Source organism: Colwellia sp. NW0002-52-1 (assembly GCF_057550865.1).
Window position 1 is genome coordinate 1 of the sequence record NZ_BAAJLU010000004.1, and the last position, 230,686, is coordinate 230,686.

Annotated in this window: 200 protein-coding genes, 9 tRNA genes, 2 other RNA genes and 1 pseudogene (1 of these 212 cut by a window edge); 109 read left to right on the forward strand and 103 right to left on the reverse strand. The window is 37.5% G+C overall.

Annotated elements, in window-relative coordinates; translation table 11 throughout:
- On the forward strand, positions 1–4,188 hold a 4,188-nt coding region (locus AC27H3_RS05590; RefSeq protein ID WP_487104428.1), incomplete at its 5' end, for a beta strand repeat-containing protein.
- Positions 4,189–4,316: 128 nt separating this feature from the next.
- Here the strand turns inward: AC27H3_RS05590 and AC27H3_RS05595 are convergent.
- The 7 genes from AC27H3_RS05595 to AC27H3_RS05625 all read right to left on the reverse strand — a co-directional run bounded on the left by AC27H3_RS05595 (position 4,317) and on the right by AC27H3_RS05625 (position 11,324).
- Entirely contained in the window at positions 4,317–4,565 is a 249-nt protein-coding gene (locus AC27H3_RS05595; protein ID WP_487104430.1) for a hypothetical protein, read from the reverse strand.
- A 75-nt stretch (positions 4,566–4,640) separates the two neighbouring features.
- Positions 4,641–4,859 carry a hypothetical protein gene (locus AC27H3_RS05600; protein ID WP_487104432.1) on the reverse strand — a complete coding sequence of 73 codons (219 nt, stop codon included), beginning with the start codon at positions 4,857–4,859 and terminating at the stop codon, positions 4,641–4,643.
- A 427-nt stretch (positions 4,860–5,286) separates the two neighbouring features.
- Positions 5,287–5,901 (reverse strand): PilZ domain-containing protein, encoded by a 615-nt coding sequence (locus tag AC27H3_RS05605; RefSeq protein WP_487104433.1) that lies wholly within the window; start codon positions 5,899–5,901, stop codon positions 5,287–5,289.
- A gap of 41 nt (positions 5,902–5,942) precedes the next feature.
- Positions 5,943–6,551, reverse strand: coding sequence for a TetR/AcrR family transcriptional regulator (locus AC27H3_RS05610; protein WP_487104435.1), 609 nt, complete (start codon positions 6,549–6,551; stop codon positions 5,943–5,945).
- Between the two features lie 31 nt (positions 6,552–6,582).
- Entirely contained in the window at positions 6,583–7,809 is a 1,227-nt protein-coding gene (locus AC27H3_RS05615; protein WP_487104437.1) for a threonine/serine exporter family protein, read from the reverse strand.
- 198 nt (positions 7,810–8,007) lie between these two features.
- Positions 8,008–9,120: a PepSY-associated TM helix domain-containing protein gene (locus AC27H3_RS05620; protein ID WP_487104439.1), complete on the reverse strand. Its 1,113-nt coding sequence runs from the start codon at positions 9,118–9,120 to the stop codon at positions 8,008–8,010.
- A 74-nt stretch (positions 9,121–9,194) separates the two neighbouring features.
- The gene (locus tag AC27H3_RS05625; protein ID WP_487104441.1) at positions 9,195–11,324 is read right to left on the reverse strand and encodes a TonB-dependent siderophore receptor; all 2,130 of its coding nucleotides are present in this window, start codon (positions 11,322–11,324) and stop codon (positions 9,195–9,197) included.
- A gap of 378 nt (positions 11,325–11,702) precedes the next feature.
- Between AC27H3_RS05625 and AC27H3_RS05630 the strand changes: the two genes are divergently transcribed.
- On the forward strand, positions 11,703–11,876 hold the full coding sequence (locus AC27H3_RS05630) for a hypothetical protein (RefSeq protein WP_487104443.1): 174 nt from the start codon (positions 11,703–11,705) through the stop codon (positions 11,874–11,876).
- A gap of 33 nt (positions 11,877–11,909) precedes the next feature.
- Here the strand turns inward: AC27H3_RS05630 and AC27H3_RS05635 are convergent, their stop codons facing one another.
- Positions 11,910–12,656 carry an NRDE family protein gene (locus AC27H3_RS05635; RefSeq protein WP_487104445.1) on the reverse strand — a complete coding sequence of 249 codons (747 nt, stop codon included), beginning with the start codon at positions 12,654–12,656 and terminating at the stop codon, positions 11,910–11,912.
- Positions 12,657–12,825: 169 nt separating this feature from the next.
- Here AC27H3_RS05635 and AC27H3_RS05640 point away from each other — a divergent pair, with 169 nt between their 5' ends.
- Positions 12,826–13,596 (forward strand): class II aldolase/adducin family protein, encoded by a 771-nt coding sequence (locus AC27H3_RS05640; protein WP_487104446.1) that lies wholly within the window; start codon positions 12,826–12,828, stop codon positions 13,594–13,596.
- A 62-nt stretch (positions 13,597–13,658) separates the two neighbouring features.
- The gene (locus AC27H3_RS05645) at positions 13,659–14,843 is read left to right on the forward strand and encodes a mandelate racemase/muconate lactonizing enzyme family protein (protein WP_487104448.1); all 1,185 of its coding nucleotides are present in this window, start codon (positions 13,659–13,661) and stop codon (positions 14,841–14,843) included.
- Between the two features lie 55 nt (positions 14,844–14,898).
- On the opposite strand, the gene kynU is transcribed toward AC27H3_RS05645, so the two are convergent.
- The 5 genes from kynU to AC27H3_RS05670 form a co-directional block, all read right to left on the reverse strand.
- Positions 14,899–16,134: a kynureninase gene (kynU, locus tag AC27H3_RS05650; protein ID WP_487104450.1), complete on the reverse strand. Its 1,236-nt coding sequence runs from the start codon at positions 16,132–16,134 to the stop codon at positions 14,899–14,901.
- Positions 16,134–16,973: an alpha/beta hydrolase family protein gene (locus tag AC27H3_RS05655; protein ID WP_487104744.1), complete on the reverse strand. Its 840-nt coding sequence runs from the start codon at positions 16,971–16,973 to the stop codon at positions 16,134–16,136. The genes kynU and AC27H3_RS05655 overlap by 1 nt, the downstream gene beginning before the upstream one ends.
- 381 nt (positions 16,974–17,354) lie before the next feature.
- Positions 17,355–17,813, reverse strand: a complete 459-nt coding sequence (locus tag AC27H3_RS05660) for an Lrp/AsnC family transcriptional regulator (protein ID WP_487104452.1) — start codon at positions 17,811–17,813, stop codon at positions 17,355–17,357.
- Between the two features lie 105 nt (positions 17,814–17,918).
- The gene (locus AC27H3_RS05665; RefSeq protein WP_487104454.1) at positions 17,919–18,881 is read right to left on the reverse strand and encodes an amidohydrolase family protein; all 963 of its coding nucleotides are present in this window, start codon (positions 18,879–18,881) and stop codon (positions 17,919–17,921) included.
- Positions 18,882–18,902: 21 nt separating this feature from the next.
- The gene (locus tag AC27H3_RS05670) at positions 18,903–19,628 is read right to left on the reverse strand and encodes an SDR family NAD(P)-dependent oxidoreductase (protein ID WP_487104456.1); all 726 of its coding nucleotides are present in this window, start codon (positions 19,626–19,628) and stop codon (positions 18,903–18,905) included.
- 141 nt (positions 19,629–19,769) lie between these two features.
- On the opposite strand from AC27H3_RS05670, the gene AC27H3_RS05675 reads away from it, so the two are divergent.
- Positions 19,770–20,204: a hypothetical protein gene (locus AC27H3_RS05675; protein ID WP_487104458.1), complete on the forward strand. Its 435-nt coding sequence runs from the start codon at positions 19,770–19,772 to the stop codon at positions 20,202–20,204.
- Positions 20,205–20,311: 107 nt separating this feature from the next.
- On the opposite strand, the gene AC27H3_RS05680 is transcribed toward AC27H3_RS05675, so the two are convergent.
- Entirely contained in the window at positions 20,312–20,770 is a 459-nt protein-coding gene (locus AC27H3_RS05680; protein WP_487104459.1) for a Fur family transcriptional regulator, read from the reverse strand.
- A 313-nt stretch (positions 20,771–21,083) separates the two neighbouring features.
- Here AC27H3_RS05680 and AC27H3_RS05685 point away from each other — a divergent pair, with 313 nt between their 5' ends.
- Positions 21,084–21,485 carry a MerC domain-containing protein gene (locus AC27H3_RS05685; protein WP_487104461.1) on the forward strand — a complete coding sequence of 134 codons (402 nt, stop codon included), beginning with the start codon at positions 21,084–21,086 and terminating at the stop codon, positions 21,483–21,485.
- 141 nt (positions 21,486–21,626) lie between these two features.
- Here the strand turns inward: AC27H3_RS05685 and AC27H3_RS05690 are convergent, their stop codons facing one another.
- The 5 genes from AC27H3_RS05690 to AC27H3_RS05710 all read right to left on the reverse strand — a co-directional run bounded on the left by AC27H3_RS05690 (position 21,627) and on the right by AC27H3_RS05710 (position 27,821).
- Positions 21,627–23,117, reverse strand: coding sequence for a dipeptidase (locus AC27H3_RS05690; protein ID WP_487104746.1), 1,491 nt, complete (start codon positions 23,115–23,117; stop codon positions 21,627–21,629).
- Between the two features lie 507 nt (positions 23,118–23,624).
- Positions 23,625–24,431, reverse strand: a complete 807-nt coding sequence (locus tag AC27H3_RS05695; RefSeq protein WP_487104463.1) for a DUF4198 domain-containing protein — start codon at positions 24,429–24,431, stop codon at positions 23,625–23,627.
- A gap of 8 nt (positions 24,432–24,439) precedes the next feature.
- Positions 24,440–24,982, reverse strand: a complete 543-nt coding sequence (locus AC27H3_RS05700) for a DUF2271 domain-containing protein (protein ID WP_487104464.1) — start codon at positions 24,980–24,982, stop codon at positions 24,440–24,442.
- A gap of 18 nt (positions 24,983–25,000) precedes the next feature.
- Positions 25,001–25,600 carry a PepSY-associated TM helix domain-containing protein gene (locus AC27H3_RS05705; RefSeq protein WP_487104465.1) on the reverse strand — a complete coding sequence of 200 codons (600 nt, stop codon included), beginning with the start codon at positions 25,598–25,600 and terminating at the stop codon, positions 25,001–25,003.
- A gap of 145 nt (positions 25,601–25,745) precedes the next feature.
- The gene (locus AC27H3_RS05710; protein WP_487104466.1) at positions 25,746–27,821 is read right to left on the reverse strand and encodes a TonB-dependent siderophore receptor; all 2,076 of its coding nucleotides are present in this window, start codon (positions 27,819–27,821) and stop codon (positions 25,746–25,748) included.
- A 386-nt stretch (positions 27,822–28,207) separates the two neighbouring features.
- Here AC27H3_RS05710 and AC27H3_RS05715 point away from each other — a divergent pair, with 386 nt between their 5' ends.
- Positions 28,208–28,588: a VOC family protein gene (locus AC27H3_RS05715; RefSeq protein WP_085301923.1), complete on the forward strand. Its 381-nt coding sequence runs from the start codon at positions 28,208–28,210 to the stop codon at positions 28,586–28,588.
- 281 nt (positions 28,589–28,869) lie between these two features.
- On the opposite strand, the gene AC27H3_RS05720 is transcribed toward AC27H3_RS05715, so the two are convergent.
- From AC27H3_RS05720 to AC27H3_RS05735, 4 genes are all read right to left on the reverse strand, one after another.
- Entirely contained in the window at positions 28,870–29,151 is a 282-nt protein-coding gene (locus AC27H3_RS05720) for a hypothetical protein (RefSeq protein WP_487104468.1), read from the reverse strand.
- Complete coding sequence (locus AC27H3_RS05725; RefSeq protein ID WP_487104470.1) at positions 29,148–29,606, reverse strand: hypothetical protein; 459 nt, start codon at positions 29,604–29,606, stop codon at positions 29,148–29,150. Before AC27H3_RS05725 ends, AC27H3_RS05720 begins: the two co-directional genes overlap by 4 nt.
- 23 nt (positions 29,607–29,629) lie before the next feature.
- The gene (locus AC27H3_RS05730) at positions 29,630–29,932 is read right to left on the reverse strand and encodes a DUF883 domain-containing protein (RefSeq protein ID WP_487104472.1); all 303 of its coding nucleotides are present in this window, start codon (positions 29,930–29,932) and stop codon (positions 29,630–29,632) included.
- Between the two features lie 226 nt (positions 29,933–30,158).
- The gene (locus AC27H3_RS05735; RefSeq protein WP_487104474.1) at positions 30,159–31,280 is read right to left on the reverse strand and encodes an AI-2E family transporter; all 1,122 of its coding nucleotides are present in this window, start codon (positions 31,278–31,280) and stop codon (positions 30,159–30,161) included.
- Positions 31,281–31,644: 364 nt separating this feature from the next.
- Between AC27H3_RS05735 and AC27H3_RS05740 the strand changes: the two genes are divergently transcribed.
- Positions 31,645–32,772 carry an aminotransferase class V-fold PLP-dependent enzyme gene (locus AC27H3_RS05740; protein ID WP_487104476.1) on the forward strand — a complete coding sequence of 376 codons (1,128 nt, stop codon included), beginning with the start codon at positions 31,645–31,647 and terminating at the stop codon, positions 32,770–32,772.
- A 232-nt stretch (positions 32,773–33,004) separates the two neighbouring features.
- Here AC27H3_RS05740 and AC27H3_RS05745 read toward each other — a convergent pair whose 3' ends face one another.
- The 6 genes from AC27H3_RS05745 to smpB all read right to left on the reverse strand — a co-directional run bounded on the left by AC27H3_RS05745 (position 33,005) and on the right by smpB (position 37,512).
- A complete protein-coding gene (locus tag AC27H3_RS05745) occupies positions 33,005–33,739 on the reverse strand; it encodes a retron Ec48 family effector membrane protein (protein WP_487104478.1) in 735 nt (244 codons plus the stop codon).
- Positions 33,726–34,919: a reverse transcriptase family protein gene (locus tag AC27H3_RS05750; protein WP_487104480.1), complete on the reverse strand. Its 1,194-nt coding sequence runs from the start codon at positions 34,917–34,919 to the stop codon at positions 33,726–33,728. The genes AC27H3_RS05745 and AC27H3_RS05750 overlap by 14 nt, the downstream gene beginning before the upstream one ends.
- A gap of 307 nt (positions 34,920–35,226) precedes the next feature.
- Entirely contained in the window at positions 35,227–35,415 is a 189-nt protein-coding gene (locus AC27H3_RS05755; RefSeq protein ID WP_487104482.1) for a hypothetical protein, read from the reverse strand.
- Positions 35,416–35,781: 366 nt separating this feature from the next.
- Positions 35,782–36,267 (reverse strand): hypothetical protein, encoded by a 486-nt coding sequence (locus AC27H3_RS05760; protein WP_487104484.1) that lies wholly within the window; start codon positions 36,265–36,267, stop codon positions 35,782–35,784.
- A gap of 316 nt (positions 36,268–36,583) precedes the next feature.
- Positions 36,584–36,933: a transfer-messenger RNA gene (gene ssrA, locus AC27H3_RS05765) on the reverse strand.
- 93 nt (positions 36,934–37,026) lie between these two features.
- Positions 37,027–37,512 (reverse strand): SsrA-binding protein SmpB, encoded by a 486-nt coding sequence (gene smpB / locus AC27H3_RS05770; RefSeq protein ID WP_085301935.1) that lies wholly within the window; start codon positions 37,510–37,512, stop codon positions 37,027–37,029.
- A gap of 151 nt (positions 37,513–37,663) precedes the next feature.
- On the opposite strand from smpB, the gene AC27H3_RS05775 reads away from it, so the two are divergent.
- Together AC27H3_RS05775 and AC27H3_RS05780 are read left to right on the forward strand one after the other, a co-directional pair.
- Positions 37,664–38,095: an SRPBCC family protein gene (locus tag AC27H3_RS05775; RefSeq protein WP_487104486.1), complete on the forward strand. Its 432-nt coding sequence runs from the start codon at positions 37,664–37,666 to the stop codon at positions 38,093–38,095.
- Between the two features lie 48 nt (positions 38,096–38,143).
- On the forward strand, positions 38,144–38,515 hold the full coding sequence (locus AC27H3_RS05780) for an RnfH family protein (RefSeq protein ID WP_487104488.1): 372 nt from the start codon (positions 38,144–38,146) through the stop codon (positions 38,513–38,515).
- 142 nt (positions 38,516–38,657) lie between these two features.
- On the opposite strand, the gene AC27H3_RS05785 is transcribed toward AC27H3_RS05780, so the two are convergent.
- From AC27H3_RS05785 to nadK, 4 genes are all read right to left on the reverse strand, one after another.
- The gene (locus AC27H3_RS05785; protein WP_487104490.1) at positions 38,658–39,005 is read right to left on the reverse strand and encodes an outer membrane protein assembly factor BamE; all 348 of its coding nucleotides are present in this window, start codon (positions 39,003–39,005) and stop codon (positions 38,658–38,660) included.
- A gap of 105 nt (positions 39,006–39,110) precedes the next feature.
- A complete protein-coding gene (gene recN / locus AC27H3_RS05790) occupies positions 39,111–40,775 on the reverse strand; it encodes a DNA repair protein RecN (RefSeq protein ID WP_487104492.1) in 1,665 nt (554 codons plus the stop codon).
- A gap of 147 nt (positions 40,776–40,922) precedes the next feature.
- Complete coding sequence (locus tag AC27H3_RS05795) at positions 40,923–41,675, reverse strand: hypothetical protein (RefSeq protein WP_487104494.1); 753 nt, start codon at positions 41,673–41,675, stop codon at positions 40,923–40,925.
- A 4-nt stretch (positions 41,676–41,679) separates the two neighbouring features.
- The gene (gene nadK, locus AC27H3_RS05800) at positions 41,680–42,561 is read right to left on the reverse strand and encodes an NAD(+) kinase (protein ID WP_273312361.1); all 882 of its coding nucleotides are present in this window, start codon (positions 42,559–42,561) and stop codon (positions 41,680–41,682) included.
- 184 nt (positions 42,562–42,745) lie between these two features.
- Between nadK and grpE the strand changes: the two genes are divergently transcribed.
- The 4 genes from grpE to AC27H3_RS05820 all read left to right on the forward strand — a co-directional run bounded on the left by grpE (position 42,746) and on the right by AC27H3_RS05820 (position 48,378).
- Positions 42,746–43,381 carry a nucleotide exchange factor GrpE gene (grpE, locus tag AC27H3_RS05805; protein WP_487104496.1) on the forward strand — a complete coding sequence of 212 codons (636 nt, stop codon included), beginning with the start codon at positions 42,746–42,748 and terminating at the stop codon, positions 43,379–43,381.
- Positions 43,382–44,113: 732 nt separating this feature from the next.
- Positions 44,114–46,036 carry a molecular chaperone DnaK gene (dnaK, locus tag AC27H3_RS05810; RefSeq protein ID WP_487104498.1) on the forward strand — a complete coding sequence of 641 codons (1,923 nt, stop codon included), beginning with the start codon at positions 44,114–44,116 and terminating at the stop codon, positions 46,034–46,036.
- A gap of 329 nt (positions 46,037–46,365) precedes the next feature.
- Complete coding sequence (dnaJ, locus tag AC27H3_RS05815; protein WP_487104500.1) at positions 46,366–47,508, forward strand: molecular chaperone DnaJ; 1,143 nt, start codon at positions 46,366–46,368, stop codon at positions 47,506–47,508.
- Positions 47,509–47,709: 201 nt separating this feature from the next.
- On the forward strand, positions 47,710–48,378 hold the full coding sequence (locus AC27H3_RS05820) for a hypothetical protein (protein WP_487104502.1): 669 nt from the start codon (positions 47,710–47,712) through the stop codon (positions 48,376–48,378).
- Positions 48,379–48,471: 93 nt separating this feature from the next.
- On the opposite strand, the gene AC27H3_RS05825 is transcribed toward AC27H3_RS05820, so the two are convergent.
- Entirely contained in the window at positions 48,472–48,942 is a 471-nt protein-coding gene (locus AC27H3_RS05825; RefSeq protein WP_085301955.1) for an Lrp/AsnC family transcriptional regulator, read from the reverse strand.
- A gap of 242 nt (positions 48,943–49,184) precedes the next feature.
- Here AC27H3_RS05825 and nhaA point away from each other — a divergent pair, with 242 nt between their 5' ends.
- The 4 genes from nhaA (at position 49,185) to AC27H3_RS05845 (ending at position 52,802) form a co-directional block, all read left to right on the forward strand.
- Positions 49,185–50,390, forward strand: coding sequence for a Na+/H+ antiporter NhaA (nhaA, locus tag AC27H3_RS05830; protein WP_487104504.1), 1,206 nt, complete (start codon positions 49,185–49,187; stop codon positions 50,388–50,390).
- 250 nt (positions 50,391–50,640) lie between these two features.
- Complete coding sequence (locus AC27H3_RS05835; RefSeq protein ID WP_487104506.1) at positions 50,641–51,222, forward strand: elongation factor P hydroxylase; 582 nt, start codon at positions 50,641–50,643, stop codon at positions 51,220–51,222.
- Between the two features lie 86 nt (positions 51,223–51,308).
- Positions 51,309–52,442, forward strand: a complete 1,134-nt coding sequence (locus tag AC27H3_RS05840) for an ATP-NAD kinase family protein (protein ID WP_487104508.1) — start codon at positions 51,309–51,311, stop codon at positions 52,440–52,442.
- An 87-nt stretch (positions 52,443–52,529) separates the two neighbouring features.
- Complete coding sequence (locus tag AC27H3_RS05845) at positions 52,530–52,802, forward strand: YfcL family protein (RefSeq protein WP_487104509.1); 273 nt, start codon at positions 52,530–52,532, stop codon at positions 52,800–52,802.
- Between the two features lie 375 nt (positions 52,803–53,177).
- Here AC27H3_RS05845 and mnmC read toward each other — a convergent pair whose 3' ends face one another.
- A complete protein-coding gene (gene mnmC / locus AC27H3_RS05850; RefSeq protein WP_487104511.1) occupies positions 53,178–55,229 on the reverse strand; it encodes a bifunctional tRNA (5-methylaminomethyl-2-thiouridine)(34)-methyltransferase MnmC2/FAD-dependent 5-carboxymethylaminomethyl-2-thiouridine(34) oxidoreductase MnmC1 in 2,052 nt (683 codons plus the stop codon).
- 171 nt (positions 55,230–55,400) lie between these two features.
- On the opposite strand from mnmC, the gene fabB reads away from it, so the two are divergent.
- The 11 genes from fabB to purF all read left to right on the forward strand — a co-directional run bounded on the left by fabB (position 55,401) and on the right by purF (position 69,412).
- Positions 55,401–56,612 carry a beta-ketoacyl-ACP synthase I gene (gene fabB / locus AC27H3_RS05855; protein WP_487104513.1) on the forward strand — a complete coding sequence of 404 codons (1,212 nt, stop codon included), beginning with the start codon at positions 55,401–55,403 and terminating at the stop codon, positions 56,610–56,612.
- A gap of 153 nt (positions 56,613–56,765) precedes the next feature.
- Complete coding sequence (locus tag AC27H3_RS05860) at positions 56,766–57,122, forward strand: 5-carboxymethyl-2-hydroxymuconate Delta-isomerase (RefSeq protein WP_487104515.1); 357 nt, start codon at positions 56,766–56,768, stop codon at positions 57,120–57,122.
- 65 nt (positions 57,123–57,187) lie between these two features.
- Positions 57,188–58,315 carry a 4-phosphoerythronate dehydrogenase gene (locus tag AC27H3_RS05865; protein WP_487104517.1) on the forward strand — a complete coding sequence of 376 codons (1,128 nt, stop codon included), beginning with the start codon at positions 57,188–57,190 and terminating at the stop codon, positions 58,313–58,315.
- Between the two features lie 11 nt (positions 58,316–58,326).
- Positions 58,327–59,352 carry an aspartate-semialdehyde dehydrogenase gene (locus tag AC27H3_RS05870; protein WP_487104518.1) on the forward strand — a complete coding sequence of 342 codons (1,026 nt, stop codon included), beginning with the start codon at positions 58,327–58,329 and terminating at the stop codon, positions 59,350–59,352.
- A 272-nt stretch (positions 59,353–59,624) separates the two neighbouring features.
- Complete coding sequence (locus AC27H3_RS05875; RefSeq protein WP_487104520.1) at positions 59,625–63,353, forward strand: FimV/HubP family polar landmark protein; 3,729 nt, start codon at positions 59,625–59,627, stop codon at positions 63,351–63,353.
- Positions 63,354–63,505: 152 nt separating this feature from the next.
- A complete protein-coding gene (gene truA / locus AC27H3_RS05880) occupies positions 63,506–64,288 on the forward strand; it encodes a tRNA pseudouridine(38-40) synthase TruA (RefSeq protein ID WP_085301973.1) in 783 nt (260 codons plus the stop codon).
- A gap of 226 nt (positions 64,289–64,514) precedes the next feature.
- Positions 64,515–65,372 carry an acetyl-CoA carboxylase, carboxyltransferase subunit beta gene (accD, locus tag AC27H3_RS05885; RefSeq protein WP_487104523.1) on the forward strand — a complete coding sequence of 286 codons (858 nt, stop codon included), beginning with the start codon at positions 64,515–64,517 and terminating at the stop codon, positions 65,370–65,372.
- A gap of 10 nt (positions 65,373–65,382) precedes the next feature.
- A complete protein-coding gene (gene folC, locus AC27H3_RS05890; RefSeq protein WP_487104525.1) occupies positions 65,383–66,657 on the forward strand; it encodes a bifunctional tetrahydrofolate synthase/dihydrofolate synthase in 1,275 nt (424 codons plus the stop codon).
- A gap of 18 nt (positions 66,658–66,675) precedes the next feature.
- Positions 66,676–67,308, forward strand: a complete 633-nt coding sequence (locus AC27H3_RS05895; protein WP_487104527.1) for an SPOR domain-containing protein — start codon at positions 66,676–66,678, stop codon at positions 67,306–67,308.
- A 71-nt stretch (positions 67,309–67,379) separates the two neighbouring features.
- Complete coding sequence (locus AC27H3_RS05900) at positions 67,380–67,862, forward strand: CvpA family protein (RefSeq protein ID WP_085301982.1); 483 nt, start codon at positions 67,380–67,382, stop codon at positions 67,860–67,862.
- A gap of 32 nt (positions 67,863–67,894) precedes the next feature.
- A complete protein-coding gene (gene purF, locus AC27H3_RS05905) occupies positions 67,895–69,412 on the forward strand; it encodes an amidophosphoribosyltransferase (RefSeq protein WP_085301984.1) in 1,518 nt (505 codons plus the stop codon).
- 91 nt (positions 69,413–69,503) lie between these two features.
- Here the strand turns inward: purF and AC27H3_RS05910 are convergent, their stop codons facing one another.
- Both AC27H3_RS05910 and AC27H3_RS05915 read right to left on the reverse strand, forming a co-directional pair.
- Positions 69,504–70,103 (reverse strand): Yip1 family protein, encoded by a 600-nt coding sequence (locus AC27H3_RS05910; RefSeq protein WP_487104530.1) that lies wholly within the window; start codon positions 70,101–70,103, stop codon positions 69,504–69,506.
- A gap of 213 nt (positions 70,104–70,316) precedes the next feature.
- Complete coding sequence (locus tag AC27H3_RS05915; RefSeq protein ID WP_085301988.1) at positions 70,317–70,595, reverse strand: hypothetical protein; 279 nt, start codon at positions 70,593–70,595, stop codon at positions 70,317–70,319.
- 303 nt (positions 70,596–70,898) lie between these two features.
- Here AC27H3_RS05915 and miaE point away from each other — a divergent pair, with 303 nt between their 5' ends.
- The 3 genes from miaE (at position 70,899) to AC27H3_RS05930 (ending at position 76,224) form a co-directional block, all read left to right on the forward strand.
- Positions 70,899–71,681, forward strand: coding sequence for a tRNA isopentenyl-2-thiomethyl-A-37 hydroxylase MiaE (gene miaE / locus AC27H3_RS05920; protein WP_487104532.1), 783 nt, complete (start codon positions 70,899–70,901; stop codon positions 71,679–71,681).
- 179 nt (positions 71,682–71,860) lie between these two features.
- Positions 71,861–74,068, forward strand: coding sequence for a TonB-dependent receptor (locus AC27H3_RS05925; protein WP_487104534.1), 2,208 nt, complete (start codon positions 71,861–71,863; stop codon positions 74,066–74,068).
- A 278-nt stretch (positions 74,069–74,346) separates the two neighbouring features.
- Entirely contained in the window at positions 74,347–76,224 is a 1,878-nt protein-coding gene (locus AC27H3_RS05930) for a DUF885 domain-containing protein (RefSeq protein WP_487104536.1), read from the forward strand.
- A 102-nt stretch (positions 76,225–76,326) separates the two neighbouring features.
- Here the strand turns inward: AC27H3_RS05930 and lpxH are convergent, their stop codons facing one another.
- The gene (gene lpxH / locus AC27H3_RS05935) at positions 76,327–77,094 is read right to left on the reverse strand and encodes a UDP-2,3-diacylglucosamine diphosphatase (protein ID WP_487104537.1); all 768 of its coding nucleotides are present in this window, start codon (positions 77,092–77,094) and stop codon (positions 76,327–76,329) included.
- Between the two features lie 23 nt (positions 77,095–77,117).
- Positions 77,118–77,609 carry a peptidylprolyl isomerase gene (locus tag AC27H3_RS05940; protein ID WP_085302378.1) on the reverse strand — a complete coding sequence of 164 codons (492 nt, stop codon included), beginning with the start codon at positions 77,607–77,609 and terminating at the stop codon, positions 77,118–77,120.
- Between the two features lie 224 nt (positions 77,610–77,833).
- Here AC27H3_RS05940 and cysS point away from each other — a divergent pair, with 224 nt between their 5' ends.
- Complete coding sequence (cysS, locus tag AC27H3_RS05945; RefSeq protein ID WP_487104540.1) at positions 77,834–79,216, forward strand: cysteine--tRNA ligase; 1,383 nt, start codon at positions 77,834–77,836, stop codon at positions 79,214–79,216.
- A 178-nt stretch (positions 79,217–79,394) separates the two neighbouring features.
- Here cysS and folD read toward each other — a convergent pair whose 3' ends face one another.
- Positions 79,395–80,249, reverse strand: coding sequence for a bifunctional methylenetetrahydrofolate dehydrogenase/methenyltetrahydrofolate cyclohydrolase FolD (gene folD, locus AC27H3_RS05950; RefSeq protein WP_487104542.1), 855 nt, complete (start codon positions 80,247–80,249; stop codon positions 79,395–79,397).
- A gap of 276 nt (positions 80,250–80,525) precedes the next feature.
- Between folD and AC27H3_RS05955 the strand changes: the two genes are divergently transcribed.
- From AC27H3_RS05955 to AC27H3_RS06030, 16 genes are all read left to right on the forward strand, one after another.
- A tRNA-Pro gene (locus AC27H3_RS05955) sits at positions 80,526–80,602 on the forward strand.
- 180 nt (positions 80,603–80,782) lie between these two features.
- Positions 80,783–80,859, forward strand: a tRNA-Arg gene (locus AC27H3_RS05960).
- Positions 80,860–80,866: 7 nt separating this feature from the next.
- A tRNA-His gene (locus AC27H3_RS05965) sits at positions 80,867–80,942 on the forward strand.
- Between the two features lie 39 nt (positions 80,943–80,981).
- Positions 80,982–81,058: transfer RNA gene (locus AC27H3_RS05970), tRNA-Pro, on the forward strand.
- A 391-nt stretch (positions 81,059–81,449) separates the two neighbouring features.
- Positions 81,450–82,757, forward strand: a complete 1,308-nt coding sequence (gene tig, locus AC27H3_RS05975) for a trigger factor (protein WP_085302041.1) — start codon at positions 81,450–81,452, stop codon at positions 82,755–82,757.
- Positions 82,758–82,885: 128 nt separating this feature from the next.
- A complete protein-coding gene (clpP, locus tag AC27H3_RS05980) occupies positions 82,886–83,485 on the forward strand; it encodes an ATP-dependent Clp endopeptidase proteolytic subunit ClpP (protein WP_085302379.1) in 600 nt (199 codons plus the stop codon).
- Positions 83,486–83,578: 93 nt separating this feature from the next.
- Positions 83,579–84,856 carry an ATP-dependent protease ATP-binding subunit ClpX gene (clpX, locus tag AC27H3_RS05985; protein WP_085302042.1) on the forward strand — a complete coding sequence of 426 codons (1,278 nt, stop codon included), beginning with the start codon at positions 83,579–83,581 and terminating at the stop codon, positions 84,854–84,856.
- Positions 84,857–85,007: 151 nt separating this feature from the next.
- Positions 85,008–87,356 carry an endopeptidase La gene (gene lon / locus AC27H3_RS05990; protein ID WP_487104545.1) on the forward strand — a complete coding sequence of 783 codons (2,349 nt, stop codon included), beginning with the start codon at positions 85,008–85,010 and terminating at the stop codon, positions 87,354–87,356.
- 286 nt (positions 87,357–87,642) lie between these two features.
- On the forward strand, positions 87,643–87,918 hold the full coding sequence (gene hupB, locus AC27H3_RS05995) for a nucleoid-associated protein HU-beta (RefSeq protein ID WP_085302046.1): 276 nt from the start codon (positions 87,643–87,645) through the stop codon (positions 87,916–87,918).
- Between the two features lie 554 nt (positions 87,919–88,472).
- Positions 88,473–89,732, forward strand: coding sequence for a c-type cytochrome biogenesis protein CcmI (gene ccmI, locus AC27H3_RS06000; protein ID WP_487104547.1), 1,260 nt, complete (start codon positions 88,473–88,475; stop codon positions 89,730–89,732).
- Positions 89,733–89,880: 148 nt separating this feature from the next.
- Entirely contained in the window at positions 89,881–91,866 is a 1,986-nt protein-coding gene (locus AC27H3_RS06005; protein WP_487104549.1) for a heme lyase CcmF/NrfE family subunit, read from the forward strand.
- A 4-nt stretch (positions 91,867–91,870) separates the two neighbouring features.
- A complete protein-coding gene (locus tag AC27H3_RS06010) occupies positions 91,871–92,422 on the forward strand; it encodes a DsbE family thiol:disulfide interchange protein (protein WP_487104550.1) in 552 nt (183 codons plus the stop codon).
- Positions 92,422–92,931, forward strand: coding sequence for a cytochrome c-type biogenesis protein (locus AC27H3_RS06015; RefSeq protein WP_487104552.1), 510 nt, complete (start codon positions 92,422–92,424; stop codon positions 92,929–92,931). Before AC27H3_RS06010 ends, AC27H3_RS06015 begins: the two co-directional genes overlap by 1 nt.
- Before the next feature lie 318 nt (positions 92,932–93,249).
- Complete coding sequence (locus AC27H3_RS06020) at positions 93,250–95,157, forward strand: SurA N-terminal domain-containing protein (RefSeq protein ID WP_487104553.1); 1,908 nt, start codon at positions 93,250–93,252, stop codon at positions 95,155–95,157.
- A 437-nt stretch (positions 95,158–95,594) separates the two neighbouring features.
- Complete coding sequence (locus tag AC27H3_RS06025) at positions 95,595–97,685, forward strand: hypothetical protein (RefSeq protein ID WP_487104554.1); 2,091 nt, start codon at positions 95,595–95,597, stop codon at positions 97,683–97,685.
- Positions 97,686–98,304: 619 nt separating this feature from the next.
- Positions 98,305–99,507: an IS256 family transposase gene (locus tag AC27H3_RS06030; RefSeq protein WP_487104555.1), complete on the forward strand. Its 1,203-nt coding sequence runs from the start codon at positions 98,305–98,307 to the stop codon at positions 99,505–99,507.
- 57 nt (positions 99,508–99,564) lie between these two features.
- Here the strand turns inward: AC27H3_RS06030 and AC27H3_RS06035 are convergent, their stop codons facing one another.
- The 6 genes from AC27H3_RS06035 to pspF are packed head-to-tail and all read right to left on the reverse strand — an operon-like array spanning position 99,565 to position 105,984.
- Entirely contained in the window at positions 99,565–100,350 is a 786-nt protein-coding gene (locus AC27H3_RS06035; RefSeq protein ID WP_487104557.1) for an ATP-binding cassette domain-containing protein, read from the reverse strand.
- Entirely contained in the window at positions 100,347–101,339 is a 993-nt protein-coding gene (locus AC27H3_RS06040) for a peptide ABC transporter ATP-binding protein (protein ID WP_085302062.1), read from the reverse strand. The genes AC27H3_RS06035 and AC27H3_RS06040 overlap by 4 nt, the downstream gene beginning before the upstream one ends.
- On the reverse strand, positions 101,339–102,232 hold the full coding sequence (locus AC27H3_RS06045) for an ABC transporter permease subunit (protein ID WP_085302064.1): 894 nt from the start codon (positions 102,230–102,232) through the stop codon (positions 101,339–101,341). Before AC27H3_RS06045 ends, AC27H3_RS06040 begins: the two co-directional genes overlap by 1 nt.
- Entirely contained in the window at positions 102,219–103,250 is a 1,032-nt protein-coding gene (locus AC27H3_RS06050; protein ID WP_085302066.1) for an ABC transporter permease, read from the reverse strand. Before AC27H3_RS06050 ends, AC27H3_RS06045 begins: the two co-directional genes overlap by 14 nt.
- 1 nt (position 103,251) lies before the next feature.
- Positions 103,252–104,871: an ABC transporter substrate-binding protein gene (locus tag AC27H3_RS06055; protein WP_487104559.1), complete on the reverse strand. Its 1,620-nt coding sequence runs from the start codon at positions 104,869–104,871 to the stop codon at positions 103,252–103,254.
- A gap of 9 nt (positions 104,872–104,880) precedes the next feature.
- Positions 104,881–105,984: a phage shock protein operon transcriptional activator gene (pspF, locus tag AC27H3_RS06060; protein WP_487104561.1), complete on the reverse strand. Its 1,104-nt coding sequence runs from the start codon at positions 105,982–105,984 to the stop codon at positions 104,881–104,883.
- A 191-nt stretch (positions 105,985–106,175) separates the two neighbouring features.
- Here pspF and pspA point away from each other — a divergent pair, with 191 nt between their 5' ends.
- The 12 genes and pseudogenes from pspA (at position 106,176) to ffs (ending at position 115,816) form a co-directional block, all read left to right on the forward strand.
- On the forward strand, positions 106,176–106,847 hold the full coding sequence (pspA, locus tag AC27H3_RS06065; protein WP_487104562.1) for a phage shock protein PspA: 672 nt from the start codon (positions 106,176–106,178) through the stop codon (positions 106,845–106,847).
- Positions 106,848–106,900: 53 nt separating this feature from the next.
- Positions 106,901–107,128: an envelope stress response membrane protein PspB gene (gene pspB, locus AC27H3_RS06070; RefSeq protein WP_487104563.1), complete on the forward strand. Its 228-nt coding sequence runs from the start codon at positions 106,901–106,903 to the stop codon at positions 107,126–107,128.
- On the forward strand, positions 107,125–107,598 hold the full coding sequence (pspC, locus tag AC27H3_RS06075; RefSeq protein ID WP_487104565.1) for an envelope stress response membrane protein PspC: 474 nt from the start codon (positions 107,125–107,127) through the stop codon (positions 107,596–107,598). The genes pspB and pspC overlap by 4 nt, the downstream gene beginning before the upstream one ends.
- 321 nt (positions 107,599–107,919) lie before the next feature.
- Positions 107,920–109,350: a YcjX family GTP-binding protein gene (locus tag AC27H3_RS06080; protein WP_487104567.1), complete on the forward strand. Its 1,431-nt coding sequence runs from the start codon at positions 107,920–107,922 to the stop codon at positions 109,348–109,350.
- Positions 109,347–110,360: a YcjF family protein gene (locus AC27H3_RS06085; protein ID WP_487104569.1), complete on the forward strand. Its 1,014-nt coding sequence runs from the start codon at positions 109,347–109,349 to the stop codon at positions 110,358–110,360. The genes AC27H3_RS06080 and AC27H3_RS06085 overlap by 4 nt, the downstream gene beginning before the upstream one ends.
- Before the next feature lie 197 nt (positions 110,361–110,557).
- Positions 110,558–111,367: pseudogene (phhA, locus tag AC27H3_RS06090) on the forward strand (phenylalanine 4-monooxygenase); the annotation flags it as partial.
- A 9-nt stretch (positions 111,368–111,376) separates the two neighbouring features.
- On the forward strand, positions 111,377–111,715 hold the full coding sequence (locus tag AC27H3_RS06095) for a 4a-hydroxytetrahydrobiopterin dehydratase (RefSeq protein ID WP_085302084.1): 339 nt from the start codon (positions 111,377–111,379) through the stop codon (positions 111,713–111,715).
- Between the two features lie 111 nt (positions 111,716–111,826).
- A complete protein-coding gene (tyrR, locus tag AC27H3_RS06100) occupies positions 111,827–113,377 on the forward strand; it encodes a transcriptional regulator TyrR (protein WP_487104571.1) in 1,551 nt (516 codons plus the stop codon).
- Between the two features lie 64 nt (positions 113,378–113,441).
- Complete coding sequence (maiA, locus tag AC27H3_RS06105) at positions 113,442–114,083, forward strand: maleylacetoacetate isomerase (RefSeq protein WP_487104573.1); 642 nt, start codon at positions 113,442–113,444, stop codon at positions 114,081–114,083.
- A 74-nt stretch (positions 114,084–114,157) separates the two neighbouring features.
- Complete coding sequence (locus AC27H3_RS06110) at positions 114,158–115,018, forward strand: DUF3014 domain-containing protein (RefSeq protein ID WP_487104574.1); 861 nt, start codon at positions 114,158–114,160, stop codon at positions 115,016–115,018.
- A 16-nt stretch (positions 115,019–115,034) separates the two neighbouring features.
- Positions 115,035–115,628 carry a 1-acyl-sn-glycerol-3-phosphate acyltransferase gene (locus tag AC27H3_RS06115; protein ID WP_487104576.1) on the forward strand — a complete coding sequence of 198 codons (594 nt, stop codon included), beginning with the start codon at positions 115,035–115,037 and terminating at the stop codon, positions 115,626–115,628.
- A 90-nt stretch (positions 115,629–115,718) separates the two neighbouring features.
- Positions 115,719–115,816: signal recognition particle sRNA small type (gene ffs, locus AC27H3_RS06120), an RNA gene on the forward strand.
- 879 nt (positions 115,817–116,695) lie between these two features.
- On the opposite strand, the gene AC27H3_RS06125 is transcribed toward ffs, so the two are convergent.
- The 4 genes from AC27H3_RS06125 to AC27H3_RS06140 all read right to left on the reverse strand — a co-directional run bounded on the left by AC27H3_RS06125 (position 116,696) and on the right by AC27H3_RS06140 (position 120,377).
- Positions 116,696–118,525, reverse strand: coding sequence for an SLC13 family permease (locus tag AC27H3_RS06125; protein ID WP_487104578.1), 1,830 nt, complete (start codon positions 118,523–118,525; stop codon positions 116,696–116,698).
- A gap of 78 nt (positions 118,526–118,603) precedes the next feature.
- Positions 118,604–118,864 (reverse strand): late competence development ComFB family protein, encoded by a 261-nt coding sequence (locus tag AC27H3_RS06130; protein ID WP_487104580.1) that lies wholly within the window; start codon positions 118,862–118,864, stop codon positions 118,604–118,606.
- Between the two features lie 119 nt (positions 118,865–118,983).
- Positions 118,984–119,586: a primosomal replication protein PriC gene (priC, locus tag AC27H3_RS06135; protein ID WP_487104582.1), complete on the reverse strand. Its 603-nt coding sequence runs from the start codon at positions 119,584–119,586 to the stop codon at positions 118,984–118,986.
- A gap of 11 nt (positions 119,587–119,597) precedes the next feature.
- Positions 119,598–120,377, reverse strand: a complete 780-nt coding sequence (locus tag AC27H3_RS06140; RefSeq protein ID WP_487104748.1) for a TSUP family transporter — start codon at positions 120,375–120,377, stop codon at positions 119,598–119,600.
- A gap of 772 nt (positions 120,378–121,149) precedes the next feature.
- Between AC27H3_RS06140 and AC27H3_RS06145 the strand changes: the two genes are divergently transcribed.
- The 4 genes from AC27H3_RS06145 to AC27H3_RS06160 all read left to right on the forward strand — a co-directional run bounded on the left by AC27H3_RS06145 (position 121,150) and on the right by AC27H3_RS06160 (position 128,068).
- On the forward strand, positions 121,150–123,987 hold the full coding sequence (locus AC27H3_RS06145; RefSeq protein WP_487104583.1) for a TonB-dependent receptor domain-containing protein: 2,838 nt from the start codon (positions 121,150–121,152) through the stop codon (positions 123,985–123,987).
- A gap of 163 nt (positions 123,988–124,150) precedes the next feature.
- A complete protein-coding gene (locus AC27H3_RS06150) occupies positions 124,151–125,986 on the forward strand; it encodes a tetratricopeptide repeat protein (protein ID WP_487104584.1) in 1,836 nt (611 codons plus the stop codon).
- 1 nt (position 125,987) lies between these two features.
- Positions 125,988–126,899, forward strand: a complete 912-nt coding sequence (locus tag AC27H3_RS06155; RefSeq protein ID WP_487104586.1) for a class I SAM-dependent methyltransferase — start codon at positions 125,988–125,990, stop codon at positions 126,897–126,899.
- The gene (locus tag AC27H3_RS06160) at positions 126,896–128,068 is read left to right on the forward strand and encodes an aspartyl/asparaginyl beta-hydroxylase domain-containing protein (protein WP_487104588.1); all 1,173 of its coding nucleotides are present in this window, start codon (positions 126,896–126,898) and stop codon (positions 128,066–128,068) included. The genes AC27H3_RS06155 and AC27H3_RS06160 overlap by 4 nt, the downstream gene beginning before the upstream one ends.
- Here the strand turns inward: AC27H3_RS06160 and AC27H3_RS06165 are convergent.
- The gene (locus AC27H3_RS06165; protein WP_487104589.1) at positions 128,053–129,921 is read right to left on the reverse strand and encodes a tetratricopeptide repeat-containing sulfotransferase family protein; all 1,869 of its coding nucleotides are present in this window, start codon (positions 129,919–129,921) and stop codon (positions 128,053–128,055) included. The genes AC27H3_RS06160 and AC27H3_RS06165 overlap by 16 nt on opposite strands.
- Before the next feature lie 137 nt (positions 129,922–130,058).
- On the opposite strand from AC27H3_RS06165, the gene AC27H3_RS06170 reads away from it, so the two are divergent.
- From AC27H3_RS06170 to AC27H3_RS06230, 13 genes are all read left to right on the forward strand, one after another.
- Positions 130,059–130,784 carry a 2OG-Fe(II) oxygenase gene (locus tag AC27H3_RS06170; protein ID WP_487104591.1) on the forward strand — a complete coding sequence of 242 codons (726 nt, stop codon included), beginning with the start codon at positions 130,059–130,061 and terminating at the stop codon, positions 130,782–130,784.
- A 15-nt stretch (positions 130,785–130,799) separates the two neighbouring features.
- Positions 130,800–131,492, forward strand: coding sequence for a 2OG-Fe(II) oxygenase family protein (locus tag AC27H3_RS06175; protein WP_487104593.1), 693 nt, complete (start codon positions 130,800–130,802; stop codon positions 131,490–131,492).
- 497 nt (positions 131,493–131,989) lie between these two features.
- The gene (locus tag AC27H3_RS06180) at positions 131,990–132,769 is read left to right on the forward strand and encodes a DUF3450 domain-containing protein (protein WP_487104595.1); all 780 of its coding nucleotides are present in this window, start codon (positions 131,990–131,992) and stop codon (positions 132,767–132,769) included.
- Entirely contained in the window at positions 132,769–134,112 is a 1,344-nt protein-coding gene (locus AC27H3_RS06185; RefSeq protein WP_487104597.1) for a MotA/TolQ/ExbB proton channel family protein, read from the forward strand. Before AC27H3_RS06180 ends, AC27H3_RS06185 begins: the two co-directional genes overlap by 1 nt.
- On the forward strand, positions 134,112–134,636 hold the full coding sequence (locus AC27H3_RS06190) for a MotA/TolQ/ExbB proton channel family protein (protein ID WP_077285344.1): 525 nt from the start codon (positions 134,112–134,114) through the stop codon (positions 134,634–134,636). The genes AC27H3_RS06185 and AC27H3_RS06190 overlap by 1 nt, the downstream gene beginning before the upstream one ends.
- Positions 134,637–134,648: 12 nt before the next feature.
- Positions 134,649–135,050, forward strand: a complete 402-nt coding sequence (locus AC27H3_RS06195; RefSeq protein ID WP_085302106.1) for an ExbD/TolR family protein — start codon at positions 134,649–134,651, stop codon at positions 135,048–135,050.
- 3 nt (positions 135,051–135,053) lie between these two features.
- Positions 135,054–135,671, forward strand: coding sequence for an energy transducer TonB (locus AC27H3_RS06200; RefSeq protein WP_085302108.1), 618 nt, complete (start codon positions 135,054–135,056; stop codon positions 135,669–135,671).
- A gap of 2 nt (positions 135,672–135,673) precedes the next feature.
- Positions 135,674–136,933, forward strand: coding sequence for a tetratricopeptide repeat protein (locus tag AC27H3_RS06205; protein WP_487104600.1), 1,260 nt, complete (start codon positions 135,674–135,676; stop codon positions 136,931–136,933).
- Between the two features lie 741 nt (positions 136,934–137,674).
- A complete protein-coding gene (locus AC27H3_RS06210; protein ID WP_487104602.1) occupies positions 137,675–137,797 on the forward strand; it encodes a hypothetical protein in 123 nt (40 codons plus the stop codon).
- 21 nt (positions 137,798–137,818) lie between these two features.
- On the forward strand, positions 137,819–138,202 hold the full coding sequence (locus AC27H3_RS06215) for a response regulator (protein ID WP_487104603.1): 384 nt from the start codon (positions 137,819–137,821) through the stop codon (positions 138,200–138,202).
- A 54-nt stretch (positions 138,203–138,256) separates the two neighbouring features.
- Positions 138,257–138,802: an adenine phosphoribosyltransferase gene (gene apt, locus AC27H3_RS06220; protein ID WP_487104604.1), complete on the forward strand. Its 546-nt coding sequence runs from the start codon at positions 138,257–138,259 to the stop codon at positions 138,800–138,802.
- Between the two features lie 9 nt (positions 138,803–138,811).
- Complete coding sequence (gene dnaX / locus AC27H3_RS06225; protein WP_487104605.1) at positions 138,812–141,139, forward strand: DNA polymerase III subunit gamma/tau; 2,328 nt, start codon at positions 138,812–138,814, stop codon at positions 141,137–141,139.
- A 62-nt stretch (positions 141,140–141,201) separates the two neighbouring features.
- Positions 141,202–141,531 (forward strand): YbaB/EbfC family nucleoid-associated protein, encoded by a 330-nt coding sequence (locus AC27H3_RS06230; RefSeq protein ID WP_101685925.1) that lies wholly within the window; start codon positions 141,202–141,204, stop codon positions 141,529–141,531.
- Positions 141,532–141,639: 108 nt separating this feature from the next.
- Here the strand turns inward: AC27H3_RS06230 and AC27H3_RS06235 are convergent, their stop codons facing one another.
- Positions 141,640–142,416, reverse strand: coding sequence for a tetratricopeptide repeat protein (locus AC27H3_RS06235; protein ID WP_487104607.1), 777 nt, complete (start codon positions 142,414–142,416; stop codon positions 141,640–141,642).
- A gap of 157 nt (positions 142,417–142,573) precedes the next feature.
- Here AC27H3_RS06235 and AC27H3_RS06240 point away from each other — a divergent pair, with 157 nt between their 5' ends.
- The 3 genes from AC27H3_RS06240 (at position 142,574) to AC27H3_RS06250 (ending at position 144,849) form a co-directional block, all read left to right on the forward strand.
- Positions 142,574–143,182 (forward strand): DsbA family protein, encoded by a 609-nt coding sequence (locus AC27H3_RS06240; protein ID WP_487104609.1) that lies wholly within the window; start codon positions 142,574–142,576, stop codon positions 143,180–143,182.
- A 141-nt stretch (positions 143,183–143,323) separates the two neighbouring features.
- The gene (locus AC27H3_RS06245; RefSeq protein ID WP_487104610.1) at positions 143,324–144,394 is read left to right on the forward strand and encodes a beta-ketoacyl-ACP synthase 3; all 1,071 of its coding nucleotides are present in this window, start codon (positions 143,324–143,326) and stop codon (positions 144,392–144,394) included.
- Positions 144,395–144,459: 65 nt separating this feature from the next.
- Complete coding sequence (locus AC27H3_RS06250; RefSeq protein WP_487104611.1) at positions 144,460–144,849, forward strand: acyl-CoA thioesterase; 390 nt, start codon at positions 144,460–144,462, stop codon at positions 144,847–144,849.
- A 74-nt stretch (positions 144,850–144,923) separates the two neighbouring features.
- On the opposite strand, the gene AC27H3_RS06255 is transcribed toward AC27H3_RS06250, so the two are convergent.
- The 5 genes from AC27H3_RS06255 to AC27H3_RS06275 all read right to left on the reverse strand — a co-directional run bounded on the left by AC27H3_RS06255 (position 144,924) and on the right by AC27H3_RS06275 (position 150,193).
- Positions 144,924–145,115, reverse strand: a complete 192-nt coding sequence (locus AC27H3_RS06255; protein ID WP_487104612.1) for a hypothetical protein — start codon at positions 145,113–145,115, stop codon at positions 144,924–144,926.
- Between the two features lie 148 nt (positions 145,116–145,263).
- Entirely contained in the window at positions 145,264–145,506 is a 243-nt protein-coding gene (locus AC27H3_RS06260) for a hypothetical protein (RefSeq protein ID WP_487104614.1), read from the reverse strand.
- 335 nt (positions 145,507–145,841) lie between these two features.
- Positions 145,842–146,819: a methylenetetrahydrofolate reductase gene (locus AC27H3_RS06265; protein WP_487104616.1), complete on the reverse strand. Its 978-nt coding sequence runs from the start codon at positions 146,817–146,819 to the stop codon at positions 145,842–145,844.
- 147 nt (positions 146,820–146,966) lie between these two features.
- Positions 146,967–147,932: a tRNA-dihydrouridine synthase gene (locus AC27H3_RS06270; RefSeq protein ID WP_487104617.1), complete on the reverse strand. Its 966-nt coding sequence runs from the start codon at positions 147,930–147,932 to the stop codon at positions 146,967–146,969.
- Positions 147,933–148,270: 338 nt separating this feature from the next.
- The gene (locus AC27H3_RS06275) at positions 148,271–150,193 is read right to left on the reverse strand and encodes an alpha/beta hydrolase family protein (RefSeq protein WP_487104618.1); all 1,923 of its coding nucleotides are present in this window, start codon (positions 150,191–150,193) and stop codon (positions 148,271–148,273) included.
- A gap of 402 nt (positions 150,194–150,595) precedes the next feature.
- Here AC27H3_RS06275 and AC27H3_RS06280 point away from each other — a divergent pair, with 402 nt between their 5' ends.
- From AC27H3_RS06280 to AC27H3_RS06295, 4 genes are all read left to right on the forward strand, one after another.
- The gene (locus AC27H3_RS06280; protein ID WP_487104619.1) at positions 150,596–151,084 is read left to right on the forward strand and encodes an HvfA family oxazolone/thioamide-modified RiPP metallophore; all 489 of its coding nucleotides are present in this window, start codon (positions 150,596–150,598) and stop codon (positions 151,082–151,084) included.
- Between the two features lie 103 nt (positions 151,085–151,187).
- Positions 151,188–151,853, forward strand: coding sequence for an SDR family oxidoreductase (locus tag AC27H3_RS06285; protein ID WP_487104621.1), 666 nt, complete (start codon positions 151,188–151,190; stop codon positions 151,851–151,853).
- A gap of 2 nt (positions 151,854–151,855) precedes the next feature.
- Positions 151,856–152,239, forward strand: coding sequence for an MGMT family protein (locus AC27H3_RS06290; protein ID WP_487104623.1), 384 nt, complete (start codon positions 151,856–151,858; stop codon positions 152,237–152,239).
- Between the two features lie 417 nt (positions 152,240–152,656).
- Positions 152,657–153,994, forward strand: a complete 1,338-nt coding sequence (locus AC27H3_RS06295; RefSeq protein WP_487104625.1) for an amidohydrolase — start codon at positions 152,657–152,659, stop codon at positions 153,992–153,994.
- Between the two features lie 120 nt (positions 153,995–154,114).
- Here AC27H3_RS06295 and AC27H3_RS06300 read toward each other — a convergent pair whose 3' ends face one another.
- Together AC27H3_RS06300 and tpx are read right to left on the reverse strand one after the other, a co-directional pair.
- Entirely contained in the window at positions 154,115–154,582 is a 468-nt protein-coding gene (locus AC27H3_RS06300; RefSeq protein WP_487104627.1) for an Hsp20 family protein, read from the reverse strand.
- Positions 154,583–154,986: 404 nt separating this feature from the next.
- Positions 154,987–155,634 (reverse strand): thiol peroxidase, encoded by a 648-nt coding sequence (gene tpx, locus AC27H3_RS06305; protein ID WP_487104629.1) that lies wholly within the window; start codon positions 155,632–155,634, stop codon positions 154,987–154,989.
- A 219-nt stretch (positions 155,635–155,853) separates the two neighbouring features.
- Between tpx and AC27H3_RS06310 the strand changes: the two genes are divergently transcribed.
- Both AC27H3_RS06310 and AC27H3_RS06315 read left to right on the forward strand, forming a co-directional pair.
- On the forward strand, positions 155,854–156,996 hold the full coding sequence (locus AC27H3_RS06310) for a response regulator (RefSeq protein WP_487104630.1): 1,143 nt from the start codon (positions 155,854–155,856) through the stop codon (positions 156,994–156,996).
- A 2-nt stretch (positions 156,997–156,998) separates the two neighbouring features.
- Positions 156,999–157,958 carry a GGDEF domain-containing protein gene (locus AC27H3_RS06315; protein WP_487104632.1) on the forward strand — a complete coding sequence of 320 codons (960 nt, stop codon included), beginning with the start codon at positions 156,999–157,001 and terminating at the stop codon, positions 157,956–157,958.
- A gap of 458 nt (positions 157,959–158,416) precedes the next feature.
- Here AC27H3_RS06315 and AC27H3_RS06320 read toward each other — a convergent pair whose 3' ends face one another.
- The 13 genes from AC27H3_RS06320 to AC27H3_RS06380 all read right to left on the reverse strand — a co-directional run bounded on the left by AC27H3_RS06320 (position 158,417) and on the right by AC27H3_RS06380 (position 174,850).
- Positions 158,417–158,785, reverse strand: a complete 369-nt coding sequence (locus AC27H3_RS06320) for a VanZ family protein (protein ID WP_487104633.1) — start codon at positions 158,783–158,785, stop codon at positions 158,417–158,419.
- Complete coding sequence (locus tag AC27H3_RS06325) at positions 158,785–160,452, reverse strand: amidohydrolase (RefSeq protein WP_487104635.1); 1,668 nt, start codon at positions 160,450–160,452, stop codon at positions 158,785–158,787. Before AC27H3_RS06325 ends, AC27H3_RS06320 begins: the two co-directional genes overlap by 1 nt.
- A 220-nt stretch (positions 160,453–160,672) precedes the next feature.
- Positions 160,673–161,887, reverse strand: a complete 1,215-nt coding sequence (locus AC27H3_RS06330) for an ABC transporter permease (protein ID WP_085302164.1) — start codon at positions 161,885–161,887, stop codon at positions 160,673–160,675.
- A 24-nt stretch (positions 161,888–161,911) separates the two neighbouring features.
- On the reverse strand, positions 161,912–163,222 hold the full coding sequence (locus AC27H3_RS06335; RefSeq protein WP_487104637.1) for an ABC transporter permease: 1,311 nt from the start codon (positions 163,220–163,222) through the stop codon (positions 161,912–161,914).
- Positions 163,223–163,260: 38 nt separating this feature from the next.
- On the reverse strand, positions 163,261–163,959 hold the full coding sequence (locus AC27H3_RS06340; RefSeq protein WP_487104639.1) for an ABC transporter ATP-binding protein: 699 nt from the start codon (positions 163,957–163,959) through the stop codon (positions 163,261–163,263).
- 142 nt (positions 163,960–164,101) lie between these two features.
- Positions 164,102–165,379, reverse strand: a complete 1,278-nt coding sequence (locus AC27H3_RS06345; protein WP_487104641.1) for an efflux RND transporter periplasmic adaptor subunit — start codon at positions 165,377–165,379, stop codon at positions 164,102–164,104.
- 368 nt (positions 165,380–165,747) lie between these two features.
- On the reverse strand, positions 165,748–167,292 hold the full coding sequence (lnt, locus tag AC27H3_RS06350) for an apolipoprotein N-acyltransferase (protein ID WP_487104643.1): 1,545 nt from the start codon (positions 167,290–167,292) through the stop codon (positions 165,748–165,750).
- A 29-nt stretch (positions 167,293–167,321) separates the two neighbouring features.
- A complete protein-coding gene (locus tag AC27H3_RS06355; RefSeq protein WP_487104645.1) occupies positions 167,322–168,200 on the reverse strand; it encodes a CorC family transporter in 879 nt (292 codons plus the stop codon).
- Between the two features lie 157 nt (positions 168,201–168,357).
- A complete protein-coding gene (ybeY, locus tag AC27H3_RS06360; protein ID WP_487104647.1) occupies positions 168,358–168,828 on the reverse strand; it encodes an rRNA maturation RNase YbeY in 471 nt (156 codons plus the stop codon).
- Entirely contained in the window at positions 168,818–169,927 is a 1,110-nt protein-coding gene (locus tag AC27H3_RS06365; RefSeq protein WP_487104649.1) for a PhoH family protein, read from the reverse strand. Before AC27H3_RS06365 ends, ybeY begins: the two co-directional genes overlap by 11 nt.
- 80 nt (positions 169,928–170,007) lie before the next feature.
- On the reverse strand, positions 170,008–171,456 hold the full coding sequence (miaB, locus tag AC27H3_RS06370; protein ID WP_487104651.1) for a tRNA (N6-isopentenyl adenosine(37)-C2)-methylthiotransferase MiaB: 1,449 nt from the start codon (positions 171,454–171,456) through the stop codon (positions 170,008–170,010).
- Between the two features lie 120 nt (positions 171,457–171,576).
- On the reverse strand, positions 171,577–174,348 hold the full coding sequence (locus AC27H3_RS06375; protein WP_487104653.1) for a ligand-binding sensor domain-containing protein: 2,772 nt from the start codon (positions 174,346–174,348) through the stop codon (positions 171,577–171,579).
- Positions 174,349–174,400: 52 nt separating this feature from the next.
- Positions 174,401–174,850: a hypothetical protein gene (locus AC27H3_RS06380; protein WP_487104655.1), complete on the reverse strand. Its 450-nt coding sequence runs from the start codon at positions 174,848–174,850 to the stop codon at positions 174,401–174,403.
- A gap of 114 nt (positions 174,851–174,964) precedes the next feature.
- Between AC27H3_RS06380 and AC27H3_RS06385 the strand changes: the two genes are divergently transcribed.
- The gene (locus AC27H3_RS06385; RefSeq protein ID WP_487104657.1) at positions 174,965–175,618 is read left to right on the forward strand and encodes a 2OG-Fe(II) oxygenase; all 654 of its coding nucleotides are present in this window, start codon (positions 174,965–174,967) and stop codon (positions 175,616–175,618) included.
- A 29-nt stretch (positions 175,619–175,647) separates the two neighbouring features.
- Positions 175,648–176,814: an FAD-dependent oxidoreductase gene (locus tag AC27H3_RS06390; RefSeq protein ID WP_487104659.1), complete on the forward strand. Its 1,167-nt coding sequence runs from the start codon at positions 175,648–175,650 to the stop codon at positions 176,812–176,814.
- 105 nt (positions 176,815–176,919) lie between these two features.
- On the opposite strand, the gene AC27H3_RS06395 is transcribed toward AC27H3_RS06390, so the two are convergent.
- The 13 genes from AC27H3_RS06395 to lolB all read right to left on the reverse strand — a co-directional run bounded on the left by AC27H3_RS06395 (position 176,920) and on the right by lolB (position 184,669).
- Positions 176,920–177,004 (reverse strand) — tRNA-Leu (locus AC27H3_RS06395).
- Between the two features lie 68 nt (positions 177,005–177,072).
- Positions 177,073–177,147: transfer RNA gene (locus AC27H3_RS06400), tRNA-Gln, on the reverse strand.
- Between the two features lie 71 nt (positions 177,148–177,218).
- A tRNA-Gln gene (locus AC27H3_RS06405) sits at positions 177,219–177,293 on the reverse strand.
- Between the two features lie 51 nt (positions 177,294–177,344).
- Positions 177,345–177,429, reverse strand: a tRNA-Leu gene (locus AC27H3_RS06410).
- 29 nt (positions 177,430–177,458) lie between these two features.
- Positions 177,459–177,535 (reverse strand) — tRNA-Met (locus tag AC27H3_RS06415).
- A 206-nt stretch (positions 177,536–177,741) separates the two neighbouring features.
- Complete coding sequence (locus AC27H3_RS06420; RefSeq protein ID WP_487104660.1) at positions 177,742–178,095, reverse strand: DUF3718 domain-containing protein; 354 nt, start codon at positions 178,093–178,095, stop codon at positions 177,742–177,744.
- 268 nt (positions 178,096–178,363) lie between these two features.
- Positions 178,364–179,455 (reverse strand): redox-regulated ATPase YchF, encoded by a 1,092-nt coding sequence (gene ychF / locus AC27H3_RS06425; protein WP_487104662.1) that lies wholly within the window; start codon positions 179,453–179,455, stop codon positions 178,364–178,366.
- A 31-nt stretch (positions 179,456–179,486) separates the two neighbouring features.
- A complete protein-coding gene (gene pth, locus AC27H3_RS06430) occupies positions 179,487–180,071 on the reverse strand; it encodes an aminoacyl-tRNA hydrolase (protein WP_487104664.1) in 585 nt (194 codons plus the stop codon).
- A gap of 125 nt (positions 180,072–180,196) precedes the next feature.
- Positions 180,197–180,826, reverse strand: coding sequence for a 50S ribosomal protein L25/general stress protein Ctc (locus AC27H3_RS06435; protein WP_487104666.1), 630 nt, complete (start codon positions 180,824–180,826; stop codon positions 180,197–180,199).
- 185 nt (positions 180,827–181,011) lie between these two features.
- The gene (locus AC27H3_RS06440) at positions 181,012–181,809 is read right to left on the reverse strand and encodes a substrate-binding periplasmic protein (protein ID WP_487104667.1); all 798 of its coding nucleotides are present in this window, start codon (positions 181,807–181,809) and stop codon (positions 181,012–181,014) included.
- A 303-nt stretch (positions 181,810–182,112) separates the two neighbouring features.
- A complete protein-coding gene (locus AC27H3_RS06445) occupies positions 182,113–183,060 on the reverse strand; it encodes a ribose-phosphate pyrophosphokinase (RefSeq protein WP_085302198.1) in 948 nt (315 codons plus the stop codon).
- Between the two features lie 123 nt (positions 183,061–183,183).
- Positions 183,184–184,044, reverse strand: coding sequence for a 4-(cytidine 5'-diphospho)-2-C-methyl-D-erythritol kinase (ispE, locus tag AC27H3_RS06450; protein WP_487104669.1), 861 nt, complete (start codon positions 184,042–184,044; stop codon positions 183,184–183,186).
- Positions 184,045–184,054: 10 nt separating this feature from the next.
- Complete coding sequence (gene lolB, locus AC27H3_RS06455; protein WP_487104671.1) at positions 184,055–184,669, reverse strand: lipoprotein insertase outer membrane protein LolB; 615 nt, start codon at positions 184,667–184,669, stop codon at positions 184,055–184,057.
- Between the two features lie 302 nt (positions 184,670–184,971).
- Here lolB and hemA point away from each other — a divergent pair, with 302 nt between their 5' ends.
- The 7 genes from hemA to kdsA all read left to right on the forward strand — a co-directional run bounded on the left by hemA (position 184,972) and on the right by kdsA (position 192,086).
- Entirely contained in the window at positions 184,972–186,240 is a 1,269-nt protein-coding gene (hemA, locus tag AC27H3_RS06460) for a glutamyl-tRNA reductase (protein ID WP_487104673.1), read from the forward strand.
- A gap of 328 nt (positions 186,241–186,568) precedes the next feature.
- Complete coding sequence (prfA, locus tag AC27H3_RS06465) at positions 186,569–187,657, forward strand: peptide chain release factor 1 (RefSeq protein ID WP_487104674.1); 1,089 nt, start codon at positions 186,569–186,571, stop codon at positions 187,655–187,657.
- A gap of 50 nt (positions 187,658–187,707) precedes the next feature.
- Positions 187,708–188,547, forward strand: coding sequence for a peptide chain release factor N(5)-glutamine methyltransferase (gene prmC, locus AC27H3_RS06470; RefSeq protein WP_487104751.1), 840 nt, complete (start codon positions 187,708–187,710; stop codon positions 188,545–188,547).
- A 55-nt stretch (positions 188,548–188,602) separates the two neighbouring features.
- A complete protein-coding gene (locus tag AC27H3_RS06475) occupies positions 188,603–188,977 on the forward strand; it encodes a SirB2 family protein (protein WP_487104676.1) in 375 nt (124 codons plus the stop codon).
- Positions 188,978–189,000: 23 nt separating this feature from the next.
- Complete coding sequence (locus AC27H3_RS06480; RefSeq protein WP_487104678.1) at positions 189,001–189,801, forward strand: SirB1 family protein; 801 nt, start codon at positions 189,001–189,003, stop codon at positions 189,799–189,801.
- Between the two features lie 72 nt (positions 189,802–189,873).
- Positions 189,874–191,136 carry a DUF819 family protein gene (locus AC27H3_RS06485; protein WP_487104680.1) on the forward strand — a complete coding sequence of 421 codons (1,263 nt, stop codon included), beginning with the start codon at positions 189,874–189,876 and terminating at the stop codon, positions 191,134–191,136.
- Between the two features lie 107 nt (positions 191,137–191,243).
- Positions 191,244–192,086, forward strand: a complete 843-nt coding sequence (gene kdsA, locus AC27H3_RS06490; protein ID WP_085302214.1) for a 3-deoxy-8-phosphooctulonate synthase — start codon at positions 191,244–191,246, stop codon at positions 192,084–192,086.
- A 139-nt stretch (positions 192,087–192,225) separates the two neighbouring features.
- Here kdsA and AC27H3_RS06495 read toward each other — a convergent pair whose 3' ends face one another.
- Positions 192,226–193,578, reverse strand: coding sequence for a dicarboxylate/amino acid:cation symporter (locus tag AC27H3_RS06495; protein ID WP_085302216.1), 1,353 nt, complete (start codon positions 193,576–193,578; stop codon positions 192,226–192,228).
- A gap of 462 nt (positions 193,579–194,040) precedes the next feature.
- Between AC27H3_RS06495 and AC27H3_RS06500 the strand changes: the two genes are divergently transcribed.
- Positions 194,041–196,560, forward strand: a complete 2,520-nt coding sequence (locus tag AC27H3_RS06500; RefSeq protein ID WP_487104683.1) for a hypothetical protein — start codon at positions 194,041–194,043, stop codon at positions 196,558–196,560.
- Between the two features lie 76 nt (positions 196,561–196,636).
- Here the strand turns inward: AC27H3_RS06500 and AC27H3_RS06505 are convergent, their stop codons facing one another.
- Positions 196,637–197,743: an arginase family protein gene (locus AC27H3_RS06505; protein ID WP_487104685.1), complete on the reverse strand. Its 1,107-nt coding sequence runs from the start codon at positions 197,741–197,743 to the stop codon at positions 196,637–196,639.
- Between the two features lie 397 nt (positions 197,744–198,140).
- Here AC27H3_RS06505 and topA point away from each other — a divergent pair, with 397 nt between their 5' ends.
- The 3 genes from topA to AC27H3_RS06520 all read left to right on the forward strand — a co-directional run bounded on the left by topA (position 198,141) and on the right by AC27H3_RS06520 (position 202,940).
- Positions 198,141–200,822: a type I DNA topoisomerase gene (topA, locus tag AC27H3_RS06510; protein ID WP_487104687.1), complete on the forward strand. Its 2,682-nt coding sequence runs from the start codon at positions 198,141–198,143 to the stop codon at positions 200,820–200,822.
- Between the two features lie 659 nt (positions 200,823–201,481).
- Complete coding sequence (gene ylqF / locus AC27H3_RS06515; RefSeq protein WP_487104688.1) at positions 201,482–202,414, forward strand: ribosome biogenesis GTPase YlqF; 933 nt, start codon at positions 201,482–201,484, stop codon at positions 202,412–202,414.
- A gap of 94 nt (positions 202,415–202,508) precedes the next feature.
- A complete protein-coding gene (locus tag AC27H3_RS06520) occupies positions 202,509–202,940 on the forward strand; it encodes an HIT domain-containing protein (RefSeq protein WP_487104690.1) in 432 nt (143 codons plus the stop codon).
- 65 nt (positions 202,941–203,005) lie between these two features.
- Here the strand turns inward: AC27H3_RS06520 and megL are convergent, their stop codons facing one another.
- Positions 203,006–204,190 carry a methionine gamma-lyase gene (gene megL, locus AC27H3_RS06525; RefSeq protein ID WP_198946871.1) on the reverse strand — a complete coding sequence of 395 codons (1,185 nt, stop codon included), beginning with the start codon at positions 204,188–204,190 and terminating at the stop codon, positions 203,006–203,008.
- A gap of 262 nt (positions 204,191–204,452) precedes the next feature.
- On the opposite strand from megL, the gene AC27H3_RS06530 reads away from it, so the two are divergent.
- Positions 204,453–206,003 (forward strand): sigma 54-interacting transcriptional regulator, encoded by a 1,551-nt coding sequence (locus tag AC27H3_RS06530; RefSeq protein ID WP_487104693.1) that lies wholly within the window; start codon positions 204,453–204,455, stop codon positions 206,001–206,003.
- A gap of 5 nt (positions 206,004–206,008) precedes the next feature.
- Here the strand turns inward: AC27H3_RS06530 and AC27H3_RS06535 are convergent, their stop codons facing one another.
- The 5 genes from AC27H3_RS06535 to AC27H3_RS06555 all read right to left on the reverse strand — a co-directional run bounded on the left by AC27H3_RS06535 (position 206,009) and on the right by AC27H3_RS06555 (position 210,316).
- The gene (locus tag AC27H3_RS06535) at positions 206,009–207,025 is read right to left on the reverse strand and encodes a GGDEF domain-containing protein (RefSeq protein ID WP_487104695.1); all 1,017 of its coding nucleotides are present in this window, start codon (positions 207,023–207,025) and stop codon (positions 206,009–206,011) included.
- A gap of 261 nt (positions 207,026–207,286) precedes the next feature.
- The gene (locus tag AC27H3_RS06540) at positions 207,287–208,075 is read right to left on the reverse strand and encodes a response regulator (protein ID WP_487104697.1); all 789 of its coding nucleotides are present in this window, start codon (positions 208,073–208,075) and stop codon (positions 207,287–207,289) included.
- A 33-nt stretch (positions 208,076–208,108) separates the two neighbouring features.
- Positions 208,109–208,384 carry a stress response translation initiation inhibitor YciH gene (locus tag AC27H3_RS06545; RefSeq protein WP_487104752.1) on the reverse strand — a complete coding sequence of 92 codons (276 nt, stop codon included), beginning with the start codon at positions 208,382–208,384 and terminating at the stop codon, positions 208,109–208,111.
- 256 nt (positions 208,385–208,640) lie between these two features.
- Positions 208,641–209,567: an electron transfer flavoprotein subunit alpha/FixB family protein gene (locus tag AC27H3_RS06550; protein WP_487104699.1), complete on the reverse strand. Its 927-nt coding sequence runs from the start codon at positions 209,565–209,567 to the stop codon at positions 208,641–208,643.
- Complete coding sequence (locus AC27H3_RS06555; RefSeq protein ID WP_273313630.1) at positions 209,564–210,316, reverse strand: electron transfer flavoprotein subunit beta/FixA family protein; 753 nt, start codon at positions 210,314–210,316, stop codon at positions 209,564–209,566. Before AC27H3_RS06555 ends, AC27H3_RS06550 begins: the two co-directional genes overlap by 4 nt.
- Before the next feature lie 290 nt (positions 210,317–210,606).
- On the opposite strand from AC27H3_RS06555, the gene AC27H3_RS06560 reads away from it, so the two are divergent.
- Positions 210,607–212,256, forward strand: a complete 1,650-nt coding sequence (locus AC27H3_RS06560) for an electron transfer flavoprotein-ubiquinone oxidoreductase (RefSeq protein ID WP_085302241.1) — start codon at positions 210,607–210,609, stop codon at positions 212,254–212,256.
- A gap of 405 nt (positions 212,257–212,661) precedes the next feature.
- On the opposite strand, the gene AC27H3_RS06565 is transcribed toward AC27H3_RS06560, so the two are convergent.
- The 4 genes from AC27H3_RS06565 to AC27H3_RS06580 form a co-directional block, all read right to left on the reverse strand.
- A complete protein-coding gene (locus AC27H3_RS06565; protein WP_487104701.1) occupies positions 212,662–213,435 on the reverse strand; it encodes a DUF2884 family protein in 774 nt (257 codons plus the stop codon).
- A 38-nt stretch (positions 213,436–213,473) separates the two neighbouring features.
- Entirely contained in the window at positions 213,474–215,159 is a 1,686-nt protein-coding gene (locus AC27H3_RS06570) for a flagellar assembly protein A (protein ID WP_487104703.1), read from the reverse strand.
- 37 nt (positions 215,160–215,196) lie between these two features.
- Positions 215,197–215,523, reverse strand: coding sequence for a hypothetical protein (locus AC27H3_RS06575; protein WP_085302248.1), 327 nt, complete (start codon positions 215,521–215,523; stop codon positions 215,197–215,199).
- A gap of 199 nt (positions 215,524–215,722) precedes the next feature.
- Positions 215,723–217,003, reverse strand: a complete 1,281-nt coding sequence (locus AC27H3_RS06580; protein ID WP_487104706.1) for a CinA family nicotinamide mononucleotide deamidase-related protein — start codon at positions 217,001–217,003, stop codon at positions 215,723–215,725.
- Positions 217,004–217,160: 157 nt separating this feature from the next.
- Here AC27H3_RS06580 and AC27H3_RS06585 point away from each other — a divergent pair, with 157 nt between their 5' ends.
- The 3 genes from AC27H3_RS06585 (at position 217,161) to dapA (ending at position 219,349) form a co-directional block, all read left to right on the forward strand.
- Positions 217,161–217,943 (forward strand): hypothetical protein, encoded by a 783-nt coding sequence (locus AC27H3_RS06585; protein ID WP_487104707.1) that lies wholly within the window; start codon positions 217,161–217,163, stop codon positions 217,941–217,943.
- Positions 217,944–217,982: 39 nt separating this feature from the next.
- A complete protein-coding gene (locus tag AC27H3_RS06590; RefSeq protein WP_487104708.1) occupies positions 217,983–218,378 on the forward strand; it encodes a hypothetical protein in 396 nt (131 codons plus the stop codon).
- 62 nt (positions 218,379–218,440) lie between these two features.
- Positions 218,441–219,349 carry a 4-hydroxy-tetrahydrodipicolinate synthase gene (gene dapA / locus AC27H3_RS06595; RefSeq protein ID WP_487104710.1) on the forward strand — a complete coding sequence of 303 codons (909 nt, stop codon included), beginning with the start codon at positions 218,441–218,443 and terminating at the stop codon, positions 219,347–219,349.
- An 87-nt stretch (positions 219,350–219,436) separates the two neighbouring features.
- Here dapA and AC27H3_RS06600 read toward each other — a convergent pair whose 3' ends face one another.
- Positions 219,437–220,300 (reverse strand): RluA family pseudouridine synthase, encoded by an 864-nt coding sequence (locus AC27H3_RS06600; protein WP_487104712.1) that lies wholly within the window; start codon positions 220,298–220,300, stop codon positions 219,437–219,439.
- Between the two features lie 213 nt (positions 220,301–220,513).
- On the opposite strand from AC27H3_RS06600, the gene AC27H3_RS06605 reads away from it, so the two are divergent.
- Together AC27H3_RS06605 and AC27H3_RS06610 are read left to right on the forward strand one after the other, a co-directional pair.
- Complete coding sequence (locus AC27H3_RS06605; RefSeq protein WP_085302258.1) at positions 220,514–220,861, forward strand: ribonuclease E inhibitor RraB; 348 nt, start codon at positions 220,514–220,516, stop codon at positions 220,859–220,861.
- A 9-nt stretch (positions 220,862–220,870) separates the two neighbouring features.
- Positions 220,871–221,083, forward strand: a complete 213-nt coding sequence (locus tag AC27H3_RS06610; protein ID WP_085302260.1) for a hypothetical protein — start codon at positions 220,871–220,873, stop codon at positions 221,081–221,083.
- A gap of 47 nt (positions 221,084–221,130) precedes the next feature.
- Here AC27H3_RS06610 and AC27H3_RS06615 read toward each other — a convergent pair whose 3' ends face one another.
- Together AC27H3_RS06615 and purL are read right to left on the reverse strand one after the other, a co-directional pair.
- Positions 221,131–221,805, reverse strand: a complete 675-nt coding sequence (locus AC27H3_RS06615) for a nitroreductase family protein (protein ID WP_487104715.1) — start codon at positions 221,803–221,805, stop codon at positions 221,131–221,133.
- A gap of 391 nt (positions 221,806–222,196) precedes the next feature.
- The gene (gene purL, locus AC27H3_RS06620; RefSeq protein ID WP_487104717.1) at positions 222,197–226,147 is read right to left on the reverse strand and encodes a phosphoribosylformylglycinamidine synthase; all 3,951 of its coding nucleotides are present in this window, start codon (positions 226,145–226,147) and stop codon (positions 222,197–222,199) included.
- Between the two features lie 185 nt (positions 226,148–226,332).
- Between purL and mltF the strand changes: the two genes are divergently transcribed.
- Both mltF and AC27H3_RS06630 read left to right on the forward strand, forming a co-directional pair.
- A complete protein-coding gene (mltF, locus tag AC27H3_RS06625; RefSeq protein ID WP_487104719.1) occupies positions 226,333–227,772 on the forward strand; it encodes a membrane-bound lytic murein transglycosylase MltF in 1,440 nt (479 codons plus the stop codon).
- 599 nt (positions 227,773–228,371) lie between these two features.
- Positions 228,372–228,764: a hypothetical protein gene (locus AC27H3_RS06630; RefSeq protein ID WP_487104720.1), complete on the forward strand. Its 393-nt coding sequence runs from the start codon at positions 228,372–228,374 to the stop codon at positions 228,762–228,764.
- A 42-nt stretch (positions 228,765–228,806) separates the two neighbouring features.
- On the opposite strand, the gene tadA is transcribed toward AC27H3_RS06630, so the two are convergent.
- The 3 genes in view from tadA to AC27H3_RS06645 are tightly spaced (at most 6 nt apart) and all read right to left on the reverse strand, a layout consistent with a single transcriptional unit that may run on beyond the window.
- Positions 228,807–229,427 (reverse strand): tRNA adenosine(34) deaminase TadA, encoded by a 621-nt coding sequence (gene tadA, locus AC27H3_RS06635; protein WP_487104722.1) that lies wholly within the window; start codon positions 229,425–229,427, stop codon positions 228,807–228,809.
- Between the two features lie 6 nt (positions 229,428–229,433).
- The gene (hemW, locus tag AC27H3_RS06640; RefSeq protein ID WP_487104723.1) at positions 229,434–230,579 is read right to left on the reverse strand and encodes a radical SAM family heme chaperone HemW; all 1,146 of its coding nucleotides are present in this window, start codon (positions 230,577–230,579) and stop codon (positions 229,434–229,436) included.
- On the reverse strand, positions 230,580–230,686 hold the 3' end of the coding sequence (locus AC27H3_RS06645) for an XTP/dITP diphosphatase (RefSeq protein ID WP_487104724.1). Its footprint extends 496 nt past the window's final position; 107 of the gene's 603 nt are visible here — the last part of the coding sequence; its start codon lies off the right edge, out of view; it ends in the stop codon at positions 230,580–230,582.

Consider the following 230,686-nt stretch of genomic DNA (forward strand, 5'->3'; position numbering starts at 1 on the left):
ATTACACTGACCAATGCCACCGCGAGCGCTTTTACTACGGTAAGTAGCAGCAGTTATACCGCGTTGATCACCCCAATAGCCGATGGCACGATCACCTTGAATGTGAATGCCAATGTTGCCCAAGATGTTGCTGGCAACTTAAACACGGCGGCCACACAAGTGAGCACAGAATTTAATGGAAGTCGACCGACTGTTTCAATTGAGAATGTTCCTGCTAGGGCTAATAGCAGCTTTACTGCAACGTTTTTATTCAGCGAAATAGTAATAGGGTTTGAACTCAGTGATATTAATGTTACTAACGCGAATATCGGAAATTTTACTGTTGTTGATGGCAGCACTTATACCGCAGTAGTAACACCAACAATAGATGGATTAGTTACATTAAATGTAAATGCTAATGTGGCTCAGGACATTCAGGGGAATCTTAACACCGCAGCAACACAGGTTAGCGGCTTTTATGACACGAGTCGACCAACAATAGTTATTCAAAATGTACCCGCTAATAGCTTGGATGCTTTTACTGCAACATTTGAGTTTAATGAAACAGTGATCGGATTTATTCTAAATGACATTAGCTTAACGAATGCTACAGCGACTAACTTTACCGTGATTGACGGTAATACCTATACTGCGCTGATCACACCATCACTTAATGGCTTAGTTACCTTAGCCGTTAATGCTAATGTTGCACAAGATAGTGCGGGCAACCTAAATACAGCTGCTGCGCAGGTTACAAGCGAATATGATGCTAGTCGCCCTTCAGTTACAATTCAAAATATTCCGGCTGCAACCAACATTGCCTTCAGTGCTAGTTTTGTCTTTAGCGAGCCAGTCAGCGACTTTGCTGCAAATGATATAGCTATAACTAACGCCAGTCTTACTAACTTTACTGTTATTGATAGCAGCAATTATAGCGCGTTAATAACAGCGTCAATAGAAGGCAATATTACGATAGATGTAAACGAAAATGTTGCTATAGATAATTCCGGCAACTTTAATACTGCGGCAACGCAAGCTACTAGCATATACGATATTACCGCTCCCGATGTCAGCATATTAAGTGGTCCAGTAATTAATAGTGTCAACCAACTAAATTATCAAATAGAAGGTACATGTAGTACAAGCGACAGTGCAGTTTCAGTTACGATTAATACTTTAGATCCAAGAACCGCGGTTTGTGATGAAGGAACTTGGCAGTTAAATCAAGATTTTAGCAGTATTTCCGATGGTGAAGGTGCTGTAAGCATTAATGCCAGTCAAAGTGACAATGCCGGTAATATAGGTAATGCTGAACCAGTGGTTATCAATAAAGACACTGAGGATCCAACGCTGAGTCTTGATCGCGTTATTTATAGTGAAAATGACGCATTAATATTTATTGGCAGCTCAAATACTGAAGATGGCTCAGCAGTATCGATTATAGAATCAACAGATAATAACTTATGTAATGCAATAGTAAATACCAGGGCCTGGAGTTGTGAAAGCGAAGTTATTTTATCTGAAGGAACGTATGATTTACGAGCTGAAGTAGAAGATGAAGCTGGAAACTTAAGCATTATATACTTCTCTCAAGTAGTAGATCTTGATGAAGATAATGACGGCATAGATAACTCTGTTGAAGGTTATGGCGATTCTGATAATGACGGCATTCCAAATGCTCAAGACAGTGATTCTGATAATGACGGCATTCCAGATAGCGAAGAAGGTGTTGGAGACGATGACCGCGATACTATTCCTAACTATCTTGATACTAGCCTAGATGAAGACATTGATGGTATTCCTGACGTAATAGAAGGTAGTGCTGATATTGATAACGACGGAATTATTAATGCCTTTGATATTGATAGCGACAACGATGGTATTTTAGATAGCTTTGAAGCACAAATTTCTGGTAATGATAATGACGAAGACGGTATAGATGACATATTCGATGCTGACATTGGCGGAGATGACCCAGACGGTGATGGTATTAGTTATCAAGCTATAGATACTGACAATGACGGCATTGCTGATTTATTAGATGCAGACTCTGATGGCGATCGTATTCCTGATGCCTTAGAAGCTTTTATCGGTTTTAAAGATATAGACAATGATGGTATTTGGGATCGATATGACCAAAGCCAAACCGGTGGTGTAGATGCCGATAACGATGGTATTGATGACTTATATGACGCAGACCAAACCAATGGTTTAGATACCGATAATGATGGTATTAATGACTTGTTGGTACTGCTTAACGATCACAATAAAAACTTTATCCCTGATCACCTTGAAATTGATAGTGACAACGATGGAATTCATGACAGTGTTGAGGCTCAAGTGTCAGGATTCGACCACGATAATGATGGTATTGATGATACTTTTGATGCTGATCTTTCTAACGAGGTTGATACTAATGGGGACGGTATAATTGATATTTTTACCTTTATTGACACCGATGCCGATGGCGTTATCGATATGAATGATCTTGATAGCGATAATGACGGTGATACTGATGTATTTGAAGCTAATATTCAAGACGACGATAACAATGCCATTGCCGATGCAGGAACGCCAGTGCTTACCGTAGTGCTTGATACTGATGCAGACAATATTCCAGACTATTTAGATTTAGATAAAAATAACGATGACAACTTTGATATTCAAGAAAATGCCTATAGCTCATTTGATCTTAACAACGATGGTCGAGTTGACATTACAGCAGATATTGATGGTGATGGTATAGATGATTCCGTTGATGGCGACACTCAAGTATTAGGCCATGGCGATAATGCCGACAGTGATAATGATTCAGTGCTTGATGTCATTGATCAAGATGATGATAACGATGGAATAGCGGATGTTACAGAACGTGCTTTTGAAAACACAGCCAATGTAGTAAACCGCTTTTATGGTACTAACAGTGTTAGCTCTCGCGGTAAATTGAACAATGAAACACGCCGCGTTATTGACTCAGACAATGATGGAATTATCGATGAAAAAGATCGCGATAGCGATAATGACGGTATTTCTGATCTAATTGAAAATGGCAGACCTAACTTAACAGGATTAGATCATGATAGAGACGGTATTGATAATGCTTTTGATGTCGACTTTACTGGTGGTACAGATGAAGATCAAGATGGTGTTGACGATACTTATATTGTTAAAGACACAGATCAAGACTCAGTGCCTGATTACTTAGATCAAGATAGTGATAACGACAACATTAGCGACAATGTAGAGCAATTAACCGTTTCTCCTTCAGGAGTTGACGCTAATGGTAATGGTATTGATGATGCTTTTGACCCAGCCTTTAATAATAACCAAGATGATAATTTAGACGGAATTGATGACACCTTGGTCGTATTATCAAACCCTGACGGTGACGATATTCTAAATTTTCAAGATACCGATAGTGACGGAGATAACATCAGAGATATTGATGAACAAGCCGTTGATTTTGACAGCGATGGAACCCCAAACTACCTAGATCTTGATAGTGATAATGATAATATTACCGATGCTATTGAAGGATTATCTGATTTCGATACTGACGGGGCGTCTAACTTCTTAGACCTAGATAGCGATAATGATAATATTAGCGATGCCATTGAAGGTGAGGCTGATTTTGATACCGACGGGGCGTCTAACTTTTTAGACTTAGATAGTGATAATGATAACATTAGCGACGCCATTGAAGGCGAAGATGACTTCGATGCTGACGGGGCATCTAATTTCTTAGACTTAGATAGTGACAATGATGATATAAGCGATGAAGTTGAGAGAGAAAACGACTTCGACAGTGATGGAGCTTCGAACTTCTTAGATTTAGATAGTGATAATGATGGTATTAGCGATAAAGTGGAAGGGGTAACTGATTTTGATGTAGATGGCTCTTCAAACTATTTAGACTTAGACAGTGATGGCGATGGCATTAGTGATGCTGAAGAGGGAGATATTGACACCGATAATGATGGCACTCCTAACTTTTTAGACCTAGATAGCGATAACGATGGTATATCTGATAAAGACGAGAATGGTGATTTTGATGCTGACGGAGTTAACGATGCCAATCAAGATCAAAGGCAAGTTGAAAGTAGCTTGAAAGGATCAGGAAGTTTTCAAGGAACAGTGATCTTATTACTTATAATATTATGCTTAATTCGCAATAGAAAGCTTAATGTCGCAATGAAAATATTGCAGTAAAAAGGTTAAAAGCGATTTAAAAGTTCATTGAGGGAAGTGCAGAAATAAGTGAACTCAAATTCATCAACCCACTTGTATAAATGGGTTAAATAATTTGAGTTACTTAACGTTTTGACTAGATAAGTAGCTTAAGCTTTAGGTAGAACTTTAATTTGTTCGTAGTAGCTAGCTTCTAACTCATCATTAATACAAGTTAATAAGTAACTGTTTTTTTCTGATTCGCTTACTTCATCTTCTATAGCATCACTTTTACACTGCTCAAACAAGCTCATAATATAGTCATGTGATGCTGGCATTAATTCAGGTTCATCGTCTTGGCTAAACGCTGCATTCGAGGTTAATGCCATAACAGCTAGTGCTAAAATTAATTTTTTCATAATAAATCTCAATAATTAATATACGTATTATTTACAGGTATTACGCCTGAGTATTAAGGTACGAATATTTTTAAATTACATGTCCCAATAGTCACTTAATGAATTAAGTTGTCTATCGAGGTATCTTTTTTCGTTTAAAGAATCTAATCGCTGTCTGACCCGGTAAGTTTGTTTAGCGGTTTTTCTAATTGCTTTTTTGTTGGTTGAACCATAGGCAATTTCAAAACCAGCAATACCAGTATCAAAATTTGAATCGTCATCAATATCAGTGTCGTCATATGTATCAATGTTCATTTCTTTACCTTATAAAAACATCATCGTTGTATTTTCGACTAGATAATGTGCTCAAAATTGGTAATTGAAAAGTGAAATATTTTGTGATTATTAATCAAAAATTTTAATCAAATATAAAATATCAATAGTAACGAAATCAATGAACATACCATTTAAGTTACTGTTATTATTTTAGGATTAAAGCTGCGGATTAAATAATAACAAAATCAAAGGTTTATTATTATCTGGCATATTGGATGGGCTTTTTTTAGTGTTTTTTTTATGAGCTTTTGTATGCGAAAATAGCTGATGTTTAGCGCTATATTAATCGATAAACGTTTATTGACTAACTATAAAATCTCTAGATTTGGCCCTAAAAGCTTAAATTTAACCGTTAATCAAACTAGCCATTGTTAGCTTATTCAAAACTTAACAACCCAAGCGAGCATTATGTTGAGGTGTTTTTGGCTTCGCTACGTTGCTGAGCTAGAATTTGTAGTTGTTTAGATTGTTGATGCAAGCTATTACGCACTAATGCCTCTTGATCTTCTTCTCTAATATGATGAAAAATAACTTTATGTTGGTTGATGTTATCGACTACTTCAGTACTTACGATTTCTCCAATAGCATAAATAGCGCTGTTTTCTTCAGGAAAGAATAATTTTAATTCAATAAAGTCACCACAGTTAAAAACACTAGTCTCGTTAGCATTAAATATTAAACCACCACCGCCAAATTTAACTGCTGTAAATCTTTTATTTTCTTCGTCTTGCTGGCCGAGAATATAGCCAATTAACAAATCCATTTTTTTAGCTTGATGGTTTAAATACTCCATTAACTGGCTAGCAACACCCGCAACGGTTTGCAATGGACGCAAAGCGCTTTGGTCTAAAGTATTTACTTCTGAGGCAATTTTAAAAGGGGCTGGCATGGTAGTGATAAACTGCTGAAAATCGGGTAATTGACTTTTATCAATAACAGTAGCGTTAATGTTAAAAGTATAATTTATAGAAAAAAACTCATCAAATTGAGCCAGTTTTGTTTGATTTTCAGTTGTTGTCATAAATATATTACCTTTAAGCTGATTTAGGCTTTAGTATCGCTTTACTTTTTTTGGCTACTAGCGAGAAACACGTTAACGGCACATTCACACATTTCATCAATTTGGTTTGCTTGCGCGTAAATTCCGTCAATAACTAAACGCGCTATACCATGCAAAGTAGCCCAAGTTACTTGTGCTAGCCTGAGTGAGTTTTCATCTTGTATCATAATACCTTGTTCTTGCCATAATTTAGTCATTTCAACTTGATAGTTAAAACTGGCGTAGGCAATTTTCTTCAAGGTATCAGTGCTGTTATTTTCTTTCCAAATTACACGACCAAACATTAGCTCGTAAAGTGAAGGATTTTGCGTGGCAAAAGCAATATAAGCGTGAACAAAGTTACGATACTTGTTTTCATTAGAAAGATTTTCTTGCGAAAAAATTTCACTCACGCGCTTATGCCATTGTTCAAAGCCTTGCTCGGCAATAGCGCAAAGTAAATCATTTTTATCAGTAAAGTGGTGATAAGCTGCGGTGCGAGACACACCAATACGTTCGGCGAGTTTACGAAACGACAAACCTTCAATGCCACCTTCTGTCACCATATCAGTTGCAGTGCTCACTAAAGATTTTCTTAAGTCACCGTGGTGATATTTTGTTTTAGTTACCATGTGATTATTCGTTTAGTTTTATTGCTATTCATTACAGTATTTTTCTCGATGGAAATGCGACATTCGCAAAAATTAGCCCTGCCACTAATGACATAAAAATTAAAAATGTTTGCGAGCCAATATCGGTTGCATTGAGCATAACTTGTCCCGATACCGCATTACTTAAACCAATATACACTTTACTTCCTGGCACCAACACAACAAGGCCCATTAATTTCACAATACTTGAAGGTAAATTCATAATACGTGAAAAAATACTGCCATAAATTCCTAAGGCAAAAGCACCAACAAATGCACCTAAAGCTACCCCTAAATATTCCGCACCAATAATACTCGCACCAAAGGCAATGTAGCCAGAAATAATACCCCAAGGCGCATCTTTTTTGCGGCACTTAAACAAAATAACTAAGCTGATTGATAACGTAGTAACCGCGGCCCATGAGGTCCAGTTTGGTGTGCTAGGTGGTTGAATAAATGCCACTTCACCCCACATCATTTTACCTAATGCTATACCTAATACACCGCCAAAATAAATTTTGAACAAGATCATTAAAGCATCCATTAGCCTTGCGGTACCTGAAATTAAATTACGCGCAGCAAGCTCTGATAAAGCCAATGTTAAAGACAAGCCGGGAATAAAAGCAATAATGCTCGATAACACCACCAGCGGAATATTTATACTGGGATCAATTAGCGCAATTGCTGTTGCTAAAATTGCCGTTGTCATGGCTGCAATAGGCTCTAACATGTCGGTAACGCGCCGAGAGCGTTCAGCCCAAAAGGTAAATAAGCAAACAATTAAGCCGAGCAAGGCTGACCAAAAAACATCATTCCAACTGGTGTGCATTAACATGGCAAAAGCGCCACTTGATGCTCCAAAAGCTAAAAAAGTTAGAAAACGCCCGTAAGGGTTCGGCTTGTTAGCAATCTCATCTAAACGTTCAATTGCCTCTGAAAGGCTGCGTTGGCCAGAGGTAAGTTCGTCAACCAGTTCATCAGCACGGGCTAAAGATCCTAAATCTAAATCGCCAGGCGCAACACGAAGAATATGGTTATAGTCTTGGTTTTCATCGTCTTCAGATAACACAAAGGTTAAGGATGTAGGGGTGATAACGAATGAGCCATACACGCCAAGGCTATTAGATACATCAGTTAAATGAGCTTCTAATCGATAAGCAGGTGTACCAAATTTATGTAAGGCTTTGCCCAAACGAATTATAAATCGACGTTTGTCGGTAAAACTATCTGAATTTGGCATGAAATATTGTTCGCAATGAATAGAGTTTCATATGGTAAATGATTCATTCTAAAATGAAAGCACAGATGTAAGATCTTGTTAAAATTATTGCTTCACACATATCTGAGTTACCTATTTACTAGCCTTTATTTCGGCTTGCTTTCATTTTCTGATATTAAGGCTAACTTCCTAGTTAGCATATCGCTTTATCAAACAAGTTCAATTGTGTTGAATAGAACGCGGCGGTATATAGGATTTTCGGCGACTTTTTTTTCTAACTCTAAACCAATAAAAATATAAACCGGTTAACGCTAACCAAAAAGGGGATAACCCCAAAACACACCAAACAATTTTACTGGGTAAACCTGCAAAATATCCAAAATGTAATTTACGAAAGGTATCAACTACAACGTTAATTAATGGTGCTTCTCTTATATCATACGCCGACATTAAACTACCCGTTGTACGATCGTAAGTTACCGTGCTTGCATATTCACTCGTTAAAGGATTATCACTTGGTACCTCACCAAAAAATGTAATATGTAATTCTGGTTCAAACGGGAAGATAAAGTAAGTTGGCTTATATCCTAAAATATCTTGCTTAGATTTATCCATTAAGTACTGAAAATTAAGCTCATTACTATATAAAGGCTTAGTTATTAGAGGATGGGGTTCAATATGCTCACTGACTTCATGAACGACGGCTGCAATATTAAAATACCCACCGGTTATTGCTAAAATAATAAGTACTGGAGATGAGGTAATTCCAATAAACTTATGTACATCACTGTAGAAAATACGTTTAGCGGATTTAAATCTTAATGTGAATAACTTCTTCCAGAATTGGCGATATAAAATGATACCGCTAATACCAAGAAATAATAAAATAATGGCAAAAACTGACCCTAGTACCGTACCTGTAAAGTCGAGTAAAAATGTATAGTGCAGTGATAAAAGCCAATCAGTAATATCATGTGTTACTGATACAGGTGTCGATAGTAATTCTCCGGTATATTGGTCGAGGTATAACTTATACCAATCACCTGTTGCTTTTTTAATAATATAAGCTGTATCAGCCCGATGTTTATCATCAAATAGCTCCCAGCTTCCCATTAAATAATCAGAATGTGTAGTGGTTACTTGTTCAATTAATGTGTTGAGATCTAATCGAGAGTACGAGGTTTCTGCATTGACAGTCATGTACTCAGGCATTAACCAAGTATCAATTTCAACTTTAAATACTAAGATACTGCCAGTAATCGCAATAATAATCATTGGTATGAGCGCAACTAAAGCGCTGATCGAATGCCATTTAAATAATTTTTTTCTCATTGGGAGGTCCTAAAAACAAAACATTGCATAACAATGTTTTGTTTAGTTATCACTAATAAAGCTTGTATCTATTTCTAAAGTGCAAAGCTAACTGTTGCAGAATAACTCGCGGGTGCACCGTAATAACCTTGTGCCCAATATAGGCTGTTAATATATTTTTCATCTGTCACGTTGTATGCATTTATCGCCAGTGATACCTGATCGTTAAATTCATAACGGGCCATTAATCCAACCAATGCATAAGCATCCTGTTTGGTAATGATTTCTTCTCCACTATTAGATAAACCCGCACCAACAAAACCCTGAGATCGAGATATATCATCTTGCCAACGAAGATTAATACCCACAGTTAAACCTTCAACTTGTGGTACGTTGTATGTTGCAGCCAATTTGAGTAACTTTTCAGGCGTGTAATCAGCAACATTCGCGTCAATTTCATCATCCACATCAATGTTGAAATGAGTAAAGCCAATACTAGTTTGTAGTCCAGGTAATAATTCACCGGCTAAATCAAACTCAATTCCGGAGCTTTCAATACCTTCTGTGCCGATATAACGTATTTCTGTGGGAATTGAGTTATCGTCAGCTCTGGCGACATTTTCCTGACGGGTTTCAAAGTAGGTTAGCGTTGCTAAAAAATTATCATTAAACAACTGGCTCTTAAGCCCAATCTCTTGACTCTTTCCCGTAATTGCATCTAGCACTTTGTTATTAATATCTAACTGCGTTTGAGATACAAAAGTTTCTGTATAGCTAGCGTAGGCCACAACACTTTCTGTTAACTGATAAACGCCGCCAATATAAGGAATAAAAATATTATCACTAGCGTCTTGTATAACATCATAAGACTCTCCTGATATTTTCCAGTCATTCTGTCGACCACCTGCGAGTAAATGAAAGTCATCACTTAAGCTAAAGCGTGCGGTAAAGTAAACAGCATTTTGCTCTCTGCTAACATCTGAACCTGTTCTGCCGTCAGCAAATGTTGGTTTTGGTGTATTGCCGTTCCACTCTGGTAAAGCTGGCATAACAGGAAAGCCATTACCTGTACTGAAATCGTATAGAGATAATTCTTCACCTTCCATTGACGAGTGGTTAGCACCAATAACAAACTCATGCTCACGACCGAAAAATTCAAAATCACCAGATAAATAAATATCAACTAAATCATGCTTGTCATCGTTATCGTATTCACTGGCATAACCTAGTAAACCTAACTCGGAATTTTTATCTGGCGTACCATAAACATAGAATAATTCACTATCTTCATCGGTACTTTTATGAGAGTAAGTGCCACGGAGTTGCATGTTATTTTCAAAAATATGGGTTATTTCAAATACTGTATTTTGTTTTTTTATATCCCAATTAGACCAATTTGCAGACGTGTTTGTTGATCTATCATAGTTTGTTGCTGAACCGTCACTGTAAAATAAAGGATTAGCTCCCCAGCTATTCCCATTAGCTTTGCTATCGCTAAATGAATGGCTTAGTGAAATTTCAGTGTTATCAGATAATTGATGTTCAAGAAAAACATAGAATATATTTTTCTCTGTAGAATATCTGTCGAGGTATGAGTCAGCACTTTGTGTAACCGCAACGGCTCGTATTGCGGTGTCATCACTAAAGTTGTAACTGCCATCAATTGCTATGCGGTTACTACTCCAGCTTCCTAAAGATGCATTTAACACTAATTCGTTTTCTGCATTAGGGCGCTTACGAATAAAGTTAATTGTTGCCGAGGGGTTACCAACGCCAGTCATTAAACCATTAGCGCCTCGAATAACTTCGATACGATCGTAAATAGCGGTGTCTTCACCTGAATGATTGTTACCTGAACTGAGTGGTAAGCCAACGCCATCAACTTGAAAATTAGTAATATCGAAACCGCGAGCAGTATAATAGGTGCGATTAGTTTCAATTCTTTCTACATTTACCCCTGTTGCAGTATCGAGAACGGTATCAATATCATTTAGCTGATAGTCACTCATTTGTGTTTCAGTAATTACTGAAACAGATTGAGGTATATCTATAATATCGAGCGCTAACCTTGAAGCGCCACTAGCTCTATGCGCGCTATATCCTTTTAAGTAATTACCTTTAACTTCAATAGTTTCAATATCATTTTTATTTATTTCATCATTCGCGTTAACACTAGTCGCTATTATTATGGCGATAGCGGTTGATGATAATTGTAATTTCTTCACGTTTACTTTCCTATCAAGGGTTGGGGGATAAAGTGGGGTTTCCTACTAAATCAATTTGTATTTGTTGAGTTAATGGTAATGATAACGATTACCATTTACATTGTAAATAAGAATTATTACGGTTGGTTTTTTAATGATCTTTGAGCCTTCATTCAAAGGTATCGATCATCGATAAATAAACGAGGTGAGTTAGAAAATATGAATAAGGCAATTTATGCATGCATTGAACAATAGATAATCATAGGTATGGAGTTTGTTGAAAAATTTGCAGCATGCAAAAATCTGGGTATGATAAATAATATGTAAACTTATATTTTCCGATTTTCTGCTTAATTAGCCTATATTTATTCAACTTTAGCCATCAGGATTAAAACCTTTATGACATTATTAATTATTTTATTTTTTGTGTTTGCGGCTGTTGCCTTAATGGTGATATTAGGCGAGCGTTTTGGCAAACCGATGGAGGTCGAGCAACAACAAAAATATTCTAAAATACTATGGGTTGTGGTTTTTATAGCAATAATTGCTGCCATTATTCGACAGTTACTTTAAGTTTAAGTTTAAGTTTTAGCCAAGCTAATGGCTTTAAAGCTCAAATTTCTCTTGATTCACAGTTTTACCCTCAGGATTATAATTACGCTCATAAACCTCTACAGTGCCCTTACTTGACTGCATAATGATAGCGGTTGAGCGCGTACCGTAGTTTGGTGAAACAATAAAAATACTGCTAAGTAATAATTCTAACGAACTATCAATCCCTGTTGTTGGTAACTGGCTTTTAACTGCCGTTACTTGGTTCTTCATAATTGCGAAAAACGCTTCCACATCTATGTTATTGGCTGTTATTAAATCTTCTAAATTTTTTACGCCTAGGGCCATTTTCGGCCAAATATCATCAAGTGCACCATTGCTTACACTATGAAAACCTGGGGTGAGTGTTACAAATTTTTGATTAACACTATCAAAAGCTTGTAATTTATTGAGTGGGCCAAACACCAGATTAAAGTCATTATACTGTTGTGAGCTTTGCAGCAAAATTTGCTGTGTTTTATCGCTGTCGTTATTTAATGCTTGCACAACTAGGTCACCGCGAGAGCGCTTATGTTGATCAAAACTACTGGGGCGGCGAAAATTAGTTAATGCCGAAAAATCGCCTTCACGACTTAAACCAAGCCAAGTACCGCCAGCTTGTAAATCTTTTCCAGCTAATATGTTTTGTTGTGGCCACCAATGCATTTTTTGGGTTGGTCGTTGGTGAAATTCATCACGATTCGCGCAAATAATAACGGGATAATCGGGGTGTTGCTCAACCGCAATAAACAAAATACACATAATTTACCTGTTTTGTTCTATGTAAGAATATCTGGTGCTTTAACTCCATGCTGTCATAGGATAAAGTTTATCGCATATAGTTGTATGTTGTCGCTCAGGTATATCAACACTTTAAGTATCTGGCGTAAAGACCCTAAAGTTATTTTTAAGCAAAAGGTAGTAATCGCGGATGTTAACACTCCCTGTAATTAATTTAAAAAATAAAGTATCTGCACAAGAATGGCAGCTCAGAGTAGATTTAGCTGCCTGTTATCGCCTAATTGCTTTGCATGGCTGGGATGACCTTATTTATACGCACGTTTCTGTTCGTATCCCTAATACCGAGCATGTGTTAATTAATGCCTTTGGTTTAAGGTTTGATGAAATTACTGCCTCGAACTTAGTCAAAGTTGATATGGCAGGTAATATTGTTGATGCCGATTGCCCGTTTGAATTTAACCCTGCTGGCTTTACTATTCATAGTGCGATCCATGAAGTGCGCCATGACGATATTTGTGCACTGCATGTTCACAGTAATGAAGCGGTTGCAGTGGCTAGCTTGCAAGAAGGTTTACTGCCGATTAGCCAGTATTCAATGTTCGCGCTTGCTTCGTTAAGTTATCACGACTATGAAGGTCTAGCGGTTAACGAAGACGAAAAACGTCGAATTCAAGAAGACCTAGGTGATACAAATTTTATGTTACTGCGTAATCATGGCGCATTAACAATGGGCAAAACTATTGGCGATGCTTTTATGCATATGTATGACTTAATTCGCGCTTGCCAAATTCAAGTGCAAGTTATGTCAACAGGAATGAAACCACTATTAGTTGATCAAAGTATTGTTGACGGCATTAAAGCACAAGCAAATATTGTTCATACCGGATTAACTGGCGGTCAAAAAGCTTGGCCGGCTATGCTAAGAAGGGTATATAAAGAAGATCCAAGTTTCGCAAGATAAGTAATGTTAACCACACGGTTATTATTTGAAATCAGCATTAAAAAGCACATAAAGAGAACGCAATGAAAGTAACTCATGTAGAAATTTTTGATATTGAATGCCCTAAACGTCCAGGCTGGAACCCAGTTTTTATTCGTGTACACACCGATGAAGGCATAAGTGGCGTAGGGGAAGCGGGTTTAGCTTACGATTGGGGTCATAGTGCCGCTGCAGCAATGCTGAAAGAAATTAGTGAAGCAGTATTGATTGGTTTTAATCCTTTTAATACCGAATTATTGTGGTCGCGTATGTTACGTGAAAGTTTCTGGGGCTTAGGCGGCGGACCGGTACTTTATTCTGCTATGAGCGCGATAGATACTGCATTGTGGGATATAAAAGGCAAAGCCCTTGGCTTACCGGTTTATCAATTACTTGGTGGCAAAACTAATGGTAAATTGCGTACTTATGCTAGCCAATTACAATTTGATTGGGACGATACCATTAGTAAGCTTATTGAGCCTGAGCAATATGCACAAGCAGCATTAAAGGCGGTTGCGCAAGGCTATGATGCCGTTAAGGTTGACCCGATTGTTTATAATCAAGATGGTAGCTCTTCATTTGATCGCACCAAGTTATTTACCCCGAAACAAATGCGTTTATTTGGTAATCGTTTGCGTGCCATCCGTGATGCCGTAGGCGAAGATGTCGACATTATTTTTGAATCTCATTCTTTAATGGGCGCAGCATCGGCTATTCAAATGGGACGAATAGTAGAAGAAGTTGGGTGTATGTTCTACGAAGAGCCGGTTAATTACTTAAATTCAGCCGTGCATAAAAAAGTGTCAGATAATGTGAATGTGCCCATTGCGGGTGGTGAGCGTTTATATCACCGCTGGGACGTAAGACCTTATTTTGAAGCACAAAGTATTGACGTATTACAGCCAGACATTGGCTTGTGTGGTGGTTTTACTGAAGCTAAAAAAGTATGCGATTATGCCGATGTTTACGACATTCGCATTCAAGCACATGTTTGTGGCGGCCCAGTAGCAACAGCAGCATCTTTGCACCTTGAAACTGCTATTCCTAACTTTTTAATTCATGAACATCATACTTATGCGATTAAAGACTGGAACCGCGAGTTATGTTTACAAGATCCTCAGCCGGTTAATGGTTTTTTTGAAGTATCAGAAACCCCCGGTATTGGTATTGAACTGAACGATGAAATTGTTAAACGCTCGCCTAATGTAACGGTAAAAGCGCTAAAATGATTATAACTTCAGATAAAAACCACTCTTGTAGTAAATCTACTTGAGTGGTTGTAGCTTAAGTCACTTTTAAAGCGAGATTAAAACGAGGCTCTTTATAAAGCTCATTTTCCACCACATCGACTAAGGTGTTCACCGCCTGCCATATATCTTCAAATGAGGTATAAAGTGGCGTAAAACCAAAGCGTAATATATTTGGCGAACGAAAATCGGCTATGACACCTTTTTCGATTAGGGCTTGGCAAATTGCAAAGGCATTATCGTGCGAGAAAGCGAGCTGACTACCTCGTTGGTTTGCTTCGTTTGGTGAACACAGCTGTAATTCATGCAGGCAATCATGCATTTGTACAGTACGAATAAATACATCACATAACGCGATAGATTTTTGCCTAATCTCTAATATATCGACGTCTTGCCAAACATCAAGCGCCGCGTCCAACGCGCTCATAGAGATAACGCAAGGCGTGCCAGATAGAAACTGATTAATATTGCTCGCTGATTGGTATTCAGGGTCAAAAGAAAACGGTTTAGCGTGTCCCATCCAGCCTGATAATGGCTGCTTAACTAAGGCATGGTGTCGTTTAGCAACATATAAAAAAGCCGGCGCTCCTGGGCCACCATTGAGATATTTATAACCACAACCAACAGCAAAATCTACCTTGCATTTGTCAAGTTCTACCGGCAATGCTCCTGCGCTGTGTGCTAAATCCCAAATGACTAAAATACCTTTTTTATGGGCAAGTTGGGTTAACTTTTCCATATTTAACAATTGGCCAGTTCTAAAATTAACTTGCGTTAATAGCAATACAGCCACGTTTTCTTTGAGGTTATGCTCAATTTGTTCTTCTGCCACCAATTGAAGCTGACATAAGTCTGGCCCTAACAGTTCGCTTAAGCCTTGCGCCATGTATAAATCGGTAGGAAAATTATCCTGTGTCGACAATACAATGCTTCGCGCTGAGTTAAGCGACAAGGCGCTACTTAACAGCTTAAACAAGTTAACCGAAATAGAGTCGCAACAAATCACTTGTCCTGGTTCTGCTCCAACAATAGGGGCGATTTTATTACCGACGCTAATGGGAAGATCAATCCAGTGGTGATCATTCCAACTTCTAATCAGATGGTTGCCCCATTGCTCACTAACCACATCTGCGATGCGTGATTTTGCCGCAGTTGGAAGGGCGCCTAATGAATTACCATCTAAGTAAACCGTGTTAGTTGGCAAGTCAAACTCAAGTCGCTTTTTAGCCAGCGGGTCAGCTTTGTCTAAAGCGGTAATATCATCGAAGTTCATTAATCTATTCCATGTAAATTTTTAATTAGGGTGCTAAATGCCATTGAACCAGGGTGGATCCAATCAAAATGCCCAACGCCCTCTAACAGGAGGATAGTGCTATTAAGCTTTTCTAATTCAAAGGCCGGCACGATAGGGTCAGCACCACCTTGTAGAAGAACGCTATTGGCATGTAATGTTTGTTTGCTAGGGTTGGCTTTTATATATTCACTTGGTTTGTCTGCTGGCATACCTTGCATAAAATCTTTGGTGACAGTTTGACAGCTATTTTCACCTTTAGCATAGGCTTCGATATCGGTAATGGCCGCTAATCCAATCACCCCTTTAAGTTGACTGATTTCAGCACCGGCAAGTAGTGCCAAATGGCCTCCTGCTGAATGGCCAACTGCTACTGAATTAGCGAGTTTATATTCGCCATTGTTGTAATGACTTGACGCTAGAATTCCGGCTTTAACATCATCAAAAGTAACGGGCCACCCGCCACCAGTAACACCACTACGACGATATTCTAACGACCAAACATTAAAACCTGCTTGTGCTAAACCTGTGCTTAAAGCGTAGGTATGTTGAATATCATAAGCGCTTAACCAACAACCACCATGGATCAAAATAACCAGTGGGTTCTGTTGAGTGTTTTGAGTTTTTTTAGCACGCCAAAGCAAAGCGTATTGCTCTGCGTTTTCACCATAAGAGATTTTTTCATCTGCAGCGCTAAATGCTAATGAGGCAACCTTTGGGTACGGTACATTTTTTTCTACATTAGGAAATTTAACCAGATCTTGAGAGGAATTGGCAGCGAACGAAAGTATGCTAACGAATAAAGCTAATAGCCAATTCAACATAGATTTCTCCTTAGATAACAACATTATGTCAACACTAAATGTCAAAACAAAATGTCAAAACAAAATGTCAGTAAAAAAATTAGAGAGTCATATTACATCATTTTTAGCGCTATCTGGTACTTATAAAGCGTGAGACTTTAGTACTTAAATAACCTGAACTCTAGATAATGAGTGCTTGATACTCAAGTGAATCATTAGCTAAGGTGCTAAAGCAAATGCTATAGCAAGATGAACATCACGAATAGACACCAGCAATGCTTGATTTTATGCCATTTCCAAGGCAAAACGTTTATGAATAGCGAACTATTTATCGTCGTTCTAACGCAGATAATGGTTTAAAAGGTGTATTGAGCAAGCGCTGCTTATCCAGAGTTCAGGTTAAATATAATCAATCGGTAGGGCGGTGGTATATTTAATTTCTTCCATCGCAAAGCTTGAGCTAATATCTGCAAAACTAGCGCGCGTGATCAAGCGTTGATAAAAGCCGTCGTAGGCTTTCATATCTGGTACTACAACGCGTAATAAATAATCGACCTCACCACTCATGCGATAAAACTCTAAAATTTCTGGAAAATCTATCGCTACTTTTCTAAATTCGCTTAGCCAATTCGGGTTGTGCTGGTTAGTTTTAATGGTAACAAAAACTGTTAATCCCACATTAAGTTGCTCAGGATCAGCTAATGCTACGCGGCCTTTAATAATGCCCGATTTTTCCATTGCTTGTATGCGGCGCCAACACGGCGTTGTTGATAAGCCAACTTTATTCGCCACTTCACTAACAGAAGCCGTACAGTCATGTTGAAGTATATTGAGTATTTTTTTATCAAATGCATCCATAAGCGTTAAAACGAAATGGTTTTACCTAATGGTTAGTTAATGTGGAATTATTTTGCGATAAAGGTGGGATTATTGCGAGTTATATTTTATCAATTTAATAAAAACTTAAAATTGATAAAAACGTTGAGCATTACTAAAACATAGCTGTGTAAATTGTTCGTTGTTATATAAAAAACTTGTATCAGCAGACTCGGTATTGCTTATATTAGTTATATTGCTCAAGCTATTTTTCGTTAAGCTAAGGTAGGAAAGCCAAGTGTTTTCATAACTAGTATGAAATAAATTTAGCGGGAAATTACTCGCTAGCATTACCCGAGAAATGCCGAAGGTGTTAATGCATTGATGAATAATGTTATGTGCCCAACTAATTGAATAATTTCTCTCGATCATTTCAAAGCCAGAGCATTTTATATAAATATTATCGAAGCTTGCCAACCTTTTAAGGTTTTGTAACCACTGTTTAGCTTCTACGTTATTTCCCAAGTTAGCTTTTATGCTTTTTTTTATGGTCTCTTTTACGTCATAGTGTGGCGGCCAACCGGCATGATTAATACAAATTTTTAATGCGGGAATTTGTATTAATACGGTAAGTAATTTATCGACAGCGGCAGTGTTTATTAACGGCATTTGTAAGTCAAAACTGAGATTGTAAGCTGCTAACGTGGTCAAGTTGGTTACGCAATGTTTATGACTAAGAATAGTTAATGCATCTTCATCTAAAATATAGCGAATACCCACCACACTTTTAAAGCTTTTTAGTATGTCGAGTTGTGATAAAAACTCTGCTTTAGGCAAGGTAATATCAAGCATAGCTACGCTACGAAAGGGCAGTTTACAGGTGTTTTCTAACCACGCTACTTCACGCCAAGGTTGCTGATTATTAAACCCTGCCTCAATATGTACAAAGCCGGCAAGCGTTAGCGACTCTTTAAGTGTTAAGTCGTGCTCTGAAAAATTTTTTGCGATCAGGGATTTATCAGGCCAAAACGGCGGGCACTCTGGCTTTAGCCATGAATACTCGCCTTGGCTTAGATCAAATAAATGTAAATGAGGATCAATTATTATCATTGTTAATTTATTAGCACAGTACTATTGCGCGGTATAACCGCCGTCAATCACTTGTAAACTACCGGTAATAAATTTAGCTTTATCAGACGCTAAAAAGTGAACTAACTCAGCTACTTCTTCTGCTTGTCCGAGTCGGCCTAAAGGTTGTAAAGCGGCTTCTTCAGCATGGACTTCAGTTTTATTGGCGCCTGATTTTTCACAATAATTGTTAATCGCTTGATGATAAAGTGGCGTTTCAATGGTGCCTGGGCACACAGCATTAGCGCGAATATTAAATTGTGCGTAATCTAGCGCGGTAGTTTTTGCCATTGAAGCAAGGGCTGCTTTGCTTAAGTTGTAAGCAAAAGAGTTATGCTTAGCGACAAGGGCCTGATCTGACGACATTAATATTATCGCACCGTTTTGCTGCGCTTTCATGCTTGGTAATACCGCTTTAATCGCAGCGTAGGCTCCTTTAACATTGATATTAAACACGCGCTCTAAATCAGCTTCAGTGGTGTTTTCTATTGAGCCTGAAAAATGTATGCCGGCGTTAGAAACTAAGACATCAATCGTATGATCTTTTGCAATATTGCTAATTATGTCATTAACTTGAGTAACGTCAGTAATGTCACAAGCACAAAAGCTTCCAACGCTAGATTCAGTAATATCTAAGTTAAATACTTGGTAATTATTGTCTAAAAATAACTTAACAATGCTTAAACCAATACCTGAGCTGCCACCTGTAACAATACAAACTTTTTTCATAATGATAATATTAAAATGATTTTGTTAAATAATATCGTTTACTCGCATTAATACCAATTGAAATAAAAAATTAATCATCTTAAACACTTTTTGTTGCTGTGCTTATTCATTCGGAAAGTTTTCTACTAATGGTAAAAAGAAATGAAATTGAAAAACCTAAAAGAAAGATTAAAAATGTATTACGTGATGAGCCTATTCAGTGTGCTCTTTGCTTTATTAGGCTTTAGCTATAATGCTTGGCGTATGGAAGTTAGCGAAGAAAATAATAATATTCGAACCGCGGCATTTGAAGTGTTGTCACACTTGGGCGAATTAGAGCATATTATTTTATCGGCACATTATGACAATGATTTAATGCAAGGCAATCCAAGAAAAGGTTGGGTTAAAGTAGGTTTAGTTGCCGATTTGAGTGCCTTAATTACCCCAGAGGTAGCTGATAAAGCAATAAAGTTGAAAGCACAATGGGCAGACTCTTGGCATTTAATGACGGCCGATGAAATGGTTGTTACTGAGCTAGTCACCAGTATAGACGAAACACGCTTGGCGATAAAAATAGTGCTAAAGCAAATGAGTTAATCAGAATCTCAGCACTGTTTTTTAAGACTAAATTTTCGTCATCATAAGCTATAAATTAAGATATAAACACAGATGACGATTTTATATTTGTTATTGTGTTATATAGCTTAATTGCCAACTTTATTCGCACAGTTGTTACAAATACCCATAAGCTCAAATTGTGCGTCAATAAGCTGAAAACCTACCGAAGAAACTGACTCATTAAGCTCTTTTGTTAAAGCCGGGTTCATGCCTATTTCTTGGGCATCACCACAGCTTTTACAAACAACAAAATACTGATCTTTATGATTATGTTTGCAGGCAAGGTGCGAGCAAACAATGTATTTATTTAATGTAGGCAGTTTATGCACTAATTGCATTTCAATGAAAAAATCAAGAATACGATATACCGACATCGGCTGAATTTTTTGATCGCTGTTTTGGTTATATAACTCAACTAAGTCGTAGGCAGAAAGTGGGTGCTCTGCGCGTATCAAGTTTTCGAGAATATCGCTGCGCTTATCAGTGAACCGACCACCAGCTGCTTTACATTTTGCCTCAGCGTTTTGTAATAATTTCTCAATCAACGTTTACTTCCTCATAACTTTTTGTATCTTTTATCAGACACGATATCGGGCATATTAGCTGAAGTTGCAGTTATATGCATGCTCAATAGTAAAAGTAATATGCTAGCAAGTGTAAAATTTTGAAATAAAACGCGCTCACAAGATATATTTTTATACATACAACAGGTATCTGTTAGTAGTTTTTATATAATTTAAATGTTATGTTGTATCATATCTGTTTTGGGGTTTATTTTAAACTTATCTTAAAGATTAAAAATATAAAGAATAAAAATTTATTTGTAACCCATTTACCACCTAAATAAGGACACCTTGAATGATCCAAGTTCAACAGCCAGCGGATAAAATTGCTATAAGTTTGTCAGTTTTATGTGCTATTCATTGCTTTGCTACCCCAATGTTAATGGTTTTTTTACCCTCGCTGGCTAGTTTTTTAATAGAGCCAGAGTTACTGCATATGTGGTTGGCCGTTGGGGTTTTACCGATCAGTGTTTTTGCCTTAACGCTTGGCTGTAAAAAACATCGTAAACTGCAAGTGTTGGCACTTGGTTTTATCGGCTTAGCGTTTATGTTAACGGCTGTTGCTAGCGGTGCGTTAGGTTTAGGTGAAAACGCTGAAAAAGCCCTTACTTTGTTGGGGGCTACGTTAATTTCAGGTGCGCATTTTTGGAATTATCGCTTATGCAAGCAGCGTAAAGAGTCGTGTGATTGTCACTAATGCTGTAGATATGTTGAATTGGTTTTGATACTAAAATAGTGACTAGTAAAAAACTGAAGCATATTTAACACAGTAAGATGAAATAGATAGTTAGCAACTTATCTTACCAAATAAAATAAGTTGCTAAGCTGAGTTTAAAGTTTATTTAGCTAATTCAACCAATACCGCAGTGTACATTTTTAAGTTTAAAACAAACTGCTCCATGGTAATAAACTCATGTTCTGAGTGACCAGTGTATTTGTTATTTGGCATTGAAGGGCCAAAGCTAACCGCGTTAGGAAATAAACGTGAGTTAGTACCACCGCCAATAGCAATCGGCTTGGCATCTTTAATACCAGTAAAGTGACTAAATACAGCTAATAACGTATCAATATGAGGAGCATCTTTTTGGACAAATGGTTCGCCAATATAGTGCTCTAACTCTTTAACATTAGCATCAAATTTGTTATTCCAATTTTGCACGGCTTGATGAATTTCTGTGGTTAATTCTTGCTTAGTTTTACCTTGTGGTCGACGCAAGTTAATGTTTAATTCAATGCTATCATCGTGCTGTTTTATTACGGTAGGCGAAAATGTCATTGGGCCCATAAAATCATCTTGATAAGCTATATTGCCGAATTTTTTACCTTCTAAACCTAAGCCAATATTGTCATTAATAAAATTAACTAACGTACCTGGGCCGTTATTCTCCCAGCGAGTATTTGATAATAAATCGGCTAAGTAAGGTATCGCATTTATACCTTCGTCAGGCTTTGAAGAATGGGCTGATTTTCCTAAGGCATTTATGGTTAATGTACTGTCTTTTAATTCAAGATCAAAACTTACGCCTTGATAACTACGGGCTTTACGCATGAGTCGTTGCAGTACAATGATATTAGCATTTTCAATAGTTACGCTGGCGTCTTCAGGAATTTGGCTACCGAAAAAACCACCGGTAAATGCGCTAATATAAGGCGATATGGTTGGTATTTCTTGCTTATTAAAGGCTAATTTTACTGTGCCATAACCTTTCTCTGCGGTTACCACGGGGTATTCAGCGTCAATAGTGATATTGGTTTGGGGTAAGTCATGGGTTTTTATATACGCCTTTAGTGGCTCCCAGTCAGACTCTTCTGCCATATAAATATAAAGCTCAATACGCTTATTAAGCTTTATTTTTTTGTCTTTTATCGCCTTCATTGCAAATAAGGCGGTAGATATAGGGCCTTTATCGTCTTCTGTTCCGCGGCCAATTAATCGTCCTGGCTCGGTAGTGGTATCAAGTTCAAAAGGTGACATCTTCCATTTTTCTGCATTAACTGGTTGTACATCGCCGTGTGTAATTATGCCAACACGCTCTTTTTGTGCGCCTAAGCCAATTACCACGACATAACCTTCATCGAGGTAATCTAAACCAAGTGCTTTTGCTTGTTTTTTAAGCTCTGCTTTAAACGCAACATGCGCCGGATTATCATCAACCGATATACCATCTTTAGCAACGGTATTATGTTTAACTAGCTCGCGTAGACTGTCTACCATGGCTTGCTGATAGGTTGCTACAGCATAGTCAGCGGTACTTTTTGCACTGTAGCTAACCTGTGTAGATTGAGTTGTGCCAGTGGCGTTAACTTCTGCGCTTAATGTTAAAGACATAAGCCCAGACGTAATAATAGATGCAGATAAAAGCGTTAGTTGTTTAAGCAAAAGGTGCTCCAGTAATTGGCGGTTCAATTTTTCTCGTCGCTATATTAACGTAAGTTATATCAAGCGGGCTAATTTATTGATCATCTTTGAATATTTTATCAGTTTACTGTCTGCATTATGTTCAGTCGCAGAAACTCTACATTGCTCAGCAATATGTTCTTATATTGCTTTGGTTTACATTATTATTGTAAGAATTAATAACAGCGTAAACTTGAATCGTTATCTTTGTAGATATTGATAAAAGTTTACTTTGTTAGCCGTTAAACTCGGATGACCGAAATGAATAGACTCAACTTTTACAGATAAGTTTAATTGTTTTTAGTAAGTGGGGTGTTCAAGAGAATAATGGGACTAACATCAAAAATTAATCTGCATTAAAATGAAATTTAAAAGGCTAGGAGTTAACCTAGCCTTAACTTAAGCTAAATTACTTAACGTCAGTTATATGTAATTAACTTATTGCAGCTGTGCTTCAAAAGTCAGGAATACGCCACCTTGCTCTTTATCTGCCAAGGCTTTGTTTTTAGCTTCTTGTTCATATTCTGCAATTAATAAATAGCGTCCGGCTTGGGATGGCGTAAAAGTAATTTCACCATTTCTGTCGGTTGTTAATTTTAATACGTTAGGGGCGTTACGGTAACGCGCAGCGTCTGGTGCAATTTCAACTTCAACACCGGCTTGCACTTTGCCATGATAAGTAAATGCAAAAGTCGCTGGCTCATGCTCTATAATTTCTGCCGGGTGTGTTTTTGGTAATAACTCTAAAAACTGGCCGTCGCTGCGGTAGTTTTCAGTAGGGTTATTCATGGTAATGTATGTTTCTACACGTGTTAGACCGTATGTAGTTTGTAAATCAGTGGCATTAGCCGGGATCATGGCTTTTAATTCTGCTTTGTTGGCACGGGCACGCTTGCGTTTATCTGCAACTTTATAGCTAGAGAAGTAACTTGCGCTAGCATTATTGGTGATTTTGTAAGTACCACTGTCTTTAATAAAATAGTCAGCCACTGATTTTCTATGAGCTTTGTAGCTTGATGAAGGGCGAGTGCTTTTGCCTGACGGCGTTAAAATGCTCATGTTATCAATACTCAATGCTTTATCAACATTAAATACTTCGTTTGAAGCGGAAGCGTCAATGGCGATCCACTCGCCTTGCTCAGACGAAAGCGTAAAGTGACTAGGTAATAACCAACGTGAATGCGCGCTAGCTTGGCTACTAATGGCAACAGCCAAGCAAAATAATAATGATTTTTTAAAGTTCATGTGAGCTCCTAAGGGTTAACAGTAAAAGTAATATCGCCAGTTTCGGCAGTTTCATTCAGGGTAAAGTGCTGTCTTTGGTTGTTGAGTGTAAAAGCTTGCTTGAGTAATACTCGGCTGCCTTTTTCTCGAACAACTTCAATATATAGTGTGTAGTCTCCTGCAAGCAGGGCTTGTTGTTGATCGTTAGTGGCTTTAAACGACAACCCAAATGTTCCAGCAGCATGGGTTGCTGAGGTTATGGCATCAACTAATTCGGCATCTTTTCGGCCAACGTTACGCCACCATCGGCGAATATCTTTCAGCCATTTAGGCTCTTTGCGCCATAGTATGAGTGTTCTAACTGGTTTTCTTTCGGTGTTTTCTATCCATGCGGCAACATAGGGAGGGTGGTATTCACCTTGTTGCTGCTTTAGCGTTAGTTTTATTTCTAAATTAGCGGGGCTGTTTTCATTAGCTTGTGCTGAGGCTGGCAAAATAAATAACAGGCTAAAAAATACCAGTAAAACTATTTTGCTGATGCTATTGGCATGGTTTGATATAAAATTATTCATAAGGGGTATAAAGTCCTTTTAGGCAAAGTAAATAATACTTAAAATAGCCAGTAATGTGCTGCTAACACTAACCATTAAAGTACGATGAAAACGTTTTTGTGGCATGGCTAAAATAAAGCCGGTGATGGCAAAAACAATAAAAAGTACGCTTGATAGATCGATAATCCAGCCCCAAAAATTACTGGTATTTCGGCCTTTATGTAAATCGTTAAGCACTGCCCACCAGCCGTAATGGGTTTGTTCATAAAAGGCGTCGCCGGTTTCAAGTTCAACGGCAATGCTGGTATTTTTCCCGGCTTGTTTAATGCTATAAAACAATTCGCCCGACATTAATTCTGGTTGAATATCTGTTAAAGAAACGCCAAAAGCTTGCTCAACTGCACGAGTAATAAGTTGCTGTTGCTTCGGTGTTACTTGGTTGTCTTTAATTGCAAACTCGGTAACGGAACTGATCGTTAGTTCATTTTCTACCACCTTAGCCTTATGACTACTAAACCATTCAGGATGGTTTAAGGTGATGCCCGTAACTGAAAAAAACAGTAACAAAGTCAGCAACGCCATTGACACATAAACGTGAATAAGCCGGGCAAGATTTAAGGTTTTTTTAGAAGGTTTCATGACTACTTGTTTCTTCATTAATGTGATTTGAGTGCGACTGAGCTATTGCTAATAAAAGCTAATAAAAGGTATATAAAGTACAAATCAGAAAAGGCGACCTACAAAAACTGTGTCGCCTTAACATGAGTTACTGACTAAATGTTCACTAGAAAGCTAATTGAGCCGCTAAGCGAAAACTAATGCCATCAGCTGCCGTTACACTCGTGGTTCCGCCACCAATCAAGTACTTTTTATCTAGTAAGTTATTAATGTTAAAGCGCAGGTTCAGTTCATGCTCTTTAATATCCATTTGATAAGTCGCACCGACATCAATGCGGGTGTAGCTGTCTTTTTTAATGGTGTTTTGGTTGTCTGCAAAGCGAGAGCCTTCGTAAAATGCACCGGCATTAAAGGCAAGTTTTTCAGTTAGCTCGTAGCGTGACCATAAAGCAGCAGACCATTCTGGTACATCAACGGGGGTATTGCCTTGATATAATGCGTCGCGTTCATATTCCGCGTCGATATTGATCAACGATGACATGATAAATAGTTTGTCATTAATGGCACCTTGAGCGCCCAATTCAAAACCTTTATGACGTTGTTCGCCTGCTTGCGTTGTGCGAGTTTCAAATGCAGAATCAATTAAATCTTCTTGAATTAACGTACCCATTTTACTGATATCAAAAATAGCACCACTTAACAAAAGTCTGTCGTCAACAAGTTGCCATTTTACGCCAATTTCACTTTGCTTGGATTCCATAGCTTCTAGCTTCATGCCATGGTTGATATCAGTATCGTTATCTAATTTTTCGCTACTTTGTGGTTCAAAACCTTCGGTGTAGCTATAGTAAATAGTGGCTTGTTCAGAAGGGTGATACAGCACACCAAATTTAGGTAAGAAAGATTCATTATCAGCACCTTCCTTGTTTTGTTTGTCATAACGACCACCAAATGAAACCTGCCAAGTATCATTAAAAGTCACTAAATCTTGCACATATATGCCGTAGTAGTCGTATTCGCTATGTGAGGTGCTATCTGGATTTTTATAACTAATATCAGGCTTTGGCGGCTCGACTTGTCCTGCTGAATAAGTAATTGCTGTGCCATTAGCTTTTACTTGGTCGTAAGAATAATCTAGAGAATTAGCACCGATTAAAAGCTGATGACTAACGCCGGCAAATTCAAACTCGCCAACAAAGTCGACAAAAGCCGTAGTAAATTGCCAGTCGTCAAAGCGATCATAAGGGTTTGAAGTATAGCTATCGCCTTCAACATTAAAAGTACTGCCATTTTTCGGCGCAGATTCAAAACGTTGGCGTTCAAAGGTTTGCTTGTTGTAGCCAAGCGTTACTTGCCAGGCATCACTAATATTATAATTAATATCAGCACCGTAGTTTTCCACGTCGATGTCGGTGAATGCCCATGACATATCACGAATAGTTTTACGGTCGCCAATTAAATCGCCGTCTTCGTTTAACCAACCACCTGTGTCTAATCCGGCTTTGTCGTTGGTATAGTCATAATGCACACTCAGTGATAAATCGTCTGAAACATCATAATCAACAACAAGTGCACCTAAGAAACGATCTCGCTCACGCTGATCGCCGTTTTGATATTCACGTTGATATGTCACATCTTGCTTGACTAAAATGCCACGATAACGAAGTGACTCATCGTCGTTCAGTGCACCACCAGCATCTAAGGTAAAACGGGTTGAACCTTCTTGGTCGGTATCTGCACCGATAGTAAATAAGGTGTTAGCCGTTGGCTTTTTAGTCACCATATTTACTAAACCACCCGGACCAGATTGACCATATAAAATGCTAGAAGGGCCTTTAATTACTTCAACCGCTTCTAAGGTTTCTATCGGTTGTTGGTAGTGTGACCAATGTTGATGGCCATCGCGTAAATAACCATTTGAAGAGCTTAGCTCAAAACCGCGTAAGTTAAACACTTCTCGGTTACGTTGCTTAGAGCCCGCAGAAAGACTAGCGTCATTGGTAAGTACTTCACCTAGAGTCGTTGCTAATTGTTCTTCAACAATAGTACTTGAAATTACGGTAACTGACTGTGCGGTTTCGAGTAAAGAAACATCGGTGCGCATGGCCCCCTTTGCTTCGTCAACTTTGTAATCATTAAAAAAACTACCTGTAACCTCAATAACTTCTAAAGGGCTGCCATTAGCAAATGCAGTGATTGGCGTTGCCATAGATATTGCCAAAAACAGCGATGAGTACTTCATGTAAATCTCCAAATTATCAACGAATATGTCCAAGTAAATGCCGTAAAGCATTAAATTCACAGTAATGATAATGAGAGTGATTATCATTTGCAATATAAATCTAGAATTTATATTAAAAAAAGTCATATAAAATCAGATGATTAATTTGATAGGTTGATTAATATACAAATAAGTATGGAAATAAACGGTTTACTATTTTACGACCTTAGCTTTTAGGGGCGAGTGATTTGTAAAATTATAAATACTCTTGTACTGGGAGCTGTTTTTCGTGCATGCTGATACTCGAAAGATCAAATAATTATTGTATAAACTCGGTATTACTGTTTTTATTCAATAGGTTAATTTTATTTAAAACAGCAAAACTATTACAAAATAGAGGAAAGCTAATGTTTAGTCATATCATGATCGGCGCTAACGACGTACAAGCATCAAAGGTATTTTATGATGCAATTTTAGGTGAAATGGGCCATAAGCCAGGTGTAATGGATGAGAAAGGGCGTTGTTTTTATTTTACGGATAAAGGTGTTTTTTCGTTAACTAAACCTATTAATGGTGAAGCCGCATCGCATGGTAATGGTTCAACAATTGGTTTTACTGCCGATTCTCCAGAGCAAGCCGACGCTTGGCATGCTACAGGGCTTGCTAACGGTGGTACCGCCTGTGAAGATGGTCCTGGCGTACGAGAAGGTGCTGCAGGTAAATTATATTTAGCTTATCTGCGTGATCCGTCAGACAACAAAATTTGTGCGTTGTTTCGAATAGCGTAAACCCAAGCTTATTTTTACCGATAATGAAGGTATTAGTTATTTAAGGTGATCGCTAGAATAGCTAATAAAAAAGACGCTGCTTAGCGTCTTTTTTATATTTACGGTTCTAGTTAAGCTAATTATTAGCTTGTTTTAAAACTAATTCTAAAACCAATAGATGTTAATGCTGATTTTGTAACGCAGAGCAGCATTGGGCGGTGAGATGAGAAGTCGGTATTAGAAGTTGGCATTTGAAGTTGCATTACTAATTAAAAATTTTTCAACAACCAATTTTATAAATACTATTCTGGCGTTTGCATTTCTTCGCCGGTTAACCAGCCATCTAAATTCGTTTTACCTAATACAACCGCCATGCTTTTAAGCTGTCGAGTAATACTTGGGGAAATTATCCCTCGTGCTAAACCAACAGTGAAAATTGCAGCTAAGCCTTTTGGTGAAGTGATCAGCGCTAAAGATTGTTCTTTTGCACGTTGGCTTTGCGATTGCTCAAGTTTGCTGAGTAATGCTAAGTCAGCAGCGCACTTATTGGCATGTTCGACCTGCTTGAATAATGATAAAATCATGAGTCACCTTTAAATACGCGTTGTGTTCGGTTAAATCCTATTTCGCGTTTTACTTTTCTCATTAGTTTTAAAGCTAATAAAATGAGTAAGGTATTTATTGCTAAAGCTATACCCAAACCTAACCACATTGAAGAAAATAAATGCATAGTACCAAGTACTATTGCTACATTGATTAAGCACCAAAGTACGGTTGCTATAACCGATGTTATAAATAATAAAATACCAAATACAGCAATGGCTTTAAGTGATATTTTTCCTTCTAACGCTGCCAGATCTAACGTGCTTTGGTACTTTTTCTGTTTAACTTTAAAAAGCTTAACAATAGCTGAGTAGGTTTCAATAAACGAAGCTTCAGCTGCTTGAAGTTGTTCACGCTCTTGCAAAAGGCGTAAGCTTTCCGCTTCAGCATCAGTGTGCTTATTGTGTTGAGCATCTGAATCTTCGTTAATCGTCACTATGTTAGCTTCCTATTTAGTTATTACTTTCTACGCAATAGGCTTGTTAGTAATACACCCGCTGCGAAGGCTATTCCGGCAGTTGCTACAGGGTTTTCAGTCGCATATTTTTTTACTGAAGACTGTTCCCATTTCTCTTTAACTTCTGCTTGCTTAGCAGCTAAACTTTCGCCACTAGATTGAGCTGCATTACGTAAACGATCTTCAGTAGATGCTGCTTTTTGAGCTAAAGTGTCAACAGATTCGTGTAAAGTCCCTTGTACTTTATCAGCTATAGGATGAGTAGATTTTGTTTGCTTATCTGTATTTGAAGTTTTAGTCGCCATGTGATTATCTCCTTTTGACATAACAGTTTTTATTAACTGGTTTAAGTGGAGCAATCATTGAGCCAAGTTTATATTTCAATTTAATTGTTATATTTCAAGGGGTTATTTTTGTGTGTTAAAACGTTTTTTTTAATCCCTGAAATATTGACACAGCAGAATGAAAACTTTACTTACTTATATTCTGCTGCGTTTAAACTAACTGTGTTTGAATAAATGTACTGCTTATTTACGCTTTGGCTTCAATAAAAGCGACCCAATGGGTAAATAAATTAAGCCGCTCTAATGTTAATTTAATAGAGACTAAAATAGGCACAGCTAGCAGTACACCTAGCATTCCCCAAAGCCAGCCAAGAAAAAATAACCACAATATAGTAACTAGCGGGTTTAGCTGCATTTTTGTGCCTAATACCATAGGTGTAAGCACCTGTGATTCAAGTACATTTACACATAAAAATGCAAAAGCAGGGGCTAATGCAAAAAATGTTAACCCAAATTGAACTGAGCCAACTAGGGTTAAAATAACAATACTTATGGCAGAGCCAACATACGGAACAAAGTTCAGGAGTCCAACTAATGCACCCCATAATATAGGATCGTCTAGACCTAACAAGGCAAACGCGATAGCGGTAACTGCGCCAAGAATAAAGTTAATAACACTGATGGTAATAATATATTTTGAAAGCACCTTTTGTACTTCATATACAATGGAGTCGAGCTTTTTCTTGTTACTGATATGAGGAAAACTTCTCGCTGCAAGATAAACTGAGGGGCCATATATCAGTAAAAAAAGAATTAATATTAAGCAACCAAAGCATTGAGCTAAAAAAATTGGCGCGCTACTAAGGCCCGAAATTAAAAGCTCAATACCGCCTTGTTTAATATGTTTTTCTACCGAATTTTCATCGCTTTTTGTTGGTGCTTTAGCTGGGGGTTTGTTACTGGAAAACATACCAAAAAAACTGAAGCCTTCTTCTTTTCTTTTGTTTGCTGCAACTTCTGCTTCTGCCTGCTGTTTTTTATTATCAAACTCATTACTTAACGTATCAATTTTCTGATTAAGTTGAACCGTAATTTTAGGGAGTAACTGCGCCCATTTTTGTGCTGGTTCGACTAACTCTGAGGCTAAAAAACTAAAAGGTGCTACGAGTAATGCCAGTAATACCACAGAAGAAACAGCGCGAGGTATATAGAAAGTTTTTAGTAGCTTAACTGAAGGGCTCAGCAATAACGCAATAAAGGCAGAAAATAAAATAGGAATGAATAAAGATTGAGCAAGGTAAAGTGTATATAAAATAGCAAGAGTAAATAACCATTTAAGTGGTTGGTGGTTACTAATAGCTGAATTCACAACAAAAGATCCTTTTGAATAATATGGCTAGAAAATATAACAGTAGGGCAGAGTGTATATTATCTTAGCAAATCTTCACAATTTTATGATGCTCTATTTACAGAGTTAATTGTTTTAAATAGATTAATTAAAATAAATGATCCTCTTGGTGTGACGTAAAGAGAGTCGGTAACAGACCTAGTCAATGGTTTAATAATGCCCAAGATAAATAAGGGCCAAATAGCTACTTATTTGGTTCTGGACTAACGGCATAACTAATTTTCAACGCTTGTATGATATTCCTAATTATTCTGCATTAAGCATTGATAGTATTCGGTATCTACGGCACTATCATGCAATATATACGATATAAAGAGACCCTAATATGGCTGGATTACTACCCAATATTGACCCCGATGGATTATTAGAATATTCCGTTGTTTACACTGATCGCGCATTAAATCATATGTCTGGTTCGTTCCAGCAAGTAATGCAAGACATATCAGCTGATTTAAAATCTGTTTACCAAGCCCACAGTACTATCGTTGTGCCCGGCAGTGGTACCTTTGGCATGGAAGCGGTTGCTCGACAATTTGCACGTGATAAAAAAGTACTCGTAGTGCGAAATGGTTGGTTTAGCTACCGTTGGAGCCAAATTTTTGAAATGGGCGGTATGCCGAGTAGCGAAACGGTATTAAAAGCACAACAAATTAAAGATGAAACTCAAGCGCCTTTTACGCCACCACCGATAGCTGAAGTCGTAGCCACTATTTTAGCTGAATCACCTGATGTTGTATTTGCCCCACACGTAGAAACGTCAGCTGGTATTATATTGCCAGATGACTACATTAAAGCGATGGCAGAAGCTGTGCACCAAGTTGGCGGCATTATGGTACTTGACTGTATCGCCTCAGGCACTATTTGGGTTGATATGCAGGCAACGGGTGTTGATGTTTTAATTAGCGCCCCGCAAAAAGGTTGGAGTGCTTCGCCTTGTTGTGCATTAGTTATGCTAAGCGAATTAGCACGCGAGCGCATTGATACAACCACTAGCGACAGCTTTGCTTGCGATCTTAAAAAATGGCTACAAATTATGGAAGCCTACGAAAGTGGCGGCCATGCATACCACGCGACAATGCCAACCGATGGCCTAACGCGTTTTAGAGATATTATTAAAGAAACCAAAGCTTATGGTTTTGAAAAAGTGTGTCAAGAGCAACAAGAACTAGGACAAAAAGTTCGCACATTGCTAGCTAAACACGACATAAACAGCGTAGCTGCCGAAGGTTTTGAAGCGCCAGGTGTAGTGGTAAGTTATACATCAGATAACGAATTTCAAAACGGTAAAAAATTCGCCTCAGTAGGCTTACAAATCGCGGCTGGCGTACCAATGCAAGTAGGCGAACGTGCCGACTTTAAAACCTTCCGCATTGGTTTGTTTGGTTTAGATAAGTTGCACAACGTTGACCGAACAGTAGCTGAACTAGAAAAAGCATTGGCTAGTATTTTGTAAATGTTGCATATGGTTTTCGCCATTACTATATATTAGTAATGGCGAATCTCTTAAACAGCAGACATAAAAAAACCGCTATTAAGCGGTTTTTTTCGCAGCTTGTAAACAAGCTGCGGCCAAATCTATAAGTTACTAGGTATAACAAATAAACTAAAAAAGGTCTTTATTTAGGTAGGCGGGGGAGAATCGAACCTTTATAATTCATTTTTTATCAGTCACTTATCTAAAAAAGTTAAATATAGTATCTTTTTTGTAATTCAGGTATATCAGTATCGCTACAAAATTCCTTATTTATAACTGAAACAAGCGACATTAGTTGAGTTTCTACTTCATAAAAATTATTTCTTGGGAGAACACACATTTCAACCCCTAAAGGTAACATAGCACTTATCAATATATTTTGATGCTTTTTATATAAAAAAGAGCCATTTGTTGCCATGCTAGCCTTTTGATTTGACGAATCTATAACTGCATTTATTTGGTTTATAGCACTGATGTACTTAGTTGATATTTTCATAGAGCCGATTTTAGATTCGCTGTATATCAAGTTGTACCATTTAAAAATGTCAAAACTTGATATATCTAATTTATCTCTTTTATTTAACTCGCCTAATATAAAGTCCTTAAAAATACTGAGATGGGAAATATGATTATGCAAGATTGAGTTGTTATAACTGTTAATGTAACTTTTTAGTGCGAGAAATATACCGCCGATGGTTGCTATTGAGGTAACAATTATCAATAAGCCTTGAAATATTTTAATAGATGCAGAGAATAAAGTTATTGTTGTTTCTAAACACTCATTAGTTAAGCAGAAACTATAACTGACATTTGATGAAAATATTAGAGAATATGATGTAGAGATAATACTAATTAATAAAAATAGGCAACCAACTGTAAATGTACGGAATAATATTTTTGCAAATCGCTCGTAAAACTCTTTAGGTGATGTATTACTTGTTGTCATAGTCGGGCTTTTTACCTTTAAGTTTGTCTCTCAATTTTTTCGCTGTTTTGTTATATGTTCTTTGTAAAACGTTTAAACGATCGTGGGCTCTATAAAATCTACAGTGGTACCAGTATGTATGTTTTTTGGCTTCGTAATCTTTGACTAATCTTTCTACCATTATCGTTGCTCGTTTGATATCAACTTTTGCAGGGAGAGGCAGAATATTTCTTAGTCGGTCAACTAATTTATTATGAGCTGAATGTTTCACCCTTTTGAGCTTATTTATCCGTCCCATGCAGCGACTAAAATCTTTTCTATAAGCGAAAGTTATTCGATAGCCAGGTTCAGAAGCTAACCTTTCCATATTGTGAACAGCCGCTCTTAATCTCCTAACTTCATCAGAAGGGTATCTTGGTTCTTTAAAATTGATTCTCATACCATGAACCATTAAGGGGGTTATAGATTCATAATTTATAATTGTTTTATCTTGATTTATAGGTAACTCTTTTTCATTTAGAACATTTAAAACACATGATATAGCGTAATCAAATTGATAGTTAGATGACTTTGAAGAAATAGTAATATCATCAACCAGTCGCGTATACGTTAAGTTTTTTCTGTGTAAACGTGCAACTAACATATTTTCCACATCCCACAAACAAAGAGCTGCAATATAACTAGATGTTAATGCACCTTGTATTAAATTTCCTTTATAACAACATATATCAGTTAGTAATTTAGACACATCAGGTGGATACTTAAAAAAATCGATAAATATTTTGTTCACTAAAAAGCTGTTTATATTATCAAAGAAATCTTTTATATCGATTTTTAATAAGCTTTTCGCTCCACAATGTTGTGAAGCACAACTTACATAATCTCTTGCGTGTATTGTTTCTTTGGTTTGTTCATCTATTTCATTTGGTATGCAGCCGTAGATATAGCTTGGCCATAAAACTATATCTTTGAATATTTGGTTGTTTATACGTCTCTGAATTTTTCGTACTTTATAATGAGGCTTATGTATTTTTCGTTGTTCACCGTTCGATTTGTTGATGTAGGCGGTAATATATTTTTGCTCATCGGATAGAAGAAGGGCTTCATCTAATTCATTAACTTTTATTAGAAGCGCTTTGCATAAGTTATTTTTATTAGCTATTGATTCAGTGGATTTTTTTACAGGGGATAATCTTTCCAAAATTACATCCTTGATATTAGAAAAGACAATAAAAGCTTAGTCAACTCATACTCTAGAGCGCAAGAAATGGTGTTACATTCATCGAAAAACATTTGAAACAGCCACCATTTCTATGACTAAGCCCATCGTTCACGTCTATTCTCGGTACGAGAAGAGCGGGAGGGTGCGGCCGAAGCACATGCCTATTGCTAGGCGCCCAGTGAAGGGCATACAAACCAAATGTTTTTTATAACGATTGCAGTAAGCTGAGCGAGACGCTCATGCTAAAAATACAATAACATTTGAATTTAATATGGCAAGTTTTATTTTAGGTATATTGTGTCGAATTAAGTTCGTGATGTTCATTATTTTCAGATATCCAACGTGCGTGAGTATTTAGTGTCATTGCTATATCTATAAGAACTAATTGTTTTGATACCCATGCTATGGGTTTGTTTTCAATTAACATGGTTGAAGCATAGGTATGTCGAGTATTGTACTGCTTGCGAAACTTCACACCCGATAATTTTAGGGAAGGAACCCAACAGTGATGATAAATTTCGCTATCATCACGCCAAGGTTGATTTGTTTTAGCGGCTAGAAAAATACGTTCATTGTCGTAAGATGAAAGTAATAGCTGAGCCTTTAAAGCTTTTAAGGCAGTATCAGGCTGTTGATTAGTTCTGCAATAAATGCATCAGGGTTATTTATAAGGAAAAATGATTTAATACTTCCTTGCGTAGCTTATAACCATCTGAAATAAAGTAGCGGTTTATTTTAGTACACGGGCTAGGATCTTAAATTTTCAGTATTGTTCATATTACCAAAAAAGATATAATTTTAAGGTTACTCTGAGAATAATTAACTTATTTATTGAGCAAACCTAAGATTTATGCGTTTTAGCAGGCAGTTGATCTGTAATGATATTAATCCCCATATCAAGAAGTTCTTTATGTGCTTCATCTCCTCCATATATTGAGAATATACTGATCATCAAAGATTTAAGGCATTCTAACCACCTCTTAGGGGAAATAATCTTTTTTTCAAAACTTTTCCAGTTAAATATTACAAGTTCTATTTTAGTTTTAAGTTGGTTGCCATATAAGCCTGCTGTCTCAAAGCTTTCACTTGAAGCATTATTGATCTGCTCATTTATATTTTTTATAGTAGCTTCCATTGGAACATCAGCACCTTCCTCAACTTTACAAAACTCATAAAAAGCTAAGTAGAATGAATTAGTAATAAGATCTTCTTTATGAAAAAAATAATCACGAGTCGATACGATGTATGACAAGTTTCGAAGTGACTCTGAAACTATTTTATTAAGATCATCCTTAATTTGGGGCAACTTATCATCTAATATAGCCATATTAATAATCCTTTTATAATTTATTTAAAATTAGCGCTCAGTGTACTTTTTGTCAAATAATTGGAATACTTTGTACAGCTAGTAATTGGAATAAGGGTTTGATTTTATTTTGTTGTAGTCGTGCAGTCTAATCAAAATATGTTGTAAGAAGGAGTTTCGGTAAAACTGAAAATGGGTTGAATTATTATTTAATCTTGAAACAGCAGACATAAAAAAACCGCTATTAAGCGGTTTTTTTTTCGCAGCTTGTAAACAAACTGCGGCCAAATCTATAAGTTACTAGGTATAACGAATAAACTAAAAAAGGTCTTTATTTTGGTGGAGCGGGGGGGAATCGAACCCCCGTCCAAAAAACCTACATCCTCGGTACTACATGCTTAGTCGATTATTTGTTTAACCAATTAGACGCCAACCGACAGGCTTCGTCATGGTGAGCTTAATACTATTTCGCGGTTCAGCCTTAAGCGTGCTTCCCTCGCTATCCTATTTGGGGTGACCATCGATCCTCTAAACAATAGGAGAATTTTTGAGGCGATGGCTAGCCTAAGCGGCTAGTGCGAACGTTTCGTCGTTTGCAATTATAGTTTTGCGGCTTTTTACGAGGCCAACCGCCCCTCGGCATGCACCTTGGGTTTCGTGAATCTTGTCGAATCCTAGATCCGCCCCAAAGTTTTACTCTTTTACTATAGACTAAATTAGCCTACAAAACGCATTGTACCGCGCTTTATTTAAATAGACAACGTGGTATTTTTTAACCAGCTATCTTTCTAAATTCTTGTTTTTCATTAAGCGACCTTTATCAACCGCCCATTCGCGATCTTTTATGTCGGCACGTTTGTCGTGAGCTTTTTTACCTTTACCAAGATAAAATTCTAACTTTACCCAACAAGCTTTCCAGTACATTGCGGTCGCAATAAGTGAATAGCCATCGCGGTCAACGGCAAATATAAGTTGGTCTAGCTCTCGACGATTTAATAGCAGTTTACGTGAACGGTTAGGATCACATACTACGTGGCTTGAGGCAGCATTAAGCGGCATAATTTCTGCGCCAACTAAATAGGCTTCTCGGTCTTTAACAAAGACATAACAGTCTGATATGTTGACTTTACCACTGCGTATACTTTTAATTTCCCAACCTTGTAAGCTCATACCGGCTTCATATTTGTCGGTTAAGTTATAGTTGTGGCGTGCTTTTTTATTCAGTGCAATTGTATTACTGCTTGATGATTTTTTTTTCTTTGCCATTATATTTCCATTCTGTTTACTACCAAAAATAGCAATTGCCAACATTATACGGGGAATTATGCTTAATTAAATGGCTTATTTATCATTTTTCACTTTAATGCGTTTTTAAAAGACATTTGCTATGATACCGCCCTTGAGAATTGGAGGGCGAATGCCGAACATAAGCCGTAGTGCATTAGTGATGCACAGTGTAGAAGATATGTACTATTTAATTAATGATGTGCTTGCTTACCCAAAGTTCTTGCCAGATTGTAGTGATAGTAAAATAATTACTCAAGATGAAAATAGCATGACAGCTGCGTTATTGGTGTCAAAGGGGGGGCTTAAAAAATGGTTTACTACCCAAAATGAATTGGTGAGTAATAAAGAAGTAAGAATGAGCCTAGTTGATGGCCCTTTTAAGTTTCTCGTTGGTGGTTGGAAATTAACAGCCTTGTCTGATGATGCCTGCAAAATTGAACTAGCGTTAGATTATGAGTTCTCTAATAAAATGTTTGATTTAGCCTTTGGTCGGGTATTTAATAGTTTAGCTAATAATATGGTGCAAGCTTTCACCCAGCGTGCGAAAGACGTTTACGGCTAGCATTTAATATTTTTTATAAGAGTTTATATTTACATGAACGAACAGGTTATGAGTGACGAAAGCGGTTTGCAAGAGCAGTTTACTATTGAAGTGGTCTATGGCACGCCAACAAGACAAGAAATTATTAGTTGTATTGTTGAACCAAATACAACGATAGAACAAGCTATTTTAGCTTCGGGTATTGTTGATGAGTTCCCTGAAATTGATTTATCTGTTAATAACGTGGGTATTTGGAACCGTGTAGCTAAGCTAACTGATATTGTTAAAGATTTAGACCGCATTGAAGTATATCGACCTTTGCTAGCTGATCCTAAAGAAGTAAGAAAGCGCCGAGCAGAAAAAGCAAAAGAAGAAGGGCGAGCAGATAAAGTTACTGGTGGTCGAGTAGATCCACGTAGAAGCAAAGCAAATGAAGCCTAAGTTGTAATAGTTTATTAGCTTTTTATAAAAGGTAACTGATTAACTATTCAAGGTTTTAACACGCTGCAAACAAAAAAGCATGTCGTAAACGACATGCTTAATTTTATATATCAACCAGAGCTCGAACTAATGATAAAAAATCTTAGTTTACCATTGGCTCGTAATAGCTTTCAGGTATCTCAAAGTCACCTTCAGCATTTACAACTTTATTATCTTCAAAGGTGATTGAAAATTGTTTTTCTGCGTTAAAATCTGAATTTTTACCTGACTTGAAACGATAAACATAATGCCAAATGTCGGTATTAAACGCATCTTCAACAACAGGGCTTCCTAATACAAATTTAACTTGCTCTTTTGTCATGCCAATTTGAAGTTTGTCGATATCTTTTTGCTCTAGATAGTTTCCTTGTGGAATATCTATACGATAAACCCAACTAGAACAGGCAGAAACAGACAAGGCGATTACAATAGCTAATACTCGAAACAACATGGTAATTATATTTATCCTTTATAGTTTGAACGGGGATAATAGCGAAGCAGGCTGATAGATACAAAATAATTTTTAGTTTATTTTACCCACTTGCTAAGCTTTACATTATCCAGCTAGCAATTCTTGTGCATTTGCTAAGCTATTTTCGGTAATTTTATCACCCGCTAATAATCGTGCAATTTCTTGGACGCGCCCATCACTAGAAAGTTCCGTTACCGTTGTTTCGGTGTGCTCACCATCGGTTAATTTCGCAACAAATAATTGCTGATGCCCTTTACTGGCAACTTGTGGTAAATGCGTTACACAAATAACTTGGGTGTTTTTGGCTAATTGTTTTAGTTTTGAACCTACCATTGCAGCTGTAGGCCCACTAATGCCAACATCTACTTCATCAAATATTAATGTAGGCGTAACAACTTTATCGGCCAAAATAACTTGCATAGCTAGGCTAATTCTTGATAGCTCACCGCCCGATGCGACTTTATTCATGGCCTCAAGCGCTTGCCCCGGATTTAAACTGGCAAGATAGCTTACTGTGTCGTTACCGTTAACGGATAAGCTTTCGTTTTTATCTTGGCAAATATCAATGAAAAATTTGCCATGTTGCATGTTAAGTTCGCCCATACTTTTGGTGATCATTTTGCTGAGTTTAGTGGCGGCTTTTTTTCTTGAATCAGACAAAGTAAGTGCCGCATGTTGATATTTTTGCTTTGCCGCTTCTATGTCATCATTAATTTGTGTTAAACGAGTTTCATCAGAGCTAAAAAGTTGCAGCTCTTGCAAAAGTTGCTGATGAAAAGCCGCTAATGCGTTCGGCGAAATTTGATGCTTTTTAGCGAGTAATACCGCTGTTGAGTATCGCTCTTCTATTAAGTTATAAGCTTGAGGGTCAAGCTCTAGGCTTTCATAGTAGTGTTTAATTTCTTGGCTGGCATCTTCAACTTGTATTAACGCTTCGTTTAGTTGCTCTGCAATAGCTTTTAAAGCCGGATCGTAATTTCCAAGCGCGGCTATTTGTTCAGCGCTGTGTTGCAAACTGTCAACAACATTAAATTGCTCATTCTCAGATAATTGCTGCACGGCAGTTAAGGTTTCGCTTAAAATATGCTGACCATTGCTTTGGCGCTTGTAGTCTGTTTCTAATGTTTCAAATTCGTCAATTTGCAGTGAAAACTCGTCTAATTCATTTACTTGATATTGTAAAAGCTGTTGCTTTGCTTCTCGTTGAATTTTACTTTCTTGTAATATTTTTGCTTCTTGATTAAGTTCACGCCATTGATGAAAGTAGAATTTAACTTCGTCTAACAAATGTTGATGACCGGCGTATGCGTCAAGAATGTTGCGTTGCTCACTTGCTTTAACAATTAGCTGATGGTCGTGTTGCCCATGAATGTTAATCAATAATTGGCCTATTTCTTTGAGCTGAGCTAGAGGCACCTGACTACCATTGATGTAAGCTTTTGAGCGGCCTTCTGCAGAAATAACACGACGAAGAATACATTCGTTATCAAGTAACATATCGTGTTTTTTCAACCAATTTTTGGCATGTTTGTTTTTAGTGGTATCAAAGGTGGCGGCTAATTCGGCTTTTGCGCAATTAGGCCTAACGACATTAGTTACAGCTCTATCACCTAAACATAAACCTAAGGCATCGATAGCAATTGATTTACCTGCACCGGTTTCACCGGTAATGGTGGTCATGCCTTGATGCCAATCAATGTCGAGAGAACGCACAATGGCAAAATTTTGAATGTTGAGCTGCAATAACATAAGCTTGTCCTAGCGCATTAATTTTCCAACAGACGAGTGGATAAATTAATAACTTTAATGATAAAAAAGATTACAAAAAAACAGATACTGTTAATTTATACAGTATCTGTTTTTTATGCAATAATTAATTTAACTATTGTTGAAAATTTATTCGAACAATGGAAAGTTCAGCTTATATTTTTGATAGATTTTTTGCAGAATGTTTTGGTCTAAAAGCGCTTTAGTTTTTGTGTCGTAGTAGTGTTTAAGTGCTTTACCTTTTGGGTCATCACTAAACACTAAATACAGTTTTGAAGTTACTAGATCTTGAATATAATATTTTTGTTGTTCAGCTTCTGGCCATAAAGCGAGCTGTGTTTCTAATATTGTTCGAATATCTAAGTAGTAATCAACTTTTTTCACTCTGAGTAAGTGTAAAGCGTCTTTACGATAGTCTGCACTAACGCCGTTTATATACGGTACAATCGAAGGAAATAAAATTTCGTCTGCATATCTTTGCGGCCAAACTCCAACTAAATTGCTAATTTCCTGTAAGGTTAAGTTAGTCTCAGTTTTTTGCCTTAATATACTGATTGGCTCGGTTAGTATTGGCACATCTGCAAATAAATATTTTCCATTATTCGGTAGTGCACCACTTATATTTGCTTGCTTTGTTTCTATTTCACGCAGTGCTCGTTTCCATGGTAAATACTTTACTTGAATATTATATGGCGAGTTATGGAATATAACTTCAAATAGTTCATGATAAAGCCCAGTACCGTCTCTATTTGTATAGTTTTGCCAAGCTTCTGTTACCCAAATGATGTCAATTTTTTCTTCTTTATCTTCGCTTGATGCGAAAAATGAAAAAAACAAAAAACTAAAGAGTAGTAGCTGGATAATATTCCATTTTATTTTCATTGTATTAATACAGTTTATTGCCCCAACTTAGTTTATTTCTTAAAACATTAAAGTAGTTATGATCAAGCGGATGAATTAAACGTAAAGTAAATTCACTCTTCTTGATGATAACTTCATCACCCGGCATAACCGCTAAAATTACATGACCATCGCAACTTACTTGTAAGTTTTCATAGTTTTCATTGGCTAATTTAAGTTTTATTTCGCTGTTGCCGTCAACCACAATTGGTCTACTTGTTAATGTATGAGGAAACATTGGAACAAGCGAGAGGGCATTTAAGTTTGGCGTTAAGATTGGACCACCTGCCGACATTGAATAAGCTGTTGACCCCGTTGGTGTTGACACTATTAGCCCGTCAGAGCGCTGACTAAACATAAAGCTTCCGTCAATGTAAACTTCAAACTCTATCATGTTGGCAACTTTGCCCGCATGCAAAACAGCTTCATTTACTGCGCTGTTAGAGCTTTTAAGTTTGCCGTGACGATAAACTTCAGCTTCAATAATAAAGCGTTGTTCAGAGCGTGACTCACCCTTTAAAATAGCTTCAAGTGGGGCAATTAAATCATCTGGCGATAAGTCAGTTAGAAAGCCTAAGTTACCGCGGTTTACGCCAATTACACCTATGTTGTAACAAGCTAACACTCTTGCCGCACCTAGCATGTAACCGTCACCACCTATAACAATAGCTAGGTCTGCACGTTCGCCAATATCGGTGAGTGACGCCTTGTCAATATTGTCTATGTTCACCGTTTGTGCGACAGAACTTTCAATCAGCACTTTGTAGCCATTTTGTGATAAATATTGATGTAAGGCTTCTATGGTTGAGCTGGCACCTTCATGATGAGGTTTTCCAATTAAACCAATTGTGTTGTATAAATTACTCATACTGTGCTTATAAATATGTAATATAATTAAGGACTATCAGCAGTTTCGCGCTATTTTACTCGCTTGTAAAGTCGACTTTTTTTTAAATGATTTACTTTTGTGCTTGAATCATAAAAACAAGCCCCCATAATTAGCGTTATCAGTTTTACCTATTTTGAATTTAAGACCTACTTTGGAGTTTTACATGGCCAACGAGTCAACAGAAAATAAAAGTGCTGAAGAAATTGCAGCAGAAGAATTAGCCGCTGAAATTATTGAACAAGCAGAAGAGCAAGTTGATGTTCAACTAGACGCTGCTGCGGAGAATATCAGCCCAGAACAAGAAAAAATAAACGAGCTTGAATTGGCTTTAGCCTCGGCTAAATCTACGGTTGCTGATCAAAAAGATTCTGTTATCCGTGCCAAAGCAGAAGTAGACAATGTTCGTCGTCGTGCTGCTCAAGATGTTGAAAAAGCGCGTAAATTTGCTTTAGAAAAGTTTGCAGCTGAGATGTTAACAACAGTTGATAATTTAGAGCGTGCATTACAAAACATTGATAGAGAAGATGAAAGCAATACTGCTATTGTTGAAGGTATTGATCTTACTTATCAAGGTTTACTTGCTTCGTTAGAGAAATTTTCTATTAAAGCAATTGACCCGCAAGACCAACCATTCAACCCTGAATTACATCAAGCGATGTCAATGCAAGAAGTTGAAGGTGTGCCAGCTAATACAGTTATTGCGGTGATGCAAAAAGGTTATGAGTTAAACGGTCGCTTAATTCGCCCTGCGATGGTGATGGTGTCTAAAGCTAAGCCAAGTGTTGATACTACTGCATAATATTATCTGTAGTTAGTTAAACCTAAGAAACCAGGCTAATGTCTGGTTTTTTTATGTGCAAAATTTTTTATCTGCCTATGTGGACAAGCATTTATAAAATCAGATTTCGGTATAGTAAGTTCCCTTTTAAAAAAGATTAAAAGAATAAGGGCTTCTACCACCGAGGCACCGAGGCGCATCGCGCTACACCGAGAAGAGAGTAGTGATAAGAAAGTGAATATGGGTAAGGTCTTACTTTGATGCTTTTTTACTTCTCGGTGCAGGACGAAGTCCCTCGGTGTCTCGGTGGTGAAATTTTTTTGTTGTGTTTTTTAAGTTGTGTGCTTGGTTTCATGCTTTCCCACAGAGTTCTCTTTAGTCAGACATTAATAGATTAAGGGCTTCTAACACCGCTGCACCGAGAAGTTATATTTAGGATACAGGATCGTGTGAAACCTCAACCGAATTGCGAATTAAAAAAGTATAGTGATTGATACGTACAATTATTATCTTGTTTTTCTAATCTACTTAAAAAGTAACGTTGGTAGTGTGTTTTACTCACTTTGCTATAAATTGCAAACGCTTAAAGTGTGCGCTTAATCGGCTTTAATAAAGAGTAGAGCAAATAAATTTAATATTTTTTAATTTAATTGAATAAAAATAGTTGAAAAGACTTTTTCCTGCCCCCACTAACTGTTCATCAAAAGATTTAATCTTTATTTTTATTAAATTAAGTATTCGGAGATCGTCAAAATGGGCAAGATTATTGGTATTGATCTAGGAACAACAAACTCTTGTGTTGCTGTTCTAGATGGTGGTAAAGCACGTGTAATTGAAAATGCAGAAGGCGATCGTACAACTCCTTCAATCATTGCTTACACTGAAGAAGGTGAAACGTTAGTTGGACAACCAGCTAAGCGTCAATCAGTTACTAACCCTAAAAACACATTATTCGCTATTAAGCGTTTAATCGGTCGTCGTTTTGAAGATGAAGAAGTTCAACGCGACATTAAAATTATGCCATTTGGCATTGTTAAAGCTGACAACGGTGATGCTTGGGTTACGGCACGTGATAAAAATATCGCTCCTCCACAAGTTTCTGCTGAAGTTTTAGCAAAAATGAAAAAAACAGCCGAAGACTACTTAGGCGAAAAAGTAACGGAAGCAGTAATTACTGTTCCGGCTTACTTTAACGATTCACAACGTCAAGCAACTAAAGATGCTGGTCGTATTGCGGGTCTTGATGTTAAACGTATTATTAACGAGCCAACTGCTGCTGCTCTTGCTTACGGCATGGACAAGCAAGAAGGCGACAAAGTTGTTGCAGTATACGATTTAGGTGGTGGTACATTCGATATCTCTATCATCGAAATTGATGAAGTTGAAGGCGAGCACACGTTTGAAGTATTAGCGACAAACGGTGACACTCACTTAGGTGGTGAAGATTTTGATAACCGTTTAATCAACTACCTAGTAGCTGAATTCAAAAAAGACCAAGGCATGGACTTAACGCAAGATCCATTAGCTATGCAACGTTTGAAAGAAGCGGCTGAAAAAGCAAAATGTGAGCTTTCTTCTGCACAACAAACTGATGTTAACTTACCGTACATCACTGCTGACGGCTCAGGTCCTAAGCACATGAACATTAAAGTAACACGTGCAAAATTAGAATCTTTAGTTGAAGACATGGTTAAAGCAACATTAGAGCCGCTTAAAAAAGCGCTTCAAGATGCTGACCTTTCAATTAGCGACATTAACGATGTTATCTTGGTTGGTGGTCAAACACGTATGCCAATGGTACAAAAAGTTGTTACTGAATTCTTTGGTAAAGAGCCACGTAAAGATGTTAACCCTGATGAAGCTGTTGCTGCCGGCGCTGCGATTCAAGCGGGTGTACTTTCTGGTGATGTAACTGACGTACTTCTTTTAGATGTTACGCCATTATCATTAGGTATTGAGACTATGGGCGGCGTGATGACGAAAGTTATCGATAAAAACACCACTATCCCAACTAAGCAATCTCAAACATTCTCAACAGCTGATGATAACCAAGCTGCTGTAACCGTGCATGTTGTACAAGGTGAGCGTAAGCAAGCTTCTGCCAACAAATCTCTTGGTCAATTTAACCTTGAAGGTATTGACCCAGCACCACGTGGTACGCCACAAATTGAAGTAACATTCGATTTAGATGCTGATGGTATTTTGCATGTAACAGCAAAAGATAAGAACACAGGTAAAGAGCAAAAAATCACTATCAAAGCTTCTTCTGGTTTATCAGATGATGAAGTAGAGCAAATGGTACGTGACGCGGAAGCTAATGCTGACGAAGATGCGAAATTTGAAGAGCTTGTACAAGCTCGTAACCAAGCTGATGGCATGGTTCACGCAACTCGTAAGCAAATTGAAGAAGCAGGCGAAGATTTACCTAGCGAAGATAAAGAGAAAATTGAAACAGCTTTATCTGAACTTGAAGTTGCCATTAAAGGCGATAGCAAAGAAGAAATCGATGCTAAAACTCAAGCAGTTATCGAAGCTTCAGCTAAGTTGATGGAAATTGCTCAAGCTAAAGCGCAAGCACAAAGTGGCGCACCTGAAGGCGAAGCACCAGAAGCTGATGCATCAGGCGGTGACGATGTAGTTGACGCTGAGTTTGAAGAGGTTAAAGACGACAAATAATTAGTTGTTAGGTTGTAACTGTAACGCTCAATAGCTGCGTTGGACATGCTCACATACACTTGTATGCTCCGCGTGACCGCCTTGCTCAAGAGCGATACAGTGGCAACAAAAAACAATTAAACTTTGTGGTTTAGTTCAAACAAATTAAAGCGTCGATAACTATCGGCGCTTTGCTTTGTAAAAAACTATGTAAAACAACAACGAAACTTAATTATTACATGATGTTAATTTGCTTAGATTTTTAAGGTGTTGAAGATAACTCTTACCGCGTCTAAGAAAGAAGTTAAACAAATTAGTATCCATAAATTTGAAGTAAAGAAATAAAACCTATGTCAAAACGCGATTATTATGAAGTGCTTGGTGTATCAAAAGATGCAGAAGAGCGAGATATCAAAAAAGCTTACAAACGTTTAGCAATGAAGTTTCACCCTGATAGAACTCAAGGTGATAAAGCTAAAGAAGAACAGTTTAAAGAAGTTAAAGAAGCTTATGAAATATTAACCGATGATCAAAAGCGTGCGGCGTATGATCAATATGGTCATGCTGCGTTTGAACAGGGTGGTCATGGTGGCGGCGGTGGCTTCGGCGGCGGTCAAGACTTTGGTGATGCCTTTGGTGATATTTTTGGTGATATCTTTGGTGGCGGCGGTCGTGGCCGTGGTGGTCAATCTCGCCAACGTCGTGGTAGCGATTTACGTTACAACCTTGATCTAACGTTAGAAGAAGCGGTTAAAGGTAAAACCTTAGAAATTAAAGTACCAACTTTTGTGAGTTGTGAGCCATGTGATGGTAGCGGCGCTAAAAAAGGCACCAGTGCTAAAACATGTTCAACATGTCATGGTCATGGTCAAGTACAAATGCGTCAGGGCTTATTCGCGGTTCAACAAACATGTCCAACGTGTTCTGGCCAAGGTAAAGTTATTTCAGACCCTTGTACTTCATGTCGTGGTAAAGGGCGTGTAGAGAAAAACAAAACCTTATCAGTTAAAATTCCACCAGGTGTTGATACCGGTGACAGAATTCGTTTATCAGGTGAGGGTGAAGCCGGTGAACATGGTGCACCAGCAGGTGATTTATACGTTCAAGCAAATGTTCGCGACCATAAAATCTTTGTTCGTGACGAAAACAATTTATATTGTGAAGTACCTATTAGTTTCACAACTGCAGCATTAGGCGGTGAAATTGAAGTACCTACACTTGAAGGCAAAGTTAAACTGAAAATACCGAAAGAAACTCAAACAGGCAAAATGTTCCGTTTGCGTGGCAAAGGTGTTAAATCAGTTCGTAGCCATTCAGTGGGCGATTTAATGTGTAAGGTTGTGATTGAAACACCGGTAAGTTTATCGGGTGATCAAGCTGACTTATTACGCCAATTAGAAGAAAAAATGGGTAAAAGTACCAGTAAACATAGCCCGAAAGAAACAGGTTTTTTCGATGGTGTGAAAAAATTCTTTGATGATCTTAAAAGCTAACATGGCTTAAGAATATAACAAGATAAAAATCCCACACTAACTTGTGGGATTTTTTTTGTTTAAAAAAGCTATAATGTGATACGAAATTTAATAAATTGGTTAAAGGTATAGATTTTCAGACTACTGAAATTTTTATAATACCAATATGCTTTTACCCATTTGACTCGTTAGCCTGTTATTTCCTATTTATTGAGGTCTTGTATGAAAAAATTGTTTATTGGTATGTTTATTTTGTTAAGCCAAATAAGTTTTGCAGAGGACGAGGTTAAAGAATTACCACCATTAGATCCTGCCTATATGGGCGTTCATGGCATGGTATTATTTGCTCAGGGTTCAAGTATTTATGCTTCCCATATGCCGCTGTATCATAAGCCGCATGATGTGCAATTGTTGTATAAACTAGATAATAATAACTTGGCTGTTTTGCAATCGGTTAGAGACGGCGACCTTATTACTATTAAACCTAAACCGTTTAACTTACAACGCTTAATGCGTGAAGAGAGAATGGTGATCAACGTAGACTTATATGCAGGGCATTTTGAACGAGATGGTATGTTGGTTTATGAAGACATTCCAATGGTTTTTGAAAAACAAATATATATGCGGTCCTTTGACGATATTAAGCCCGCTAGTAGCAAACAAGAATATGACGTGGTTTCACTGCAAAAGAATATTAAAATTTATATTCATAGAATTTCACAGGCACCAAGCTTTGATCATCTTATAAGTATTGATCAACAGGCGGGTTGTTTAACTAAATTTAATACCTCTTCGCCTGTACCAAAAGAGTCTGAACTACAGTATAAATTTTTGAATTGCGGCACGATGAAACCGCTATATTTTGAAACAAAAGACTTTGTAGCGCATTAACTCATTGCGACACACTAATAAAAAAGAGCTGTTCCAGCTCTTTTTTTTTGGGGATTTTAAAAGCGATAGCTAGAAGCTTTATTTCGGAAAACTTTATTCATCTTCAAAAATTGGTAATACACCGCTACGGCTATGCTCAAAAATAAGTGAAGTTTCAACGGTGGTAACTTCTTCACGAGAAGTAATCGCATTAAATACAAACTGACGTAAGTGCTCGCTATCTTTTACAGACATATGAATAAAGTAGTCGTAGCTACCACCCATATGATACAAGCTGACAATTTCAGGTAGTTTGAGTAAATCATCTCTAAGCATATTTACGATTAACTCTGAGTAAGGTTGCAATTTAATTGCTGCTATTGCTTCAATATTTCCTCCAATACTTTTGAAATTAATATCAATAAAAGCATTATTGATAACACCATTGGATTTCATACGTTTTACGCGCTCTAAACAAGTTGAAGGTGCAATACCTATTTGTGAGGCTAACTCTTTATTGGTGATATCCGCATCTTTATAAAGCAAGGTTAGAATACGTAAATCTATGTCATCGAGTTTTTTCATAAGTTTTTGCCTTGGATGAAATATTTGATTTTAAGCGGGAAGTTCAGCTCTTATTTAATGCAATATTACCAGTTAATAAATCAATAATCTGAACTAATATCGAATTAATTACTTTTTTCCGAATTATTATCATTTAGTGTTTATTTAGCATTAAATTTTTTACAAATGATTACATTGGTTAATTTGAAAAAAGTGTTTTTGTGACATATTATGTCGTCACGTGAATTTAATTATGAGAACCAATGATTATTAAAAGTGTTAACGACTTCTTAAAGCTTGAAGCTGCCAGCGGTATTATTTTAATGTTTGCTGCTGTTGCGGCCATGATTATCGCTAACTCACCTTTTATGGTGTATTACGATATGCTACTTAATATTCCTGTGCAGGTCGCTGTGGGAACTTTTGAAATAGCTAAGCCTCTATTGTTGTGGATAAATGACGGGCTGATGGCACTGTTTTTTTTCCTGGTAGGTTTAGAGCTTAAACGTGAGTTTTTAGAGGGTGATTTATCGCAACCTGGGCAAGTTACATTACCGGCTATTGGTGCTTTAGGTGGCATGTTAATACCGGCTTTATGTTATGTGGCATTTAACTACAATGATCCTGACGCGATAAATGGCTGGGCGATACCAACCGCCACCGATATTGCTTTTGCTTTAGGTATTTTGTCGGTTATAGGCAGCAAAGTGCCGCTACAACTGAAAGTGTTTTTAACTTCGTTAGCTATATTTGATGATTTAGGCGCTATTATCGTTATCGCATTATTTTATACTGACCAACTTTCGTTATTATCTCTAGTTTTTGCTTCGAGCATCATCGCGATATTATTTGTTATGAATAAACGTGGTGTGACTAGTACAGCACCTTATATTTTTCTAGGTATTGTGCTTTGGGTTGCTGTATTAAAATCTGGTGTGCACGCTACATTAGCAGGGGTTGTTTTAGCCTTCTTTATTCCAATAAAAGGGAAAGAAGATGAACCCTCACCGTTAAAATCTTTAGAGCATAACTTACATTCGTTAGTCGCTTTTATTATTTTACCAGTCTTTGCCTTTGCAAACGCAGGAATAAGCTTTGCCGGTGTGGGTATCGAACAAGTAATGGCACCTGTACCAATGGGGATTATTGTTGGTTTAATCGTTGGTAAACAACTTGGCGTATTTGGTTTTTGTTTTATTGCTATTAAACTAGGTTGGGCTAAATTACCAACAAATGTGAATTGGCGTTTGCTCTACGGCGCTGCAATATTATGTGGTGTTGGTTTTACCATGAGTTTGTTTATTGGTTCTTTAGCCTTCGAGCAAGGTCAAGGCGCTAATCTTATTTTCCAAGATAGATTAGGTATAGTGATTGGATCATTAATCTCAGGTGTTTTTGGCTACTTTGTTATTAAAGGTGGCGTAAAAAATATGAAAGAATCTGACGATGTTTCGGGCAATGAAAGTTAATTTATTTGCTGAGCATATGCAAAATATCAATAAGGCAGCACTTAGTTGTAAGTTGTATTGTTATCGACTTTAGGTTGCAAGCAAAATCTTAGACAATCGTGTTATCTTTGATACGAAGAGTTAAAGTTTTTTTAAAACGGCGATGTAATAATCGTCGTTTTTCGTTAGAATAGCGTCAATTTTAAAGGGCAATTGCACAGTACCAAACAGTGTTCTAGCATAACCCTATTCACCTGAAAAAGTTTATTTCATGTCTATGTGTAAGCCTCTAAACATTTGTGATGAGACGGCGGATAATATTCCCGAGCTTCACTACCGTGATTTGATCACGTTATTCGATACAACTTTTTATGCTTTGTATAATACCCGCCTAATAAAAGGCACAGACGAGCCTATTTATATTCCGAGCAGTGAAGATTGTAATTATAATCAAATTGTTTTTGCTCATGGTTATTTTGCCAGTGCATTGCATGAAATTTCACATTGGTGCTTAGCAGGTTCGACACGGCGTTTATTGGAAGATTATGGTTATTGGTATATTCCAGATGGTAGAGATCATCAACAACAAGCCCAATTTGAAAGTGTAGAAATAAAACCTCAAGCGATAGAGTGGGCACTTTGTGTTGCCAGTGGAAAGCATTTTGATGTTTCTACGGATAATTTATTAGGTGAAGGCGAAACCGATAGAGTGGCGTTTAAAGCCTTGGTATATAAACAAGTACTGACTTATTTAGCCAACGGCTTCCCTAAAGATGCCGAAACTTTTATGACTGTTTTAGCAAAGCATTATCAAACCGCTTGGCCTTTAGCCATTAAGCATTTTCAACTGTAGGGCGCGAGAAGCTTTGGTATGGCTACTTGGTATTGTTATTTTGGTATTGCGATGAAGTTGTTACTGGAAATAAATGAGATTAACCAATGAAAGAATTTAAATTAGGCCTAGTCATTAACCCCATTGCAGGCATTGGTGGCAGTGTAGCTTTAAAAGGGAGTGATGGTGAAGGCATTGCTGAACAAGCTCTAGCGCTTGGAGCGACCGCTAAATCTAATGAACGGGCATTACTGGCATTAGAAATTTTATTGCCTTACAAAGACAATATAGTTATTTATACAGCCGCTGCTGAGATGGGCGAGCATACAGCGAAAGGCTTAGGTTTTAATACTGTAGTGGTGCATGAGCTTTCAAGTGAAACGACCACAGCGCTTGATACAGAGCAAGCGGTAACCACTTTGATCAGCCACAATATTGATTTATTGTTGTTTGCCGGAGGTGATGGCACAGCACGCAATGTTTGCCATATTGTTGAAGATAAGTTTCCTGTATTAGGCATACCTGCGGGTTGTAAAATTCATTCTGGCGTTTATGCAATTACACCTAAAGCCGCCGGTCGCGTAGTAGAGTTAATGATCACTAATCAGTTAGTAAGTTTAACCGATGCAGATGTAATGGATATTGATGAAAGCTTGTTTCGCCAAGGCGTTGTAAAAGCAAAGCGTTTTGGTGAAATGCAAGTACCATCAGAGTTACGTTATATTCAAGCGGTTAAGTCAGGTGGTAAAGAATCTGATGAGTTAGTATTACAAGATATTGCTGCGGATGTTATCGCTAAAATGGATGACGAATTATTTATTATTGGCTCAGGTTCCACTACCGCATTTGTTATGGAAGAGTTAGGGCTAGATAATACCTTGCTTGGTGTTGATGCTATTTGTCAGCAAACATTAATGGCAAGTGACTTAACTGAGATGCAACTTTGGCAGCTAATTCAGTCTTATCAAGCTGGTCAGGTTAAGTTGTTAATCACGTTAATTGGCGGTCAAGGGCATATATTTGGTCGTGGTAATCAACAGTTAAGCCCACGTATAATTCGTGCTATTGGCAAAGAAAATATTATTATTATTGCGACTAAAACTAAGCTGAATGCACTAGAAGCAAGGCCTCTTATTGCTGATACCGGCGATAGCGAACTTGATCTGGAACTATCAGGTTATTTAGCCGTGACTACAGGTTACAATGATCAAGTGTTATATCCCGTTGATAGCGTGCAATAGAACGTACATTAAATAAAAATTAATCATTATTAATATTAGAGAACAGGCAATGTTTATAAACTTGCCTTATTGAATATGGAATTAAATATGCAATTTGAAAACCTTACCGCGTTATATCATTTTTTAGATGAGCAAGTAACACAAGACGTTAGTGCTGATGAATTATTCGCCGGTAGTTATTTAAGAGGCTTTATCAGCTTAGCTGGCAGCGAATACGGTGATGAATCACAGCCTTTAACACAAGCTTTAGCGACAAATATCAGTGAAAAGCTACAAGCTGCTCGCACAGAGCTTAGTCCACAAGATCGTCAAATAGTGCAAGACTATTGGTTAACTTTGCAAACAGCTTTCAGCGCTTAACTAGATAGCTTAGTTGGATAGCTCAACTATGCTAAGTGGTCGATTAGTAAAGTAACTAACCTGAACTCTGGATAATGAGTGCTTGAAACTCAAGTGAACCAAAAGCTTAGGTAATAAAGTAAATGCTATAGCCAGGTGAACATCACGAATAGATATCATCAATGCTTCATTTTATGCCATTTCCAAGGCAAAACGTTTATGAATAGCGGGCTATTTATCGACGTTTTAACGCAGAAAATGGCTTAAAATGGAGCATTGAGCAAGTGCTGCTTATCCAGAGTTCAGGTTAACTAAGCAATTTAACTAAATAGCGATTAAACAAACCAATGAAAGCAGCATATTTTAAAGGCTGCTTTTTTATGTTCGATAATAAGTTTAATCAAATTTTCGACGAATAATATCTCGAATAATGAAGCGGTTAGGCGCTAAGTTAAATAGCTGTTCGTTGTTTAGTGGGTAAGGCGTACCACAAATATCGGCGGTTAAAATATCGGCTAATAATGGCGCAGTACAAAGCCCGCGTGCGCCCAATCCAGTTAACATATATAGATTTGAAATTACCGGTGCTAATTCATTATAGCGCCAACGCTTATCTTTACTTAAATGTGGATATTGCTGCTTATGAGCATCAATATCTGGCATAGCACCTACCATAGGTAAGTGATCAGGGGTCATGCAGCGTAAACGTGCTTTACTACTAACAATGTCAGTAGGTTGCCATTGCGTTACATTTGGTAAGCATTTATCAAGCATAGCCAAGTTAAATTGGTCGTCTTCGGCTTTACTCTCGGTATCAAAGCTATTTTTTTGAAACGTTGCGCCAATGCAATGCAAGTTATTGTTAGCTGGTGTTAAGTAACCTTTATGACAAATAACGGTAGATAGGTTAGCTATTTTATCATTACTTATCATATTACTAACTTGGCCACGTACTGATGTTAGTGGTAGTTGCTCTATTAAGTTCAGCGGTATGCCTTGGGCACCGCCACAATAGATCACTACATTGGTTTGGTAATCTTTTTTGTCAGTATGCAGCAACCATTTACCATCAACTTTTTGGCTTACACTATTGATTTTACAGCCAGTTTCGACTCGCAACCGATTAGTTGATTCCGCGGCTTTAAAAACTTGTTTTACTAATTGAGCCGGGGCAATCCAACCCGCTTTAGGGAAAAACAAGCCACCGTGTTCGAGCGCTATATTGGCTAACTCACTGGCTTTGGTTTTATCTATGCTTTGTACTAAGCATTTTGGCCACACTGGCGAGTGCTCAAAATGCTGCTGGCGAAGATCTAAAGCTTTTTTGTATGAGATTTCTAGCAAACCACACCAGTCGTGATCAAACTTAAAACCTTGTTCGCTAATATGCTTATAAAATCCTACGGCTTGCTCAAACGCTTGTTGATAGAACAAACTAATATCATCTGCTTGCTGGTGAATAAGTGGGTAGAGCGCGGCAATATTATTACTTGATGCCCCTTGTGCGATGCTAAAATCTTGACAATATACGTTTACCTTAACCCCAGCTTTTGTTAGCGCATAAGCAGCACACGCTGAAGCAATACCACCACCAATTATACTGACCTGTTGTGGTTTGTTAATTATTGGGCGTTGTTGATAGCCTTTTCCTGAATGAGGGTTTTGTTGAAACACCGCGCTTAGCATTTCATCTTTTTTACCATGCGCTGGGCGTTTTTCAACTCGAAAGCCGGCTGATATTAATTGGCGCTTTACATTACCTGCAACCGTAAATGTTGCTAATGTTGCCTGCTCTTTTGATAACCGTGTTATTTGTTGGAATAGCCCTGAATGCCACATTTCAGGATTTTTGTTGGGTGAAAAACCATCCAGATACCAAGCGTCAACTAATGCTGAACTTCGACGATTTTTATCCTTGGCTAATTGCGCTAAACCTAATGTTGCATCGTTAAATATTAATTGCAAAGTTACTGCGCCTGAATAAAAACTCAGTGTTACATCTTGCTCTGGAGAGTCTGGATATTGTGCAATTAATTGCTGACTGTAATGTTCAAGCTCAGGCAGAATTTTTAACGATTGTGCCAGTTGCGCTTTTGATAATGGGTATTTTTCTACACTGATAAAGTGCAAAGCCTGTTTTGATTCAAGCTCTGATTTAAGTTCTGATTCAAGCTCAGTTTGGTGCTTGGTTTGTGGCTGAATTTTTCTTTGTTGAATTTGATCAAAAGCTGCAAGTGTTAATAAAAAGTTTAGTCCGGTGCCGAAGCCGGTTTCTGCGATAACAAATTTTTCGGGGAGTTTTGCTAACCTTGATCTAATATTATTGCCGTTAATAAATACACACTCGCTTTGGCTTGTGCCTTGGTTTGTATCAAAGTAGATATCTTCAAACTGGCTTGAAAAAGGCGAACCGTCTTCTTGAAAGGTAATCTTAGCTTGATCAATCACAATATTAACGTCTTCCGTTGCCAGTAAAAAAAGGTTATTTTACATGTTATTACAATAGGCTGTCATAAAAATGAAAAAATTCAGTGTACAAGTGTACGCTGGACAGACCAGTATAGGGGGCAAAAGTATGTATGATACGCCCAGATTTTTTAATTGAATATGGTTATTTATATGAAACGTGTAGTTATCACCGGATTAGGTATTGTATCAAGTATTGGTAATGATGCAGAAGAAGTATTAACGTCTTTAAAAGAAGGGCGTTCAGGTATTACCCGTGCTGAAAGTTTTGCTGAAATGGGTTTGCGCAGTCAAGTTTGGGGTAAACCTGAAATTGAAGTTAAAGACCACATAGACCGTAAAGCACTACGTTTTATGGGTGAAGCGTCTGCTTTTGCCTATATAGCCATGGATCAAGCAATAAAAGATTCAAAATTAACGCCTGAACAAGTATCAAACTTCCGTACCGGTATTGTTGCTGGCTCTGGTGGTGCGTCATCTGAAAACGTCGTTAACTCAGCAGATACTTTACGCGAAAAAGGCGTAAAACGTGTTGGTCCTTACGCAGTACCAAAAACCATGTCGAGCACCATCTCAGCATGTTTAGCGACACCATTTAAAATTTTAGGTGTTAACTATTCAATCAGTTCAGCTTGTGCCACGAGTGCGCATTGTATTGGTCATGCAGCTGAGCTAATTCAACTGGGTAAGCAAGACGTAGTATTTGCTGGTGGTGGTGAAGAAGTTCATTGGTCATTAGCGATGATGTTTGATGGCATGGGTGCATTATCTTCTAAATATAATGATACACCTGAACTAGCTTCGCGCACCTATGATGCAGACCGTGATGGTTTCGTTATTTCTGGCGGCGGCGGTATGGTTGTTGTTGAAGAGCTTGAACACGCTTTAGCGCGTGGTGCACATATTTATGCTGAAATTGTGGGTTACGGTGCTACGTCAGACGGTTACGACATGGTTGCTCCAAGCGGTGAAGGCGCTATTCGTTGTATGCAACAAGCCATGCAAGGTGTTGACGCAAAGGTTGACTACTTAAACACTCACGGTACTTCTACACCTGTTGGCGATGTAAAAGAACTTGGTGCTATTCAAGCGGTATTTGGTGAAGACTCACCTGCAATTAGCGCAACAAAAGCGATGACAGGCCATGCACTTGGTGCGGCGGGTGTTCATGAAGCGATTTTCTCATTATTAATGATGGAGCATAGCTTTGTTGCTCCTTCGATTAATATTAATACCTTAGATGAAAAAGCTGAAGGCTTAGATATTGTTACTGAAAAACGTGACATGGAGCTTAATTTAGTTATGTCTAATAGCTTCGGTTTTGGCGGCACTAACGCGACCTTAGTTATGCAAAAGTATAAATAAAATGCTGTTTGGTGAAATTATGAGTATTTATAACTGATAATTCTATTTAATTTAAAAAACCGCTAATAACTTAGCGGTTTTTTTATGTCTTTTTGTGGTTAAATTTAGCTACAATGTCCACCTTAATTATTTATTGTTGATGACCGTTCTATCATGCCTCATTGTATTATTGAATATTCTGCAAAAATTACCGAAAACTTGCCGGTAGAGCAGTTAATGCACGCTGTTTATAAAGGCGCAAACCAAAGTGAGTTATTTAGCGCTACTGATATCAAAGTACGTGCCTGTGCTTATGATGATTTTTACTTGCCCGGCGCAGAGCAAGTGTTCGTACATGTTAATTTAAAAATATTATCGGGTCGCGATTTAACACAGCGAAAAAACCTCACTGGCCATGTTTACAATCAACTTGAGCGCCTAGGGATTGAAAACGCCATAATTACTGTTGAAGTAACGCAAACCGAAAAAGAAAGCTATATTAAAAAGTCGACAGTACCGACTCAAAGCTAAATTTATCTGGGCATTGCTAATAGCTATTTAAAAGTAATTGTTACTTTTTATAATTGAGAACATTAATGAATATTTTTTACGACGAAAATATGCCATTCGCAAAGGATTTTTTTGCCGACTTAGGTACATTAACCGCCTTTTCTGGCCGCACTTTGACAGCGAATGACGTTGCAAACGCAGATGTAATGTTGGTGCGCTCCATTACACAAGTAAATAAAGCGTTGCTACAAAACAACAATGTACTGAGCTTTGTTGGTACAGCAACCATAGGTGTTGATCATATTGATCAAAACTACTTAGCCGAACGAAAAGTTAACTTCCATTCAGCACCCGGTTGTAATGCAGTATCGGTAGCTGAGTATGTATTAAGTGCTATGGTCGTGCTTGCAGAACGTTACTTATTGAGCTTAGTTGACTTAACCGTTGGTATTGTTGGCGGAGGTAATACGGGCTCAAGATTAAGTGAAAAATTAACCGCTTTAAACATTAAGCATGTTATTTGTGATCCTTTGCAAGCTGAAAATCCTAATGATAATCGTGAGTTTTCAACACTAGAACAAGCACTAGCTTGTGATGTGATTTCTTTACATGTGCCATTAACTCGTGAAGGGCAGCATGCAACATATCATTTATTGGATGCGGCTCGGCTTGCAACATTAAACCATAATCAAATTTTGATTAATGCGTGTCGCGGTGAGGTGGTAGACAATATAGCTTTATTGAAAATGAAGCAGCAAGGCCACGGGGTAAAATTGGTACTCGACGTTTGGGAAAATGAGCCTGCTATATTAACTGACTTGATCGAGTACTGCGAAATTACCACAGCTCACATTGCTGGTTATAGCTTAGAAGGAAAAGCTCGTGGCACAGAAATTTTGTATCGGGCATTATGCCAACAGTTAGATATTTTACCAAAGAAGCAACTTGCTGACTTTTTACCGATACCGGCTATTAGTGCGATTGAAATTAAACAAGCCTTTGATGAAATACTACTAAACCAACTGGTAAAAATGGTTTACGATGTTAGACGCGACGATGCAATTTTTCGTCAACAAATTAATACTCAAGGATTTGACCATATTCGAAAAACCTACCCGACTCGCCGGGAGTTTTCTGCAATAACGGTAAACTTGAACAATGTGTTGAGCTCAGATGTGCCACATCTGCTCGGCTTTAATAAACAAACTGGATAAGAGAGAGGATCATGGCACAGAAATTTGATGTTTGCGTACTAGGTGCAACAGGATTAGTTGGTAAAACAATTATTGAAATATTAGAACAACGTGATTTTCCAATTAATAAACTATACCCATTGGCTAGCGCACGTTCTGCTGGTGAATTTATTGAATTTAATGGTGAAAGCATTGAAGTTTTAGACGCTGATAATTTCGATTGGAGCCAAGCACAAATAGGTTTCTTTTCTGCTGGCGGTGCTACATCAGCAAAGTATGCTCCTATCGCTGGAGATGCTGGCTGTATTGTTATTGATAATACCTCTGAATTTCGCTACGACGCTGATATTCCATTAGTGGTGCCTGAAGTAAACCCACAAGCGCTAGCTGAATACCGTAATCGTAATATTATCGCTAACCCTAACTGTTCAACCATACAAATGATGGTAGCTTTAAAGCCTATTTATGATGCTGTAGGTATTTCTCGTGTTAATGTTTGTACTTATCAGTCTGTTTCTGGTGGCGGAAAAGCTGCAATGGATGAGTTAGCAAAACAAACGGCTGATCTATTGTCAGGTAAGCCTGTTGAGTCAAAAAATTTCTCTCGCCAAATCGCTTTTAATGTAATTCCGCAAATCGATGTATTTCTTGAAAATGGTTATACCAAAGAAGAAATGAAAATGGTGTGGGAAACACAGAAAATACTTGGTGATGACACGGTAATGGTTAACCCTACAGCGGTTCGCGTACCGGTATTTTTCGGCCATGGTGAGTCATTGCACATTGAAACAAATTCACCTATTTCAGCGGAAGAAGTTAAAGATCTTTTAAGCCAAGCGCCCGGTATTGTTGTTTGTCGTAATGACGAAGACTTTCCTACGCAAATTGGTGATGCTAGCGGTAAAGATGAAACTTTTGTTGGCCGTATTCGAGAAGATATTAGCCACAACAATGGCATTAATATGTGGATCGTTGCAGACAATGTAAGAAAAGGTGCAGCGACAAACAGCGTACAAATTGCCGAGTTATTAATCAAAGATCACCTTAGCGAGTATTAATAGTCGATAAGTTGTAGATTTATTAAAGAAAAATGAAAACCCGTCGTTATAATAAGCGACGGGTTTTTTTGTTTTATTTCACTTAACGTAAATTAAGGATAAGATAAGAAACATATACTATTAAATTAATAATGCAGTTAAAAAGCTGTAAAGGCATTTATCCAAGTATTTGGCAGTAATTATTTAATAACTGGAATAATTTTTGCTTCGCAATCTCCTGACTTGGGCCCGTCATTGTATTGGCGAATAATCATTATAAATAGGAAATTTTAATGCACACATTGTTACGCCTGTGCTTATGGCAGGCACTTATTATTAGCATTTGCTGCTTTAGTCTCCCAACATCAGCTGAAGATGACGGAATACGTATTCGTGGACCTAAATCTACAGACGCATTTCCTTACGACCGTTATGGACCAATTACCAGCAAAGATACTTTATGGAACATTGCACTAAAAGTTCGTCCTGATCCTCGCTTGTCTGTTTATCAAGTCATGCAGGCACTATATGAGAATAACCCTAATTCTTTTAAAGAAAATAATTTAAATCACATGATCAGCGGTCAGTATTTAAAACTACCGTCGATTGATGTGATTAGAGCAATTAACCCTGACATAGCACAACAAAAGTCACGCAGCGATGATAAGGCTTGGCAACAAAAAGTTGCAAAAGTTGTTAAAGTTACACCTAAGAAAATACCTAATCCTGAAGAAGCTTCCGTTAATAAAAAAGATTTAGATGCAGCAAAATCTGAAATTAATACTCAATTACAAACAATTGATAACACGCAACAACAACGATTAGCCACTATTCAGAATGACGTTTTAGATTCTATTGACGGCCTGCAAAGTTTATTAAAAGAAAATGAAGCATTACGTGATCGCCTAACAAGCTTCAATGACCAACTTGGCGTAATGCAGAGTGAAGTGGCTAAAAGCAAAGAAATTAAAGTGCAGATGGACGATATGATCTCGCTGCAGCAAGAACTTTTATCAAAAGCTGAAGCCAGAGAACAAGCGTTATTAATTGAGAAACAAAAAGCTGAACTTGAAGAAGGCAACTTAATGTCGAGTTCATGGTTCATTGCATTAATGGCCACTTTACCTGCGTTGTTAGTTTTGTCCTTGGTTGCCATTTTATTTAGACGTAAAAACAATAAAGACAGTAACGAAGACTTAGTCCCAGACAAGACAGAAAAAAGTGTTGATGCTAAAGAAAAAACACCGCCAACGAAAGAAGCAGTAGATAACGAATTAACCTTAGAAGATGAATTAAGCCTTGATGACGAGCTATCACTCGAAGATGAATTGTCACTCGATGATGAACTTTCAATAGACTTATCAGAAAATGATGAAGATCACGATGATCTATTTTCTGATGATCTAGACGCATTAGATGAAGACGTTATTCAACTGGATGACGATTTAGATGATTTAGACGAGCTTGAAGATATTGCTTTAGATAACAATGAGGAAACCATTGCGCTAGATGACGATCCAGTTGAAGGTGAGCCATTAGAAGGTGGGCAGTTAGATCAAAGCGATTTAGATTCTTTAATTGCTGGTTTAGAAGATGAAGTAGATAACAGTGAAGAAATTGCACTTGACTCAGATGAAATTGCGTTAGATGAATTAGATACTTTATTATCTGAAGGAAAAACCAGTGAATCTGAAGAAACAGATGCTGGTGCTGATACAGTGTTGGATGATGACGATGATATCGATAGCTTATTAGATGCTGCTGTAGAATCAAACGACATAGATGATAAGTCTACAACTGATATTAGTGAAGTTTCTGAACCTGATGACATTGATGCCTTGCTTGATGCGGTTAGTGAAACAAAAGATAGTTCAGATGAACCAGCTTCTATTGACGTTTCAGATCCAGATGACATTGACGCATTATTAGATTCAATTAACGGTGCAGATGAACCTTTAACTTCAACAGATAATGATAGCAATACAAATGTTGAGAAAGATGCTGAAAGTAATGCTGATATCGCAGATCCTGATGACATTGATGCACTATTAGATTCAATTAACAGTACGGATGAGCCTTCATCAGATAATGATACTATTGCGAGTGTTGACGAAAATATCAAAGATGCTGAAAGTAATGCTGATATCGCAGACCCTGACGACATAGATGCACTGTTAGACTCAATTAACGGTGCAGATGAATCTTCATCAGATAATAATGCCAAAGCGAGTGTTGACGAAAATATCGAAGATGCTAAAAGTAATGCTGATATCGCAGACCCTGACGACATAGATGCACTGTTAGACTCAATTAACGGTGCAGATGAATCTTCATCAGATAATAATGCCAAAGCGAGTGTTGACGAAAATATCGAAGATGCTGAAAGTAATGCTGATATCGCAAACCCTGACGACATTGATGCACTGTTAGACTCAATTAACGGTGCGGATGAGCCTTCGTCTGATAATAATACGAATGCAATTGATGACGACAATACCGAAGATGCTAAAAGTAATGCCGATATTGCAGACCCTGACGACATTGATGCACTGTTAGACTCAATTAACGGTGCTGATGAGCCTTCGTCTGATAATAATACGAATGCAATTGATGACGACAATACCGAAGATGCTAAAAGTAATGCCGATATCGCAGATCCTGACGATATTGATGCACTGTTAGACTCAATTAACGGTGTGGATGAGCCTTCGTCAGATAATGATACTATTGCGAGTGTTGACGAAAATATCGAAGATGCTGAAAGTAATCTCGATATCGCAGACCCTGACGACATTGATGCACTGTTAGACTCAATTAACGGTGCAGATGAGCCTACAGCAGATAAGGACAGCAATGTTGATGCTAGCCTTAATTCAAACATTCCTGATTCAAGTACTCCTGATGAAAACACTCCTGATACAAACATTGACCAAAATAATAATGTGTCAGAGTCTTTAGATAATATTGATAGCGAAAATACAGCACTCATTAATAATTTTACTGATGAATACGTACAGTCATTTATAGACACTGATTTAAGTGAAATTGCTAATGAAGATGCTGAAAAATCGTTGCAGACTGAAAGTGACGATCAAAGTGACAGTCAAAACGATAGTCAAAATAATGCAGCAAGTGATAGTAATGAAGATATTTCAGATGACTTTGATATTGACGCTTTAATTGAGGAAGTTAATCATCACCCTGAGCCATCAAATGAAGACACTTTAGAAATAGGTGATGATGTTCTCGATACAGAATTACAAGACACTGATTCATCTAACGAAAAGCTTGAGGATAAAATAGTAGACGCTACTGATTTGGATGATGAAACTTTAGCGGCAATATCCGGTGACTTTGACGAATCTACATTAACTAATTTATTAAATGATGAGAAAACAGATAACGACTTAGTAGAATTATCTCCAGACTTTACTGACAGTAACGTGCTGGCTGATTTACTTTCTGATGATGATAGTCCAATAGAAGAAGAGAGTAAAAAGTCAGCTGCCGATAACGCTGAAGAAGTTGCAGGCATTAAAGAGCTTGATAACCTTGATTTTGATGACTTGTTGGCAAATATTGAAGAAGAAAGTGGACAAGCAAGCAGTGATGAATTTGAATTCAGCGAGAGCTTTGATATTGGCGATGACTTTGAGTCTGATGTTGAAGAAGATCTTGAATCAGAAAGTAATCATTCTCGAAAAGAAAATAATGAAGAAGACTTTATTTCAGTCGACTCTTTATTATCTGATAGCTTGTTAGATGGTAAACCAACTGAGCCTTATGAAAAAATGAAAATAGATGTCGGGTTAAGTGAGTTCCCAGAATTTTCAGGGAATATTACTGACGAAGATATTGATGACGACGACAATGGCATTGCTGCCAAATTAGATTTAGCTAAGGTTTATATCGAAATTGGTGACCAAGAGAATGCCGAAGTGATCTTACTTGATGTAGTAAAACAAGGGGATGCGCAGCAACAGTTTGATGCTCAACAGTTGTTGGATAATCTTAAAGATTAAGATATTTTTATCTCTTAAATTTAAAGGCTGCTTTTTGCAGCCTTTTAACTTTTAGAGCTTTCAAAATTAATGCAAAGTGTTGAATCTATTAATTCAATTGGTATAACGCGCAAAATAATGGATAATGTCTCACCTTAGCAATGGAGGATACAATGCGTTACGCTTTAGGCATAGAATACGATGGTAGCAACTACTACGGTTGGCAAAGACAAAAGAATGTAATTAGCGTTCAAGAATGTGTAGAGAAGGCTTTGTCAAAAATTGCCAATGAACCTATTGAAGTTGTCTGCGCCGGTAGAACAGATACTGGCGTTAATGCGACCAACCAGATTATTCATTTTGAAACAGATAAAATGCGTAAAGATGTTGCTTGGACGTTGGGTGTTAATACTAATTTACCTAAAGATATTGCCGTGTCTTGGGTAAAAGAAGTCAATCAAGACTTTCATGCTCGCTTTAGTGCAACTGCTCGTCGTTATCGTTATATTATTAACAATAATCGACTTCGCTCGGCAATTTTAAGCTCAGGCATTAGCTTTTGTCATTATCCTTTGAATGAAAATTTAATGCATCAAGCCGCACAGTATTTAGTTGGGCGTCATGATTTTACCTCATTTAGAACTGTGCATTGTCAGTCGAACTCTCCAACTCGAACGTTGCATTATTGTAATGTTTCTCGCCAAGGTGAGTTCGTTATTATTGATATTAAAGGCAATGCATTTTTACACCATATGGTGAGAAATATTGCGGGTAGTTTAATGAAAGTGGGTCAGGAACTAAAACCTGTAAGTTGGCTCAAAGAAGTGCTAGAAGCAAAGAATCGTTGTGTTGCTGGTATTACGGCTCCTTCTGCCGGTTTATATTTTGTTGATGTAGATTACCCAGAAGAGTTCGGTATTCCAAAGCGTAGCCCAGGGCCGTTATTTCTACTATAATCAAGTTAAAACAAGTTGATTGTTTTCCCTGTGATTAAACAATATTACTGGCGAAAAGCCGCGAAGCTAATTATATAAACAGACAGAACAAAGAAAACAGACCAGTTTTTCCTATAATTGTGTAGGTGTTCTATGGTCTAATTCAACGAATTAGCTAAAATTTTATATTTAGTGGTTGTATTTTAAACAATTATTAAATTTTTTCGTGTATAGGCAAAAATATATTATGAGCTGGATTGAAAAGATTCTCCCAAAAGCAAAAGCAACACAAAAAAGAAATATTCCAGAAGGCGTTTGGAGTAAGTGTTCTAGCTGTAACGCGGTGCTCTATAAAGTTGAGCTAGACAGACAAATGTCAGTTTGTCCAAAGTGTGATCATCACATGCGTATTTCGGCACGCAAACGTATTGATGGCTTTCTTGACCAAGGCGAGCGAGTTGAACTCGGTGAAGAATTTGAAGCACAAGATATTCTTAAATTTAAAGACTCTAAACGCTATAAAGATCGTATTTCAGCGGCACAAAAAAGTACCGGTGAAAAAGATGCATTAGTGGTAATGAAAGGTGAACTTCATGGTCAGCCTATTGTTGTAGCTGCATTTGAATTTGGCTTCTTGGGCGGTTCAATGGCATCTGTTGTTGGTGCTCGTTTTGTTAAAGGTGTTGAATACTGTTTAAAGCATGATGTACCTTTTGTTTGTTTTTCTGCCAGTGGCGGTGCTCGTATGCAAGAAGCATTGTTTTCATTAATGCAAATGGCAAAAACCAGTGCCGCATTAGCCAAAATGAGTGAGAAAGGTCTACCTTATGTTTCAGTATTGACTGATCCTACTATGGGCGGTGTTTCTGCAAGTTTGGCAATGTTAGGCGACATTAATGTTGCCGAGCCTAAAGCTTTAATTGGCTTTGCAGGTCCTCGCGTTATCGAACAAACAGTCCGCGAAAAGCTACCTGAAGGTTTTCAGCGTAGTGAATTCTTAAAAGAAAAAGGTGCGATTGACCTTATTGTTGATCGTCGTGAAATGCGCAGTACTTTGGCAAGAATGCTTGCTAAATTTATGGGACAAGATAGTCCCGCAGCATAACGGAAAATTCATGTCAAAAATGACTAAAGGCCATTCAGCAAGAAATAATCTTACTGAATGGCTTTCTTATTTAGAGAGTATTCATTCAGTTGAAATAGAGCTGGGTTTAACACGCATTAATGCTGTTGCCAATAAGCTTAATATTGTATTTCCTACTTCTACTATTATTACTGTTGCGGGTACGAATGGTAAGGGCACAACCTGCGCCTTTCTAGAGAATGCATTTTTAGCACAAAATTTAATGTGCGCAGTTTATTCATCTCCTCATATTGAACGCTTTAATGAACGTTTACGCCTTAATAAAGTAGAAGTAAACGATGCTAGCTTAGTTAAAGCGTTTGAAACTATCGAACAAACTCGTGATGATATATCTTTAACCTATTACGAATACACCACTTTAGCTGCGTTATTAATATTAACCGCAGAGCAACCAGAGGTTATTATTCTTGAAGTAGGTTTAGGTGGTCGTTTAGATGCAACCAATGTTGTTGACGCAGATATTGCGGTAATTACCACTATTGATCTCGACCATCAAGCATATCTAGGTGATACACGCGAAGCTATTGGCTTTGAAAAAGCGGGTATAATGCGCGCCGATAAACAGGCTGTAATAGGTGATAAAACCCCGCCGGCTACAATTGTTGAGCACGCAAAGTGCATCGGCGCTAAACCATTTTTTCGTGATGAAAACTTTATCATTGAACAAACGAGTAATAAGCAGTGGTTGTGGCGCAGTGGCAATGCTAATTTTTCCGGCCTGACTAACTGTTATATACCACAAGATAATGTCGCTACTGCAATCATGGTGTTAAGCCTGCTCGCAGACAAACTCGACTTATCGTTAAATAGTGCTTTTATCAATCAAGTTATTGCTGAAACAAAGGTTGCTGGCAGAATGGAAAAGTTCTCGCTCGATTGCGATGTTATTTTAGACGTTGGCCATAACCCACAAGCTGCAAGATATTTAGCCGAGCAGCTAGAGCAATTAAACTACCCGAAAGTGCATGCCGTATTAGGTATGCTAGGCGATAAAGATGCAACAAATACCGTTGCGCCACTTTTACCAGCTGTTTCGCATTGGTATATTGGCACGTTAGAGGTACCAAGAGGGCGTAAAGCAAAAAACATCTTAGAGTCTACACAAATAGACACCGCGAAAGTAAATTGCTTTGACAATGTCTCTCAGGCATTTAGAATGGCAAAACACAATGCAAAAGCAACTGATCTTATTCTAGTTTTTGGATCATTTTTTACCGTTGCAGAAATAAGACGTTTACTTGTTTAACAATGTTTGGAGTTTAATTTGTCTACACCATTTCAAAATCGTTTAGTTGGTACTATTATTGTCGCGGCTATCGCTATTATATTTTTACCTGATGTACTTGATGGCGACAAAAAAACATATCAAGATAACTTTGAGGCGATTCCAACTGCGCCAGAAGTAAGCTTTCCTCAAACAGACAACAGTTTTCCTGAGCATAAACTTACCAGTTTGCCCACCGAAGAGACATCGGAAGAATTAGCACTTGATGATCAAAATGTTATAGATGCTGACAAATTACTGAAAGAAAAAGACGTAACTGTTAGGACATTAGCGAAAGAAACAGATTTCTCAACAGATAAAGCAGACTCAGTCGCGAAAAAAAGCATTGATGCAGCGAAAAAAAATACCCCTGCTAAAGCGATAGTAGAGCAAGCTTGGGTTATTCAATTAGGCAGCTTTCGCCACCAAAATAATGTTGATGAGTTGGTCAACAAACTTAAGAAAGAAGGCTACACTACCTTTACTAAGCCAATAAAAACAAAATCAGGGAAGTTGACCAAAGTTTTTATTGGACCTGAATTGATAAAATCTTCGTTAGAAGAAAAGCTCCCTGCATTGAAAAAGCTTACAAATGTGCAAGGAAAAGTTGCCCGATTCTATCCAGCTAAATAATAAAATCATTAGCAAATCTTAGGCGGATTCTGGTAGAATGCGCGCCACTAATCAATGAGAATATTCGATTTATGGTTTGGATAGATTATGCCATTTTGGCTGTTATTGGCATTTCAGCTTTAATTAGTTTAGTACGTGGCTTTGTTAAAGAAGCGGTGTCCTTAATTGTTTGGATCAGTGCCTTTTTTGTCGCGAGTACTTTCTACCTCAACTTGTCGACATTACTTACCAATATTTCTGATCAGCTGCTGCGAAATGCAGCATCAATTGCTATTTTATTTATTTCTACGTTAATCCTAGGCGCACTTGTCAACTATGTTATTGGTCAGCTGGTCAGTAAAACTGGTTTGTCTGGGACAGACAGAGTTCTAGGTATCGTTTTTGGTGCGCTACGAGGCGTACTTATCATTGCTGCTGTTTTATTTTTTATGGACGCATTTACACCTGCATCCTCATCTTCTTGGTGGCAAAACTCTCAGTTGGTTCCAGAATTTACATTAATTGTTGAATGGTTTTTTGAGTATCTCAAACAATCTTCAAGCTTTTTAGCTTAGTATTTAAACTTAGTTCGTCGGAGAATAAGTGCATGTGTGGTATTGTTGGTATTGTTGGTAAATCCCCCGTAGGTCAAGCATTATATGATGGTTTAACGGTTTTACAGCATCGTGGACAAGACGCTGCCGGAATCGTGACTATTCACGAAAACACCTTTAGATTGCGTAAAGGTAACGGTTTAGTTAAAGATGTTTTTCATACTCGTCATATGTTGCGTCTACAAGGTGATATGGGTATTGGACATATTCGTTACCCAACGGCTGGTACTTCTAGTTCGTCTGAAGCTCAACCTTTTTATGCGAACTCTCCTTTTGGTATTTCCCTCGCGCACAACGGTAATTTAACCAATGCTGACGAGCTTAAGTCATGGTTAAATACCGAAGCTCGTCGTCATGTTAACACCACTTCAGACTCTGAATTATTGCTTAATATTTTAGGTCATGAATTACAAAATTCCGAACAGCATAAATTAGATCCAAGTGATATTTTTACTGCTATTAGCAATGTGCATAAGCGTGTTCGCGGTGCTTATGCAACAGTAGCTTTGATTATCGGCTATGGCATGGTCGCATTTCGTGATCCTAACGGTATTCGTCCTCTGGTATTTGGTAAGCGTGAAACTAAATCGGGCGTTGAGTATATGGTAGCGTCTGAATCTGTTGCTCTAGATGCTAACGAATTTGAATTTGTACGTGACGTTGCGCCAGGAGAGGCTATTTTCTTTACTGAATCAGGCCAGATTCATAGCCAACAATGTGCTGAAAATCCTTCATTTCATCCCTGTATTTTTGAATATGTTTACTTTGCTCGTCCAGACTCTTCTATTGATAAGATTTCTGTTTACGGATCTCGTGTTGATATGGGTAAAAAACTTGGCGATAAAATTGCTAAAGAATGGGACGATATTGATATAGATGTTGTGATCCCAATTCCAGAAACATCGTGTGATACCGCATTAGAAATTGCTCGTCACCTTAATATTCCATATCGCCAAGGTTTTGTTAAAAACCGTTATATTGGTCGTACGTTTATTATGCCAGGACAAGAACAACGTAAGAAGTCAGTTCGCCGTAAACTAAATGCCATTGGCACAGAGTTTATGGGGAAGAATGTTTTACTTGTAGATGACTCTATTGTGCGTGGTACAACATCTGGACAGATAATCGAAATGGCTAGAGCCGCTGGCGCTAAAAAAGTATACTTTGCCTCAGCAGCGCCAGAAATTCGTTTTCCAAATGTTTATGGTATCGATATGCCAAGTGCCAACGAATTAATTGCCCATGGTCGTGAACTTGACGATATATGTGAAATTATCGGTGCCGACAAATTAATATTCCAAACATTAGAAGATTTAGTGTCAGCTGTTTCAACGTCTAACCCAGACATTACAGAGTTTGAAACGTCAGTCTTTAATGGTGAGTATGTTACAAATGACATAAATCAAGGCTATTTAGATAGACTAGATGCATTGCGTAATAACACCACAAAAGAAACTTCAGACAAAAATGCAGACTCAATTATTGATATGCATAATGAAGGCTCTGAATAGCTTTTATACGAAATTTATGTATAAAAATTAGAGTAATAAAAAACCGCTTAATGAAGCGGTTTTTTTATCACTATTTATATTGTTTAATAATTTAACTGATGTATTCAACACCTAAGCCAGAGTTAAATACGATAGCACTAGCTGCCATTAAAGTAACAATTAAGACTAAACCACAAGTTACGACCGAGCTTGAGTAAATAAAACCTTTTTCTTCAGGTATATTCATCATAATAGGTACGCCTGAATAAAGCAGATAAACTGAATAACATAATGCTGCTAAGCCTGCAATTACCACAAACCAAAGTACCGGAAATAATGCAGTTAACCCCGCCATTAATAGAGGTGTTGCTGTATAAGCGGCTAATTCTAACGATTGAGTAAAGTCAGGCTTAGAGTCAAAAGTTTTTGCCATCCATTGAATTAAAACTGCTAAAGAAAGCACACCTAAAATTAAGCCAAAGTACATGGCTACTGCCATGAATAATGCGTGTGACTCAGTAAGCTTAATTGGATCACCTGCACCAATTGACCAACCTATATGGGCTGCTGCATAGTAACCACAAATAGCTGGAATTAATGCAATAGTCAGTATGTGCACCATTGAGTAAGTTAAACTTTCATGACGCTTCTCAATTGTTTGCCATTCTTTTTTAGGTGCAGTGTAAAGCCCCCAGATATGATTTAAGATCATGTTAAATACCTCTCTCTGTCCCCAAAAATAATGCAGATATAAGTAAAATTCTGCGACCCTACATAGTCATCAACGTTGTTTTTGTTTTTGTCGATATACTATTTATGTAAGAAGGCGAGGGATTCGTCAAGGATTGTTTGATATTTCAGCGTAAAAAGATATTTTTTAGCCATCTATCAGTCTGATTAGGTGTAAATTTGATGAAAATATAGTTTAGGAGACTTTAATGCGAACGATTTTCATCACTTCTAATTCAAAACCTGCAACCATTTCAACCGTCGGGTAATAGGTTATGTTGACTTGCTGATTTTGCAGTGACTTATAAAGTTTTTTTCTACGATACTTAAAAGGTACGTCAATGCCCTTAAGCATAATGGTATTTAGGTACCATTCATCGACTTCACGTTGCACGTGTGAAAGTACGGTTTGGTGTTCACTATGGGTTAAGTCTTTATGTTTATCTGTTAGTGATTTTGCTTCCGTTTTTTTCATTGCTAGGCCACTGTGTCTTAATAAAAAGCTTCAACAAAAGTTTTGATAACAAAGGTTAAAGACAATTTAATGTAACTGGATTATCAATATCATAACAAATTGCTCAACTTTATTCATTTAATTGGCGAGTTTAAAGCTGAGTATCAACAACGTGGTTATAAGCTCATGAAATAATTACTGCATAACAAAATGTAGTAATCAGTATATGGCCTTACTAACGTAAAAACCGATAAAGTAATTGTTTTACTGGCAACTCAAGCGCTAGGCTTTTAAAATAGAGAAAATTAATTAATAGCTTTTTCTATGCCTTATTCCAAATTACTCGCCCCGATCAACAACTTTCTGAAAGTGCCTACACCGGCCTCGTGGCTTGAAGAAGCTAAAGCTGAAAAAAACTTACCTGTGCTTTTAATTGATCATCTTATTTGTGAGCTAAAGGCCGCGCAATCAGCGATGTTTATGATCCGAAAATATGCCGTTGATAAAGCGGGTAGTGATGCATTGTTAGCATGGTTACAACCTTTTGAAGCCTTTATATATAAACGAGAAGGCGACTGGCGGTTATTAGCGGCGAAAAATAAACTAACTAAATCAGTAGTGCCTAAACCCAACTCACCCTATGGACAAGATTTAATTGATAAAATGGTATTGTTGATCAAAGAAGAGCTTCATCATTTTTATCAAGTGCTAGAAGTAATGGATGAATATAGTGTTGAGTATCGAAGTATTACGCCTTGTCGTTATGCAAAAGGGATGTTGACTCATGTTAAAACCTTCGAGCCTGATGCTCTAATAGATAAGCTGATTGTCGGTGCTTTTATCGAAGCAAGATCATGCGAACGATTTGCAATGCTAGCACCCCATTTAGATAAACGCTTGGCTGACTTTTATTTGTCATTATTAAGGTCTGAAGCTCGACATTATCAAGACTATTTAACCTTGGCGAAAGAAATTGCAGGTCCAGATCAAAGTGATAAAGTAGAGAGTCGCATTGCTTATTTTGCAGATATTGAAGCCAGCTTAATTACAAGTGAAGACTCAGATTTTAAATTCCACAGCGGCGTGCCTAAAATTCGTATGAACTAGTCTAAAGTTAATCTAGATTATACTTAAGCTAATGATTCCACTATAATAACAAGAATTTGTTAAATAATGTACGTTTGGTGGATTTTTAAACCACTTTATGAATGCACTAAGTGTGCGTACATAAATGTACAGATAAAAAATTAAAAATTACAAAAGAAAATCACCACTGGAGAACAACCTTGAATAATAACCAAAATAAAAATGCTAATACGCGTATATTTTCTCGCTACAATCTAATAACTGCAGCCGTTTCACTAGCAATTGCGACACCTTTATATGCAAATGAACAAGCTACAGAGACAAAAGTAGAGAGTAAAATTGAAAGTATTACCGTAACGGCAACAAAACGTTCACAGGTGATTTATGAAGTACCCGTTGCAATTAGTGCTTTTAGTGGTGAAGCACTAAGCAAACAAGGGATTTCAGATTTAACCGATGTTGGTAAATTTGTACCAAACCTAAATGTTACAGGCTTTTCAGCCGGACATACTTCTTCAGCTAACCCTTTTATTCGTGGTATTGGTTTACAAGATCATTTGATAACCACAGATCCTGGTGTTAGCGTTTATGTAGATGGTGTTTATCTAGGCAGACAAGTTGGCCAAAACTGGAACCTAAATAACATTGAAAGAATTGAGGTTTTACGTGGTCCACAAGGTACGCTATATGGCCGAAACTCTATCGGTGGTGCCATAAATATTATAACTAAAGAGCCTGATGCTGAAGCAGTAACAAAACTGGGTTTAGATGTAGGTACGCGTGGTAGATTGAAAGCTGATGCGTTTATCAATAGAGCAATTAGCGATACTGTTTCATTCAATTTAAATGCCGGTTATAACCATCGTGATGGTTTAGGTACTTTCATTAACTTGCCTAATGCAGAATACGATGTTGGTGAAACTAAAGAATTGTATGGCCGTTTATCGGTAAAGTACGAGCCAAATGAAGATTTTAACGTTGTACTTACTGCAGATATTAATGATGGTGAAGGGGGGTTAAGACCTTACACGACGTTAATTGATGAAATACCAACGGGTGCATATTATACCGGTGAGCGTTTTGGTTCTCCAACGCCTTCAGGCCCACTAAGAAATTCTGATGTAGCCGCCAACCCATACAATAATGCTACCGGCACTGAAGAAATTTCAACGGTAAGTAACAGTGCTAATGGTGTCTCTATCACTGCTGATTACAACTTGTCAGATACTTATTCAACTAAACTTGTTGTAAGTCACCGTACCTCAGAATATAAAGCAGGCTTGGATGATGACAGCACAATTTTCGCTTTAGATCATTACCCAGAAGAAGGTGATGCAGATCAAACTTCGGTAGAATTGCAATTAAACGGTTATTTCGACGAGTTTGACTTTGTTTCTGGTCTTTATTGGTTTAACGAAACGGGGAGTAACTACCAAGGTGAAGATTCAAGTTTCAATGGCGGCTCTAATTTATTAGCCCTTGATCAAGAAACCACTAGTCGCGCGGTATTTATAAACGTGGGTTATGATGTTTCTGATGAACTAAGAGTTTCAGGCGGCTTACGTTATACCAAAGATAAAAAATCAGCTACCGCAAATGTTGGTATTGGCCCTTTTTCAGCGCATGATGCTTGGAACGAACTAAGTTACGATTTATCGGTAAGCTACAGACTTGAAAATGACCTTAACGTTTACGCGAGTATTCAAAATGGTTATCAGTCAGGTCAATTCCCAGCACGCCCATATTGTTTGTTTGGCGACCCTACCTGTTTTGTTGCCTCTGAAAATATTACCGCGGTTAACTACGAAGTTGGCTTAAAAGGTATGGTTACTGACGAGTTTAGTATGAGTATCGCTGTATTTAATACTAATTATGATGATTTACCATATCAAGTAAGTACAACTTCTGAAGCCGGATTCGACACCAGTAACTTAGTAGTTAAGCAAACATCGCGTGGTATTGAATGGGAAAGTACCGCTTATTTCACTGAAAACTTTAAACTTCATACTAGCTTAGGTTACATAGATGTTGATGTTGATGAGCAAGATGGCGTAAAACCTGTTGCACCACTAACACCAAAAATTACGGCTTCAATTAGCCCTATGTATGACTTTACTTTGGAAAGTGGCGCGAGTATATCAACAAGAATTGACTATTCATTCCGTGATAAAATGTACGGCGAACCAAGCTCTGATCCTGGTCGTTTAACTGAAATTGAAAGTCGTGCATTAGTTAATTTTAATATTAACTTTACACCTGCTGAAGGTGATTGGAGCGTAGCTTTATATGGACATAACATTTTTGACAAACGTTATGACAATGCACGTTTAAATACTGGTGATTATATATTACAAATTATGAGCAACGACGCGAGTGAATTTGGCTTGAGATTTAAAACAGCTTTTTAAAAATCTTATATATGAACTATAAGTATGATTATTAAACGTTAAAAAACAGCAAATGATCTACATTACTAGCCCAACGAGCGTAATTCGTTGGGCTTTTTTTAAGTTTTAAAAGTAGTGAGTTACTGGTAATCAAAAATTCTACTCCTAGATCTTGAACGCTAAATTCTACAATAATATAAGTACTTAACTAGATTAGGTTTTATTTCATATTATAACTCGATAATATACAAACACGCTTTTCTATAACACTGAATTTTAAATAACAAGGAGAATAACTAATGCGCAATATGATTGCATTGGTAGGTGCTGTAGCATGCTTATCTGCCTGCCAGCCAAATAGTTCAACACAAACCACTCAAGAACCCTCTAAAATCGAGACTACTCAAAGTGTTACACAGAATAAATTAAGTGAATCTGCAAGGCTTAATCAGTGGTTTGCTACTAAGTATGAAGAGCAACTACAAAGTAGCCCAATAATGCTGACATTTTTGGGACGTAAAGAGAAATACGACCAAATTAATGATATGTCAGTAGCGTTCGAGAAAAAACAGTTAGCTTGGCAAGCGGCAAGCGTTGGAGAGCTTAAGTCGAATTTCGATTATAACAAGCTGACAGCTGAAGCTAAAATATCTTACGACATTTGGGTTTATCAGAATACGCAAGCTCAAGCTGGACAAGAATTCACTATTAACGGCTATATTTTTACACAATTTAATGGTATTCAATCATTTGCTGCAGAGTTTCTAATTAACTTTCATCGTGTAGATGACTTTAGCGATATGCAAGCTTATATCAAGCGAATTAAAGGTGTTAGTGTTGCTATTGATCAATTATTGGTAAGAGCTCAAGAAAATGCTGCAGCCGGCACTCGACCGCCTAAATTTGCCTACGAAGGTGTTATAGAACAATCAAAAAACTTGATCACAGGTGTACCATTCTCAAATGTTGAAGGAGCGAGTGCATCACCCCTTTGGCAAGACGTGCAGCGAAAAGTATCAGCCTTAGTTGATGCTGACAAAATAACAGCAGAGCAAGCGTTATCATTAAAAAATGATGCAAAAGCACAACTCGAAAATTATTTCTTACCTAGCTACCAAGCATTAATTACCTGGTTTGAAAAAGATATAGTAAATACAGCGAGTAATCCTACAGGTGTTTCAACACAAAAAAATGGTCAAGCGTTTTATGACTATATGATAGGCGTATCTACAACAACTGAGTTGTCTGCTAATGCTATCCACGATATTGGTCTTAAAGAAGTCGATCGCATTACTCAAGAAATGATCGCCATTAAAAATCGTGTGGGTTTCGAAGGTGATTTATCCGCATTTTTTAATTTTATTAAAACCGATGAACAATTCTTTTACCCTAATACGGATGCGGGGCGCCAGGGTTATATTACTGACACCGAAACGTATTTAGACTTTATCAACGAAAAATTACCAGAATATTTCGGTATTTTACCCAAAGCAACATTAACCGTTAAGCGGGTTGAAGCATTCAGAGAGCAAGATGGCGCAGCACAACATTATAGTCCTGGCACAGCAGACGGAAGTCGTTCAGGGGTTTATTACGCTCATCTTTCAGATATGACGGCCATGCCGAAAAATGAAATGGAAGGCGTTGCTTATCACGAAGGTAACCCAGGTCATCATATGCAAATCTCGATTGCTCAGGAGCTAACTTCAATACCACAATTTCGTACGCAAGCTAATTTTACGGCATACAGCGAAGGTTGGGGCTTATATGCTGAATTGCTAGCAAAAGAAATGGGCGCATATCAAGATGACTTTTCTGATTTTGGCCGCTTGGTTAACGAAATGTGGCGTGCAGTTCGTTTAGTGGTAGACACCGGATTACACACAAAAAGTTGGACTGAAGAGCAAGCAATTGCTTACTTTAAAGAGAAAACACCCATTGCTGAAGAAGCCATTGTTTCTGAAGTGCGTCGATACTTAGTATTACCGGGCCAAGCTACCTCTTATAAAATTGGTATGTTAAAAATAATAGCGTTACGTGAAAATGCGAAGCAAAAGCTTGGCGAACGTTTCGATATTCGAGGTTTTCACGATACTGTACTAGGTGGCGGTGCTATGCCATTAGCTATATTAGAGCGTAGAGTAAATGACTGGGTTAATAGTCAAATGTCTAAGTAGCTAGACAAAACGCTTAAGTGTTTAACTTGAAGAGAGCCCAAGATGAATGTCTGGGCTTTTTTGTTTTAAGTCATAACAAAATAGAGTTTATACCAATTGGTATTATTTAGTTATTTCAAATGGTTTATCTAATAACTCCATTGATTCAGGCGTTACTTTTAACCAAGCACCTTGTTCGTACCAATCGCCGAGTACAATTCTCTGGGCATGCTGATTATTAGCTATTACATCATGCACCGCAGGTCTGTGGGTATGACCATGAATTAAAGTTTGACTTTGATATTGCTCTAAACAAAGAATAACTTCACTTTCAGTAACATCCATAATATCTTGCGACTTCATTGCCGTAGCAGAAGCGCTTTGTTCACGATAATTATCTGCAATTTTTCGTCGAACAAACAAAGGTAAGCTTTTTATCATGGCTTGCCACCACCAACTTCGAGACTTTTTACGGAAAGCTTGATAGCCAGTATCACGTGTACAAAGGGTATCGCCATGCATTATAACGACAGGGGAGCCATATAAATCAATCAATGTTACTTCAGGCAACAACGTCATATTAGCTTGTTTAGCAAAGCGCTTACCTAATAAAAAGTCGCGATTTCCATGAATAAAATAAATTTCACAGCCAAGCGCTGATAACGCTTTTATCGCTTGAGCAATTTGTAAAATAAAAGAGCTGTCATCATCGTCACCTATCCAATATTCGAATAAGTCACCTAAAATATATAATACTTGCGCTTTTGGGGCTTCATTTTTCAAAAAAGACAAAAAACAGGCCGTAATATCGGGCCTGTTTTGTGCGAGATGTAAATCAGCAATAAAATATGTTACCGCTGATTTATCATGTAAATGAGAAGTCTCACTCATACTTTTTACGCATTAACCGAGCGTTAAGCTACGATTGTTTCTTCAATAAGAATTTCTTCTTTTGGTACATCGTCATGAAAACCCATACGACCAGTATCAACTAAAGTCATTTTATCAACGATGTCCATGCCTTCAACAACTTTACCAAATACACAGTAACCCCAGCCTTGAACGTCTTCGCTTTTGAAGTTTAGGAAGTCGTTATCAGCTAAGTTAATAAAAAATTGTGCTGAAGCTGAGTGTGGCTCTTGTGTACGCGCCATAGCTAAAGTACCACGAGCATTGGCTAAACCATTGTTTGCTTCATTTTTAATAGACTCACGGCTATTTTTTTCGTCCATACCTGATGCAAAACCACCACCTTGTGCCATAAAACCTTTAATTACACGGTGAAAAATAGTGCCGTTATAAAAGCCATCTTCAGCATATTGTTGAAAGTTTTTTGCAGTAACAGGTGCGTTATCAAAATCTAATTCAATTTTAATGTCGCCTAAAGTTGTTTTAAATGTGATCATTTTTTTTACTCATAAATCTAAAGGAAATGTAATGAGGTAAATTGTAACTTAATAAAAGAAACATTTCTTGGCAAAATGTCTTGAAAATTAATCGCTAAATATTACAGCAAATACCGCCAAGCTAATGATTCATTGCAATACTTGGGGTACAATTGCGATAATTCCCACTCTGGGAGTAACAGAATTTAATCAAGTATTGATATCACATAGGAAAAACAGTCGTTATGTTGCAAGTTTATAATACCTTAAGCAGGAAAAAAGAAGTTTTTAAGCCGATCACTTCCAACAAGGTAGGTTTATACGTTTGCGGTATTACTATTTATGACCGTTGCCATATTGGCCACGCCAGAACCTATGTTGCCTTCGATATTATCGCTCGTTACTTTAAGTACTTAGGTTACGACTTAACGCATGTTCGTAATATAACTGACGTAGACGATAAAATAATTCAACGTGCAAAAGAAAATGGTGAAAGCTGTGAAGCGCTAACTTTGCGTATGACCGAGCAAATGTATCAAGACTTTGATGATCTTAATATTATGCGCCCAGATATTGCTCCAACAGTTACTGGGCATATGAATGAAATTATCGCTTTGGTTGAACGTTTAATCGAACGTAAGCATGCTTATGTTGCCAGCAATGGTGATGTTATGTTTGAAGTTAGCACTTACAAAGATTATGGCAAATTAAGTTTGCAAAATTTGGATATGTTGCAGGCTGGATCTCGCGTAGATGTTGATGAGGCTAAACGTAGCCCGTTAGACTTTGTACTTTGGAAAATGGCTAAGCCTGATGAACCTAGCTGGGAATCACCTTGGGGTAAAGGTCGTCCAGGCTGGCATATTGAATGTTCAGCGATGAACTTAAAGCATTTAGGTGAGCATTTTGATATTCATGGCGGCGGCTCAGACTTACAGTTTCCTCACCATGAAAATGAAATTGCGCAATCTTGCTGTGCACACGACACACCTTATGTTAATTATTGGATGCATGGCGGTATGGTGCAAATTAACAAAGAGAAAATGTCTAAGTCTTTAAATAACTTTTTTACCTTACGCAGCGTGCTTGATGAATACGACGCTGAAAGCGTTAGGTTCTTTTTAACTTCTAGCCATTACCGCAGCCAATTAAATTACTCGCAAGATAATTTAACCCAGGCTCGTGCCAGTTTAGAGCGAATTTATACGGCTTTGCGTGATCTAACGCCGGTGAAAGTAGAGCTAAAAGGTAATGAATACGTGCAACGCTTTGAGAAAGCGATGAATGATGATTTTAATTGCCCTGAAGCTATGCCGGTATTATTTGAGTTAGCGAAAGAAATTAATCGCATTAAAGCAACGGATAAAGCAGAAGCGTCTAAGCTTGCTTATATTTTAGTATCGCTTGGCGAAGTTTTAGGTGTTGCACAAAACTCACCAGAAGACTTCTTCCAAGGTGGTGAATCTGACAGCGATGAAGTGGCTGAAATTGAAGCATTAATAAAACAACGCAATGATGCTCGCACAAATAAAGATTGGGCAATGGCAGATGATGCCCGTGATAAATTAGCAGCATTAAATATTATTTTAGAAGATAGTGCCGGCGGTACAACCTGGCGCAAGGCATAATTTATTTGCCTTAATATTTGTTAGCTTGAACGACTAATCTGAATAGCTTAGTCGTATTAAGTTAGCACAATAAAATACGGTCTTAAAACTAAAAACAGCCTGCAATTGCAGGCTGTTTTGTTATTAGCTAAAGCTTCAATATTTAACTTTAAAGAAGCTTTTATGATGTCGCTATATGTTAGTGGTGAAATTCTTCACAAGCAATAAGGGTATTTTCAATTAAACTCGCAACTGTCATTGGACCTACACCACCCGGAACAGGAGTAATGTAAGCCGCGCTATCTTTAGCCTTTTCAAAACCTACGTCGCCAACTAATTTTCCGCTTTCTAAACGGTTAATGCCTACATCAATAACAATAGCGCCACTTTTAATCCATTCGCCAGGGATAAACTCAGGTTTACCAACAGCAACCACTAGCAGATCGGCATTTCGAATTTTAGCTTCTAAATTTTTTGTGAATCTATGCGTAGTGGTTACGGTGCAACCTGCGAGTAGTAGCTCAAGTGTCATTGGGCGACCAACAATATTAGATGCGCCTACAACAACAGCTTCTAATCCGTGTGGGTCTATTCCTGTTGAAGCAATTAAGGTCATGATGCCTTTAGGTGTACAAGGGCGCAGACCAGGTTGACGTAATGCCAACTTACCAACATTATTCGGGTGAAAGCCATCGACATCTTTTAATGGGTTAATATGCTCAATAATAAGATTTGCATCTAAACCAGCAGGTAAAGGTAACTGAACAAGAATGCCATCAATAGCATTATCGTTATTTAATTCATCGATTAGATTGAAAAGCTCGTCTTGGGTTGTGCTTGGTGGTAAGTCATACGAGCGAGAGACAAAGCCAACTTCTTCACAAGCTTTTCTTTTACTACCAACATAAACTTGGGATGCAGGATCTGAACCTACTAAAATTACCGCTAACCCTGGAGCGCGTAAGCCGTTTTCTATACGTTTTTGAACTTTATCTTTAACAGAATGGCGTAGTTGTTGAGCGATCAACTTACCGTCAATAAGAGCTGCAGTCATAATTCTTCACAATAGGCTAATAAACATCGCTATTTTCGCATACTAGCAAGACTATTTGTAGAAAATAAATGCATAGTTCGAAGAAATATTGGCTTTTTGAATAAATAGCGTTAGCAAAGGACGTTTTTTATTTTATTGCTCAATATTAGTGGTATTTTAACCAAGCTGCTGTAAAAGTGAGCGAACGCACATTTATTTAAAAAAAGTGTTTGACGCGCAACGGGCAACTAGGTAATATCCGCACCCGTTGAGAACGCAAGTGTTTTTAACAAATGTCGGTGATTAGCGCAGCTTGGTAGCGCACTTGGTTTGGGTCCAAGGGGTCGCAAGTTCGAATCTTGCATCACCGACCACTTTTTTTTAATTACTTTGTTTATTTTTAAATATAAGTTATATAAAAATAAGTAACTGGTTTAGATATTTAAGTTAAATCGCAAGATTAAATTTAATGTCAAAACTGTTTCTTACATTTTTTGTGAGAAAAGGATGAATTTTATATATAATGAAATTTGTTCTGCATCTGTAGGCAATGTGCGCCCTTAGCTCAGCTGGATAGAGCAACGCCCTTCTAAGGCGTGGGTCGTAGGTTCAAATCCTACAGGGCGTGCCATACAGTGGTGGCTATAGCTCAGTTGGTAGAGCCCCGGATTGTGATTCCGGTTGTCGAGGGTTCAAGTCCCTTTAGCCACCCCATCTTTCTGTATGCATTATAGAAGAAGTAAAAAAGTATATCGGTGATTAGCGCAGCTTGGTAGCGCACTTGGTTTGGGTCCAAGGGGTCGCAAGTTCGAATCTTGCATCACCGACCACTTCTTTTTTATATTTATCATCTTAGTTACACTTTAATTTCAGCCCAATAGGTACAACTTCGGGTTAACAAATAAATTATAAGTACAAGTTTTAAACCTCATCATTAACCTCTACTTATCAAATAAATATATTCATTCTAGCTTTTTAGTCATATTTATCATTTATATAGCATTAAATTTTGATTTATTTGCGTTCTAAGCTCGACTCTTGTTTAAAGCACCGCTATAATTTCGCGTCATTATTTTAATCTGAACATCTTTATTCGGGTTTTCCGGGCTCTGTTTACATAAGCTAAACAAGCTGAAAGCATAATTTTTTATTAAGTTGTGTTGACTATATTTAGATGCGTTATAGAAAGCGTGCATACGCTAAGTTTTTTGAGGTAATTAAATGCAAGTTTCAGTTGAGACTACACAAGGTTTGGAGCGTCGTTTAACGATTTCAGTTCCTGCCGAAACAGTAGATGTTGAAGTTAAAAACCGTCTTCGCCATATCGGTAAAACACAGCGTATAAATGGTTTCCGTCCAGGTAAAGTTCCTGCGTCAGTAATTCAAAAGCGTTACGGCCAGTCTGTTCGTCAAGAAGTTGCTGGTGAATTAATGCAACGTAACTTTGTTGATGCGATTGTAGCTGAGAAATTAAACCCAGCAGGTCGTCCATCGTTCGTAGCAAAAAGCAATGAAGATGGTAAAGCGTTAGAGTTTGAAGCAACATTTGAAGTTTACCCAGAAGTAGCTTTAAAAGATTTAGACAAAATAGCGGTAGAGCGTCCAGATGTTGACGTTACCGATGCTGATCTTGACGAAATGTTTGAAACGTTACAGAACCAACATAAAACGTGGAAAGAAAACAAACGTAAATCTAAGAAAGGCGATAAACTAACAATCGATTTCACAGGTCGTGTAGACGGTGAAGAGTTTGAAGGTGGCAAAGCTGAAGCTTTTGATCTTGAGCTAGGCGCAGGTCGTATGATCCCTGGTTTTGAGAAAGATATTATTGGCATGAAAGCTGGTGAAGAAAAAACCATTACTGTAACTTTCCCTGATGATTACCATGCTGAAAAGCTTAAAGGTAAAGATGCAGAGTTCGATATCGTTGTTCATAAAACTGAAGGCCCTGTATTGCCAGAAGTAGATGACGAATTTGCGAAACTTTTCGGTGTTGAAGAAGGTGGTGTTGCTGCACTTCGTGAAGAAGTAAGCAAAAACATGACGCGCGAACTTAACCAAGCGGTTAAAGCTAAAGTTAAAGAGCAAGTAATCGAAGGTTTACTTGAAGTTAGTGAATTAGAAATTCCTGCTGCGTTAATCGCACAAGAAGTTGATGTTTTGCGTAAGCAAGCAATGCAACGTTTTGCTGACCAAATGGATCCAAACAACTTACCTGAACTTCCTGCAGAAATGTTTGAAGAACAAGCAAAGAAACGTGTTAAAACGGGTTTATTGCTAGGTGAAGTAATCAAAGTTAACGAATTAAAAGTTGACGAAGCTAAAGTAACTGAGTTAATTGAATCAGCTGCATCAGCTTATGAAGACCCAGCTGAAGTTATTGAGTACTACAAAACTAACAAAGAACTTGCTCAACAAATGCAAAATGTTGCATTAGAAGAGCAAGCTGTTGAGTTTTTACTTGGTAGCGCTAAAGTTAAAAACAAAAAAGCCAGCTTCAAAGATATCATGAATCCTGAAGGTAAATAGACCTTTTAGATTGACATTTTGCTGAGCAATCGCTTAAATGGCTTGTATGGGGACATATGAGCCATTTTTTTATAAAAAAGGAAAGTTAGTTGTTTACTTCTCACAATAATTCTCACGATTTAACGAGCATGACCGAAAGTGCGTTAGTACCTATGGTTGTTGAGCAAACCGCCAAAGGCGAGCGCTCTTACGATATATATTCAAGACTATTAAAAGAGCGTGTTATTTTTCTTTGTGGTCAAGTTGAAGACCACATGGCGAACTTAATTGTTGCGCAAATGCTATTTTTAGAGTCAGAAAGCCCAGATAAAGATATTTATTTATATATCAATTCTCCAGGTGGTTCTGTAACTGCTGGTATGGCGATTTACGACACCATGAAATTCATCAAGCCAAACATTAGCACAGTATGTATTGGTCAAGCGGCAAGTATGGGCGCATTTTTGCTTTCAGGTGGTGAAAAAGGTAAACGTTACTGCTTACCTAATGCTCGCGTTATGATCCATCAACCTCTTGGTGGTTTCCAAGGTCAAGCGTCTGATTTTGAAATACATGCAAAAGAAATTTTATACATAAAAGGCAAGCTTAACCGTTTAATGGCTGAGCATACAGGCCAATCACTTGAGAAAGTATCAGGCGATACAGACCGTGATAACTTCTTAAGTGCAGAAAGTGCAGTTGAATATGGCTTAGTTGATGCCATATTAGAACAAAGAATCGATAAGTAACGGTCTTCTAAATTATCCGTGTTGTTATTTACACGATTTATGAAATACTGTTTAGTCATAGTTTGTAAAAAATTTTAATATTAGAGGTACCGTATGACCGATATGAAAACAGGTGACGGTGATGACGGTAAGCTACTTTATTGCTCGTTTTGTGGTAAAAGCCAGCATGAAGTACGTAAGTTAATTGCAGGTCCTTCTGTCTTTGTTTGTGATGAATGTGTTGAGTTATGTAACGACATTATTCGTGAAGAAATTAAAGAGATTGCGCCTAAGCAAGATAAAGAAAGCTTACCAACGCCAAAAGAAATTCGTGAAAGCCTTGATGATTATGTTATCGGGCAAGAGCACGCTAAAAAAGTACTCGCTGTAGCGGTTTATAATCATTATAAACGTTTACGTAATGGTGATTCACATAATGGTGTAGAGCTTAGCAAAAGTAATATTTTGTTAATTGGCCCAACGGGTAGTGGTAAAACATTATTAGCGCAAACTTTAGCGCGCTTACTTGATGTACCGTTTACTATGGCTGATGCTACAACATTAACCGAAGCCGGTTATGTGGGTGAAGATGTTGAAAACATTATTCAGAAGCTATTACAAAAATGTGACTACGACGTTGAGAAAGCACAGCGCGGTATAGTTTACATTGATGAAATTGATAAAATTTCACGTAAATCAGATAATCCGTCTATTACCCGTGATGTATCAGGTGAAGGTGTTCAGCAAGCGTTATTAAAGCTTATTGAAGGCACTATTGCTTCTGTTCCTCCGCAAGGTGGCCGTAAGCATCCACAACAAGAGTTTTTACAGGTTGATACCTCTAAAATCTTATTTATCTGTGGCGGTGCTTTTGCTGGCCTTGATAAAGTAGTTGAACAACGCTGTCATACCGGCACGGGAATTGGTTTTGGTGCTACAGTACGTGGCAAAGACCAAGAGAAATCGTTAACAGAACGTTTTCAAGATGTAGAGCCTGAAGATCTAGTTAAATATGGTTTAATCCCCGAGTTTATTGGACGCTTACCGGTAGTAGCTACATTAACTGAACTTGATGAAAGCGCACTGATCCAAATATTACAAGAGCCTAAAAATGCTTTAACTAAGCAATTTAAAGCACTCTTTGATATGGAGAATGTTGAGCTTGAGTTTAGAGAAGACGCTTTAACTGCAATAGCACATAAAGCCATGGTACGTAAAACAGGTGCTCGTGGTTTACGTTCTATCGTTGAAGGGGTTTTACTTGAAACCATGTATGAAATACCTTCAATGGACAATGCCACTAAGGTTGTTGTTGATGAAACCGTTATTAAAGGTGAGTCTAAGCCGATTATTATTTATGAAACGCAACAAGATAAAGCGTCTTCAGAATAACAGCTAAGCTATTTAATGATTAAAAGTGGCGTTATCCAGCATGGGTAACGCCACTTTTTTTTATTCATCAGTTGAAAGTATTTACAAACACCCCATATACAAATACATATCTTTAAAAATAACATCATATTATTTACCGAGAGAGTAACCAATGACTAAAGAGTTATCTGGCGTAGTTGAAATTCCCGTATTAGCCTTACGTGATGTCGTTGTCTATCCGCAAATGGTTATCCCATTGTTTGTTGGTCGCGAAAAATCTATCCGTTGTCTTGATATTGCTAATGAAAACGATAAGCAAATTTTCCTTGTAGCACAAAAAGATGCCGCAGTTGACGACCCAACACAAGACGATTTATATACAACCGGCACCATTGCTACCATTTTACAAATGCTTAAATTACCCGACGGTACGGTTAAAGTATTAGTTGAAGGTGTTCGTCGTGCTCAAATAACTGAGTATGTAGAAACCGCGGAATATTTTACAGCTAACGCTGATTTCCTCCATGTAGAAGGCGCTCCTGACGATAGTACTGAGGTGTTAATACGCTCGGCTATTTCTCAGTTCGAAGGCTACGTTAAGTTAAATAAGAAAATACCTCCTGAGGTATTAACTTCGGTATCGGGTATTGATGATGCTGAACAGCTAGCTGATACCATGGCTGCGCACATGCCGCTTAAGTTAGTTGATAAACAAAAAGTGTTAGAAATTACTCATGTTTCAGAGCGCCTTGAATTTTTAATGGCCTTAATGGAAGGTGAAATTGACTTATTGCAAGTCGAGAAAAAAATACGCACTCGTGTTAAAAAACAAATGGAAAAAAGCCAGCGCGAATATTATTTGAATGAGCAAATGAAAGCGATTCAAAAAGAGCTGGGTGATGATGAAGAGGGCTCGAACGAAGTTGAGCAAATAGAGAAGCAGATTGAAGCAGCTCAAATGCCTAAAGAAGCTAAAGAGAAAACCTTAACAGAATTAAAGAAATTGAAAATGATGTCGCCAATGTCTGCGGAAGCAACCGTTGTGCGAAGTTACATCGATTGGATGATCAGCGTACCTTGGAAAAAGCGCAGTAAATTAAAGCGTAACCTTAAATTAGCACAAGAAGTGTTAGACAAAGATCATTACGGGCTAGATAAAGTTAAAGAGCGAATACTAGAGTACTTGGCCGTTCAGCAACGTGTTAGTCAATTAAAAGGGCCAATATTGTGTTTAGTTGGACCTCCTGGTGTAGGTAAAACCTCGTTGGGCCAATCTATTGCTAAATCAACCGGACGTAAATATGTTCGTATGGCATTAGGTGGAGTTCGCGATGAAGCTGAAATTCGTGGTCACAGAAGAACCTACATTGGGTCTTTACCAGGAAAGCTAATTCAAAAAATTGCCAAGGTCGGTGTTAAAAATCCGTTATTTTTACTCGATGAAATAGATAAAATGGCTTCTGATATGCGTGGTGATCCAGCATCAGCATTACTAGAAGTGCTAGATCCAGAGCAAAATAGTAGCTTTAATGATCACTACTTAGAAGTAGATTACGATCTTTCTGACGTGATGTTTGTTGCTACGTCAAACAGTATGGATATTCCTGGGCCTTTACTTGACCGCATGGAAGTTATTCGTTTGTCGGGCTACACCGAAGATGAAAAACTTAATATCGCCAAAAATCATTTGTTAAATAAACAAATAGAGCGTAATGGTTTAAAGAATACTGAAATTGAAATTGAAGACAGTGCGATTATTGGCATTATTCGTTATTACACTCGAGAAGCAGGTGTTCGTGCGTTAGAGCGAGATATCTCTAAATTATGTCGTAAGGCGGTTAAATCTATACTTTTAGACAAGAAAGTTAAAAAAGTAACGATTAACCAAGACAATTTATCTGACTTCTTAGGTGTACAACGTTTTGACTATGGCAAAGCTGATGATGAAAACCGCGTAGGATTAGTTACTGGCCTTGCATGGACTCAAGTGGGTGGCGAGCTACTTACCATTGAAACCGCCTCTGTTCCAGGCAAAGGTAAGTTAAGTTATACCGGTTCGTTGGGTGATGTTATGCAAGAATCTATTCAAGCAGCCATGACCGTAGTTCGTAGCCGTACCGAAAAGTTACGTATTAATGACGACTTTTATGAAAAACGTGATATTCATGTGCATGTTCCTGAAGGGGCAACGCCAAAAGATGGTCCAAGTGCTGGTATTGGTATGTGTACAGCATTAGTTTCAAGCCTAACAGGTAATCCTGTAAAAGCTGATGTAGCAATGACAGGCGAAATAACTCTACGTGGTGAAGTTTTAGCCATTGGTGGTTTAAAAGAGAAGCTACTTGCCGCACATCGTGGTGGTATAAAAACGGTTATTATTCCAAAAGATAATGAGCGAGATTTGAAAGAAATACCTGACAATGTGAAGGCTGATTTAGCTATTCACCCTGTTAAATGGATAGACGAAGTGTTAAAAATTGCTTTAGAACATCCGGTTGAAAAGTGGCTGTTAGAAAAATAAATGGCTAAAAAACAGCTGTTTTTGTTAAAAAAGTTAAAAAATTAGCAAAAAAGTTGAAAAAAATGCAATTAACGCTTTTCAAACGCTGAAACTATGGTAAGTTAATGACGCTGATAACGCTAGAGCCCCCACGTATAGGGGGCATAGTAGAGATAAAAATAATTATCAATATTTTTAGTTTTCTTTAACTCGGTGCTTGATGTTCAAAAAGAAGCAAAATATAAGGCTTCTGCAGGACGCTAAACAAAGATAGCACTGAAAAATAACAATTGAAGGGGAATACACTGTGAATAAATCTCAACTTATCGAGAAAATTGCTGCTGGCGCTGACATTTCTAAAGCTGCGGCTGGTCGTGCATTAGATTCATTTATCGAAGCAGTTACAGAAGAATTAAAGGGCGGCGATCAAGTTGCTCTTGTAGGTTTTGGTACTTTTTCAGTACGCGACCGTGCAGCACGTACAGGCCGTAACCCACAAACTGGTGCGACTATTGAAATCGCAGCAGCTAAAATTCCATCTTTTAAAGCTGGTAAAGCACTTAAAGATGCATGTAATGGCTAATCACTAGCTTTGCTATTGATTGCTTATTAAGCCGCTTTTAAAGCGGCTTAATTGTATCTGCGTTATCACTTATTGCCTACGTGTGCGGATATCACCAACTAACTTACCTTCGAAAACTCTATACAGCACCAAGTAAAAGCTCTTTCATACTCGATTTAAATTAAGCAATAAAAACCAGTACACTTTTATTACAGTTTAAGTTAATTATTTATGATAATTTTTCCCTCATTTAATGCGTTAATATTTACAGATTATTTTTTAAAAATATTTAACATTACATAATGGTGATATTAAACTTTTACTGTTCAGACTAATGCTCAGGTTATTTTATTGCGCTTCTGCTTAAAGCTGAAGACTATGACCTTTATTACGATGAATATGCATTTTTCTCAGTCGGAATTGCTATTAATAATCGCTGATAATTGTTACTCTACGACGCGATTAAAAGTATGTATATACGTCTGTATATATTGACTTACGTTAATTATGGTTTCTACAAAGCTTATATCAAACGAAATAAACGATGGCTTTAACATAGGTATAAATTAAAAAATATGACTACATTCTGGCTGGCAATTTTATCATTGATAGTGATTGCATTACTTATTGTCTGGCGTATTTTTTCTTCATCTAAAGATACGCTTGGTGCAGAAAATATTAATATTCGTCAAGAAACCAACGTTACGCTTTATCACGAACACCTAGCACAACTCGAAACTGATTTAGCTGAAGGTAGTATCGAGCAAGATAGCTTTGTGCAACTAAAAGCAGAATTAGATAAAACACTATTACAAGATGCTAGCAGTTCTGAATCGATCAGAGATACGAAAGCTACAACATGGATTTGGCCACTAGGTATTGCAATAACTGTGGTGAGTTTTAGTTTTTTTAGTTATATGAAATTAGGTGCATACCCCTTATTAAACTCACCAACAACTAGTGCCATGAACGAGGCAAGCAATCAGCTAACACCTGAACAAATGATGGCTTTTCGTTTACAACAGCTCGAAAAAGTTGTGATTGACGAACCAGAAAATGCAGAAGCTTGGTTTAGCCTAGGTCAAGCATATATTTCTATTGGTGAATTTGACAATGCGATTGCCGCATTCGATAAAGTTATAGCACAAGTAGGTATACACGCCGAATTATTGGGCCCGAAAGCTCAAGCCATGTATTATAAAAACAATCAGCAAATTAATGCTGATATTCAGCAAGTTATTGACCAAGCATTAGCATTAGACGCATTAGATCCTGCGACCAATATTTTGTTAGGTATGAACAGTTTCAGTAATCGAGACTTTGCCAACGCCGTTAAGTACTGGGAAGTTGTATTAAATAGCGACAGACCCGGCATTAGCACTGACGCTTTAGCTGAGGCGGTTGCAGAAGCTAAAAATCAACTGCGTTTGAGTAATGAAGAACCTTCTGCTACTGAACTGAAGAAGAGCTCTGATCCAACTTTACCTCAGTTAACCGTTGAAGTTTCATTAGCGCAAAGCTTGCAAGAACAATTACAAAATGGTGATGATAAAGTCGTGTTTATTTATGCCATTGCCAGCAATGGTCCCCGTATGCCATTGGCAGCAGTGAAATTAAAAACCAGTGACTTACCTATTACTATCGTGCTTGATGATTCGCAAGCTATGACACCACAAATGCGCCTAAGTAGCGTAAATAAAGTTAACATCTATGCGGTGGTTTCTATGCAAGGCAGTGTTGGTATTAAGCCAGGCGACTTTAAAGCTGAAGTATTGAAAGTAGACACCATGAAAAAATCTCCAATAGCCATGGAAATATCAATACAAGTTCCATAACAAAATTTGTAAAGTTTGGTGGTGAGGTTATCGATGAACTTTACCGCCATTTATAGCTAAGTATGAGTTGATTAGGCGCTAGTTTTCACTAGTCATAATCAGCTAAACTAAAGACCATAATGTTTAACATTGATTTACAGGAATTATCATGATCCCAGAGCTCGGCCATTTCGCACTTATTATTGGGTTAGCTTTCGCATTATGTTTAAGCATAGTGCCACTTATCGGTGTAGCTCAAAATAATAAGCAGCTTATTAACAGTGCTAAACCATTAAGTTTTGGCTTATTCTTGTTTGTTGGCTTTAGTATTGTATTGTTAGCCTACAGTTTTACGGTTGATGATTTTTCAGTTAAGTATATTGCCAACCACTCCAATAGTTTATTACCTTATTACTTCAAAATAAGTGCCGTTTGGGGCGGGCATGAAGGCTCAATGTTGTTATGGATATTTGCGCTAACCGTATGGACATTTGCCGTGAGTATTCACAGTAAGCAGTTGGAAAAAGAATTTGTTGCACGCGTTTTAGCCATTATGGGTATGATTGCGGTAGGTTTTATTTTTTTCACCCTGTTAACTTCTAATCCTTTTGAGCGCTTATTACCTAACTTTCCAATGGAAGGGCAAGATTTAAACCCGTTGTTACAAGATATCGGTTTAATTATTCACCCGCCATTTTTATACATGGGTTATGTGGGGTTCTCTGTAGCTTTTGCTTTTGCAATTGCGGCTTTAATGGCTGGTAAAATGGATGCAGCATGGGCGCGCTGGTCTCGTCCATGGACAGTTGCTGCTTGGTCTTTTCTCTCTATCGGTATCGCATTAGGAAGTTGGTGGGCATATTACGAACTTGGCTGGGGCGGTTGGTGGTTTTGGGATCCAGTGGAGAATGTTTCATTTATGCCATGGCTTGCGGGTACCGCACTTATTCATGCATTAGCGGTGACTGAACAACGAAATACCTTTAAGCATTGGACACTCTTGCTGGCAATATTGACCTTTAGCTTAAATTTACTCGGAGCATTTTTAGTGCGCTCAGGTGTGATTACTTCAGTGCATTCATTTGCTGTAGATCCTGGTCGCGGCCTTTATTTACTGATATTACTTGCAGTAGCTGTCGGCGGTTCACTAACACTTTATGCATTTAGATCGGCAAAAGTGAGTACCCCGAGCCGCTTCACTTTTTACTCCCGTGAAAATACCATATTGGTCGCTATATCAATATTAATAACAGCAACAATAACTATTTTATTAGGCACGTTGTATCCACTGATTATAGATGCCATGGGATTAGGGAAAATTTCAGTTGGGGCCCCTTATTTTAATGCGGTATTTGTTCCTATGATGATCGCACTTTTCCTGTTTATGGGGATTGGTCCACTTATTCGCTGGAAAAAAGCTCGCAAAGGGGAGCTTTCTAAACACTTAAATGCTATCTCAGTGGTGAGTGTTATTTTTGGCGCAGTTTGGCCATTTATATTCGCAGGTGAATTTAGTATCAGTGCGTTTATCGGTATAACTTTGGGTTGTTGGATTGTTTTAGCGGTATTAAAAGATGTGTTTAATAACGCGAAACAAGCTGATGGCAGCTTAAAATTCTCAGCTGTTCCGCTTAATCATATCGGTATGGCTGTTGCACATGCAGGTATAGCGATCACAGTAATAGGTGTCACTATGGTGTCAACCTATGAAAAAGAAATTAACGTTAAAATGGCACCTGGCGAAAGTACCAATTTATCAGGTTACACGATAGAGTTTGGTGGCACTAAAAATATACTTGGCCCTAACTACAGTGCAATTCAGGGACAAGTTAAGGTTTCATTAGACAATGAATTTGTCACACTGCTGAAGCCAGAGCAACGCACCTATAAAGTTCAACGTACTGGCATGACAGAAGCGGCTATTCATACCACTTTATGGCGCGATATATATGTAGCACTGGGCGATCCACTTGATAAAAACTCTTGGTCAATGCGTTTATATTACAAGCCCTTTATCGTTTGGATTTGGTTAGGTGCATTTTTTATGGCATTTGGTGGCTTTTTAGCGATACTAAGCAAGCGATACCGTAAGCGGGTTGCCGTAAAGCAACCAGGTATTAATCAACCTAATAATGAAGTTTTAAAAGAGGCATAAATTAGTGAAAAGTATTATTCGTTTTATTCCCTTAATTTTATTTGTGTTATTAGGCGTGTTGCTTTATCGAGGCTTATTTCTTAACCCTCAGGCCATGCCATCAGCAATGATAGGTAAACCATTACCTGACTTTCAGTTACCTATGCTCAAAGCAACCGATAAAATGGTTGGCCGTGAAGATTTAAAGGGTAATATTGTACTAGTCAATGTTTGGGCAACGTGGTGTATTCAATGTAAATACGAACATCCATATTTACTCGATATTATTAAAGATAAGCGAATTAAACTTTATGGACTTAATTTTACTGATGATCACAGTGCCGCTTTGCGTTGGTTAAAACAGTATAAAGACCCATATGTATTTTCAATTTTTGATGAACAGGGCGCTTTAGGCTTAGATATTGGTGTATTTGGCGCACCCGAAACCTTTGTTATTGATCACACCGGCATTATACGTAAACGTTTTGCAGGGCCTATTAATACACAGGTATGGAATAACGAATTTTTGCCGTTAATTGAAACCATAGAAGCAGAAATGTCGCAGGGTAAATCTTAATGTATAACTCAGTATTTAATAATGCTCTGGGCTTAAAGCAAGTATTACGTTTAGCATTTGTTGGCCTAGTGCTAAGCGTATTTGGATTAACCAGTGCCAATGCTAGTCCAGTAGATACTTTTGAATTTAGTGACGAAGTTACTGAGTCGAGGTTTCATGTACTCTCTAAAGAGTTACGTTGTCCTAAATGTCAAAACCAAAACTTAGCCGACTCTAATTCTAAAATTGCAGTAGATTTAAGAAAAAATCTTTATAACTTATTGCAAGAAGGCAAGAGCGATCAAGAAATTATTGATTTTATGGTTTATCGTTACGGTGATTTTGTTTTATATCGCCCACCGTTAAAAGAACAAACTTATATTTTATGGTTTGGTCCTATTGTTATTCTTTTTAGCTTTTTTCTAGGCGTGGTATTCGTGTTACGAAAACGTAGCAAGCTAAAAGCCAATGAACTAGATTTATCAGCAGAAGAACAAACAAACTTAAATGATATTCTTAACAAGAAATAACCTGATAAAAGTGATCTTTAATTTACAAATGCAAAGACCATGAAATTGCGCTTGTGAACACTTAATTGTTGGATATTTGAGCGTTATTTATACGCAAGAGTAAAAGAGTTTCATTTTGATTATTATTGGGCTAACATGCCCGTTCATATCGCGATTTTAAAGCATAAATGTTAATTAACTCACCTGCTTGATTAGCTATAGAAATTTAATTTTTATACTCTCATCAGGATTTGATTAATTTTATGTATAATAGCGGTAATTTAATACCGCAGATAAAGTCGCCCGGAAAGTAAAATACCCGCGTGTAAAGAGATAAAGATGTTAGAAAATATTCGAGAAAGCTCTCAAGGATTAACCGCTAAGATTATTCTTGGTTTTATTATTTTAACCTTCGCCGTTGCCGGTATAGGTAGCTACAGTAACTCAGTTGACTCTTCAGTTGCAGATGTTAATGGTGAAAAAATTACACAAGATGAGTTTAATAAAGCTTATCAAGCTCAACGTAATCGTATGGCACAGCAATTTGGTGAAATGTTTGAAACCTTATCAGCAGATCCAGCATACATGAGTAACTTTCGACAAGGTGTGGTTGATAATTTAATTAACCAAAAGCTTGTTGACCAAAACTCAGAAACACTCGCCATTCGAGTTTCTGATCAGCGAATTAAAAGCACAATTCGTAACATGCCGGAATTTCAAATTGACGGTGTATTTGATAACAATCGTTACTTAGCAATGATAAACCAAGCGGGTTTTTACCAATCTTCTGATTTTCGCGATTACCTTCGTACTGAAATGACACGTCGTCAATTAACTCAGGCGTTAGTGGCAAGTGAATTTAGCTTACCTTATCAAGAGAGCATGTTTTCAGAGCTACAGAATCAAGAACGTGATATTCGATTTGCTACCATTAATGCCGAACAGTTTAAAGAAGGTATAGAATTAAGCGATGAAGAGATAAACGATTACTATCTTGAAAACCAATCATATTTCGAGAATCAAGAAAAAGTAAAAGTTAATTACATTACTCTTGATGTTAACAGTATTGCTAGTTCAAGCGTTTTAACAGATGCTGATGTAAAAGCATATTATGAAAACAATATTAGCCAATATCGTGACGAAGAAAAACGCCGAGTTGCCCATATTCTAATAGAGTTTGGTGACGACGAAGGAAAAGCTAGAGCAGATATTGAAGCACTTCTTGCTAAAATCAAAGCAGGTGAAGATTTCGCTACTTTGGCGCAAGAAAATTCAGCAGATACATTTAGTGGTGAAAACGGCGGTGATTTAGACTGGATTGATGCTGGTGTAATGGATGCTACTTTTGATGAAGCCGCATTTGCTTTAACAGAGGTAGGCAGTGTAAGTGATGTTATCAGAACTGATTTTGGTTTTCATATTATCAAACTTACAGATTTGAAAGCTGAAAACGTTCAAAGTTTAGAGCAAGTACGTGAAGATATAGTTGCTAAAGCCAAAAATGAAAAAGCACAAGATAAATTCTTTGAACTTCAACAAGAAGTTGCTCGCTTAAGTTTTGAATTCCCTGACAGCTTAGATGATGCTGCTGGTGCACTTAATGTTAAAGTTCAAACTTCTGACTGGTTAACTCGTGGCGCTAATAACGCTCCTTTTAATGAAAGCGCAGTAGTAGAAGCTGCATTTTCAGATATTGTTGTTAACGAGCAATTAAACTCAGATATTATTGAAGTGAGTGACACTTTAGCGATAGTTATGCGTTTAAATGAATACCAAGACGCGAGTGTTAAGCCATTAACTGAAGTTAGTGAGTACATTGAAAATGTGCTTGTTGGTCAAAAAGCATCACAAAAAGCACAAGCTGTTGCTGATGAGTTACTTGTTACATTTAAAGCTGGTACCGATGTTACAGAACAACTTAGTGCAATTGGCGCTACAATGGAAAGTAAAGCTGCTGTTACACGTGTAGGTAGTGGTTTAGATGCCAGTTTAGCTCGTGAAGCATTTAAGTTACCAAAGCCTAGCGATGACGTGGTTTCTGCAACGACTGTTAACCTAAGCAATGGTGATTTAGCATTACTTGAAGTGCAAGCTGTTAAAGTAGGCGAAGTAAAAGATTCTCCAAACTTATCACAACAGTTAACTCAACAATTAGCCCAAGCGTCATACTTAAGCTATGTAGAGTCACTTAAAGTTGATGCAGAAATTATACGTAAAGAAGTACAAGCTCCAGCTACACAGTACTAGTAGTATATGCTTTTAAAAAAACCAGCCAATTGGCTGGTTTTTTGTTTTCTAAGATTTGTGGATCTTCATGAATAATGAGGATTCTCGTTCAGGACTTTCTTGGTTGTAGCTAGATAGAGTTAAATCGATTGAAACATTTGCGTCCAAAGTTGTGAGAAAACTTTAAAAAAACGTCACCAAAATTAAGGAACTGCAAAAACTTCCTAAACTTTGTGCTTAATGAGCACTTATTGCCCAAAGCGGTCATTAGCTTTGGTGAAGTTAAGAGTATATCAGCAGCAACTTCACCCAGAAATAACTATAAGTTTGAAGGACTGCTGCAAGCTCATAGCTTACTCAATTTAATTAATTAAAAGTGCAGATTGAAGAAGTCTACAAGAGCAGAATTTAGCTGTGTTATGCTATAAATATTAAAATCATGGAAGAATATAATAACAATGAAGAAGTTAATTTTACTTTTAGCAATAGTAATTGCTTTAATAATATACATAAACCCTACTAAAAGCACCAAATCAAACAATATTGTTAATGATGTTGCTTCCGATTTGAGTGACAATGTTCCCACTGAAGTTTTTCAGTTTAGTAACAAAGAGTTTGCGTCACAAAAGCTTAAGGAATTAACAATTGCGAATGCTCAATGTAAAGAGAGAAGCTTAGATTTCAGCAAGCAAGTTAACAATATACATCAGATATTAATACAAGCTCTGGAACATGAGTTGAGAAATGGAAAAACGGAACGTGAGCTACTTAGTTATTCCAAACAATATAAAACTTTTTATAATCGTTATGATAACTTACTTCTTCAAGCGAAGACAAAAATAGAGAAAGAAAAATACAACTTTACTACTTCCGTTGATATTTTAAACGACTGGAGTGGTTTATCAGTAATTAATAACTTCTCAGTCATAAATACACCCATCATAGTTCAAAGTTTAAAAGCTTTTGAAGGCATGTCTAATGGATTAAGTATGGGCTTAGAGTTAGACAATGAAGTTAGTAAATCAGATATTTTCGCTTTGCTTGAAAACGATGGAAATTTCAACACATACTTAGAATCACCTCTAGGAATAAATGGTAGCCCCGTTTTATCACCGTCTATATTATTCGTTCTAACTGGCAGCAACCTTAATATTGAAGAATTCAAACAAGCAGTATCATTGAGAAACTTTAACGTTAATGATGTTGCTGTGGCAGTTATGAATAATTTACCATTTGAATATTTAGAGCTTCTAATCAATCAAGCAGTGTCCATTGAGGACATGCCAATAATCGCACAGGGGCGCTATGATTCTTATACTAACTTAGCTGACTTAGCAGCCTCAACACATAACGTAAAACTTCTTCAACTAATGGAAACATATGGCGTTCATCCTACAAACGAACAGGGAGTAATAACTGGTTTAGATATAGCCATAATGAACCTGCCAAATAAAGATGACGCTTATGTTAATGCTGAGAGTTTCCCAGACAAATATTTGGATACTATTAATTACTTGATTGAAAAAGGCTACAAAGCTCATGGTTCACATTATCAAATGGATAAGGAAACCATCATTTCTTTTAAAGCTCCAAATAGAAGAAGTTTTCAAAGTTCGATAGCACTAACTTCAGATCTAAAAAAAGCGCTGCATCAAATAGAGCTAGTAGATAGCAGTTATAATCTTAATCAGGTTTTACCAGATAACTCATTGGTCTCCAAGGCAATCGAATCTATGGCACTAAGAAAAGCTACTTTAAACGATAAATCGAAGTCATGTGAGTCAATTAGAAAAGAGTTATTGGCCGAAGAAGGTTTTCTAGATCACAGTGAAGCTTATGATTTGATAAAACGTATTTCACAAGGTGATGGGAATACTGCTGAAAGGTTGCATGATATTGATCCAGTTCTTGTTAATTTATGGCGTGAAACTGAATCTAGCCATAGTGTAAGCAAAGAAAGTCACAGTGACTTCATCACCATGCTACAAGAGCAGAATTTTCAAGATGCGCTTGATTACAGCTCATCGATCCCTATTACTATAGTTGAAACAGACACTTTGTTGATTTCATTATTGCAAAACACTGAAAGGTTTATACCTATTTGGAACGCTAGAGTAGCTTCTGCACCACCATCTGGCTTGCTAGCATTTAAACATTTACCTTTTGAAAAATGGGAGTCACTCAAAAATGAGAGGTTCGATTTTTCAATTAAAGATAGCTTTGGAAATGATCTATTCTTACCTGCTGCTTTAAACTCTCCAGAGGCAGTTCAACTATTGTTAGATTTTGGTTTGATACCAGAAGTGAATGAATTAGGTTTAGACGTATTAGATCTTTTATTAGAAGACAGTTACGAGAATGGAAGACTTAATAGAAGCTTGAGTTTAATTGTTTCTGAAGTCGAGATGTTTGAGCCTAGCCATTACTCCAGGTTAGCTAGAATCAAGAAATATTTTCCTGAAGAATATAAGAAGTTAGTTCAGCTTAGTAGCAAGTTCATGGTAGAAAGTGAAATAGAAGTAAATCAATTTAGACTTAAAGTGTATTAGAGCCATATAATATATTGAAATTTTTAATCAATCGTATGTTTTCAACTAAAGTTACAAGGAAAACTAAGCCTTGCTAATTGTTTAAAGTTATTAAATATAAGGGGATTTTTATCTACACGGTAAAGGAAACATCTAGTTGATTCAATATAACCTATGGGAGTAGAGTCGTTGTTCTTTCTCAATACCAACAACTGCCTTGGAGTCTTAGTTGTCTGTCAGGCTAAAGGTAAATCTACTTTTCTATACACTGAAAACAGTCCAATAAGTTATTGATGTTAACGTCTGTTTTCTTATCTTTGCTGACCTTATTGGGACATTGAAAAGTTAAAAGAACAATCTCAGGTGTAACGCCAATGTTAAATGTTCTCATCGTATGACGCATTTCTCATAATTTTTACGATCTACAGATTAATTTTATATTAAGATAAAATTGGTTAATGGCTAAGATGAAAATTTGAGCACTTAATGAATTAAATTAATTGATTTAACATCGACAACGTAGCTATTAAGTTAAAGCTAATAAACATATAAATTTGATAAGGTAAAAGCTATATTTAAATAAAGGGAGTGTTCAAAAATTTGTGTCATTTCAGTAAACTAGTAAAAAGAGGAATGACACATGACAACTCAATTCGATTTTCAAGAAGCAGTTAAAGCACTCCAGGCAGATAAAAATCTGAATGGCAAAGATGGTGTACTTACAGGGCTTATCAAAAAACTAAGTGAAGCCGCACTGCAAGCTGAACTTGAACAACACCTTGCTAATGAGCAACAACCTAATCGCAAGAATGGCTCTAGCACTAAAACGGTCAAATCATCTGTTGGCAACTTTGAACTCGATACACCAAGAGATAGAAGCGGTAGTTTTGAACCTCAACTCGTTAAGAAAAATCAAACATCACTCACCGATGAAATAGACCAAAAAATATTATCCATGTTCAGTATGGGCATGAGCTATCGAGATATTAATAAACACATCGAAGATATGTATGGTATGAACGTTGCGACAGGCATGATAAGTGCTGTTACAGATAAACTTATTCCAGAATTAAAAGCATGGCAACAACGGCCTCTTGATAGCCATTATCCGATTGTTTGGCTTGATGCGATTCATTATAAAGTGAAAGAAGATGGGCGATATATCAGCAAAGCAGTTTACACCTTACTTGGCTTAGACATTCACGGTAAAAAAGAAATACTAGGATTACATCTCTCGGAAAATGAAGGGGCTAACTACTGGTTATCGGTGCTCACCGATTTAAATAATCGTGGTGTTAAAGATATCCTAATCGCTTGTGTTGATGGATTAACAGGCTTCCCTGAGGCGATAAAAGCTATTTTCCCTGAGACTGAAGTACAATTGTGTATCGTTCACCAAATACGCAACTCAATGAAGTATGTTGCTTCTAAAAATCAAAAGGCATTCATGGCCGATTTAAAACCTGTTTATCGAGCACCAACGAAAGAGGCCGCAGAGCTAGCGCTTGATGAACTTGAAGCTAAATGGGGAAGTTCCTATCCGCTAGTCATTAATTCCTGGCGCAATAAATGGCATAATTTATCCGCATACTTCAAGTATCCAGAGCATATTCGCAAGGTGATTTATACGACAAATGCTGTTGAGGCTGTGCATCGCCAGTTTAGAAAGCTGACAAAGACTAAAGGGGCTTTCCCTAATGAAAATAGCTTGTTGAAGCTACTTTATGCTGGCATATTAAACGCTACCGAGAAATGGACAATGCCCATTCACAATTGGAGCCTTTGCTTATCTCAGTTAGCGATTTACTTTGAAGGGCGTTTAGACACCGTACTCGATATTTAAAATATTTAAGCTGACACAGAATTCTGAACGCTCCCTAAATAAACGCTGTTAAGCTCTTTAACGATTTAATAACTGAAAACGTTGGCTCATAATCAGCTTTTTAGTGTATTTGTGTTTTGGCTTCTTCAAAATATCATTGGTTTTTCCAAACTCTAATACTGCCCCTTCACACATTACCATCATTTCATCACTAAAGTGTCTAACAATACCTAAATTGTGAGAAATTAAAATAAATGCTAAACCCATCTGCTGTTGTAAATCGAGCAGTAAATTAATCATTTGAGAGCGTAAAGACGGGTCGAGCGCCGCTAATGCCTCGTCAAGAATAATAACTTGTGGTTTTAATATAATAGCGCGAGCTAATGAGATACGTTGTTTTTGACCACCAGAAAACATATGCGGATAAAAACTCATATGATCGGCTAACAAACCCACTTTTTGTAGTGTCTCTCTAATTAGTTGATTACGTTCAACTTCATCGAGTTTAGTATTGAGCTGCAAAGGTTCATCAAGAAGTTGTTCAATGGTCAGGCTCGGGTTTAATGTTGTGCCAGAGTCTTGAAATATCATTCTAATATGCTGGCAACGTTGTTTAAAGTTTCCTGGGGCTAATGTTTGGCCATTTAAGCGTATATCGCCTGTTGTTGGTAATTCTGCACCAACAAGTAACTTTGCAATGGTTGATTTACCAGAGCCAGTCTCTCCAACTATTGCGAGTGTTTTGTGTGGCATTATGTCGAAAGAAATAGGCTCTAAAGCCGACACACATTTACGATTAAACCAATAATTTTTGTCTTTAAAGGTTTTACTTAAATTACTCACTTGTAATAACACAGTACTCACGAATAGCTATCCTTAAGTGGAAAGTGACAACTTACTTGATGGCTATGGAAATTCTTAATTTTGGGCGCATGAACACACTTCTGCTGTGCTCTAGGGCATCTAGGACCTAGGCGACATCCGATCGGTAAATGCTGCAATATAGGGATGCTGCCAGGCAAGGTCATTAACCGAGATTTATTAGGGATCATCCTGTTTGCTCTTGGGCTACTATCAACAAGGGCACGAGTATAAGGGTGATAAGGTTGGTTAAATATTTGCTCAGTTGTTCCAGCTTCTACAAACTGTCCGCTGTACATTACCGTAATAGTATTTGTCCAATGGGTAACGTTTTCTAAGTCATGACTGATTAACAATATCGACATGTTTTTTAGCTGATTTAAGCTCGCCAGTAGACGAAATATTTGCCCTTGGTTAGTACTTTCCATTGCAGCTGTAGGTTCATCAGCAATTAGTAGCATAGGGCGTCTTGCAAGCGCCATAGCAATCATTACTCGCTGACATAACGCATCAGTGAGTTGATGCGGAAAGCTTTTTACACATACTTCATGCTGTTTGATACCAACTTTGTGCAATAAATTAATTGCGGCTTGTTTACGTTGTTGACGCTTTTGCCAAAAAAATCCAGTAAGTTGTTCAGCATCAACGGCTTCTTCTAATTGTTCACCGATAGACGTTGTTGGATCTAAGCACGCCATAGGCTCTTGAAATATCATGGCAACGTCTTTAGTTATAATGGCTTTACGTTCTGCAGGAGACAACCGCATTAAGTCGTTTCCACGCCAATGAAAACGATCGGCATCTACTCGCCACTTTTCATCCAATACGCCAACAATTGCTTGAGCAAGTAGCGACTTTCCAGAGCCAGATTCACCAACTAAGCCGCGCACCTCACCTTCTTTCATTGTGAGGTTAACACGATCAACAGCAAATATTGGTTTTGAAGCGGTTTTAAGCTCAATAGAAAGGTTGCGTATATCAATTAAATTCATTAGTTTTCCTTGCGCACTTTTAATGCGTGGCGCATGCCTTCACCAACTAAATTGGTGGCAACAACCGAAAATAAAATAGCTAAACCAGGCAAATATACTGTCCAAGGTGCGATATAAAATAAATCGATACCGTTTGCTAGCATTGCACCCCATTCAGGCATAGGAATAGGCGCACCTAATCCCAAAAAGCCAAGCGCGGCTATGTCTAATATAGCGGCCGATTGTGCAAGAGTTGCTTGGCTGATTAGTTTTTCGATAATGTTAGGAAAGATTGAATAGCGCAAAATTCGCAATGAACTTGCACCGTCAAGGCGTGAGGCTAATACATAATCTTTGGCAAACTCCTCTCGCACAGCATTTCGGGTTATATGCACAAACTGCGGGATCAACACCATAATAATAGCCCATAAGGTGTTTTCTAAGCCCGGCCCTAATATTGCGACAATAATAATAGCTAGCAGTAAAGAGGGGATCGACAATATAACGTCGAGAAAATGATTGAGAAAGCTTGATTTAATACCCGATGTTAACGCAGATAGCGAGCCAATAACTACGCCAATAGCAAGCGAAGCAATAACCACAATAATACTTAAACCAAAAGTTAACGAAGTACCCTGAATCAACCGCGATAACATATCACGGCCTAAGTTATCAGTACCTAGTAAAAAGCTGACATTACCTTCGTCACTCCATGCAGGTGGTAAAAGTAAATGATCTAAGTGATTCTCTACTGAAGAGTAAGGGGAAATAACATTAGCCAACACTGCGAGCACTATCAGAAACAAAAAACAGCCAAAACCAATTAAAACAACAGGCGGCTCTTTAAAGTTATGCCACAATTGCATTAATGGCGTTGGAAACTCTTCTTCTTGATATATTTTATCGCGCGCCATGATGAGGCTCCCTAGCTAAGGGGTTTAGTGCTGCATAAACAAAATCTATAATTATATGAACGATAAAAATAAAGGTTGAAAGCACGATTAAACCACCTTGAATTGCCGTGTAGTCACGCTGATAAATACTTTCTATTAACCAACGTCCAATGCCAGGCCAGCTAAAAATAACCTCAGTTACCATAGCAATAGTAATAAGATTAGCAAACTGTAAACCAACGTCTCTAATAACTTTGATAAAAGCATTACGCATAGCATGGCGATAAATAATTTGGCTAAAAGTCAGACCTTTTGCTTTAGCTGCTTTGATATAGTGAGTGTCTAAAACCTCTAACATTGCTGTACGCGCTAATCGCATGAAAATTGTCGCGGGTGCTAACGCAACTACAATAACAGGTAATATCAAGTGTCGGGTAGCATCTTGAAAAGCCTGCCATTTATATTCATTGTCACTCAGTAAAATGTCAATAAGTTGTAGGCCAGTAACAGGTTCAATTTCAAAGAGTAGGCTGATCTGGCCTGCAGAAGGTAACCAACCTAGCTGAATCGAAAATACCAATATCGCCAGTATTCCTAGCCAAAAAACGGGGATTGAATAACCCAGCATAGCAACAGTTAGAATTAAATTATCAGGTAACTTTCGATGATAAATAGCAGCACAAAAACCAATAGGAATACCAAAAAACATAGCTACTAGTAACGCAACGCAGGTCAACTCAATGGTGGCGGGCAAACGATTCAGTACTTCAGTAGCGATGGGGAGTTGGCTATTCATCGAATAGCCCATTTCACCATGAAAAAGGTGATTAAGATAACTGAAGTACTGGCTTAAAAGCCCAAACTGCTGATTGTAGTCATTAGCTAAAATGGCTAATTGTTCTGGTGAAGCATTTAATTGTCCAGTTAAATTAATGAGTTGATCGCCAGGAAACAAAAAACTTAAACTGAAAGACAATAATGTAAGCAACAAAATTGTAAAAATAAATAAACTGAGTCGGCGTAGGGTAAATATCAACATGCTAGTTTTTTGTTACCCCATTAAAATCAATTCCACCAATAGCACGTAATAGTTTGCCATTTATATTATTTGAACGAGCTTGAAATCGTTTTGAGTGAGCAATGGGGATTAACGGCACTTCTTCATTAATTAAAGCAAGGGCTTTTGAATATAACACTTTTCTTTTATTGATACTGTTTGTTTGTAAAGCGCGTTTAATGAGCCTGTCAAATTTTTCATTGCACCAAAATGTTCTATTACTTCCCGTTATTGCTGAAGAGCAGCTGAGCATTGGTGAAAAAAAGTTATCAGGATCAGGGTGATCAGCAGACCAACCTAAAAGAACACTTTGGTGTTCGCCATCTGTAATTTTACGTAAGAAAGTTGACCATTCGTAACCTGATACTATATCAACTTCAATGCCTATTTTTTGTAAATCTGCTTGAATGAGCTTTGCCATAGTCACAGCATCTGGGTTATATGAACGTTGCACCGGCATTGCCCATAAATCCATAGAAAATCCATCGCTATAACCCGCTTCAGATAATAGCTCTTGTGCTTTATTTATTGAATATTCTTGGCTTGATATCGTTTCGTCGTAAGCCCATGAAGAGTTAGGTATTATACCGTTAGCTATTTCGGCCTGCCCAGTATAAACCGCGTCTAAAATAGCTTGCTTGTTAATAGCGTAAGACAATGCTTTACGCACTAACGGGTTGTTAAATGGTGGCTTTGCGGTATTAAAACCTAAGTAGCCAACATTAAAAGCAGTAACCGACTCTAATATTAAATTATCATGTTGTTTTATTTTTTCGTGGGCAATTGGGTAGGCGATAATATCACACTCGCCAGCTAGCAACTTGGTTAGTCTGCCGGTGTCTCTTGGCGTAATATCAAAAACCAATTGTTTAATTTTTGATTTTCCTCGCCAATAATTTTCATGCGCTTCATAGCGAATAAATGAGCTAGAACTATACCATTTAAACTTAAATGGTCCTGTACCAACAGGCAGCATATCTATCTCTTGCATGGTATTGAGTTGTAAAAGTTGATCAGCATATTCTTTTGATAAAATAACCGCAGAATCACTACCAATGTTCGCCAGAAAAGAGCTGTCAGGGCGAGTTAATTGAAAGCGCACAGTATGCTCATTAATTTTTTCTACGCTACTAATTAACTCTGCTAATTGTGCATTTTGAAAAAAAGGGTATTTACCACCCGAAACTGGATGATATTCATGGTTTACATCCAACATGCGACTGAAGCTAAAAATAACATCATCGGCGTTAAGCGCTCGTGTGGGGGTAAAGTATCGAGTTTGGTGAAATTGCACATCTTTGCGAAGATAAAAAGTAATCATTTTACCGTCGCGTGTTACATGCCAAGATTTAGCAATTGCCGGAATAATAGTATTGTCTGTAGGATCAAACTCAAGCAGGCGATTATACAGCTGATTCGAGGTTGCATCGATTGTAGTACCTGAAGAAACCGTTTGAGGGTTAAAGCTTTCTGGCGAGCCTTCACTACAGTAAATAATACTCTCTTTACTTAAAGAGAGTGTTTCATTTGTATCGCAGCCAGCAAGAAAAGCGAGCAAAGACAATGCGAAAAAATTGTAAAATGTTTGAGTAGAGAAAGCCATAGCCAATCTTTATTCTTCGTCTGCACTACTTGGATCGAGTAGATTATATTTTTTTAAGTAGCCTCTTAATTGATGATAGGTTAATTCTAAGGCATCTGCGGTTTTCTTTTGATTATATTGGCAATTAGCCAAAGCAGATTTGATCAAATCAACTTCATAATTCTGTGATAAATCTTTTAACGACAGTGGAAATTGCAGTGAAGCAGCATTAATTGCTAATGGCTTTGTTTCGGCTTTAGTCTGAGGTTTTGACTCTGTCGATGCTTCTGCTACTTCTACTTGAGGAGCCGTCTTAATTCTATCCTGTGTTTTAATACGTTTTGAAGGGCGATAAGGCGACTCAAAGGGATCAATAATTAATTCATGCACAGGTAAATGAGGATTATTGCAACGATAAACACTTCGCTCTACTACATTTTTTAATTCGCGAATATTACCTGGCCACTGGTATTCAAGTAAGGCACGTTTGGCTTTTTCTGTAAAACCACTAAACAGCTCAAACTCAAGCTCACGAGCCATATTAATGGCGAAATGTTCAGCTAAAACCAAAATGTCGTCTAATCGCTCACGCAATGGCGGCAGGGTAATAACATCAAAAGCTAACCTATCAAGTAAATCTGCACGAAATTCGCCAGCAGCGGCCATTGAAGGTAAATCTTCATTTGTAGCAGCCACTAGGCGAGCATTGGTTTTAATGGTTCTTGAACCACCAACACGTTCAAACTCGCCATATTCTACAACACGCAATAACTTCTCTTGTATTAATCCGGTAGTGTTAGCTATTTCATCTAGAAACAAAGTGCCGTTATCAGCACGCTCAAAGCGGCCCTCATGGCGCTTGCTTGCACCGGTAAAGGCGCCACTGTCATAACCAAATAATTCCGTTTCCAATAAATTTTCATTTAACGCGGCACAATTGAGTTTCAAATAGTTTTGATCCCAACGTTTTGACAGGTAATGTAAACGCGCCGCAACGAGTTCTTTACCTGTGCCACGTTCACCAATAATTAGCACGGGTTTACTTAATGGCGCTATTTGTGAAATTTGCTCAAGCACTTCCAAAAAGTTGTTAGATTGACCAATGAGATTATCTTGTTGTTTGAAACGTGTCATTTACTGACCTAATAATTGGTTTTTTTCACTAACAAATAGTGTATTTTATTACTAGCTTAGATAGAAGCCTTTTTTTAATTATTAATAAAGTATTATTAATCAAGATGTTACTTTGATTTTAAAACTTGGCGCAGAACGTGAATAGTAAAAGCTAAGACAATTAAAGTAATTTTTTGAATGAGGAAGTAATTATGGGTGTTTTTTCAAGGTTTACGGATATCATTAATTCTAATATTAACAACTTATTAGACAAAGCAGAAGATCCTGCAAAAATGGTACGCTTGATCATACAAGAAATGGAAGATACGTTAGTTGAAGTTCGCTCTTCATCAGCAAAAACTTTAGCAGATAAGAAAGATTTATCACGCCAAATAAGTCGATTTGAAACAGATGCTACGCAATGGCAAGAAAAAGCTGAATTAGCTTTAAGCAAAGATCGTGAAGACTTAGCGCGTGCAGCATTAATGGAAAAGAAAAAATGTGCTGAAAATGCAGCAGCATTAACTGATGAATTATCACATGTAGATGAACATATTGCTAAGTTGCAAAGTGAAATTTCACAGCTTCAAGATAAGCTAGCCGATGCTAAGTCTCGTCAAAAAGCGATTATTATGCGCGAAAAAACAGCTCACTCGCGTTTAAAAGTTAAAAAGAATATTGATAGTGATCGTGTGAATGACGCCTTAAGTCGTTTCGACCGTTACGAACGTAAAATTGATGATATAGAAGCACAGGTAGAGTCTTATGATATGGGTAGCAAGTCTTTAGCCGATGAAATTGCAGATTTAGCATCAGATGATAAAGTTGATGATGAATTAGCGCAATTAAAAGCTAAAATGAAATCAGAGCCTAAAACAAAATAATTAGACGATAGCTATTTATTACCTGCGTCAGACAACATTAAAGGAGAGTTATTGTGGATGAGATTATCATCGCCCCAGTTATTATATTTATGGTTGTAGTAGCGCCTATTTGGTTGATATTACATTATCGAAGTAAACGCCAAATTAGTCAGGGTTTCAGTGAAGAAGAGTATATTCAATTAACTGAGTTATCGGCACTGGCTGACAAAATGGCAGACAGAATTAAAACCCTTGAAGCTATTTTAGATGCTGAAACACCGGAGTGGAGAAATAAATTATGACCAGCAAGCCCCGAGGTGAGTTATATAGAAATGCGAGCCAAGGAAAATTAGCGGGTGTTTGTGCAGGCATTGCCGATTACTTTGGTTGGGAATCATGGTTAGTGCGCATATTGGTTGTTTCAGGTGTGTTGCTTGGCATGGAGTGGTTTATTGTTATTTATATTGCTGCTTGGTTTATTCTAGATAAAAAGCCAGCCAATTTAAGTCATGCTCACAAAGGCAATTTTGCACAAGGGAGCCAATACCAGTCTGAGAATAAAACCGGTTCGCATCATACTAATGATGAAGATGACATAACCAATGAGTCGATTAAAGTGAAATCTCGTATCTGGCAAGCCGGGGAGCCGCCAAAACAAGCATTTCATGATATTAGACGAAAGTTTCAAACTTTAGAGTTAGAATTACAAGTGATTGAACGTTATGTAACCTCGCCTGAATTTACCGTTTCTCGAGAAATAAATAAGCTATAAATTAAAGCGGCCTAGCCGCTTTTTTTAATACCTAAATTATGAAAACTATTAAAATATTGCATGAATTATTACTATATAAGTTACAAGCAGAAGGCTGGTTTAAAACCTTTTAAAGCTTGTATAAACGATAATATCGACTTATAACATAAGTTATTCAAGTCATTTTTTTTAACTATTTATTGCTGCAATTGTTAAAAAAATTATTGTTATTTATATCTAAAAGTAAGTACGCAATTTAAAATATCGCTTGTCATTTTACTGTGCATCAGTAATTCTTATTCCCTTCAACATATTGAAAAACATAAAAGATAGTAACCAAGCATGGCATTTATTAATAAAGCGAAGTTAGATAAGTTAAAACAAAAAGCTAGCGACATTGTTAATCGTTCTATCGATCAACATATTACGCTAGCTGTAACAGGGCTTAGCCGGAGCGGTAAAACTGCTTTCATTACTTCTTTGGTAAATCAGCTATTGAATGAGGGGAATAACTCTCAGTTAAGTTTTTTTAATGTTGTTCATCAGGGGCGTTATATTGCCGCTAAACGTGTGCCTCAAAAACATTTACATATTCCACGATTTGAATATGACGGGGCTTTATCTGCTTTATGTCAATCACCATCAAAATGGCCTAAACCCACCAATGGTATCAGCGAGTTACGACTAGCAGTGCGTTATCAACCGAAAGACTCAATCTTAAAATACGCTACAGAGTCAGCAACACTTTATATCGATATAACAGATTACCCAGGAGAATGGTTGCTCGATTTGCCGATGTTATCGCAAACGTTTGAAGAGTGGTCAAAACAAACAACTGCACTGCTAATGCAAGCGCCTAGAAATGAGCACGCAAAAGCATTTCTAGATAAATTAGCCGAGTTTGATCCGTTCGCCAGTGTCGATGAAGCAGTTTTAGCGCAATTATCGCAAGAGTACACTGATTTACTGTTACTTTTTCGCCATCAACTAGGTTTATCGGTTATTCAACCTGGGCGATTCATTCTTCCGGGCGAGCTTGAAGATGCGCCAATTCTACAGTTCTTTCCTTTTAGTGGTTTTGATGAAATCGACAGTAATGAATATCAAAATGCTAAAGACGACTGCTATATCGGTATGTTACGTGCAAGATACATTGAATATAAAGAACGTGTTGTAAGGCGTTTTTATAAAGAACACTTTGTTAATTTTGACCGCCAAATTGTGCTTGCTGACTGTTTAACGCCGCTTAATAAAGGCCCAGAGAGCTTTGCGGATTTACAAAATGCTATCGCGATGATCATGGAAAGCTTTCAATATGGTCAATCGAGCTTATTCTCGCGCTTATTTTCGCCAAAAATTGACCGACTACTTTTTGCGGCAACTAAGGCCGACCATGTAACACCTGAGCAGCATGAAAATTTGGTGTCATTACTGAATAAACTGGTTTTTCAAACCAAACAAACGTTAAGTTTTGATGCCATTAAAATGAAAACAATAGCTATTGCCTCCATTAAGGCGACAAAAGTAGGGAAAAGCCAATATCAAGGACAGAACATTCCAGTGATAAAAGGGAGACAGTTGAGTAATGACAAAATGCTCACACTATTTCCAGGTACTGTTCCTGCAAGCATTCCCACCCTGGAGTACTGGCAAAAACAAGCTTTTAACTATATTGCTTTTGCACCAATAGAGTCGGCGAGTATTGACGAGTGTTTACCGCACCTTCGCATGGATCAAATGTTGCAATTTTTGCTTGGAGATAAATTAAAATGATAGAAAATAAAGAAAAATATCAACAGCAAATACTGTTCGACACACTCGATGTTGTTGAAAGCGCCATAAAAGAAAATACCCCGCAAATTGTTGTTAATGAAGAAGACTGGGTAAGTGATGAGCACATAGAAAAAGTAGAAGATACTGTTACAACTGAAATAGAAAAACCAAGCTGGTTATGGCGAACAATTGGATTAGTATTTATTACCTTAGTTGGGGTTGAGACCGTACAGTTTTTCATTAATGGCTTTAGTCAATCACCACTTATTGCTAGCTTATATGCCGTACTTTTGGGCGGATTATCAGTAGTTTGTGGTCGTACTGCTTGGCGAGAGTATGCAGGGCTCAGACAGTTCAAATATCAGCAGAAGCTTAAAAACAATGCGCAAGAAATTGTTAATAATGAATCAGACTTAGATGCAAAAACGTTATGCGATAAAATCTCTAAACGCTTACCGGGAGACTTAGCTGAGTTCGATCATAGTTCATGGCATAAATTGAACCTTGAAGAATATAGCGATGCAGAAATAATGCAGCTATACGAGCGAAATATCTTATCTCAGGTTGACCAAAAAGCATTAAAAGAAATTGCAAAATTCTCCTCTGAATCTGTGGTGTTGGTCGCATTAAGTCCTATTGCTATTATTGATATGTTACTGATGCTATGGCGAAATTTTCGGATGATTAATAAAATTTCTGCCTTGTACGGGCTTAAATTAGGCTACTGGAGTCGCATAAAGTTAATTAAGCAAGTTTTTATAAATATGGCCTATGCTGGCGCGAGTGAGTTAGTGGCAGATTTAGGAGCAGACTTGTTAGGTGTAGAGTTATTAGGCAAACTATCAGCGCGCATGGCACAAGGGTTAGGTGCGGGAATGTTAACGGCAAGATTAGGACTTAAAGCTATGCATTTATGTCGACCGATTCCTTTTTCAGATGATGCACCTAAATTAGCGCATATACGTCAAGAAGTGGTTAGCCAAGTACAATCACTAGTGAATAAAAAATAAATTAGCCATTGAAAATAAAGCAATTTTTTGTTTTTGTACATTTTCATGTAACACAAATTTTACACATTTAATGTTCTGGTTGAAAAGTAGACACTTAGCAAGTAGTGCTTTTTCTACAGATGTTGCCTTACTATTGTGACAACTAAATAGTTTAGATATCAAAATAAAATTAATAATAAATTTGATATCAACAAGTAAGGTTAAAAATGGCTAAGGTAACTAAATACGTCTCAAAAGTTGCAGATGAACATGGCAATATTGCATGGACAACAGCGGAAAACAAAATATGGCAAGCGTTGATAACTCGTCAGCTTTCTACGGTAAAAGACACCGCTTGTGACGAGTTTAATGAAGGGTTAACTAAACTCAACTTACCACTTGATAGAATTCCGCAATTAGCAGAAGTCAGTAAAGTTTTACAAGCAACCACAGGGTGGAGCTGTGAGCCTGTGCCCGCTTTGATAGGTTTTGGTGAGTTTTTTAGATTGCTATCAGAACGAAAATTCCCTGTTGCTACATTTATTCGCTCGCAAGAAGAGTTCGATTATTTACAAGAGCCTGATATTTTCCATGAAATCTACGGTCACTGCCCACTATTAACCAATGAATCGTTTGCAAATTATACGCAAGCCTATGGCATGATGGGATTAAATGCCTCAAAAGAAGATCGCGTATTTTTAGCTCGACTTTATTGGTTTACAGTGGAGTTTGGTTTATTAGATACCCCTAAAGGTTTACGCGTTTACGGTGGTGGAATTTTGTCTTCACCTAGTGAAACTGAATACGCATTAAATGATAAATCAGTAGAAAGAAAACCTCTCGATGTTTTAGATGTGCTTCGCACACAATATCGTATTGATATTATGCAACCAGTTTATTTTATGCTGACTAAAGTTAGCGACTTAGATGATATACGTAAATTAGAAGTAGAAGACATTATGGCGTTAGTAGAGCAGGCTAAAAAGATTGGTCTACATCCAGCAAAATTTGAATTAAAAGCAAGTTAAGGAAATATTATGAGTGGCGAATTATCAAATCAACAATGTGAAGCATGTCAGGTCGATGCACCTAAAGTTAGCGACGACGAATTAGCAAGTTTATTATCTCAAATACCTGACTGGGTTCCTGAAGTTAATAATGGCGTTATGATGCTTGAACGCGTTTATAAGTTTAAAAACTATAAATTAGCGTGGGCTTTTGCAAATAAAGTTTCTGAATTAGCAGAGCAAGAATTTCATCACCCAGCCATTTTATTAGAGTGGGGTAAAGTTAAAGTTACTTGGTGGACCCACGCAATTAAAGGGCTACACAAGAATGATTTTATTTGTGCGGCAAAGACTGATCAACTTCTGTAACGTTTACTTACAACAATAATACTAAGCCTCCTATTACAGGGGGCTTTTTTTTGTTGTAAAAATTAGTTTACAATAGCGCTATTAGATTTTGATGTTTGCTGAGGTTAATAAATGCGTTTAGAAATTGGTTGCCATGACCGAATCGGTATTGCGCAAAGTGTGTTAGCGATATTTGTTGAACGTGGGATTGACCTACGAGGTATCGAGGTTAAAAGACCGGGGAAAATTTTCATTAACATTCCTGATTTAGAGTTTTCAGAATTGCAAAGCTTTATGCCGCAGCTGCGTTTAATTGACGGTATTATTGACGTTAAAACTACGCCTTATATGCCATCTGAGCGAGAGCGCAATGAATTTGAAACATTAGTCAAAACCTTCCCTGATCCTTTTATTTCGGTAGACAATAAAGGACAAGTACGGGTAGTAAATAACATTGCAGCACAAATAATGTGTGAATCGTTAGAGCATATTATTGGCGAGCATGTTGGTCAATGGCTGAAGGGGTTTAATTTATCGCGCTGGCTTGATGGTGAAGAAGTGTTAGCTCAAACCCGCAGGGTTAAATTTCAAGACGATGATTTTGTAGCTGATATTATCCCAATTCATATTGCTGATGGTGATGAAAAGCATGTGCTTGCAGGTGCGGTTATCATATTAAAATCAGAAGCTAGATTAGGTCAGCAAATTAGTGTTTTTAAAAAGGCTAATGAGAATGACTTTAATGGCATTCAAACTAACAGCAGTGCTATGCGTAAATTAATTCGCGAAGCAAAACGTATGGCCTTACTTGATTCTTCAATGCTGATTGTTGGAGAAACAGGAACAGGTAAAGAGTTATTGGCTCGGGCCTGCCATGCTGCTAGTGATCGTGCCGATAAACCTTTTATGACCTTAAGTTGTGCAGCATTACCAGACGATGCCGCAGAAACAGAGTTATTTGGTGCTGGAGCTGCAGGTCAAGCTAATAGCAAGCGCGGCATATTTGAATCAGCTGATGGCGGCACTATATTTTTTGATGAAGTTGGCGAAATGTCGGCTAAATTACAAACCAAAGTACTCAGAGTTATCCAAGACGGCACTTTTAGACGTATTGATGATGAGCAAGAAATTAAAGTAAATGTTCGCATTATTGGGTCAACAAATCGTGATTTACTTAATATGGTATCACTAGGTGAGTTTAGAGAAGACCTGTATTATCGCTTGAATGTTCTAGGTCTTAATATTCCATCATTACGAGAACGTCGTGCCGATATTGTGCCTTTAGCGGAACTTTTTGTGGCTAAATTTGGTCAACGTATTGGTAAAACACATATTTCATTTGACGCAGAGTGTCTTGAGTTTATTGAGCATTACCCATGGCCAGGTAATGTTAGGCAACTTGAAAATGTATTGATACGAGCCGTGTCATTAATAGAAAACAATATTATTATGACCTCGCATTTACAGTTGCCTGCTTATACGCGAGAACACGGTTATCTTGAGCAAGATTTTGAAGGAACATTAGATGCGGCAGTGAAAAATTTTGAAGCTGACTTATTGCGTAAACTTTATCCAGCTTATCCAAGCACAAGACAGTTAGCGAAAAAGTTAGGGCTTAGTCATACGGCAATTGCTAATAAATTACGTGACTACGATATCAACAAAAAAACCGTTAAAATATAATGTAAATATGCCAATATTGTTCATTAACGTATTGGCGTTTTTTAAAACTACTCGAGTATTATAAATGAAATTATATGGCTATTGGCGCTCTTCTGCCGCATATAGAGTTAGAATTGCTATGCACCTTAAAGGGCTAGCATTTGAATCGGTTCCAGTACATTTAGTAAAAGACGGCGGTGAACAACATAAAGATGCTTATACTGATTTGAATCCAACACATTTAGTACCCACGTTAGTTGATGAAGATGTTAAGTTGCACCAATCAATTGCCATAATAGAGTATCTAGACGAGAAATTTCCTTCAGTTGCTGTTTACCCTGAAAATATCGTGACTAAAGCAAAAGTAAAAGCGCTTGCTTTAGATGTAGCCTGTGAAATGCATCCCGTTAACAATTTGCGAGTACAACAATACTTAGTAAACAGCTTTTCGTTGCCAGAAAGTGATAAACTTATTTGGAGCCATCATTGGATGAATATTGGTTTTACCGCTATTGAGAAACAATTGGAGCATAATGCTGGTCAATATTGTTTCGGCGATAACATTACAATGGCTGATATTTGTTTAGTGCCACAAGTATATAATGCCAATCGATTTAACCTTGATATGAGCAAGTTTCCAAATATATGTCGAGTAGTCGACAATTGTAATAAGCACCCAGCCTTTATTGCGGCACTTCCTGAGAATCAGGATGATGCACAGAAATAAAGCTAATTTAATTAACCAGTTAACGATATAAACTTATTATTCTTCATTCACTTTTTCAATAAACAAGGGTTATTATGTCAATTCAACATACAGAAGAAAAACAAACACCTTGGGCTGTTATTGCAATAATTATAGCTGCGATTATCGCCTTCGTGATTTACTACTATGTTATTTCAGCCGATAAAAGCGATACAATCGAAGCAAACACTACGGCTGTAATCGAAACGGTTGAAGAGCCGATCAAAGTGCCAGAATTACCGCCTGAAATAATTGAGCCAGAGCTCTCTACAGATCCAATTGAAGAAGAGACAGTAGATATTGAGCCAGAAATAATTTTACCTACCTTAGATGAAAGCGATACTTGGTTTAGTGCAAAGTTACCTGAATTAACTTGGCGAAAAGAGTTACTAAAACTGGTAGTAACAGACGATATGATCCGCCGATTTGTGGTGTTTACTGATAACTTCAGTCAAGGCACTTTGGCTTACGAGCACACACCGTTAGTTACACCAAACACAAAGTTTACCGCCTTAGAGCAAGAAACAGAACAAGGCACACAATGGCAATGGGATGAATCTAGTACTCGTCGCTTTAGCATGTACGTTGATCTTCTGCGTTCAATGGACAGTGAAATGCTGGTGCAATGGTATGGTGAATTAAAGCCGCTAATTGACCAAGCTTATGCCGAGCTAGGCTACCCAGAGGAAGACTTCACCGATAAGCTGCAGAATGCGATAACCAAGGTTTTAGATATGGAAATTCCTAAAGCTCAGCTCGAATTATCACGCCCTAGCGTTATGTATAAATATAAAGATGAGTCATTAGAATCATTAGACGATGCAGAAAAATTACTATTAAGATTAGGCAAGGAAAACTTACTTGTGATTAAATCGGTAATGCTTGAGATTAATGAAAAATTAGCTAGATCACGTTAAGTTGGCAAAGCAACAGATGAAGAAATTAATATTACCAACCGTACCAGCATGTATTGCTACAAGACATTATGGCGTGTTAAGTAAGCTTGCAAGTCAAATAATGCTGCGCTGTGGTTGGCAAATTAGTGGCGAGTTACCTCAGCATCCTAAGTTTATTCTTGCGGTAGCACCTCATACTTCAAACTGGGACTTTTTTGTTGGTATTGCTGCAATGTTTACTTTAAACCTTAAGGTATCCTTTTTGGCAAAAGGCAGTATTTTTCGTTGGCCGATAAAGTCTTTATTAAACAGCATTGGTGGGATTGGTGTTGATCGAAACCATAGCCACGGTGTTGTTGGACAAATTGTTAATGAATTTGAATCTAATGAGCAATTCATTCTAGGTATAGCGCCGGAAGGTACACGAAGTAAAACAGTTGAGTGGAGAACTGGTTTTTTACATATTGCTAAACAAGCAAATGTGCCAGTAGTGCCGGTGAGTTTTGACTTTGCTAAGAAAGAAGTGAGATTTCACCCCGCAGTAAAAATAACCGGTGACATAGCTCAAGAATTAATTGAATTTAAGCAAGTATTTTCAGGTGTTTGTGCAAAAAAACCACAAGCAGTTTAAAATTAGCAACTAGCGCTTGCAACGAAGCGTTTGTTTAGCGATAATTCGCGCCGCGTTAAAGAGATTGTTTTAGCGCTACTATGGTGACCCTTTTGGTCCCTCCGCAATGATACTCTGTGAACTCGGCCAGGTCCGGAAGGAAGCAACCGCAGCAGACGACTCATGTGCCGGAGTGTTGGCTATTAGGGTTGCCACCCAATCCCTTTCTCCGTAACAATAATCTCTTTTTCGTTCAGCAATATTTATTTAACCACATTGTTAAGCACTACTAGTTAATATTTACTACCTTGTTTATTTGCAATTAACTTCTTTAGTTAACCGACTTTAACTGTAGTAAAAACACTTAAACCCTTAAAACCCTTAAAACACTATCGAAATTTGTCATTAAAGATCTGAAATATATACTTTAAAACATAGTTAACCTGAACTCTGGATAAGCAGCACTTGCTCAATGCTCCCTTTTAAGCCATTTTCTGCGTTAAAACGTCGATAAATAGCGCGCTATTCATAAACGTTTTGCCTTGGAAATGGCATAAAATGAAGCATTGATAATATCTATTCGTGATGTTCACCTGGCTATAGCATTTACTTTATTACCTAAGCTTTTGGTTCACTTGAGTTTCAAGCACTCATTATCCAGAGTTCAGGTTAGTTAGTTTGCTTGCTTATTACATGTAAAGGCTTGGTGACATAAGATTAAACATATTTTCTGACATTATTTCTGGCATTATTTTCAACAAAACTGCAGTGGTAACTGAAGACTTAATTTCAAACCCTTCATCTTAACGTTCACGATTCAAATTTAAAGCTGTTGATTTAACAATAGGCGGTCGTAGCGGCTGAACATAACGTGGAAACTAAGTTGTTAGCCCGCTGTACTGCTCAATAAGTTAGTAAAGTAGGAAAGGCGTGTGTTCTCGATATGTTTGGGGCCGAGGATCTGCTGAGGATTAAGAATCATTTGATTTTGAAAGCCAAAATTTAGCGTAAAGGCAAGCTATAAATGAATTGCTATGCTTGCCTTTAGTATCATTACGGTAATTATTTTACCTATAAATAAACCCTCGTTATAAATACATCCAGCTTAATAATAAAGACAGTGTTACCCACATTAAAAGAATCAACGGAATACCAATTCGCATAAAGTCAGAGAACTTATATCCTCCCGCATTCATTACCAATAAATTCGTTTTATAAGCCATAGGTGTTGCATAACTTAAGTTAGCACCAAATAAAACCGCTAAAATGAATGGTTCAGGCGAAAGGTTTAATTGGCTCGCGACAGAAATGGCAATAGGTGTGCCTATTACCGCTGCCGCGTTGTTAGAAACAATATTTGTTAATATGGCTAGTAACAACATTAATGACGCTAAAACACCGCCTGGAGGTAGTCCATATGAAACGGCAACAAAAACTTGTGCAATATATTCTGCTCCACCGGTCATCATCATTGCAGAGCCTAAAGCTAAAGAGGCAGCAACAATTAATATTACTTGGGTGCTAAGTGCCGATGAAGCTTCTTGCCAATCTAAACATTTAGTTAACAAGAGTATTAAAACACCGCAAACAGAGCTGATTTCGATGGGTAAAATGCCTAATGCTGACGATACAACTACTGCCAATAAAGTACCTAAAGCTATAGGGGCTTTACTTGTTTGAGGTAATGATTCTGCGCCATCAATAACTAACAAACCGGGCTTTTCTTTTAATGCGGCTATTTGCTCTATTTCACCTTGAACAAGTAATACATCACCAATTTTTAAACGCGTTTTACCAATACCGTTGCGTCCAATCTCCATTGCTTTACCTGCTCTGTGCAGAGCTACAACGGTAATCGCGTGCTTATTAATAAAGTTGGCTTCTTGTAATGTTCTGCCCTCAATGCCAGAGCCAGCAACAATTACAATTTCAGCTAAAATTTGTTTTTCAGCCTTTAATGGATGATCTTCATCAACTTTATGTTGCCCAGAGAACAAGGTAGCGCCAAGCACGGTTTCGTATTCTTTAAGTCTATCGGGATAATCATGTACTTTTAACCTATCGCCAACAACGAGGACTGTGTCAGGCAAAGGTACAATATTACGGTTTTCAGGACCGCGTTGAATGCTTTCTATTTTTAATTGGCCATCTGTTAACGCTATGATTTCAGTAATAGTTTTTTCATTACTTGTACTTTCTTCATTTATATTAAGGTAGGCACTGAAAATTCTAGGTGAAGTATCAGGCATAGATGGAGAGCGACTTGGCAGTAATTTAGGCGCAATAATCCATAAATAAGCAATGGCAACAACAGCAGCAATAAGGGCCGGTTGCGCAAAGTCAAAAAGACCAAATTCAGCAGCGCCCATATTTTTAGCAATACTTACAACCAACAAGTTAGTTGATGTGCCTATAGTCGTTGCCATACCACCCACTAATGTAGCAAGACCCATTGGCAGTAACATCGGGGAGGAGTCGGTTTTAGTACGCAAAGATACACTAATTAAAATCGGCAGTAATAGCACTACTACCGGCGTGTTATTTATAAAAGCACTTAATGTTCCGGCTAAAACAAGCGTAATTAGCAAAGACAAAGCCGGGCTGATTTTCCATAATTTAGCTAGATATCGTCCTATAGGTTCTAACGCACCTGTGCGTACTATGCCATGACCGATAATCATTAGTGAGCAAACCGTAACTAAGGCCTCATGCCCGAAACCAAAAAATAAAGCACTGGGTTCAAAATGTACGCCATCAATAGAAAATGGAAAAACGGCAAACATTACCGCTAATATGGCTATTACAGCTAGCGATGAAGTTTCTAGCGGTATATCTTCACGGCGGAATAAATAGAGCGCTAAAACGGTTATCAGCAAAACCGCTAAAGCATGATTGTTAGGGATATCAGGAATATTCAAAGTTATGACCACTTATTTTATATGTTAGGTTATGAAAGCTAGCCGAGAAAATAACGGCATAACAAAATTGAGCGTGAACTAATTATGTTCTTTCATGAATGCTAATGCTTTGGATACCGCAACTTTAACATTGTTTTCCATCTCAAAACGTTCAGATGCTGGTAAATAAAAAGCCATGTCAACTTCATGTCGAATGTAGCGAGTAGGCAGTTGATTCAAAACTACACAAACTAAATCTGCTAAAAATTCAGCACCATAGCTTTCTTCTAGTTTCAATGCCGAAAAATGTTCTGAAACTAACTTTTCGTAATAATTATGAATATCGTCGGGAATGTTCATGTTAATAACTTTTTTTGGTGGTTATATTTTCAAGCCTAATGCTAGTGTAATGAAAACACCAATCTTTTTTTCTTTCTAAGCATTAATTTAAATTGAAAATAATAATTATCAGTCATGTTTTAACGTTTTTCGGCATTTGATATTTCACGTTCAAGTTTAGAAATCGCTTGTCGGCAACGGCCAAGTCGTTGATGGAGAGCAAGAACCTCGTCAGTTAATTGTTTTGATTTTTTTACAGACGCACCATGAAACTGTTTCTCACGAGTTTGTATCATTTCGAGTAAACGTCTTTCGAACTCAATTGTTTCATTGAGTTTATTGTGCAGATTATGACTCGATTGCATTACAGCCTGTGCTGCTTTTTTATAACGTCTAGACTTTATTGCCACAAGCCTTTGGGCTGGCTCTTTATGTAAAGTACCGTTTGCATTTAACGCATTTCTTAACGCGGAAATTTGCTGTTCAATAGTAAGTAAGCGCGTATGCGCAAGCGTGTTTTTATTTGCAGCTAAAAGCCTAGCCAATTCATTAGTTTTATTTTTTACCTCGTCAACATAGGGTTGAAACAGATCACTGTGAGTAAGAAATAATTTTTCAGAGAAAATATCATTTTCTTGAATTATTTTATGATATTTTGAATGTTTATTTTGTTGATCAACAATGTTGGCCTGCACATTAAGCTGATCGAGAATTGCATGAATTTTATTAATTGCATTGAGCATACTTAACCTTTCTAACTAAACCAAGCTTGATAGCCTAAATTAGCCGACATAAGAATAACCACTGTAATAAAAGTAGGGCGTATAAATTTACTACCCAATTTAATGGCCCAATTAGCACCGACCCAGGCACCAAGCATTATGAAAAATCCCATTGAAAGGCCTAATACAAAGTTAACGTGGCCTAGGTAAATAAAAGTTAACAAACTAAAGAAATTACTGACAAAATTTGTCGAACGGGCTAATCCCGAACTAAGTAGAATATCGATTTTATATAAGGCATTTGATGAACTTACCCAAAAGGCACCTGTTCCCGGGCCAGCAAGGCCATCATAAAAGCCTAAAATAAGACCTTGTATTACTTGTTTAATTTTTATAATTCTATTTTTTATCGGTAAGCCTATAACTTTACTGGAAACTGAGCGCGATAATAAAGTGTATACAGCGGTTAATACTACAAGCACTGGAATGTACTTATCTAGAAATTCTACAGATAAAAAATTAACAATTACAGTGCCTAATATAGCGCCAATAGCAGTGGCGACAATAGCTAGTCGCCAATATTTAGGGTTAAAAAGGTTTTTTCGATAAAAAGTAAAAGATGCTGTAAATGAACCAAAAGAGGCAGCAAGTTTATTCGTACCAAGTGCAACGTGTGGTGGTAAACCAGAGGTTAATAATGTAGGCACGGTAAGCATGCCGCCGCCACCAGCAATAGCATCAATTAGCCCAGCAACAAAGCCGACACTACATAAGGTTATCCATAAACTAATGTCTAGGGCAGGATCCATGATCATAGAATATTTTGCATAGTAAATTTGCGGATAACTATACCACAATGCAATCATGAATTTACCTAGATTTCTAACTCAAATTGAGAGTATTTTTCTGCGAAGCAAAGTTTATTTTTGTGTACTTCTGGTTCGAAATTCATCAGCGTATAAAATATTTTTAGATAAATATTCACAAACAGTGTATTTAAATTAAACGGTGAAAGGCCCTGAAATAGGATTGTTGGTGAGATAAAATCACTATTTATTGCCAAATTTGAGCTTGGTTACAAAATAAATGAAAATAAATATCAAAAACTGTTTCAATTTGTTTACGTAAGTAGTTGGTGTCTGTAAGTTATTGTTAATTAGATTAAATGTTGTTTTTGTTGTTTTTTTTATAAATATCTAAAAAAGCTATTTGTTTTTTGTGCTCATTCAATAATCTATAAAACATAAATTACTTGTAAGTTATTGTTTTAGTTTTGTTTGCTTGTGTTTTTTTATTGGCGGTAATCGATTTTAAATACATCGAAGATATGATTTTTAATGAGAAATTGCTTATTTTGTGTACTTTGTTACTTGATTGTTAAAATACGTTTTTTGACTGCCTTTTAATGCCATAAGTGAATTATGTAAATAAAACGTAACTGTTTGTGTTGACCCATTAACAAGATTAAGTTTAATATCTTAGCTGAAAGATTTGGTTTTTAACCGAATTAGTAATTCAACAACAAGACAACATAGTCTTGAAATTAAACACTAGTATCACGAAAGTGGTCCAGGGAGTATATCAATGTATCAAAGTAACAAGCTTACTAAAGCTGTTCGTTTAGCTCTTGTAGCTGGCGCAACAACTACTGTTCTAGCTGCACCAAGTGCTATGGCATTCGCTGAAGAAGCTGCAGCAGAAGAAAAAGGTGTTGAACGTATCCAGGTAACTGGTTCACGTATTCGTCGTTCAGAATTAACAGCTGTAACACCTATTATCGAAATTAGCGCACAAGAATTCGCAATTTCAGGTAACCTTAACATCGAGCAAAAACTTGCTGAATTACCTTCTACATTACCTTCGTTTGGTCCTAGCTCAAACAACCCTGGTGACGGTACAGCTACTGTAGATTTACGTGGTTTAGGTACTTCACGTACGTTAGTTATGGTTAACGGTCGTCGTTGGGTTCCTGCTAACCAATCTGGCGTTGTAGATTTAAACACAATCCCAGCTTCATTAATCGAAAACGTTGAAATCATCACTGGTGGTGCTTCTGCGGTATACGGTTCAGATGCAATCGGTGGTGTTGTTAACTTTAAAATGAAAGATGATTTTGAAGGTGTTGAAATTTCAACGTTATACGATGTAACGACTGAAGGCGATGCTGAGAAATTTAACTTAGATTTAACCATGGGTGGCAACTTTGCTGATGACCGTGGTAACGCAGTACTTTACGTTGGTTACTCTAAGCGTGAATCTTTATTCCAAGGCGACCGTGACTTTGCAAGTGTTGCTTTAACTGAAGGCGATGGCGAGTTAGTTGCTGGTGGTTCTTCAGGTATTCCTGGTACACGTATTTTTGGTGGTCCAACACTGAATACTGGCGCGAATGCTGGTTCAAGCTTAGGTCGTTTCTTACCAGATGGTACTGGCGCACCTTTTACTCTTGAAGACCGTTTTAACTACGCTCCGGATAACTTTTTACAGTTACCACAAGAACGTTTAACAATGAACGCATTCTCTCATTTCTACATTAATGACGAGACTCGTATTTACAGTGAACTTTCTTTCATTCGTAACGAAGTTCCACAAGAACTAGCACCTACACCAGCGTTTACTACTATTGAAGTAAACCCTAATAGTGCATTCTTCGGTGCAGACGTACAAGATGCATTATTAAACAGCGGTGACTTAAACGCAGATGGTAACTACGAAATGTTCGTAGGTCGTCGTATGGTAGAGAATGGTTCACGCCAATCTATCGATACTCGTGACGCAATGCGTTTATTAGTTGGTATCGACGGTTACATTAATGACGATTGGTCATACGATGTTTACTACAGCCGTTCACAACTAGACCACACAACACTTTTAAACAACGATGTTGCAGCTTCACGCTTCAAGCAAGCGCTTTTAGTTAATGACGCAGGCACAGCATGTCAAGATACATCAAATGGTTGTGTTCCATTAAATATTTTCGGTGAAGGCAACATTTCTGATGAAGCTATCGATTTTATTAATATCGGTGCTACAAACGCTACGACACTTAAACAAGAAGTATTCATGGCTACGGTATCTGGTGCATTGCCATTTACTTTCCCAGGTGCTGAAGAGTCAGTTGGTATCGTTTTCGGTTATGAAAAACGTCAAGACGAGTCAACTTACCGTCCAGATGAGTTCTTAGCAGCAGGTGATGTACTAGGTTTTAATGCGGGTGAAGCTACTGTTGGTGCATACAGCTCTGATGAAATCTTTACAGAATTTTCAATTCCATTAATCAGCGGTAAAGAATTTGCTGAAGACTTAAGCCTATGGGGTGCAGCACGTTTTGCTGATTACTCTAACATCGGTCAAGTTTCATCATTTGCTACAGCGATTAACTGGGCACCAACAGACTGGATCAGCACTCGTGTTGGCTTCCAATCTTCAGTACGTGCTCCAAACGTATCTGAGTTATTCTTAGGTGCATCAGCTGGTTTCCCTGGTGCGGTTGATCCATGTGCTGCTGACGGTTACAAAGCTGGTATTACTAGTGACGCATTATGTCTTGCTGACGGCGTTGCAGCTGACCAAATTGGTGTATTCGACCAAGCTAACGGTCAAATCGAAGGTTCTTTCGGTGGTAACTCAGAGCTTCAAGAAGAGACTTCTGATACCTTAACTGTTGGTATTGTTGTTCAACCATTTGAAGGTTTAGATTTCACAATCGATTACTTCAAAATTGAAATTGAAGATGCTATTTCTGTATACGGTGTAAATAACACGCTTGACGTTTGTTACAACGTTGTTAAAGATGCATCTCATGAAACTTGTCAAAACATCAGTCGTCGTGCAGACGGTAACGTTAACGTTGTTAAATCATTGAATGCAAACATTGCATCAATTGAAACAAGCGGTGTTGATTTTAACGTAACTTACAACACTGAACTTGATTTTGGTTTGTTTGACAGTGGTTCTGACTTGAACATTCAATTCCGTTCTACATTCCTAGATACGTCTGACGTAGTTCCAGTTGTTGGTTTAGATACTATCAACGAATGTGCTGGTTCATACGGTAACACTTGTGGTAACCCACAACCTGAGTTCCAAGCTAACACACGTGTTAACTGGACAAATGGCGACTTAACATTATCTGCATTAGTACGTTACATCGGTTCAACTGATGATGACCAACTAATTGGTGATGACCCAATTCAACGTAGTGACTTAGTTGTTTCTGAAATTGATTCAGCTCTATATGTTGATTTAAGTGCTAGCTACTTAGTTAACGAAAACTTAAATGTTAACTTTGGTGTTAAAAACGTATTTGATGAAGAGCCTACTGCTTTAGGTGAGTCTCAATCACAAGCTAACACATTCCCAGAAACGTATGACGTTATTGGTCCACGTGTGTTCTTAAGTGCTTCTTACACGTTCAATTAATCACTAATTAAAACTAATTTTAGTTTTAATTAAGTGTTAATAAATTAGAAAGTGACCAACATTTGTTGGTCACTTTTTTTTTAATCTAACGTTAGATGGTGTATGGTAATAATATAGATAAAACGCTGCTAAATTACATTTATAAAAATAGATCCTAAAAAATATGCAAAATGTTAGCTGTTCAGATGTAACCACTAAACTTCAACATCTTTTTACTTTATTTCAAAAAGGTCAAACCAGGCTCGTACTTCAAGAGGTAGAAGTATTATTAACTTCTGTTACCGATAATGCCGATCTAATGCATTTGGCGGCTATGGCTCATAAAGCTGAGGGTAACTTTGAAAAAGCAATAAACTATTTCACTAAATCATTAGCGATTAATGATAACCAGCCGCAAGTTCATAACAATATTGCGAATACTTATAAACAAAAATTGAGCTGGGCTTTGGCCGAAGTTCATTACAACAAAGCAATTAAACTCCAGCCTCAATATATTGATGCAATTAAGAATCTTGGTTTATTGTATTTAAATAATCAAAGATATAAAGAAGCAAAAAACAGTTTTCTACAAGTTATAAAACTATCAAAAAGTGATGCTTCAGCATACACATCATTAGGTAATATCTGTAAAGCCGAGCAAAATTTTCCTGCTGCTATTAGTTACTATAAACAAGCGTTAAAAATAAACCCTCGCTATGTAAATGCTTTACATAATTTAGGTATAGCTTATCGAATGTCTGGTGAATTCGCTGAGGCTATTCGCTGCTTCAAACAAGCTAAAACGATTGCACCTAATATTGCTGAAATCGACTTTAATGAAGCTAACACTCAGTTTGATCTAGGTAATTACCCTGAAGCAGAACAGGCTTATTGGACAGCTTTGCGAAAAGCACCTGACAACTGTGAAATTCATGAAACATTAAATGAATTTTATTGGCAAACCGATAAAAAAAGTGAATTTGGAAAAAGCTTTAACCAAGCAATTAATTATTTACCTAATAATTTGTCACTACGCTATTCATATGCAGAAAGTTTGTTTTCTTCAGGAAATAAAGCACAAGCAACTAAGGTAATAGATGAAGCGCTAAAGCTAGATACAACACCAGAACTTCTTCATTTAAAGGGGAAGTTAGTTGCCTCAAAAGGAGATCTCAAACTCGCAATATCGCTAATAGAGTCCTCTTTGAATAAGAACTATAAGCTCTCTAATGCTCTAGATTTAATTGAGCTATTAATTATTGATATTGATTACAGTAAAGCTCTTCATCATATAAGCCATGCTGAAAAAATAGAGCCTAATAACCAGTTGCTTATCGCTTATAAAAGTATATGTTGGAGACTCACTAGCGACCATAGATACGAATGGCTAATTGATTATCAAAAGCATATACAGACCTATGAAATTCCCGTTCCTAAAGGTTACAGCTCAAGAGCTATGTTTCTAGATGAATTAGCGCCAGCGTTATTGTCAATGCATCAAACGCAGCATGCGCCATTAAAGCAAACCTTAAAATTTGGCACGCAGACTCCGGGCAGACTTTTTTATCAGCCGATTAAACCAATTGTTGATTTAAAAAATGCATTTGAAGAAATTGCTTTAGAATATATATCTTCATTGCCTGATGATGACAGTCACCCACTTTTATCAAGGAAAACCAAGCAAATTAATTTTGCTGGTTCTTGGTCTGTAAAGCTAAATCCTAATGGCTATCATGTAAACCATGTACACCCTAAAGGCTGGATAAGTTCATCATTCTATGTAAGTGTGCCTGAATTTTCGAACTTCCCTCAATCAAATGATAATGCTGGTGCGATAAAATTTGGGGAAAGCTCGATGAATCTAAAAGAAAGAGAAAAAATAGCTAGAACGGTGACTCCAAAAAATGGCTTAGTCGCTTTATTCCCTTCATATGTTTGGCATGGAACGATTCCATTCAATGGGCCTAACGACATAGTGAGATTGACTGCACCATGTGATATAACACCGGGAGAGCGCTAGTATGCAGGATACAGAAGCATGGTCATTATATTGGCAGAACAATCATCAAGAAAGTTGCATTACACCATGTAATGAAACTGACAGCACTATTCTTATTGATATTTGGCAAAAGTTTGCATTAGAGCTAAAACCAAATATTGAGTTACTAGATTTAGCAACGGGTAACGGCAGTGTTGCAAGGCGCTTAATTAGTTTTAATAAACACCTTAAAGTAACAGCAGTAGACCAAGCTAGTATAGACCCAACAAAATATGTTGATGACAACATCTTGCTAGATAACATTCAATTTGTTGCGGATGTAGACATTGAAAAACTGCCATTTGAGCAAAATATGTTTGATGCAGTGACTAGCCAATTTGGTTTAGAGTATTCAAACCTGAGTTTATCAGTACCAGAGCTAGTAAGAGTATTGAAGCAAACGGGGCGATTCTTATTTGTTATGCATCATGCAGATAGCGAAGTTGTAGGCCCTGCAAAATTAAAAGTTAAAGAATTTAACTTAATTTTTGAAAGCAATTTACTACATGATTTTGAATTGTTTTTATCAAATAATTTAAGCTTAGAAGAATTAAATAAAACAGGTGAAAAGCTGCTAAATAACCCTGAGTTAATTAAAAGCAACGCAATCACAGGCCAAATATTTTCTGCCATTGACAAGCTTATAGTACTTAAAAACCAAAATAAAAACCAAAATGCTGAAGTCTTACTTAATACACTGCAAAATATGACAAACAGAATTGTCGCTGAAAACTCTAGGCTAGAACAATTAATTTCATCATCTTTAACTCAAGTAGAAATAGAAGCGCTGTGCAATTCACTCAAAAATGAGGGGGCAAAGGCGACATTTAAATTAATTACACTAAGCGATAATCAAAGTGTTATTGGTTGGAAAATTAAAGGATATAAGCTATGAGTACTGAAGTAAGCTTATTAAAACAAGTAGATCGAGCGTTTAGTTGTCAGAAAAATCAACAGGGTTTAGAGCTGCTTAGAGCGTATATTGTTAATAATGCTCAAGACACCGAACAACTTTATCGTTTAGCCGTTATTGAAGAGCAAATAGGTCTTAAAGAGAATGCGGCAAGGGCTTATTTGCAATGTATAAACAGTAATAAGCAAAATATGAAAGCATATTTATATGGTGGTTACTTTTTCCAGCAAAATGGGGAAATGGAACGATCATTATCGCTTTACTCACTCGGCGAAAATATCGATGCAAGATTAACTGTGTTACACCAAAATCAGAATGTGTCGTATGAAACAAGGCTTAGATCGCATTCAGCTAATATTGCACTGAGAAATCATTTCACAACACTTCACGCCAAAAGTTTAGAGGGTTTTGATAACAGCGAAAGAATAGTTAATGCTATATGGCCACAAACACATAATAGTGCAATAAACTACTTAACGGCTAATCAACACCCACATCTATTTTATATCCCAGAGTTAGCAGCTAAGCCTATTCATAGTAGTCATAATGTTGACTGGTGCAAATTATTAGAACGAAGCTTCGATGAACTTACTAGCGAGTTCTCTGAGTTGTTGAGTTTAATTGAGCGTAACGGTGTGCCTTATTTGGATGGCAGCTACAAGGCAAAAGGCTTTGAGTCGTTAGCGGGTTCAAAGAACTGGACTGCATTAAATATATTCAAAGATGGTAAAGCCAATGATAATTTGTTGTCTTTAATGCCTAAAACCGCCAGTGTTTTAAATAAGATTCCTTTATATAAGATTGATGAACAGCCATTTGAAGTGTTTTTTTCGCTATTAAAGGCAGGGCAACATATTCAGCCCCACTTTGGGCAATCTAACCATAGTTTAACGGTACATTTACCTATTATTGTTCCTCAAGGGGGATATTTAACGGTGGCGGGCGAAGAAGTCGCATGGCAAAAAGGTAAAGTTATTATATTCGATGACTCATTTATCCATGAAGCAATTAACCCTTCTGATGAAGATCGTGTGGTGCTTATTTTCTCTATTTGGCACCCAGATTTGTCAGAGGCAGAACAAAAAGCTATTTTAGCGAGTTTTCAAGCTCGCCGTGAATGGCTTGACAGTCGTGATCAGCATTTGTCTTGAGGTAACTCATGATAAAATTGACTAAATATTGCTAACTCTTGCTGGTAATGACGAGAAAAGTTTTGTTTATTAGTGTTAATTGGCTGCCTAACTTGTAATTCACTGAAAGTGAAACTATTAACATGTTTTTTGTGAAAATTTAGATAATCGTCGTTCCAGTCTAGATTACAAAATTTAAATATTAACTGCGCTTCTTCTTGAGGGGTGTTTGTTAGCTGATTGTAATTTACATCAATAACTTGTCCTGGAAAGCTATCTCGCCAAAAGTCCATTAATTTGTTTGCTTGGAATATAGCATGAGCAATGTTTTTTAAATTTGCGGCATAGTTATGGTGCGGAGCAAAAGGTTGCGAGAAAATTGATAAAGCAAGATCTTCAGGTGTTCTTCTCATTTGAATAACTTTAACTTGCTCGAAAATAGAAAGTATAGCCCCAACATAACGAAAGTTATGCGGCATTTTATCGACAATGATATCTGCGTTTAATGCTGTTTTAGCGCGGTATGAACTGAGAATATCTTGTTTGTTTTTGCTGAAGAACTCTTGCCAATTAATAGCTGTATTATTTTTCTGAGCATTAACCTTATTTTCTATGAATAGTGCCAATGCTTCATTTTCGCCACTACTTTCAATACTAGGGTGCTGAGATAAAATTCGGTCCATCAGTGTTGTACCAGATCTCGGCATTCCAACAATGAAAATATTGCTAGGGGGGAATTGCGTTGTATCTTCGGAATTGTTAGCAGAGCTTACTTGAGAAAGAAATTTATGATGGTTATTAGCAGCATCATGATCATAAGATAAATTACTCTTACTAATAATATCTTCTTGTAAAGTATTTGCTTTAGTAAAACAACGAAAAGCAAGTGGATATTGAGCAAGCTTTTCATAGGCTTTTGCTAAAATAAATAAATTTTGCTGGTTTTGGTAATTGTTCTCAATTGAGCTCTCTAACAAATGTGAGAGAGAGGCTACTGTTTTTTCATGTTGAGCGCCTATTTCTTGTTTAGCTCCCCATGCAATATAGCTTTCAGGGTTTAATGCTAATGCATTGTCTGCGGCAGCTATCGCAAGTTCTGTTTTATTTTCAAGCCGGCAAATGCGTATTTCAATTTCATACCGAGTCAAACTATTATCACTTAACGCTATAGCTTTGTTTAATTGTAGTCGCGCTTGCTTTACATCTCTGGCAAGTAAATATAAATCAGCGAACTTTAATAAATTAAGGCTAATAACGGGTGTATGTTCAAGAAACTTTTTAAAAGCACTAATCGCATTATCGTACTGTCTTAATTTTGCGTAACAAATAGATAAACTTTTTTGAATTACAGCCTGTTGATTAGATAACATATGACTTAGCCTTAACCATATAGCTATAGCTGCAGCCCAGTTTTCACTTTGCATGTTAGCTTGTGCAATAATTATATCGGTTTGTGGGCTACTCTTTACTGAAGTATTATTTTGATACTTTGTTGCTATCTCTAGTGATAATTTAGGCTGATTAATTTTAAGCGCTAAATGTGCAAATGAATTTATAATTTGCCTATCGTTTGGTAGCATCTCTTTAATATTATTAATTAATTCATACGCTGCTTCAGCTTTATTGGCTGAGTTTAAACACATGGCAAAGTTCAGAGTAATGTCAACGGCATTTGGCTCTTTGGCTAAAGCTTTAGTAAATAAAGAGATTGCACGTTCATATTGTTGTGTCTGAGCATATAATGTAGCTAAACCATAGGTTGCGTCATTACTGTCATACTGACTAATCGCTTTTAAATATGCTTGTTCAGCAACTTCATAGTTTTTTTGTTGATGGGCTAATTCAGCTATGTTTAACGATTCATTTAAAGTCATAAAAGTAATGCTTAGTAGGTGCAAGTCACAAGTGTGACGAACACATAGTGGTTATTTAATATATGCATGTGATAATACAGCAAAATTATACGCTAATAAAAGTGTTTAGCAGTGAAACCTTGAGGTGAAAGATGAAATTGTCTTTTAATAAAACTGATAATAAAGCAAAACTTAGACAGGATTATTTAAATAATGGTTATGTCAAGTTAGAACATGCTTTAACAAATGAAACTGCCTGTTTTATTCATGAAAAAATATCCAATCAAAAACAATGGAATTTAGTATTTAAAAATAAAGGGCTTCATCAAGATTCAAATAGTGCAGACGTTGAAGCTTGGGATGAGGAAAATAAAAAAAATCTCACGAAACTCGTGCACAAACAAGCGGAAAATGCATTTCAATATTTTTATGAAACTATTCCCATTTACGATATTTACTATGACAAATTAATGCCAGGGCACTTTTTTAATGACATTGTTAAATTTTTAAATAGTGAGCCTACTTTAAATTACTTTAGAGAAATACTCGATGCACCTGAAATAAATTTTTTAGACGCGCAAATCACTCGGTTTAAAGCAGGGCATTTCTTGAATTGTCATAATGATGATGTTCATGGTAAAAATAGAGTGGCAGCGTTCGTTATTAATTTAACTAAAGACTGGTCTGTTGATTGGGGAGGGGCACTGCACATACTAAGCAATAAGTCAGAAATTGAAAAAAGCTTCTCGCCTACGTTTAATGAAGTTAATATATTTAAAGTGCCAGTAGACCACCTTGTCGGTTATGTTTCACCTTTTGCAACAGGACAAAGATTATCAATTACTGGTTGGCTTAGAAGTGGTCTGAACCCAAAAAATTTATAAAGCTACAGGTACAAAATGACAATAAAAATAAACAAGATAGCAAATATAGCCGAGTTAAAAAACGAGTTCTCTGAAAATGGTATTGTTAGAGTCTTCAATTTTTTAGAGCAACAAAGCCTAGATGCATTAAAAGTATCAATAGAAACTAAAATTAATTTTGATAATGCCTTTTATTTAAATGGCCAGAACCAAGAGGTTAGTGATGCCGACATAAGGGCATTACCCGCGACAACTCAAAAGAAACTTTATCAAGATATTCATCGGATGGCATCAAACGGCGCAGGTTTCTTATATGGCAGACATAAAATAGATCAGACTTCGTTGGAAGAGGTTTATACGCTACTACAACAGCTTAACGCTGAAGATACTCTTAAGATGCTTAGGGAAATTACTAATTTCTCTGATTTAAAGTATGCCGATGGACAGGTAACAAGGTATCGCCGAGGGGATTTTCTAACTCGCCATCTAGATAATATTCCAGGTGAAACCAGACGCATTGCTTATGTTTTAGGTTTTACTGAAAATTGGCATCCTGATTGGGGAGGTTTACTACAGTTTTTTGAAAAAGACGGCACGCCCATGAGATCTTGGTCCCCAGCACTTAATTCTTTAACATTATTTGATGTTGATAAAGTGCATTCAGTAACTTCGGTGGCACAATTTGCTGCGAAAAATAGGTACTCTGTTACTGGATGGTTTAGAGCTTAAAATTACAGATAATAAAAGTTAAATCCTCCTTGAAACGGCCGAAAAATTGGAGGGTTATTAGAATAGAAACCTCATTTAAACGTAATTTATTTATACAGCCCAGATATTAGTGAAGTTTAATTATTGTTCAATTAAGAGTGAAATTAGCGGTAATAAGTACCAATTCACTAATATCGTTTGACTTACTACGAAAGAGTTAGTAAAACATAGGTAGCACATATTTTTACAATTAAGAGGACTTCTGTAACATTGATAAAATCAATCTTGTTCTTTATTAAATGAATATATTGTTCTATTCTCGTTACGAAAGGCTTATTTTATCCATTAAAAAATAAAATAAGCAGACTTTTGAATGTACTTAGTTGACAGTTAGGCTGTCGTCTGGGAATATTGCATGGTTTTATTCTAAACAAATTAAAACTTAAAATGGCAGATTATTAAATTTGCGTTAACAATAAAGTTTGTTATCAAAATTCAATAGCAATTGGTTGGGAACTATGTCCAAATTAAGCAAGAAAAGCCTTATCGCATCGACGATAATCGGCGCATTAGCATTTTCAGCAAGCAACTTCGCTGCTGCAGACGCATTAACAGATCTACAAAAAGCAGAAGCTCAAATTTTTAAAGCTTCAAGTAAATCACAAAGCAAAATCGACAATATCTATGGTCAAACTCAAGAGCTTTTAGCTGAGTACCGTAATACAGTTGACGAAGCTGATGTGTTAAAAGGTTATAACGATCACGTACAACTTATGGTTGACGATCAAAAAGCCAATATTCAATCTTTACAAAATCAAATTGCTGGTATCGATAAAACCAAGCAAGGCGTAGTGCCATTGATGTACAAAATGATTGACACATTAGACAAGTTTGTTGACCTTGATGTTCCTATGAACATTGATGCACGTAAAGAGCGTATAGCTGGTTTACGTGATGTAATGGGTGACTCAGACGTTTCAGTATCTGAACAATTTCGTTTAGTACTTGAAGCTTACGAGATTGAAGCCAGTTACGGCACTATTTTCGGTGTGTATCAAGGTGAGCTTGACTTAGGTGATCGTATGATTACTGCAGATTTTGTTCACATGGGTCGTATTTCATTTGTTGCTCAATCTCTTGACATGAAAAATGCTTGGGTTTGGAACAATGAAGCACGTTCATGGGAAGCTTTAGGTGACGAGTACTTGAAACCTGTAACCGATGCCGTACGTATGGCTCGTAAGCAATTACCACTTGATTTAGCTAAACTACCAGTATTTGCAGCAGGAGCAAAATAATGAAAAAAGTTATTAATTTCGTATTATTTGCTGCTTCAATGACTGTAGCAGCTTCAGCATCAGCAAATCAGTTAGATGACTTGTTAAAGCAAGTTAAAAATGACCGTATTTCTGAAGCTAAAATCGATAAAAAGCGTGAAGCGGAATTTACTTCTGCACGTGCTGACAAACAAGCTTTATTGAATAAAGCTAAAAAAGATCTAGCAGACCAACAAGCTCGTAATAAGCGTTTAACTAAAGAATATGCTGACAACGAAATTACCTTAGCGCAGAAAGCTGTAGAGCTAGACAACGCTCAAGGTACATTAGGTGAAATGTTCGGTGTAAGTCGTGCAGCTGCAGCTAATGCTTATGGTTCAATCGTAACTTCACTTGTTTCAGCTGAATACCCAGGTCGTGGTGCAACTTTAGATAAAATCGCTAACTCTAAAGCAATCCCTGAACTTGAACAACTTGAAGAGCTTTGGTTTGCACTTCAAACTGAAATGACTCAATCAGGTGAAATTTCTAAGTTTACTACTGAAGTAACTAACTTAGATGGTTCAAAGTCTACTCAGTCAGTAACACGTGTTGGTACGTTCAACTTAGTGTCTGAAGACGGTTACTTAAACTACAACGATGAAGTTGGTCAAGTACAACCATTAGCTAAGCAACCTGCGGGTTACATTGCCGGTGCTGCTGCTTCTTTCTTCGGCGAAACTTCAGGTTACGCTCCTTTATATGTGGATCCTTCACGTGGTGCTATCTTAACGCTAGAAACGCGTAAGAAAACACTTATGGAATTCTACCACGAAGGTAAAGAAGTAGGTTATGCAATCACAGTATTGTTGTTCTTCGGTGTTCTTATCGCATTAGAGCGTATGATTGTTCTTGGTTCTATGAGCTCTAAAATTAAAGCGCAAGAGAAAAACCTTGATCAACCAAACGATAACAACCCACTGGGTCGTTTATTAAAAGTTTACTTTGAAAACAAATCAGTTGATGCAGAAACACTTGAACTTAAACTTGATGAAGCCATACTTCGCGAAACTCCTAAAGTTGACCGTGGTATTAACTTAATCAAAATGTTCGCTGCAATTGCACCATTAATGGGTCTATTAGGTACGGTAATCGGTATGATTATGACCTTCCAAACGATTACATTATTTGGTACAGGTGACCCGAAAATTATGGCGGGTAACATCTCTCTTGCACTTGTAACAACAGCATTAGGTTTGATTTGTGCATTACCACTAATCTTAATCCACAGCATTGTTGCTGGTAAGAGTAAATCTGTACTACAAAAATTAGACGAGCAAAGCGCTGGCTTAATCGCAGCGATTGCCGAGAAGGAGTCTAAATAATGTTATTCCTGATAGAGCTTTGGGAATCTGTCAGGAGTTTTATTGCGACTGGCGGTAACGTATTATACGTTGTTGCCTTCGCTCTCTTATTGATGTGGATAATGATGATAGAACGCTATTGGTTCTTATCAAAAGTTTATCCAAAAATGAAAGACGATATCGTCGGACGTTGGGATGCGAGAGAAGATACTACTTCTTGGTATGCACATCGAATTAGAGATACTTGGATCTCCGAAGCGACAGAACTACTAGAGCAACGCATGCTCACAATTAGAACCTTGGTGGCAATGTGTCCACTAATTGGTTTACTAGGTACCGTAACCGGCATGATCGGTGTGTTTGAAGTAATGGCACAACAAGGTACTGGTAATCCGCGTCTGATGGCGTCTGGTATATCAATGGCAACAATTCCGACAATGGCGGGTATGGTTGCTGCATTATCAGGTGTGTTTTTCAGTTCAAGGTTAGACGCTAAAGTTAAACTAGCAAAGGCTAAACTGGTTGACAGTTTACCTCATCACTAGAGAGATATTCGAATGGCACGTAAACGTATTCGTGAAGACGAAGAAGCAGTAATTGATATGACACCGATGCTTGACATCGTATTCATCATGTTAATCTTCTTTATCGTTACTACTTCTTTTGTAAAAGAAGCTGGTATCGAAGTTAATAAACCAAAAGCGGCAAATCAATCTAAACAAAAGTCAGCTAACATCTTTGTAGCAGTTAAAGATAATGGCGAAATTTGGTTAGACAAACGTCGTGTAGATGTTGAACGCGTAGCGGCCAATATTGAAAAATTATTGGCTGAGCAACCAACTGATGTTGTAATCATTCAAGCTGACAAAGACGCTAAACATGGTGTTGTTGTTAAAGTAATGGATGCAATTAAAGAAGCGGGCATAGACAGAATTTCTATCGCTGCAGCTAAGGGGTAGTTTATGGTTCGCTTTTTAGTATCTATACTACTAGGCGCGGCAGTAACATTTGCTTTGTTTTCTTTTATGGCCTTTCTTGTTTCTAGCGGTGATAGAACCAAGGAAGAAGCCTTAGAGAATATCATAGTAGAAGTTAATACGACGCCACCTAAGTCAGCTGCAGAACGCCGTCAACGTGTTCCGCCGCCGCCACCGCCGCCGCCTAAAACGCCACCTAAGCCTCAAGCTCCTGAGCCTGAGACTAATAACGACACAAGTGGATTAACGTTTAATATGCCTGGTGTTCAATTAGCTGGTGCAAATGCAGGTATGTCTGCTCCTGGCGCTGGTTTTGGCCGCGATGGCGATGCTACACCAATAGTTCGTATTGAGCCTAAGTACCCAATACAAGCTGCTCGTGATGGTAAAGAAGGTTGGGTTACGCTTTCATTTACTATCAACGAAATTGGTGGTGTTGAAGACGTTGATGTTATTGAAGCTGAGCCTAAGCGTATTTTCGACAAAGAAGCTAAACGTGCTTTGCGAAAGTGGAAGTACAAACCAAAAGTTGTTGATGGCAAAGCGATGAGACAACCTGGTTTAACTGTACGACTTGACTTTAAAATGGACGGAGGAAATTAATAATGAATAAGATTTTTTCATCTTTACTGTTAATTATTTCAGTTGTTCTAATTCAATTACCTATTGCTGCATCAGTATCAGCAGCAGGTGCTGAAGATGCAGAAAAGCCAAAGCGTAAAACACAGTTAGTTGGTCCTAGTGTTGGTAAAAAAGTTGCTAAAGCATTTGAATCTTACTCTGCGGATGATATTCCAGGCGCTTTAGTTATTCTTTTAGACATTGATGCTAGCAAAGAATATGACAAAGCTTATGTTGCTCGTTTTATTGCCGTTATGTACGCAAGTATGGGTAATGAAGAAGCAAAAGCGATTGAATATCTTAAGCTTGCAGTAGAGCCTGATATCCTTAACGAAGGAGATCACGGTGAATCAATCAAGTTATTAGCTGATTTGCAAATGCAAACCAAATCTTATGAAGAGGCGCTTGTCAATTATAAGGCTTGGATGGATTTTACGGGTAAATCAGATGGTGATACTTGGACTAAAATAGCGAATGCATATTATGCACTGAAGCAATTAGATAAAATGATTGTGCCAGCGGATAATGCCATTGCAGCTTATGGTGACAAGCAAAACAAAAACCCTTACATTTTGAAAGTTACATCTTATTATGAAACTAAGAAATTTAAGGAAGCTGTTAAAACGCTTGAAACTGTAGTTCAAATCTTCCCAGAAGATAAAACTTGGTGGACTCAACTTGGCATGTTTTATTTGCTAGTTGAAGATTATCAGAAAGGTCTGGAAACATTAGATCTTGCTTATAAACAAGGTTTTCTTGAAAAAGAATCTGAAATCAAAACACTTGCAAGTTTATATTCGCAAAATTCAGTACCATACAAAGCAGCTTTATTGTTAGAGAAGCATATTGATTCAGGCCTAGTAACTCGTGATGATAAGAACTTATCGTCATTAGCGAACGCTTGGCATGCAGCTCAACATATTGATAAAGCAGCGAGCTATTACGGCGAACTAGCTAAAATGACTAACCTTTCTAAGCATTACAGCAAGCAAGGTATGTTACTAAAGCAAGATGAGCAGTTTAAAGCCGCTATTGTAGCGTTAAACAAAGCTTTAGAACTTGGTGTTTCAAATAAAGGTAGACTGTATATGAGTATTGCAGAATCTCACTTTTATTTAGAAGAATATAAACAAGCTTATAAAGCAATTAACTTAGCCATGAAAGACCCTAAGACTCGTAAGTCTGCTAAAGGTTGGGTAGGTTTTATTAAAGACACTGCGCAACGTAAAAATGTTGCAATCTAAGTTTGCTACTTAGTTCCAATAAAAAAGCTATGTATAATAGAAAACTGATTATTTTATTAACCATCCCAAAATAATTGCTTATACAAATTAGACGTTACGATAAATATCGACTATTAATAACCAACTATCCACCAGTTATTCTCATTTGCTCATCCCTAAAAGGATACATAACCTGAACTCTGGATAAGCAGCACTTGCTCAATGCTCCCTTTTAAGCCATTTTCTGCGTTAAAACGTCGATAAATAGCGCGCTATTCATAAACGTTTTGCCTTAAAAATGGCATAAAATGAAGCATTGATGATATCTATTCGTGATGTTCACCTGGCTATAGCATTTACTTTATTACCTAAGCTTTTGGTTCACTTGAGTTTCAAGCACTCATTATCCAGAGTTCAGGTTACATATAAATAAGAGACCACTTAAGCTCTGAAATTGTAAGTTTATTTTAGTCAAATGCAGGCAGTATTTAGCCCGGTAACTTCTATTACCTAGCTTTATATTTACATGTTGTTTAAACAGTTGTTTGCTTTTGCTAGGGTTACTACTAAAAATATTAGCGTAATTATTTATAATGAGTAATGAACTCATCACTATAAGTATTAACGATTTTATCGCTAATACTCTGTTATAAATATCCCCTTCAAATTTATTAATAGAAAAATACTAGATTAAATAAGACTACCTTTTATAGGCACTTTGATTTACAATGCGCGCCGATTAATCAACCTAATGGTATTTTTATGTCAGAAGAAAACTTCAAAGATAGCACCTCAATTATCCATATATTTACAGCTGTTTTGGTTATGTTTGCAGCGCCGCTTTTACCCATGTTAGCTGGTTGGTTTACGTTATTATCAAATTAGTCAAAGGCGTTAATATTTAGGATGAATATACTCGTTGTAGACGACAATGCGATCATATTAAATAACCTTACTGCGCTGTTATCGGCGCACGGGTATTTTGTAAGTACGGCTTGTCATGGTTTAGATGCTTCAGAAGCATTAGTAAATAATAATTTTGATTTGGTTATAATCGACCATTTAATGCCAATTATGAATGGTATCCAATTAACCAAATATATAAGGCAGCATGAAATATTAGCAGGTATTCCTGTGATATTCATGACTACACAAGGCAAAAGCGCTGTGCCTTATCTTTGTGATATTAAAATGTTTGATGCAATTATTGATAAACCTATAGAAGAGCAAAGTTTTATCAATTTAGTAAATGAACTACTAATACCAAATTCTCGCAGTCAGTCACTATAATTTTTCATAGAATTGCTTTATTCTGTAGCTAAAATATCTTTTGACTTATAGAACATGACTGAATCACAAATCAATATACTTAAATCTGCAATTCATACCATTCCTGATTATCCTAAGCCCGGTATTCTCTTTAGAGATGTTACTGGGATTTTAGATAATGCTGAAGCGCTTCAATTAACTATTAATATTTTAGCTGAAAAGTTTAAAGGTGGCGGATTTACTAAAATTGTTGGTACTGAAGCTCGCGGCTTCCTCTTTGGTGCTCCTTTAGCTGTTGCAATGGGTGTTGGATTTATTCCTGTACGTAAGCCAGGCAAACTGCCAAGAGCAACATTTAAGCAAGATTACGAATTGGAATATGGCCAAGACACTTTAGAAATTCATCAAGATGCCTTAAGTGCAAACGACAATGTTTTAATTATTGATGATTTACTTGCAACAGGTGGCACAATCGAAGCGACAACAAAGTTAATTCGACGACTTGGTGCTAAAGTAACCGATGCTGCTTTTGTTATCTCATTACCCGACTTAGGCGGTGAAGAAAAACTTAAAGGCATGGATTTATCTGTGTTCTCTTTATTACAATATGCTGGTGATTAAGGCCGAAAAATGAGCTATCAGGTTTTAGCAAGAAAATGGCGTCCAAAATCCTTTAGTGAGCTTATGGGACAAGAACATATCGTAACTGTTCTTGTTAACGCATTGACTCAGCAAAGGCTTCATCACGCGTACTTATTTACTGGTACCCGTGGTGTTGGTAAAACAACTATCGCCAGAATTTTTGCTAAAAGCTTAAATTGCGATACAGGTATTACTGCAACACCTTGCGGTGTTTGTGATGCTTGTGTTGATATTGATCAGGGTAAATTTGTAGATTTACTTGAGATTGATGCGGCTTCACGTACAAAAGTAGATGACACTCGTGAAATTCTAGACAACGTACAATATGCCCCTACAAGAGGACGCTATAAAGTCTACTTAATTGATGAAGTTCACATGCTTTCTAAAAGCAGTTTTAATGCCTTATTAAAGACATTAGAAGAACCGCCTGAGCATGTTAAATTTATTTTAGCGACGACCGATCCTCAAAAGTTACCTGTTACTGTGCTTTCACGTTGTTTACAGTTCCATTTAAAAGCACTGTCAATTAAACAAATCAGCGATAAAACAACGGAAATATTAACCAAAGAAAGTGTAACCTTCGATCTTGAAGCTATTGCTCTGCTTGCTAAAGCGGCACGTGGCAGTATGCGAGATTGTTTGAGCTTAACAGACCAATGTATTGCCCAAGGTAACGGTAATATTGCTAGGCACGACGTACAACAGATGTTGGGCGGTGTTGATCGTGATTGGGTATTTAAAATTCTTATCGCGTTGTTGAAACAAGATGCAGAAGCGTTAATGAAATTATCGCTATCAATTGCATCATATGCCCCCAGTTATAGCCGTTTATCGGCTGAATTAATTCAGTTGTTACACCAAGTTGCAATGACACAAGTGGTAGAGACTAACTTTAGCTTACCGGCAGAACATCAGCAGATGTTGATGCGATTTTGCCAATTAATGTCTCCTGAAGATGTACAACTTTATTATCAAATAGTACTAACCGCCCGAAAAGACTTACCCTATGCTGATGATGAACAAGCAGCGTTTGATATGATGCTATTGCGTCTACTTGCCTTTAAACCAGTGATTAATAACCAAGAGTTACCCACTGCTGAAAAAAGTAAAGTAGAGGCTGCTAAAATACAGCAAGCTGAAGATAAGCAACTTGATGATCTGATTTTTGAACAACATTCAACTACATCAGCTTCCCCTGTTTCATTCTCGGCTGCTGAGATAACTAACACACTTGAGCATGCTTCTGTTGAAGAAACTTCTGTATTAAGAAATCAAGAAGATAACATGCCTGCGGCAGATGCAGAGGCAGAGGCAGAGGCAGAGGCAGAGTCAGAGGTAGAAAAGCTTTCGCCTTTAGTAGAAGAACATAACAGTAGCAACACTTCTACTCTTGACGTTATCTCAGTAGCTAATCAAACAGATTATGTTCAGGAAGAACAAGATCAAGACATAAACATCGAGAAAAATGATGAATTAATTAGTCAGAAAGCTGAAGCATTAAACCAAGAGATGTCAGCCATAGAACAACAAGCTAACACTCTAATTGAAAATAACTCTGTTGAAGAGCTTACCAGCCATGTTGATTCATCTTATGGTACTCTAGAAAACTTGCCTGCTGATACACAAGAGACTGATAGTATTAGCCAACAAGAGTTAAATAACGAAAAACAAGCTTTTGCATCTAACGTAACGGCAGCTATTCACACAAGAAACATGCTCAGAAGTCGAAAAAAATCGATGGAGGAGGGCGGAAAAAAGTCTAATGGCGCAGGCATGCGTCTAACAGCTGATGCCGCCGATACATCTGGGGAAATACCTGACGTACCCACTCAAAGCAAAGTGGAAAGCACCCCGAATGTTCCTGATTTAGCAACCTTACCTGAACAGCCTTATACTGAAGACGTTATTAATCCAGCAACGATTAAATTAGCGAACCAAGTTGATAAGTGGGCACACATGATCGACAGTATGTCGTTAATTGCCCGTTTAAGGCAATTAGCTATTCATGCAACAATTGATGAAAGTTCTACTGATGATCTATTGATACTGCAATTAGATAAATCGATCAGGCATTTAAATAGCGATGCGGCCCATAAACAATTAGAAGTACATATATCTGAATACTTGCAACGTAAAGTTACTGTTGAATTAAATATTGTAGAGAAAACCGTTGCTGATCCTTATCAAATTCAATCAGATATCAATGCAAAGCGCTATGAATATGCAAAACAAGTATTAGCCGAAGATGAAATTATTATCGCATTAAAGCAAGAATTTCAAGCTGAACTTGATGAAGAAACTGTTGTAGCGCGTTAATCGCTACTTGAAATTTTAGCCGTTAAGCACTATCTTTGGCGGCATATAACTTTGGAGTGAAAATTATGATGAAAGGTGGCATGGGCAATTTAATGAAACAAGCCCAACAAATGCAAGCTAAAATGGCTAAAGCTCAAGAAGAGTTAGCCAATATGGAAGTTACCGGCGAAGCGGGTGCCGGCATGGTTAAAGTAACTATGACAGGCAACCATAATGTTCGTCGTGTTGCTATTGACGATAGCTTAATGGAAGACGATAAAGAAATGCTTGAAGACCTTGTTGCCGCGGCAATGAATGACGCTGTGCGTCGTGTTGAAGAGCAAAACAAAGAAAAAATGGGTTCGCTAACTGGCGGTATGCAAATGCCTCCAGGGATGAAAATGCCGTTCTAAAATAACGCTGCATTAGCAACTAGCGCAATTTATTCATAAAAGCTTAAGTTTGTAACTTAAGCTTTTTTTATTTGAGCAGTATTATTGATTAGCTTGCAGCGCTAATTCTTATCTTTGACTTACCCATATACTGTCTTTCATTTCGTTGAGTGATTTTTTATTACATGCAACATTTTGATCACAGGTAATATTTGGCAATCTTGTGCCGGTAGAGGTAACACGCTTTCTATAGCTAGCAAGCATTGCATCTAGAGATGTATTTCTATGCAGTCCCGTTACAGTAACAACTTCAATGTTGTGAGATGCAGCTGAATTGAGTATGTTAAAAGTTTCAAGCGGCGTCTCTTCAAGTGCTACATGTAAAGTGGGTAAGTTATTTTTATCAAATGCTTGGTCTTGCTGTGCCTCGCTAATCCAGCGAACAATTTTTGTAGGGTGAGCTTTATAAACTAAAGTTAGCCAAGTATCTGCTTCTTGATAACGTTGTTTAGCAAGGTAGGTTCTGCCTAATAAAAAAGCTGCATTGGGTTGTCCTTTCCTCGCTGCTCGTTTTAACCACTTAATACCGTCATCTAAGTCATAAAGCTCTTCTTCTGTTAATAAAAGCATACCGGCTTTATATTCAGCCTCTCGTACCCCTTTAATGCCTGCTCTTTTATAAAATTTTAATGCCCTTGCTTTGTCTACCTCTGTACCAAAGCCAAAGTGATAAAACTTTGCTAACGTATATGTAGCATTTCTATGACCGCGATTTGACGCTTTTTTAAAAGATTTGAAATAAGTAACGCACTCATCTGTCTTACACTCAGTTATTTGTACTGCGGACGTGTTAAACGTTAAAGTCAGTGAGGCTAAAGCTATTATTTTCCCTATGCTTCTTAACATGTAGTTCCCTTAAAAATAAGTTAATATTATATGCATATTTATAGCATAACCTAAATAAGTACTTAATGTATAGGTTGTTTTTTATGCGATATGTGTAGAGTGAATAATAAAATATCTTTGTGATAACTGACATTTTTAGAAAGTGGAAGAAGTAAAAATGAATGCAACTCTAGTTTATATTTATGACCCTATGTGTAGTTGGTGTTGGGGATATGCACCAACCTGGCTTAAGTTAAAAGATTCACTACCATTGCATATTGATATTATGTATGGACTAGGTGGATTAGCGCCTGATAGCAATGAGCCTATGCCGTCAGCAATGCAAAAATTTTTACAACAAACTTGGGAAAATATTGCTCAGCAACTCGGTAGCCAATTTAATTTTGATTTTTGGACAAAATGCCAGCCAAGACGTTCTACTTATCCAGCATGTCGTGCGGCTTTAATTGCAAGAGCTAGTGGTAAAGAGCAAGAAATGCTCTCGGCCATTCAACAAGCTTATTATTTACAAGCAAAAAATCCTTCTGATATCGATACATTGCACGAACTCGCTATTGGTATTGGCTTAGATGGCGATGCGTTTTTACAGCAAATAAACAGTCAAGGCATTGATGACTTGTTAAAAACAGAGATTGCCAAAATGCGACAACTGCCTATTAATGGCTTCCCTTCCTTAGTGTTAATTAAAGGTAACCGCCACATTCCTATCCCTATTGATTATAAAAATTGGCGCAACACCTTTGAGTTAATATCTTCTGAAGTTTAGTAAATGCAGCGTCTGCACTAAATATAGAAGGTATAGTCAGTAAAACTGCTCTAAAAAAGAATATTTTTGTAGTATCATACGGCTATAAAAATAGATTGTTTTTACTTGTTTACGTAAAAGCAACAATAAATAAGGTTAACTATGACATACGCAGCAATTACTGGTTGGGGCAAGTGCTTACCACCCGCTATTCTTAGCAACGATGATTTAGCGACTTTTCTGGAAACAGATGATGAGTGGATCACCTCTAGAACTGGCATGAAAGAGCGAAGAATTTCTCATGTTACTGTAAGTGAATTAGCGCATGTTGCTTGCGCACGTGCATTAGCTGCTGCGGGTAAAACAGCTAAAGATGTAGATTTAATCGTATTTGGTAGTACAACCTTTGACCAGCTTTGTCCTAATGCAGCCTCCAATGTACAGCGTTTATTAGGCGCTGAAAATGCCGCTTGTATGGATGTAAGTACAGCATGTACAGGCGGTATGTATAGTTTAAGTGTCGCGACATCGATGATCAAAAGTGGTGTGGTAAAATCTGCACTGATTATCGGCGCTGAAACTATTTCACCGATTATGGACTGGAATAATCGTGACGTTGCGGTATTATTTGGTGACGGTGCTGCAGCACTGTATTTAGAAGAAACTACTGAAGAAACCGGTGTTATTACCCAAGCTTTAGGGTGTTACGGTGAGTCTCGGGATATTTTATCGGTAGAAGGTTGGGGTATGAAGTATGCCAACAAAGGCCGAGTACTTGGGCAATCTAACTGGGCATTCTTAGGGCAAGAAATATTTAAGAAAGCAGTTGCAGGTATGGCACAAGCTTGTGAGAAGGCTATATCACAAGCACAGTTAAGCGCAGAGCAAATTTCGAGTGTTGTACCTCATCAAGCAAACTTACGTATTATAGACACCTTAGTAAAACGCTTAAAAGTGGATAAAGATAAGGTGTTTGTTAATATTCATAAATACGGCAACATGTCTGCCGCTACAACTTTGGTTGCCTTTGTAGAAGCAATTGAAGAAGGCTTTATTGCTAAGCAATCTTATGTGCTTCTTCCTGCCTTTGGTGGCGGTCTAACTTGGAGCGCACATGTTGTAAAATGGGGCGACAGAACACATGCCCTAGCTACAACAGATATCGACTTACCTGAATGTGATAAGTCTGGCTTAGAATTAGTTCAAGACATTATTGCTTCAAAGTCACAATAAACAAGTATTTCATTAATCTGCCGACACTTTGATGTGTCGGTTAATCTCTTTATATAAGGATCTTTATGCGCTTTTTATCGCGTCGACTAATTTTGCCAAATGATTTAAATTATGCCAACTCATTATTTGGTGGCAGAGCATTAGAGTGGATAGACGAAGAAGCAGCGATCTATGCTATTTGCCAACTTGAAACCAATTGCCTAGTTACTAAGCATATTGGGGCGATTAATTTTGAATCTCCTGCTCAACAAGGTGATGTAGTTGAATTCGGTTTATCAACTAAATCAGTAGGTAAAACTTCAATTACCATTACATGTATGATGCGAAACAAAGTCACTAAAAAAACCATTTGTTTAGCTGATGATATTGTTTTTGTGCAAGTTGACCCTATTACTAAAGAGCCTATTCCTCATGGAAAAAACTTAGCTTCATTAACGGATCCATTTGCAGAATAGTTTATTCGCATAACCCTTAGCACAAGATATTTTTAGATAAATATGATCTTGATTAAGTGCTAAGGTGTGTGTTGTTACTCAGGAAGTTCGATTATAAATTCTGTATAGCCGGTGATAGCAAAATAGCGAATTGATTTTTTTAAGGTTATTTTTTTAGCGATAAGCTGCGAATCGCGATATATTTTTACTGTTTGCTTTTCACCATTTCTGTCACTTTCATAGCTGTGGCGTGGGTTTAATCTAAGATTATCAAACTCTGTTTTCATGATTAATTTCATATTAATACTTGTACTTTTACCTTAAGTTTGAAGCTATAAACTATCAGTTGAAAGATAGAAGTTAGTTGGGGCTTGCTGTTGTCTTTGATTATTCTGAAAATTTAAAGTTTAAAACTGACAGCTTACCGCTGCTCTTTTATAGTCTATTAATCTCTTTTTTTACGTCATAGCCTTCATCAGTAACAATTTTTTCAAGTACTTGCATACGCTCTTCAAGTGTTTGAACTTGTTTCATCATAGCGATAGCTTGTTCTTTAGTTTGGCTGTTATTATTTAATGTTTTTTCTTTAAACTCTAAATGTTTTTTGTACATGTCGAACATGACGCCAAAACCAACAGATATAAAGACTATGGCTACAACCATTGCTGTACCAGACATAAATAAACTCCTTTCAAAATATTAGAACATATAATTTAAGCATAGCGTATCTATACATAAAAAAGCGGTAATTAACTTATTATACCAATTGATATAAACAATCGATCATTCGAAAGCGGTTTAAATATCCAGTATCTACGTTGCTTTCAATCCCAATAGCCTGCTATTGCTCGACAATATGCTCCTGCATTGCTCTAATGACTTACATCCATGTAAGAATCAATCAAGCGCCTTGCTACTGAAAATTTATCCTCGTTTAAAATTGATCGATTCATTCAGTCAATTGGTATTAGCTATGATGTTATAGATTACCAATACTAATAAGTAATGAAATATTAATCATTAAAGAGACTATTGAGCTCCTGTTTAGCTAAATAATTATCCATAGTTGAACGCAATAGTTTATAAAGTAAAATTGAACCATCAATTTCTTCTTTTCGATTGGTTAAACTTTCAATATTTAGCCCTAAAGGTAATTTGTAGGGTAATACTGCGTCTAATATTTGCACTAAAGTATTACTGCAAATTCTAATAGATTCATACAGTGGGCGCTCTGCATTTAAAATACGTAAACTTGTTGCTTCAGGTACGCTAACACCTAACCATTCAATAAACTCTAAGGTTTTCTTACTGCCACAAGGTGAAAATGTTAAAATTATTCGTTGAGGTTTTAAGCCTTGTTGCTGACACTCAATAGCGTAGCGCGTTAGCATATCAATAGTTGCTTGCGGATTATAAATGGCCTGCGAGATAAAAAAATTACAGCCTTGCTGGTGTTTTTCAATTAGCTTAGCGTGTTCATTACCTTTATTAGCATGACGCTCGGCAATGGTTATACCGCCAATAAAAAAATCATTTTCATTCGCCACTAAAGTTTCATACGCTTTAGTTAAAGGTAAGCTAATATTATTTTGTCGCGAAGGGCTACCAACCAGCACAATGTCGCGAATACCATATTCTTGCCAGGCCTCATTTGCCCATTGATTAAAATCATCCCCGTTCGATTGCACAACACTTTTATAAGTAATCACAGGTCGGTTTGACTTCTGTTGCAGTAGAGAAGAGTAAAGTCTTGGATCATGTGTTGACTTGAATGGAAAAGGGCGTGGCTTTGAAGTACGAGAATCTTCATTTTGAATGTCGTATACAATTAAGCCGTCAAAGTCGATATCGTTAACACGTTCGAGTAATTTATCCGCTATGGTAGAAACTTGATCTATCGGGGTATCATTTTTGGGTGGTGTAGTACCAATAAAGTACACACCTCGATTAATGTCGTTATATCGTGCTCTTAACTCTGAACCGTTTTTCACTGCGTTGCTTCTTATATAGGGAGAATAAATTGTCTTTTAGGCTATTAATACTACCTTGTTAGATAATAAAAATCTTCGCTACACTAATAATTATTTTCTTAAATTTATAGCATTTTCTCATAAGGGGATTAATGAAGTTAATAAGGTTTATATCGACGACACACGATCTATCTGTTCGAGAATATCTTCTTTATTTTTTAACAGTTTAATCGCATTAAATAAACTATCTGCTTGCGGATAACATAGTTTTAAATACCGCAACCACTGCTTTAAACGGCTTGAAAAATAGAAACTTTTATCACCTTGCAGCTCTAATTCACTATAGCGTTTTAATAAGTTACTTAGTTCAGACCATGCCATAGGATTTTCATTAAATTTAATAACATTAGCTAAGTTTGGTAACGCTAATGCGCCTCTGCCTAACATTAGGTTTGGGGTTTGGCTTTGTATGATGCAATTATCGGCATCTGTTTTATTCCAAACTTCGCCATTAGCAAATATTTCTATATCGTATTTTTTTCTAATATCTGCAATAAAGTGCCAATAAGCAGGAGGGCGGTAACCATCTTGTTTAGTGCGGGCATGAATGGTTAATTGGTCAACATTTGCTGATTGCACTGCACTAACAATTTCATCTAATTTAGAAGCATCAGTAAAACCAAGTCTTATTTTCGCTGATAACGTAGGGCTATTGCCAATTGCGTCTCTTATCTTCGTCATTATTTGATGAATTTTTTCAGGCTCATTCAATAATACTGCGCCACCTTTACTTTTATTAACCGCTTTAGCGGGGCAACCAAAGTTTACATCGATACCATGCGAGCCCAATGAAAGTGCTCTAACGGCATTTTCAGCCATCCAATCTGGCTCTTGCCCGAGTAATTGCATTCTTAAAGGTGTGCCACTTTTTGTTTTGCAGCCGTAGTCTAATTCCGGACAAATTTTTCTAAAAACATGTTTAGGTACTAATGAATCGACCACACGAACAAACTCGGTAATACAAAAGTCATAATTATTTAAAGATGTTAATAAATGTCGCATTAACTCGTCGGCTACGCCTTCCATAGGTGCGAGGATAATTTTTTTTACGTGAGAATGATTTGAGCTAGGCATAAGTTAACGGTTGTCGTGTTTCTGATAGTTGATTGGACATTATGTGCAATAACTTTAAAAGTTAATCGTAATGTTTTTATAAATAGTGACTAGGAAAACGGTGATAGTAGCGATTAACGTTTAATGCTAATTTGCTGAATATCTTCATGTGGTAATTCAAGAGTGAGATAAGGTGAAAATAATGTTGGAGTCAAGGGTCGACTATTAGTCATTAGCAACAAGTTATCAGCTACTCGAAATCAATTATTTATAAAAGCTGTAGCGGGTATGATAACAACTAAAAATAAGAAGAGTACTTATTTTATCTTCTTATTTTTAGTTGTAGATAGGTATTTGTGTTAAATATTTTTATTTAAAAAGTTAACGACATTTTTCATGTATTCTGCATGGTTTTCAGGGTCAAAAAAGCCATGACTTTCACGACGAAACTTGTGCCAAGTGTAAGGTTTATTTGCATCATCTAAAGCAGATTTTAATCTTACTGAATGTTCAAAGGGTACTTGTTCATCTTGTTCGCCATGAGCTATAAATATAGGGATTTCGATACGACTAACGTTATAAACAGGAGACATTTCTCTGTGGATTGCAGGGTCGGTACCTAAAGTATCTTCTAAATAAGCCTTACCTCGATAAAGTTTTTTAATATTACCTTCATCAAACATTAAGGGTAGGTCATATACACCGGCATAACCAATGGCACAGCGATAAGTATTAGGATATTTAATGGCACTTTGTAATGCTGAATATGCGCCAAAGCTCCCACCCATGATACAAGCCTTATCTTTGTTCGCGAGTCCAGCACTAATGGCCCATTGATAAGCCTCAAAGATGTCTTGCTGAATAGTATCTCCCCAGTGTTTAAAGCCAGCATTATAAAATTTTGCGCCATAGCCTGTAGAGCCACGAAAGTTAACTTGTAAAACCGAATAACCATTTAAGGCTAAATATTGCACTTCATTGGAATACTCCCAATCATCTTTAGAATGCGGCCCACCGTGAACTAAAACTACTAGAGGCGCTATTGTGTCAGCTGATTTTGTTTTTGCTTGAGTAAAGTAACCTCTTATTTTAAAACCGTCAGATGACATAAATTCAATCGGGTCAGTGTAAGCGAGTTGCTGTGGTGGTACATTTGGATAAAACTTAAACAAGCCAGAAAGTTTATTATTGGCTAAATCAAAGATATAAAACTGGCCTGCTTCAATATCTGAAGATACACGCACAATATAAACATCACCTTTTTCCGTACGACTAGTAATATCAATTCTTTGATCTGGAAATGAAGCGACTAGCTGCTTGAATACTTGTGCTTCTTTTAATTCATTATTGATGAGGTGATAAGTTGGAAAGCCATCTTCTGAAGCAACGGCGTAAACATTTTTTTCATCAGAGGTTACTTTTACCTGACTGACATCAACGCCACCGGGGGTAAAAATAGCGCTCATTTTACCATCGCTTAAATTTAACTTAAAAAGTCCTGACTTATCTTGCTGAAAATTATCTACAACAAATAAGTTTTCACCAGATTCATCAAATGTTAATGGATAAAAATTATTACCAAATTTTTCAGAGGCTAATTCATGCCACTCATCACCTTTACGAATATGAACTTCAATTTCATTTTGTTTGTTAAACCCTTTAACTAACTTTGCCTCGCCTTGTGCATTAGTGACGAATTTTGCATTAGCAACAGGAGTACCTATAACTTGTTTTTTCGAACGGCCATTATAAATGTTGAGTTTATATAAACCGGCAAAATTACTTCCCCACGGAGTAGAGCTAATTAGAATGTTCTTTTCATCATCTGGCAGCATATCAACGATATTTGCCCAGCCCTTTATTTGTTTCTTCTTTTTAGTGCGAGTGCCAAGGGTATTATCAACATTACGATACCCATAAATTAACTCGGCGCTGCTGCCATCAATATTTACAGCAAATAATTCGCCATAGTAACTAAGCTCTTCCTGCCAAGGCTCACGTTGAAATATTTTAAATACTACGCGTTCGTTATTGGCCCAATGATAAGTGCCTACTTCATTTTTACCAGGTAATTTAGAAGCACCCACCATTTTCATTGTACTGCGAGAAATAAATATGAGCGCCCGTTTGCCATCAGAGTCCATGGCAACAGCTAAGTGTTTGCCATCAGGCGATATTTTTACATCTTGATACTTTGCTCGTTGAAATAAGTGTTCCCAATCTTGTGCGTGTGCAGCAGCCATTGTTAGGCATAGCACTATGGGTAAAAAGATAGCTTTCATTTTAAAATCCCTGTTTTTATTTATTATGTTGTACTGATCATTCCTATGTTAAAAATAGGTTAACAAGTTATTGTTCTTTCAGCAAATAATTGGGTAATTTTCAATAGATAAAATTTGATGGAATATGCTAAGGAAATACGAGTAAATATTTCCTTAGCATATTTTTAGCGCTTATTTAGTGTAAGGTCAGTACCTTTTATTACTTGTGGTTCTATAAAGATAAAGTTAACCTGAATAAAATTGAACATGTAACTTTATGTAAAGAAACTCCGTTTAAATATAAAAAAAACAGATAAAAGTGTTAAAAAATTGAAATTTATTTTCGTCGTGTATGGTCTGTGTAATTAGCTATACTTATTTATGTAGTGTTAAACCAATAAAATAATATAAAAGGAATACAGTATGAAATTAATTAAAAAATCATCAATAGCAGCTTTATTAGGTATATTTGCGTTAACTGTAGCAGCAACCATGCCAGCTAAAGCTGAAACAAACCCATTTGCAGTGCAAGATGTAATGACTATTGTTTCTGCCGATGACCACGAAAAAGGTAAGTGCGGCGAAGGCAAATGTGGCGAAAGCAAAATGAAAGACGCAGCCAAAGGTAAGTGCGGCGAAGGCAAATGTGGCGAAAGCAAAATGAAAGACGCAGCCAAAGGTAAGTGCGGCGAAGGTAAATGTGGCGAAAGCAAAATGAAAGACGCAGCCAAAGGTAAGTGCGGCGAAGGTAAATGTGGCGAAAGCAAAATGAAAGGCGCAGCTAAAGGTAAGTGCGGCGAAGGCAAATGTGGCGAAAGTAAAATGAAAGCTAAAGCCAAAGGTAAGTGTGGCGAAGGCAAATGCGGTGAAGGTAAAGCTAAAGGCGAAAAAGAAGGCAAGTGTGGCGAATAAGTTCATCACTAAATAAGCTTAATAAAATAATAAAAACCACTTCATTCGAAGTGGTTTTTTAGTTTTAATAGTAGGTAAATCCATAATCTTAAGGAAGTATAAAATGAGCAATAATGTTGTGATCACCGGCGCTAATCGAGGAATAGGCCTCGCTATGTGTACGCACTTTAAAGCACAAGGAGATAAGGTTTTTGCCTTATGTCGTAACTCGTCAACCGACTTAGAAGAGCTTAATGTAAATGTTATTGAGGGCATTGACGTAGCCAGCGATATTGGGGTTGACAATATGGTTGCAGCATTAAGTAATGTTGATATTGACGTACTTGTGTGCAATGCCGGTATTTTAAGAGATGAAAGCTTATCTCAGCTAAACTTAGATACTATTCGCGAACAGTTTGAAATTAATGCCTTAGCACCGTTAAGGGTTGTTGTTAGCTTACAAGCAAATTTAAATGAAGGGGCAAAGGTTGCACTTATTACTTCTAGAATGGGCTCTATTAGTGATAATACCTCAGGTGGGCGTTACGGCTATAGAATGTCTAAGGCAGTATTAAATGCAGCCGCTATGTCGTTGAGTCATGATCTTGCAAGTAAAAAAATTGCTGTTGGCATTTATCACCCCGGTTATGTACAAACCGAAATGGTGAATTATGGTGGCGACATAAGTGCAAGTGATTCTGCTAAAAAATTGGTGGGGTTAATTAATCAACTTACTCAAGATCAAAGCGGGGTGTTTAAACACTCAAATGGCAGTGTTTTACCTTGGTAATATTGACTAAGAGTGCAGCTAACTCAACAAAGCTTTTTAATGCTAATCATATAAAAATATGGCAAACCGTTCAGGCAATTCCCCTTGGAAAAGTGGCTAGTTATGGGCAAATTGCTGATTTAGCTGGTTTGCCTGGACGTGCACGTTTGGTTGGTAAAGCACTGGGCGCAGTTCCCAAGAACGGTTGGCGTGAGCGTGAGGTGCCTTGGTATCGAGTGATTAATTCACAAGGTAAAATTTCTTTTGCACCAGGGAGTGATCATTTTGATCGACAACGTAACTTATTACAAGATGAGCAAGTGGTGGTTCTCGGCGCTCGTGTGCATTTAAAAACCTTTCAATGGGTGCCTGATTTAGCCGAGTTACTATTTACGCTAGATACGTAAGTTAATTAAGCGATATTTGTAGTTAAAAAAATCATATACCCGAGGTTCATAAATCAAGAAGTGAGCAAGGTTGTTAAAAGATATTCATTAAATGCAGAATTACCGCTCTAACAGGCTTTTAGCTAGCCAATATGGCGAGGATTTGTTCGTATGCTATTTGGGCTAGTTATAGGCGTTTTTTGATTTAACCTTAATCTGAGAAAGTATGAAAACAGGTCAGTTAGCTTGCCGTATTTGTTGTTTAACGAAATTAGAAGACATTAGCTATTAGCCTAGGTAGAGTAAGTTAAGCTATTTTTTTCGTGATGATCCCCAAGGGATCAACGTTTAATTTTCATTTACAATCAAATGTATACTGTTATTTTTTTAGAATATATCGCTACTTTGATTACCCTTTGACTTTATTTGGAGCTAAACATGAACCGTAAATTACTATCCATTTTGATTTCATCAGCGCTTAGTATCTCGGCTTTTACGACCGGTAATGTGCTGGCATTTGAGCAAAATACGACAGACGCTATTGCCAAAGATTACCAGCAGCATTTAGCACCATTATGGGATCATTTTCACCGTAATCCTGAGCTGTCATTAATGGAAACTAAAACAGCAAAACGTTTGGCTCAAGAGTTAAGTGCAGTAGGATACAAAGTAACACAAGGGGTTGGTGGCACAGGTATTGTCGCCATGTTGAAAAATGGCGCCGGTCCAATGGTGATGGTAAGGGCTGATATGGACGGCTTGCCTGTCGTAGAGCAATCAGGTTTAGCTAATGCTTCAACCGTGAAGATGAAAGATTGGAACAATGAATTAGTTGGCGTTATGCATGCCTGTGGCCATGATGTTCATATTACGAGTTTAGTAGGAACGGGGCGCTACATGGCTGAAAATAAAGATAAATGGTCAGGCACGTTAATGTTAATAGGACAACCCGCGGAAGAAAAAGGCCCAGGAGCTTCTGCAATGATGGCAGATAATTTATGGCAACGTTTTGGTCAGCCTGATTACGCTTTTGCATTTCATGTAAGTGCCAACTCAGAGGCGGGTAAAGTTATTGTTGATGAAGGCTCACCTTACGCGGGCGCAGATACGGTTGATATTACTGTGCACGGTATTGGTGCTCATGGTGCTTCACCGCATCAAGGTAAAGACCCTATCGTTATTGGGGCGCAAATTGTTAACAACCTGCAAACCATTATTAGCCGTGAATTAGCACCTCGATACGCTGGTGTAATAACGGTTGGGGCGTTTCATGCCGGCACTAAGCATAATATTATTTCTGATGAAGCTAAGTTACAGTTAACTGTGCGTAGCTTAACGCCTGAAGTGCGTGAACAACTGCTTAGTGCAATTAAACGAATCGCTATCGGCACAGCACGAACTGCAGGTATGCCTGAAGATAAGTTGCCAGAAGTGGTGGTGAGTGAATTCGCTTTTCCGCCAACCTTTAATGATCAAAAGCTAGCTAAGCGCTTAAAGGGAGTACTGACTGAGAAAATGGGCGCTGATGCATTGCTCGAACCTGCTGAAACGGGTATGGGAGCAGAAGATTTTGGTTTCTTTACCACAGAGCCTTATATCCCGAGTGTGTACTTTAAAGTCGGTGGTACGCCAAAAGCAGATTTTGAACGTGCGGCTAACGGTGGCGCGCCTGTGCCAAGTCATCACAGTCCACAATTTAAAATAACCCCAGAGCCTGCAATTAAGTCAGGTGTTGAGGCAACCGTACATGCATTGCTTGATGTGATGGCAAAGTAGTCACTGATAAAGGATGGTAACAACAGTAACATCAAGTTGATTAATTATTACTGTTGTTTTTACATAAAAAAGCCCAGTCAAAGACTGGGCAAAATAGGGAGAAATCTTGTAAATCAAAAATTAACTTTTATCTATTACCTTACTTTGTTGTAATAAACTTTTACCGTTAATCGCAATTTTTCTTGGCTTTAACGCTTCTGGTATTTCTCTTTCTAAATCTATATGTAATAAGCCATGCTCGATAAATGCACCGATAACTTTAACGTGGTCACCTAATTGAAACTTACGTTCAAAACTTCTATCGGCAATACCTTGATGAAGAAACTTGCGTTCAGCATTACTGGTGTTTCCCGTTTTTGTTCCGGTGACCACTAGCGTGTTTTGTTTGGATTCAATATCAAGCTCTTGCTCTGCAAAGCCGGCTATTGCCATAGTAATACGGTATTGATCTTCTGCAAGTAACTCAACGTTATACGGAGGGTAAGAAGATTGTTTGTCTGCTCTTGATGCTTTGTCGATTAAACCAGCTAAGTGGTCGAATCCGATAAATGAGCGGTAAAGTGGGCTGAAATCTGTAGTTGTACGCATAATTCATATCCTATCTAAGTTTAGCAATATGTTGTCTCTGTCAATTTTTTAGGATGCTAAAACCAGCTAATGCTGCGGATTAATACACCTGAAATTTAATCTTTCAGAGTTTAATGGTGCCTTTCAATATTGAACAGGCGGTTAATGTAGACCCTATCGGCGACTACATTATTAAAGATGGGATTAATGAATATTATTTCAAGAGTAAGTTTGATTATTTTTTTAATTAAGATTATTTGAAAATAAACAAATTTGAATTAAGTTGTTGATATTTAATAGGTAAGCCGGATTGTTTTTTTACTGTTATTTTAAAATAATGTTAAGACGTTATAATAGCGGTTAAGAGAAGTCATAGTAAGGGAGGGAGTTATGACGACCCTTACTATTTTATTCTTAAAAAATTGCTACTCTGAATTTGCGTTTGTTGTAATTTCAGCTGGCTTAACAGCTTGGCTTATGGATTTTAATTTAGTTAGTGCAGTTTCATAATCTGGGTGTTGAGAAATATTCGCGACTAATTCTTTGTAGGCCACATTACCTTCGGTATCAATAATAATAATGGCACGGGTTAGCAGCCCCATATCTTTAATGAGTAAGCCATAGTTATGACCAAAATCACGCCAAACTGCATCAGACAAAACCCTGATATGATCTACCTTCTCTGTTTTGCAAAAACGCTTTTGTGCAAAAGGTAGATCGTTGCTTATGGTTAGCATTACAACATCTTTTGGTAAGTTTTCTACTTCATCATTAAAACGTTTGGTTTGTATTGAACAGACACCAGTATCTAAACTAGGCACTACAGAGATCAATACTGACTTGCCCTTGAATTCAGCTAATGTTACTGGCGAAAATGACTCGGTGACGACTTTAAAGTCAGGAGCTTTATCACCCACTTTTATTTGGTTGCCCAACAAAGTTACGTACTTATTACCTGCCATCACTAAATTTGTTGTTTCAGTTAATTCCACGTGAGATGTTTCGGCAGCAGCTGAAAATACAAATACGGAGCTGAGTAAGGCAATTGTTGGTAATGTTAAAATTTTCATCATTCGATTATTAACTTAGGGTAAAATAGAAATCAAGCTTACCTATGTGATGGAAAAAATGCGAATTAATCGTGTTTTATTTTTAATATCCAACTATGGTTTAAAGTAGTGGTGCGAGCTGAAATGGATTATTGAGTAACTAATTTTACCTCAATTCTTTACTCAAAAGGGCTTACGCGTAGTTTTTGTTTTTTTTCTTTAGCAATCTTGGGTTTTTCTGTTATGACAACTTCATTATTGATTTGTGACGACTCTACTGTAGCGCGTAAGCAAGTTGCACGTTCTCTGCCAATAGGCTGGGATGTCGACATAACTTTTGCCACTCATGGTGTTGAAGCTATATCGGCCATTAAAGAAGGTAAAGGGGATATATTATTACTTGATTTGAATATGCCAGTAATGGACGGTTATCAAGTACTAGAAGCAATAGTTAAAGAAGACCTACCGACTTTAACTATTGTTATATCGGGTGATATTCAACCTGAAGCTTATAAAAGAGTTACCGCTTTAGGCGCATTAGCGTTTATCAAAAAACCTATCGATAAAGATAAACTTGCTTCGGTTCTTCAATCTTATGGCATTTGTAGTAAAAATGACATTTTAGCTCAAGAAGTAGATGAACTATCCTTGAATAACGCAACGCAGCGAAGTGCTAAAGAAATAAATATCGCTGACGTTACAAATCCAAAAGTAGCGGTTAGTTCAACAAGCGAGTCAGCACAACATCGCGAGTCTTCTGCACCATTAATCAATAGTAAGTTAATTGATTGTTATCAGGAAATAGCAAATGTAGCTATGGGGCAAGCAGGGGATTTATTAGCACGTTTGTTAGGTGTTTTTGTTGTACTTCCTATTCCAAATGTTAACTTTATCGAAGTTAGCGAGCTTATTATGGCACTGAGCGATGTTGAGGATAAAGATACCACTTCGGGTATTTGCCAAGGCTTTATAGGCGCGGGTATTTCAGGTGAAGCTTTACTTATTCTAAATGACTCAAGCTTTAAAGATATTGCCTCATTAATGAAATACGAAGATTCATTTAATGATTCACCAAATAACACTTTTGATAAGACAATTGAATTAGAATTACTAATGGACATGGCTAATATTCTTATCGGTGCCTGTTTAAATGGGATTTCGTCGCAATTAGATATGTCATTTAGCCAAGGCCACCCAGTGGTATTAGGCCAACATAGAAAAATTTCAGAACTCATCGATACTAATACTGAAAAATGGAAGAAAACGCTCGCCATTGAAATAAGTTATGGTATTGAAAATTACGCCATTAAATGTGACTTACTGCTGCTTTTTACTGAAGCGTCAGTCGCAACATTTAATAACAAAATTGCTTATTTATTGGATTAAAAATGTCAGGCCAAGTAGAACAATTAAATGAGTTACATTGGATGATGGAGATGCTTCATAACATTGAAGTAGGCTTAGTGGTAATTGATCGCGATTACACCATTCAAATTTGGAATGGTTTTATGGAAAACCACAGTGGGTTATTACCTCGAAATGTTAAAGGTAAATCTGTTTTTGATCTTTTTGAAGAGATTCCTGAAGATTGGTTTCGCCGTAAAGCGGAATCAGTATTTTTATTGAAAAATAAAGCTTTTACTATTTGGGAACAACGTCCATACGTTTTTAAATTTAACAATTATAGGCCAATCACTGGTACTGCAGAGTTCATGTACCAAAACACAACGTTTATTCCTCTAATATCGTCAACAGGTGAAGTTACTCATTTATGTTTGTTGGTTTATGATGTAACGGATAATGCAACTCATAAAAAAGAATTAGAGAAAGCGAATGCTGATCTTGCTTTATTGAGTCAAGTTGATGGTTTAACTTGTTTATTTAACCGTAATTATTGGCAAAAATGTATCGAAACAGAGTTTAAACGTTATGTGCGACACAGACAAACAAGCACGTTAGTAATGCTCGACATAGATAATTTTAAAATGGTTAATGATAAATATAGTCATGCTGTTGGCGATTATGTACTTAAACATTTAGCACAAATTATTAGTGAACAAGTGCGTGAAACCGACATTACTGGGCGCTACGGTGGTGAAGAGTTTGTTATTTTTTTATCGGGCACTACATCAAATGATGCGATGATATTTACTGAACGTTTGCGTAAAACAGTTGAGTCTTCCGTTTTTATTTATAATGATATTGAAATTAAGTACACCATAAGTATTGGTATTGCTGAGGCACTACCAGCCTTAGAATCTGTATCGCAGTGGCTTGAAAATGCTGATAAAGCGCTATATGAATCAAAAAATAATGGCCGAAATAGAGTCACTGTTTATCAGGGTTAATACAAAACACTGTGCGTTTTAATTTTCAAATGAACTATGCCACTAAAACTCAACAGTGGTGTTAAGACTTTCTATTTAACCTGAACTCTGGATAAGCAGCACTTGCTCAATGCTCCCTTTTAAGCCATTTTCTGCGTTAAAACGTCGATAAATAGCGCGCTATTCATAAACGTTTTGCCTTGAAAATGGCATAAAATGAAGCATTGATGATGTCTATTCGTGATGTTCACCTGGCTAGAGCATTTACTTTATCAACTAAGCTTTTGATTCACTTGAGTATCAAGCACTCATTATCCAGAGTTCAGGTTATTTAAGAAAAATATGCTCAGCCACTAACTCATTGAATTAAGATGAGCTTTAGTGGCATTGAGTTTTGAAATACAATATATTTTAAATTTATACCCAATGTAATAAGTTATTGACGATTTAAACCGCCTTAAAATGATCAATTATTTATTTCAATTGGTATTATACCTGACTGCTAAATAACGTAATATTTGGCTTATAAAAATCGCTATTACAACACCACAAGCATTAGCGAGCATATCTAACCATTCACCGTAGCGATTAACGTAAGGTTGAATTATTTCAATTAAGCCACTCCAAGCAATAAAAAATAACGCAAAAGCTAACCAATATTTTGGTCGACGCATGGCAACAGGCAACATTAAAGCGCAGTAACCAATGAGGTGATGCGTTTTGTCGCTGCCAGGTGCTGCCGGTAAATGTTCTACAGGGAACAGAGAGCCAAGCGTTATAAGTGCAAGCACTAATAACGTAAGTGCTCGCCAATATTGCTTATTAATGTTTATTAGAAACGTTAGCATTACTTTTTCTTATAAACCAATTTGCCATCTACCCATGTTTTATCTACGGTTACTTGCCAAATATCTTGTTCTGGCATGGTGAAAATGTTGCGGTCTAATAATATAAAGTCAGCTTTTTTTCCTTTCGCTAAACTGCCAATAATATTTTCTTGATGGCCTGAGTAAGCGGCATCTATCGTAAAGCTCCTGAAAGCTTCCAAAGGCGTCATTTTTTCATCTGCAAACCAGCCACCTTGTGGACTATTTGTATGATCTTGACGAGTAATTGAGGCGTGTAGACCAAAAAATGGGTTAGGCGATTCAACCGGAAAATCTGAGCCTGCGGCAATTATAGCGTTGGCATTTAATAGTTTTCTCCAAGCATATGCACCTAATATTCTTGTTGGCCCAAGTCTTTCTTGTGCCATGTTTTTATCGCTAGTAGCGTGGGTGGCTTGCATGGCCGCAATAACATCTAACTCGGAAAACCTTGGTATATCTTCAATACGCAACACTTGAGCATGCTCAACTCTGTGGCGTAAATCTTTAGTTTTAGTGGCTTTAATATATTTTTCGTAAGTATCAAGCACAAGTTTATTGGCGTTATCACCAATGGCGTGACTATTCACTTGAAAGCCTAAACGCATGGAGGTATCCACTAAATTTTCAAACGCTTTTGGGGTATTAAGTAATAAACCTTTATGGCCTGCATGGTCTGAGTAATCTTCAATTAAAGCCGCGCCACGACTCCCTAATGCGCCATCGGCTTGAATTTTTACACTATTGAAAGTGAACATATCGTCTTTACTACGATATTGTCCGTTAGCTAATGTTTGTTGCCAATTAGCCGATGGTAAATACAACATCGCATTAACGCGAATGCTCATGGCATTTTCTTGGCTTAAGGCTTTAAATGCATTGAGGTTATCGGTATCAATGCCGGCGTCATGCACGCTGGTTAGGCCAAAACTGGCAAGAGAGTCCATTGCTTTAACTAATACTTGTTTTTGTTCTTGAACGGTTAAAGGGGCGATGCTTTGATTGATCAAGTCCATGGCGTTATCGATAAAAACACCGGTTGGCATACCGTTTTTATCTTTAATAATTTCACCGCCATCAGGTGATAGAGTGTCTTTAGTGATTCCCGCCACTGCCATGGCTTTAGAGTTAGCCCAACCTGCATGCCCGTCAACACGTGCAAGCCAAACAGGTTGATCAGGAAAATATTTATCTAAACTTGCTGCGGTAGGAAAAGCGTTACTTGGCCATTGGGTTTGGTTCCAACCACGGCCTTGAATCCAGGTTAACTGAGTATTATTTTTAGCGTAGTTAAGCGTTTTATTAACTGCATCTTGAGCTGAGGTAGTATTAACTAGGTCGGCTTGCAATAAACTTAAGCCGTAGCTTAATATATGGCCATGAGAATCAATTAAGCCTGGGATCAGGGTTTTACCTTTGCCGTCTATCACTGTGATGTTTTTTGCGTTGGGTAATTGTTCTTCTGAAGAATATATTTTATCAATCTTATCATCAGTAAAAGCAATCGCGCTAAAACGTTCAAGGCTTTTTCCGTTAAGAGTATATCCTTGAATATTAGTGATTAATGTCGTTTGCGCAACCACTAATGTTGGCGACATTGTGGCTAGTAATAACACGGTTTTTACAGCACTTGATAGAGGCTTCATCATACTTCCTTGAATACTTAAGTTGCCAAATACTAGCATGAAAAAATTAATTTATATTTATTTTTGACACACTATTTATAACTTCATAAAACAAAATAGCGGACACTAAGGTCCGCTATTTAAACGTATCGTTTGAAGCAATTTTTATCACGTTATTTATGTTCTTTTTCTGGTGTTTATAGCGTATTAAAAAGTGTATTAACTTATATGATTAACTCATGCTTTAAATCGTGCGAGTTGCCGTTGCTGGCGCTATCAATGCCGCCTTACGCGCAGGATAAAGTACGGCTATTTGCCCAACAATAAATAAGGCAATTACACCAAAAGCTATCAATTCAATACCAATAGGAGATAAATTAAAGGTATTGACCAACCACATATTTAGTCCAATAGCGCCTATACAGCCAATAATATTACCAAAGGTAGAAATAATAAAATTTTCCATCATAAAGTAACGCATTATTTGACCTTTTGTTGCACCTAGCGCACGTCGTGTGCCAATTTGTTTAGTGCGTCGATTAATACTAAAAATAGCTAAACCAACAATACCAAACCCTGTAATTAAGGTTAAAGTTACAACGACAGTGGTTAATATTTTATTGGTAGCATTATGTTGTTGATAACTCCGATTACGGGTATCTTCTGTGGTTGTTACTCGACGAATTATGCGTTCTTTATCACTTTGTGCTAGCGCTTTTTCTATAATCGGCATTAACTCGTCACGTCGTCCTGCTTCGGTGCGAATAAAGTAATAACTGCCTTTAGACTCCCGTTGAAAGGGCACAAGCATACTGCGCTCTACACCATCCCAGCCATTCCAAGGGGCTTGAAGTGTTTTTACAATACCGATAATTTGCATCGGTTGTGTTTGAGATATATACACAGTTTTGCCAATCGCTGATTGCCAGTTATCAGGATACAAATTTTCAGCAAAAGCTTGAGTAATAATCGTTTTAGCTGGCCAAGTTGACTGTCCGTCTTTACGTATTTCTACATCGCCTTGTTTGAAGTTATTACCTGCAATAAGTGTTAGACCTAAGGCGTTAATACCGTGATCATCTACCATGTAAATGGCCGAGCCAACAGCATCTTTATCTTCGCCTGATTCATGTTGCAATGCCATTGACCAACCGCTACTACTTAAAGGCACGGCATTAATTTGAACTGCATCTATAACCCCAGGTGTGTTACGGATCATGTGTAAATCTGTTTGTAAGTGGGCTTGAATATTATAGTTTTGCCCGAAAATAGTGTTGGTTAAATAGAAAGTGTTGGCTTCGTCAATACCACTTTCACGTTGCATTTGTTGCTGGCGGTCTTGGATCATAAAAATAGCATTAACCATAATAGCCATAGTTAAGGCTATTTGTAGAGCAATAAGTAGCGCGCCTATTTTATTACGCGCTAAAGCTCTTAGTATTAGTCCAGTTTCTAACATAATAATTTCCTTTTTCCTTAAAGCTTATTGGCTTTTAAGTTGTTGCGCGGGTTGAATATTACAAGCACGCCACGTTGGATATAAGCCAGCGAGTATGGTGGATAAAAGGGCAAGTGTTACCGCGAGTATTGCCATGTTAATGTCTAAGGTTGCTAAGTCTTTCATGTAATCGCCATATAAGCCTTCAACGCCTTTCAAACCTAGATAAGCGAGTATTAAACCTAGTATGCCGCCCAATATACCAATGCAAGCTGACTCGATTATATATTGGCTAAAAAGTGTTTTTTTACTGGCTCCTAACGCTTGTCGTAAGCCAATTTCAGGCGCTTTACCTAAGAATTTAGCCAGTAATAACCCTACGGTGTTAAGTAAACAAACCAATAAGAACATAAAAGACATTGCCATCATCATTTGAGCATCATCAGCAACAACCTCTTGAGACTCTAACCACTGCATAACGTTGCTTAAACGGTTGTCAATCGGGCGTTGAAAGCGGCCAAACTGTTGCTGCTCTTGTACATAAGCATTGAGAAACTGTAAATAATCCTCTTTGTCTTGCTGAGTTTTTAACTCAACCCAAAACTGTGTCCAAATACATTCAGAGGCAAGAAAAGCTTTAAAACCATCACCGGTAGGTTTCCAGCAATTGGTGTTGCCTGAGCGAGATATTTTCTCATCTGCTATTAGGTGAAAGGGGACAAATATATCTTCAGATTCATTAAACGCGCCGGTGGTAATATCATAAAACCTTGGCTTGGGTTGCCAATGATCAATTACCCCAACGACACGAAACATATTTCCTGCAAGTTTAATCGATTGACCAACCGAGTCTTTGCCGCCAAACAGCTTGTCGTTGGTTTCTTTACTCAGTACCACGACATACTCTTTACTCTCGTCGCTTTGATTCGACCAACCACCGCCATAAATAAATGGCACATTAAACATAGTAAAAAAGTCAGCGGAATTAGCTCTGCCATTAACAATGAGTGGCAACATTTCTGGATCTGCTGGCTCAATCACACCAAATGCTTGTGCTTGCACATTTTGTCGAAAGGCTTTTTTAGCACGCATTAAATTACTTGAGTCGGTATAAGTTAGCTGATCAGGCGGATTTAAACCGTCGTCAAATGGGTCGTTTACATCCCAGCTATCAAGTTGCACATAATATAATTGCTGACTTTTTTCGGGAATAGGGTTTGCTGACATTAAGTAATTTACAGTCACAGTGGTCATAGCGGTGCCAATACCTAAACCAATGGCACAAATCATTAATAGGCTAAGACCCCAGTGACGAGTAATACTTATCCAAGCGAGTCGTAAATAATAACTAAACATAATATTGTCCTTGTTTGGGCTTAAAACACTTGAATTATTTACGCGCGAGCTTGGTGAAGATTAGCGACAACGTCTAACTCGCTAACTCTGCCATCTTTAACTTGAATAGTGCGCTTTGCCCGAAGCGCTAATTCTGCATCATGAGTTACCATGATAATTGTTGTGCCTTGTTGGTTAATTTCTTCGAGTAAAGTAAGCACACCTTTGGCCATTTCAGAATCAAGGTTCCCGGTAGGTTCATCGGCTAAAAGAAAGCGTGGGCTAGTAGCTAAGGCTCGGGCAATCGCAACACGTTGTTGTTGTCCACCAGATAATTGACTGGGTAAGTGTTTCATACGAGAAGCTAGACCAACGCGTTCAAGGTTTTCTTCAATTCTACGTTTACGTTCGGCGCTATTAAATCCGCGATAACGCAGCGGTACGTCGACATTGTCATAAAGGTTAAGGTCTGGGATCAGATTAAAACCTTGGAAAATAAAACCTATTTTTTGATTTCGCATTCTTGAACGACCATTATCATTAAGTTTGCCAACGTCTTCGCCATCCAATAAAAATTCACCATTGCTGTAGGTTTCAAGCAAACCCGCAATATTTAAAAAGGTGGTTTTACCTGAGCCTGAAGGGCCAGTAACACTGACAAAGTCTCCTTCGTTAACTTGTAAACAAAAGTCGCGTAATGCATGGGTTTGAATATCTGCGGTTTGGAATATTTTATTTATATTTTTCATAACTAACATGTTGAATTCCCTTATCTATAATGAGCAGTTACCTGCTTGTTTGGTCTGCATTTATTAATAAAACCTAAGTGCAGGTGTTATTGGTTAATAGCAAAATAATTGATTTAGGCTTCCCTAAATGATTAACGTTTTAGCTACCACGCTATTCACTAAGTAAAACTTGATTGGCGGCATTGAAGGTATCTGTGCCAGAAATAATAATTCGGTCACCTAGTTGTAAGCCTTGTAAAACTTCTACATGACTTAAACTGCGTGCGCCTGTGGTTATTGGCGTTTTTTCAGCTAAACCATTACTCACTTTATAAGCGAATCGGCCACCACTGCTTTCTAAGAATTGTCCTCGTTGTACTTGTAAAACATTTTCTTTGTACTCTAAAATTATTTGGGTGTTTAAGCGTTGGTTTTGACGGAGTTTTTTCGGAATTTCGTTAGTAAAGCGTACTCGCCCAGTAACCTGGTTATTCAGTATTTCGGGGGAAATTGTTACTAGACGAGCACGAAAGGGCTGTTGTTCAAATTGAATATTTACTTCCATACCAATGGCGAGATCGTCGGCATAACTTTCAGGAATATCAATTTCAACTTCAAACTGTGATAAGTCTACTATGGTTAAAATGGCTTGATTCTTACTCAAGAAGGTTTTGTTGTTAGTACTTAAATTACCGACGATGCCATTAACAGGTGAAGCGATATTTAGGCCATTAACTTGGCGCTGTAACTCTTGAACTAACAAGTCTTGACGCCTAATGTCTAATTGTAAAGAGTGACTGTCAAAGTCGGCGCTTTCGTTATTAAGAGCAGCATCTTGTACGGCGTGCTTATGTTGTAAATTGGCTTGCTCTAATTCGTCTTGGGCTTTTTCAAAGTCAATTTGGCTGATGGCACTTTTGCTGTAACCTAAATCAGCCCTGCGCTTTTCTCTGTTAGCCGTTACCAGTTTCACATTGGCTAAATCAACCGCTTTTTGATCAATTAACCGCTGCTTTTTTGCTTGAATTTTTTGACGATTAAAACTTGATTGCAAACTCTCTAAGGTTGTTTGTTGCTGAAAAAGTCGGCTATTTAACTCTGGGCTTTCAAGCTTAGCGATGATTTGCCCTTGTTCAACCTCGTTACCTGCCTCTACTAATAAAGTAATCGTGCCATCTGCAGGGCTATAAACGGTAGGGCTAACCGCTGCAACAACGCGACCTAACACCGAAATATCACGAATAAATTCACCTTGCGTTATGGTGGCAATACGCACGCGATCTAACGCGATTGACTGTTCTGCTTTGCTCCAACGCGACGCTGAAGGTGCTACTTGCCAGATAATACTCGCAATAATAATTGTGGCTAATATAATAATTAGCCAACGTTTTTTGGTCGGTGTGTTTTTTATTATTTGTATATCTTGTGCACTGGTGTCTTTAATCGACATGATTTATTCCCCCCGAATATAAAATCAGTGCTTAAACCTAAAGCAAAGCCATTTGCTAAAGTGCACTGATAATTACTAAGTCGCAGGTAGTAGAGAAAAGGTTTAAAAGTAATGAAAATAATTTTTATTGTAGGAAGGAGGCAGTGTTCTAAAAATTAAATAATTAACGGTTGCTATGCGCCCAAAAACTATGGAAAAGCCTTATCGATTGTTACTGTAGTAAGTTTTATTATGTTTGGAAGCTATATCTAGAAGTTATGCGTGAGAAATTAAGCAGCAATTAAAAGCCAAAAACTAAAAGCACAAGGTATAAACTGAAAACGGTTACAGTTTTGAGATTAATATGCTGTAGATAACGGCTTATTTTTTTAGTTTATTTTAGCACTTAACTTATGTCGCCATTGGCGGAATGCGATTAACAGGAGCAGCGACAGAGGGATGGAAAAGTCGATTATGCGGGTATAACGCGCGTAAGGAGTAAAGCCTGTAACTAAAGACACTTGTGCTTTAAGTACCGCTTGTTCAAATTGTGGTATTTGTTTAACGATATTACCTTGGTGATCAATTACGGCGGTAATACCGTTATTGGTTGCGCGCAAAAATGGTCGACCAAACTCTAGGGCACGCATTCTAACAATGTCTAAATGTTGATGCGGGCCGTGTGAATCACCAAACCAAGCATCGTTACTTACCGTTAGCAGTAAATTAGTTTGCTCAGTAAAGTTAGCGCTTAATTGCTCGGCAAAGGCAACCTCAAAACAAATTAACGGCAATAAATGAAAACCATTGGCGATTAAATTCTCTTGGACATAATCACCACGACTAAACGAAGACATTGGCAGGTTGAAAAATGGCGCTAAAGGCCTCAGCCAGTCAGCAAAAGGTACGAATTCGCCTATGGGCAATAAGTGGTGTTTAGCATACCGGTTTTCGTTGTTATATAAATAACTGCCTTGCTCATCTTCGGTAAACTTTTTGCCTAGCACAATTAAGTTGTTGTAATAGTTTTTACTATTAATGTTGTAGTCAATAATGCCAGAAATTATCGCGCTATTATTAAGTAGTGCTGAGCTTTGTGCTATTTCTAAAAAGTCCTGAGCTTGATTACTTGGCTCTACCGCTGTAATCGCAGATTCGGGCCAAATAATAATATCTGCTGGGTAATGTTGTCTTGTTAGGTCTAAGTACTTAAGCATAGTAGGCTGAGTTAACTCTGGTGCCCACTTTAGCTCTTGTTTAATATTACCTTGTACCATTACTGTGTTTACGGTTTGGCCTGTAGGGCTAACCCATAAAGTATTCTGAAGTAGTAAACTCATTGCGGCAATTGAGGCAATTATAGCGAAGTTTAGCTTGCGATTTTGTTGTTTAATAACAGAAACAATGGCAATACAAATGATAATGACCAAGGCACTGATACCTTTCTCACCTATTACTGGCGCAAACACGGCTAATGGACCATCAATCTGGCTGTAACCTAAAGTGAGCCAAGGAAAGCCAGTAAGAAATACACCGCGTAAAAATTCGCTTAATAACCAAAAGGGTAATAAAAGCCAGAGATTAAGTTTGTTTCGAGCAGAAAAGCGTGCGGCTAAGTAGCAAGCAAGGGCAAGAAATAGAGCCAAATATAAGCATAGTAGTACCATGAGTAATATCGATACAGGCAATGGTAGGCCACCAAACTGATCGATACTGACATGCACCCAACTTATACCTGCTGAAAACCAGCCAAAAGCAAATATAAAGCCTTGTTTAGCGGCAGCTTTAGCTGATTTTCCTTGTACTGTGTATAACCATGCAGGTAATACTATTGCTACAAGCCAGTAGTAAGAAAAAGGCGCGTAGCAGAATACTAGCGCTAATCCCAAAAAGAAGCTGAGTATATTTTCTTTAGCAGTGATGTTGCTAATCATTGATTTAAAGAATCTAGTCAGCATAGAGGTTAGTCAATGACTTTACCTGTAACAGCGTGATCTTTAGGTACAGTAATCTGCACTGTTTGAATACGTCGGTTATCAGCGGCAGTAACTTTAAAGATAACTTTATTGATGGTGATTTTTTCACCTTTTTTCGGCATATGTCCAAAGTGTTGAATTATAATGCCACCTATAGTGTCAGCGTCACTCTCATTGAATTGAAAATTAAAGTAATTATTAAAGTCGGTTAAGTCTGTCAGCGCTTTTACTTGATAAACTTGCCCGGCAAGGTGTTTAATATCTTCTTCCATAGCATCATCGGTTTCATCTTCAATTTCACCAACAATTAGCTCGAGAATATCTTCAATAGTAACGACACCTGAAACTCCGCCGTATTCATCAACAACAATGGCCATATGGTAACGTTGTTGGCGAAACTCTTTTAACAGCGGGTCAACCTTTTTACTTTCAGGCACAATAATAGCAGGTCGAATAACTTGCGATATAGTGAACTCATCTTCTGATTGATTAAAGCCATAAGCTAATAAATCTTTCGCTAAGAGAATGCCTTCAACGTCGTCAATATCTTCATTAATTACCGGAAATCTCGAATGACCAGACTCAACAATAACGGCTAGCGATTTTTCTAGCGGATCATTAATATCTAGAGTGATCATTTGTGAGCGTGGGATCATAATGTCGCGTACTCTCATATCAGATACGATAAGTACACCTTCGATCATTTGCTTAATGTCGGGATTAATTAGTTCACGATCTTCTGCATCGTTTAATGCATCGGTCAGTTGGTCTGTGCTTTTCGATTCTCCGGTAAAAACTTGCATAATTTTATCCAAGATAGATACATTCGAAGAACCGTTGCTAGAGTGGGGGTGATCGTCGCTCATAGAGCCTTTTAAAATCCTTGTTCGATGAATTTACACAATGTAAAACAGTTAGTTCAGTTTGTAACTGAATGTGGTTAAATTCAAGTATTAAATTGTAGCTTTAACGCTTTAGCACTAATTTCGCTAAGTAGTTTAAGCACTCGTTAAGTATATTTTATTAATTTATTTCGTAAGGGGCTGCAAAGCCCAAACCGGTAATTATTTTTGTTTCTAATGCTTCCATTTCATCTGCTTCGTCATCTTCAATATGATCAAAACCTAGTAAATGTAGGCAACCATGTATGGTCATATGTGCCCAATGTGCTTGTAAACTTTTTTGCTGCTCTATAGCTTCTTGCTCTACTACATCAACACAAATTACAAGATCACCGAGCAAATCAAGCTCAACACCTTCTGGCACCTCAAATGGAAATGAAAGCACATTCGTTGGTTTGTCTTTGCCTCTATATTGATGATTAAGCTCACGGCTCTCATCAATATTAACTAACCTAATAGTTAATTCAAAAGGCTTTTTATAAACACCTAGTGCAGCTTCTGACCATAGCTGGAAGTCAGCTATTTCAGGAACGGTTTTATCATCACAGACTAACTGTAAGTCGACAGTGATAGTAGCAGGGTTATTTGCCATGCTTGCTTTCACTTGAGCTTTCACCTGTGCTTTCACTTATGCCTTCACGTGATAAAGACTCAGCTTTTTGTTGTTGCTCGCGGTACTGCTGTTTCTCGACTTTTAAGCGATTTTCTTTTTGTTCCCAGGCATCATAAGCTTCAACTATGTGTGCCACAACAGGATGGCGAACAACATCTTTAGATTGAAAAAAGTTAAAACTTACACCTGGAATATCGACTAATACTTCAATCGCATGGCGCAGTCCTGATTTTTGTCCACGCGGTAAATCAACTTGTGTGATATCGCCAGTGATCACGGCGCGCGAATTAAAGCCAATACGTGTTAAAAACATTTTCATTTGTTCAACGGTAGTATTTTGGCTTTCATCAAGAATAATAAAAGCGTCGTTTAGCGTTCTACCACGCATGTAGGCTAGAGGCGCTACTTCGATGACATTACGTTCTATGAGTTTCTCTACTTTTTCAAAACCTAGCATTTCAAACAAAGCATCATATAAAGGACGTAAATAAGGATCGACTTTTTGTGAAAGATCACCGGGTAAAAAACCAAGTTTTTCGCCAGCTTCTACAGCAGGGCGTGTTAGCAATATACGTCTAATTTCTTGTCGCTCAAGTGCGTCTACTGCACAAGCAACCGCTAAATAGGTTTTACCGGTACCAGCAACGCCAACACCAAAGCTAATGTCGTTAGTAATTACGTTTTGAACATAGCTTTGTTGGTTTTCATTTCGAGGTTTAATAATGCCGCGCTTGGTTTTTATCGTTACCATTTCATCGTATTTAGCATCAATTTTGCTTGGTGCTGCTTCTAAAGCGCCAGCATCAACAATGGCTAAGTGCAACATTTGAGCTGTAATGGTGGTTGATTTACCTTTTACAATTTCTGTTTCTAGGTAAAGATCAATCAGCAGTTTTTTAACGGCATCGGTATTTAAGCTTTTACCGGTTACTTTAAATTCATGGCTTCTATAGCTGATCTCAACCCCCATTCGGCGTTCTATCGTTTTAAGGTTGTCATCCATAGGGCCGCATAAGTTTGCCAATCGATTATTATCGGCTGGAGATAATTCAAAGTTGATACTGGTATTTTTACTCAATTGATATTCCTGAGAGTTTTAAAATTTAATTAACATGGCAAGTGTTAGTCATATGCCATGTTAATGCGCAGATAATTATTTTAAGGCGTATAAGTTGCTACACCAAGCTCATTTATCGGGCTGTTGTTTTGCTCTGATTGGTGATGGCTATTCGCTAAAATATCGGCAGGAGAATGCGCGATACGTAAGCCCATTTCACTTTCTTGACGTACTAAGTCGCCACGTAGTGAGTTAGCATAGACATCGGTAATTTTTACATCAACGAACTGGCCAATAACGGTATGTGGTGCAACAAAATTCACAATACGATTGTTTTCAGTGCGGCCACGAAGTTCCATAGGGTTTTTCTTTGATGGACCTTCAACAAGGATGCGCTGCTCGGTATTAAGCATGTTACGGGCAATACGCAAAGCTTGTTGGCTGATACGGTCTTGCAGAATTTGTAGACGTTGCTTTTTAATCTCGTCGCTAATGTCATCAACCATATCTGCCGCTGGTGTTCCAGGGCGTGCACTGTAAATAAAGCTAAAGCTTAAATCAAAATCTACTGCTTTGATCAAGTTCATTGTCGCTTCAAAGTCATCATCAGTTTCACCTGGAAAGCCAATAATAAAGTCAGATGACATACAAATGTCAGGGCGCACTTTTTTCAATTTACGAATTTGTGACTTGTACTCAATTGCAGTATGACCACGCTTCATTTGCGTAAGAATGCGGTCTGAACCACTTTGAACTGGTAAATGCAAGTGACTTACAAGTTCAGGCACATCAGCATATACGTCGATAATATCATCGGTAAATTCAATCGGGTGCGATGTGGTGTAACGAATACGGTCAATACCATCAATGGTGGCAATTAAGCGTAAAAGCTCAGAAAAACGGCAAATTGTACCGTCATGTGAATCTCCGCGATAGCCATTCACGTTTTGACCTAATAAATTAACTTCACGCACACCTTGCTCAGCAAGTTGGGCAATTTCATATAAAACATCATCTAATGGACGACTAACTTCTTCACCACGCGTGTAAGGTACCACACAGAATGTACAGTATTTACTACAACCTTCCATGATAGAAACAAATGCGGTTGCACCATCGGCTTTTGGCTCAGGTAAGCGGTCAAACTTTTCAATTTCCGGAAAGCTAACATCAACAACTGGGCTTTTATCGCCAGTAACTTGTTGGATCATTTCAGGTAAACGATGCAAGGTTTGTGGACCAAACACCATATCTACGTATGGTGCGCGTTGACGAATAGCGTCACCTTCTTGTGAGGCAACACAGCCTCCAACACCAATAACAAGATCAGGTTTTTTAACTTTTAAGTTTTTCCAACGGCCTAACTGATGAAATACTTTTTCTTGTGCTTTTTCGCGAATAGAGCAGGTATTTAGTAAGATAACATCAGCATCTTCTGCTTCTTCGGCTAATTCAAAGCCATGGGTTGAATCTAAAAGTTCTGCCATTTTCTGCGAGTCATACTCGTTCATTTGACAGCCCCAAGTTTTGATGTATAGCTTTTTACTCATTTATTCGCGCCTAATCTTTCTATGAATTGATTCTAGTTTTTGCTAGAGAATTTAAGGAGGCGTATTTTACTCTTTCTTTGCCTGCGATGCTAGCTTAGAAATACTCAACAGATAAATTGCCTAATGGTTACTTGGATAATTAATTTTTCTTAAGGGGATTGCAAGGATTATCTCACTACCGTTTTCTTGGTTGTCATAGGTATGAAACGATGCATTAAATTTATTAGCAACTTGGCGAATATAGTACATAGCCATTTCGAAATTTATTTTACTGTTAAATTGCGCAAAGCTTTGTTCATTGTTGGTGACTTTTAACCAAATTTTTTCATTACTTATATTAACGCGCACTTCAAAGACCCCACTATTATCATTGATTATTGCAGCTAATATTGCTTCATAAATAATACGATAAATAGCACTTTGTAGATCATAGCGTACATCTTGGTCTTCAAAATCAAGGTGTAACGATACCAAAACGTGATATCGCCTTTGAAAGTAGTCAGCAAGGTAAGGTAATGCAACGGTTAGTGAGCTACCTGATAAACTACTCGGCGCTACATGGCTACTTTGTGTTAACAGCTCTTCTAAACATTCTCTGATTAGCGACTGAGCCTGATGGTTGTCTTGTTCAGGACATATTGTTTCATTTTGCTTCTCAGTTGACGCTGTTATTAATGTTTGTATTGTCATTAATTTACGACGAACAATCGAGGTTGCTTGGCTGTGGTTACTCAGTTCATCGTTTAATGCTTTATGAATATTGTTAATCGAGCGTGAGCGTAAATATAACAACCAGAAGGTTAATATAATTATGCTGATAATGATCACAACATAAAATATCTGACTATTTGGGTGCCAATACCATGGATATGAAACCTTAATATCTGCATAGGCTTTATAATCATTCCATTGGCCTAAGCTATTGGTGCTCATTATTTCGATATGATATTCGCCAGATGACAAACCCGTTAACGTTAACTGTGAACCGTTAATATCATTCCAATAACCACCATTTATCTGATATTTAAATTGCTTATCTTGTCCGGGTCTAAAATCTAAACTTGAAAGTTCTAAAGTTACAATGTCATTTGCAGAATCGATATAAATAACATCACATAACAGTTTAGCTTTACCAGAAACAATGGTTTTACTGATAAATGTTTTAGTTTGAACTTTATTTTCAATAAGTAAGGGGACCTCTACAACACCGCCGTAATGACTTGCATAAACCTTATTGTTTAAGAGAACGGGTTTTTTGGCGAAAGTAAATTGCTCTGTGTTGGCTACTAAGTTTAATTGATATGTGTCTGGATTAAGTCGATATAAACCTGGTCGGCCTGAGATCCATATTTCACCGTTGATAAAGCTCATATAGCCAAAAGTAATATTTTTTGCGAAATGAGAGAGTAGTTCACCCGCTAAGTTGAAAATAAAAAAACCATCCCCTTTAGTTGTAACATAAACTTTTTCTTGGTATTCAAGCAAGGCGATGACTTTATTTTCGCCAAAACTATTTACCTTTGTTACCGATCTGCTTTCAATATCAACAATATTAATACCTGTTGGTGTAGCAACCCACAGCTTATTATCTGATAAAGGTAAGGAGTCTATAACCTCCGGCGAACTTAAGCTTTCACCTAAAATATGATAATCAATTTTCTGACTTGCAATATTAAACTTGATAACACCACTTTCATTTGTTGCTAAATAAAGTGCGCCGTCTTTATATTTCATTGAAAGTAATAGCAAATTGTTGTTAGGGAAGTTAACCCGTTCAACAGTTTGCTTAATGCTGTTAAATTGCCATAGGCCATCAAATGTTGCGATGTAAATATTATCGTCATAGGAATAAAGATCGGTAATTATTTTGCCATTTTCACTGAATTGCTTATTGATGTTTGTAGGTAGGAATTTATTGTGCTCAGTTAATGAACCCAAGCCCCCGCCATAACTGCCTAATACTAAGTTTTTATGATGTACAGTTAAGGCAATGGCATTAAACCTGACATCAAATATTTTAGGAATGTTCTTAGCGATTGACTGTGTGACTTTATTCACGCCAAGGTTTGATAGAACCCATAAAACACCAGAGCTATCGTGGAAAGATTTTTTCACAAAAGTTGCGGGTATATTAGGATAGTTATGTGGAGTTTCGACTAAGTTAGATACATTGTATTGCTCTATCTTCCCTTTAGTATCAATAGCAAAAAGACTAAGCATATCATTTGATGCAGTAAGTGATGTAATTGCATTTTCTACTTGAATGATTGTTCTTTCTTGATTGTCTGCGAAGGCAATTAACTCATTGCCTTTAGCTATCATTAATGTTGTTTCAGCAGCTGATATTGCTGTGGTTTTTCCTGCTTCTATCAACACGAGGTCATTATCTACAACTTTAAATACACCTTCAGAGTTTGCTACATAAATGTGCTGCTTGGTATGTAAGAGAAAATCAATTTGAGTATTATCTGCTATTAATTTTGTTTCCTGTAATAGCGGATTGAATTTATAAAATTTATTGGTGGCGTTAAGGTAATAGCTCCCTTGGTGCTCAACTGCTTGATAGACACTTTTAGAATCAATATCAACATTTAACTTCGTCGCATTACCCGTGTTAGTGTCGAATAGCCATAATTGGTGAGTTTCTGTTGCTAACAGCAATTTATCGTCGGCAAGTAGGTCGATATCGTTTATCCAATTAAAGGGCAGTGGCCAATCTTTGTTATTACTGTTAAAGACAACATTATTTTTACTATCATTACGAATGAGGCCGCTAGCGGTCGCCAACCAAATAAACCCTTTGTTATCTTGAACAATATCAATGCTTTGTAGTGATTGGTTGTTTGAGTTATTAGCGTTGGCAGCAGTACTGAAAAAGCTAGTGAATAACATTAAAAATGGTGCTAAAAAGCACCAACTATACGCAGAGAAACATTTAGCTGTATTAGGTAATACTTTCAGGAGCTTCTTTAGGAGGGTGGCGCTCATCACCACAGACAGCGAAAACATTCGGCACTTTGTCTTCAAGTTCAGGTTTTTGTACCAAGAGATAAGTTGGCTTTCTTGGAGAGTTTTCACTGCGTTTAATTGCCCATGCTTTTCGCACTTTTTCGGCATGTTCTTTTCCATACTTTACTTCAAATGCGGTGGCGATCATTTCAACGCCAAAATCATCCATCACCATGATGGCGTTATCATGGTAGCCACTTGTCGTGTCAAAATCTATATCCACAGTTAAAATTTTATTATTGGGTAATACTAAATCTGCTTTTATTTTTGAGATAACAGCACGATCTTTATGAGATTTTAATTGGCTTAAATTCGGTTTTTCGCTCAGATCATAAACGAGATTAATATCCTTCGCTATTCTATTTTCTTTTCTTAAAGCGGTCATTTTTTATTCCTTTAGTGATTTTATTATTGATTGTTATTTCATCTGATTTTTTAATACTATATTAGAAAGGTGATTTTTATAGAAGGGATCACTCATTATTTTTAAGGATACTTTATGCAGTGGGTTGAGGCATTGAAGGAAAAGGGTTTTAGTCAAATTGAAAATTTTTTACCAAGACAGCAGGCAGAGCAATTAAGAAAACAAATAATTAAAGCGAATCATATAAAAAAGTGGAATTTACTTACAACGCCGTATCGGCCACTGATGAATGTTAAAGATAGAATATCTACAATCGTAATTGATAAACAAAGGCATATTCAGGCAACTAAAGCATTTAAAAGAGGGAAGTTTTCATTTTCTTTTTATCGTTCCAGCAATAAGCATGCTAAACAACATGGCCAGGCTGAATTGCATAAAGCTGTGGGTCAAAAAGTGCTGCATTTACTACAAGATAAGGCTTTAATTAAAGGAGAGTTGCAAGATTCGTTTTTTGCTGACTACAGAAAGGGTCAGTTTATTAGCTACCATAGTGATGGAGGCGCGGGAAAATATGCTTTTATTTATCAACTATCGACAGGCTGGCAGCAAAAATATGGCGGACAATTAGAGCTATACCCAAAAAAAATTAAATTTTACAAGCGTGTTTTAACACCGAGGTTTAACTGCTTAACTATTTTAAAGTTAGCGCATCCAATGCCACATAGTGTGAGATTACTTAATAATCCTGCACATAAACATCGAATTACCATATCAGGTTGGGTAGAATAACTTAACCTTGATAAAGTATAAAAATCATTATGAATCAGTTCGATTGTGTAGTTGTAGGTGGAGGCATGGTGGGCGCAGCAAGTGCACTGTCACTTGCTGAATTAGGCTTGAAAATTGCGGTTGTTGAAAAGAGCGCACCAAAAGACTTTACTCCAGAGCAAGCATTTGATCTTCGAGTGTCTGCAATTTCACTGGCATCTGAGCATTTACTTAAACAACTGGGTGGGTGGCAACAGATTCAGCAGTGGCGTATGTGTCCATACAAGCGACTCGGTGTTTGGGAGGCGGAACAAAGTTATACAGAGTTTGATGCTGCTGATATTAAGCAAACACATTTAGGGCACATTATTGAAAATAGATTAATACAACTTTCGCTTTGGCAAAAATTGCAACAACATAGCAATATTACTTTGTTGTGCCCCGAAACGTTAATTAGTATTGAGCAGTGCTCATCAAATGTAGTCATAACGCTATCAACACAAACTATAAATGCTAAAATCCTTATTGGTGCCGACGGCGCTAACTCTTTAGTACGAAAACTTTCAAATATTGGCACTACTGGTTGGGATTATGCTCAATCGGCAATGTTAATAAATGTTAAAACAGAAAAAGCCCAGCAAGATATCACTTGGCAGCAGTTTTACCCATCGGGGCCTCTTGCCATGTTGCCTATGCCAGGAAATTTCGCTTCATTAGTTTGGTATCATGATAAGGATGAGATAAAACGACTTTCAGCGCTATCATCTAATCAATTAACTGAAGCGATCGCCAAAAACTTTCCTGCGCGTTTAGGTAAAGTGGAGGTTATTGATAAAGCTGCTTTCCCGATAACAAGGCGACATGCGAATCAATATCATAAAAATCGAATATTGTTGATAGGTGATGCAGCACACACAATTAATCCAATGGCAGGCCAAGGGGTTAACTTAGGCTTTAAAGATGTTAAGGCACTACAGCATGTGATAGCTAAAGCGATTGGTAATGGTGAGACTTGGCACGAGCCTAAGGTATTGTCTAGTTATCAACAGCAACGAAGAACAGACAACTTATTAATGATGACAACAATGGATGCGTTATATTTATCTTTCGGACATGTTTCACCATTGGCAAAGTTGGCGAGAAATGCAGGATTGATGATGGTAAATAAATTACCAAAAGTAAAAAATAAAGCGCTAGCTTATGCGTGTGGGCTATAAATACTAAGGTGCTTGCTATAATGGTAAGCGCATGTAAAGAGTAATAATTAAATTAGATAAAATTTTAAAAGAAGTATAAAAAAGAGGTAATAAATAAATCTAGAATGGTGCGGAAGGAGAGACTTGAACTCTCACATCTTGCGATACTGGAACCTAAATCCAGCGCGTCTACCAATTCCGCCACTTCCGCATTTTCAGGTAGTAGTTTTGAAAAAATCAAAACTATATAACTAACTATAGAACATAAATAATAAAAAGTGGCTGGGGTATGAGGATTTGAACCTCAGAATGACGGGATCAAAACCCGCTGCCTTACCGCTTGGCTATACCCCAACTGAATACTTCTATTAATTTAATTTTTTAACATTGATGGACTTTCGAATAATACAGAGAATAAAAGAAAGTGGCTGGGGTATGAGGATTTGAACCTCAGAATGACGGGATCAAAACCCGCTGCCTTACCGCTTGGCTATACCCCAACAATGTTATTTACTTTCTAATAAGTATCGTGATGATAATTATTAGTAGAATGGTACGGGTCAAGAGACTTGAACTCTCACATCTTGCGATACTGGAACCTAAATCCAGCGCGTCTACCAATTCCGCCAAACCCGCATTTCTTCTATTACTACTAAGAGTGGAAATGGTGGCTACACCGGGATTTGAACCTGGGACCCCATCATTATGAGTGATGTGCTCTAACCAGCTGAGCTATGTAGCCATTCCATCTTGCCTCTCAGCAAGTGGCGCGTATTATGCAAATCTGATTGCCTTACGTCAACCGTTTTTTATCAATTAAATAAGACTTTTTGTTTGTTTGGCTATTGAATGTGCAATTTGTCGGATATATGCGCAAAAAAGGCAAGGAAAGTTAAACTTATTAGCTAAAAAATACTAATAAGTTTATTCATACTGATTAAGTTAACTTTACTTTATACGCTCATTCGCTACTTTAGCTAAATGCGCTGAGCTTTTCTTTATTATCTCTAAGTTTTCATTTACTGTTTTTACTGGGAGTTTTCCTATTAAATACTCACCAACATCTAAAGCATTTGAAGTGGCTGAGAAGGTAAGTAAGTTTTCTCCGTTGCATTGAATGCTATCAAATATAGATCTAATAGTAATGTTGTTAGATTTTAAGTACTTTCGTAAACGTTTTTTGTCATTAATTGAGACATACTCACAAATACGTAAAGACATGTTTTCATCAAAAGCTAAGCTTTGTGGTGCGTAAGAAAGTGCCGTAGCAAGTACTAAAGAAGCTAGTAGTGTGGTTTTCATATAATTCCTAGGGTATTTGATTTATTTTATTGTTTTAGAAAGTTTATCTGCAAAATGAAATTTTGCCAGTTTATGCAGCAAATGTTTGATGGTTTCAAATATTACTGCCTATATTTTAATGCATTTATGATGTGCAAAGTAGCTTTTAACCTATACTTGCAAGAGAAGTGAGTGATTAAGGCCTAATAATAGTTGATATAAGTGGAAAGTGTTCTTGCCAAAAAAAAGAGAGCCGCAGCTCTCTTTATTATTATTTAATAGTTAGGTATTAAACGTTAAATCTAAAGTGTACAACGTCACCATCTTTAACTCGGTATTCTTTACCTTCTAAACGCCATTTTCCTGCTTCTTTTGCACCAGACTCGCCATTAAACTCAATAAAGTCATCGTAAGCAATAACTTCAGCGCGTATAAAACCTTTTTCAAAGTCAGTGTGGATAACGCCTGCTGCTTGCGGAGCTGTAGCGTTTTGTTTAACTGTCCAAGCTCTTACTTCTTTTACACCAGCAGTGAAGTAGGTTTGTAAATGCAGTAAAGAGTAACCCGCATTTATGACCCGATTAAGTCCTGGTTCTTCTAGACCTAAATCAGCCATAAATTCTACACGGTCTTCATCATCCATTTCTGATAATTCGCTTTCAATTTCAGCACATACGGCAACTACAATAGCACCTTCTTTTGCTGCAATCTCTTGTACTTGATCTAAGTAAGGGTTATTTTCAAAACCGTCATCATTTACATTGGCAATGTACATGGTTGGTTTAATGGTTAAAAAGTTTAAGTAGGCAACAGCTGCTTTTTCTTCTTTAGTTAACGCTAAAGAGCGAACCATTTCGCCTTCTTCAACATGTTTTAATATTTTTTGCAAAACTGGCATTTCAAACTTTGCTTCAGCGTCGCCGCCTTTAGCTTTTTTAGCTAAACGAAAAATAGCGCGTTCTGCGGTATCCATATCTGATAAGGCTAGCTCGGTATTGATTACTTCAATATCATCAATAGGACTTACTTTATTAGCAACATGAATAATATTGTCGTTTTCAAAACAACGAACAACATGGCCAATGGCATCAGTTTCACGAATGTTAGCGAGGAATTTGTTACCTAAACCTTCACCCTTTGAAGCGCCAGCTACTAAGCCTGCGATATCGACAAACTCCATTGTGGTAGCTAAAACACGTTCAGGTTTTACAATACTTGCAAGAGCATCTAGACGAGGATCTGGCACAGGTACTACACCTGTATTTGGCTCGATTGTACAAAAGGGGAAGTTAGCAGCTTCAATACCCGCTTTAGTTAACGCATTGAAAAGTGTTGATTTACCTACGTTGGGCAAGCCAACAATACCACATTTAAAACCCATGATGTTTACCTATTATGTTGACGCAATAACGTTATTGCGCTTTAAAAGAATGTAGACGATTTTGTGCTTTTTTCACATCGTCTTTTTGCCAAATTTCAAAACAGCGCGCGGCTTCATCTATTGCTTGGTCTATTAAGTTTTGTTCTATTGCTGGCGCTTTGCCAAGCACATGCCCAGTAACGCGGTCGCGATGACCTGGATGATCAATACCGATGCGTAACCGATAAAATTCTTTATTGTTTGCTAATGACGAAATAATATCGCGTAAGCCGTTGTGTCCACCATGTCCGCCACCGAGTTTTATTTTACAAACACCAGGTAACATATCGAGTTCGTCGTGTGCAACGAGAATATTTTCAACAGGAATACGAAAAAAATTTGCTAATGGAGCTACTGATTGTCCGCTACGATTCATAAAGGTGGTAGGAATAAGAAGGTGAACTAATTGGCCAGCAATTAATCCTTTACCGTAGAGACCAAAATATTTTTTTTCTGGCTTTAGCGAGATGTTATAACGTGAAGCAAGCTCTTGAACAAACCAATCACCAGCGTTATGACGGGTTTTACTGTATTCGGAACCTGGGTTTCCTAATCCAACTACTAACTGAATCGTCATTTAATCGTTTACTCTGGTTATTCAAATTTCAGCTTGATAAATCAAGCGGCTTGAAAACTAAAAAGCTTAAAGGGTCTGTTATTAAACATGCCCTTTAAGCTTATTTCGGTGAGTAAAGTTAACGATTACTCAGCTGGAGCTTCTGTAGGAGCTTCATCTGCAGCTTCGTCATCTTCACTTACAACTTTATCAGCATTTAATGTAGCTACTGCTTGGTCATGATCTTCGCCTTTAGCTAGCTCATCAGAAGTAACACCTTTTGGTAAAGTGATATCTGATAAATGTAAAGTTTGACCAATTTCTAAGTTAGCAACATCAATTTCGATGTACTCAGGAATGTCAGCAGGTAAACATGTAATTGCGATTTCATTCATATGGTGAGCCATAGTACCACCAAGTTTCTCTGCTTCTTCTTCATTTAAGAAGTGAATTGGAGCGTTAACTTGTACAGCATTTTTAGCATTGATACGTAAAAAATCTAAGTGCATTACAACTTGCTTGTACGGGTGACGTTGCATGTCTTTTAAAAGACACTCAACAGGCTTGCCGTCAACGTTGATTGTTAAAACGTGAGAGTAAAATGCTTCTTCTTGTTGTGCACGGAAAACATTTTTGTGCTCTAACGTTAAAGAAACAGGCTCTTTGCCTTCACCGTAAATAATTGCTGGAACTTTGTTCGCGTGACGTAGGCGGCGGCTCGCACCTTTCCCTAAATCTGTACGTACTTCAGCATCCAATGTAAATAAATCTGTCATGGTAATATCCATTATATAAAAATTAAAAGTTGTTACTTTTTGCGACCAAAAGCAACCTGTTACCTTCTTGCTTTTTAATCACTGAATATGAAATCAAGTGCAATTAGCTAAAAAAGGCGCAGCATGATAACACCCAAATGCAGTTATATCCAATATTATGTTGTTTAAAGTTCAGGTATTAATAATTAATTATTGTAGGCATTTAATTGTAAGTTATATTGCAGAGCAAGTGCTTTGTATTCACCATTAACTTTTAAATCTTTAATGCAGGTATCTAACTGGTTTAATAGCTGCTCTGGATTGGGAATGTTTTGAGAAAACTTTGACACGGTAAGGTAATAGTCTTTTTCAGCAATAAATAAATCATGAACCGTAATTTTATTTGTTACATCTAATTGGTTTGCATACCAAAGAATGGTTTCTTTTGAGTTAAGCAATAGTTCAAAACGTTGTGGAGAGGCTAGCATTTGACGAATTAAAGCTTTAAAACTATATCCGGTAGTCACTTCCTGCAAGGTTTTTTTACTATTTATAGCGTTTAAAATTTCTGGCGTATAAGTTAAACCAGAAAGGTGCCCAACGGTATAGTTATCTATGTCACTAAGTTTATTAATGACGATGTTGTTATCTTTTTTAGATGCGAAGGCATAAGTAGTTGAAAATATGGGTTCTTTACCATAGTAAACAAAAGCATTGCGTTCTTTTGTATAAGAGTAAACACTGACATCTATATCGCCTGTTTGCATATAAAGATGCGTTCTCATTACTGGCAATGTTTTATATTTAGGCTGGTAAGCGGTATTTTTCATGCACATATTTATAATTTCTTTGCCAAAGCCTAACTCAGGTAGGATAGGGGTGGAGAAAAAATAAGGCGGCCATTCAAGGTTATTAATATAAACCTTTTTACTGATGGCGAAGCTTGAGTAAAACACAAAAATAGCCATGTAAATAAATAGATTCAATTGTTTTAATAACGACATAATGTACCTTTTTTAAAGCAATACTAAATAAAAGTATTTTGTGTAGCCTTTATTAGTATATGAAGAGATAGTTATTTTTTACAGGTTGAAACTTAGAATAAGTTATTATACCCAATGTAATAAGTTATTGACGATTTAAACCGCCTTAAAATGATCGATTATTTATTTCAGTTGGTATTATATAAAGGTTTATCGGTATCAGAATACAGTGTTGTATTTTTCATAAAGCGTTAATTTTATTTTGAGGTCATAAAAAAAGCACCCTAAGGTGCTTTATTCAATAGTTGATTTTAAGTTTAAAACTTAAGCATCAAACATTGCAGATATTGACTCTTCATTACAAACTCGGCGGATAGCTTCAGACAACATACCACTTAAAGTAAGTTGGCGTACATTGCCAAGTGCTTTGATTTCAGCTGATAATGGAATTGAATCTGTTACAACAACTTCATCAATTACTGAATTTTTTAAGTTTTCAGCAGCATTACCTGAAAGTACCGGGTGAGTTGCATAAGCAAATACACGTTTAGCACCATGTTCTTTCAATGCTTCAGCGGCTTTTGCAAGTGTACCACCGGTATCAATCATATCGTCAACGATGAAACAATCTCGTCCTTTTACATCACCAATAATATGCATTACTTGTGCAACATTGGCTTTAGGACGACGTTTATCTATGATGGCAAGATCAGCATCTTCTAATAACTTAGCAACAGCACGAGCACGTACAACACCACCAATATCAGGAGAAACTACCACAGGGTTTTCGATGTTACGCGCTAACATATCTTCAAGTAAGATTGGTGTACCAAATACGTTATCAACTGGTACATCAAAAAAGCCTTGAATTTGCTCTGCGTGTAAATCAACCGTTAATACACGGTCGACACCTACACTTGATAAAAAGTCGGCCACTACTTTCGCTGTAATTGGTACACGAGCACTGCGAACGCGACGGTCTTGACGTGCATAGCCAAAATAAGGCATAACAGCAGTAATACGACCAGCAGATGCACGACGAAGCGCATCAATCATCACGATTAATTCCATTAAGTTATCATTGGTAGGAGCGCATGTTGATTGAATAATGAAAACATCGGCACCACGCACGTTTTCAGTAATTTCAACACTTATTTCACCATCACTAAAACTACCAATCTTGGCTTCGCCTAAGGTGATGTATAAGCGATTAGCGATTTGTTTGGCCAGTTCAGGGGTGGCGTTACCCGCAAAAATCTTCATGTCAGGCACTGTCAGTTCCTCAGAAACTTTTGACATTTAAATTACGATACTGAATAAAACGGTATGTTAAATATCAGCAAATTATTTTATTTTTGCCAGTTTTAATGGCATTTATTTTAATTTCATCCGAACTTAATTGTCGTTTACCGCTGCAATTTCAGCATGTAAGGGCGATTTATTTAGTCCTTCGGCTACGAATGATTCTATACCAGCAGGTAGTAAAGATTGTACATAGCACGCTTCTTGTTTAGAGCTAAAACGTGAGAAAATACACGCACCAGTTCCTGTCATCTGGGACGGCGCATATTCTATCAACCAAGCCAGTAGTTTGGCAACCTCGGGGTAGTGTTTAATTACCCAAGTTTGGCAATCATTGTGATAATTTTCGATGTTATCATCGCTGTAACGTATAGAGGGCGTATCTCGTGTTAAATCTTTCGAGGTAAAAACACTTTGTGTAGAAATACTACAATTAGGCTTTGATATTAAATACCAATAAGTTTTTGGTGAGGCAGGAGTAAGTTGCTCACCAATACCTTGTGCGAAGGCAGCATAGCCGTGAATAAAAATAGGTACATCGGCGCCAAGGGTTAGGCCAAGTTCAGCAAGTTGTTTAATCGTTAAGTTAGTTTTCCACAATGTGTTTAGAGCAAGTAATACCGTTGCCGCATTAGATGAACCACCACCTAAGCCGCCCCCCATAGGCAATCGTTTCTCTAATTGAATATCTACACCTTGATGGCAACCGGTAAAGCTTTGTAATAATCTCGCAGCTTTAATGATTAAATTGTCGTTATTATCAACGCCAGGGATAGGAGTAAGCAGGGTTATTGCGTTATTTTCAGTGATCTTAAAAGCTAAGGTATCGTGGTAATCGAGAAACTGAAAAACGGTTTCTAACTGATGATAACCATTGTCCATTCTGCCAACAATATGTAGAAATAAATTAAGTTTTGCCGGTGAAGGAAATGTTGTAAATGACGTTGTATTCAAAACTATCTCGCTAAGTTTTCCATGAGTGTATAACAATTTTAATCCGCAACTCGCCTTGGGTTATTGTTAATTGCTTTGCTAATTGAAACTGTTCAATGTGATGATATTTACTGTATTTTACTTGCCATACTTTATTGTTATAACTGCTCGTTAAACTTTCAGGAAGTTGAGTTTTATCGTGATAAACAACTTTGTCAGAAGGTAAGTAAGCTAAGCCTTTTAACCAATAGCTCATTGCACGAGTTGGCAGGTTTAGACCAGTTAATGTGTATATTAACTCATCTAAATTTTGTGTCGCATAGCTTTGGCCATCAACCTCTAAAGTCACGTTGTTATGTTGCTTTTTGAGAGATAAAACTTGAATACCGAATAATGTTGATAAATTCAGTGACTCCGACTTTTCAGTATCATTTTTTTGCCAATGCAATGTTGCACTTTGTCGATTTTGCTCATTTATAAAGGCTATTTTCCCAGTAATGGTCCAACTCTTGAGCGCTGATACTTGCTTATTTCGAGTTTCAATATCCTGATTTTGTTGCTTATCGCTCACGGGAATATCATTAATACTACTACAAGCGCTTAATATGCTGGTAAAAAGTAGTATGAGGAGTTGTTTATAATGCATAGTTTTCCTGTGGTTATTGTGCGGCATTACTTTCCTTTCGAGCTTTGAAACAATAACAAATAACGAAAACATATAACTTACATGCTTTCAATTTAGGCGGAACTTTCGTAAAATTATCGCGATTTTTCATTGCAGATCATAGTTTTTTTTCAAAAACTCACAGATAAACATATTAAATCACGTTGATAAACACATATTTAACCACAATATAGGCGTTTTAAGCGTATAATTAACTGCAATATTATTTAACATTTGTCTTGCTTTTTCCGGTTATTAACCATTTTTGGACTCAATATATTTATATGTCGATAGTTGCAGTAGGTATCAATCATAAAACCGCACCGGTTGCTGTTAGGGAAAAAATTTCATTTAACCCTGATAACTTGAGTTCGGCATTACAGGAACTGATCCACTCAGTAGACTGTAAAGAAGCTGCTATTTTATCAACCTGTAATCGTACTGAGTTATATATTGTTCAAGACGGTGATGTAACCTTAACCCAAGAACGTTTAGTACGCTGGTTAGAGCAACATCATAATGTACCAGCATCAACCATATCTCCCAGTTTATATTGGCATAAAGATCAACATGCGGTTAATCATATGATGCGTGTTGCTTGTGGTTTAGATTCTCTAGTATTAGGTGAACCGCAAATATTAGGACAAATGAAGCAAGCCTATAAGCAAGCTAAAGCTGCTGGCTCAATGGCTTTGGTTATGGATAGATTGTTTCAGCGTACTTTTGGTGTTGCAAAACAAGTTAGAACCGATACTGAGATTGGTGCTAGCGCCGTTTCGGTAGCTTTTGCCGCTGTTAACTTAGCCAAACATATTTTTGCAAGTTTAGACAAAACTAGAGTATTGCTGGTAGGCGCTGGTGAAACGATTGAATTAGTTGCTAAACATTTGTATGAAAATAACGTTGGCCATATTACTGTTGCCAATCGGACACTTAGCCGTGCAGAAAATATGGCAAATAAATTTGGTGCTGATGTTATAACGCTTGCACAGATCCCTGAAATGATGGCTAGCGCAGATATCGTTATCAGCTCAACAGCCAGTACCTTACCTATTATTGGTAAAGGTATGGTAGAAAAAGCGTTAACCAAAAGAAAGCATCGACCTATGTTTATGGTAGATTTAGCGGTACCGCGCGATATTGAAGAGCAAGTTTCTGATCTTGAAGATGTGTTTCTTTATACTGTTGATGATTTACAAAATATAATTTCAAAAAATTTAGATAATCGTCGTAAAGAGGCAGTATTGGCTGAAGGCATAGTATCCGACCAATCGGCCAGTTTTATGTCGTGGCTACGGGGATTAAATACACAAGATACGGTAATTTCTTATCGTAAACAGTGCTTAGAAAGCCGCGATCAATTATTAGAAAAAGCGCTGCAACAATTATCTGCAGATAAAAGCCCTGAAGCGGTTATTGCTGAGCTTGCCACTAAACTAACGAATAAATTTATGCATGCCCCTACGAGTGCTATTCAATCTGCTGCACAAGGTGGTCAATTAGATCGACTTGTTTACTTGCGTGATATTTTTGATATTCGCCATAAAGAATAGCCATACTAATTAGCTTTAATCCTGTTTTTCTCATGAAAGTAAACTTTCTCTAACACGCAAATAGGTATTTATTTATCCATTTTGTATAAATCACTGCTAATTACCGGCTTAGTCGAATATAATGCGCAAGTAATACCACGTTGATTAATGAACTGCTTATAGTTAATGGTTAAGATGAAAATCCACAACGTTATAAAATTTATAAGTATAATAATAACTTACTAATGTTTATATCTTGTGTTTATCCATTTTACCTTATAAAAAAGTAGCCCATTAAATTAATCAAATTGGCACAATTCATCAATTATTGACTATATAAGATCATTTAATGAATAAATCTGTTTACCAAAAACTTGAGATACTTGTCGAACGCTTTGAAGAAGTTCAAGCGTTATTGTCTGATCCTGAAACTATTTCGAATCAAGAAAAGTTCCAAGCCTTATCGAAAGAATTCTCACAATTAGAAGTAGTTACAACGGCGTTTCATGCTTATCAAGAGGCTGAGAATGATTTTGCTACCGCAGAAGAAATGCTTAAAGATGAAGACCCTGATATGCGCGAAATGGCGCAAGAAGAATTTAAAGCGGCAAAGAAAGCGGTAGAAGAAATGACCGGCGAGCTGCAAGTATTGTTATTACCTCGTGACCCTAAAGACGATAACAATTGCTTTGTTGAAATTCGCGCAGGCGCGGGTGGTGATGAAGCGGCTATTTTTGCTGGTGATTTATTTCGTATGTACAGTCGCTATGCTGAAAAGCAAGGTTGGAAAATAGAATTAATGAATTCTAACGAAAGTGAACAAGGTGGCTTTAAAGAGATTGTTGCTAAGGTCAATGGCGTCGGTGTGTACGGACAAATGAAATATGAGTCAGGTGGACACCGGGTACAACGTGTGCCAGAAACTGAATCTCAAGGTCGAGTGCATACATCTGCATGTACTGTAGTTGTGATGCCAGAAATTCCAGAATCACAAGCGATTGAAATTAATAAAGCAGACTTGAAAGTAGACACCTTCCGCGCCTCAGGAGCGGGTGGTCAGCATGTTAACAAAACAGACTCTGCTATACGTATCACGCATATTCCAAGTGGTGTGGTTGTTGAGTGTCAAGACCAGCGTTCGCAACATAAAAACCGTGCGCAAGCTATGTCTGTATTGCAAGCGCGTTTGCAACAAGCCGAAGATGAAAAACGTCGTAGTGCTGAAGAGTCATCACGCCGTAATTTAGTCGCTAGTGGTGATCGATCTGAACGTATTCGTACGTACAACTTCCCGCAAGGGCGCATGAGTGATCACCGTATTAACCTCACGCTTTATCGTTTAAACGAGATCATGGAAGGCAACTTGCAATTAGTGCTTGAACCTATCATGCAAGAAAGTCAGGCTGATCTATTGGCAGAGCTTGCTGAGCAGAATTAGTGATTAAGTCTGTAGCAACAAAGGGGTTATCGGTTGAACTTGTATCGTCGATGACCCTAGCTAATTTAATTGCTTACGGTGAAGAACTTTTGTCGCCTCAATCTGATAGCGCAAAATTAGATACTGAAATTTTAATCTGCTTCGTTATTAATAAAGAGCGTAGTTTTTTATTAACCTGGCCAGAAAAACTATTATCTCAAGAGCAAACAAAGCACTTTATTGAGTTAATGCTTCGCAGAATTGCAGGTGAGCCTATTGCTTATATTGTTAACTTGCGCGAGTTTTGGTCTTTACCATTTCAAGTATCTCCAGCTACTTTAATTCCTCGTCCCGATACCGAAGTACTAGTTGAGCTGGTGTTATCTCAACATGTAAACGAACACTTAAAGTGTTTGGATTTAGGCACTGGTACAGGGGCAATTGCATTAGCATTGGCATCAGAGAAGCCGCAATGGATTATTGAAGCGATAGACTTTAATCACGATGCAGTTGAACTTGCTAAACGCAATGCAAAAAATTTAAACTTATCGCATGTTGATATTTATCAAAGTGATTGGTTTGAAAATGTTTCTGTAAATAAGTCTTTTGATATTATTGTCAGTAACCCACCTTATATTGACGAGAATGACCATCACCTAAGTGAAGGTGATGTAAGGTATGAGCCTAAAACTGCGTTAGTTGCAGCAGATAGTGGTTTAGCCGATATTAAGGTTATAGCTAACAAGGCGAGAAAATTTTTAAATGCTGGTGGATTTTTGTATATCGAGCATGGTTTTGAACAAAGCCTTGCAGTAAAGCAAATACTCGCAGATTTTGCTTATAGCGAAATTGAAACAATTAAAGATTATAGTAACAACGACCGCATTACACTTGCTTGTTACTCAGTGTAAAAACTAAAACTAAAACTAAAACAAAAGAATAACAATAAACTAAATGGAGTTCATTATGCTTAAACACTTACACATGACCGTGGCTGTGATCAGTATTTTACTGTTTACTTTTCGCTTTGCTTTAACCTTAGTCAATTCAAATAAATTGTCATTGAAATGGCTGAAAATTGCCCCACATATTATCGATACATTATTGCTTGGTCTTGGCATAGCTTTATCAATCAAGTTAGCAATAAATCCAGCTGAACAATTGTGGTTGGCTGAAAAGCTATTAGCCGTTTTTGCTTATATTTTTACAGGTTACTACACCTTGAAATTGGCGCGTAATCGTACCATGCAAATTATTGGTTTTTTAGGTGCGATAGGCTGGGTAATGTTAATTGTACGCATTGCGATAAGTAAGGAAACTGTGTTTCTAGCGAGCTTATAAATATTAAATTTAATAGAGTATGCATGAACGAATTGTTGTTATCAGAAATTAAATCTGAAAAAAATGAATTACTACAAACTTTTCTATTAGTAGAAACGTATATTTTTGGTCAAAATACCACGGTTCAATCTGAGTTAGATGAACTTGTTGCTTATTGCCAAGCAGAAACCGATGAAATTAAAGATCCCGTAGAGCGCGCTGAAGTGCTAATTAATGCCTTGTTTGTTGATCAGTTATTCATTGATAACCAGCAACAAAACTGGCCGGTAATTTCATTTCAAACATCATCAGCATTAACACATAAGCTAATTTCGCCGGTTTTAAAAGCGGTGCTCATTGCATATGTAGCCAATAGCTGTGACTGTAAGGCCGATATCGTTTATGTGCCAGAAAAAGCCATGTTGAGAATAATATGTGATGATAATTACGCCATTATATTTGACCCAGTTACGGGCGAATCTTTAAATTGGCATGAACTTGATATCCGAATGAGTGAGATCTCAGGTGACCCATTTGAAGTGACTTTAGATATTATGAAACAAGAGAGCTTAGTACTTGAACATATTACAAGTTTAAAAGCGGCCTTTATTCGTGAGCAAGCATACAGTAACGCACTAAAGTGTGTTGATATGTTGTTAGCATTAAATCCAGACGATCCTTTTGAACGTCGTGATCGTGGTTTCTTATTACACCAGCTTGATTGTTTTAAAGTTGCATACGATGACTATCAATACTTTGTTGAGCAATGCCCAAAAGATCCAGCTGCGCAATTATTAAAGCAACAACTAGATAAAATTTCAATTTCAGATACGATACTGCACTAATTAAAGTTTACCGGTTAAAATAAAATATAAAAATAATAACTAAGTAAATTCAGTAAATTAAAAGGATAAGTAATGCAAGATACAGTTTTGGTAAATACGCCATTAATCACTAACGATGCCACGGTGCTCGGAATTTTGGCGTTAATTCTAGGCTTAGTTTTTTATACATCAAACAGTAGCAATGCTGCTTGTCGTTCATTTTATAAATATGTACCCGCATTATTAATGTGTTACTTATTACCCTCATTATTAAATACGTTTGGCATTGTTAGTGCTGAAGTAAGCCAAGTTGACGAAGTAGCGAAATACTTTCTGTTGCCGGCATGTTTAGTGTTGTTAACGCTTAGTATCGATATTAAAGCGATAGCAGGTTTAGGTAGCAAAGCCGTTATTATGTTTTTAACGGGCACTGTCGGCGTTATTATTGGCGGGCCATTAGCCTTATTGATAGTTTCTGCTGTATGGCCTGAGTTAATTGGCGTAACGGGCCCTGACGCTGTTTGGCGTGGAATGGCCGCTTTAGCAGGTAGTTGGATTGGCGGCGGCGCTAATATGCTTGCCATGAAAGAAATTTATGGCGCTGACGGTAATATATTTACCATCATGGTGACTGTTGATATTGTGGTTGCTAACATTTGGATGGCAGCTTTACTTTATATGGCGGCAAACCATAAACGTATTGATGCTAAAAATGGCGCAGACACTTCTAGTATTGACCGATTGATCGAAAAGGTTGAAGCAGAAACGCGCGAAAACTCAAAACAACCTGAGCTGAAAGACTATATGCTTATTCTTGCTGTTGGTTTTGGTGCCGCAGGTTTAGCCCATTTTGCTGCTGATTATTTAGTACCATTTTTTCAAAATAACTATCCAGAACTAAAGAAATTTAGCTTACACAGTAAATTATTTTGGATCATTGTTTTAGTGACGACTATTGGCTTAACGCTTTCGTTTACTAAGGTAAGAAAATTAGAAGCTGTTGGCGCATCAAAAGTTGGCAGTAGCTTTCTTTATGTGTTGGTAGCCACTATCGGCTTGCATATGGATATCACACAAATTGTTGAAGCGCCTAAATATATGGTTATAGGCTTAATTTGGATGGCAGTGCATGTGATCTTATTATTTGCGGTTGGTAAGTTTATTAAAGCACCGGTATTTTATTTAGCCGTTGGTAGTAAGGCTAACATTGGTGGTGCAGCATCAGCACCGGTTATTGCATCGGCTTTTCATCCTTCACTTGCACCGGTAGGCGTTTTACTCGCAGTTCTCGGCTATGCTTTAGGTACATACATGGCATGGTTATGTGGCCAATTGTTAAGAATTGTTGGTAGCTAATAGCGATTAACTTTTAAGACCAATTTGATTAATTAAGTGTTCTACTCTTTCTCTTTGAGAATGAACCGCTAATTAATCAACTTGGCATCACATATTTTGGAAATATTATGACAAAACAATTAATTTCACTTGGCGATATTGAAATCGCAAACGATAAACCTTTTGTACTTTTTGGTGGCATGAATGTGCTTGAGTCACGTGATTTAGCAATGACCATTGCCGAACGTTATGTTGAAGTAACCCAAAAGCTTAATATACCTTACGTTTTCAAGGCTTCGTTTGATAAGGCTAACCGTTCATCGGTTAACTCATATAGAGGTCCAGGTTTAGATGAAGGCTTAAAGATTTTTGAAGAAATAAAATCAACCTTTAATGTACCTATTATTACTGATGTGCATGAAACATATCAGGCTGCGCCTGTTGCTGAAGTGGCTGACATTATTCAGTTACCTGCATTTTTAGCGCGTCAAACAGATTTAGTCGTGGCGATGGCAAAAACGGGGGCGATTATCAATGTCAAAAAACCTCAGTTTCTTGCCGCTCACGAAATGCGTCATATCATTAAAAAGTTTGCTGAATCGGGCAATGAAGATATTATTCTTTGTGAGCGCGGTAGCTGTTTTGGTTACAATAACTTAGTTGTTGATATGTTAGCCATGGATGAAATGAAGAACTATGCACCGGTTATTTTCGATGCCACGCATGCTTTACAACAACCAGGTGGCAGAGAAGATTCAGCCGATGGGCGACGCGCTCAAGCTGCACAATTAGCACGTAGTGGTATGGCAATTGGCATTGCCGGATTATTTATTGAATCACACCCAGATCCATTAACCGCGAAATGTGATGGCCCGTGTGCATTACCATTAGATAAGCTTGAGCCTTACCTAGCTCAAATGAAAGCTATTGACGATTTAGTGAAGGGTTTTGAACCGCTTATTACCGGATAAATACACTACAAGTTATTTGTTTTTTAAAGTAAGGCTAGTTATCTGGAATAATAAAAAGGCGCTAATTAGCGCCTTTTTAGTGGGTGTTTTTCAACTTGGTGCTGTCCTACATAATGTCCAAGCTGAATTTAACTCGATATTATTTATCATTACTTGCTTTATCTAAATCATGAAAATCTATTTCTTCAATATTTTTACCTGCATCAGGGTCGTTAAATACCGCTTCGTCAAATTGGTCTTCAGACTTACCAACAACCACAGTTACCATACTATCACCTGTAACATTAACTGCTGTTCGTGTCATATCGAGTAAGCGATCTACACCTATAATTAAAGCAATACCCTCAACAGGTAATCCTACTTGCTCAAGTACCATGGCCAACATAATTAACCCAACACCAGGTACACCTGCGGTACCAATTGAAGCGAGCGTTGCGGTTAGTATTACCATTAAGTAATCAGTTAATGTTAAATCTTGACTAAATACTTGCGCTATAAATACTGTAGCCACACCTTGCATAATTGCGGTGCCATCCATGTTGATAGTAGCGCCTAAAGGAACTGTAAATGATGCTATTGAGTTTTTAACCCCCATTTTCTTGGTGGTTGTTTCTAGTGTGATAGGTAAAGTGGCATTACTGCTTGAAGTAGAAAAAGCAAAGATGGCGGTATCACGCATTTTCTTCAAGAAAATTAATGGATTTAAACCGGTCAGTAATTTAAGTAAAACAGGGTAAGTAATAAAGGCGTGCAATAACAATGCAAAAACTACCACTAAAAAGTACTCGATTAAGTTGCCAAAAGTGCTCAACGATACATCGGTAAACAAGCCAGCCAATAAACAAAACACGCCATAAGGTGCAATGTTCATTAATATCGTAACTAGGCGCATAACAACAACGCTCATGTCTTCAAATAAAGCAGCAATGCGATCTCCGGCTTTACCTGATAAGGCAATAGCAATACCAAACAATAAAGCAAAAATAATCACCTGTAACATATTGCCTTGTGCAAAAGCAGCGAATGGATTACTTGGGAACATTTGAATTAATACTTGTGCTAGCGAAGGAGCTTCTCGGCTAGTAAACGTTGAACCGGCAACCATATTTACGCCTTCTCCAGGGCTAACCAGTAGCGCTAAACTCATGGCGAAGCTAATAGCGATGGCAGTGGTTAATAAATACATGCCAATGGCTTTACCACCAATTCTACCAAGCTTAGTGGTATCTTTAAGGGAGCAAGTGCCACAAATTAAAGAAACAAAAACTAATGGCACCACCAACATTTGTAAGCTGGCAATAAATATTTGACCGATGACCTCAAAAACACCATCTACAAAAAAGCCACGTATTGAAAAATCAAAGAGATATAAAGGGATAACTAGATCTGAGCCATCAGGCATTAACCATTGGAAAAACGAACCAAGGAGAATACCTGCAACCATGCCTGTAACAATTCTAGTAGTTAAACTTGCTTGTTTTTTTTCAGTCATATTATTTTAATTTTATTGAACGATTCCTTATTATGTTGTTGCTAAGGACATAAATCAAATGATAAAAGCCTCTCAGTAGTTGAATTTAACCGATAATTCTTATTTAGGCTTACTTAACTATTTAATTGACTAAATATTAACTAAGTTAGGTTATTTCTTAAATTTTATTGATGCTTAAATCGCTTTATTTTAATTGAGCTAAAAATGAAAACTGCCTTAATCATCTTATCAGTCTATGCCCACCTTATTTTGATAAAGATATAACGCGAATTAATTAAAATAAAATAGCGCTAAAGTAAGTGTCTTGAACTTTAATTTTATGGATGAAATACAACTGTTTTACCTGCTAAAAAATCATTACCAATGAATATATTATGTTTTTTTAGTTATTCACTGACCTTTTTATAAAAATTCGGTTAAGATGGAATAAGTTGATAAAAAAATTACCAGGAGATGCTTTTTATGGCGCTACTTCAACGCTTTAGTTTAATTTTACTGTTTGCAACCTTAGTGGGTTGTGGCGGCAGTAGTGGTGGATTCGATGAAACTACCGATGGCAGCGATGGTAGTACACCAGACGCTATAACAATTTCTTTAGCTATTTCAGATACAACAGTTACCGGCGCCGAGCCAGCGACTGTTACTGCAACAGTTATGCAAGGAACTACACCTGTTGTTGGACGTTCGGTAACTTTTGAAACTGGATTAGGCTCATTTTCGCCTACATCTGGTACCGCGTTAACTAACGATAGTGGCATTGCTACAATTACGTTAACTGCGGGTAGTGTCAGAGGTGCGAGTGAAATATCGGCCTCGATATCGTCGGGCGAAAGCTCTACAACACCTTTGGGCTTTACTACCCAAGGTGATGATATAAATGTTGTAGGCGACATTAATATTACTGTGGCTTTAGTTGATGCTGATGGTAATGCAACTAATACAGTAACTTCTTCAAAACCCGCTAAAGCTATCGCCACAATAAATGGTATTAGTGCGCCAGTTATCGTAAGTTTTACTACCACAGTGGGTGAGATCCCAATTGCTTCTGCGCTTACCAATAGTGACGGAGAAGCAACCGTAGACGTTTTTGCTGGAGACAATTTAGGTGCTGGCACCATTGTCGCTTCGATAGTGAGTGGTGAAACAGGTCAAGTTTTATTTGTGGTTGGTTCTTCATCTGTCACCATGGGCAGTGGAACACCATTTGTAGAAGGTGTTGCTGAGGTTAGCTTAGCGCAAGTCTCTGCTGGTGGTACAAGTGTAGTATCAGTATCTATTATTGATGACCAAGGAAACTTGTTTACTGAGCCGGTAGAAGTTAATTTTTCTTCTGCATGTGCTACTCAATCGCTTGCGACATTAAGTAGCCCTATTACTACGGCAAATGGTGTTGCAACCAGTACTTATTTAGCTACAGGTTGTACAGGTGATGATCCAATCAATGTTACTGCCAATGCAGGTGGTATCAATTTATCAGCTAATGCGACAATTAATGTATTAGCAGCAGATATTGGTAGTATTGAGTTTGTCTCAGCTACTCCTGATAATATTGGCATTGTTGGTGCTGGTATCGTGAGCGGCTCTGAGAGCTCAACGGTTATATTTAAAGTTAAAGATACGGACGGTAATGCTTATAATAACCGTATTGTAAATTTTGCGCTAAATACAGATGTTGGTGGCATTACGTTAAGTCAAGTACAAGCTACTACTAACGCGCAAGGAACAGTTCAGACAGTTGTTAATTCAGGCTCAGTGCCAACAAGTGTGCGCGTAACTGCTTCAACAGAAACCTTAAGTGGAGAGGTTGTTTTTACTCAGTCGAGTTTACTTGTAGTTTCAACTGGCTTACCTGATCAAGACAGTTTCAGTATTGCACGTAGCCAAGCTAACCCAGAAGCATGGAACACAGATGGTATTGAAGTGCCGGTTACTGTTCGTATGGCTGATGCCTTTAATAACCCAGTACCCGATGGAACAGCGGTTAGCTTTACTACAGAAGGCGGTTCAATTGAAGCATCATGTACAACCGACAACGGCATTTGTAGTGTTATGTGGCGCAGTCAAAGCCCGAGACCTGCAGGTAAAGTACTAACGCAGAGTTTTTGTACCTTAGCTGATGATGCTGATACCAGCATATTTTGTGCGCGCTTGCCGTTAGCAAATAACAAAAACTACCTAGGTCAAGAGTATGGTGGCCGTGCTTCTATATTGGCGACAGCGATTGGCGAAGAATCATTTCCTGATAAAAATGGTAATGGCCGATTCGATGAAAGTGAATACACATTATTTCAAGGTTTAAATGTAAGTGACTTACCTTATGATCTAAAAGAAGCTTTTGTAGATCATAATGAAGATGGTGTATTTAACCCGGCTGAAACTAGTGGTGAAATAGGCGGTGAACTAGAAGAGTTTACTGACTTTAATAATAATGGCGTTTTTGACACTGAAGATGCAGCTTATAACGGTATTCTATGTGGTTTTAACGATGTAACAAACCCAGGTACTGAAACAGCGAATCAATATTGTGCTGATCCTGATGATGAAACAGACCCTACCAAGAAAAGCCAAAAAGTATCAACAAATGTTCGTGGTTCAACCTTTATTATTATGTCGGGTAACTCACCTTATATAACATTAACGGCTACAAATGACGCGATATCAGATACGTCGGCGGACTTTGACTCTACGGATACAACCTTATATATCGCTGGTGAAAGCACAGGTACTGTTAGTATGATTATTGCTGATTTTCATAACCAACCTATGCCTGCCGGTACTATTGTATCTTTCACTGCAAGTGTTGGCTCTGTAGTTGGAACGAGTAGTTTTACTTGGCCAAGTGATGGAAGCAATGGTGGTAGTAGTTTTGGTGTGGCTATAAAAGGCGAAGCTGAACCTAAGAGTGGTATATTGGAAATATCAGTTGAGAGTCCGTTAGGGTTAACAACAACATTGAGCCCAGTTAGTATTGTGATTCAATAACGAATTAAACTGCCTGAAAACAAAAAAGCCGCTAAATTAGCGGCTTTTTCTTATGCAGTTTTACAAACTATTTTGCTTACTTATTCATTTCTTCAATCAAGAAGGCTGAAATCTCAGCGCCTGCTGCAAGCGTTCTATCTCGACTTACTTCACCTAAGCCAGTGCTATCAGTAAATGGTGCGATTTCCATCATATCAGCACCCGTAATAGGGCATTGTGCTGCTACGGCACGTAATATTTGCATTGACTCGTTTGGTGATAAACCATCAGGCTCTGGTGTGCCCGTTGCTGAAGCATAGGTTTCATCTAGTGCGTCAATATCAAAACTGACATAAACTTCGTCTACTTTATCATCTTTTAATTGTTTGATGATTTTTGCAATGATAGCCTCAACACCTTGCTCTTTAACTTCATGAGCCCAGTGCTGTTTCACGCCAAAAGTGCTTTCCCAATGTGTTTTAGGTTTGCCACTTGAGCGAATACCCACTTGAATTAAGTCACGGTAATCGGTTAAGTCATCTAAAATGTGGGTACACCACGAACCAAAACATAAGTCGATACCTAAACGTTCCACTAACAAATCGGTATGAGCGTCAAAGTGTATAATTGCCGCACGAATACCTTGTTTCTTTTTCGCCTGTAAATACGCTTTAGTTAACGGGTAACTTACTGAATGATCACCACCAATACCAAAAATTCCTTTTTTCGGAAACTCAGCGTAAAAGTCATGTAATACATCTTCAGTTATCGTTAATGGGCTTACTGGGAATGCGCTGTTTTCATCTTGATAAAGCGCTTTTCGACAGTTCGCTATAGTCGCTTCATTGAGGTATTTATCATGAAGTAAATGTGGAATAACACGCACATCTCCTAAATCAAAGGCATTTAAATTCGGATATTGTTCTAATAGTGTTGAGCGAACAAATAAAGGGCCCCAGTTAGCGCCACGCAAAATACCTCCACCACAATCTGAAGCAATGCCTAGAATCACCGCATTAGTCGATTCTGGCAGCTTTTCTACACTTTGCTGCCATAGCGCTTCAATATTGTCTGATTGGCCAAATAAGGCGTTATGTAAACGCTCCTTGCGTTCTTTTGCTGTGTTAACGGTAAAAATTCCGTTACCTGGTGGGCATAAACACTGGCTGATTTTATTTTTAAAGGTTGACCATGAAGTCGTCATGTATATTCTCTTCCTAGTTAATAGGTATTGAAATTCACTTAAATGAACGCAATCTACCTGGGTGATTGTAAAAAATTGTTATAACAGGTGAAAAACTGAAGTTATTTTCCTTCAGCCCTTAAATTTTGCTAAAAAGTCTATTATGATGGCGCCGAAAAATTCGCATCATTATAGCTAAAAGTTGTAAAAAGGCATATATATAAAAATTTTTTGCTTGTCAGTTTACTAATTTACAGATATATCTAATAGTAATTTCAGTCTCAAATTTAATTTTTCGTCTTAGTTTTATTCATGATTGCAAATTGTCTTAATATTTTGCTCGCGCAATATTAAGTCACTCGGTGCAAATAACTTTGACGCAACTGACACAGTCAGCTTAGTAGGAATATAAAATATTATGGCAAAATCTCTGGTAATTGTGGAATCGCCAGCCAAAGCAAAAACAATTAACAAATACCTTGGTAAAGATTTTATTGTTAAATCGAGCGTAGGGCACGTACGTGATCTACCGCATAGCAGTACTGGTAAAAAAGTTGCGGCTAAATCTCCTGCTGAAGTGCGAAAAATGGCACCTGCCGCGAAAGCTAAATATAAAGCTAAACGTGACAAACAAGCACTGGTTAATCGAATGGGTATTGATCCTGAGAATGATTGGGAAGCAAATTATCAAATACTCGCAGGTAAAGAAAAAGTCGTTGCAGAATTAATTAAACTTGCTAGTGCTGCAGACACGGTTTATCTCGCAACCGATTTGGATCGCGAGGGAGAAGCGATTGCTTGGCATTTAAAAGAAATTATTGGCGGCGACGACGATAAATATAAACGTGTTGTGTTTAATGAAATAACTGAAAATGCTATTCAACAAGCGTTTTCTACCCCTGGCGAATTAAGTATGCCAGGCGTTAATGCTCAACAAGCAAGACGTTTTCTCGACCGTGTTGTGGGCTTTATGGTAAGTCCATTGCTTTGGAAAAAAGTAGCTCGTGGCTTATCTGCTGGCCGAGTGCAGTCTGTTGCAGTAAAGCTTGTTGTTGAAAAAGAACGTGAAATTAAAGCTTTTGATCCTAAAGAGTTTTGGGAAGTTACAGCGGATACCAAAACAACTGCAGGTTTAGATTTTCCGTTAGATGTAACCCATGAAAATGGTAAAGCATTTAAACCAACGAACGAAGCCGACACAAATAAAGCCTTAGCAATATTAAAGGCAGCTGCTTTTACGGTTAATAAACGCGACGATAAACCTTCAAAAAGTACACCGTCGGCTCCATTTATTACTTCAACTTTACAACAAGCGGCTAGTACTAAATTAGGCTTTGGTGTTAAACGCACCATGGGGCTTGCTCAGCGTTTGTATGAAGCGGGTCATATTACTTATATGCGTACCGACTCAACCAATTTGAGTAAAGATGCGGTTGAAATGTGTCGTGGTTATATTAGCGATAACTTTGGCGATAACTACTTGCCAGAAAAAGCAAAAGTATATAATAGTAAAGGTAATGCTCAAGAGGCGCATGAAGCGATTCGCCCATCTAATGTTAAAGTTGAATCTGCCTTTATGGAAGGTATTGAAGCTGATGCGAAAAAATTATATGACCTTATTTGGCGCCAGTTTGTAGCGTGTCAAATGACAGCTGCTCGCTACACGGTAAGTACTATTACGGTTGGTGCTTCTGGTTTTGATTTAAAAGCCAAAGGCCGTGTAATGCAATTTGATGGTTGGACTCGTGTTCATCCACAATTATCAAAAGGTGATGATAAACATTTACCAGATTTATCAGTAGGTGAAACGTTAACACTTGAACAACTTAACCCTACTCAACACTTTACTAAGCCACCAGCACGTTTTGGTGAAGCTTCATTGGTTAAAGAGTTAGAGAAGCGTTCAATTGGTCGTCCTTCTACTTATGCATCTATTATTTCAACCATTCAAGATCGTGGCTACGTACGTTTAGAGTCAAAACGTTTTTACGCTGAAAAAATGGGTGAAATTGTTACCGATAGCTTATCAGAAAGCTTTAAAAACCTGATGAGCTACGACTTTACTGCCAACATGGAGCAAGAGCTTGATGAAGTGGCTCTGGGTAAAGCAGACTGGAAAGATGTACTTAACGGCTTCTATAAAAATTTCACCAAACAACTCGGTCAAGCCGACATGCCGACTGAAGAAGGTGGCATGCGCAATAACGAACCGGTTTTAACCGATATCGATTGCCCAACATGTGGCCGTAAAATGGGTATTCGTACTGCTCAAACGGGTGTGTTTTTAGGTTGTTCTGGTTATGCCTTACCACCGAAAGAACGTTGCACCACAACCATGAACTTAACACCTGGTGAAGAAGCGGTAAGTGTTTTAGCTGAAGACCAAGAAACAGAAGCATTGCGTGCGATGCATCGTTGTAAAAAATGTGGCACAGCAATGGATAGCTACTTAATCGACGAAACACGTAAATTACATGTTTGTGGTAACAACCCAGTTTGTGATGGTATTGAAGTAGAAAAGGGTGAATTTAAGCTTAAAGGTTACGACGGACCTATTTTAGAATGTGACCGTTGTGAATCTGAAATGGAGCTTAAGTCAGGCCGGTTCGGTAAATACTTTGATTGTACAAACAGTGAATGTAAAAACACGCGTAAGTTACTCGCTAATGGTGAAGCTGCGCCACCGAAAGAAGACCCGGTGCAACTACCAGAGCTAGAATGTGAAAAGTCAGAAGCACACTTTGTTTTACGCGATGGCGCTGCGGGTATTTTCCTTGCGGCTAATACTTTCCCTAGATCACGCGAAACACGTGCACCTAAAGTGGCTGAGTTAGCGCGTTTTAGAGATAGAATTTCAGAGAAGTTTTATTATCTTGCCGATGCACCAGCACAAGATCCTGAAGGTAACTTAGCCGTTGTTCGTTATAGCCGTAAAACTAAGTCGCAATATGTTATGACCGAAGTTGAAGGTAAAGCGACAGGTTGGAATGCTAAGTATATTGATGGTAAATGGGTTGAAGAGCTAGCGAAGAAAAAGGTTGTAAAGGCGAAAGCAAAGCCCACAGCAAAAGCAAAGCCTAAAGCAAAAAAAACGGCGTAGTATAAACTAAGCCGTATCAAAAAATGCTTAGTTTACCTTTAACAAAAAGCGCTCATTGAGCGCTTTTTTTATGTCTGTAATAAAGGCAGTTATAGCATCTGCAAAATCGCGACAATAATCTTATTAATTGGTATAAGAAGGTTTAAGCTGCAGAGTGCCAGCAACAAAGCGTAGCTCTTATAATTTGATTTACTAAGTAACCTGAACTCTGGATAATGAGTGCTTGAAACTCAAGTGAACCAAAAGCTTAGGTAATAAAGTAAATGCTATAGCCAGGTGAACATCACGAATAGATATCATCAATGCTTCATTTTATGCCATTTTCAAGGCAAAACGTTTATGAATAGCGCGCTATTTATCGACGTTTTAACGCAGAAAATGGCTTAAAAGGGAGCATTGAGCAAGTGCTGCTTATCCAGAGTTCAGGTTAAGTAGAGGGAACGAATAGCAAAACGCGCTGGAGGCGAATCACAGACAGCAAAAGTAGTACAAGAGACTGCCTATTAGACCAGTAGTTAACTCGTTTTGTTTGCCTCTAAGTTAATTAAAATTTAGCTCAAAGCAGAATAGATTAAAACAATCGTGACTTTCAACAGCTTTTAATGAATATCAGTGATAAAATCAGTTTTATTTTCTAAAAGATCTACGAAATATTTATTATGGCGATTAACTGGTTCCCGGGGCACATGCATAAAGCCCAAAGAGAGATAAAAGAAATTTTACCGCAAATTGATGTGGTGATTGAAGTTTGTGATGCGCGCCTACCTTTTAGTAGCGAAAACCCTATGATCACAGAAATTCGTGGTGACAAGCCATTAATTAAAATCTTAAATAAATCAGATTTAGCCGATCCTAAAGTTACAGAGTTGTGGCTTAATTATCTTGAGTCCCAACACAACGTAAAAGCTATTGCGTTAACTACTGAGTCTCCCGGTGTTGCTAAAACTTTACCGGCACTCATCCGTAAGTTAGCCGCGAGTAAAGATGAAGCGGGTAAGCAAATAAATGCCGTTATTATGGGGATCCCTAATGTAGGTAAATCTACCTTATTGAATACGCTAGTGGGTAAAGCTAAAGCAAAAGTGGGTAATGAACCTGCCGTGACTAAAGGTCAGCAAAGAATTAGGTTAGAAGACGGTTTATATCTTTATGACACACCGGGTATGTTGTGGCCTAAAATAGTAAACGAAAATAGTGGTTACCGTTTAGCAATTACCAGTGCAGTTAAAGACACCGCATTTGATCACGAAGAAATTGCCTGTTTTGCCGCAGAGTACTTGCTTGCTGCTTACCCTGAACGATTAAAAGAGCGCTATAAGATTGACGAGCTTCCTGAGCAGGAAGTAGAGTTGATTGAAGCCATAGGAAAACGACGTGGTTGTGTTAAAAGTGGCGGTCATATTGATTTTCATAAAGCTTCTGAAATACTGATTAATGAAATACGCGACAAAACCTTAGGGGCGATTTCATTTGAAACCCCTGAAATGGTAATTGCTGAAGTTATTCATTTTGACAAAGTTGAAGAAGATAAGGTTGCGGCTAGAGAAGCTAAAAAAATAGCACGTGGTAGAGGACGTCGTAATAAACGTTAGGTTTTTAATTAGTACTAATAATAAAACTAAAAATTCAGCACTAAACACTAAACACTAAACACTTAACACCAAACTTGAAAACTAAGGTAGCAATATGAGTGAGCAATTCCAATTACACCCACAACTAGCGAATGACTGTTTTGTGATTACTGATTTTCCACTGTCGCGTTTATTACTTTGTAACGACAGTGCTTTTCCTTGGTTTATTTTGGTGCCAAAAGTGGATGATGTTCAAGATATTTATCAGCTAGATTGGCAACAGCAACAACAGATATTAAATGAATCAAGCATGCTTAGTGAAGTGCTTATGCAAGAATTTAATGGCGAGAAAATGAATGTAGCGGCGCTAGGCAATGTTGTACCACAGTTGCATTTACATCATATAGTACGTTTTACAACTGATGCCTGTTGGCCTAAGCCAGTTTGGGGTCAGCAAGCGCTAACTCCTTATACTGATGAAGCTTTAGCTGAAATTAAGCAGCGAATATTACCTAAACTGTCGGCAATATTAGCTACCGACACATAAAAACGGGCTGTAATTTTTTGTCGGTAATAGCCTTGTTTGAATCAGTCAAACAAGGCTAAACAATGTTACTTTATCAGTGCAAGTGATTGGCTTAAGTCAGCAATTATATCTTCTGCATTTTCAAGTCCTACCGAAATTCTGATCAAGCTATCACTAATGCCAGCATTAGCTCTTTCTTCTGGAGTATAAGGGGAGTGTGTCATGGAAGCTGGATGCTGAATTAATGATTCGGCATCACCTAAACTTACCGCAATAGAGAATAGTTGCATGCGGTTAATGAACTCACTACCACCGGTTAAATCACTGTTGATTTCAAAGGCAATAACCCCACCGGCCGCTTTCATTTGTGAGCCTAAAAATTTATAGCCAGGGTGACTCTTTAAACCCGGATAATAAACTTTTAAGACTTTCTCGTGGTTTTCTAAATACTCTGCAATCTTTTGGGCATTATTACAGTGTCGTTCCATACGAATAGGAAGTGTTTTAAGGCCACGCATAATTAACCACGCATCATGTGGGCTCATTGTTGCGCCAATGTCTTTTAAAACCGTCATTTTAATGTTCATGATCATTTCGTTGCTACCACAGATAATGCCGGCAACAACGTCACCATGGCCATTCAAGTACTTTGTGGCACTGTGAACAACTATGTCTATACCGTACTGTTGAGGTTGCTGTAACACAGGCGTTAAAAATGTATTATCAACAATGCTAATAATATTATGTTGTTGAGCTATTTTCGCGATAACGGCCAAGTCGTAAACTGCAAGGTTAGGGTTAACGGGGGTTTCTAAAAACATAACCTTAGTATTGGGTTTTATTGCTGCTTCAATTTCATCAGGGTTTGCCATATCAACAAAACTAACTTCGATGCCCCAACGTGTTAGTTGGTGGCTCATTAAAGCAAATGAACAGCCATAAACAGCTTTCGAAGAAATTAAATGATCACCAGCTGATAAGTTGGCTAAAAGTGCACCTGAAACTGCGCCCATTCCTGTGGCTGTTGCAGCAGCGTCTTCCATATTCTCCATAGCAGCTACCCTTTGCTCAAGTTGCCTTGTCGTAGGGTTACCAAGTCGAGAGTATATAAAGCCGTCTTCTTCTCCAGCAAACCTATTTGCACCTTGTTGTGCATTATCGAAAATGAAAGTAGAGGTTTGATAAAGGGGAGTTGCCAATGATCCAAATTGCTCATCGTTAATGCGACCTGCGTGGATAGCCTGAGTTTCGATATTTTTACTGTTGCTCATAATTTTCTCTTTTAATCGAATGCGAAATTATTTAGATAAACAGGATAAGCAAATTTTCAGCCAATAATTTTTACTCAATAATATCAATGACTTATGATTTCAATGGTGAGTAGGTGTAATTTTTTTATTACAACGGGTGTTTGTTTATCAATCTGAAATACAATTGTTTATATATCTAAAGCTGTCTCTATTGATTTTAGAGGTGAGAGGTGTTGTACTAAATTTATTACATGTGTATTTTTTTTATTACATTGGTGGTTATGTGCGTATAAAGATAGATTCAACCGACAGGCTTGGTATCAGCCAAGAAATATTGAGTGTAGTAGCAAAAAGGCAATTCAATGTCATCGCTATGGAGGTAATTCCTCGAACAATATTTTTACACATAGATATTAATGAACAACACATGCTAAATGTGTTTAAAGCATTATCTACTGTGGACGGAGTGTTGAGCTGCAAGCGAATTGATTTTCTGCCTATAGAGTCTAGAGAGCATCATTTAAATGCAATGTTGAGCAAAATACCCGATCCTATTTTTGATATCAGCGCTAATGGTGTAGTAATTTCATGTAATTTAGCCATCTATTCTGAAGATGCAGACAAAAATGATAAACCACTTAATGTGATAGGAAAAAGTATTACAACATTATTTGGGGTCGAAAAATCATCAATTCTAACCAGCAAGCCTAATTCTCTGGATGTGTATTTTAGTGGCAAGCAATACATCGCAGAGACAATCCCTGTGATAGTTGAGGGGGTATTCAACGGAGTTGTTGTCCATTTAAAAGCAATTGCCTCTATTGGCCGACAATTGTCGTTGCTTCAGCAAGGAGAAGGGCATCATACTGATAATATTATTGGTGATAGTGAAGAAATTTTAATTTTAAAAGATAAACTCAATAAATTTTCACGTTTAGATCTACCTATTCTATTAACGGGTGAAACTGGCACAGGAAAAGAGTTATTTGCACGTGCCATACATGAAGCTAGCGGTAGGCGAGACAAAGCTTTTCTGGCGATAAATTGTGCGTCATTACCTGAACAACTTTTAGAGAGTGAGCTTTTTGGTTATGCTGCAGGCGCTTTTACTGGCGCACAACGTAGTGGCAAGCCTGGTTTGTTCGAGTTAGCGCATGGCGGTACCGTATTTTTAGATGAAATAGCTGAAATGTCGGGCTATTTACAGGCTAAATTATTACGCTTTTTGCAAGATTATAGTTATCGGCGCTTAGGTGGTACAAAAGAATTTACCGCTAATGTACGAATTATTTCAGCAAGCCATCAACCGTTTGATCAAATGATCAAAAATCGAATTTTTCGTGAAGATTTATATTATCGATTAAATGTCTTGAGTTTGGCACTGCCAGCATTGCGCGAGCGAAGACAAGATATTTCATTACTTTGTTTTCATTTTTTGGCAAATGCGGCTAAGCAAGTGAATCAACCCGAGCCCGTGTTAGATGAAAGTGCACTTTTACAACTGATTGAATATTCGTGGCCAGGAAATATACGACAGCTTCAAAACGTTCTGTTTAGACTCGTTGCGCTAAATAATGGCCATAATATATCGCTAATAGACGTTACAAAAGTTTTAGCGGACTTCGGTGATAATCATGAAGAAGTCAGTCGTCATTCTCAGGAGACACAAAGAAACTGGTTGTCGGTGAAAAATTGGCAAACAGCTCAAGCTATTTTTGAAGATGAATTATTGGCTCAGTTTTGGCCTGTTTATCCATCGACAAGAAAATTGGCCGAAAGGCTAGGAGTGTCACATAACAAAATAGCGATGAAGTTAAGAAAGAAGTCACCATGATGATTTCAGTTGTCGTTGGTTATTATACAGTTTTTACCCGCCGATTTTGCTTGATATAAACGCTTGTCAGCCTCTTTAAGTAGCTTAGTTAGATTAGGTGTTATGTCTGACTCAGCGACTCCAATACTGATGGTTACACGAATACTTTTCTGTAATCCGGAGAATGACTCTGTCTCAACGGCGTCTCGTAACAATTCAATTACTGAACATGCGTTATGCTGTTGCTCGCCCACAAATAATACGACAAACTCTTCACCGCCAATTCTGAAAATGTTATTTTCACCCGTCACACGTTTCAAGGCTTTAGCTATTTGTATTAATACAATATCGCCAGTATCGTGGCCAAAAAGGTCATTAATTTTTTTAAAGTTATCTACATCAAGCAAAGCCAGTGTTAATGGTTGCTTAGCATATAAAGACGCAAAGTAATCGGTTAAAGCAAGACGGTTATAAGTTTTAGTTAACGGATCACGCATGGCCAGTTTTAGTAGGGCTTGTTCGCTCTTTTCTCGGTTTACTTCATATACGTGTGAGACAGTCCAAATCACAATGTAGGCAAGCACTAAGTTAACTAAAATAGAAAAAACAGAATACTGTTCACTAACCGAAGTATTGATATAAAGAATGACGGTTTCGATAAGTAGCAATAGCCCGCTACCAATAGCACCGTGTTTACGCCCAAATAGTAAATACAATAAAACTGGAAAAGTTAATAACCAAAAGGGTATGCCTGACAATAAACCACCCGCAACGCTTACAACAGAAATGGCAAATATATAAAAGGAAGTGATCGTGATTTTTTGCCAGTTTTTTACGTTACCTTTTTTATGCTCAAGCAACGTATACACACAAAATAGGAACAACAGAAAATCAAGCAAACATATAAATATATTGCCATGTACAAAGTTGATAATACTAACGACCAACGATGAAAAAGTAATGGCAATCGTTAAACCTTTAAGTACGTTGTTACGCAACTTTATGGTCGAGGGGGTAATAACATTGTTGGGTAATATAACCATAACTTATAACTTCTGCCCCAGTTAATTATAAGTGCAATAGATTATTATTTTCTAATAACAACCCTCAACTACACTTACTAAAAGTGTAGTTGAGGGTTGAGCAGATAACCAGTAAATGGTTTTAGATATGGGTTATTGAGCGCAGATTAAGCTTACTTTTTATAAAGATAGAACCATTGATACAGCGTTTTTAGTGGTTATTTACTGACGAGAATAAACATTTTTATAAGATGTTAGCTGAGTATAAAAGAGATGATGTTGTTAATCTTCTAATATCTTATAAAGGATTTTCTTCACGTTTTCAGGTTCGAAAGGCTTGTCACACATAGCAGTAACACCTTCAGTGAGAATATTGGCAAGGTGAGTATCATTACTTTCACTAGTTACCATTAAAATTGGAATATGCGATTGGCCACTTTCACTGCGAATATACCGAGTTAGTTCCTTTCCATTGACTTCAGGCATGTTGTAGTCGGTAACCACCAGATCATACATGTTTTCTTTTAATAGGTTTATTGCCTCGCTACCATCAATCGCTTCGGTTATTTTTAACAGCCCTAAATTATTCAATACACGTTTAATATGGTTTCTAGCTAAACGGCTGTCGTCAACGAGTAACACACGTATTTGGTGAACATCAAAATATTCTAGCTCTAATTCATCGGTTGATAATAAATCAATTGTTGTACTAAGCGCTGTTGCTAGGTGATTAGAAGTAAATGGCTTTGGTAATAAGGCAATAACCCCAGATTGTTTAAACTCTTCTAAGTGCTCACGACGATGCTCGCTAGTGACTAGCATAAAAGGTGTATCAGCTATTGCGGGAGTATTACGAACCTTGTGTAGCAGCTCAATTGCATCACCATCATCAAAATACATAGCACTTGTAATTAAATCGCGAGGATGTAGTTTCGCGCTTTCAAATGCCTCTGTAATATTTTTTGCTTCTGCAACTTGTGTAATACCTTGCTGTTTTAGCTCTTTAATGATGATTTTTCTTTGTAAATCGGAAGGTTCAACAACCAGTAAAGATAATTCGTTTGGGTTCATAATATCACTTATATTTGTATTCTAAATTGCGCTTTAGCCGCCAATAAACTTTACTTTAAAACCATTTTTTTCTAGCACTGCTTTTATTTCTTCGCGTTTATCGCCTTGAACTTCTATAACTTCACCGACTACGCTACCACCGGTGCCGCAAGTTTTTTTAAGCTTTGTAGCAAGTGACTTTAGGGCTTTATTATCAAGTCCTAAACCGCTGATGGTAACAACACCTTTACCTTTTCTGCCTTTTGTTTCTCTGCGTACTTTGGCAAAACCATCAGAAGGGGTTACGGCCGCATCTTTACTCTGGCTTATTCTTCCTTTTGCGGTTGAATAGACTAGATTCTCATCGTGACGTGTTTCTTGCTGAGTTGTATCCTTGCTACTTTTACCAAATGCACTGGCTAAGTCACTAAGGCTGTTAAATGTTTTTGTCATAGTTATTTCTATATTTTAGATAAAATAAAACCACTACTAGAGTGGCTTTATTATATACCTGTTTTGTTTCAATTACATAATTGTGTAAAACGGGTGCTAGTTAAGCTAGCTATGTTTAGTATAACTAATTAACTTAAAGCTTACCTTCTAACTCAGGTAGCGCGTCAAATAAATCAGCTACTAAGCCGTAATCTGCTACTTGGAAGATTGGGGCTTCAGGATCTTTGTTAATAGCCACAATAACTTTTGAGTCTTTCATACCTGCTAAATGTTGAATAGCACCAGAAATACCAACAGCAATGTATAAGTCAGGAGCAACAATTTTACCTGTTTGGCCTACTTGCATATCGTTTGGAACAAAGCCCGCATCAACTGCCGCACGAGAAGCACCAATAGCAGCGCCTAACTTGTCAGCTATACCTTCAAGTAACTTAAAGTTTTCGCCATTTTGCATGCCACGACCACCAGAAATAACGATGCTTGCCGCACCTAAATCTGGTCTTTCTGAAACAGAAAGCTCATCGTTTACGTGGCTTGAGTTACCGGCATCGGTAGCTTTGTCTAGTGCTACAATTTCAGCACTACCGTCTGTAGCAACAGCGTCGAAACCTGTTGAACGCACTGTAATGACTTTTTTGCTATCTAAGCTTTGAACAGTGGCAATTGCATTACCCGCATAAATTGGACGAATAAAAGTGTCGCTACTTTCTACGGCTATAATGTCTGAAATTTGTGCAACATCTAATAATGCTGCAACACGTGGCATAAAGTTTTTGCCTGTAGTAAGTGCTGTTGCAATTACGTGGTCGTAATCAGCGGCAAGCTCAGTCACTAAAAGAGAAACATTTTCAGCTAGTTGGTGTTCGTATGCAGCATTGTCAGCAACTAATACTTTAGATACACCATTTACTTTACTTGCAGCTTCTGCAACTGCTTGACAGTTACTACCTGCAACTAAAATATGAATGTCACCACCAATAGCTTGGGCAGCAGCAACTGTTTTTAGTGTATCGGCTTTTAATTCGCTATTATCGTGTTCTGCGTATACTAAAATGCTCATGAGATCACCTTCGCTTCATTCTTTAATTTTTCTACTAATTCATCAATACTTTCAACAACAATACCTGCTTTACGTTCTGCTGGAGGTGTTACTTTAATTAAATTAGTACGTGCAGTTAAATCAATACCGAAATCAGCGGCTGATTTTACATCTAATGGCTTACGCTTTGCTTTCATAATGTTAGGTAATGAAGCATAACGAGGCTCGTTTAAGCGCAGATCTGTTGTTACGATAGCAGGAAGTGTTAAGGCGATAGTTTGTAAACCACTATCAACTTCACGTGTTACATTTACTTTATCGCCATCTATTTTAACAGCTGAAGCAAAGGTACCTTGTGGCATACCTGTTAGCGCCGCTAACATTTGACCCGTTTGGTTGTTGTCGCTATCAATGGCTTGTTTACCAAGAATAACCAATTGTGGTTGCTCTTCTTCAACTACTTTTTGTAAAAGTTTAGCAACGTTAATTGAGTCTAAGTTTTCTTCTGTATCAATTTGAATAGCACGGTCAGCACCTAAAGCAAGAGCAGTTCTTAACTGTTCTTGGCATGATTTGTTGCCAATTGATACTGCAATAACTTCAGTTACTGTGCCTGCTTCTTTTAATCGAACGGCTTCTTCAACTGCAATTTCACAGAAAGGGTTGATTGCCATTTTTACATTAGCAAGATCGACATTGGAATTGTCTGCTTTCACACGTACTTTTACGTTATAGTCAATAACGCGTTTGATGGGTACTAATACTTTCATCGTTGCCTCTGATTATGCATGTTGCATGTAATGTTGGTTAAACTAAAGTTAATTCAACTTAACGCTGTAATTATGGGTTGAAAGACTACTTGTAGATAACGTTTACGTCAACGTCTTCTGTTGATATCGTTACTCAAATTGCACTTTAAATAAATATTATCAGTAAATAATGTAATACAGGATAGTATTTAACACGAAAATATCTATAATGTTTGATATTATCAAACAGGTGTTTGAAAATCAAACGTGTGTTTGAATATTTCAAACAAAATTGAATGAGGGGAGAAATTATGGAACGCGAATCAATGGAATTTGACGTTGTAATTGTTGGTGCCGGTCCTGCAGGCCTTTCAACTGCTTGTCAACTAATGAAGTTAGCACAAGAAAAAGAACAAGAGCTTATGGTGTGCGTAGTTGAGAAGGGCTCAGAAGTTGGTGCTCATATTCTTTCAGGTGCTGTTTTTGAACCACGCGCTTTAACTGAACTGTTTCCTGACTGGAAAGAAAAAGGTGCTCCTTTAAATACCGCCGTTACGGGCGACGATATTTATTTATTCAATGGCGAAGATAGCTCGGTTAAATTACCTAATTTTAGTGTGCCTAAAACTATGCACAATGAGGGTAATTACATTGTTAGTATGGGTAATGTTTGTCGATGGTTAGCAGAACAAGCAGAGCAACTAGGTGTTGAAATATTCCCGGGCTTTCCAGCGCAAGACGTTATTTATAATGAAGACGGCAGTGTTGGTGGTGTTATCACGGGTGATATGGGGCTAGATAAAGATGGTAAGCCTAAAGACTCGTTTATGCCCGGTATGGAACTAAAAGCAAAATATACTGTTTTTGCTGAAGGTTGTCGTGGGCATTTAGGTAAAGAATTAATTGCTAAGTTTGCTTTAGACGCGAATAAATCACCACAACATTATGGTTTAGGATTTAAAGAGATTTGGGATATTGACCCAGAAAAACATCAAGAAGGTTTAGTCGTGCATTCTGCTGGTTGGCCGCTTGATAAAGACACTAATGGTGGCGGATATTTATATCACGCAGAGAACAACCAAGTATTTGTTGGCTTAATTGTTGATCTTAACTATAGCAACCCGCATTTAAGTCCGTTCGATGAGTTTCAGCGTTACAAGCATCATCCAAAAGTTGCTCAATACCTTGAAGGTGGTAAACGTGTATCTTATGGTGCTAGAGCAATGGCCAAAGGTGGTTTTAACTCATTACCTAAGATGACAATGCCAGGTGGCGTTTTAGTCGGTTGTGATGCAGGTACCATTAACTTCGCCAAAATTAAGGGTAATCATACCGCGATGAAATCAGGTATGTTAGCGGCAGAGACTATTTTTGAAGCGTTAGCATCGGGCGATGAAGGTGGTAAAGACCTTACTGGCTTTACAGATAAGTATCAAAATTCTTGGTTATATGAAGAACTTTACAATACCCGCAACTTTGGCCCTGCTATGCATAAGTTTGGTACCTTTTGGGGCGGCGCTTATAACACGGTAGATCAAAACTTCTTTGGTGGTAAGTTACCATTTAACTTTAAAGATGACAGTTTAGATCACGAGCAATTAAAGTTAGCAGCAGATGCACCAGTAATTAACTATCCTAAGCCTGATAATAAATTGAGTTTTGATAAATTAACCTCGGTATTTTTATCAAATACTAATCATGAAGAAGAACAGCCTTGCCATTTAAAATTAGCTGATAGCAGTATTCCGATTGATGTGAACTTAGTGAAATTTAATGAGCCAGCACAACGTTATTGTCCGGCAGGGGTTTATGAAGTTGAAAGCACACCAGAAGGTGATAAATTTGTGATTAATTCACAAAACTGTGTGCACTGTAAAACCTGTGATATTAAAGACCCGAGTCAGAATATTACTTGGGTAACACCAGAAGGTACTGGTGGGCCGAATTACCCTAACATGTAATTTAGCTTGCTTGAGAATAATTGCTTAACTGCTGATTGTTCAACTGATAAAAAAACCTGCATTTGCAGGTTTTTTATTTTGTTGCTTGAGAAATAAAACACTCAGCTTGAAGTAGCGTTTCGATAATCAATAGATAACCCGAGCGAGTATAATTGAACCTTTAACTAACCTGAACTCTGGATAATGAGTGCTTGAAACTCAAGTGAACCAAAAGCTTAGGTAATAAAGTAAATGCTATAGCCAGGTGAACATCACGAATAGATATTATCAATGCTTCATTTTATGCCATTTCCAAGGCAAAACGTTTATGAATAGCGCGCTATTTATCGACGTTTTAACGCTGAAAATGGCTTAAAAGGGAGCATTGAGCAAGTGCTGCTTATCCAGAGTTCAGGTTAACTACAACTAGTTGGTTTCAATTAAGTTGAACTCAGCCAAAGCAGGTATTTCTAATTGAAGTTTATTTTCTATCTCATCTAACTTCATTAACGTTGAACAAATTATTTCGGCCTTATTTTCTAAAGCGTTAGCTTGTTTGCTAATATCTAGCTTTATGTCATTTCCCATGGTTTCTATGCGCTGGTCAAAGGTTTCAACGCGTTGTTCTGTACTTTGTTCTTCTTTATGGGTCATGGCTTCACCAACGGCGATTAAAATTGTGCCAACAGAATCAGTCACAATGGCTTCTATTTCACTTTCGAATTCACCGGCAAAAATCTCATCAAAATCATCGAAATCTTGTGGTGCAATATAGTAGCTTTCGTCACTGTGGTTAAAGCGAGAGCGCAGTCGCCATTTCATTTCATCAAATTTATCTTGGAACTGCTGATGCGAAGCACTGTTTTCGCCGGTTAGGCTGCTAATGACTTTGTTAACCGCTTTTAATCCTAATTCAACGCCTTCAATCGCTATTGATACAATTGCAGGAACTTGTGATCTTATTCCTTGTGTGTATTCACTTAATTGAACTTTTTGCTCACTGGTCAGTTGTATTTCACGGCCGTTAACAAATAACTGATGCTGCCCATTTATCTGCACATAAGTTTGACCTTGGTTAACTATGCGCAGGTGTGCAGGGTCAATTATTACACCATAGTTAAAATTAATATCACATTGTTGAGCGTTTGCGGTGCTAATACATAAACAAATTATTAATAGGCTACGAGCAATAAATGCCATAACAACACTCCATTTTTATCGGGATTTTAGGGTGAAATTTATATTGAAACCAATGGGGTGATATGAACTTTTCTTTCGTTGTATTTAAAACGACTTGGACCATATTCACGAAGGCTTTTTTCTTGAAACTCTCCAATCGTTACTTGAACACCATGATAAACTCTTTCGTTAGCTTCAACAAATACGTTATTCATGTACTCTTGTAATATCTCATCAAGTGATTCTTTTTCAAAAACTAGCTCTGTTATCTTCTCTATATGGTACTTATAGTTAGCTGCTACTTTTGATAACAATTCTGGCTTCGCTTTCTCTTTTGGCAAGCTTTTTAATTTAGTGGCGGCAACTCTTAACTCGTTAGATTGGTCAGTTTCAGTTTTAATGGCGAGATCAATCTGCTCGATTCTTTGTAAGTAATCATTCATTTTATCTGAAAAAGTGATAATGGTGAAACTACCTGCGGTGGCACCAATAATACCTGCACTTACAAACTCTCCTGCACTAGTATAACCAGCAATAAGCTTACCATTGGCTCTATCTTTGTTTCCAACCCACAAACTTTTATCAACTCTGATAATATTATGCATCACTTGTTTTTCAATTCTTAATGAATCACAAGTGATGTCGGCGTATTGGCTGTATTTAGCGTAAACTTTGCCGCCTGCTTTAATATTAACGCTCATTCTTGCTTTTGACACATCGAGCACTTCAATATCTTGTTTTTTACCAATAATGCCATTGCCAATCGTAATATCTCTACCAGCATCTAGCGTAGCAGACTCAACAAAACCGCCGATTGATATATCCCCGGTTGCTGTCACTTTCATGCCTTCACCGACATTACCATCGATTATAACACTGCCTTCAAACTTCACATGACCGGTACTAATATCGACACTTTTAAGACGATAAACACTATCAACTTCCATACCATTTTCAATAATACGAGGAAGCCCAATAAGGGTAGAAATTAAGATGCTGTTGTTCTTTTCGCTTAAAATAGTGCCTTCACCAACACACATTTCAATGTCAGCGCCTGGTGAGGGGGGGAGTATTTCACCAGTAACGGTATATCCTAATATCCCATCAGTGTAAGGGATTTTTTTCGCGAGTGGGTCACCAATTTTTACACAGATTATATCACCTAAGTCACGCATATCTACGCTGCCATCATCGCGTTCTTTTGGTTGTAATATTCGATCTTGTGCGCTTTCAACTAAATGTTTTATATAGGCATTTTTGCCATCAATAGGAAGTTTACCATGTGCTATTTCACCTTTAACAACAGAGCCAGGCGGCTCTTTAGTTGCTTGCTCTGCAAGTTTGACTAGCTTTTCTTTGCTAAAGCCTTTACAGACATTACTCGCCTGAGCTAAATTTAAAATCTCTTTTGCACTAAAGTGTTTACCGCCGAACGCCGTGGTAACTTCTGCAGTGGCCGACATTAAATCGCCGGCAATTTCAATTGCAAAAGTTGCATCGCGTCGCTCAAGTATTTGATACTTTATTTCTCGGCCTGTATGACCTTCTTTCAAAGGCTTTAAAACACTTTTAAGTTCAGCAATGGCATTCTTAACATTACCATTAACAACATACAAATTACGGTAGGAGGAGCTTTCAATTAATTCTTGAATATCAGCTACCGTTAGTACTGATTCTGTTTTGATTGGAGACAGCACTAGGTCTATATTATTTTTATTGTTACTTACTAATCTCGCCTTTGTCACACGCCTAAAACTCCATTACTGCATAGTGTCATCGTTTCTATATGTAATTTTGCTGATGAACTTTTATAAAATTTATTGTGCCTACTTTTGAATAATCTAGCTTATATTCTTTGTTATCTAAGGCTTGAACAAATATCAACGTTTTTTCTTCGCCGAAGACTTCAGCCATACTAACATCTACTAGCTCTTGGTAAGCTTTTTTTGCTTCAGAGCGCTTAACAGGCATTACGCCATTATATAGTTCGATACTCGCATGACCTACTATCACCACAGGGTGATTTCCATTAACAACAAGTAAATCAAACTTTCTATTTTTGTGAATAATGGTGTTTCTACCACTAGTGATAAAGTTCTTTTCGTTCAAAGTATTCTCCTTTATGTTAAATCGGTTTCTACGCACTCTTTAACGGCTTAAGCACACTTTAAATTTTATCTAATTGACTATGACCATTTATTGTTAATAATAAACTTGAACTACCAATATATCCTTATTACTAAATATATAAACAATTGAATTACTAAGCAATATAAAAACTTTATCTTTACCCGTTTCAGATATTTGTTTATTTTACTCGGTTATAGTTTGGGCTTTCTTCACTGTTGATTAAAAGTCTTCGAATTAAATCTAAGCTTCTAGCAGCAACCAGTTGTTGAAAGTACTTTCTAGCAACAGGAATGCAGTAATACTTTGCCTGTAAAGTGTGCTTCCCACCCCAAGCTATCCAAACTGAACCTACGGGCTTTTCTGCTGTTCCGCCATCAGGCCCTGCTATACCAGAAACAGCAATAACGAAATCAGCACTTGATTTTTCTAATGCGCCTTCAGCCATAGCTAACACCGTTTGTTTACTTACTGCGCCATAATTTACTAACGTTTGGCTAGGTACATTAAGTAGTTTTGTTTTCATGCTATTTGAGTAAGTAACAAAACCCGCTTCAAACACGGCAGAAGAACCTGGTATTGCGGTAATTTGACTCGCAATTAATCCACCTGTGCAAGATTCAGCCACCGTAATTTTTTGTTTTGTTTGAGCTAACAGCGGTACGACATATTCTGCGATAGTTGTATTGTTATTTTTTCCTAAACCTAAAACATGATCACCTATCAACAAGCTTAGTTTATTTTGCCAGTCAGCCAGAATTGTTTGCTCTTGTGTACCTTGAACACTTAATTTAACTTCTAAAAGTGGCATTGCTGTTCTAAAGCCAATGGCTATTTCTTTTGGCCAATTGGGCAGCTTGTCATTTATAAGTGCTTGTAACGTAGATTCACCCAATCCAAAGGTCTGCATACGAGACATATTAAACGTGGTTGAGTCAGGAAATAATGTTGTTAAAGAAGGGATTATCTCATCTTTTAGCATATGAGTTAATTCGCTTGGTACGCCAGGAGTACATAAAATAAGGCATTGATTTAATACCATGCTAAACCCTACGGCACTACCTGTTTCATTGGCAATAATATCGCATCCCAAAGGTAGATAAGCTTGTTTCAAGTTTGGCTTGTTCAGCGTGGTCTGTCTTCGCTGTGCCCAGTTTTTTAAATGGTGGTGTGCCTTTGAATTTAGTTCAAGCTCAACGTTACATGCTAGTGCTAAAGCTTGTGAAGTGAGGTCGTCTACCGTCGGGCCAAGGCCACCGTTAATAATAAGAATGTCGGCAGATTGACTTAGTTTAGTGATTTCTGCTTGTAAAAGCGCTAAGTCATCAGCAATAGTAACTTTTTTTCTAATTGTTAAGCCAATATCGTTAAGTTGTTCAGCAAACATGAGTGAGTTAGTGTCGATAACATCACCATTCATTAATTCGTCGCCCGTTAACAATAAATTCACTTGCTTAGCCATACTGCTCCAAAATTCAATTATACTCATGCTTTATGTTAACGAAAAAATAGCTGAATTGCGCAGTAATTTTTATTTATTAACTTGTCTGTTTTTTACACCGACAACAATATGCATTATGATTATTAGATTAATTCAAACTCACAAGTTAGGTATATAAGTGACAAAATATTTTAACGGGTGGTCGATATTTACGCTATCAATTTACTTGGTTATGCTTTCTGCTTGTTTGAGTAATAAGTTACACGCAAAAGAATACATAATAGGTGTTGAAGACGTTAGTTATTACCCATTTTATGATTTTTCTGCAAAGCAATCTAATCAAAAAAGTTTTTCGAAAGAGTTACTCAGTACTTTTTTTCAGCAGCATGGTTACAAGTTTCAATTCGTTTCATTACCCGTGAAACGGTTCGACAAGTGGTTTGCTGAAGAAAGTATCGATTTTAAGTTTCCAGACAATGTGCGTTGGCGATCAGCAGAAAGTAAAAAGTTAAATATAAGCTATAGCAAGCCTATTTTACATTTAACCTCGGGTAGCTATGTACTTAAAAAAAATAGAAATTTACCAGAACAAGCGATAAAGCGTTTAGGTACAATGTATGGCTTTTATCCTACGCTTTGGGTTGAACGTGTGCAAAACAACTCGATTGAAATAATAGAGTCAAATTCTACTTTTAGCCTAGTTAAGCACCTTTTACATGGTAATTTAGATGCCATTAATATTGAAAAAAATGTAATAGTTCATGCGCTTAAGCGGATGGGAAAGAACCAAGATGCAATTGTGCTAAATAAGCAAATTAAGCATGAACGATATGCCTTTCACTTTTCTACTATCCTACATCCTGAAATCCTGCAAGAATTTAATGAGTTTTTAAATACCCATAGTAAACAAATAGCTGAACTAAAGCGTAAATACGGTATAATTGAAGCTCTAGCCAATTAAATTTTTCTTCCTTAGTTAAATTAACAAGACGTTGATAAAATGAGCAATAATTCACAGTTGTATAATCGAGCACTTCTGTTTGGTAAATGGTATCGCAGTGATCGAGATGATGACGGCCATTTATTTACAGAATTTGCCGAAATTTCATCGGATGGTCGTTACGAATTTACGTTTATTCAACATGATGACCATGGCAACGTTTCAGAGCAGTCAGTCGAGTCAGGTGACTGGGGCCTGGTGGGAGATATTCACTTCACCATAAGTAAAAGTGAATTTATTAATGAAGCACATTATGCTGCAGATTTAGAGCATGATGATAATTATCATGCATACCGAGTTTTAAATTTAAACAGTCAAATTTTCGAATATCAACATATCATAAGTAATGAAGTGTTTATCCTGCGCCGAGTTATTGATAATATTGCGCTCAGTTAAAGTACGAGTGACATAAGCGCCTTCTTACATTTCAGTTTCCATTAATCATTTTGAGAGTTCCGATGAAGCAATTTAAAGCAGCCAGTTTAATGACGGCAATTAAAACGCCATTTAATGCTAAAGGCGATATAGATTTTAATACCTATGATCAATTAGTCGCTGAACAGGTTAAAGCAGGTGTTGATGGCATTATAGTTGGCGGAACAACAGGTGAAGGGCACTTATTAACTTGGGAAGAGCATTTAATTCTTATTGCGCATAGTGTTCACAAGCATGGTAAAGATTTACTTATTATTGGCAATACCGGTAGCAATAATACACGCGAAGCAATTAAAGCCACCCAATATGGTTTCGCTGCAGGTATGGATGCAACATTACAAATTAATCCTTATTATGGGCGTAGCTCTAGTGCGGGCGTAGCTGCACATTTTGGCAAGTTACTCGATATTGGGCCTGCATTTATTTATAACGTGCCTGGTCGTACAGGACAAGATTTAACGCCTGATATAATTGAACCGTTATCAAAGCACAAAAACTTTATTGGCGTTAAAGAGTGTACCGGTAATGAACGTATAGCTTATTATGAAGAGCGAGGCATAGCTTGTTGGTCAGGTAACGATGATGAAAGTGCAGCAGGGCGTCATAAGCATGGCTCGCATGGTGTTATTTCTGTTACATCGAATATCGTACCGAGTTTAATGAGACAGTTAATGGATACACCTAATGATAGTTTGCAGCAACGCATGGAACCATTAATGCAATGGCTGTTTTGTGAACCTAACCCAATTGCCATCAACACGGCATTGATGATGACAGGCGCGGTAGCGCCAATTTTTAGAATGCCATATAAAGCATTAACTAAGATTCAACGTGAACAAGGTTTAGCGCTACTGACTGAAATAGCAAGTGATGAATTAGTGGGTGATAAACTGATGCTAATGGCAGATAACGATTTTACGTATTGCTGTTAATCATTAAAAAACAATAAAATTTTTAAGCGCCGCTACCTTCATCAGAGCGGCGTTTTTGTTTCTAAAACATTCTTGCCAAGTACTAGATTATCGCTCTAATTGCGGTCGTAACGCTTCAGGTACTGAAAAATGTAGCTTAACTTGTTGTATTGGACAGATAAATATTAACTCTACAGCGCACAGTTGGAGATCAATGTCTTGGTCTCTGTCATCAAGAGCATTTAGCTCTGAAGCTTTACCATGTAATCTGTCACCAACAACACCTTGGCCAATACTTGCAGCATGGATACGAATTTGATGTTTTCGACCTGACTCAATATTTACTTTCAGTAATGACCAATCTCTTTGCTGATTATATTCAAGATAAAGAAAATGACTTCGAGCTGATTTACCGTCAACCTGCATATCGACTGTTTCAGGTTGTGGGCGTTGTTGGTGATCGCCACGCACAATAATATGATATGTTTTTTCAATTTGATGTTGTTCAAACAGCAAACTTAATGCTTGAGCGGCCTTTTTTGTGTGTGCTACTAAAATTAACCCCGTGGCAGCGCGATCTAAGCGATGAACAGAAAATACAGCACGCTCAGGTTGTAAATTCTTTTGTGCCCAGCGAGTTATGGTGCAATGGTCACTCCATTTAGAGCCTTGAGATAACATACCATAAGGCTTATACCAAACACTGTAGTGAGTTAAATCAGCAATGAGAGTTGCCGGTGTTGGTATTTTTGATAAAACACTTTCGTCATAATAAAAATGTAGTTTATCGTCGATTTGTAACTTTTTTTTCAAACGTCGGCAACGCTGAGTACTCTTACCGCGACTATGCCACAATGCACCTTTATCAATCGACTTTTTAATTTCACTCACCGTTAAGTCGCATTGAATTTGCAGAGCTTCAATGATACTAATCTCACGATCAATATTGATATGACATTCAAATTTTTTCAAAACCAAGTTACTCAATAAATAATGACGCGCTAGTTTAACAAGTTTCTTAAGCGAAAGGGCATGACTAAAACTATCTTCTTTGAGTTATCTTACTTAAAAATATATATTAATTAAATTTAGCGAAATGGAGTTGGTTTTTAGCCCCAGAGATCGATAAAATACCCGCCTAAAGTAAAAGCAGTAAAAACACGTAAAATAAAGCGAGAACAAACTATGCAACGTAATGAAACGTTATTTCCTCTTGATAATGTCGGTAACGCCTTATGGGATATGTTAACCGGAGGTGATGATTTAAACGTAGAAAGAGAGTTTGAATTTTCTATAATTTTTCCGAGTGAAGAACAAGCGTTAAAATTTGGTCAACTACTATTAGAAAATAACCAGAAGTTATCTTTTTGTCCTTACCAAGGCGATGACAAGTTTCCTTGGGAAATAACAGCTTACCCTTATATGTCAGCCAGTTATGAAAATATTGCCGCTTATCAAGAGCTACTTATGACTAGCGCGACACCATTTTCTGGTAAGTACGACGGCTGGTACTGTGTCGATTCGAGTAAATAAGGCTATATAATGGATGAACAGCAATTTAAGCGATTAAAAAGTCTAAGTGCTAAATCATTTAACGATCAAAAAGCTTTAATTAAAAAAGTGCTGGCAGGGCGAGAAATAGCATGTACGCAATGTGGTACGCCTATTCGCGTCAGCTTGCCAGAAGACAAGAAAACAACAGGGCTATTTTGTGCGAAAGGCTGTACAGATATCGCATTAGACTTTGTAATGTAAAGCGCTAAATAATGGCTAGCGCTTTATATATTACTTATTGCAACTAATTAAAGAAAAGTGGCAATATCAGCCAAAGCTTTCTTGGTTGTTGCATGATGTGGCACTGTGGCATCTTCACTTGGGTAGCCAGCAATTATAAGCATGTAAGGGCGACTGTTGTCATCGCGATTACAAATTTTGCTTAAAAATGACATCGGTTTCGGCGTATGCGTTAACGTAACTAGCCCACTAGCATGCAAAGCATTAATTAAAAAACCTGTAGCAATTCCAACCGACTCATGAACATAATAATTGGTGTTTTTATCTTCAATGGCAATACCGCCTTTTTTCTCACTAAAAATAGCAATAAGCCAAGGTGCATGCTCTAAATATGGTTTATTCGCGTCAGTACCTAGTGGTTTCAATGCATCAAGCCACTCATCACTAGCTCGCCCTTGATAAAAGTTACTTTCATGAATTTCTGCTTGCTGGCGTATCTGTTGTTTAACATTTTGATCACTAATAGCAACAAAATGCCAAGGTTGATGATTGGCCCCGTTCGGCGCAGTACCTGCTGCTTTAATACAGTTTTCTATAATTTCTTTAGCGACAGGGCGGTCACTAAAGCTACGGATACTATGGCGGCGTTTGATATTTTCGTAAAAGTCAGCTGAGCGCTGTAACATTTCTTCGCTTGGGTATTCAATATAATCGCTTAGTGGCGATGAGTCATGATCTTGCATGGATATTCCTATTCTTATTTTTCTATAGAATATCGAGAAAGTTATTAAAATAGCAAGCCTATCGTAGGAATTAAGGGTGAAGACTTATACCAATTGATTTAATGAATCGATCAATTTTAAACGAGGATAAATTTTCAGTAGCAAGGCGCTTGATTGATTAGGGTATGGATTCCCGTAAGTAGAACAATGCAGGAGCAATTGTCGAGCAATAGCAGGCTATTGGGATTGAAAGCAACGTAGATACTGGATAGTTAAACCGCTTTAGAATGATCGATTGTTTATATCAATTGGTATAAAATAAAGGTGTATAGCGTAAGTAGAAGTAACATAAGAAAAAAGCGCCAAAAGGCGCTTTATTCATCATTAGCATTTAAAGGCAAGCAACCATTGCTTAGCCAATAAATTTACGGGCGTTGCGGAACATACGTACCCAAGGTGAATCTTCTTGCCATTCGTCTGGGTGCCATGAGTTAGCAACGGTGCGAAATACACGCTCAGGGTGTGGCATCATAATAGTAACACGACCATCTGTTGTGGTAAGCGCGGTAATACCATCAGGTGAACCGTTCGGGTTCGCTGGGTAAGTTTCAGTAATATGACCATAGTTATCAACATAACGTATGGCTACTGTGCCAGACTCATTTGCATTATCAATAGCATCATCAGAGCTAAACTCTGCACGACCTTCACCGTGAGAAACTGCGATTGGCATACGAGAGCCGGCCATGCCTTCAAAGAAGATAGATGGCGTTTCTTGTATTTCTACCAAGCTAAAGCGTGCTTCAAATCGTTCTGATTTGTTTTGAACAAAGCGTGGCCAAGCTTCTGAGCCCGGAATAATTTCTTTTAGGTTTGACAGCATTTGACAGCCATTACAAACACCTAGCGAGAAAGTATCTTCACGCTCAAAAAATGCTTTGAACATAGCTTTAGCATTTTTGTTGAACAATATTGATTTTGCCCAACCTTCACCAGCACCTAAAACATCACCGTATGAGAAACCGCCACAAGCCACTAAGCCATTAAAGTCGGCTAAGTCTGTACGACCCGATAAAATGTCTGACATATGTACATCGATAGCAACAAAACCAGCACGATCAAAAGCTGCTGCCATTTCAACATGCGAGTTAACACCTTGTTCACGCAAAATAGCAATACGTGGGTTAGTTGAGTTTTGCGCATCTTTAGCCATTAAATCGGCCACAATATCTTCATTGATATCAAAGCTTAAGTCTGCATTTAGGCCTGGATCTTCAGTATCAAACTTAACATCGTGTTCTTGCTGGGCACATTCTGGGTTGTCGCGTAACGATTGCATTTTATGAGTCGTTTTAGCCCATGTAGTGCGGTAGTATGTGCGCGAATTTTCTAACACAACTTCGCCATCGCGGCTAAAGCGGATAGTGTCTTCATTATTGATACGGCCAATGTCAGTACAACACTCTTCAATACTAAACTTAGCAAAAACTGCGTGAATAGCATCAACATCGCTTTCACGAATTTGTATTACAGCACCAAGCTCTTCACTAAATAAAACATCTACATCATTACCAGACGTTGAAGTAAGTTTGCTTAAATCAATATCAACACCGGTGTGGCCAGCAAACGCCATTTCTACAACCGTGGTAAATAAACCGCCGTCTGAAATGTCATGATAGGCAATAAGCTTTTCATCACGCACTAAGGTTTGCATAGCATTGAAGAAGTTTTTCAAGGTTTCAGGACAATCAACGTCAGGCGTTTCTTTACCAAGTTGTTTATAAACTTGTGCTAAACATGAACCACCTAAACGGTTTTTACCTTTTGATAAGTCAATAGCAACTAAACGTGTATCACCTTGATCTATTCTTAGCTCAGGAGTAACGGTTTTACGAATATCTTCAACAGCACCAAAGGCAGTAATTATAAGTGACATGGGTGATGTTACAGATTTCTGCGCACCATTTTCATCCCATTGGGTTTTCATCGACATTGAGTCTTTACCCACAGGAATAGTTAGCCCCAGCGCAGGACACAGCTCTTCACCAATGGCTTTAACGGCTTCATATAAGCCTGCATCTTCACCTGGGTGACCTGCTGGCGACATCCAGTTAGCTGAAAGTTTAATACGGTTTAATCTATCACCGTCAGCACCTGCAATATCAGTACCGGCAATATTCGTTAACGACTCTGCTACGGCTAAACGAGCAGATGCGCCAAAGTTTAATAAAGCCACTGGTGTACGCTCGCCTAACGACATAGCTTCGCCGTGATAAGAGTCAAGCGCAGATGCCGTAACGCCACAATCGGCAACAGGCACTTGCCAAGGACCAACCATTTGATCGCGATTAACCATACCGGTTACTGAGCGATCACCTATGGTAATTAAGAAGGTTTTCTCTGCCACAGTGGGTAAAGATAAAATACGTTCAGCGGCATCAGCCAGAGTAATATCTGCAACGCTAAAGTTATCGCCAGTGGCAACTTTTGACTCAACATCTTTAAATATTTTAGGGGTTTTACCTAATAAAACATCAAGCGGTAAATCAATGGGAGTCGCGAGTTTATCGTTACCGGCAAAGTGTTCATCAGTAACCGTTAAATGTTCTTCTTCTGTGGCACGACCAACGACAGCAAACGGTGCACGTTCGCGTTGGCATATTTGTTCAAATCGGGCTAAGTTCTTGTCTGATACCGCGATAACATAACGTTCTTGAGATTCGTTACACCATATTTCATGTGGTGCCATGCTGCGCTCGTCATTGGGTACTTTACGTAGTTCAAAAACACCACCACGGCCGCCATCAGAAACAAGCTCAGGGAAAGCGTTTGATAAACCACCTGCGCCAACATCATGAATAAAGGCGATAGGGTTTTCTTCGCCTAGCTGCCAACATTTGTCGATAACTTCTTGGCATCGACGTTCCATTTCTGGGTTTTCACGTTGTACAGAAGCAAAATCTAAGTTTTCAGCAGATTGTCCTGAGGCCATTGAAGAAGCCGCACCGCCACCAAGGCCGATGTTCATTGCTGGGCCACCTAAGGCAATTAAGTTAGCGCCAACAACAATCTCACGCTTTTGCACATGTTCATCACGAATGTTACCTAAACCACCGGCCAACATAATAGGTTTGTGGTAGCCGCGTACTTCGCTGCCGTTAAACGAGTTAACTTGTTCTTCGTAAGTACGGAAATAGCCTAAAATAGCCGGGCGACCAAACTCGTTGTTAAATGCTGCACCGCCCAATGGGCCTTCAGTCATAATATCTAAAGCAGAAACTATACGGTTGGGTTTACCAAAATCAGTTTCCCATGGTTGTTCGAAACCGGGAATACGTAAGTTTGAAACAGAGAAACCGACTAAGCCTGCTTTAGGTTTTGAACCAATACCGGTAGCGCCTTCATCACGAATTTCACCACCAGAGCCAGTTGCAGCACCAGGGTAAGGAGAAATAGCCGTAGGGTGGTTATGGGTTTCAACCTTCATTAATATTTGAATGTCTTCATGGTGATAACCATAAACATTCGTTTCTGAATTTGGGAAGAAACGACCGCCTTTATTACCTACCATAACCGCAGCGTTATCTTTGTATGCACTTAAGACAAAATCAGGGTTCACTTCATGCGTGTTACGGATCATTTTAAATAATGATTTGGGTTGCTTTACGCCATCGATAGTCCAGTCAGCGTTAAAAATTTTGTGACGACAATGCTCAGAGTTGGCTTGAGCAAACATGTAAAGTTCAATGTCGTGAGGGTTTCGGCCTAGTTTGGTGAAGTTTTCAAATAAGTAATTAACTTCGTCGTCAGCTAGGGCAAGGCCTAAATCAATATTGGCAGCAACTAACGCATTTTTGCCACCATTTTCAATGTCGATACTGGTTAGTTCACCGGGTTCAGCACTAGCAAATAATGCCGTGGCTTCAGTGGTATCAGTAAATACAGTTTCCATCATGCGGTCATGAATCAAGTTATTTAATGATGTTTGTTGGACAGGTGTTAAAGTCGCAGCGTTTTCAGTACTAATATAATAAGATAAACCGCGTTCAAGACGAATAACTTTAGATAAACCACAGTTGTTTGCAATATCGGTAGACTTTGATGACCAAGGTGAAATAGTGCCAGGTCGAGGTGTTACAAGGAGGAATTGGCCAACAGGTTCGTGTTCTTCAATGGTGGGTCCATACTTAAGTAATTGCGCTAAAACAGTAGACTCATCATCACTTAAAGCTTCGGAAATATGAGCGAAGTGAGTAAACTCAGCATAGATATCCGTAATGGGCAGTTGCAGCTCTGAGCACTGATTCAGTAGTTTGTTTACTCTAAATTCAGATAGTGCTGGTGCACCACGAAAGGTTTTCATCAACATCGACATAGTCTATTTCACCGGGTTAGATTAATTAAGGATAAAAAACGCGCGTATTATAGTTTAAATAGGCTCATTATAGAAACGATTTGTCTCTTTTCAAGCCAAGTTTTTAGCGTCAAAATACACGCCAAATTAAAAATAGCTTTTTAAATATCTCATTTCACGTGACAATAGCAATTATGATAAAAAAACAAATAAAATTATTCGCCGATAAAGTGAGTGTAAAAAAGCAATTAGCCTTGTTTTTATTACCCTTTATTGTTTTGCTAAGCGCATGTGAAAACCAAGAGACGTCTGCAAACTTACAGAGAATTATTGATAGAGGTTACATAACGGTTGGTACGCTTTATGGCAACACGAGCTATTATCTTGATGCCGAAGGGCCTGCTGGCTTCGAATATGAACTAGCACAAAAATATGCACAGTTTTTAGGTGTCGAATTAAAAATGATGCCTAGCTACAATTTAAACGAATTGTTTCAACAACTTGATAATGGCAGCGTCGATATCCTTGCTGCCGGACTAGCGGTTACTGAAAATCGCTTGAAAAATTATCACTTTTCGCCAAGTTATGACAGCGTAAGCCAAAAGCTAGTTTTTAAACAGGGTAATATCAGGCCGCGTAAGCTTGCCGATTTAACCGGAAAGCTGGAGGTGCTTGAACAATCTAGCCATGTAGAGAGCTTAGCGCAATTAAAGGTATCTAATCCTGAGCTTGTTTGGTCGACTACCAGTGAGCTTGATAGCGAAGAGCTTCTGTTGCGTGTACTTTCAGATGAAATCGACTACACCATTGCAGATACCAATACCTTGGCAATTAGCCGTAGATACTATCCTGAAATTAGTATCGGTTTTACGATATTAAAAGAAGAATCTTTAGCGTGGATGATTAATAAAAATAATGACGATACTATTTTTGCCAGCTTAATTGAGTTCTTTGGTCAAGTGCATCATAACGGTGTGTTATTAGCATTAAATGACAAGCATTACGGGCACATAGAAGAATTTAACTATGTTGATACCCGTATGTTTATTAAAGCAATAGAGCAGAAGCTACCTAAGTATCAACCTTTGTTTGAAAAATATGGTCAAGACGTTGATTGGCGTTTACTCGCGGCCATAAGTTACCAAGAATCACATTGGGAGCCTCACGCTCGTTCTTACACTGGTGTTCGTGGCATGATGATGCTAACGTTGCCAACGGCAAAGCAAATGGGCATTAAAAGTCGACTTGATGCTGAACAAAGCATACGAGGTGGCGCTAAATATTTCAAACAAATGATAGCTCGAATGCCAGATAGAGTACCTTCTCCAGATAGATTATGGTTTGCTTTAGCTTCCTATAATATAGGGCTAGGGCATTTAAACGATGCGCGAAATATTACTAAACAACAAGGTGGCGATCCCGACCGTTGGGTGGAAGTAAAAGAGCGTTTACCTCTACTTAAGCAGAAAAAATATTATAAAAAAACGCGCTATGGTTACGCTCGAGGTGATGAACCGGTTAATTATGTTGAAAATATTCGCCGTTATTACGACACCTTAACTTGGATGGATGATCAAGCGAAACAAATTGCCCAGAAAACAGAGTTAACGACCTACAACGAACAAGCAAACTAAAAGGGGATATGATAGCGTTTGAGTTTATTTCATTAAAGTGTCATAAACATAAGAGATACTAATTAAAATAAAACTGAACTTGCTACATTCCGGCTAATTAATAGAGTAAAAAATTAATGTAGTGAGGTTTTACTGTTTTGGTGTTTATGTGCAAGGCAAGAGGTTAATATGAAATTTAAAAGATGCTTTATTAGTAATCAAAGAAAAAGAACCTTAAAACGTCACAAAATAAGGTTAGCAAATCGACGTCATACCCAATTTGCATCCGATCATTTTCATAGCGCTAGCGCTGTCGATACTATAAAAACTTTAGAAGATAGTTGAAATAGCTACTGAAGTTTACGCTAATTACTTTTTTATACTTTTTGTTTTTTCTAGTTTCCCAATCTTGAGTTACACTTTTACAACAGCTTAGTAATGACTTAAATAGTTATAATACAAAACTCAGTATCAAAACTTGATATTCTCGAGCAAGCGTCGAAAAATCAATTATTTATAAATATATTAATAGGTCATTAAATACTTATTAGTACGACTTTTATATCTAAAAATATTTAGCAAAACTTAATTAAGTCCTTATTTTGGAAGGTGTTTTAACAATGGTTGAACATGGAGTTTATTCTGTTGTACTTAAAGGTAATTTATTAAGCATTACCTTAATTGGTTCATTTAATGAACTTGCAACAAAGTCAGCTTGTTTACAAATACAAGCCAAGGTTGACAGTTTGAATGGTAAAGCCTTTGGTGTGTTATTTAATTGCACTGGCTATGAAGGTAGTACACCTGCAGCACATAAAATATCCAACGATTATTTTTCGTGGGTGAATAAGCAAAATTGTCTTGCTTGGGCTGCTGTTTATCATCACGCTATTTATGCTGAAATGGCAAAAAATGAACAGCCTGCAATGTTTGAATGTCAAAATCGACTTGAATTTTATGATATTGAATCGGCAAAGCTTTGGCTAGCAAATCAGTCTGTAGTTGCTTGTTAAATAAAAATATTAGTATATAAATTCGCACATTCAATTATATTGTCATTTTTTTCTGGCGAGCTTTTCAGATTTTTTTTCTGCTCTTCTGCGTTTAAAAAATGCAGAAAGCATGTCGCTACACTCTTGTGCTAAAAGACCAGAGTTTACCGCGACTTGATGATTGTGTTTCTCATGGTTCAATAATGAAAACGCACTACCTGCTGCACCTGTTTTTAAATCTTTACTGGCAAATACTAAGCGATTTATTCGGCTATGCACTAATAAGCCTGCACACATAGGGCAGGGCTCTAACGTTACGTATAGCGTGCAATCGAGCAGACGATAATTTTGTAACTTTTTACCAGCATCACGAATGGCGACCATTTCAGCATGGGCAGAAGGGTCGTTATTCATAATGGATTGGTTAAAACCTTCCCCGACAATTTCACCATTGCAAACGATAACAGCGCCAACGGGTATTTCATTGTGGCTATCAGCAATGTTAGCTAACTCAATGGCACGGTGCATAAACTTACTATCTGCTTCAGAAAAGCTATTCTGAGCAATACTACTTTTTGAAAGACACTGCTCGGTAAGCTTTGAGTCAGTAAACTTTGAGCCAGACAGGTCTCTATCATGACTTATTTCTGTTGGGTCGAGATTAATGGTTAAATTTTTTGTCATCGCAGGTTATAAAAACATTTCTAATAAGTCGTTAAGGTAACGGTGTCCAAGTTTGCTAACTGACCACAACTCACCGTCAAATTCCATTAAGTTTTTAGCTTTAGCTTCTAAAAGTGTAGGTAAAATTGTCTCAATATTTAACCCCGTATAGGCTTGGTACTCATCCAATGAGAAACCTGAAAATAAGCGTAATCGGTTCATCATGTATTCAAAAGGTAACTCTTGTGCTGAAACAGTATTAAGCTGATCAAGTGCTTTTCTATTGGTATCTAAATAGCCTTTGGGGTGCTTTATTTTTACCGTGCGGTAAATGGTTTGTTTGGTTACATCGGTAATTTTACCATGTGCACCACAACCAATACCCAAGTAGTCGCCAAACTGCCAATAGTTAAGGTTATGCTGACATTGAAATTCAGGCTTACTATAAGCAGAAATTTCATATTGTTGATAACCCGCAGCATTTAATAAAGCAATGCCTTGGTCTTGAATACTCCACAGCACTTCATCTTGTGGTAATTTAGGCGGTCGTGAGTGGAATGCGGTATTAGGCTCTATCGTTAATTGATACCATGAAATATGGCTAGGATTTAAGCGAATCGCCGTTTTTAAATCATCAAGGGCATGAGCTACGGTTTGGTCGGGTAAGCCATGCATTAAATCAAGATTGAAGCTTTTAACGCCACACTCGTTAGCTAAATTAGCTGCAACTTTGGCTTGCTCGCTATCATGTATTCTACCAAGCTTTATTAATTTATCTGAGGCAAAGCTTTGTACTCCAATAGATAACCTTGAAACACCGCCATTAAAAAAACCAATAAATTTTTCAGCTTCAACAGTGCCAGGGTTAGCTTCTAAAGTTATCTCAATATCGGCTTTATGTTCAAAGCGTTGTAACACTGCGGTTAATAGCTGTTCAATTGCCGGCGCTGAAAATAAGCTTGGTGTACCACCACCAATAAAAATTGAATGCAAAGGTCTGTTATGCAAGCCAAAGCGTTCAATATCGCTGTCAAGATCAAGCAATAACTGCGCAATATAGTCTTGCTCAGGAATAGCGTGCTTTAAAGCATGAGAATTAAAGTCGCAATAAGGGCACTTTTCAACACACCAAGGTATGTGAATATATAACGAAAGTGGTGGTGCAATTAACATTTAACGTAGGGCTTCTAAAAGTTGTGGTACAAGTTTTTTAAGGGCTTGGCCACGGTGACTCAGTTGATTCTTTAAATCTCGCGGTAATTGCGCTGATGTCATTTTAT

Bases quoted from the DNA above. Each gene is read 5' to 3' on its own strand.
- pth (WP_487104664.1), bottom strand. From the start codon at position 180,071: ATGACGATTCAGTTAGTAGTTGGATTAGGAAACCCAGGTTCCGAATAC.
- AC27H3_RS05715 (WP_085301923.1), top strand. From the start codon at position 28,208: ATGTTTAGTCATATCATGATCGGCGCTAACGACGTACAAGCATCAAAG.
- AC27H3_RS05780 (WP_487104488.1), top strand. From the start codon at position 38,144: ATGAGTGACGAAAGCGGTTTGCAAGAGCAGTTTACTATTGAAGTGGTC.
- tadA (WP_487104722.1), bottom strand. From the start codon at position 229,427: ATGACAAAAAATTTAACCATTAATCTCGACCCAACAGAAATAAGTCAT.
- AC27H3_RS06390 (WP_487104659.1), top strand. From the start codon at position 175,648: ATGAATCAGTTCGATTGTGTAGTTGTAGGTGGAGGCATGGTGGGCGCA.
- kynU (WP_487104450.1), bottom strand. From the start codon at position 16,134: ATGAACTTCGATGATATTACCGCTTTAGACAAAGCTGACCCGCTGGCT.
- AC27H3_RS06205 (WP_487104600.1), top strand. From the start codon at position 135,674: ATGAATAAGATTTTTTCATCTTTACTGTTAATTATTTCAGTTGTTCTA.
- fabB (WP_487104513.1), top strand. From the start codon at position 55,401: ATGAAACGTGTAGTTATCACCGGATTAGGTATTGTATCAAGTATTGGT.
- AC27H3_RS06185 (WP_487104597.1), top strand. From the start codon at position 132,769: ATGAAAAAAGTTATTAATTTCGTATTATTTGCTGCTTCAATGACTGTA.
- AC27H3_RS05615 (WP_487104437.1), bottom strand. From the start codon at position 7,809: ATGCCAAATTCAGATAGTTTTACCGACAAACGTCGATTTATAATTCGT.
- AC27H3_RS06045 (WP_085302064.1), bottom strand. From the start codon at position 102,232: ATGGCGCGCGATAAAATATATCAAGAAGAAGAGTTTCCAACGCCATTA.
- AC27H3_RS06550 (WP_487104699.1), bottom strand. From the start codon at position 209,567: ATGAGCATTTTAGTATACGCAGAACACGATAATAGCGAATTAAAAGCC.
- AC27H3_RS06335 (WP_487104637.1), bottom strand. From the start codon at position 163,222: ATGTTTAGTTATTATTTACGACTCGCTTGGATAAGTATTACTCGTCAC.
- grpE (WP_487104496.1), top strand. From the start codon at position 42,746: ATGGCCAACGAGTCAACAGAAAATAAAAGTGCTGAAGAAATTGCAGCA.
- AC27H3_RS06025 (WP_487104554.1), top strand. From the start codon at position 95,595: ATGAAGAAGTTAATTTTACTTTTAGCAATAGTAATTGCTTTAATAATA.
- AC27H3_RS06540 (WP_487104697.1), bottom strand. From the start codon at position 208,075: ATGAACCCAAACGAATTATCTTTACTGGTTGTTGAACCTTCCGATTTA.
- AC27H3_RS06380 (WP_487104655.1), bottom strand. From the start codon at position 174,850: ATGACCGCTTTAAGAAAAGAAAATAGAATAGCGAAGGATATTAATCTC.
- nhaA (WP_487104504.1), top strand. From the start codon at position 49,185: ATGATTATTAAAAGTGTTAACGACTTCTTAAAGCTTGAAGCTGCCAGC.
- AC27H3_RS06605 (WP_085302258.1), top strand. From the start codon at position 220,514: ATGCAACGTAATGAAACGTTATTTCCTCTTGATAATGTCGGTAACGCC.
- purL (WP_487104717.1), bottom strand. From the start codon at position 226,147: ATGAAAACCTTTCGTGGTGCACCAGCACTATCTGAATTTAGAGTAAAC.
- AC27H3_RS05710 (WP_487104466.1), bottom strand. From the start codon at position 27,821: ATGAAGTACTCATCGCTGTTTTTGGCAATATCTATGGCAACGCCAATC.
- AC27H3_RS06345 (WP_487104641.1), bottom strand. From the start codon at position 165,379: ATGTCGATTAAAGACACCAGTGCACAAGATATACAAATAATAAAAAAC.
- AC27H3_RS05665 (WP_487104454.1), bottom strand. From the start codon at position 18,881: ATGATAATAATTGATCCTCATTTACATTTATTTGATCTAAGCCAAGGC.
- prfA (WP_487104674.1), top strand. From the start codon at position 186,569: ATGAATAAATCTGTTTACCAAAAACTTGAGATACTTGTCGAACGCTTT.
- AC27H3_RS06130 (WP_487104580.1), bottom strand. From the start codon at position 118,864: ATGAACATTCCCGACGATATTCATAATTATTACGAAAAGTTAGTTTCA.
- AC27H3_RS05675 (WP_487104458.1), top strand. From the start codon at position 19,770: ATGAAATTGAAAAACCTAAAAGAAAGATTAAAAATGTATTACGTGATG.
- tig (WP_085302041.1), top strand. From the start codon at position 81,450: ATGCAAGTTTCAGTTGAGACTACACAAGGTTTGGAGCGTCGTTTAACG.
- AC27H3_RS06375 (WP_487104653.1), bottom strand. From the start codon at position 174,348: ATGTTATTCACTAGCTTTTTCAGTACTGCTGCCAACGCTAATAACTCA.
- AC27H3_RS06580 (WP_487104706.1), bottom strand. From the start codon at position 217,003: ATGGCTAAGCAAGTGAATTTATTGTTAACGGGCGACGAATTAATGAAT.
- AC27H3_RS06085 (WP_487104569.1), top strand. From the start codon at position 109,347: ATGATAGAAAATAAAGAAAAATATCAACAGCAAATACTGTTCGACACA.
- folD (WP_487104542.1), bottom strand. From the start codon at position 80,249: ATGACTGCAGCTCTTATTGACGGTAAGTTGATCGCTCAACAACTACGC.
- hemW (WP_487104723.1), bottom strand. From the start codon at position 230,579: ATGTTAATTGCACCACCACTTTCGTTATATATTCACATACCTTGGTGT.
- AC27H3_RS05870 (WP_487104518.1), top strand. From the start codon at position 58,327: ATGGCACAGAAATTTGATGTTTGCGTACTAGGTGCAACAGGATTAGTT.
- AC27H3_RS06200 (WP_085302108.1), top strand. From the start codon at position 135,054: ATGGTTCGCTTTTTAGTATCTATACTACTAGGCGCGGCAGTAACATTT.
- AC27H3_RS06420 (WP_487104660.1), bottom strand. From the start codon at position 178,095: ATGAAAACCACACTACTAGCTTCTTTAGTACTTGCTACGGCACTTTCT.
- apt (WP_487104604.1), top strand. From the start codon at position 138,257: ATGACTGAATCACAAATCAATATACTTAAATCTGCAATTCATACCATT.
- AC27H3_RS05630 (WP_487104443.1), top strand. From the start codon at position 11,703: ATGACATTATTAATTATTTTATTTTTTGTGTTTGCGGCTGTTGCCTTA.
- purF (WP_085301984.1), top strand. From the start codon at position 67,895: ATGTGTGGTATTGTTGGTATTGTTGGTAAATCCCCCGTAGGTCAAGCA.
- AC27H3_RS06495 (WP_085302216.1), bottom strand. From the start codon at position 193,578: ATGACTGAAAAAAAACAAGCAAGTTTAACTACTAGAATTGTTACAGGC.
- AC27H3_RS06315 (WP_487104632.1), top strand. From the start codon at position 156,999: ATGTCAGGCCAAGTAGAACAATTAAATGAGTTACATTGGATGATGGAG.
- clpP (WP_085302379.1), top strand. From the start codon at position 82,886: ATGACCGAAAGTGCGTTAGTACCTATGGTTGTTGAGCAAACCGCCAAA.
- AC27H3_RS06295 (WP_487104625.1), top strand. From the start codon at position 152,657: ATGAACCGTAAATTACTATCCATTTTGATTTCATCAGCGCTTAGTATC.
- AC27H3_RS05730 (WP_487104472.1), bottom strand. From the start codon at position 29,932: ATGGCGACTAAAACTTCAAATACAGATAAGCAAACAAAATCTACTCAT.
- miaE (WP_487104532.1), top strand. From the start codon at position 70,899: ATGCCTTATTCCAAATTACTCGCCCCGATCAACAACTTTCTGAAAGTG.
- AC27H3_RS05775 (WP_487104486.1), top strand. From the start codon at position 37,664: ATGCCGAACATAAGCCGTAGTGCATTAGTGATGCACAGTGTAGAAGAT.
- pspA (WP_487104562.1), top strand. From the start codon at position 106,176: ATGGGTGTTTTTTCAAGGTTTACGGATATCATTAATTCTAATATTAAC.
- AC27H3_RS06270 (WP_487104617.1), bottom strand. From the start codon at position 147,932: ATGCCTAGCTCAAATCATTCTCACGTAAAAAAAATTATCCTCGCACCT.
- clpX (WP_085302042.1), top strand. From the start codon at position 83,579: ATGACCGATATGAAAACAGGTGACGGTGATGACGGTAAGCTACTTTAT.
- AC27H3_RS05720 (WP_487104468.1), bottom strand. From the start codon at position 29,151: ATGATTTTATCATTATTCAAGCAGGTCGAACATGCCAATAAGTGCGCT.
- AC27H3_RS06190 (WP_077285344.1), top strand. From the start codon at position 134,112: ATGTTATTCCTGATAGAGCTTTGGGAATCTGTCAGGAGTTTTATTGCG.
- AC27H3_RS05900 (WP_085301982.1), top strand. From the start codon at position 67,380: ATGGTTTGGATAGATTATGCCATTTTGGCTGTTATTGGCATTTCAGCT.
- AC27H3_RS06610 (WP_085302260.1), top strand. From the start codon at position 220,871: ATGGATGAACAGCAATTTAAGCGATTAAAAAGTCTAAGTGCTAAATCA.
- AC27H3_RS06175 (WP_487104593.1), top strand. From the start codon at position 130,800: ATGACAATAAAAATAAACAAGATAGCAAATATAGCCGAGTTAAAAAAC.
- cysS (WP_487104540.1), top strand. From the start codon at position 77,834: ATGTTGCAAGTTTATAATACCTTAAGCAGGAAAAAAGAAGTTTTTAAG.
- AC27H3_RS06440 (WP_487104667.1), bottom strand. From the start codon at position 181,809: ATGTCGTTATTAAAACAATTGAATCTATTTATTTACATGGCTATTTTT.
- recN (WP_487104492.1), bottom strand. From the start codon at position 40,775: ATGTTATTGCAGCTCAACATTCAAAATTTTGCCATTGTGCGTTCTCTC.
- AC27H3_RS05835 (WP_487104506.1), top strand. From the start codon at position 50,641: ATGTCTATGTGTAAGCCTCTAAACATTTGTGATGAGACGGCGGATAAT.
- AC27H3_RS05670 (WP_487104456.1), bottom strand. From the start codon at position 19,628: ATGAAAAAAGTTTGTATTGTTACAGGTGGCAGCTCAGGTATTGGTTTA.
- AC27H3_RS06500 (WP_487104683.1), top strand. From the start codon at position 194,041: ATGGCGCTACTTCAACGCTTTAGTTTAATTTTACTGTTTGCAACCTTA.
- hemA (WP_487104673.1), top strand. From the start codon at position 184,972: ATGTCGATAGTTGCAGTAGGTATCAATCATAAAACCGCACCGGTTGCT.
- topA (WP_487104687.1), top strand. From the start codon at position 198,141: ATGGCAAAATCTCTGGTAATTGTGGAATCGCCAGCCAAAGCAAAAACA.
- AC27H3_RS06215 (WP_487104603.1), top strand. From the start codon at position 137,819: ATGAATATACTCGTTGTAGACGACAATGCGATCATATTAAATAACCTT.
- AC27H3_RS06030 (WP_487104555.1), top strand. From the start codon at position 98,305: ATGACAACTCAATTCGATTTTCAAGAAGCAGTTAAAGCACTCCAGGCA.
- AC27H3_RS05705 (WP_487104465.1), bottom strand. From the start codon at position 25,600: ATGAAACCTTCTAAAAAAACCTTAAATCTTGCCCGGCTTATTCACGTT.
- AC27H3_RS06250 (WP_487104611.1), top strand. From the start codon at position 144,460: ATGCGCTTTTTATCGCGTCGACTAATTTTGCCAAATGATTTAAATTAT.
- ccmI (WP_487104547.1), top strand. From the start codon at position 88,473: ATGACTACATTCTGGCTGGCAATTTTATCATTGATAGTGATTGCATTA.
- AC27H3_RS05785 (WP_487104490.1), bottom strand. From the start codon at position 39,005: ATGTTGTTTCGAGTATTAGCTATTGTAATCGCCTTGTCTGTTTCTGCC.
- smpB (WP_085301935.1), bottom strand. From the start codon at position 37,512: ATGGCAAAGAAAAAAAAATCATCAAGCAGTAATACAATTGCACTGAAT.
- AC27H3_RS05605 (WP_487104433.1), bottom strand. From the start codon at position 5,901: ATGACAACAACTGAAAATCAAACAAAACTGGCTCAATTTGATGAGTTT.
- AC27H3_RS05865 (WP_487104517.1), top strand. From the start codon at position 57,188: ATGAATATTTTTTACGACGAAAATATGCCATTCGCAAAGGATTTTTTT.
- AC27H3_RS06475 (WP_487104676.1), top strand. From the start codon at position 188,603: ATGCTTAAACACTTACACATGACCGTGGCTGTGATCAGTATTTTACTG.
- AC27H3_RS05820 (WP_487104502.1), top strand. From the start codon at position 47,710: ATGAAAAAATTGTTTATTGGTATGTTTATTTTGTTAAGCCAAATAAGT.
- AC27H3_RS06080 (WP_487104567.1), top strand. From the start codon at position 107,920: ATGGCATTTATTAATAAAGCGAAGTTAGATAAGTTAAAACAAAAAGCT.
- AC27H3_RS06615 (WP_487104715.1), bottom strand. From the start codon at position 221,805: ATGCAAGATCATGACTCATCGCCACTAAGCGATTATATTGAATACCCA.
- AC27H3_RS06325 (WP_487104635.1), bottom strand. From the start codon at position 160,452: ATGATGAAGCCTCTATCAAGTGCTGTAAAAACCGTGTTATTACTAGCC.
- AC27H3_RS05760 (WP_487104484.1), bottom strand. From the start codon at position 36,267: ATGGCTATATTAGATGATAAGTTGCCCCAAATTAAGGATGATCTTAAT.
- ybeY (WP_487104647.1), bottom strand. From the start codon at position 168,828: ATGGCAAATAACCCTGCTACTATCACTGTCGACTTACAGTTAGTCTGT.
- ylqF (WP_487104688.1), top strand. From the start codon at position 201,482: ATGGCGATTAACTGGTTCCCGGGGCACATGCATAAAGCCCAAAGAGAG.
- AC27H3_RS06245 (WP_487104610.1), top strand. From the start codon at position 143,324: ATGACATACGCAGCAATTACTGGTTGGGGCAAGTGCTTACCACCCGCT.
- AC27H3_RS05620 (WP_487104439.1), bottom strand. From the start codon at position 9,120: ATGAGAAAAAAATTATTTAAATGGCATTCGATCAGCGCTTTAGTTGCG.
- miaB (WP_487104651.1), bottom strand. From the start codon at position 171,456: ATGAGTAAAAAGCTATACATCAAAACTTGGGGCTGTCAAATGAACGAG.
- kdsA (WP_085302214.1), top strand. From the start codon at position 191,244: ATGACAAAACAATTAATTTCACTTGGCGATATTGAAATCGCAAACGAT.
- AC27H3_RS06285 (WP_487104621.1), top strand. From the start codon at position 151,188: ATGAGCAATAATGTTGTGATCACCGGCGCTAATCGAGGAATAGGCCTC.
- megL (WP_198946871.1), bottom strand. From the start codon at position 204,190: ATGAGCAACAGTAAAAATATCGAAACTCAGGCTATCCACGCAGGTCGC.
- lnt (WP_487104643.1), bottom strand. From the start codon at position 167,292: ATGATTAGCAACATCACTGCTAAAGAAAATATACTCAGCTTCTTTTTG.
- AC27H3_RS06115 (WP_487104576.1), top strand. From the start codon at position 115,035: ATGAAGAAATTAATATTACCAACCGTACCAGCATGTATTGCTACAAGA.
- dnaX (WP_487104605.1), top strand. From the start codon at position 138,812: ATGAGCTATCAGGTTTTAGCAAGAAAATGGCGTCCAAAATCCTTTAGT.
- AC27H3_RS06020 (WP_487104553.1), top strand. From the start codon at position 93,250: ATGTTAGAAAATATTCGAGAAAGCTCTCAAGGATTAACCGCTAAGATT.
- AC27H3_RS05745 (WP_487104478.1), bottom strand. From the start codon at position 33,739: ATGACAACAAGTAATACATCACCTAAAGAGTTTTACGAGCGATTTGCA.
- AC27H3_RS06310 (WP_487104630.1), top strand. From the start codon at position 155,854: ATGACAACTTCATTATTGATTTGTGACGACTCTACTGTAGCGCGTAAG.
- AC27H3_RS06280 (WP_487104619.1), top strand. From the start codon at position 150,596: ATGAAATTAATTAAAAAATCATCAATAGCAGCTTTATTAGGTATATTT.
- AC27H3_RS06005 (WP_487104549.1), top strand. From the start codon at position 89,881: ATGATCCCAGAGCTCGGCCATTTCGCACTTATTATTGGGTTAGCTTTC.
- AC27H3_RS05685 (WP_487104461.1), top strand. From the start codon at position 21,084: ATGATCCAAGTTCAACAGCCAGCGGATAAAATTGCTATAAGTTTGTCA.
- AC27H3_RS06260 (WP_487104614.1), bottom strand. From the start codon at position 145,506: ATGTCTGGTACAGCAATGGTTGTAGCCATAGTCTTTATATCTGTTGGT.
- AC27H3_RS06630 (WP_487104720.1), top strand. From the start codon at position 228,372: ATGGTTGAACATGGAGTTTATTCTGTTGTACTTAAAGGTAATTTATTA.
- AC27H3_RS05700 (WP_487104464.1), bottom strand. From the start codon at position 24,982: ATGAATAATTTTATATCAAACCATGCCAATAGCATCAGCAAAATAGTT.
- AC27H3_RS05795 (WP_487104494.1), bottom strand. From the start codon at position 41,675: ATGAAAATAAAATGGAATATTATCCAGCTACTACTCTTTAGTTTTTTG.
- mltF (WP_487104719.1), top strand. From the start codon at position 226,333: ATGATAAAAAAACAAATAAAATTATTCGCCGATAAAGTGAGTGTAAAA.
- AC27H3_RS05690 (WP_487104746.1), bottom strand. From the start codon at position 23,117: ATGTCTTTAACATTAAGCGCAGAAGTTAACGCCACTGGCACAACTCAA.
- AC27H3_RS06145 (WP_487104583.1), top strand. From the start codon at position 121,150: ATGTATCAAAGTAACAAGCTTACTAAAGCTGTTCGTTTAGCTCTTGTA.
- AC27H3_RS06480 (WP_487104678.1), top strand. From the start codon at position 189,001: ATGAACGAATTGTTGTTATCAGAAATTAAATCTGAAAAAAATGAATTA.
- AC27H3_RS05915 (WP_085301988.1), bottom strand. From the start codon at position 70,595: ATGAAAAAAACGGAAGCAAAATCACTAACAGATAAACATAAAGACTTA.
- AC27H3_RS05875 (WP_487104520.1), top strand. From the start codon at position 59,625: ATGCACACATTGTTACGCCTGTGCTTATGGCAGGCACTTATTATTAGC.
- AC27H3_RS05940 (WP_085302378.1), bottom strand. From the start codon at position 77,609: ATGATCACATTTAAAACAACTTTAGGCGACATTAAAATTGAATTAGAT.
- tyrR (WP_487104571.1), top strand. From the start codon at position 111,827: ATGCGTTTAGAAATTGGTTGCCATGACCGAATCGGTATTGCGCAAAGT.
- AC27H3_RS05860 (WP_487104515.1), top strand. From the start codon at position 56,766: ATGCCTCATTGTATTATTGAATATTCTGCAAAAATTACCGAAAACTTG.
- ychF (WP_487104662.1), bottom strand. From the start codon at position 179,455: ATGGGTTTTAAATGTGGTATTGTTGGCTTGCCCAACGTAGGTAAATCA.
- AC27H3_RS06590 (WP_487104708.1), top strand. From the start codon at position 217,983: ATGAGCAATAATTCACAGTTGTATAATCGAGCACTTCTGTTTGGTAAA.
- AC27H3_RS05595 (WP_487104430.1), bottom strand. From the start codon at position 4,565: ATGAAAAAATTAATTTTAGCACTAGCTGTTATGGCATTAACCTCGAAT.
- AC27H3_RS05930 (WP_487104536.1), top strand. From the start codon at position 74,347: ATGCGCAATATGATTGCATTGGTAGGTGCTGTAGCATGCTTATCTGCC.
- AC27H3_RS06055 (WP_487104559.1), bottom strand. From the start codon at position 104,871: ATGGCTTTCTCTACTCAAACATTTTACAATTTTTTCGCATTGTCTTTG.
- AC27H3_RS06565 (WP_487104701.1), bottom strand. From the start codon at position 213,435: ATGGCATTTATTGCTCGTAGCCTATTAATAATTTGTTTATGTATTAGC.
- pspC (WP_487104565.1), top strand. From the start codon at position 107,125: ATGACCAGCAAGCCCCGAGGTGAGTTATATAGAAATGCGAGCCAAGGA.
- priC (WP_487104582.1), bottom strand. From the start codon at position 119,586: ATGCTCAATGCAATTAATAAAATTCATGCAATTCTCGATCAGCTTAAT.
- AC27H3_RS06355 (WP_487104645.1), bottom strand. From the start codon at position 168,200: ATGAGCGACGATCACCCCCACTCTAGCAACGGTTCTTCGAATGTATCT.
- AC27H3_RS05910 (WP_487104530.1), bottom strand. From the start codon at position 70,103: ATGATCTTAAATCATATCTGGGGGCTTTACACTGCACCTAAAAAAGAA.
- AC27H3_RS06330 (WP_085302164.1), bottom strand. From the start codon at position 161,887: ATGTTAGAAACTGGACTAATACTAAGAGCTTTAGCGCGTAATAAAATA.
- AC27H3_RS06110 (WP_487104574.1), top strand. From the start codon at position 114,158: ATGTCAATTCAACATACAGAAGAAAAACAAACACCTTGGGCTGTTATT.
- nadK (WP_273312361.1), bottom strand. From the start codon at position 42,561: ATGAGTAATTTATACAACACAATTGGTTTAATTGGAAAACCTCATCAT.
- AC27H3_RS05695 (WP_487104463.1), bottom strand. From the start codon at position 24,431: ATGAACTTTAAAAAATCATTATTATTTTGCTTGGCTGTTGCCATTAGT.
- AC27H3_RS06180 (WP_487104595.1), top strand. From the start codon at position 131,990: ATGTCCAAATTAAGCAAGAAAAGCCTTATCGCATCGACGATAATCGGC.
- AC27H3_RS06155 (WP_487104586.1), top strand. From the start codon at position 125,988: ATGCAGGATACAGAAGCATGGTCATTATATTGGCAGAACAATCATCAA.
- truA (WP_085301973.1), top strand. From the start codon at position 63,506: ATGCGTTACGCTTTAGGCATAGAATACGATGGTAGCAACTACTACGGT.
- pspF (WP_487104561.1), bottom strand. From the start codon at position 105,984: ATGACACGTTTCAAACAACAAGATAATCTCATTGGTCAATCTAACAAC.
- folC (WP_487104525.1), top strand. From the start codon at position 65,383: ATGTCAAAAATGACTAAAGGCCATTCAGCAAGAAATAATCTTACTGAA.
- AC27H3_RS05645 (WP_487104448.1), top strand. From the start codon at position 13,659: ATGAAAGTAACTCATGTAGAAATTTTTGATATTGAATGCCCTAAACGT.
- AC27H3_RS06505 (WP_487104685.1), bottom strand. From the start codon at position 197,743: ATGACGACTTCATGGTCAACCTTTAAAAATAAAATCAGCCAGTGTTTA.
- AC27H3_RS06255 (WP_487104612.1), bottom strand. From the start codon at position 145,115: ATGAAAACAGAGTTTGATAATCTTAGATTAAACCCACGCCACAGCTAT.
- AC27H3_RS06555 (WP_273313630.1), bottom strand. From the start codon at position 210,316: ATGAAAGTATTAGTACCCATCAAACGCGTTATTGACTATAACGTAAAA.
- AC27H3_RS06040 (WP_085302062.1), bottom strand. From the start codon at position 101,339: ATGAATTTAATTGATATACGCAACCTTTCTATTGAGCTTAAAACCGCT.
- AC27H3_RS06165 (WP_487104589.1), bottom strand. From the start codon at position 129,921: ATGACTTTAAATGAATCGTTAAACATAGCTGAATTAGCCCATCAACAA.
- AC27H3_RS06520 (WP_487104690.1), top strand. From the start codon at position 202,509: ATGAGTGAGCAATTCCAATTACACCCACAACTAGCGAATGACTGTTTT.
- AC27H3_RS06160 (WP_487104588.1), top strand. From the start codon at position 126,896: ATGAGTACTGAAGTAAGCTTATTAAAACAAGTAGATCGAGCGTTTAGT.
- AC27H3_RS06320 (WP_487104633.1), bottom strand. From the start codon at position 158,785: ATGCTAACGTTTCTAATAAACATTAATAAGCAATATTGGCGAGCACTT.
- maiA (WP_487104573.1), top strand. From the start codon at position 113,442: ATGAAATTATATGGCTATTGGCGCTCTTCTGCCGCATATAGAGTTAGA.
- AC27H3_RS06195 (WP_085302106.1), top strand. From the start codon at position 134,649: ATGGCACGTAAACGTATTCGTGAAGACGAAGAAGCAGTAATTGATATG.
- lpxH (WP_487104537.1), bottom strand. From the start codon at position 77,094: ATGAGTGAGACTTCTCATTTACATGATAAATCAGCGGTAACATATTTT.
- lolB (WP_487104671.1), bottom strand. From the start codon at position 184,669: ATGCATTATAAACAACTCCTCATACTACTTTTTACCAGCATATTAAGC.
- AC27H3_RS06150 (WP_487104584.1), top strand. From the start codon at position 124,151: ATGCAAAATGTTAGCTGTTCAGATGTAACCACTAAACTTCAACATCTT.
- AC27H3_RS06095 (WP_085302084.1), top strand. From the start codon at position 111,377: ATGAGTGGCGAATTATCAAATCAACAATGTGAAGCATGTCAGGTCGAT.
- lon (WP_487104545.1), top strand. From the start codon at position 85,008: ATGACTAAAGAGTTATCTGGCGTAGTTGAAATTCCCGTATTAGCCTTA.
- AC27H3_RS05640 (WP_487104446.1), top strand. From the start codon at position 12,826: ATGTTAACACTCCCTGTAATTAATTTAAAAAATAAAGTATCTGCACAA.
- AC27H3_RS06235 (WP_487104607.1), bottom strand. From the start codon at position 142,416: ATGTTAAGAAGCATAGGGAAAATAATAGCTTTAGCCTCACTGACTTTA.
- AC27H3_RS06340 (WP_487104639.1), bottom strand. From the start codon at position 163,959: ATGTTAGTTATGAAAAATATAAATAAAATATTCCAAACCGCAGATATT.
- AC27H3_RS05840 (WP_487104508.1), top strand. From the start codon at position 51,309: ATGAAAGAATTTAAATTAGGCCTAGTCATTAACCCCATTGCAGGCATT.
- AC27H3_RS05600 (WP_487104432.1), bottom strand. From the start codon at position 4,859: ATGAACATTGATACATATGACGACACTGATATTGATGACGATTCAAAT.
- prmC (WP_487104751.1), top strand. From the start codon at position 187,708: ATGACCCTAGCTAATTTAATTGCTTACGGTGAAGAACTTTTGTCGCCT.
- AC27H3_RS06050 (WP_085302066.1), bottom strand. From the start codon at position 103,250: ATGTTGATATTTACCCTACGCCGACTCAGTTTATTTATTTTTACAATT.
- AC27H3_RS05610 (WP_487104435.1), bottom strand. From the start codon at position 6,551: ATGGTAACTAAAACAAAATATCACCACGGTGACTTAAGAAAATCTTTA.
- AC27H3_RS05635 (WP_487104445.1), bottom strand. From the start codon at position 12,656: ATGTGTATTTTGTTTATTGCGGTTGAGCAACACCCCGATTATCCCGTT.
- AC27H3_RS06210 (WP_487104602.1), top strand. From the start codon at position 137,675: ATGTCAGAAGAAAACTTCAAAGATAGCACCTCAATTATCCATATATTT.
- AC27H3_RS06435 (WP_487104666.1), bottom strand. From the start codon at position 180,826: ATGACAGATTTATTTACATTGGATGCTGAAGTACGTACAGATTTAGGG.
- AC27H3_RS06385 (WP_487104657.1), top strand. From the start codon at position 174,965: ATGCAGTGGGTTGAGGCATTGAAGGAAAAGGGTTTTAGTCAAATTGAA.
- AC27H3_RS05825 (WP_085301955.1), bottom strand. From the start codon at position 48,942: ATGAAAAAACTCGATGACATAGATTTACGTATTCTAACCTTGCTTTAT.
- AC27H3_RS06015 (WP_487104552.1), top strand. From the start codon at position 92,422: ATGTATAACTCAGTATTTAATAATGCTCTGGGCTTAAAGCAAGTATTA.
- dnaJ (WP_487104500.1), top strand. From the start codon at position 46,366: ATGTCAAAACGCGATTATTATGAAGTGCTTGGTGTATCAAAAGATGCA.
- dnaK (WP_487104498.1), top strand. From the start codon at position 44,114: ATGGGCAAGATTATTGGTATTGATCTAGGAACAACAAACTCTTGTGTT.
- AC27H3_RS06240 (WP_487104609.1), top strand. From the start codon at position 142,574: ATGAATGCAACTCTAGTTTATATTTATGACCCTATGTGTAGTTGGTGT.
- AC27H3_RS05660 (WP_487104452.1), bottom strand. From the start codon at position 17,813: ATGGATGCATTTGATAAAAAAATACTCAATATACTTCAACATGACTGT.
- AC27H3_RS05740 (WP_487104476.1), top strand. From the start codon at position 31,645: ATGGCTGGATTACTACCCAATATTGACCCCGATGGATTATTAGAATAT.
- accD (WP_487104523.1), top strand. From the start codon at position 64,515: ATGAGCTGGATTGAAAAGATTCTCCCAAAAGCAAAAGCAACACAAAAA.
- AC27H3_RS05845 (WP_487104509.1), top strand. From the start codon at position 52,530: ATGCAATTTGAAAACCTTACCGCGTTATATCATTTTTTAGATGAGCAA.
- dapA (WP_487104710.1), top strand. From the start codon at position 218,441: ATGAAGCAATTTAAAGCAGCCAGTTTAATGACGGCAATTAAAACGCCA.
- AC27H3_RS06300 (WP_487104627.1), bottom strand. From the start codon at position 154,582: ATGCGTACAACTACAGATTTCAGCCCACTTTACCGCTCATTTATCGGA.
- AC27H3_RS06560 (WP_085302241.1), top strand. From the start codon at position 210,607: ATGGAACGCGAATCAATGGAATTTGACGTTGTAATTGTTGGTGCCGGT.
- AC27H3_RS06485 (WP_487104680.1), top strand. From the start codon at position 189,874: ATGCAAGATACAGTTTTGGTAAATACGCCATTAATCACTAACGATGCC.
- tpx (WP_487104629.1), bottom strand. From the start codon at position 155,634: ATGATGAAAATTTTAACATTACCAACAATTGCCTTACTCAGCTCCGTA.
- AC27H3_RS06275 (WP_487104618.1), bottom strand. From the start codon at position 150,193: ATGAAAGCTATCTTTTTACCCATAGTGCTATGCCTAACAATGGCTGCT.
- AC27H3_RS06535 (WP_487104695.1), bottom strand. From the start codon at position 207,025: ATGGTTATATTACCCAACAATGTTATTACCCCCTCGACCATAAAGTTG.